General features: G+C 33.9%; 190 protein-coding genes and 24 tRNA genes (2 of these 214 running past the window's edge). 120 read left to right on the top strand and 94 right to left on the bottom strand.

Annotated elements, in window-relative coordinates:
* From MST30_RS05430 to atpG, 12 genes are all read left to right on the top strand, one after another.
* On the top strand, nucleotides 1–1394 hold the 3' portion of the coding sequence (locus MST30_RS05430) for a DUF5687 family protein (RefSeq protein ID WP_243473368.1). Its footprint begins 85 nt before the window's first position; the window shows 1394 of its 1479 coding nt (coding positions 86–1479); its start codon lies beyond the left edge, outside the window; its stop codon occupies nucleotides 1392–1394.
* 15 nt (nucleotides 1395–1409) lie between these two features.
* Complete coding sequence (locus MST30_RS05425; RefSeq protein WP_243473367.1) at nucleotides 1410–2129, top strand: ABC transporter ATP-binding protein; 720 nt, start codon at nucleotides 1410–1412, stop codon at nucleotides 2127–2129.
* 231 nt (nucleotides 2130–2360) lie between these two features.
* On the top strand, nucleotides 2361–4937 hold the full coding sequence (gene porW / locus MST30_RS05420; protein WP_243473366.1) for a type IX secretion system periplasmic lipoprotein PorW/SprE: 2577 nt from the start codon (nucleotides 2361–2363) through the stop codon (nucleotides 4935–4937).
* 18 nt (nucleotides 4938–4955) lie between these two features.
* Nucleotides 4956–5396: a bactofilin family protein gene (locus MST30_RS05415; protein WP_243473365.1), complete on the top strand. Its 441-nt coding sequence runs from the start codon at nucleotides 4956–4958 to the stop codon at nucleotides 5394–5396.
* On the top strand, nucleotides 5341–5589 hold the full coding sequence (locus tag MST30_RS05410) for an AtpZ/AtpI family protein (protein ID WP_243473364.1): 249 nt from the start codon (nucleotides 5341–5343) through the stop codon (nucleotides 5587–5589). The genes MST30_RS05415 and MST30_RS05410 overlap by 56 nt, the downstream gene beginning before the upstream one ends.
* The gene (locus MST30_RS05405; protein WP_243473363.1) at nucleotides 5589–5978 is read left to right on the top strand and encodes a DUF6168 family protein; all 390 of its coding nucleotides are present in this window, start codon (nucleotides 5589–5591) and stop codon (nucleotides 5976–5978) included. Before MST30_RS05410 ends, MST30_RS05405 begins: the two co-directional genes overlap by 1 nt.
* 88 nt (nucleotides 5979–6066) lie before the next feature.
* Nucleotides 6067–7185 (top strand): F0F1 ATP synthase subunit A, encoded by a 1119-nt coding sequence (atpB, locus tag MST30_RS05400; RefSeq protein ID WP_243473362.1) that lies wholly within the window; start codon nucleotides 6067–6069, stop codon nucleotides 7183–7185.
* Between the two features lie 33 nt (nucleotides 7186–7218).
* Nucleotides 7219–7413: an ATP synthase F0 subunit C gene (gene atpE, locus MST30_RS05395; RefSeq protein WP_014032715.1), complete on the top strand. Its 195-nt coding sequence runs from the start codon at nucleotides 7219–7221 to the stop codon at nucleotides 7411–7413.
* A gap of 96 nt (nucleotides 7414–7509) precedes the next feature.
* Entirely contained in the window at nucleotides 7510–8010 is a 501-nt protein-coding gene (locus tag MST30_RS05390; protein ID WP_243473361.1) for a F0F1 ATP synthase subunit B, read from the top strand.
* Nucleotides 8011–8016: 6 nt separating this feature from the next.
* Complete coding sequence (atpH, locus tag MST30_RS05385; protein ID WP_243473360.1) at nucleotides 8017–8553, top strand: ATP synthase F1 subunit delta; 537 nt, start codon at nucleotides 8017–8019, stop codon at nucleotides 8551–8553.
* A 32-nt stretch (nucleotides 8554–8585) separates the two neighbouring features.
* Entirely contained in the window at nucleotides 8586–10166 is a 1581-nt protein-coding gene (gene atpA / locus MST30_RS05380; RefSeq protein WP_243473359.1) for a F0F1 ATP synthase subunit alpha, read from the top strand.
* 90 nt (nucleotides 10167–10256) lie between these two features.
* Nucleotides 10257–11117 carry an ATP synthase F1 subunit gamma gene (gene atpG / locus MST30_RS05375; RefSeq protein WP_243473358.1) on the top strand — a complete coding sequence of 287 codons (861 nt, stop codon included), beginning with the start codon at nucleotides 10257–10259 and terminating at the stop codon, nucleotides 11115–11117.
* Nucleotides 11118–11174: 57 nt separating this feature from the next.
* Here atpG and MST30_RS05370 read toward each other — a convergent pair whose 3' ends face one another.
* On the bottom strand, nucleotides 11175–11495 hold the full coding sequence (locus MST30_RS05370; protein WP_243473357.1) for a hypothetical protein: 321 nt from the start codon (nucleotides 11493–11495) through the stop codon (nucleotides 11175–11177).
* A 175-nt stretch (nucleotides 11496–11670) separates the two neighbouring features.
* Here MST30_RS05370 and MST30_RS05365 point away from each other — a divergent pair, with 175 nt between their 5' ends.
* From MST30_RS05365 to MST30_RS05330, 8 genes are all read left to right on the top strand, one after another.
* Nucleotides 11671–12204, top strand: coding sequence for a hypothetical protein (locus MST30_RS05365; RefSeq protein ID WP_243473356.1), 534 nt, complete (start codon nucleotides 11671–11673; stop codon nucleotides 12202–12204).
* A gap of 110 nt (nucleotides 12205–12314) precedes the next feature.
* A complete protein-coding gene (locus MST30_RS05360; RefSeq protein WP_262914440.1) occupies nucleotides 12315–13745 on the top strand; it encodes an oligosaccharide flippase family protein in 1431 nt (476 codons plus the stop codon).
* Nucleotides 13742–14176: a dUTP diphosphatase gene (dut, locus tag MST30_RS05355; RefSeq protein WP_243473354.1), complete on the top strand. Its 435-nt coding sequence runs from the start codon at nucleotides 13742–13744 to the stop codon at nucleotides 14174–14176. The genes MST30_RS05360 and dut overlap by 4 nt, the downstream gene beginning before the upstream one ends.
* A gap of 142 nt (nucleotides 14177–14318) precedes the next feature.
* Complete coding sequence (locus tag MST30_RS05350) at nucleotides 14319–15338, top strand: sugar phosphate nucleotidyltransferase (protein ID WP_243473353.1); 1020 nt, start codon at nucleotides 14319–14321, stop codon at nucleotides 15336–15338.
* Between the two features lie 55 nt (nucleotides 15339–15393).
* Nucleotides 15394–15960: a hypothetical protein gene (locus MST30_RS05345; RefSeq protein WP_243473352.1), complete on the top strand. Its 567-nt coding sequence runs from the start codon at nucleotides 15394–15396 to the stop codon at nucleotides 15958–15960.
* 165 nt (nucleotides 15961–16125) lie between these two features.
* Nucleotides 16126–17487, top strand: a complete 1362-nt coding sequence (locus tag MST30_RS05340; protein WP_243473351.1) for a tetratricopeptide repeat protein — start codon at nucleotides 16126–16128, stop codon at nucleotides 17485–17487.
* Nucleotides 17488–17519: 32 nt separating this feature from the next.
* Nucleotides 17520–18317: a lipoprotein insertase outer membrane protein LolB1 gene (locus tag MST30_RS05335; protein ID WP_243473350.1), complete on the top strand. Its 798-nt coding sequence runs from the start codon at nucleotides 17520–17522 to the stop codon at nucleotides 18315–18317.
* A 5-nt stretch (nucleotides 18318–18322) separates the two neighbouring features.
* The gene (locus MST30_RS05330) at nucleotides 18323–19543 is read left to right on the top strand and encodes a murein hydrolase activator EnvC family protein (RefSeq protein WP_243473349.1); all 1221 of its coding nucleotides are present in this window, start codon (nucleotides 18323–18325) and stop codon (nucleotides 19541–19543) included.
* Here MST30_RS05330 and MST30_RS05325 read toward each other — a convergent pair.
* The 3 genes from MST30_RS05325 to MST30_RS05315 form a co-directional block, all read right to left on the bottom strand.
* Entirely contained in the window at nucleotides 19540–19758 is a 219-nt protein-coding gene (locus MST30_RS05325) for a DUF6515 family protein (RefSeq protein ID WP_243473348.1), read from the bottom strand. The two genes, MST30_RS05330 and MST30_RS05325, sit on opposite strands and share 4 nt — an antisense overlap.
* Before the next feature lie 75 nt (nucleotides 19759–19833).
* Nucleotides 19834–20343, bottom strand: a complete 510-nt coding sequence (locus tag MST30_RS05320; protein WP_243473347.1) for an acyl-CoA thioesterase — start codon at nucleotides 20341–20343, stop codon at nucleotides 19834–19836.
* Nucleotides 20344–20403: 60 nt separating this feature from the next.
* Entirely contained in the window at nucleotides 20404–21342 is a 939-nt protein-coding gene (locus MST30_RS05315; protein WP_243473346.1) for an HU domain-containing protein, read from the bottom strand.
* 107 nt (nucleotides 21343–21449) lie between these two features.
* Between MST30_RS05315 and dprA the strand changes: the two genes are divergently transcribed.
* Nucleotides 21450–22553, top strand: a complete 1104-nt coding sequence (gene dprA / locus MST30_RS05310; protein ID WP_243473345.1) for a DNA-processing protein DprA — start codon at nucleotides 21450–21452, stop codon at nucleotides 22551–22553.
* Here the strand turns inward: dprA and trpS are convergent.
* Nucleotides 22550–23518 carry a tryptophan--tRNA ligase gene (gene trpS, locus MST30_RS05305; protein WP_243473344.1) on the bottom strand — a complete coding sequence of 323 codons (969 nt, stop codon included), beginning with the start codon at nucleotides 23516–23518 and terminating at the stop codon, nucleotides 22550–22552. The genes dprA and trpS overlap by 4 nt on opposite strands.
* A 123-nt stretch (nucleotides 23519–23641) precedes the next feature.
* Between trpS and MST30_RS05300 the strand changes: the two genes are divergently transcribed.
* Nucleotides 23642–24388: a lysophospholipid acyltransferase family protein gene (locus MST30_RS05300; protein WP_243473343.1), complete on the top strand. Its 747-nt coding sequence runs from the start codon at nucleotides 23642–23644 to the stop codon at nucleotides 24386–24388.
* A 98-nt stretch (nucleotides 24389–24486) separates the two neighbouring features.
* Here MST30_RS05300 and MST30_RS05295 read toward each other — a convergent pair whose 3' ends face one another.
* The 4 genes from MST30_RS05295 to recA all read right to left on the bottom strand — a co-directional run bounded on the left by MST30_RS05295 (nucleotide 24487) and on the right by recA (nucleotide 28169).
* A complete protein-coding gene (locus MST30_RS05295) occupies nucleotides 24487–26049 on the bottom strand; it encodes a hypothetical protein (RefSeq protein ID WP_243473342.1) in 1563 nt (520 codons plus the stop codon).
* Between the two features lies 1 nt (nucleotide 26050).
* On the bottom strand, nucleotides 26051–26596 hold the full coding sequence (locus MST30_RS05290) for an RNA polymerase sigma factor (RefSeq protein WP_243473341.1): 546 nt from the start codon (nucleotides 26594–26596) through the stop codon (nucleotides 26051–26053).
* Between the two features lie 24 nt (nucleotides 26597–26620).
* Complete coding sequence (locus tag MST30_RS05285) at nucleotides 26621–27064, bottom strand: hypothetical protein (protein ID WP_243473340.1); 444 nt, start codon at nucleotides 27062–27064, stop codon at nucleotides 26621–26623.
* Nucleotides 27065–27164: 100 nt separating this feature from the next.
* The gene (gene recA, locus MST30_RS05280) at nucleotides 27165–28169 is read right to left on the bottom strand and encodes a recombinase RecA (RefSeq protein WP_243473339.1); all 1005 of its coding nucleotides are present in this window, start codon (nucleotides 28167–28169) and stop codon (nucleotides 27165–27167) included.
* Nucleotides 28170–28568: 399 nt separating this feature from the next.
* Between recA and trhO the strand changes: the two genes are divergently transcribed.
* From trhO to MST30_RS05235, 9 genes are all read left to right on the top strand, one after another.
* A complete protein-coding gene (gene trhO, locus MST30_RS05275; RefSeq protein ID WP_243473338.1) occupies nucleotides 28569–29642 on the top strand; it encodes an oxygen-dependent tRNA uridine(34) hydroxylase TrhO in 1074 nt (357 codons plus the stop codon).
* Nucleotides 29643–30647: a radical SAM protein gene (locus MST30_RS05270; protein WP_243473337.1), complete on the top strand. Its 1005-nt coding sequence runs from the start codon at nucleotides 29643–29645 to the stop codon at nucleotides 30645–30647.
* Between the two features lie 19 nt (nucleotides 30648–30666).
* Nucleotides 30667–31911, top strand: coding sequence for a peptidase U32 family protein (locus MST30_RS05265; protein ID WP_243473336.1), 1245 nt, complete (start codon nucleotides 30667–30669; stop codon nucleotides 31909–31911).
* Nucleotides 31911–32141 (top strand): ferredoxin, encoded by a 231-nt coding sequence (locus tag MST30_RS05260; RefSeq protein WP_243473335.1) that lies wholly within the window; start codon nucleotides 31911–31913, stop codon nucleotides 32139–32141. The genes MST30_RS05265 and MST30_RS05260 overlap by 1 nt, the downstream gene beginning before the upstream one ends.
* A gap of 124 nt (nucleotides 32142–32265) precedes the next feature.
* Complete coding sequence (locus MST30_RS05255) at nucleotides 32266–33450, top strand: PSP1 domain-containing protein (RefSeq protein ID WP_243473334.1); 1185 nt, start codon at nucleotides 32266–32268, stop codon at nucleotides 33448–33450.
* A complete protein-coding gene (locus MST30_RS05250) occupies nucleotides 33434–33937 on the top strand; it encodes a gliding motility lipoprotein GldH (protein WP_243473333.1) in 504 nt (167 codons plus the stop codon). The genes MST30_RS05255 and MST30_RS05250 overlap by 17 nt, the downstream gene beginning before the upstream one ends.
* A 5-nt stretch (nucleotides 33938–33942) precedes the next feature.
* Nucleotides 33943–36297 (top strand): penicillin-binding protein 1A, encoded by a 2355-nt coding sequence (locus tag MST30_RS05245; RefSeq protein ID WP_243473332.1) that lies wholly within the window; start codon nucleotides 33943–33945, stop codon nucleotides 36295–36297.
* Between the two features lie 93 nt (nucleotides 36298–36390).
* Nucleotides 36391–37092, top strand: a complete 702-nt coding sequence (locus tag MST30_RS05240) for a CoA transferase subunit A (RefSeq protein ID WP_243473331.1) — start codon at nucleotides 36391–36393, stop codon at nucleotides 37090–37092.
* 2 nt (nucleotides 37093–37094) lie between these two features.
* The gene (locus MST30_RS05235) at nucleotides 37095–37748 is read left to right on the top strand and encodes a CoA transferase subunit B (RefSeq protein WP_243473330.1); all 654 of its coding nucleotides are present in this window, start codon (nucleotides 37095–37097) and stop codon (nucleotides 37746–37748) included.
* 364 nt (nucleotides 37749–38112) lie between these two features.
* Here MST30_RS05235 and MST30_RS05230 read toward each other — a convergent pair whose 3' ends face one another.
* A complete protein-coding gene (locus tag MST30_RS05230; RefSeq protein WP_243473329.1) occupies nucleotides 38113–39804 on the bottom strand; it encodes an ABC transporter ATP-binding protein in 1692 nt (563 codons plus the stop codon).
* A gap of 388 nt (nucleotides 39805–40192) precedes the next feature.
* Here MST30_RS05230 and MST30_RS05225 point away from each other — a divergent pair, with 388 nt between their 5' ends.
* Nucleotides 40193–44947, top strand: a complete 4755-nt coding sequence (locus tag MST30_RS05225) for a reprolysin-like metallopeptidase (RefSeq protein WP_243473328.1) — start codon at nucleotides 40193–40195, stop codon at nucleotides 44945–44947.
* Nucleotides 44948–45156: 209 nt separating this feature from the next.
* Entirely contained in the window at nucleotides 45157–50853 is a 5697-nt protein-coding gene (locus MST30_RS05220) for an immunoglobulin-like domain-containing protein (RefSeq protein WP_243473327.1), read from the top strand.
* Between the two features lie 54 nt (nucleotides 50854–50907).
* Here MST30_RS05220 and MST30_RS05215 read toward each other — a convergent pair whose 3' ends face one another.
* From MST30_RS05215 to hemB, 5 genes are all read right to left on the bottom strand, one after another.
* On the bottom strand, nucleotides 50908–51621 hold the full coding sequence (locus MST30_RS05215; protein WP_243473326.1) for a 3'-5' exonuclease: 714 nt from the start codon (nucleotides 51619–51621) through the stop codon (nucleotides 50908–50910).
* Between the two features lie 105 nt (nucleotides 51622–51726).
* A complete protein-coding gene (locus MST30_RS05210; protein ID WP_243473325.1) occupies nucleotides 51727–52881 on the bottom strand; it encodes a serine hydrolase domain-containing protein in 1155 nt (384 codons plus the stop codon).
* Between the two features lie 39 nt (nucleotides 52882–52920).
* The gene (locus MST30_RS05205; protein ID WP_243473324.1) at nucleotides 52921–53394 is read right to left on the bottom strand and encodes a methylated-DNA--[protein]-cysteine S-methyltransferase; all 474 of its coding nucleotides are present in this window, start codon (nucleotides 53392–53394) and stop codon (nucleotides 52921–52923) included.
* A complete protein-coding gene (locus MST30_RS05200) occupies nucleotides 53394–54512 on the bottom strand; it encodes a CNNM domain-containing protein (RefSeq protein WP_243473323.1) in 1119 nt (372 codons plus the stop codon). The genes MST30_RS05205 and MST30_RS05200 overlap by 1 nt, the downstream gene beginning before the upstream one ends.
* Before the next feature lie 29 nt (nucleotides 54513–54541).
* Nucleotides 54542–55531: a porphobilinogen synthase gene (gene hemB / locus MST30_RS05195; protein ID WP_243473322.1), complete on the bottom strand. Its 990-nt coding sequence runs from the start codon at nucleotides 55529–55531 to the stop codon at nucleotides 54542–54544.
* A 77-nt stretch (nucleotides 55532–55608) separates the two neighbouring features.
* On the opposite strand from hemB, the gene MST30_RS05190 reads away from it, so the two are divergent.
* The gene (locus MST30_RS05190) at nucleotides 55609–58245 is read left to right on the top strand and encodes a DEAD/DEAH box helicase family protein (RefSeq protein ID WP_243473321.1); all 2637 of its coding nucleotides are present in this window, start codon (nucleotides 55609–55611) and stop codon (nucleotides 58243–58245) included.
* 48 nt (nucleotides 58246–58293) lie between these two features.
* Here the strand turns inward: MST30_RS05190 and MST30_RS05185 are convergent, their stop codons facing one another.
* From MST30_RS05185 to hemA, 7 genes are all read right to left on the bottom strand, one after another.
* On the bottom strand, nucleotides 58294–59247 hold the full coding sequence (locus MST30_RS05185) for a DUF4421 family protein (RefSeq protein ID WP_243473320.1): 954 nt from the start codon (nucleotides 59245–59247) through the stop codon (nucleotides 58294–58296).
* The gene (gene hemF / locus MST30_RS05180; protein ID WP_243473319.1) at nucleotides 59238–60140 is read right to left on the bottom strand and encodes an oxygen-dependent coproporphyrinogen oxidase; all 903 of its coding nucleotides are present in this window, start codon (nucleotides 60138–60140) and stop codon (nucleotides 59238–59240) included. Before hemF ends, MST30_RS05185 begins: the two co-directional genes overlap by 10 nt.
* Nucleotides 60141–60143: 3 nt before the next feature.
* A complete protein-coding gene (locus MST30_RS05175) occupies nucleotides 60144–60680 on the bottom strand; it encodes a GNAT family N-acetyltransferase (protein WP_243473318.1) in 537 nt (178 codons plus the stop codon).
* Nucleotides 60680–61462 (bottom strand): EI24 domain-containing protein, encoded by a 783-nt coding sequence (locus MST30_RS05170; RefSeq protein WP_243473317.1) that lies wholly within the window; start codon nucleotides 61460–61462, stop codon nucleotides 60680–60682. Before MST30_RS05170 ends, MST30_RS05175 begins: the two co-directional genes overlap by 1 nt.
* A gap of 127 nt (nucleotides 61463–61589) precedes the next feature.
* A complete protein-coding gene (hemE, locus tag MST30_RS05165; protein ID WP_243473316.1) occupies nucleotides 61590–62621 on the bottom strand; it encodes a uroporphyrinogen decarboxylase in 1032 nt (343 codons plus the stop codon).
* A gap of 53 nt (nucleotides 62622–62674) precedes the next feature.
* Nucleotides 62675–64267, bottom strand: coding sequence for a hydroxymethylbilane synthase (gene hemC, locus MST30_RS05160; RefSeq protein ID WP_243473315.1), 1593 nt, complete (start codon nucleotides 64265–64267; stop codon nucleotides 62675–62677).
* Complete coding sequence (gene hemA / locus MST30_RS05155) at nucleotides 64260–65513, bottom strand: glutamyl-tRNA reductase (protein ID WP_243473314.1); 1254 nt, start codon at nucleotides 65511–65513, stop codon at nucleotides 64260–64262. The genes hemC and hemA overlap by 8 nt, the downstream gene beginning before the upstream one ends.
* Nucleotides 65514–65713: 200 nt before the next feature.
* Between hemA and MST30_RS05150 the strand changes: the two genes are divergently transcribed.
* Together MST30_RS05150 and MST30_RS05145 are read left to right on the top strand one after the other, a co-directional pair.
* The gene (locus MST30_RS05150; protein ID WP_243473313.1) at nucleotides 65714–66613 is read left to right on the top strand and encodes a helix-turn-helix transcriptional regulator; all 900 of its coding nucleotides are present in this window, start codon (nucleotides 65714–65716) and stop codon (nucleotides 66611–66613) included.
* Nucleotides 66614–66620: 7 nt separating this feature from the next.
* On the top strand, nucleotides 66621–67211 hold the full coding sequence (locus tag MST30_RS05145) for a tetratricopeptide repeat protein (protein ID WP_243473312.1): 591 nt from the start codon (nucleotides 66621–66623) through the stop codon (nucleotides 67209–67211).
* A 6-nt stretch (nucleotides 67212–67217) separates the two neighbouring features.
* Here MST30_RS05145 and MST30_RS05140 read toward each other — a convergent pair whose 3' ends face one another.
* Together MST30_RS05140 and MST30_RS05135 are read right to left on the bottom strand one after the other, a co-directional pair.
* Nucleotides 67218–67712, bottom strand: a complete 495-nt coding sequence (locus tag MST30_RS05140) for a hypothetical protein (protein WP_243473311.1) — start codon at nucleotides 67710–67712, stop codon at nucleotides 67218–67220.
* Nucleotides 67702–71223: a TraB/GumN family protein gene (locus tag MST30_RS05135; protein ID WP_243473310.1), complete on the bottom strand. Its 3522-nt coding sequence runs from the start codon at nucleotides 71221–71223 to the stop codon at nucleotides 67702–67704. Before MST30_RS05135 ends, MST30_RS05140 begins: the two co-directional genes overlap by 11 nt.
* Before the next feature lie 225 nt (nucleotides 71224–71448).
* Between MST30_RS05135 and hemH the strand changes: the two genes are divergently transcribed.
* From hemH to MST30_RS05100, 7 genes are all read left to right on the top strand, one after another.
* The gene (hemH, locus tag MST30_RS05130; protein ID WP_243473309.1) at nucleotides 71449–72486 is read left to right on the top strand and encodes a ferrochelatase; all 1038 of its coding nucleotides are present in this window, start codon (nucleotides 71449–71451) and stop codon (nucleotides 72484–72486) included.
* 3 nt (nucleotides 72487–72489) lie between these two features.
* Nucleotides 72490–73845 carry an MATE family efflux transporter gene (locus MST30_RS05125; RefSeq protein ID WP_243473308.1) on the top strand — a complete coding sequence of 452 codons (1356 nt, stop codon included), beginning with the start codon at nucleotides 72490–72492 and terminating at the stop codon, nucleotides 73843–73845.
* Nucleotides 73846–73892: 47 nt separating this feature from the next.
* On the top strand, nucleotides 73893–76979 hold the full coding sequence (locus tag MST30_RS05120; protein ID WP_243473307.1) for a VPS10 domain-containing protein: 3087 nt from the start codon (nucleotides 73893–73895) through the stop codon (nucleotides 76977–76979).
* Between the two features lie 75 nt (nucleotides 76980–77054).
* Complete coding sequence (locus MST30_RS05115; RefSeq protein WP_243473306.1) at nucleotides 77055–77603, top strand: CopD family protein; 549 nt, start codon at nucleotides 77055–77057, stop codon at nucleotides 77601–77603.
* 40 nt (nucleotides 77604–77643) lie between these two features.
* Nucleotides 77644–79098 carry a sensor histidine kinase gene (locus MST30_RS05110; protein ID WP_243473305.1) on the top strand — a complete coding sequence of 485 codons (1455 nt, stop codon included), beginning with the start codon at nucleotides 77644–77646 and terminating at the stop codon, nucleotides 79096–79098.
* Nucleotides 79099–79151: 53 nt separating this feature from the next.
* Nucleotides 79152–79934, top strand: coding sequence for an enoyl-CoA hydratase/isomerase family protein (locus MST30_RS05105; RefSeq protein ID WP_243473304.1), 783 nt, complete (start codon nucleotides 79152–79154; stop codon nucleotides 79932–79934).
* A gap of 162 nt (nucleotides 79935–80096) precedes the next feature.
* Complete coding sequence (locus MST30_RS05100) at nucleotides 80097–81170, top strand: PA0069 family radical SAM protein (protein ID WP_243473303.1); 1074 nt, start codon at nucleotides 80097–80099, stop codon at nucleotides 81168–81170.
* Between the two features lie 66 nt (nucleotides 81171–81236).
* On the opposite strand, the gene MST30_RS05095 is transcribed toward MST30_RS05100, so the two are convergent.
* The gene (locus MST30_RS05095; RefSeq protein WP_243473302.1) at nucleotides 81237–81794 is read right to left on the bottom strand and encodes a T9SS type A sorting domain-containing protein; all 558 of its coding nucleotides are present in this window, start codon (nucleotides 81792–81794) and stop codon (nucleotides 81237–81239) included.
* A 210-nt stretch (nucleotides 81795–82004) separates the two neighbouring features.
* Here MST30_RS05095 and MST30_RS05090 point away from each other — a divergent pair, with 210 nt between their 5' ends.
* Complete coding sequence (locus MST30_RS05090; protein WP_243473301.1) at nucleotides 82005–82877, top strand: AraC family transcriptional regulator; 873 nt, start codon at nucleotides 82005–82007, stop codon at nucleotides 82875–82877.
* A gap of 11 nt (nucleotides 82878–82888) precedes the next feature.
* On the opposite strand, the gene MST30_RS05085 is transcribed toward MST30_RS05090, so the two are convergent.
* The 3 genes from MST30_RS05085 to MST30_RS05075 all read right to left on the bottom strand — a co-directional run bounded on the left by MST30_RS05085 (nucleotide 82889) and on the right by MST30_RS05075 (nucleotide 84770).
* Nucleotides 82889–83545 (bottom strand): HD domain-containing protein, encoded by a 657-nt coding sequence (locus MST30_RS05085; protein WP_243473300.1) that lies wholly within the window; start codon nucleotides 83543–83545, stop codon nucleotides 82889–82891.
* Nucleotides 83542–84279 (bottom strand): lysophospholipid acyltransferase family protein, encoded by a 738-nt coding sequence (locus tag MST30_RS05080; protein ID WP_243473299.1) that lies wholly within the window; start codon nucleotides 84277–84279, stop codon nucleotides 83542–83544. Before MST30_RS05080 ends, MST30_RS05085 begins: the two co-directional genes overlap by 4 nt.
* A gap of 80 nt (nucleotides 84280–84359) precedes the next feature.
* A complete protein-coding gene (locus MST30_RS05075; protein ID WP_243473298.1) occupies nucleotides 84360–84770 on the bottom strand; it encodes a BrxA/BrxB family bacilliredoxin in 411 nt (136 codons plus the stop codon).
* Between the two features lie 119 nt (nucleotides 84771–84889).
* On the opposite strand from MST30_RS05075, the gene MST30_RS05070 reads away from it, so the two are divergent.
* Nucleotides 84890–85684, top strand: coding sequence for a TerB family tellurite resistance protein (locus MST30_RS05070; RefSeq protein WP_243473297.1), 795 nt, complete (start codon nucleotides 84890–84892; stop codon nucleotides 85682–85684).
* Here MST30_RS05070 and MST30_RS05065 read toward each other — a convergent pair.
* Nucleotides 85677–87968, bottom strand: coding sequence for a TonB-dependent receptor (locus tag MST30_RS05065; protein ID WP_243473296.1), 2292 nt, complete (start codon nucleotides 87966–87968; stop codon nucleotides 85677–85679). The genes MST30_RS05070 and MST30_RS05065 overlap by 8 nt on opposite strands.
* A gap of 104 nt (nucleotides 87969–88072) precedes the next feature.
* On the opposite strand from MST30_RS05065, the gene MST30_RS05060 reads away from it, so the two are divergent.
* Nucleotides 88073–88729, top strand: coding sequence for a metal-dependent transcriptional regulator (locus MST30_RS05060; RefSeq protein ID WP_243473295.1), 657 nt, complete (start codon nucleotides 88073–88075; stop codon nucleotides 88727–88729).
* A gap of 4 nt (nucleotides 88730–88733) precedes the next feature.
* Nucleotides 88734–89558, top strand: coding sequence for a ZIP family metal transporter (locus tag MST30_RS05055; protein ID WP_243473294.1), 825 nt, complete (start codon nucleotides 88734–88736; stop codon nucleotides 89556–89558).
* Nucleotides 89559–89592: 34 nt separating this feature from the next.
* Here MST30_RS05055 and MST30_RS05050 read toward each other — a convergent pair whose 3' ends face one another.
* The 7 genes from MST30_RS05050 to MST30_RS05020 form a co-directional block, all read right to left on the bottom strand.
* A complete protein-coding gene (locus tag MST30_RS05050) occupies nucleotides 89593–90741 on the bottom strand; it encodes an efflux RND transporter periplasmic adaptor subunit (protein ID WP_243473293.1) in 1149 nt (382 codons plus the stop codon).
* Between the two features lies 1 nt (nucleotide 90742).
* On the bottom strand, nucleotides 90743–95062 hold the full coding sequence (locus tag MST30_RS05045; protein WP_243473292.1) for a CusA/CzcA family heavy metal efflux RND transporter: 4320 nt from the start codon (nucleotides 95060–95062) through the stop codon (nucleotides 90743–90745).
* Between the two features lie 69 nt (nucleotides 95063–95131).
* Nucleotides 95132–95530, bottom strand: coding sequence for a hypothetical protein (locus tag MST30_RS05040; protein WP_243473291.1), 399 nt, complete (start codon nucleotides 95528–95530; stop codon nucleotides 95132–95134).
* 82 nt (nucleotides 95531–95612) lie between these two features.
* Entirely contained in the window at nucleotides 95613–95750 is a 138-nt protein-coding gene (locus MST30_RS05035) for a FeoB-associated Cys-rich membrane protein (protein WP_243473290.1), read from the bottom strand.
* The gene (gene feoB, locus MST30_RS05030; protein WP_243473289.1) at nucleotides 95751–97850 is read right to left on the bottom strand and encodes a ferrous iron transport protein B; all 2100 of its coding nucleotides are present in this window, start codon (nucleotides 97848–97850) and stop codon (nucleotides 95751–95753) included.
* Nucleotides 97843–98076, bottom strand: a complete 234-nt coding sequence (locus tag MST30_RS05025; RefSeq protein ID WP_243473859.1) for a FeoA family protein — start codon at nucleotides 98074–98076, stop codon at nucleotides 97843–97845. The genes feoB and MST30_RS05025 overlap by 8 nt, the downstream gene beginning before the upstream one ends.
* A gap of 73 nt (nucleotides 98077–98149) precedes the next feature.
* Complete coding sequence (locus MST30_RS05020) at nucleotides 98150–98824, bottom strand: SCO family protein (protein WP_243473288.1); 675 nt, start codon at nucleotides 98822–98824, stop codon at nucleotides 98150–98152.
* Between the two features lie 194 nt (nucleotides 98825–99018).
* Here MST30_RS05020 and rseP point away from each other — a divergent pair, with 194 nt between their 5' ends.
* Together rseP and MST30_RS05010 are read left to right on the top strand one after the other, a co-directional pair.
* A complete protein-coding gene (gene rseP, locus MST30_RS05015; RefSeq protein ID WP_243473287.1) occupies nucleotides 99019–100362 on the top strand; it encodes an RIP metalloprotease RseP in 1344 nt (447 codons plus the stop codon).
* Nucleotides 100363–100434: 72 nt separating this feature from the next.
* A tRNA-Asn gene (locus MST30_RS05010) sits at nucleotides 100435–100508 on the top strand.
* A 60-nt stretch (nucleotides 100509–100568) separates the two neighbouring features.
* Here MST30_RS05010 and MST30_RS05005 read toward each other — a convergent pair.
* From MST30_RS05005 to MST30_RS04995, 3 genes are all read right to left on the bottom strand, one after another.
* Nucleotides 100569–101525, bottom strand: a complete 957-nt coding sequence (locus MST30_RS05005; protein ID WP_243473286.1) for a hypothetical protein — start codon at nucleotides 101523–101525, stop codon at nucleotides 100569–100571.
* Nucleotides 101526–101834: 309 nt separating this feature from the next.
* Nucleotides 101835–103880: an ATP-binding protein gene (locus MST30_RS05000; protein ID WP_243473285.1), complete on the bottom strand. Its 2046-nt coding sequence runs from the start codon at nucleotides 103878–103880 to the stop codon at nucleotides 101835–101837.
* A 47-nt stretch (nucleotides 103881–103927) separates the two neighbouring features.
* Nucleotides 103928–104890, bottom strand: a complete 963-nt coding sequence (locus MST30_RS04995; RefSeq protein WP_243473858.1) for an L-threonine 3-dehydrogenase, SDR-type — start codon at nucleotides 104888–104890, stop codon at nucleotides 103928–103930.
* A 167-nt stretch (nucleotides 104891–105057) separates the two neighbouring features.
* On the opposite strand from MST30_RS04995, the gene MST30_RS04990 reads away from it, so the two are divergent.
* Both MST30_RS04990 and MST30_RS04985 read left to right on the top strand, forming a co-directional pair.
* A complete protein-coding gene (locus tag MST30_RS04990) occupies nucleotides 105058–105585 on the top strand; it encodes a hypothetical protein (RefSeq protein WP_243473284.1) in 528 nt (175 codons plus the stop codon).
* A gap of 98 nt (nucleotides 105586–105683) precedes the next feature.
* Complete coding sequence (locus MST30_RS04985) at nucleotides 105684–107750, top strand: M13 family metallopeptidase (RefSeq protein WP_243473283.1); 2067 nt, start codon at nucleotides 105684–105686, stop codon at nucleotides 107748–107750.
* 75 nt (nucleotides 107751–107825) lie between these two features.
* On the opposite strand, the gene MST30_RS04980 is transcribed toward MST30_RS04985, so the two are convergent.
* Nucleotides 107826–108536: a hypothetical protein gene (locus MST30_RS04980; protein WP_243473282.1), complete on the bottom strand. Its 711-nt coding sequence runs from the start codon at nucleotides 108534–108536 to the stop codon at nucleotides 107826–107828.
* Nucleotides 108537–108606: 70 nt separating this feature from the next.
* Nucleotides 108607–109416 (bottom strand): NAD(P)H-binding protein, encoded by an 810-nt coding sequence (locus MST30_RS04975; protein WP_243473281.1) that lies wholly within the window; start codon nucleotides 109414–109416, stop codon nucleotides 108607–108609.
* A gap of 111 nt (nucleotides 109417–109527) precedes the next feature.
* Here MST30_RS04975 and MST30_RS04970 point away from each other — a divergent pair, with 111 nt between their 5' ends.
* Nucleotides 109528–110010 (top strand): CBS domain-containing protein, encoded by a 483-nt coding sequence (locus MST30_RS04970; protein WP_243473280.1) that lies wholly within the window; start codon nucleotides 109528–109530, stop codon nucleotides 110008–110010.
* On the opposite strand, the gene MST30_RS04965 is transcribed toward MST30_RS04970, so the two are convergent.
* On the bottom strand, nucleotides 110007–110357 hold the full coding sequence (locus MST30_RS04965) for a hypothetical protein (RefSeq protein WP_243473279.1): 351 nt from the start codon (nucleotides 110355–110357) through the stop codon (nucleotides 110007–110009). The genes MST30_RS04970 and MST30_RS04965 overlap by 4 nt on opposite strands.
* A gap of 39 nt (nucleotides 110358–110396) precedes the next feature.
* Nucleotides 110397–111044, bottom strand: a complete 648-nt coding sequence (locus tag MST30_RS04960; RefSeq protein WP_243473278.1) for a spermidine synthase — start codon at nucleotides 111042–111044, stop codon at nucleotides 110397–110399.
* 180 nt (nucleotides 111045–111224) lie between these two features.
* Here MST30_RS04960 and MST30_RS04955 point away from each other — a divergent pair, with 180 nt between their 5' ends.
* Nucleotides 111225–111557, top strand: coding sequence for a single-stranded DNA-binding protein (locus MST30_RS04955; protein ID WP_243473277.1), 333 nt, complete (start codon nucleotides 111225–111227; stop codon nucleotides 111555–111557).
* A 74-nt stretch (nucleotides 111558–111631) separates the two neighbouring features.
* Here the strand turns inward: MST30_RS04955 and MST30_RS04950 are convergent, their stop codons facing one another.
* From MST30_RS04950 to MST30_RS04885, 14 genes are all read right to left on the bottom strand, one after another.
* On the bottom strand, nucleotides 111632–112273 hold the full coding sequence (locus MST30_RS04950; RefSeq protein WP_243473276.1) for a hypothetical protein: 642 nt from the start codon (nucleotides 112271–112273) through the stop codon (nucleotides 111632–111634).
* A 204-nt stretch (nucleotides 112274–112477) separates the two neighbouring features.
* Nucleotides 112478–113248, bottom strand: a complete 771-nt coding sequence (locus MST30_RS04945; RefSeq protein WP_243473275.1) for a 3-hydroxybutyrate dehydrogenase — start codon at nucleotides 113246–113248, stop codon at nucleotides 112478–112480.
* Nucleotides 113241–114023, bottom strand: coding sequence for an alpha/beta fold hydrolase (locus MST30_RS04940; RefSeq protein WP_243473274.1), 783 nt, complete (start codon nucleotides 114021–114023; stop codon nucleotides 113241–113243). Before MST30_RS04940 ends, MST30_RS04945 begins: the two co-directional genes overlap by 8 nt.
* A 10-nt stretch (nucleotides 114024–114033) precedes the next feature.
* The gene (locus MST30_RS04935) at nucleotides 114034–116517 is read right to left on the bottom strand and encodes a TonB-dependent receptor (RefSeq protein ID WP_243473273.1); all 2484 of its coding nucleotides are present in this window, start codon (nucleotides 116515–116517) and stop codon (nucleotides 114034–114036) included.
* Between the two features lie 157 nt (nucleotides 116518–116674).
* Nucleotides 116675–118090 carry a hypothetical protein gene (locus tag MST30_RS04930; protein WP_243473272.1) on the bottom strand — a complete coding sequence of 472 codons (1416 nt, stop codon included), beginning with the start codon at nucleotides 118088–118090 and terminating at the stop codon, nucleotides 116675–116677.
* A gap of 3 nt (nucleotides 118091–118093) precedes the next feature.
* Complete coding sequence (locus MST30_RS04925) at nucleotides 118094–119038, bottom strand: alpha/beta fold hydrolase (protein ID WP_243473271.1); 945 nt, start codon at nucleotides 119036–119038, stop codon at nucleotides 118094–118096.
* 5 nt (nucleotides 119039–119043) lie between these two features.
* Nucleotides 119044–120546 (bottom strand): class I adenylate-forming enzyme family protein, encoded by a 1503-nt coding sequence (locus tag MST30_RS04920; protein WP_243473270.1) that lies wholly within the window; start codon nucleotides 120544–120546, stop codon nucleotides 119044–119046.
* A complete protein-coding gene (locus MST30_RS04915; RefSeq protein WP_243473269.1) occupies nucleotides 120521–122029 on the bottom strand; it encodes a sodium:solute symporter family transporter in 1509 nt (502 codons plus the stop codon). Before MST30_RS04915 ends, MST30_RS04920 begins: the two co-directional genes overlap by 26 nt.
* 212 nt (nucleotides 122030–122241) lie before the next feature.
* Complete coding sequence (locus tag MST30_RS04910; protein ID WP_243473268.1) at nucleotides 122242–122790, bottom strand: carboxymuconolactone decarboxylase family protein; 549 nt, start codon at nucleotides 122788–122790, stop codon at nucleotides 122242–122244.
* A gap of 122 nt (nucleotides 122791–122912) precedes the next feature.
* Nucleotides 122913–123068, bottom strand: coding sequence for a hypothetical protein (locus tag MST30_RS04905; RefSeq protein ID WP_243473267.1), 156 nt, complete (start codon nucleotides 123066–123068; stop codon nucleotides 122913–122915).
* An 89-nt stretch (nucleotides 123069–123157) separates the two neighbouring features.
* The gene (locus tag MST30_RS04900) at nucleotides 123158–124000 is read right to left on the bottom strand and encodes a helix-turn-helix domain-containing protein (RefSeq protein ID WP_243473266.1); all 843 of its coding nucleotides are present in this window, start codon (nucleotides 123998–124000) and stop codon (nucleotides 123158–123160) included.
* A gap of 48 nt (nucleotides 124001–124048) precedes the next feature.
* The gene (locus MST30_RS04895; RefSeq protein ID WP_243473888.1) at nucleotides 124049–124249 is read right to left on the bottom strand and encodes a hypothetical protein; all 201 of its coding nucleotides are present in this window, start codon (nucleotides 124247–124249) and stop codon (nucleotides 124049–124051) included.
* Nucleotides 124250–124288: 39 nt separating this feature from the next.
* The gene (locus MST30_RS04890) at nucleotides 124289–124813 is read right to left on the bottom strand and encodes a ferritin (RefSeq protein WP_243473265.1); all 525 of its coding nucleotides are present in this window, start codon (nucleotides 124811–124813) and stop codon (nucleotides 124289–124291) included.
* 98 nt (nucleotides 124814–124911) lie between these two features.
* Complete coding sequence (locus MST30_RS04885) at nucleotides 124912–125922, bottom strand: helix-turn-helix transcriptional regulator (RefSeq protein WP_243473264.1); 1011 nt, start codon at nucleotides 125920–125922, stop codon at nucleotides 124912–124914.
* 101 nt (nucleotides 125923–126023) lie between these two features.
* Here MST30_RS04885 and MST30_RS04880 point away from each other — a divergent pair, with 101 nt between their 5' ends.
* Genes MST30_RS04880 through MST30_RS04870 form a run of 3 tightly spaced genes read left to right on the top strand, consistent with a single transcriptional unit; the run spans nucleotide 126024 to nucleotide 128261 of the window.
* Entirely contained in the window at nucleotides 126024–126470 is a 447-nt protein-coding gene (locus tag MST30_RS04880) for a hypothetical protein (RefSeq protein ID WP_243473263.1), read from the top strand.
* On the top strand, nucleotides 126460–127212 hold the full coding sequence (locus tag MST30_RS04875) for a nucleotidyltransferase domain-containing protein (protein WP_243473262.1): 753 nt from the start codon (nucleotides 126460–126462) through the stop codon (nucleotides 127210–127212). The genes MST30_RS04880 and MST30_RS04875 overlap by 11 nt, the downstream gene beginning before the upstream one ends.
* Nucleotides 127209–128261, top strand: a complete 1053-nt coding sequence (locus MST30_RS04870; RefSeq protein WP_243473261.1) for a nucleotidyltransferase domain-containing protein — start codon at nucleotides 127209–127211, stop codon at nucleotides 128259–128261. The genes MST30_RS04875 and MST30_RS04870 overlap by 4 nt, the downstream gene beginning before the upstream one ends.
* A 21-nt stretch (nucleotides 128262–128282) precedes the next feature.
* Here MST30_RS04870 and MST30_RS04865 read toward each other — a convergent pair whose 3' ends face one another.
* The gene (locus MST30_RS04865; protein WP_243473260.1) at nucleotides 128283–130589 is read right to left on the bottom strand and encodes a CAP domain-containing protein; all 2307 of its coding nucleotides are present in this window, start codon (nucleotides 130587–130589) and stop codon (nucleotides 128283–128285) included.
* A gap of 739 nt (nucleotides 130590–131328) precedes the next feature.
* Here MST30_RS04865 and MST30_RS04860 point away from each other — a divergent pair.
* The 36 genes from MST30_RS04860 (at nucleotide 131329) to MST30_RS04685 (ending at nucleotide 145895) form a co-directional block, all read left to right on the top strand.
* A complete protein-coding gene (locus MST30_RS04860; protein WP_243473259.1) occupies nucleotides 131329–131889 on the top strand; it encodes a tetratricopeptide repeat protein in 561 nt (186 codons plus the stop codon).
* A gap of 16 nt (nucleotides 131890–131905) precedes the next feature.
* Nucleotides 131906–132223, top strand: coding sequence for a hypothetical protein (locus tag MST30_RS04855; RefSeq protein WP_243473258.1), 318 nt, complete (start codon nucleotides 131906–131908; stop codon nucleotides 132221–132223).
* A 124-nt stretch (nucleotides 132224–132347) separates the two neighbouring features.
* Nucleotides 132348–132905 (top strand): metallophosphoesterase family protein, encoded by a 558-nt coding sequence (locus tag MST30_RS04850; protein ID WP_243473257.1) that lies wholly within the window; start codon nucleotides 132348–132350, stop codon nucleotides 132903–132905.
* A gap of 19 nt (nucleotides 132906–132924) precedes the next feature.
* Nucleotides 132925–133866: a C45 family autoproteolytic acyltransferase/hydrolase gene (locus MST30_RS04845; protein WP_243473256.1), complete on the top strand. Its 942-nt coding sequence runs from the start codon at nucleotides 132925–132927 to the stop codon at nucleotides 133864–133866.
* A gap of 80 nt (nucleotides 133867–133946) precedes the next feature.
* Complete coding sequence (locus tag MST30_RS04840; RefSeq protein ID WP_243473255.1) at nucleotides 133947–134270, top strand: hypothetical protein; 324 nt, start codon at nucleotides 133947–133949, stop codon at nucleotides 134268–134270.
* A 755-nt stretch (nucleotides 134271–135025) separates the two neighbouring features.
* Nucleotides 135026–135099: transfer RNA gene (locus tag MST30_RS04835), tRNA-Lys, on the top strand.
* A 6-nt stretch (nucleotides 135100–135105) separates the two neighbouring features.
* Nucleotides 135106–135192 (top strand) — tRNA-Ser (locus MST30_RS04830).
* Between the two features lie 6 nt (nucleotides 135193–135198).
* Nucleotides 135199–135271: transfer RNA gene (locus MST30_RS04825), tRNA-Pro, on the top strand.
* 14 nt (nucleotides 135272–135285) lie between these two features.
* Nucleotides 135286–135371: transfer RNA gene (locus MST30_RS04820), tRNA-Ser, on the top strand.
* A gap of 86 nt (nucleotides 135372–135457) precedes the next feature.
* Nucleotides 135458–135529 (top strand) — tRNA-Asn (locus tag MST30_RS04815).
* A gap of 5 nt (nucleotides 135530–135534) precedes the next feature.
* A tRNA-Cys gene (locus MST30_RS04810) sits at nucleotides 135535–135608 on the top strand.
* A 7-nt stretch (nucleotides 135609–135615) separates the two neighbouring features.
* A tRNA-Tyr gene (locus MST30_RS04805) sits at nucleotides 135616–135698 on the top strand.
* Between the two features lie 4 nt (nucleotides 135699–135702).
* A tRNA-Trp gene (locus MST30_RS04800) sits at nucleotides 135703–135774 on the top strand.
* An 84-nt stretch (nucleotides 135775–135858) separates the two neighbouring features.
* Nucleotides 135859–135930, top strand: a tRNA-Asp gene (locus MST30_RS04795).
* Nucleotides 135931–135936: 6 nt separating this feature from the next.
* Nucleotides 135937–136008: transfer RNA gene (locus MST30_RS04790), tRNA-Glu, on the top strand.
* A gap of 5 nt (nucleotides 136009–136013) precedes the next feature.
* Nucleotides 136014–136085 (top strand) — tRNA-Val (locus tag MST30_RS04785).
* A gap of 5 nt (nucleotides 136086–136090) precedes the next feature.
* Nucleotides 136091–136163, top strand: a tRNA-Met gene (locus MST30_RS04780).
* 5 nt (nucleotides 136164–136168) lie between these two features.
* Nucleotides 136169–136253, top strand: a tRNA-Leu gene (locus MST30_RS04775).
* A 6-nt stretch (nucleotides 136254–136259) separates the two neighbouring features.
* Nucleotides 136260–136333: transfer RNA gene (locus MST30_RS04770), tRNA-Leu, on the top strand.
* Nucleotides 136334–136338: 5 nt separating this feature from the next.
* Nucleotides 136339–136410 (top strand) — tRNA-Arg (locus tag MST30_RS04765).
* 6 nt (nucleotides 136411–136416) lie between these two features.
* A tRNA-Gln gene (locus MST30_RS04760) sits at nucleotides 136417–136487 on the top strand.
* Between the two features lie 6 nt (nucleotides 136488–136493).
* Nucleotides 136494–136566, top strand: a tRNA-Ile gene (locus MST30_RS04755).
* Nucleotides 136567–136574: 8 nt separating this feature from the next.
* Nucleotides 136575–136647 (top strand) — tRNA-His (locus tag MST30_RS04750).
* 6 nt (nucleotides 136648–136653) lie between these two features.
* Nucleotides 136654–136726 (top strand) — tRNA-Phe (locus tag MST30_RS04745).
* A gap of 32 nt (nucleotides 136727–136758) precedes the next feature.
* A complete protein-coding gene (locus MST30_RS04740; RefSeq protein ID WP_243473254.1) occupies nucleotides 136759–137244 on the top strand; it encodes a ribonuclease H-like YkuK family protein in 486 nt (161 codons plus the stop codon).
* Between the two features lie 1211 nt (nucleotides 137245–138455).
* A tRNA-Tyr gene (locus MST30_RS04735) sits at nucleotides 138456–138540 on the top strand.
* A 706-nt stretch (nucleotides 138541–139246) separates the two neighbouring features.
* Nucleotides 139247–140347: a slipin family protein gene (locus tag MST30_RS04730; RefSeq protein WP_243473253.1), complete on the top strand. Its 1101-nt coding sequence runs from the start codon at nucleotides 139247–139249 to the stop codon at nucleotides 140345–140347.
* A gap of 57 nt (nucleotides 140348–140404) precedes the next feature.
* Nucleotides 140405–141286 carry a hypothetical protein gene (locus MST30_RS04725; protein WP_243473252.1) on the top strand — a complete coding sequence of 294 codons (882 nt, stop codon included), beginning with the start codon at nucleotides 140405–140407 and terminating at the stop codon, nucleotides 141284–141286.
* A gap of 62 nt (nucleotides 141287–141348) precedes the next feature.
* Nucleotides 141349–142749 carry an RtcB family protein gene (locus tag MST30_RS04720; protein ID WP_243473251.1) on the top strand — a complete coding sequence of 467 codons (1401 nt, stop codon included), beginning with the start codon at nucleotides 141349–141351 and terminating at the stop codon, nucleotides 142747–142749.
* Nucleotides 142750–142761: 12 nt separating this feature from the next.
* Nucleotides 142762–143457, top strand: coding sequence for a tRNase toxin domain-containing protein (locus tag MST30_RS04715; RefSeq protein ID WP_243473250.1), 696 nt, complete (start codon nucleotides 142762–142764; stop codon nucleotides 143455–143457).
* An 82-nt stretch (nucleotides 143458–143539) separates the two neighbouring features.
* Nucleotides 143540–143611, top strand: a tRNA-Glu gene (locus MST30_RS04710).
* A 15-nt stretch (nucleotides 143612–143626) separates the two neighbouring features.
* Nucleotides 143627–144223: a hypothetical protein gene (locus MST30_RS04705; RefSeq protein ID WP_243473249.1), complete on the top strand. Its 597-nt coding sequence runs from the start codon at nucleotides 143627–143629 to the stop codon at nucleotides 144221–144223.
* A gap of 212 nt (nucleotides 144224–144435) precedes the next feature.
* Nucleotides 144436–144987, top strand: coding sequence for an SDR family oxidoreductase (locus MST30_RS04700; RefSeq protein WP_243473248.1), 552 nt, complete (start codon nucleotides 144436–144438; stop codon nucleotides 144985–144987).
* A gap of 11 nt (nucleotides 144988–144998) precedes the next feature.
* A tRNA-Val gene (locus MST30_RS04695) sits at nucleotides 144999–145071 on the top strand.
* Between the two features lie 22 nt (nucleotides 145072–145093).
* A tRNA-Ser gene (locus tag MST30_RS04690) sits at nucleotides 145094–145165 on the top strand.
* Between the two features lie 22 nt (nucleotides 145166–145187).
* Nucleotides 145188–145895: a DUF434 domain-containing protein gene (locus MST30_RS04685; RefSeq protein WP_243473247.1), complete on the top strand. Its 708-nt coding sequence runs from the start codon at nucleotides 145188–145190 to the stop codon at nucleotides 145893–145895.
* Between the two features lie 55 nt (nucleotides 145896–145950).
* Here MST30_RS04685 and MST30_RS04680 read toward each other — a convergent pair whose 3' ends face one another.
* From MST30_RS04680 to MST30_RS04655, 6 genes are read right to left on the bottom strand one after another with little or no spacing between them, the layout of a single operon-like run.
* Nucleotides 145951–146499, bottom strand: a complete 549-nt coding sequence (locus tag MST30_RS04680) for a YceI family protein (protein WP_243473246.1) — start codon at nucleotides 146497–146499, stop codon at nucleotides 145951–145953.
* Between the two features lie 11 nt (nucleotides 146500–146510).
* The gene (locus MST30_RS04675; protein ID WP_243473245.1) at nucleotides 146511–146873 is read right to left on the bottom strand and encodes a hypothetical protein; all 363 of its coding nucleotides are present in this window, start codon (nucleotides 146871–146873) and stop codon (nucleotides 146511–146513) included.
* Nucleotides 146874–146886: 13 nt separating this feature from the next.
* Nucleotides 146887–147741 carry a DUF5777 family beta-barrel protein gene (locus tag MST30_RS04670; RefSeq protein ID WP_243473244.1) on the bottom strand — a complete coding sequence of 285 codons (855 nt, stop codon included), beginning with the start codon at nucleotides 147739–147741 and terminating at the stop codon, nucleotides 146887–146889.
* Nucleotides 147742–147796: 55 nt separating this feature from the next.
* The gene (locus tag MST30_RS04665; RefSeq protein ID WP_243473243.1) at nucleotides 147797–148540 is read right to left on the bottom strand and encodes a T9SS type A sorting domain-containing protein; all 744 of its coding nucleotides are present in this window, start codon (nucleotides 148538–148540) and stop codon (nucleotides 147797–147799) included.
* Between the two features lie 26 nt (nucleotides 148541–148566).
* Entirely contained in the window at nucleotides 148567–148950 is a 384-nt protein-coding gene (locus MST30_RS04660) for an OB-fold protein (protein WP_243473242.1), read from the bottom strand.
* A gap of 8 nt (nucleotides 148951–148958) precedes the next feature.
* Nucleotides 148959–150023: a hypothetical protein gene (locus MST30_RS04655; RefSeq protein ID WP_243473241.1), complete on the bottom strand. Its 1065-nt coding sequence runs from the start codon at nucleotides 150021–150023 to the stop codon at nucleotides 148959–148961.
* A gap of 106 nt (nucleotides 150024–150129) precedes the next feature.
* On the opposite strand from MST30_RS04655, the gene MST30_RS04650 reads away from it, so the two are divergent.
* Genes MST30_RS04650 through MST30_RS04640 form a run of 3 tightly spaced genes read left to right on the top strand, consistent with a single transcriptional unit; the run spans nucleotide 150130 to nucleotide 153892 of the window.
* Nucleotides 150130–150654, top strand: coding sequence for an RNA polymerase sigma factor (locus MST30_RS04650; RefSeq protein WP_243473240.1), 525 nt, complete (start codon nucleotides 150130–150132; stop codon nucleotides 150652–150654).
* Nucleotides 150655–150702: 48 nt separating this feature from the next.
* The gene (locus tag MST30_RS04645; RefSeq protein WP_243473239.1) at nucleotides 150703–151614 is read left to right on the top strand and encodes a FecR family protein; all 912 of its coding nucleotides are present in this window, start codon (nucleotides 150703–150705) and stop codon (nucleotides 151612–151614) included.
* Nucleotides 151598–153892, top strand: coding sequence for a TonB-dependent receptor plug domain-containing protein (locus MST30_RS04640; RefSeq protein ID WP_243473238.1), 2295 nt, complete (start codon nucleotides 151598–151600; stop codon nucleotides 153890–153892). The genes MST30_RS04645 and MST30_RS04640 overlap by 17 nt, the downstream gene beginning before the upstream one ends.
* A gap of 2 nt (nucleotides 153893–153894) precedes the next feature.
* Here MST30_RS04640 and MST30_RS04635 read toward each other — a convergent pair whose 3' ends face one another.
* The 3 genes from MST30_RS04635 to MST30_RS04625 all read right to left on the bottom strand — a co-directional run bounded on the left by MST30_RS04635 (nucleotide 153895) and on the right by MST30_RS04625 (nucleotide 159518).
* The gene (locus tag MST30_RS04635; RefSeq protein ID WP_243473237.1) at nucleotides 153895–154797 is read right to left on the bottom strand and encodes a histone deacetylase family protein; all 903 of its coding nucleotides are present in this window, start codon (nucleotides 154795–154797) and stop codon (nucleotides 153895–153897) included.
* Nucleotides 154798–154818: 21 nt separating this feature from the next.
* On the bottom strand, nucleotides 154819–157194 hold the full coding sequence (locus tag MST30_RS04630; protein WP_243473236.1) for a hypothetical protein: 2376 nt from the start codon (nucleotides 157192–157194) through the stop codon (nucleotides 154819–154821).
* Between the two features lie 206 nt (nucleotides 157195–157400).
* Nucleotides 157401–159518 carry a Tex family protein gene (locus tag MST30_RS04625; RefSeq protein WP_243473235.1) on the bottom strand — a complete coding sequence of 706 codons (2118 nt, stop codon included), beginning with the start codon at nucleotides 159516–159518 and terminating at the stop codon, nucleotides 157401–157403.
* A 138-nt stretch (nucleotides 159519–159656) separates the two neighbouring features.
* Here MST30_RS04625 and MST30_RS04620 point away from each other — a divergent pair, with 138 nt between their 5' ends.
* On the top strand, nucleotides 159657–162089 hold the full coding sequence (locus tag MST30_RS04620) for an MORN repeat-containing protein (protein WP_243473234.1): 2433 nt from the start codon (nucleotides 159657–159659) through the stop codon (nucleotides 162087–162089).
* A gap of 167 nt (nucleotides 162090–162256) precedes the next feature.
* Nucleotides 162257–163294, top strand: coding sequence for a hypothetical protein (locus MST30_RS04615; protein WP_243473233.1), 1038 nt, complete (start codon nucleotides 162257–162259; stop codon nucleotides 163292–163294).
* A 56-nt stretch (nucleotides 163295–163350) separates the two neighbouring features.
* Here the strand turns inward: MST30_RS04615 and metG are convergent, their stop codons facing one another.
* On the bottom strand, nucleotides 163351–165417 hold the full coding sequence (gene metG / locus MST30_RS04610; protein ID WP_243473232.1) for a methionine--tRNA ligase: 2067 nt from the start codon (nucleotides 165415–165417) through the stop codon (nucleotides 163351–163353).
* A gap of 109 nt (nucleotides 165418–165526) precedes the next feature.
* On the opposite strand from metG, the gene MST30_RS04605 reads away from it, so the two are divergent.
* The 3 genes from MST30_RS04605 to MST30_RS04595 are packed head-to-tail and all read left to right on the top strand — an operon-like array spanning nucleotide 165527 to nucleotide 167613.
* Nucleotides 165527–166153 (top strand): hypothetical protein, encoded by a 627-nt coding sequence (locus tag MST30_RS04605; protein ID WP_243473231.1) that lies wholly within the window; start codon nucleotides 165527–165529, stop codon nucleotides 166151–166153.
* A 51-nt stretch (nucleotides 166154–166204) separates the two neighbouring features.
* Nucleotides 166205–167227 (top strand): S66 peptidase family protein, encoded by a 1023-nt coding sequence (locus MST30_RS04600; RefSeq protein WP_441372794.1) that lies wholly within the window; start codon nucleotides 166205–166207, stop codon nucleotides 167225–167227.
* 26 nt (nucleotides 167228–167253) lie between these two features.
* Nucleotides 167254–167613 (top strand): YraN family protein, encoded by a 360-nt coding sequence (locus MST30_RS04595; RefSeq protein ID WP_243473230.1) that lies wholly within the window; start codon nucleotides 167254–167256, stop codon nucleotides 167611–167613.
* Between the two features lie 19 nt (nucleotides 167614–167632).
* On the opposite strand, the gene nadD is transcribed toward MST30_RS04595, so the two are convergent.
* Genes nadD through MST30_RS04580 form a run of 3 tightly spaced genes read right to left on the bottom strand, consistent with a single transcriptional unit; the run spans nucleotide 167633 to nucleotide 169677 of the window.
* Entirely contained in the window at nucleotides 167633–168211 is a 579-nt protein-coding gene (gene nadD, locus MST30_RS04590) for a nicotinate (nicotinamide) nucleotide adenylyltransferase (protein WP_243473229.1), read from the bottom strand.
* Between the two features lies 1 nt (nucleotide 168212).
* Nucleotides 168213–168803, bottom strand: a complete 591-nt coding sequence (gmk, locus tag MST30_RS04585; protein WP_243473228.1) for a guanylate kinase — start codon at nucleotides 168801–168803, stop codon at nucleotides 168213–168215.
* Between the two features lie 16 nt (nucleotides 168804–168819).
* Nucleotides 168820–169677 carry a YicC/YloC family endoribonuclease gene (locus MST30_RS04580; protein ID WP_243473227.1) on the bottom strand — a complete coding sequence of 286 codons (858 nt, stop codon included), beginning with the start codon at nucleotides 169675–169677 and terminating at the stop codon, nucleotides 168820–168822.
* A gap of 131 nt (nucleotides 169678–169808) precedes the next feature.
* Between MST30_RS04580 and MST30_RS04575 the strand changes: the two genes are divergently transcribed.
* The gene (locus MST30_RS04575; protein WP_243473226.1) at nucleotides 169809–170288 is read left to right on the top strand and encodes an acyl-CoA thioesterase; all 480 of its coding nucleotides are present in this window, start codon (nucleotides 169809–169811) and stop codon (nucleotides 170286–170288) included.
* A gap of 75 nt (nucleotides 170289–170363) precedes the next feature.
* On the opposite strand, the gene MST30_RS04570 is transcribed toward MST30_RS04575, so the two are convergent.
* The 4 genes from MST30_RS04570 to MST30_RS04555 all read right to left on the bottom strand — a co-directional run bounded on the left by MST30_RS04570 (nucleotide 170364) and on the right by MST30_RS04555 (nucleotide 173532).
* Complete coding sequence (locus MST30_RS04570; RefSeq protein ID WP_243473225.1) at nucleotides 170364–171494, bottom strand: hypothetical protein; 1131 nt, start codon at nucleotides 171492–171494, stop codon at nucleotides 170364–170366.
* Between the two features lies 1 nt (nucleotide 171495).
* Nucleotides 171496–172389, bottom strand: a complete 894-nt coding sequence (locus MST30_RS04565) for a DMT family transporter (RefSeq protein ID WP_243473224.1) — start codon at nucleotides 172387–172389, stop codon at nucleotides 171496–171498.
* On the bottom strand, nucleotides 172382–172735 hold the full coding sequence (locus tag MST30_RS04560) for an arsenate reductase family protein (RefSeq protein ID WP_243473223.1): 354 nt from the start codon (nucleotides 172733–172735) through the stop codon (nucleotides 172382–172384). The genes MST30_RS04565 and MST30_RS04560 overlap by 8 nt, the downstream gene beginning before the upstream one ends.
* 68 nt (nucleotides 172736–172803) lie before the next feature.
* Entirely contained in the window at nucleotides 172804–173532 is a 729-nt protein-coding gene (locus MST30_RS04555; RefSeq protein ID WP_243473222.1) for a PdaC/RsiV family protein, read from the bottom strand.
* A gap of 118 nt (nucleotides 173533–173650) precedes the next feature.
* Between MST30_RS04555 and MST30_RS04550 the strand changes: the two genes are divergently transcribed.
* Nucleotides 173651–174790, top strand: coding sequence for a cystathionine gamma-synthase (locus MST30_RS04550; protein ID WP_243473221.1), 1140 nt, complete (start codon nucleotides 173651–173653; stop codon nucleotides 174788–174790).
* Between the two features lie 9 nt (nucleotides 174791–174799).
* On the opposite strand, the gene MST30_RS04545 is transcribed toward MST30_RS04550, so the two are convergent.
* Complete coding sequence (locus tag MST30_RS04545; protein ID WP_243473220.1) at nucleotides 174800–175603, bottom strand: THC0290_0291 family protein; 804 nt, start codon at nucleotides 175601–175603, stop codon at nucleotides 174800–174802.
* Nucleotides 175604–175822: 219 nt separating this feature from the next.
* Here MST30_RS04545 and gdhA point away from each other — a divergent pair, with 219 nt between their 5' ends.
* The 4 genes from gdhA to MST30_RS04525 all read left to right on the top strand — a co-directional run bounded on the left by gdhA (nucleotide 175823) and on the right by MST30_RS04525 (nucleotide 182850).
* A complete protein-coding gene (gdhA, locus tag MST30_RS04540) occupies nucleotides 175823–177166 on the top strand; it encodes an NADP-specific glutamate dehydrogenase (RefSeq protein WP_243473219.1) in 1344 nt (447 codons plus the stop codon).
* Nucleotides 177167–177285: 119 nt separating this feature from the next.
* Nucleotides 177286–179670, top strand: a complete 2385-nt coding sequence (gene porZ, locus MST30_RS04535; protein ID WP_243473218.1) for a type IX secretion system anionic LPS delivery protein PorZ — start codon at nucleotides 177286–177288, stop codon at nucleotides 179668–179670.
* Between the two features lies 1 nt (nucleotide 179671).
* Entirely contained in the window at nucleotides 179672–180391 is a 720-nt protein-coding gene (recO, locus tag MST30_RS04530) for a DNA repair protein RecO (RefSeq protein WP_243473217.1), read from the top strand.
* A 23-nt stretch (nucleotides 180392–180414) separates the two neighbouring features.
* The gene (locus MST30_RS04525; RefSeq protein WP_243473216.1) at nucleotides 180415–182850 is read left to right on the top strand and encodes a TonB-dependent receptor; all 2436 of its coding nucleotides are present in this window, start codon (nucleotides 180415–180417) and stop codon (nucleotides 182848–182850) included.
* Between the two features lie 56 nt (nucleotides 182851–182906).
* Here MST30_RS04525 and MST30_RS04520 read toward each other — a convergent pair whose 3' ends face one another.
* Entirely contained in the window at nucleotides 182907–187535 is a 4629-nt protein-coding gene (locus MST30_RS04520; RefSeq protein WP_243473215.1) for a RemA C-terminal-like gliding motility protein, read from the bottom strand.
* A gap of 105 nt (nucleotides 187536–187640) precedes the next feature.
* On the opposite strand from MST30_RS04520, the gene MST30_RS04515 reads away from it, so the two are divergent.
* Nucleotides 187641–188111, top strand: coding sequence for a regulatory protein RecX (locus MST30_RS04515; protein ID WP_243473214.1), 471 nt, complete (start codon nucleotides 187641–187643; stop codon nucleotides 188109–188111).
* Nucleotides 188112–188170: 59 nt separating this feature from the next.
* On the opposite strand, the gene MST30_RS04510 is transcribed toward MST30_RS04515, so the two are convergent.
* From MST30_RS04510 to MST30_RS04475, 8 genes are all read right to left on the bottom strand, one after another.
* Nucleotides 188171–190372, bottom strand: a complete 2202-nt coding sequence (locus tag MST30_RS04510) for a T9SS type A sorting domain-containing protein (protein ID WP_243473213.1) — start codon at nucleotides 190370–190372, stop codon at nucleotides 188171–188173.
* 242 nt (nucleotides 190373–190614) lie between these two features.
* Nucleotides 190615–191100, bottom strand: a complete 486-nt coding sequence (locus MST30_RS04505) for a DUF6646 family protein (protein ID WP_243473212.1) — start codon at nucleotides 191098–191100, stop codon at nucleotides 190615–190617.
* 55 nt (nucleotides 191101–191155) lie between these two features.
* Nucleotides 191156–192016, bottom strand: a complete 861-nt coding sequence (locus MST30_RS04500; protein WP_243473211.1) for a cupin-like domain-containing protein — start codon at nucleotides 192014–192016, stop codon at nucleotides 191156–191158.
* 256 nt (nucleotides 192017–192272) lie between these two features.
* Nucleotides 192273–197141: a DNA repair ATPase gene (locus MST30_RS04495; RefSeq protein ID WP_243473210.1), complete on the bottom strand. Its 4869-nt coding sequence runs from the start codon at nucleotides 197139–197141 to the stop codon at nucleotides 192273–192275.
* A 206-nt stretch (nucleotides 197142–197347) separates the two neighbouring features.
* Nucleotides 197348–199420: a flotillin family protein gene (locus MST30_RS04490; RefSeq protein WP_243473209.1), complete on the bottom strand. Its 2073-nt coding sequence runs from the start codon at nucleotides 199418–199420 to the stop codon at nucleotides 197348–197350.
* Nucleotides 199421–199443: 23 nt separating this feature from the next.
* Entirely contained in the window at nucleotides 199444–200169 is a 726-nt protein-coding gene (locus MST30_RS04485; RefSeq protein WP_243473208.1) for a hypothetical protein, read from the bottom strand.
* Between the two features lie 54 nt (nucleotides 200170–200223).
* Nucleotides 200224–200922, bottom strand: coding sequence for a PspA/IM30 family protein (locus MST30_RS04480; RefSeq protein WP_243473207.1), 699 nt, complete (start codon nucleotides 200920–200922; stop codon nucleotides 200224–200226).
* 236 nt (nucleotides 200923–201158) lie between these two features.
* Entirely contained in the window at nucleotides 201159–202976 is a 1818-nt protein-coding gene (locus MST30_RS04475) for a TonB-dependent receptor plug domain-containing protein (RefSeq protein ID WP_243473206.1), read from the bottom strand.
* Between the two features lie 70 nt (nucleotides 202977–203046).
* Between MST30_RS04475 and MST30_RS04470 the strand changes: the two genes are divergently transcribed.
* Nucleotides 203047–204543 (top strand): aminotransferase-like domain-containing protein, encoded by a 1497-nt coding sequence (locus tag MST30_RS04470; RefSeq protein ID WP_243473205.1) that lies wholly within the window; start codon nucleotides 203047–203049, stop codon nucleotides 204541–204543.
* Here the strand turns inward: MST30_RS04470 and MST30_RS04465 are convergent.
* Both MST30_RS04465 and MST30_RS04460 read right to left on the bottom strand, forming a co-directional pair.
* Nucleotides 204530–204949 carry a putative signal transducing protein gene (locus MST30_RS04465; protein WP_243473204.1) on the bottom strand — a complete coding sequence of 140 codons (420 nt, stop codon included), beginning with the start codon at nucleotides 204947–204949 and terminating at the stop codon, nucleotides 204530–204532. The two genes, MST30_RS04470 and MST30_RS04465, sit on opposite strands and share 14 nt — an antisense overlap.
* Complete coding sequence (locus MST30_RS04460; RefSeq protein WP_243473203.1) at nucleotides 204946–205485, bottom strand: hypothetical protein; 540 nt, start codon at nucleotides 205483–205485, stop codon at nucleotides 204946–204948. The genes MST30_RS04465 and MST30_RS04460 overlap by 4 nt, the downstream gene beginning before the upstream one ends.
* Nucleotides 205486–205542: 57 nt before the next feature.
* On the opposite strand from MST30_RS04460, the gene MST30_RS04455 reads away from it, so the two are divergent.
* From MST30_RS04455 to MST30_RS04445, 3 genes are read left to right on the top strand one after another with little or no spacing between them, the layout of a single operon-like run.
* The gene (locus MST30_RS04455) at nucleotides 205543–206799 is read left to right on the top strand and encodes a Y-family DNA polymerase (RefSeq protein ID WP_243473202.1); all 1257 of its coding nucleotides are present in this window, start codon (nucleotides 205543–205545) and stop codon (nucleotides 206797–206799) included.
* Nucleotides 206796–207239, top strand: coding sequence for a LexA family protein (locus MST30_RS04450; RefSeq protein ID WP_243473201.1), 444 nt, complete (start codon nucleotides 206796–206798; stop codon nucleotides 207237–207239). Before MST30_RS04455 ends, MST30_RS04450 begins: the two co-directional genes overlap by 4 nt.
* A gap of 27 nt (nucleotides 207240–207266) precedes the next feature.
* Nucleotides 207267–208241 carry a Gfo/Idh/MocA family protein gene (locus tag MST30_RS04445; RefSeq protein ID WP_243473200.1) on the top strand — a complete coding sequence of 325 codons (975 nt, stop codon included), beginning with the start codon at nucleotides 207267–207269 and terminating at the stop codon, nucleotides 208239–208241.
* Nucleotides 208242–208298: 57 nt separating this feature from the next.
* Here MST30_RS04445 and MST30_RS04440 read toward each other — a convergent pair whose 3' ends face one another.
* The 4 genes from MST30_RS04440 to MST30_RS04425 form a co-directional block, all read right to left on the bottom strand.
* Nucleotides 208299–208589 carry a F0F1 ATP synthase subunit delta/epsilon gene (locus tag MST30_RS04440; protein WP_243473199.1) on the bottom strand — a complete coding sequence of 97 codons (291 nt, stop codon included), beginning with the start codon at nucleotides 208587–208589 and terminating at the stop codon, nucleotides 208299–208301.
* Nucleotides 208590–208666: 77 nt separating this feature from the next.
* Nucleotides 208667–210175, bottom strand: a complete 1509-nt coding sequence (atpD, locus tag MST30_RS04435) for a F0F1 ATP synthase subunit beta (protein ID WP_243473198.1) — start codon at nucleotides 210173–210175, stop codon at nucleotides 208667–208669.
* A gap of 180 nt (nucleotides 210176–210355) precedes the next feature.
* Nucleotides 210356–211981 carry an SGNH/GDSL hydrolase family protein gene (locus MST30_RS04430; protein WP_243473197.1) on the bottom strand — a complete coding sequence of 542 codons (1626 nt, stop codon included), beginning with the start codon at nucleotides 211979–211981 and terminating at the stop codon, nucleotides 210356–210358.
* 20 nt (nucleotides 211982–212001) lie between these two features.
* On the bottom strand, nucleotides 212002–214803 hold the full coding sequence (locus MST30_RS04425; RefSeq protein ID WP_243473196.1) for a TonB-dependent receptor: 2802 nt from the start codon (nucleotides 214801–214803) through the stop codon (nucleotides 212002–212004).
* Between the two features lie 330 nt (nucleotides 214804–215133).
* Between MST30_RS04425 and MST30_RS04420 the strand changes: the two genes are divergently transcribed.
* Nucleotides 215134–216438, top strand: a complete 1305-nt coding sequence (locus MST30_RS04420) for an arylsulfotransferase family protein (protein ID WP_243473195.1) — start codon at nucleotides 215134–215136, stop codon at nucleotides 216436–216438.
* A gap of 154 nt (nucleotides 216439–216592) precedes the next feature.
* Nucleotides 216593–217984, top strand: coding sequence for a sulfotransferase domain-containing protein (locus MST30_RS04415; protein WP_243473194.1), 1392 nt, complete (start codon nucleotides 216593–216595; stop codon nucleotides 217982–217984).
* 37 nt (nucleotides 217985–218021) lie between these two features.
* Here MST30_RS04415 and glmS read toward each other — a convergent pair whose 3' ends face one another.
* From glmS to MST30_RS04400, 3 genes are read right to left on the bottom strand one after another with little or no spacing between them, the layout of a single operon-like run.
* Nucleotides 218022–219869: a glutamine--fructose-6-phosphate transaminase (isomerizing) gene (gene glmS / locus MST30_RS04410; protein ID WP_243473193.1), complete on the bottom strand. Its 1848-nt coding sequence runs from the start codon at nucleotides 219867–219869 to the stop codon at nucleotides 218022–218024.
* Between the two features lie 13 nt (nucleotides 219870–219882).
* A complete protein-coding gene (locus MST30_RS04405; protein ID WP_243473192.1) occupies nucleotides 219883–221637 on the bottom strand; it encodes a beta-barrel-assembly machine lipoprotein BamH in 1755 nt (584 codons plus the stop codon).
* An 8-nt stretch (nucleotides 221638–221645) separates the two neighbouring features.
* The gene (locus MST30_RS04400; RefSeq protein ID WP_243473191.1) at nucleotides 221646–222461 is read right to left on the bottom strand and encodes a glycogen/starch synthase; all 816 of its coding nucleotides are present in this window, start codon (nucleotides 222459–222461) and stop codon (nucleotides 221646–221648) included.
* Nucleotides 222462–222571: 110 nt separating this feature from the next.
* Here MST30_RS04400 and panC point away from each other — a divergent pair, with 110 nt between their 5' ends.
* The 7 genes from panC to MST30_RS04365 form a co-directional block, all read left to right on the top strand.
* Nucleotides 222572–223423 (top strand): pantoate--beta-alanine ligase, encoded by an 852-nt coding sequence (gene panC / locus MST30_RS04395; RefSeq protein ID WP_243473190.1) that lies wholly within the window; start codon nucleotides 222572–222574, stop codon nucleotides 223421–223423.
* A 13-nt stretch (nucleotides 223424–223436) separates the two neighbouring features.
* Complete coding sequence (panD, locus tag MST30_RS04390; RefSeq protein ID WP_138432327.1) at nucleotides 223437–223787, top strand: aspartate 1-decarboxylase; 351 nt, start codon at nucleotides 223437–223439, stop codon at nucleotides 223785–223787.
* 6 nt (nucleotides 223788–223793) lie between these two features.
* On the top strand, nucleotides 223794–224753 hold the full coding sequence (locus MST30_RS04385; protein ID WP_243473189.1) for a lysylphosphatidylglycerol synthase transmembrane domain-containing protein: 960 nt from the start codon (nucleotides 223794–223796) through the stop codon (nucleotides 224751–224753).
* Between the two features lie 44 nt (nucleotides 224754–224797).
* On the top strand, nucleotides 224798–225943 hold the full coding sequence (locus MST30_RS04380; RefSeq protein ID WP_243473188.1) for an alpha/beta hydrolase: 1146 nt from the start codon (nucleotides 224798–224800) through the stop codon (nucleotides 225941–225943).
* Between the two features lie 13 nt (nucleotides 225944–225956).
* The gene (locus MST30_RS04375) at nucleotides 225957–227315 is read left to right on the top strand and encodes an alpha/beta hydrolase-fold protein (RefSeq protein WP_243473187.1); all 1359 of its coding nucleotides are present in this window, start codon (nucleotides 225957–225959) and stop codon (nucleotides 227313–227315) included.
* 14 nt (nucleotides 227316–227329) lie between these two features.
* Nucleotides 227330–228688 carry a DNA repair protein RadA gene (radA, locus tag MST30_RS04370; protein WP_243473186.1) on the top strand — a complete coding sequence of 453 codons (1359 nt, stop codon included), beginning with the start codon at nucleotides 227330–227332 and terminating at the stop codon, nucleotides 228686–228688.
* Nucleotides 228689–228902: 214 nt separating this feature from the next.
* Nucleotides 228903–230686 carry the start of a DUF8693 domain-containing protein gene (locus MST30_RS04365; RefSeq protein WP_243473185.1) on the top strand. 3679 nt of this gene lie beyond the right edge of the window, so 1784 of the gene's 5463 nt are visible here — the first part of the coding sequence; its start codon is at nucleotides 228903–228905; its stop codon lies off the right edge, out of view.

Here is a 230686-nt window from a genome sequence, read left to right as displayed (position 1 = left end):
TTGTCTTTTTTGCACTTTACTTTATTGTCATGTTCTTAGGTTTAGGTTTTGGATTGCTCTTTATCTTAAAGAAAACATATCCAGATCAAGACCCTTTTGTAATAGCTAACGGACTTTTATTCTACTGGCTTATGGTAGATCTCATGATGCGTTTCTTTTTGCAAAAGCTACCAGTAATGAGCGTTAAACCTTTGCTCACATTACCAATAAAGCGCTCTACCATTGTACATTTTGTACTTGGTAAATCTGCATTGTCGTTTTTTAACTTTTTACCACTTTTTGCGATTATTCCATTTAGCATAATGCTTATTAAAGAAGGTTACGAAACTTCTCAGATACTGCCCTGGATGTTTGCTTTAATAATTGTGGTACTCATTATTAATTTCTTAAACTTTATTATTGAAGCTTTATCCTCAAAAACCGATCTACCATTTTTACCAATATTAGCAACCGTTGGTGTTCTATCTGGTTTAGAGTATTTCAATATTGTATCAATGACGTCTTTGGTAGGTAATGCTTTTATGGGTATTTCTAACAATCCAGTTTTAATTGTAATTCCAATAGTAATATTAGCGATAACTTATGCTTTCAATTTTAAAATTTTAAGAGAAAAACTATTCTTAGATAGTGGGTTAAAATCTAAGGTTACAGAGGTTAAGGCAGCAGATTTATCTTGGACCAACCGTTTTGGGGACATTGCACCTTTTATGCAGTTAGACTTAAAGTTAATTTGGAGAAATAAACGCACAAAGTCATCAGCTTTTCTGATGCTTATAGGTTTGTTGTACGGCTTATTCTTTTACACGCAACCAATATATAGAGACTCGTTATATGCGTCATCTATTGTGGGAATTTTTTCAACAGGTATTTTCCTTATCAGTTTTGGGCAGTTTATTCCAGCTTGGGATAGTGGTTATTATAAAATGCTAATGAGTCAAAATATTAAATATGAGCAATATCTGCGTTCAAAATTTGTGCTTATGATGTTAAGTGTGGTTATTATGTTTGTTTTAGGCATTCCTTATATTTATTTTGGATGGAAAATACTAGTTGTGCATTTTGCAGCAGCTGTCTATAACATTGGTGTGAACTCGCACATCATGTTATTCGGAGGTTCTTTCAACAGAAAGAAAATAGATCTTAATCAGCGAGCAGCCTTTAACTATCAAGGGACAGGAGCTGTACAGTGGATTATCGGATTACCAATTATGTTAATTCCGTTGGTGATTTTTTCAGTAGCCAACTACTTTATTGGTTTCGAAGTAGGAGTAGCGGTTCTTATTTTAATAGGTGTTGCAGGTATAGTATTTCATAAAAAACTCATGAAATCCATCACACAACGTTACTTAGATTCAAAATACAAAATGATTGACGCATTTAGTCAAGATAACTAATTACACAACACAACCATGATACATACAAAAGACCTTTCAAAAACATATAACGGAACAACCGTTTTAAATATCGAAGAGTTAAACATTCCTAAGGGCCAAAGTTTTGGTTTGGTAGGCAATAACGGAGCAGGAAAAACTACTTACTTTAGTTTGTTGCTAGATTTAATAAAGCCCACGACAGGAAGCATTACTAGTAACGATGTTATTGTAGATAAAAGTGAAGATTGGAAACCTTTTACGTCTGCATTTATAGACGAAAGCTTTTTAATAGGCTATTTAACACCAGAAGAATACTTTTATTTTATAGGTGATTTAAGAGGACAAAACAAAGCGGATGTTGATGCCTTAACGTCTCAGTTCGAAGATTTCTTTAATGGTGAAATTCTTGGTAAGAAAAAATACTTGCGCGATTTAAGTAAAGGAAACCAAAAGAAAGCAGGTATTGTAGCTGCACTTATAGGCAATCCTGAAGTAATTATTCTAGATGAGCCGTTTGCGAATTTAGATCCAACAACGCAAATACGCTTAAAGCAAATTCTTAAAGATTTGGCACAAAAACAAGGTGTTACTATTTTGGTGTCTAGTCACGATTTAATGCACGTTACGGATGTTTGCGAACGCATTGTTGTACTAGAAAAAGGTAATGTTGTAAAAGATTTAGAAACCAATCCAACTACTTTAAAAGAACTTGAAGCTCATTTTTCTGGCAGTATGGCTGCTCAAGAGGAAGAATAAATTACCCAATCAATCAGTTTTAAGAAGCTTGTGAAGATTTAAAAATTCACAGGCTTTTTTGTTTAGTTAGACTTTGCCTATTCTCGAAAAACAGCTTAATAACATCATAAATTCAAAAAGATGCTTATTTTTACCACTTAGCACACTAAATGTGCTATAATTTAGTTATCTATTAATCAAATAGAACCAACGTTGAAGCTTAGCATAAAATCCATATTTACCTTTTTACTATTGGCAATTATTGTCCAAAATTGCTCGCGAAAAAAGGACACCTTTATCAACAGAAACTTTCATGCTTTAGGTACAAAGTATAATATTCTATATAATGGTGACATTGCTTTAGATAGAGGTAAACTTGCCGTTAATGACGCTTACACTGAGAACTTTTGGGAACTACTCCCTGTAGAGCGTATGCAGGTTAATGATGATATATTTTTGCCTGGACAATCCAAAAATGCAGATTTTGAGCGCGCAGAAGAAAAAGCAATAAAAGCTATTCAAAAGCACGGAATGAATATTGATGGCAAAGAGAAAAACCCTCAAATAGATGAAGCTTATCTTCTCTTAGGAAAAGCAAGATATTACGACCAACGTTTTGTGCCAGCACTTGCGGCTTTCAATAATATTTTAAACAAATACCCAACAAGCGATAAGATTAACCAAGTAAAGATTTGGCGCGAAAAATCTAACATGCGTTTAGATAACAACGAAGGCGCCATCAAAAAATTAAAACGATTACTAGACGAGGAAGAGTTAGAAGACCAAGATTTAGCAGATGCAACCGCTACTTTGGCTCAAGCATACATTAATATTAAAGCAAAAGATAGTGCTATACCATTGTTAGGTATTGCGGCAGAAAACACCAAAGTAAAAAGCGAAAAAGCACGTTTTCATTTTATAAGAGGGCAACTCTACAACGAGTTCAAGGAAAAGGATAGCGCTAATATGGAGTTTGATGCCATTATAGATATGCACAGACAAATTCCTAGAGCGTTTTACATAAACGCACACCTTGAAAAATCATATAATTTTGAACCTACAGAAGGGAATGAGGTTGAGTTCGTAGAATACCTAACCGAACTAGAGGAAAACAGAGAAAACAGACCATTCTTAGATAAGATTTATTACCGAATAGCAGAGTTTCATCGTAATAAAGCTTCAGATAGTATGGCAGAAGCGTACTACAACAAATCGTTGCGAAAAATAACTTCCGACAAGTACTTAAGAGCACTCAATTATGAAACTGTAGGAAACATGTATTTTGATCGCAATGTGTACAAAACTGCGGGTGCGTATTACGATAGTACACTAACTGCAATGACACCAAACACAAAGCCCTACAGAATCTTAAAACGCAAGCGAGAAAACTTAGATGATGTTATTTACTATGAAGGTGTAGCTCAAGTTAATGATAGCATTCTGCACATGGTTAGTTTACCAAAAGAAGAACAGCTAGCTATTTATGCCAAGTATGCTGAGGAATTAAAAGAAAAAGCACTTGAAGAAGAAAAACGCAAGGAAGAAGAGTCAAAAAAACAGGAGTCGAGACAAAATACAGCATTAAATACTTCAAAAGACAAAAACTCAAGACCTAATTTAAACCCTAGAGGATTGCCAGGTGAATTTGCTGTAAAAGGCGGAAATAATGGTAGTAGCTTCTATTTCTACAATTCGACAACTGTTTCTTATGGAAAAAACGAATTTTTAAAAATTTGGGGAGATCGAAAACTACAGGATAATTGGAGATTGTCTAACCAAAAAACAGGAATAAAAGATACCGGTAAAACAGAAAGCGCAACATCTATCACAGGAAAAGAAGATGAGTACAATCCTGAGACTTATATTGCCTCATTGCCAACAGAGCAAAAGGTTTTAGACAGTATCGCCAAAGAAAGAAACTTCGCCTATTATCAATTAGGAATCATCTACAGAGAAAAATTCAGAGAACTATTGTTGTCTCAATCTCGTTTTGAAGATTTATTGCAAAATAATCCAGAAGAACGACTCATATTACCTTCAAAATATAATTTATACAGAATTTACACGGAGTTGGGTTTAACAACAAAAGCAGAGGCGATGAAGTCTGATATTGTCACCAACTATCCAGACTCCCGATATGCCGAAATTTTATTAAACCCACAATCAGAACTGTCTAAAGACGAGAATAGTCCAGAAGCCATCTATACTAATCTTTATAAACAATTTGAAAATCAAGAATATGCTGAGGTTATTGCCGAAGCTGAAAGACAAATTAAACGTTTAGAAGGAGATGATTTCTTACCTAAGTTCGAAATTCTTAAGGCTTCAGCTAGAGGACGCCTTTACGGATTTGAAGAATATAAAAAGGGAATAGATTACATTGCATTAACGTATCCTAACACAGACGAAGGTAAAAAAGCGCAGGAATTATTAAAAAATGCCATTCCTGTATTAGCTAAAAAAGAATTCATAGAAGACGATAAAGCCACTCATTTTAATGTAGTATATCAATTTGAAAAAGGCTCAGAAGAAGACATAGATGCTTTTGTAAAAACACTTAATGAAGAGATTGAGAAAAAAATAAAATATTTCGACTTAACAACATCAATAGATGTGTATGATGAAAACACAACATTTGTTGTAGTACATGGTCTTACAAGTATACAAGGTGCAAGTGGTTTTGCGCAACTATTGCAATCCGATGAAAAGGACAGCAGAGGCAGACCAGTAAAGCCTAAAATTACGAAAGAGTACTTTGCTATTTCGTCTCCTAACTACGCTATTATTCAACGTCATAAAAACCTAAACGCATACCTGAAACTAGAGTAAATTAAAACCAAATCGACAATGTTTTCCTCAGACAATAAAAAATCTAAATACACATTAAGTATGGAAACAAGTACACAACAAAACATTATAGCGCAAGGCACCAAAATAGTTGGTGATATTGCGAGTGAAGGACCATTTAGAATAGATGGTACAGTTGAAGGTAATGTGAAGACATCTGGAAAAGTAGTGATTGGAAAATCAGGTTATATTAAAGGAACATTACAAGGAGAAAATGCTGACTTTGAAGGTAAGTTTTCAGGGAAATTAATTTTATCAGGTACATTATCTTTAAAATCTACAGCGCATATAGAAGGAGAAGTGCATACCAGCAAATTAGCTGTAGAACCAGGCGCAACTTTTAATGCCACTTGTAGTATGAAAGGCACTGTAAAAGCATTACCTAATGAAACAGCAAAACCAAAACAACCAGAACAAACCACCCAAAGACAACAAGGGTAAATACAATAAGTTTTTAAGATTTACAAGTGTTGCATTGCAAATGGGACTCACCATTTATGCAGGTAATCTCTTGGGTATGTGGTTAGACTCTAAATACAACTCCGACAAATTTGAACCAAGCATCACCTTATTGGCTGTTTTTGCCTCAATGTATATGGTTATTGCTCAGGTTATAAAAGTATCTAAAGAGTAATGGCTAAAAATCTTATTACTTACATTTTGGTTTTTGCTTCTGTAGGAGTATTGTCCTATTTACTTCACAATAATTTTATTGAAGAAAAAAACATTTCTCTTCCATTTTCATTAAAAAAAGTATACTTGTTCTTTGTACTTTTTTCCTTGGTTATATGTTCTTTATTTAAAATAGGAAGTGTTATTAACAAAATTAAAGAACAATTAGGCTTTATTTACTTGGGCACTATAATTTTTAAAATCACAGTTTTTGCTGTTGTATTTTATCAGTCTATTTTTGCTATAGACCTTACTAATGCTCAGCGAATTGCACTAATTATACCTATGGCAATCTTCTTATTTATCGAAGTGTTTTTTGTGGCAAAAATCTTAAACAAAACTTCTTTCTAATTTATCTCAATAAAATTGGTTTAATTGTTAATAAATTATGTACTTTTGCGCCGAATTTATCTAGAGTAATATTTTTCAAAAGAAAAAAATGAAGATAGCAAACAAACCTATCAAATCTTACTTACTGATTGTATTAGCGTTAACTACATTTTTTGGTTATGCTAGTGATCCTGTAAAATCGCAAGACGGAGGAATTGTAGACACAGAGCAAGAAGTTAAAGATTATATCCTTCATCACTTAAAAGAATCGCACGACTTTCATTTGTTTTCTTACACTAGCAATGGTGAAAGAAAACACATCAGTTTTCCTCTTCCAGTTATTGTTTGGGGAGAAAACGGATTAACAACATTTATGTCGTCTGCCTTTCATCACGACGATGCAGGACATGTTATCGTAGAGAAGAACGGTTCTAAATTTGTTAAAATTCACAGTAAAATTTACGAATTAGAAGAGGGTGCAACTTCGGTTAATTTCGATGACCATCATCACCCCAAAAACGCTCATAAGGTTATGGACTTTTCCATCACAAAGAGTGTATTTGGTATTTTGGTAATTGGTCTTTTAATGTTATTCTGGTTCTCTAGATTGGCAAAGCAATATAAAAACAAAAGTATCCCAACTGGTTTTGGTAGAGTGTTAGAGCCACTTGTGGTTTATGTGCGTGACGAAATCGCAAGACCTAACATTGGAGACAAACACTACAGAAGATTTACAGGTTACTTATTAACAGTGTTCTTCTTTATTTGGATAATGAACTTAGTAGGTTTAATGCCATTTGGCTTTAATGTAACAGGTCAGTTAGCTGTTACTGCAGCTTTAGCGGTATTAACCTTAATCATATACACATTTAGTGCTAAAAAAGATTACTGGCAACACGTATTATGGATGCCAGGAGTGCCAATTTTTGTAAAACCAGTATTGGCAGTAATAGAATTAGCTGGACATTTCTTAATTAAACCATTCTCGTTACTTGTGCGTTTGTTTGCAAACATCTCAGCAGGTCACATTGTAGTAATGAGTTTAATTGCAATTATGTTCACATTAAAGAACGAATTAGGTACAGTAGGTGCAACAGGCTTATCGCTTGTGTTGTCGTTCTTTATCACGTTAATAGAAGTTCTGGTTGCGTTCTTACAGGCTTATATCTTTACAATGCTTTCGGCATTATTTATAGGTATGGCTGTTGAAGAGCACGATCATCACTAATAGATTTGTTTAATTAATTTAAATTATTTGGCTATGACAGTTCCAAATTTAGTAGGTGCAGGTTTAATTGTAATCGGTGCTGGTATCGGATTAGGTAAAATTGGTGGAAGTGCAATGGAAGGTATTGCGCGTCAACCTGAAGCAACTGGTAAGATTCAGACTGCGATGATTATTATCGCTGCATTATTAGAAGGTTTAGCATTCGGTGCTTTATTCTTAGGAAAATAAGAATCGAAAATGTAAACTAATAAACACGAATTCCTGCAGCGGTTGGTTGCAGGAGCGTGTTTTACAAAAAATTAAAAAAATCAAAGTAAATATATAATGGAGCAATTATTAAACGATTTTTCACCAGGATTATTTATAGTACAAACAATACTGTTTTTACTATTAATCTTTTTAATGGTGAAGTTTGCGTGGAAGCCAATTCTTAACTCTTTAAATGATAGAGAAGAAGGTATTAAAAGTGCATTAGATGCAGCTGAGAATGCTAAAAAAGAAATGGAAAACCTAAACGCAGATAACGAGCGTTTATTAAAAGAAGCGCGTATTGAAAGAGAAGCACTTTTAAAGGATGCAAGAGAGATGAAAGACAAAATCATTTCTGATGCTACTCACGAAGCGCAAGAAAAAGCTGGCAAAATGATAGAGCAAGCTCAAGCTGCAATTGAGACTGAAAAGAAAGCTGCTATGGCAGAATTAAAAAGTCACGTAGCTGGTTTATCTATCGAGATTGCAGAGAAAGTTGTACGCGAAGAGTTATCTAACAAAGACAAGCAATTAAAGCTTGTTGAAGATATGTTAGGTGAAACCACTTTAAACTAATTATAGATGGCAGAGTCTAGAGCAGCAATACGTTATGCAAAAGCAGTACTTAGTTTAGCTACCGATAATAAGGTGGCTGAAGCTGTTAATACTGATATGAAGCAAATTGCAAATGCTATTGCAGAAAGCAGTGAGTTAAATGCAGTTTTGGTAAATCCTATTGTTAGATCTGCAGACAAAAAAGCAGTATTAACTTCAGTTTTTAAAAATGCTAATGCTGCTACAACAAACTTAATAGATACTTTAATTGCAAATAAGCGTGTGGCATTATTAGGAGATGTTGCTAATAAATACACACAATTATACGATCAGTTAAGGGACACACAAATAGCTAAAGTAACTTCAGCAACACCATTAACTAAGGAATTAGAAGACAAAGTGTTGGCTAAAGTAAAAGAGCTTACTGGTAAAACTACTGAAATAGAAAACACAGTTGATGAATCTATTTTAGGTGGGTTTATCCTAAGAGTTGGCGATTTGCAATATGATGCAAGTATTGCTAACAAACTAAATAATTTAAAAAGAGAATTTACATTAAACTAATAGCTAACGCTAGTAGCTAAAGACTAAATAAAATGGCAGAAGTAAAACCAGCTGAGATATCAGCAATCTTAAAACAACAACTTTCAGGTTTTGAAGCAGGTGCTTCATTAAACGAAGTAGGAACAGTATTAACTGTTGGTGATGGTATTGTACGTGCTTATGGACTTTCTAATGCACAATACGGAGAATTAGTAGAATTCGAAGGTGGCTTAGAAGGTATCGTACTTAACCTTGAAGAAGATAACGTTGGTATCGTATTATTAGGACCTTCAAAAGAAATTAAAGAAGGTGCAACAGTAAAACGTACTAATCGTATCGCATCTATTAAAGTAGGTGAAGAAATGGTTGGTAGAGTTGTTGATACACTTGGTAACCCAATTGACGGTAAAGGACCAATAGGTGGTGATTTATACGAAATGCCATTAGAGCGTAAAGCACCTGGTGTAATCTTCCGTCAGCCAGTAGATGAGCCAATGCAAACAGGTATCAAATCTATTGATGCTATGATTCCTGTTGGTAGAGGTCAGCGTGAGTTGGTAATTGGTGACCGTCAGACTGGTAAGACTACGGTTTGTATCGATACCATCTTAAATCAAAAAGAATTTTATGATGCAGGTGAGCCTGTATTCTGTGTATATGTTGCTGTAGGTCAAAAAGCGTCAACAGTAGCAAACATTGCAAAAACATTAGAAGATAAAGGTGCTTTAGCGTATACAGTTATTGTAGCGGCAAATGCATCAGATCCTGCACCAATGCAAGTATATGCTCCTTTCGCAGGTGCTGCAATTGGTGAGTATTTTAGAGATACTGGTCGTCCTGCTTTAATTGTTTATGATGATTTATCTAAGCAAGCAGTAGCTTACCGTGAGGTATCTTTATTATTACGTCGTCCACCAGGACGTGAGGCGTATCCAGGTGACGTTTTCTACTTACACTCTAGATTATTAGAGCGTGCTGCAAAAGTGATTGCTGATGACGAAATCGCTAAAAATATGAACGACTTACCAGAGTCATTAAAGCCAATCGTAAAAGGTGGTGGTTCTTTAACTGCATTACCAATTATCGAAACTCAAGCTGGTGACGTATCTGCATATATCCCAACAAACGTAATTTCGATTACAGATGGTCAGATATTCTTAGAATCAGATTTATTTAACTCTGGTGTACGTCCTGCAATTAACGTAGGTATTTCTGTATCTCGTGTTGGTGGTTCGGCTCAGATTAAATCAATGAAGAAAGTAGCTGGTACTTTAAAACTTGACCAGGCACAGTTCCGTGAATTAGAAGCATTTGCTAAGTTTGGTTCTGACCTTGATGCTGCAACATTAAACGTAATTGAAAAAGGTAAGCGTAACGTAGAGATCTTAAAGCAAGCTCAAAATGATCCGTACACTGTAGAAGATCAGGTAGCTATCATCTATGCAGGTTCTAAGAACTTATTAAGAAATGTTCCTGTTGAAAAAGTAAAAGAATTTGAAAGAGATTATATCGAATTCTTAAACAATAAACATAGAGACACTCTAGATACATTAAAAGCAGGTAAATTAACAGACGAGGTAATCGATACTTTAACTAAAGTAGCAAAAGACCTTTCTGCGAAGTTCACAGCTTAATTGTCATTCCTGCGAAAGCAGGAATCTCAATATTTGAAGTTCAATTATTAAAATAGATTCCGCACTTAATGCGGAATGACAAATAAAAGAATGGCAAACTTAAAAGAAATACGTAATAGAATATCTTCGGTATCTTCAACGATGCAGATTACCAGTGCCATGAAAATGGTATCTGCTGCTAAATTGAAGAAAGCGCAAGATGCTATTATAGCAATGCGTCCTTATTCTAATAAGTTAACAGAATTACTTCAAAACTTAAGCGCTACTTTAGATGCTGATAGTGGAAGTAAATTTGCTGAGCAACGAGAAGTTAAGAAAGTATTGATTATTGCAATCTCATCAAACAGAGGTTTAGCAGGTGCTTTTAATTCTAATATTATTAAGCAAGTTAATTCATTATTATCTGAAACTTACGCTGGTAAGGATGTGTCTATTCTTGCTATTGGTAAAAAGATAAATGATGCTTTTGGTAAGCAAGGTAATGTTATTGCAAACGAAAGCGGAGTTTTTGATGATTTAACCTTCGATAATGTTGCTGCCATTGCTCAAACGATAATGGATAAATTTGTTGATGGTGAGTTTGATAAAGTAGAATTGGTATACAACCACTTTAAAAATGCCGCAACTCAAATCGTAATGACAGAGCAATTTTTACCAATAGTTCCTGTACAAAACGATGCTAACGTTAACTTAGATTACATCTTTGAGCCAAGTAAACAAGAAATCGTTGAAACCTTAATACCTAAATCTCTTAAAACACAATTATATAAGGGAATTAGAGACTCTTTTGCCTCAGAGCACGGAGCTCGTATGACTGCGATGCACAAAGCAACGGATAACGCTACAGAATTAAGAGATCAGTTAAAATTAACTTACAACAAAGCTAGACAAGCCGCAATTACCAACGAAATCCTTGAGATTGTTGGTGGTGCAGAAGCTTTGAACAATTAACACTATTTTTTTAGTAATTGTATATACCCAACTCACTCGAGTTGGGTTTTTTGTTTATTAATCTTTAAAAATGGCAACAATAAAAGCTAATGCAATAAAGCCATATCCCAAATATAAGAACCAGGCATGTTGAGCATCATCTTTTATAATATCAATTCTTCTTTGTGTAACAACGTCTATGGTATCTTTTTCATCGTAAACCTTCTTACAATTTGAACAAGACAACTCTGTTGACTTACCATAAACAAAAGGGAGTATCTTTAAAATAAACATTTTGGAAAAAACCTTGGCAATAAGCGTATTTTGCTCACCACAATGAGAACAAGATGAGTTTTTAACTTTTTCTTCTGTAATTAATCGCTTTGATGTACCTATCATATATTAAAATTTACTTTTGTTAAAATAGAATATTTACATAATATAAAAACTAAAAATTGCGGTTTTGGGTAAAATATCTTACATAGCGTTGCTTTTTGTCGATTATATGCAAAAATCAACGATAAAATAAAATATTTTCATATATATTGGCTTTCCAAATCTTAACCTACTTATAATGAAGAATCTAAAAAAGGCGATATATGCCATTGTTTTTGCTTGTACGTTGTCTTCTTTTTTTCAATGTGCTAGCCCTAAAGTAGCTACAACAAATTTCGAAAAACAAACCCCTTTTACAGTTAAGCCTGTGGTATTTCAGGAATGGTATGCAGGTATCAAAGTTGGAGGTACAGGAATTAATGTTTTTGTTCCTATTTCTAATGTAAATGATGGTGTGGTTTTAAATGAGGTTTATTTTAGAAACTTAAAAGGAAAGCTCGTTAAAAATGGAAATAAGTACACTGCTGTACTAAAAAACCCTTCACGTAATTATACGTTTCAAAAAGCAGAAAAACCGGCTGATTATCCGTTTGAGCTTAAAGACAATGAGTGTGTAATAAGCTATCTCGAAAATGGACAGACTAAGTACCATAAAATTGTTTCTCTAAACGAAGTTGCTGGTACATATTATGAAAATGGGCCACCATCTATTTACTCAAGAAGTAATTCAAATAGTATGGCAACTCTAGATGAAGAGTTGGATGAGAACTAGAAATAGAACAAAGAATATCAAAGCCTTGCTTTTTAGTGAGGCTTTTTTATTTATGTAACGGTAGACCCATTTATATTTAATATTTTTGAATCGATATCATTATTAAGTAATTGAGCGTACTCAAATCCTTTTTTAAAGACACAATAATTTACGGTTTAGCAACTGTGTTGCCTAGACTCATGAATTTTATTCTTGTGCCTTTACATACAGACACATTAGATACTGCTAGCTATTCTGATAACACTTATTTCTATGTGTATGCTGCCTTCTTTAATGTTTTGCTCACTTATGGTATGGAAACCGCTTTTTTTAGGTTTTTTAGTAAGGAAAATGAGAAAGAGAAGGTTTACTCAACAACGTTAATCAGTTTAGTGGTTTCAACTATAGCTGTATTTGCAGTTGTAATGATTTTCAATCAATCACTATCGGAGTTTGTAAATCTTCGCTTAGACTATTTTAACTATCTAATAGGGGTATTGGTTTTAGACACCTTAGTTGTGGCGCCTTTCGCTTATCTAAGAGCAACAGGAAAGCCAATTAAATTCACATTTATCAAGCTAAGTAACATATTTACTTATGTATTACTTAATTTCTTTTTTCTTTGGGCAATTCCTAAGTATAATATTGAGTTTTCAGGATACGAAAAAACAGATTTGGTAAAGTATATTTTTATTGCCAATCTTGCTGCAAGTGCAGTTACTATAATTTTACTACTTCCTTATTTTCTGAAAACGAAATGGATTTTTGACAAAGCGATATTCAAACAAATGCTAAATTATGCTTTGCCTATTATGATTGCAGGTCTTGCCTATGTTATTAACGAGAATTTTGATAAATGGTTAATTCCAGATGTGCTAGGAAAAGATATTAATGGAGCCTATGCTGGCTGTTATAAGTTAGCGGTGTTTATGACTATTTTTATTCAAGCCTTTAGGTTAGGAGCAGAGCCTTTTTTCTTTAATCACGCTAAAGAAAAAAATGCCAAAAATACCTATGCGTTAATTATGAAATACTTCGTCATCTGTGGTGCTTTGATGCTATTATTCATCGTTGGATTTATAGACATTTTTAAAGCATTGATTGTACGAGACGAAACGTATTGGAAAGCTATAGAAATTGTGCCAATTGTGTTATTGGCTAATTTGTTTTTAGGCATCTATTTCAATCTAGCAATATGGTACAAGCTCACAGACAAAACAAGATTTGGAATGTATATTTCAATTATAGGAGCCATTATTACTATTGCACTGAATATAATGTTATTACCTAAATATGGTTTTGTAGCCGCTGCATGGACAACACTAATAGCCTACGCTATAATGATGATTACCTCTTATACATTAGGCCAAAAACACTATAAAGTACCTTATCAAGTTTCAAGAATTATGCTTTACATAGTTTTTGCTGTAGTACTATCTTATATTTCTTTTGAACATCTAAGAGGCAACTATTTTTTCAACGTTGCTTTAATGCTTACTTTTATTGCAGGTATTGCTTTATTAGAAAGAAAAGAACTTAAACAATTATTAAAAAAAAGATGACAATTAAAATTATAAATAAATCCAACCATAATTTACCGCATTACGAAACCATAGCTTCAGCAGGAATGGATTTAAGAGCAAATCTTTCAGAAGACAGAATTCTTAAACCTTTAGAAAGAACAATAGTAGGCACAGGATTATATATAGAATTACCTATTGGCTACGAAGCACAAGTAAGACCAAGAAGCGGCTTGGCAGCAAAAAAAGGAATTACAGTACTCAATGCACCAGGAACAGTAGATGCAGATTATAGAGGTGAAATAGGCGTGATTTTAGTCAATCTTTCAAATGAAGAATTTACAATTCAAAATGGAGAACGCATTGCGCAATTGGTAATTGCAAAACACGATCGTGCAGAATGGATAGAGGTTGAAGAACTTTCTGAAACTGATAGAGGCGAAGGTGGCTTTGGAAGTACAGGGACAAAATGATTGGAGAATTACGTTGACGATTTTAGAATAAGGAAAAAGATTATTACTGAATTCGTGCTAAATTTTAAAGAATATAAAGAGAACAATAAAAAACCGTCTAGCGTCTAATATCTAACAGCAAAGCGGTCTAATGTCTAAAAAAATGAAAATAATAGTACCAATGGCAGGTCGAGGTTCACGTCTTAGACCACATAGTTTAACAGTTCCAAAACCATTAATTCCGGTAGCAGGTCAACCAATCGTGCATCGTTTGGTAAAAGACATTGCAAAAGTATTAAAGCAACCTATCGAAGAAGTTGCTTTTGTTCTTGGAGACCCAGCATTTTTTGGAGATGATGTTGTTGAGAGTTTAACTGAATTGGCTGAAGATTTAGGCGCAAAAGCCTCAATTTACAGACAAGACCAACCATTGGGAACAGGTCACGCCATTATGAGTGCTAAACCATCCCTTTCAGGTCCTGCTGTAATTGCTTATGCAGATACGCTGATAAGAGCTGAATTTGATTTAGACCCAAGTGCAGACAGTGTTATCTGGACAAAGCAAGTCGATAATCCTGAAGCTTATGGAGTGGTAAAGTTGAACGACAATCAAGAGATTGTTGAGCTTGTTGAAAAACCAGAAACTTTTGTTAGCGACCAAGCTGTAATCGGAATTTATTACTTTAAAGATGTCGCAGTTTTAAAAGCGAAGCTTCAAGAGGTTTTAGATGAAAACGTTATGAATGGTGGAGAATACCAAATCAACGATGGTATTAAACGTATGATGGCAGATGGTAAAGTCTTCAAAACAGGTACGGTTGATGAGTGGATGGATTGCGGAAACAAAAACGTAACGCTAGAAACCAATACCAAGATGTTAGGCTTCTTAAAAGCAGACGGAGAAGAGCAATTAGTTGACGATTCTGTCGTTTTAGAGAATTCAAAAGTGATTGAGCCGTGTTTCATTGCAAAAGGAACGGTTTTAAAGAACGCTTCGGTTGGCCCTAACGTTTCTATAGGCAAAGATTGCCTTATTGAAAATTCAACCGTTAAAAATAGCTTAATACAGAATCAGACCACTATTAAAAACGCTAATTTAGACGAGGCGATGATTGGTAATCACGTAAAGTATAATGGCGAGTTTACTAAAATTAGTATTGGAGATTATACGGTAATGGAATAACATTCCTGCGAAGGCAGGAATCTCTTTATCCATAGTTACTTGCAAGCTGAACAAAATGAAGTACATATTTTCGATTTTCATTTTTTTATCAAGTATTTCGACTTTTTCTCAAGGAGTTGGAAAAGATTTTGAATATGAAAAAAACTATTATCCGAAAAAGAATGTGCCACAAACGGACAGTCTCAAATTTTGGACGTACTCAATTGATTATGAATTTAAAAGACCGCAAGACTCAATAAAACCAGTTGGACAAATAAGATTTTGGCGAACAGAATCAATTGACGACAAGAAAAGCCAAGAAGTATATGGAAGACCTTGGAAACCTTCAATTGATTTTGATATTTATAACATAGCTGATTTAGAGTTTTGCAAACGTGCTAAAATAAATATTAATAAAGCTTCGAGTTGTCTTCCACCAAATGTTGGTGGAGATTTAATTATAATTCAGAATTATGTGCTGATTAATCGATGGGTTTGCCTGAATTGTATTAGATATGATAATGGAATTGATTATTGCCGACCAACTTTGAATAAAATACTTTCGGAATTGAATTTAACGGAAAACAGTTCCTTAAGCGAAATTGACGAAGCAATTGGACTGAAAATAAAACGAACGAAATAAAGCCAGCAGTTAACAAAGTGTGTAGCTCATTGCGGCTGAATTCCTAATCAGAATTAATTGCAGTTTACTATCTTTCGGTTACAGTGGAAAATCATAGTCAAACACAAGTTTGGAACAACTTTTGAAAATAATATGTCATTCAGAGCATTAGCGAAGAATCTAAAAATGAAATTAAAACAACACATAACAAAACTTCTACTCGTACTATTCTTAGTACCAAGCTTTGCTATGGCCCAAGTCGATTTCAATAAACGACCAGATGATGACTTAGGCAATGTTGAAGACGAATTTCAAGAACACTTTTTTGAAGCCTTAAAGCAAAAAGGCATCGAAAACTACGAAAGAGCTGTTGAAGCCCTTCACAGATGCTTAAATCTAGATTCAAAAAAACCAGTCATTTATTTTGAGCTCGGTAAAAACTACAACAAACTCAAAAACTTTGGTGCTGCTGAGGACAATCTTAAAAAAGCCATAAGTATGCAACCAGACAACGAGTGGTTTTTAGACGAGTTGTACGATGTGTATTTTCAGCAAGATGATATAGATAATGCCATTAAGACCATAAAACAGTTGGTGAAATATCATCCAGATTACAAAGAGGATTTAGCAAGTTTATATATTAGAGAAAAGCGCTATAAGCAAGCACTCAACCTTTTGGACGAATTAGATGAAGAACTAGGTGTTAGCGAAGCTAGAGATGCTATGCGTAATGAAATTTACAACATTACAGGCAACGCAGACGACCGAATTGAAAATCTGGAACAACGTGTAGCCAATAACCCAAACAACGAAGAAAACCACCTTAAACTCATTTACAGATACAGCCAAACAGGAGACAGAAAAAAGGCATATAAAGCAGCACAGAATTTGTTGAAGGTTAAACCAGACTCAAAATTTGTGCATTTGGCATTGTATAAATTCTATTTGCAAGATGGCAAAGTAGAAGATGCTATAAACTCTGTAAAAATAGCTTTAACTAGTCCAGAGATTAATGCAGATGCCAAAGCAAAGGTTCTGAAAGATTTTGTAGGCTATGTTAGTGAAAATCCAGAATACGAAGGAGATTTGGTAGATATTACAGCATTGATAGATGATAATAAGGATGCTAAAACCTATAGCGATTTGGGTCAATACTACTTAAAATCAGGAGATAAGGAAAAGGCATTGGCTAACTTTAAGGAAGCTCTTAAGCAAGACCCAAATGATTTTAAGCTCATAAAAGATGTGTTGCTGTTGCAAATAGATCTTCAAGATTATAATGCAGTAATTGAGGGTAGCGAAGCCGCTTTAGAATTGTATCCTGCACAGCCTTTATTGTATTTAGTCAATGGTGTAGCTAACAATAATCAAGGTAATTTTAAGAAAGCAATAGATAATTTAGAAATGGGATTGGATTTTTTAATTGAAAATCCAAAAATGGAATCCGATTTTTATTCAGAATTAAGTAAAGCTTACAAAGGCATAAATAATATTAGTAAGTCTGAAGCGTTTGCTAAAAAAGCAAAAGACTTAAAAGCACAACAATAAAATTCCTACGCAGGCAGGAATCTATTTACAGAATGAACAGACAAATTCATATAAAACAACAAATATTTAGAATCGTATTTGCCCTTGCAATACTACTTTTTGCGACAAGCTGCAAATCTACCCAAAGCATTGTTGCCGCAGGTAAAGCGAGCGATAAACTATCAGCGAAGCAAGTGATAAAACAACATCAAAAGAACGATGCTAATTTTAAAACTCTTCAAGGGAAGGTTAAAATCGATATTACTCAAAACCAAAAAGAGCAGGGTTCAACTTTTAATCTTAGAATAGAAAAAGATAAAGTGATATGGTTAAGTGCAAAACTGGGCTTAGCACGTATGATGATAACACCAGAAAAAGTACGTTTTTATAACAAGCTCGATAACGAATACTTTGATGGAGACTATAAACTGCTAAGTGATTTTGTAGGTGTGGATTTAGATTTTATGAAAGTGCAAAATATATTGTTGGGACAAGCTATTTTTGATTTAAAGGATGAACCTCATACGGTTTCGGTAAATGAAAACTCTTATGCGCTTCAACCTAAAGACCAAAGTGCACTATTTGAGTTGTTTTATTTAATTAATCCGTCGCACTTTAAAATGGATAGTCTGCAATTATTTCAGCAGTTAAAAAAGCGCATTCTTCAGGTGGATTATAAATCGTACCAAGAGGTTAAAAAGCAGATTTTACCAAAAGATATTAGAATCATTGCTGTTGAAGACTCAGATGAAGTTGCCATAACAATGGAATTTAAGTCGCTAACACTAAACGAAGATGTTAGGTTTCCATTCAGAATACCAGCTGGATATAAAGAAATAGTTATTAAGTAAATTAAATGAATAAACGATTTTACATAATTTTCTTTTTAGGATGTTTACTGTCCTCAATGACTTTAGTTGCCCAAAGTGATAAGCAAAAAAAACTAGAAGAGCAGCGCCAACAAATACTAAAAGAAATAAAACAGTTTCAAGCGTTTCTTTTAGGTAAAAAGAAAGAAGAAAAATCTGAAATTACACTTATTGAGGACTTAAACTATAAAGTTCAGCGTAGACAAAACCTCATCAGAATTACTAACGAGCAAGCCAATTTACTCACCAGAGAGATTAATGTAAATCAGCAAGAAATAACTAGCCTTAGAGCGCAGTTACAAGAGTTAAAAGATGATTATGCTGCAATGATTGTAAAGTCGTACAAGAGTAAATCAGAGCAAAGTAAAGTGATGTTTTTATTGTCTTCAAACAATTTTAAGCAAGCCTACAAGCGTCTGCAATACATTAGACAATATGCCAATTACCAAAAGGAGCAAGGTGAATTGATAAAGAAAAAAACAAAAGAATTACAAAATCTAAACATAGAGCTATCTAAGCAAAAAGCAGATAAAGACAAGTTAATTAAGGAGAATAGAATTGCTAAACGAGAACTTGAAAAGGAATTAGAAGAGCGCGAAAAGTTAATGGCTACCATAAAGGCAGATATGACAAAGTTTGCCTCTCAGATTAAACAAAAACAACAGGAGGCAGACCGATTAGATAAAGAAATAAATCGATTAATTAGAGAAGCGATTGCCGCCTCTAATGAAAAAGCAGGAAAGAAAACTTCAACAGGGAAGTTTGTTTTAACACCTGAAGCTAAGAAACTAGCATCTAATTTTGAAGCCAACAAAGGCAGGTTGGGTTGGCCTGTTGAGCGAGGAATTATAAAAGGTAAGTTTGGTAAAACAAGATCTTTAACTGATAATACAGTTGAGGTTAACAATTCGGGTATTAAAATAGCAACAACAACAGATGCAGATGTTAAGGCTGTATTTAATGGAGAGGTTTCAAGAATTATTGTGGTAAAAAATGGTAACCCAGGCATTATGGTTCGTCACGGTAATTATGTTACTATTTACTATAACCTTTCTAAAGTTTATGTAAAACCAGGTGATAAAATATCTACAGGACAAGTCATTGGCAAGGTATTTACCAGTAAAATTAGTGGAGAAAGCCTTTTAGATTTTAGGCTGTTTAAGAACGACCAAAAACTTAATCCAGAGTATTGGTTAGCTAAGAATTAAACTTTCACAACAACATATCCGTTTCTTGTTTTTCTATAATGTTTACCATTAAAGAAGTAATAACGTTTTCCTTTTACCCTTACAACTTTATATTGTCTTGGTAGTTTCTTAACTATAGTTATAGATGCTGGTTGTGTTACGACTACATGTCTTGCACAAGAGCTTAAACTAAGAGTAAAAACAAAAAATAAGGTATAAACTAAAAATCTCATCATTAATGTATTTGGTTAATGATAAGACTAATGATTTTAGATATGGTTTAATAGACTACTACCTGATTAGCAAATCAGTTACTCAAAAAGTGCTTTCAATTCTGTAGCATCCGCAGGCTTCATTTTGCCAGCCAAAACAAGGCTTAATTGCTTGCGTCGTAAGGCAGCATCATAACGTTCTTTTTCCAGCTCGGTTTCTGGGACTAATTCAGGAATTCTTACAGGTCTTCCAGTCTCATCAACGGCAACAAAAGTGTATATAGCTTCATTGGCTTTAATACTTTCTCCAGTTTCTCTATCTTCAATCCAAACATCCAAATACACCTCCATAGATGTCGTAAAAGCACGAGACACTTTAGCTTCTACAGTTACCACACTTCCTAAGGGAATGGATCTATTAAAAGCAACATGATTCACTGAGGCGGTAACGGCAACTCTTCTTGAATGTCTTCTTGCTGAAATACTAGCAGCCCTATCCATTCGAGCTAACAATTCGCCACCAAAAAGATTATTTAGTGGGTTGGTTTCACTAGGTAAAACAAGGTCTGTAACAACGGTTTTAGACTGAAATGCGGTTCTTGGTTGCATAAATTTTTAAAATTTGTGCAAAGATATGTTGATTTGAGTAAATAAAAGGATAAGAAAAGGTTAATCTAATTTCTTAATTAGTAACCAAGCGTCTTTATTGTGTTCATTTCGGATTTTGTAAAGTGCTTTTTGTGCTTCGAGTCTAGTCTCAAAACTTGCATAAACCACTTCGTGCAATCCGTAACGATTTTCACCAATTTTTCGGGCTTTATAACCCATTTCTCTAAGCTGGTTTACCTTTTTATCAGAATTAGCTTCAACTCTAAAAGCACCTGCTACAATATGGTAATTGCCAGTTTGCTTTTCAATAGATAAAGTAGCGGCAGGCAATGGATTACTGATGATAAAAGTTGCTTCTTGTACTTTTGCATCAAGTTGTGCATTAGCCTCTTCTTGTGCTAATTGGTTGTGATTTTCAACGGTGTTATTGTAGTACTTAAATGCTCCAAATCCACTTAGTCCTAAAACGATTACAGCAGCCGCAGCATACTTTAACCAATTGTTGTTAGAACGCTTTTCAGGTGTTAAGGCAATAGGAGCAGCCTCTTCAATAGTTTCAACTTCTTTTTTGTAAACCTCGCGTTTTATGTCTGCTGACGTAAAGTGCGATAAACCAAAAGAATCTGTTAAGTAATTGATGTGGCTAGAAGGGTTAAAAACAATTTTCCCTTCTGTATTTAAAACAAGCTCACCAATGTTTTCAAACTGAATCGTTTCACCTTCAATAAGGTAAGACTTTATAGCTTTTACTTGTTTAGAAATCTTATCGTTAGCAGTAGCGTAAGGTACTTTTTCTACTTCAGCAATATAATTTGCCAATAATCCATCATTATGTTGTAATTGCTCATTAAAAGACAATACTTTTTTTGGCGGATAAAACGTGTGTGTAGAGTCGTGTACTCTTGCCGAAACACGATTGGTTAAAAAAGCACCTAATTGAGGTACTGTAATACAATCGTATCTATATAAAAGGTCGCTAATGTAAGTTTCTAGTTGCATACAGAAACAAAGTTAAAAATTTTTAAAAGTGAAAAAAGTTTAAGCAAGTTTAGTTATTAACATCAGAAAAATTTAGTTACTTGTAGATTTGAAAATCAATATTTTAAATGACAGAACAAGATTTAATTTATGCTTTAGCGCTTCAACACGTACCAAAAATTGGGGCAACAACGGCTAAAAAATTAATTAATCATTGTGGTTCTGCAGAAGCCGTTTTAAATGAGAAAAAAACGAATCTTCTTAAGATTGATGGTATTGGTACAATAACCATAAATGGGCTTTTTGACACTATTCACCTTGAAGAAGCAGAAAATGAATTACGATTCATTAAAGATAATAACATCAAAGCCTATTATTTTACAGAAGACACCTATCCTGAAAAACTAAAACATTGTATTGATGGACCAATAGTATTGTTTCAATCGGGAAATATTAATTTAAATAACAAGCCAATAATCAGCATTGTTGGAGCTCGAAAAATAACAACAAACGGTATAGCTTTTTGCGAAAAACTGGTGGAAACTTTAGCGCCTTATAACCCTATAATTGTCTCTGGGTTTGCTTACGGAACGGATATTACAGCTCAAAAAGCAGCGATAAAACACAACTTGCAAACCATTGGTTGTTTGGCGCATGGCTTAAATCAAATCTATCCTAAAGTGCATAAAAAGTATGTGGCTGAAGTAGAAAACCATGGTGGATTTTACACCGATTTTTGGAGTACCGATGTTTTTGATAGAAACAACTTTCTAAAACGAAATCGCATTATAGCTGGTCTTAGTGAAGCAACTATCGTTATTGAATCAGCCGAAAAAGGAGGAAGCTTGGTTACAGCAGATATAGCTAACTCTTACGACAGAGAAGTTTTTGCTGTACCTGGCAGAACAACAGATAGCCAAAGTGTGGGTTGTAATAATCTCATAAAATTTCAGAAAGCCCATTTATTATCTAATCCTCTGGACGTTCCTTATATATTAAATTGGCAATTAGAAGATGAGAAAAAACCTCCTGTACAAAAACAACTTTTTGTAGAGTTAGGTGAGGACGAAAAAGTAATATATAACTATCTAAAAGAAAACGGTAAAGAGATCCTCGATGTTATTGCTTTAGAGTGTAACATTCCTACTTATAAATTAGCAGGAATATTACTCAATATGGAATTAAAAGGTGTGATACGTCCTTTGCCAGGAAAGCAGTTCGAAATTATTTAGTACCCAACCTTTTCTCTTACACGCTTCAATACATCATCAGCAACAACTTTTGCCTTTTTAGCACCTTTAGCTAAAATGGCATCTAATTCATCAAGGTTATTCATGTAATAATTATAACGTTCTCTTGGCTCAGCAAAACGCTCTAGAATAAGTTCATAAAGTGCTTGTTTGGCATGACCATAACCATAGTTTCCACCTTCGTAATTGGCTTTCATTTCTGCTATTTGACTTTCAGAAGCTAACAAGCTGTAGATTGCAAAACAATTACAAGTTTTCCAGTCTTTAGGTTCTTCAAGAGGAGTACTATCAGTTTCAATAGTCATAATCTTTTTACGAAGTTGTTTTTCTGGTAAAAAGATATTGATAAAGTTGTCTCTACTTTTGCTCATTTTCTCGCCATCTGTACCAGGAATAAGCATGGTGTTTTCTTGCAAGCGCTCTTCAGGAAGTACAAAGACTTCTCCCATTTTGGCATGAAAACGAGAAGCAACATCTCTTGTAAATTCTATATGTTGAACTTGGTCTTTTCCAACAGGAATAATCTCAGCATCATACAACAAAATATCTGCAGCCATAAGCATCGGATACATAAACAGACCAGAGTTAACATCGTCTAAACGATCTGCCTTGTCCTTAAAACCATGCGCTAGTTTCATACGTTTATAAGGAAAAAAGCAATTGAGATACCAAGCTAATTCAGTTACTTGCGGAATATCGCTTTGTCTGTAAAACACTGTTTTTTTTGTGTCTAGTCCTAATGCCAACCATGTTGCAGCAACAGAATAGGTATTGTGTCTTAATTCTTCAGCATTTTTAATCTGAGTTAAGGTATGCAGATTTGCGATGAATAGATAAGACTCATTATCGCTTTGCTCAGATAATTCTATTGCTGGTAAAATTGCACCTAAGATATTTCCTAAATGAGGTGTTCCTGTACTTTGTATGCCTGTTAATATTCTTGCCATGCTCACTTCCTGCGAAAGCAGGAATCTCTTTATTATTAAACTTAATTTTTAATCAGAAAGCAAAGATAAATTTTTAGCAACACTATGAGAAGCGATTTGAATTAAATACTTAGTTTTGGTGCCATGGCAATAGTAAAGTATCCTTTTTGGGTTTTGTACCGCATTTGGTTCTACATTTTAGTGGCTTTGCCAATTATTGTCTTGTTTCCTGTTCTTTTGATATCTATTTCTAGAGAAAAATGGTATCCATTCTTTTTTAAGCTAGCAAGGTTTTGGGCTAAGTTTATTCTTGTTGGAATGGGTTTTAATTATAGGATTATAAAAGAAGAAGTTCCCAATCCTAAGAAAAGCTACATGTTTGTTGCTAACCATACATCTATGACAGATATTATGTTAATGTTGGCAGCCGTAAAAAATCCTTTTGTATTTGTTGGGAAAAAAGAATTGGCGAATATCCCTTTGTTCGGATTTTTCTATAAACGCACATGTATTTTAGTGGATAGAAGTAGTGCAAAGAGTAGACAAGCCGTTTTTTTAAGAGCTCAAAGAAGATTAAAGCAAGGGTTGAGTATCTGTATTTTTCCTGAAGGAGGTGTGCCAGAAGAACATATTGTGTTAGACGAATTTAAAGATGGAGCATTCCGTTTGGCTATAAATCATCAGATTCCTGTTGTGCCATTAACGTTTTATGATAACAAAAAACGATTTTCCTATACGTTTTTTAGTGGTGGACCAGGAAAAATGCGTGCTAAGATTCATAAGTTTCTTCAAACTGAAAATTTAAAGGTTGGTGATACTAAGGCTTTAAACCAAAAAGCAAGAGCAATTATCTTAACTGAGCTCAATAAGAATTTACCAAAAGGGAAATAAAAAATAAAAGCCACCCTAACCAAGAGTAGCTTTTGTCATCATTGCATTCATCATTGCTTTATGTTTGTTTGCAATAACCTAACCTAACTAACTTAAACCTAAAACTTGTAACTTAATCCTGTATACAAACCAATAAAGAATGGTCTATAATTACCAGATGTGTTACTAAATGTGTTTATTTGATACTTGAACTGTGGTTCAAGATTAAAATTCCATTGTTTTGACAAACTATAATCAAGTCCTAAACCAAAGTTGGCACTAAAACTTGTTGAGTTCATGTTGTTTGCTTCGCCTATTAATGTTGATGTACCGTCGATATCTGCATAGACCTCATTTTGATTTAAAAAGAAGGTGCTGAATCCACCAATAACATTTACTCCGAATTTTTTATCTAGTAAACGATACTCCAATTCTAGAGGAACCTCAATAAACCCAAAACGTTGATCGATGTTACCAGAAGACCTTGAGTTGAAAATTTCTGGAGTGGTACTTCTATCAAACATGTTTGTACTCATCAATGAGATGTTTTCAAATCCATCTCTTGGACTGATATTGCCCATTGAGGATACTTCAGTATTTGCATTTCTAGAGGCAAATTCGCTACCACTTAATGCAAAAACATTAGAGGTGCTTTGGCTAAGGTTAACTCTATTAATACCTGCTCTAACTTTTAATTTGTTGGAGATGGTATAAGAACCTGTAATACCATAACTCATATTAATATTACCACTCTTAGAGTTGTTGTTAAATTGTTGGTCTATTGATGAACCTTGACCAAGAGAACTGTAATAAACAGGCGCAACATTTGGTGCAATGCTCCACCTGTTTTGTTCATCTTCTTTTTCTTTTTCATCAATATTTTCGTTGTTGCTGTTATTGTCTGCAATAGCATCTAAAATAGATTCCTTTTCGGTATCTTCTTTTAACAGCGAAGTGTCTTTTTCTAATACTTTATTGCTATCAGTATTTGAATCTTCTTTGGTATCATTAGATGATGTGTTATCTGTTACTGCTGAGTTTTTATTGTCAACAGCATTCTTTATAACAGATTTCATTTCAGAATCATTAATGATATCATCTTCTAATTTGTTTTCAGAATTTTTATTGCTCAAAGCCACTGCACCATTGTTGTCTTCGTTTTTTAATTCCGTTAAACTTTTGTGAGAATCAGAAGTCACTTTATTTTCTTTACTTGTCGTGTTAGCTATAGCATTCGACTTGTTGGCTTTAGAAGAGGTTAATTCTCTTTTGTCGCTTTGTTCTGTAGCAGATTTGTTATCCTCATTAAGGTTAGATGTTTCTGTTTCGTTAGAATCAGCAACATTTAAATCTGAAGAATTATCTAGGACATTATTACTGTCCTTAGAATTATTTAACTCGGTGTCTTTTTTAGAACTATCGTCTGTTTTTTCGGTATCTACAATTGTAGGTACCACCTCATTGTCATCAGTTGAATCAAATAAAGACAAACCAACAGTTAAAAGCAAAGCAATTACCGCAGCGACACCACCAATCTGCCACCACAAAGCAATAACTCTGCGTTTTTTCTTTTTCTTAGGAAGACTCTCGCTAATACGATCCCACACAGCATCATTAGGAGCTATTTCAAAGTCTTTAAACTTCTCCTGAAAAAGTCTGTCTATATTTTTTTCTTCGTTCATTTTATAACGATTGCGAATTTAAACTCGCTTTGTAATCTTCTATTTTTTCTTTCAAAATCATTCTAGCTCTTGCTAGATTAGATTTTGAGGTTCCTGCAGAAATATTAATCAATTCACTTATTTCTACGTGAGAATATCCATCCAAAACATATAGATTGAATACTAATCGATATCTGTCTGGTAGCTCTTGTATGATTTTTAGTAAAAAATCTATATTTAGATCTTCATCATTAATATCTACTGTAACATCTTCAATATTACCTTCGTTAACAATATCAAACACTCCAACATTTTCTCTGTAGCGTTGCAATGATGTATTAATTGCTATACGTTTTAACCAACCTTCAAAAGAACCTTTATTTTTATACTGATCTATTTTACTAAATACAGTTATAAATGCGTCGTGCAGATTATCTTCTGCCTCGGCATAGTTTTTAGAGTACTTAAGACAAAGCGAAAATAATTTACTTGCATATTGCTTGTATAATTGGCTCTGAGCTTTAGCATCTTGATTTATACATTTTTTTATGAGTTGTTCTAAACTCACATTATTATTGGAATTAATTAATAATTATTTGTTTTCTACCGCTTGAGAATTGTACTCTCTACTATCAACAACAGGAACTTCTACTAAATGATATTGGTCTACACCATTTGGTGAGCCTTGGTAAAATTTGAACAGATATACTTCGTTTCCAGAAACTGTTAAATCAAAACTAACGGTAGTTGAGTCTCCTTCAGGAATACAGTTTGAGTCTTCGTAAACCGTGTTAAGAACAGCTACAGTTCTTTCATGGCCTTCAATATCAAATATGATATTGTTAAAAACATAGCAAGAGCTAGGCTTAATATAAGACATATTAATCTCATAAGTTTGACCTTGAACAAAATATTCTGGTACCTCAACACTCGTAATAGGCATAAATTCTGTATGCATCAAAGGGTCTCGATTCTCTACACTGCACGATACTAATAATCCCACAAACGTAAGAAGTAAAAAAACATACTTTTTCATCACTTCATAATAATTAATTCCACTCTATAGATGCAGAAAGTTCAAAAGGGTTGCGTCTAAAAACAAAAAAATCCTGTTTTTAGCAGGATTTTTTTATAATTTATTGATTATCATTGATTATGGCTCGAACTTTTTCTTCTAATTCGTCCATTAAATCAGGATTATCTTTAATTAAAGATTTAACAGCATCTCGTCCCTGACCAAGTTTTGTGTCTTCGTAGCTAAACCAAGAACCACTCTTTTTTACAATATCGTGCTCAACGGCTAAGTCTAAAACTTCTCCTACCTTAGAAACTCCTTCACCATACATAATATCAAATTCGGCAGTTCTAAAAGGTGGTGCAACTTTGTTTTTTACAACCTTAACTCTGGTCTTATTACCCATTACATCTCCATTACTGTCTTTAATTTGAGTTGAACGTCTTATGTCTAAACGAACAGATGCATAGAATTTTAAAGCATTACCACCAGTAGTGGTTTCTGGATTTCCAAACATTACACCAATTTTTTCACGTAATTGGTTAATGAATATCATGGTGCAATTGGTTTTGCTGATTGAAGCGGTAAGTTTTCTCAAAGCCTGAGACATTAAACGTGCATGCAAGCCCATTTTAGAGTCTCCCATTTCTCCTTCAATTTCACTCTTTGGTGTTAAAGCTGCAACAGAATCAACTACAACGATGTCAATAGCTCCAGATCTAACCAAATTATCTGCAATTTCTAAGGCTTGCTCACCATTATCTGGTTGAGAGATGATTAGATTTTCTAAATCAACACCAAGTTTTTCTGCATAAAAACGGTCAAAAGCATGTTCAGCATCAATAAATGCAGCAATACCACCAGCTTTCTGAGCTTCGGCAATAGCATGTAGCGTTAATGTTGTTTTACCTGAAGATTCAGGACCATATATTTCAATTACCCTTCCTCTTGGGTAACCACCAACTCCTAAAGCAATGTCTAACCCTAAAGAACCAGATGAAATTGCATCTACATCTACTATGGCCTGATCGCTCATTTTCATTACGGTTCCTTTTCCGTAGGCTTTATCTAACTTGTCTAAAGTTAATTTTAACGCTTTTAACTTTGCATCTTTTTCACTACTCATTTCTTTCTATGTTCTAAATTAAATTGATATCAAAAATACCACTTATTTTAATTTTTTCAATTTTACGACGCAACCATTTTATACTTTTTGCATCTACTTAATGAAAATGGAAAAAATTGCTATGATTATCTTATTGAAAAGTTAGAGTTTGGCCGAAAATTTCTCTAACGGTTCACAATTGAATCTTAAGGTATTTAGAAGCAAGGCTGTTGATAGGGTCAGCAGCCTAGTTCTAAAGCAAAATATTTTTTCATAATAATTTTAGTTAGTAAAGCACTTTGATAAATTCAAGGTGCTTTTTTAATGCTACTTAGCTAAAAATAATACCTTTGCATCTTTATACATCTAAGCTTTAGCGACGATGTACTTTAATTCTTTAACCTTAAAAATTAGTATAGCATGCAACTGTACAATAACTTAAGTGCTAAAGAAAGAGCAGAACTTATCGAAAAAGCGGGAAAAGAGCGCTTAACGATCTCTTTCTATAAGTACGCCAAAATTGGCAATACTCAGATATTTAGAAATCACATGTTTTTGGCATGGGATGCCTTAGATGTTTTGGGTAGAATTTATGTAGCCCAAGAAGGTATTAATGCCCAACTATCCGTTCCGGCAGAAAATTTTGAAGCCTTCAAAAATCATTTAGACACTATTACGTTTTTAGAAAATGTAAGATTAAACATTGCCATAGAGCATGACAATTTTGCCTTTTTAAAATTAAAAGTAAAAGTGCGTCATAAAATTGTTGCAGATGGTCTTAACGACAATACCTTTGATGTAACTAATAAAGGTGTTCATGTTGATGCCGAACAGTTTAATGCGCTTATTGAAGATCCAGACACAGTTTTGGTAGATATGCGAAATCATTACGAAAGTGAGATTGGCCATTTTAAAAATGCCATTACTCCAGATGTTGACACCTTTAGAGAATCTTTAGATTTAATTGAAGAAGATTTAAGAGAACATAAAGAGGATAAAAAACTGGTGATGTATTGTACGGGTGGTATTCGTTGCGAAAAAGCCAGTGCTTATTACAAACACAAAGGATTTAAAAACGTTTTTCAGCTCGAAGGAGGCATCATAAATTACACCAGACAGGTTGAAAATGAAGGTCTAGAAAACAAGTTTATAGGAAAGAACTTTGTCTTTGATCAAAGACGATCAGAGCGTATTAGTGATGATGTTATTGCGAGTTGCCATCAATGTGGTAAACCAGCAGATACACATACTAATTGTGCAAACGAAGCATGTCATTTGTTATTTATTCAATGTGATGAGTGTAAAGAAAAAATGGAAAATTGCTGTTCTACGCACTGTCAAGACATCATAAAATTACCTTACGAAGAACAAAAAGAGTTGCGCAAAGGGCAAGGAAACAGTAACGACATCTTTAAAAAGGGAAGAGCAGACCACCTCCCTTACAAAAAAGACTTGCGTAACATTTTTGAAACCCAAGGTAATAAAACCCAATAAATGAATATTTACAAGCTATTACAAATCAATAGAAAAATTAAAAGCCATAGAATTAAGTTTCTAGGGCTTTATTTGCTACATAAATTCAACAAACGCTATTTAGCGGTGAATTTAGATCCTGTATTAGCTTGTAACCTGCGTTGTAAAATGTGTTATTTTACCGATGCAGATTATGTAAAAACACTAAAAGGACAGTTTAAAGAAGACGATTTAGAACGTGTTGCAAAAACGATTTTTAATCGTGCGTTAAAATTGCAAATAGGTTGTGGTACTGAGCCAACATTGTATAAAAATCTGGTGAGAATTGTAGAATTGGGCAAACAAAACAAAGTGCCTTATATTTCTATAACCACAAATGCAAATTTACTCACCAAGGAAACCATTGAGCCACTTTTAAAAGCAGGCCTTAATGAGTTCACTATTTCGCTTCATGGAGTAACCAAAGAGAGTTATGAAAGCTTCATGAAAAAAGCCAGTTACGAGAAGTTTCAAAATGCCTTAAATGCCTTTGTAGAACTTAAAAAAAACTACGATTTTAAAGTAAGAATAAACTACACGTTCAACAAAGACAACTTTTATGAACTCAAAGATTTCTTTAAACATTTTAATGGTGAAAGTTTTGATATCCTTCAATTAAGACCAATTCAAAAGATAGGAAACACAGAGTATAATGATTTTGATGTCTCTTCGTTAGAAGATGATTATTTAAGCCTCATTAAAAAGGTTAGGCAAGAGTGTTCTAGGCATCATATTACCTTAATGGCGCCAGAGAGTTTATCTATATTAAAAGGAGGGAATGATTCTAGTTTTGTTTTCGATTATACATTTTGCTATGTCTCACCAAATAAATTTTGGAAAGAAGGTTTTAATTGGAGAGAAGAATCTTTTAATGATTTTTCTAAAAAAATTGGTTGGAGCAAATTATTATTATCTAATGTTTTTAAAACTAAGTCTGAGCTCAAATCACTGTCCAATAAACTCAATTACGAAATAGAATTTAACTAAAAAAACAAAGTTCAACGAGATGCAAAAGATAGAACTTATGGCACCTGCAGGAAATTTTGAATCCCTTCAGGCAGCCTTAGACAATGGTGCCGATTCTGTGTATTTTGGAGTAGAGCAGCTAAATATGCGTGCCAGAGCTTCAATAAATTTCACCTTAGATGATTTGGAAGAAATTACTCGTCGATGTAAAGCAAAAAATGTAAGAACCTATTTAACGCTAAATACTATTATTTACGATCATGATTTGTCTATCGTAAAAACGTTGGTAAAACGAGCGAAGGAAGCAGGTATTACGGCAGTTATAGCTATGGATCAGGCGGTTATTGCTATAGCCAGAGAGTTTGATATGGAAGTACACATCTCAACTCAAATAAACATAACTAATCTTGAGACCGTAAAGTTCTATGCTATGTTTGCCGACACCATGGTTTTAAGTAGAGAGTTGAGTTTACGTCAAGTAAAACACATTACTGAGCAAATAGAGAAAGAACAAATTAAAGGGCCTTCGGGTAGATTGGTAGAGATCGAAATTTTTGGTCACGGAGCACTTTGTATGGCAGTTTCTGGTAAATGTTATATGAGTTTGCATGCGTATAATTCTTCTGCAAATAGAGGTGCGTGCAAGCAAAACTGTAGAAAAAAGTACACGGTTGTAGATCAGGAAACAGGTATAGAAATGGAGTTGGACAATGAGTATATAATGTCACCAAAAGATTTATGCACCATAGATTTTTTAGATCAGGTAGCAGATGCAGGAATTAAGGTTTTAAAAATTGAAGGAAGAGGCAGAGCACCAGAATATGTAGCTAAAGTAATTAAATGCTATAGAGAGGCTATAGACAGTTTAGAAAACGACACATACTCTAAAGAACAAGTTATCTCATGGATGCAAGAGTTAGAAAAAGTATACAACAGAGGTTTTTGGAGTGGCTATTACTTAGGGCAGAAGTTAGGTGAATGGAGCAAAGGCTCAGGCAGTCACGCTACCCAAAAGAAAGTTTATATAGGTAAAGGAGTACATTATTTTCCAAAGGCTAAAATCGGAGAGTTTAAGATTGAGGCTTATGATGTGTCGCTTGGTGATACAATTTTAATTACAGGACCTACAACTGGAGCTAAAGAATTTGAATTGAAAGAAATGCTGGTCAATGACAAGCCACAAGAAAAAGGCACTAAAGGAGATGCTATAACCATTCCATTAGATTTTAGGGTAAGACCATCAGACAAATTGTACAAAATTGTGGAAAATAAAGTTGAAGCCTAATGGTTGTTGTTACCTTACAGCGTAATAAGTGTATTGGTTGTAATTACTGTGTGGAGTTGGCACCACAGCAATTTCAAATGTCTAAAAAAGATGGGAAATCTGTGTTGCTACATGCAGAAGAGAAGAAAGGATTTTACACACTAAAATCTAAAGATTATGAGATTTTAGAACCAAGTCAAAATGCTTCAAAAGCCTGTCCTGTGAATATTATTACGGTTAAACATATCTAGATAATAAAATTCATCTAACAGGTTGTTTCAAACTAATACTAAAATAATAGTATCTTTACTCATTAATAATTTTATGAATCCTTTATTTAGGCTTAAGTAGCTTAAATTCAATATATAATTCTATATGGCTTGTAACAGTTGCGCAACTGGTAAAGACGGTCAGCCAAAAGGATGCAAAAACAATGGGACTTGCGGTACAGATAGCTGCAATAAACTCACTGTTTTTGACTGGTTGGCAAATATGTCGCTTCCAAACGGACAAGAACCTTTTATAGGTGTAGAGGTGCGTTTTAAAAACGGAAGAAAACAATATTATAAAAATTCTGAAAACCTTACTTTGAGTATTGGCGACATTGTTGCTACTCAAGCAAAATCTGGTCACGATATAGGTATGGTTACCTTAACGGGAGAACTGGTACGTGTACAGATGAAGCGAAAAAAAATTGATATTGAAGACTCAGAGAATGTTTTAAAAATTTACCGTAAAGCTTCCCAGAAAGATATAGACATTTGGTCTAGCGCTAGAGATAAAGAAGAACCAATGAAGGTTAAAGCACGTCAATTTGCTATAGACCTTAATCTTAAAATGAAAATCTCTGACATTGAGTTTCAAGGTGATGGAAGTAAGGCTACGTTTTATTATACAGCTGAAGAACGTGTGGATTTTAGAGAACTAATAAAAGTTTTTGCTAGAGAGTTTAAAACTAGGATTGAAATGCGACAGGTCGGTTTTAGACAAGAAGCAGCAAGACTTGGAGGAATAGGCTCTTGCGGAAGAGAATTGTGTTGTTCTACATGGCTAACCGATTTTAGATCTGTTAGTACTTCAGCGGCTAGATATCAACAATTATCATTAAACCCTTTGAAGTTGGCAGGACAGTGTGGAAAGCTAAAATGTTGTCTTAATTACGAGTTAGATGCTTATTTAGATGCTTTAAAAGCGTTTCCAAAAAATGACACAAAACTTTATACCGAAAAAGGCACTGCAGTTTGCCAAAAGACAGATATTTTTAAAGGGCTTATGTGGTATGCTTACGAAGGGGAATGGATGAATTGGCACGTTATTACTACAGAACAAGCCAATGAGATTATTGCAAAAAACAAGAAAAAAGAAAAAGTAGCAAGCCTTGAAGAGTACGCAGCAGAACACATACAGGATACTAAAGCAGAGTTTGAAAACGTTGTAGGGCAAGATAGTTTAACACGCTTCGATAATCCAAAACCCAAAAAGAAACGTAACAAGAATAGGAACAGAAACAAAAACCGTAACAAAAATCGCAATCAAAAGCAAAATGCAAAGAAGAACTAATGGGTTACTAATAGCACTTGTAAGTTTGTTTTTGGTTACAAGTTGCGACTCTAAAGCAGAGTACGATGAGTATAAATCTGTTCCAGATAAGTGGCATAAGGATTCAATAGCTACCTTTAATTTTAAAGCGCCAGATACCATAAATAATTATAATCTCTACGTTAATCTAAGAAACAATAACGACTATGCATATAGCAATTTGTTTCTCATCGTAGAGTTAAATTATCCAAATGGTAAAGCTGTGACAGATACTTTAGAGTATAAAATGGCTGCAAAAAATGGTGAACTTTTAGGTTCAGGATTTACAGATATTAAAGAAAATAAGCTTTGGTATAGAGGTTATAAATCTCCCTTTAAGTTTACAGAAAACGGAGATTATAGCGTAAATATTCAACATGCTATGCGAAAAAATGGAGAGGTTAATGGTGTTGAAAATTTAGAAGGAATTACAGATATAGGTTTTAGAGTAGAACCAGCTCAAAATTAGGTGTTATGGCAAAAAAGAAGACAACAAAATCTAAAACACAAACAGTAGATTTTTCAAAATATATAAGATGGTTTTGGATACTATTTACAGCTGGAATACTTGCTGTAGTGTTGTTATTTCTTTTTGCATCTTGGGGATTTTTGGGAGAAATGCCAGACCACACCAAATTAGAAAATCCTGAAACTAATTTAGCAACAGAAATCATTTCTTCAGATGGTGTAACATTAGGTAAGTTTTATTTTAATGATAACAGAACTCCTGTTGGTTACGAAGATTTACCAAAGAATTTGGTTGATGCTTTAGTCGCTACGGAAGACGCAAGGTATTACGACCACTCTGGTATAGATGGGAGAGGCACACTGAGGGCAGCTGTTTATCTTGGAGGTAAAGGTGGAGCTAGTACTATTACACAACAGTTAGCAAAACTGTTATTTACCAAACAGGCCTCAGGAAATATTGTTAAAAGAATTATCCAAAAAGCTAAAGAATGGGTTATTGCAACCAGATTAGAAAGACAATATACCAAGGAAGAGATCATGGCTATGTACTTCAATATCTATGATTTTGGAAACAATGGAGATGGTATTCGTTCGGCATCCAGAATTTATTTTGGTAAAGAACCAAAGGATTTAGAGCTTAAAGAATCGGCCATGTTGGTTGGGATGTTCAAAAATTCTTCATTATACAATCCTAGAAGAAATCCTGTTGGTGTAAAAAATAGACGTAATGTAGTTTTGGCTCAAATGCATAAGTACGGTTACATAACTGAAGAGGTTAAAGACTCATTACAAGCTACAGAACTAGATCTTAATTACACACCAGAAACCCATAGTCAAGGTATAGCGACATATTTTAGAGAATACCTTAGAGCTTTTATGAAAGATTGGGCGAATGACGAGAGTAATAGAAAACCAGATGGCTCTAAATACGACTTATATAGTGATGGGTTAAAAGTATATGTTACAATTGACTCGCGCATGCAAAAGCACGCAGAAGATGCCATTGCTTTGCATATGCCTAGATTGCAAGCAGAGTTTGATAACCAAAATACTCCTCTTAGAAATCCTACAGCCCCATTTTTAGAATTATCAAAATCTGAAGTTAATAATTTACTCAAAGCAGGAATGCGAAGAGGTGAGCGTTGGAGAATTCTTAAAGAACAAGGTAAGTCAGATAAAGAAATTGAAGCATCCTTTCACAAGCCTGTTGAAATGACTGTTTTTAAATGGATAGATGGTAAGCCAGGTGAAGTAGATACTGTAATGAAGCCAATAGACTCTATGCGTTATTACAAATCTTTTTTGCGTACAGGTATGATGTCCATGGATCCTTCTAATGGCCATGTAAAAGCTTGGGTTGGTGGTATGAACTACAAGCACTTTAAGTACGATATGGTTAAGCAAGGAAAACGACAAGTAGGTTCTACTTTTAAGCCTTTTGTGTATGCTACAGCCATAGATCAGTTACAGGTTTCGCCTTGTGATTCGTTTCCAAGAACTCCTATTACTATTGAAGCTAATAAATTTGGAAATCCAGAACCATGGACGACTAAAAACTCCGATGGGAATTACTCAGGTAAGCAAACCTTAAAAGATGCTTTGGCAAGTTCTACCAATACGATTACAGCACGGTTAATGAATGAAATTGGTCCACAACCAGTAGTAGAAATGGCTAAGAAATTAGGTGTAGAACAAGATATTTTGCCAGTACCAGCAATAGCATTAGGCACACCAGATATTAGTGTATACGAAATGGTGGCAGCGTATTCAACTTTTGCTAATAAAGGTGTTTATAATACACCAGTAATGGTTACACGTATAGAAGACAAAAACGGTACAGTACTTTATCAAGTAGCACCAGAAAGTAAAGATGTGTTGAGTGAAGAGGTGGCTTACGTTACTGTAAATCTTATGGAAGGTGTAACACAAGCGGGTTCTGGACGAAGATTGAGACACGCAGGTTTTGATAAATGGAATGCTGTCTACAGAGAAATAATTACAGGTTATCCTTATGAATTAACAAATCCAATCGCAGGAAAAACAGGAACTACACAAAACCAAAGTGACGGTTGGTTTATGGGTATGGTACCAAATCTGGTAACAGGTGTTTGGGTTGGAGCAGAGGATAGAGCTGCACATTTCAAAAGTATTGCTTACGGACAGGGAGCGTCTATGGCGTTACCAATTTGGGGATTGTATATGAAAGCCTGCTACGCAGATAAAACACTCAATGTATCTAAAGACGAATTTGAAAAACCTTCAGAATTGTCCATCAACATAGATTGTACCGCAAAAGATGAGGGAGATTTAGGTAATGAAACCAATACTAGTGATGACGATGAAATTGAAATAGATTTCTAAAAACAATCTATAGTCACACCCTTATTTATTTGACCAGAAACTATTAATTTATAGCATTGTTTTGTATTTTTCCAAAAGGAAAAAAATACAATTATGATTAATAAAAAAGTAGCTAATGTTACTGAAGCTTTACAAGGTGTAAAGGATAATATGACCTTTATGTTTGGTGGCTTTGGCTTATCGGGTATTCCTGAAAATGCCATAGCTGAATTGGTAAAGTTAAATGTAAAAGGCTTAACCTGTATTTCTAATAATGCAGGAGTAGACGATTTTGGTCTAGGCTTATTACTTCAACAAAAGCAAATCAAAAAAATGATATCGTCATACGTTGGCGAGAATGACGAATTTGAACGCCAAATGCTCTCAGGAGAACTCGAAGTAGAGTTAATTCCTCAAGGTACTTTAGCAGAACGCGCTAGAGCTGCACAAGCTGGATTCCCTGCATTTTACACTCCTGCAGGTTATGGTACCGAAGTCGCAGAAGGTAAAGAAACTAGAGAGTTTAACGGTAAAATGTATGTGCTAGAGCATGCTTTTAAAGCCGATTTTGGGTTTATTAAAGCATGGAAAGGTGATGCTGCAGGTAATTTAGTTTTTAAAGGCACAGCCCGCAATTTTAATCCAAATATGTGTGGAGCAGCCAACATCACTGTGGCTGAGGTTGAAGAACTTGTTCCTGTTGGTGAGTTAGACCCAAATCAGATACATATTCCAGGCATATTTGTACAAAGAATATTCCAAGGACCACACTACGAAAAGAGAATAGAGCAACGAACCGTAAGACAAAGAAGTTAGTTATGTTAGATAAAAACGGAATAGCAAAACGTATTGCAAAAGAAGTTAAGGACGGTTACTATGTTAACCTTGGTATTGGTATACCAACCTTAGTTGCTAATTTTGTAAGAGACGATATAGAAGTAGAATTTCAAAGTGAAAATGGTGTCCTTGGTATGGGACCATTTCCTTTTGAAGGTGAAGAAGATGCAGACGTGATTAATGCAGGAAAACAAACCATTACCACATTACCAGGAGCTTCATTCTTTGACTCCGCAATGAGTTTCTCTATGATTAGAGGTCAGCATGTAGATTTGACCATACTTGGAGCCATGGAAGTTGCAGAAAATGGAGATATTGCCAATTGGAAAATACCTGGAAAAATGGTAAAAGGAATGGGTGGTGCGATGGATTTGGTGGCAAGTGCCGAAAATATTATTGTAGCCATGATGCATACGAACAGAGCAGGTGAATCAAAACTTTTAAAATCTTGTACGTTACCATTAACAGGTGTAGGGTGTGTAAAGCGAATAGTTACAAACTTAGCTGTAATAGAGGTGACACCAAAAGGTTTTAAATTATTAGAACGTGCTCCAGGTGTTTCGGTAGAAGACATAAAAAATGCTACAGAAGGTCACTTAATTATTGAAGGAGAAATACCAGAGATGGAGATATAGTAATTTATTCTACAAACTTATATTTAGCCACATATTTAAAATGTGGCTTTTTTGTAAGAAAAATAGGCGAAACACATTACAAATGTTAAAAATAAATGCATTTCATCGATTTATAATGCATTTAAACAGGTAAATTGAAAAATAATTAGATATTAGCAGTCCCAAATCAATAACTAAATTAACCTGAATTTACCATAAACTTAATTTACAGATTTTGCCCCAAATCTAGCATAAACTAAAGCTTATGAAAACCAAATCAAATCTACCAGAACCTACTTTAAATGAAAACGTAATGTTTTCGAATTTAAAAAACACGATGCGAGTAATTTCAGGTGTTTTAAAGTTAACTAAAAAAATATTCATGCTATAACCCCTTTGGGATAGCATGAATTAATTTTTTAGTGTATTCCTTCTCTGGAGAAGCATAAATTTTGTCTGCATCTCCAATTTCTTCAATTTTACCTTTATTCATTACCAGTAACTGATCTGCCATGTATTTAACAACAGCTAAATCGTGAGAGATAAAAATATAGGTAAATCCAAATTGAGATTTTAATTCATTCAATAGATTAAGGACTTGTGCTTGTACGGAAATATCTAAGGCAGAAACCGATTCGTCGCAGACAATAAGTTGAGGTTGTAGCGCAATGGTTCTTGCAATACCAACACGTTGACGCTGACCACCAGAAAACTCATGAGGATATTTATAAAAACTAGACGCTTCTAGTCCTACTTTGGTTAAGATATCTAAAACCCTTTCTTTCCTGTCTTCAAAAGAATTACCAATGTTATGCACCTTCATGGGCTCCATTATAGCATTGCCAACAGTCATCCTTGGATTAAGTGAAGCAAAAGGATCTTGAAATATAATTTGAATATCTTTTCTTAGTTCTCTGAGTTCAGCTTTGCTCAAATTGGTAATATTCTGTCCTCTATACTTAATTATACCAGAAGTCACTTTATCTAACTGAAGAATAGCATTGCCTAAAGTAGATTTACCACAACCAGACTCACCAACCAAACCAATGGTCTCTCCAGGATACACCTTAAAACTAACTCCATCAACAGCTTTAAATTCTATATCTTTTGAAAACAACCCTTTTTTGGAGAGGTATACCTTTTCAACATCAATAACTTCAAGTAAAGGATCCTGACCGTATAGTCTTTTATGATGTGCAATTCTATGGTCTTCAGAAATAATACTTTGATTAATGTCTCCTTCCATAAAATCGGAAATCGTTGGTAGTTTTTTGAGTCTGTAATCCGTAGAAGGTCTAGCATTAATAAGAGCCTTAGTGTAACTGTGTTCAGGTTGGTTAAAAATAGAAGTAGTAATACCTTGCTCAACAATCTCACCTTTATACATAACCATTACTCTATCTGCAAGTTCAGAAACCAGAGATAAATCATGAGATATAAATAAAATACTCATTTTGGTCTCTTTTTGTATCTCTTTAAGAAGTAATAAAATCTCTTTTTGTACGGTAACATCTAGAGCTGTTGTAGGTTCATCGGCAATAAGAATTTCAGGTTTACAAGCTATAGCCATGGCAATCATAACGCGTTGCTTTTGTCCTCCTGATATTTCATGCGGATAAGATTTGTAAATTCTTTTAGGATTGGGCAGTTTTACCTTTTCAAAAAGTGAAAGAATTTCATCTTTAATTTCAAATCTTGATAAGTTAGTGTGTTGTTTCAAAATCTCTTCAACCTGTTTGCCACACCGCATAGAAGGGTTTAAAGAACTCATAGGTTCTTGGAATATCATGGCAATTTTTTTTCCTCGGATGTTTTGGAACTCCGTTTCTGAAATTTTAGTTAAATCTTGGTTTTTAAAAAAAATTGAACCTGAAGTTGTTTTTAAAACTGCTTTAGGTAGTAATCCCATTAAACATAGGGAAGAAATTGATTTTCCTGAACCAGATTCTCCAACCACAGCTAGGATTTCGTTCGAATTTATATGGAATGATATAGAATTAATAAGTTTCTTCTCTTCTCCATTATTAGACAATGAAATAGAGAGATTAGTAACTTTAAGTAAATTTTGCTTAATCATTATGTAAAAATAAGCAAAATGGAAAACCAAAAGGGTTCGGAAAATTTATTTACACCAAAAGCTATTGAGAGCCTAATTTTATGGGTTGTAAAAAGCTTTAAAATTTACTTCGTTAAATTACGTTTTATCGAATTTTTATGCGCTTTATCTGTTTTTTTGAAAAAAATTATAATATATTAGCCATTACAAATATCCCTTTATAGCCTCAAAGCGAATGAATAAAATTACCTTAGTTTTAACCCTTACTTTCTTTGTTTCTTTTATCAATAATGTGTTAAATGCATGATTATTAGATTAATTGGTAAGTAATTTTGCAAAAACTTTCTGGTTATTTTCATATAGAATAGATGTTTGTGTAGTAAAAATGAATATTAATTCTTAAGATATTATGAAAATTAAGTTATTGGTCATCACATTGGTGATGTCGACCATCATGTGGTCTCAGGATAGCGTATTATGGCAAAAACAAAGAACAAGCGCCAATAAGATTCTAAAAGAAAGCCACCAAACCTTAAAAACGTATCACACTTTCGGTTTAAATGCGGATGCTTTAAGGCAATCTTTAACAGGTGTTGCCCAACGAAATCAATTTTCGGTAAGTTCAAACACAATTTTATCCTTCCCAAATTCAGAGGGAAAGTTAGAGGGTTTTTCAATAAAGGAAGCGTCTATTATGCACCCAGATTTACAGGAACGTTTTCCTGAGATTAGGTCTTATGTAGGTCAGGGAGTTGATGATGCATCATCGGTTTTAAGATTTAGCATTTCTCCAGAAGGCTTCAATGGAATGATTTTATCTCCAAAGGGAAATACGTTTATTGAGCCTCTAGAGAAAAATTCTGATACTTATATTGTTTTCAATAGAGAAGACAGGATTAATTACAATGATGATTTTGAATGTGAAGTATCTGAACAAATAAACCGTATAGTCACATCAGATTTTATGATGAAAAACGCAGATGATTCTATTTTAAGAACATATCGTTTGGCAGTATCAGCGACTGGTGAATACACACAATATCATGGAGGTACAAAAGCCCAAGCGCTTGCAGCCATAAATACTACGATGACCCGAGTTAATGGCATTTATGAAGTAGATTTTAATGTAACAATGGTATTAATTGCCAACACGGATGATGTGATTTATACTAATACTGGAAGCGATCCATATGGTAATACAACAACAAATTATAATTCTCAGTTACAAAGTACACTAACAAGTGTTATAGGTGAAGCCAATTATGATGTAGGCCATTTATTTGCAAACCTTCAGAACAATGGAAATGCTGGTTGTATAGGTTGTGTTTGTGTTAACGGGTCAAAAGGAAGTGGATGGACTTCACACACAGTTCCAGAAGGCGATCCTTTTGATGTGGATTATGTTGCACACGAGCTAGGTCACCAGTTTGGTGCCAACCATACATGGACATTTAATGGTAATGAAGGTACAAATGTACAAATGGAACCTGGTAGTGGTTCAACTATAATGGGTTATGCAGGTATTACAGGAGCAACAGATGTACAAAGTAATAGTGATCCTTATTTTCATGCAGCTTCTATTGAGCAAGTAACAAACTATGTAAAGTCAACAAGTTGTCAAACAAATACAAATACAGGTAATTCTGTGCCAGTGGTAAACGCAGGTGCTAGTTATACGATTCCGCGAGGAACACCTTTTGTTTTAGAGGGATCTGCAACAGATGCAGACTCTGGTGATGTATTAACGTATTGCTGGGAACAATTTGATGAAAATAATGCATCAACTACTTATCCTAGTACAACAGCAACAACAGGTGTGGCTTTCAGATCTTTTGACCCTTCAATCGATACTCATCGTTATTTTCCAAGGATGGAAACTATAAAAACTGGCGCTACATCTTGGCAGTGGGAAGCTGTGCCGAATGTGGCAAGAACATTAAACTTCAGATTAACAGTTAGGGATAATGTTGCAGGTGGAGGATCGAATAATAGTGATGACATGGTTGTTTCTGTAAATAGTAGCGCAGGTCCTTTTGTTGTTAATTCACCCAATACCAATGTAACGTGGAATGCAGGAACGACTCAAACCGTAACTTGGGATGTTGCAGGTACGACAGGTAATGGTGTAAATGCTGCAAACGTAGATATCTTTTTATCTACAGACGGAGGAGACACGTATCCAATAACATTGGCTACTGGTGTTACTAATGATGGTTCGCACGATATAGTGGTACCAAATTTAGCGGGAACAAATAACCGAATAATGGTTAGAGGCTCTAATCATATATTCTTTGATATTTCTAACACTAATTTTTCGATTGCTGGTTCAATTCCTTGTGTTACCAATATACCAACAGGATTAACGGCTTCAAATATTAGTTACAGTAGTGCAACAATTGATTGGGATGCAAATACAAGTGCAATTTTTGACTTAAGGTATAGAGAGCTGGGCTCTACCAATTATAATAATATTACTGGTTTAGCGACTAACAATTATGCTTTAAATGGTTTAAACTCTTCAACGGATTATGAATTAGAAGTGAGAAGTGTTTGTACTTCATCAAACTCATCATACTCCAGTACTTTATTATTTTCTACTTCTGCGCCACCACCTTGTTCAGGAACACTTGTAAATACATTTCCCTACATAGAAACGTATGATTCAGGTCTTGGTGATTGGACACAAGCTACAGGTGATGATGGTGATTGGCTGCTTGATAGTAACGGAACACCAACTAGTGGTACAGGACCATCAGATGATATTACAGGTAATGGGAGCTATTTCTACACTGAAGCATCTAATGGTGGCTTAGGCTCTAATGCTACAGCAATATTGGTGAGCCCTTGTTTTGATTTAAGTCTAGCAAATAGCCCTTTTGTATCATTCTATAATCATATGTATGGTGTTGATACAGGTACTTTAACGCTTGAAATTACTAATGATGATGGTTCTAATTGGACATCACTATTTGCTCAAAGTGGAAATCAAGGAAACCAATGGAACTTTGTTCAGGTAGATCTTTCTGGTTATGATGAGCAAACAGTTAAATTCAGATTTACAGGCGTAACAGGAGGAGGTTCTGCAAGTGACATTGCTGTAGATCAATTTAGGATTGGTCCTCAGGTATTAATTTATTGTGATTCTAACGGTAATAGTACCACAGATGAATATATTTCAAATGTTACTTTAAACGGAGTAAGTAATAATTCAGGAGCTGGTTCAACAAGTACTGGTTATTCAGATTTTACTGGTGTGAACATTGATTTAGATATAGAAAACACATACCCTATTTCTATTACTCCTCTTTGGACAGGAACTATTTATAACGAAGGCTATGCTGTTTGGATAGATTTTAATCAAGATGGGGATTTTAATGATACAGGAGAACAAGTATTTACGCAAGCTCCATCTCAAGACAATCCTGTTTCAGGTAATATCACTATTCCTACAGACGCATTGTTTGGACCAACCAGAATGCGTGTGTCTATGAAGTATGATGGTATTCCAACATCTTGCGAATCTTTTGATTATGGAGAGGTAGAAGATTATACTGTAAATATTGGTTTTGATGGCTTATTATACACCAATGGTGCTTGGACACCTTACGCTCCTGATAATACCACAGGTGCCGAAAACGCTCTTGTTTTAGATGGAACAGCCATTATAACAACTGATGTAGAACTAAACGATATTACTATTAGGACAGGAGCAGAAGCTGTGGTGGATGCAACAGGTTCTATGATTGTAAACGGAAATATTGTAAGTGATGGTACATTAACTCTAAACTCTGTATCTGATAATTATTCAAGTTTAATAGCTAATGGAACAGTTACAGGCAATGTAAGATATTTTAGACATGCCAATAATACCGCAGCTGTAGGCGAGGAAGATGCAAATGATTTAATTGCTCCACCGGTTTCTGGTCAAGCATTTAATATGTTTGCAGGTAACAATAGTAATATTGTTAGCAATGGAGGCGGAACACAATATTTATTTGGTCCGTTTGATAAAACAACAAATACGTATCTGTTATATGCTAATACCGAAACAGCAACATTAGATCCTGGTACAGGATATAGGGCAGCTTCAACGGATAATTCTACATTTGAATTTTCTGGGACTGTAAACACAGGAAATATCAATGTGCCAGTAGTTGTATCTGGACCAACCTATCCTGAATGGAACTTAGTAGGTAACCCATATCCATCGTATATCACTTTAGCAGATTTCTTATTGGCTAATAGCTCGCAATTGGCTACACCAAGTGTTGGCATATATGGTTATGACGGTGATGCTTCTGATGGTTGGATGATTTGGAATCAAGCGTATTCAGACTTAAATCCTAATGCTATAATAACGCCAGGACAAGGGTTTTTAGTAGCTTCTGTTGCAGGAGGAGGAAACATTAGTTTTACACCTGCAATGAGAACAACAGGTAATTCGGATGATTTTATTGCAGGTAGAAATGATAATATTTCTTACTTTAAATTGAATCTTACAAATGGTTCTGATGTTTACCATTCAGAATTCTATGTGTCAGACAATGCGTCATTAGGTTTAGACCCAGGTTATGATGCCAGAACTTTTGGAAGTATTGCGCCAAGTTTTAGTATTTATTCACAATTAGTTGAAGAAAATGATGGAACAGATATGGCCATTCAAGCTATTTCAGATTCTGATATTTCTAATAATGCTATTATTCCTCTTGGTATTAATGCTTCAGCAGGGCAGCAGTTAACTATAAGTTTGTCTGATAATATGTTGCCAAACGATATTGATGTCTATTTAGAAGATCGTCAAAATAATATATTCACACTACTAAACGATACGGATTATATCCTAACAGCAGCTTCAGATTTACAAGGTATAGGCCGTTTTTATCTAAGATTTAGCCAAGGAACTTTAAGCATAGATGAAACGGGATTAGATACACTTCAGGTATTAAGTTTAGATAATCCAAAGCGTATAGTAGTTAAGGGGCAAATTCTAGAATTAACGGAGTTTATATTATATGATATACGCGGAAGAGAAGTCCTTAAGCGAGATTTAGTAGAAGGAACTACAATAAGCACTATAGATACATCACAGTTTACAAAAGGGGTTTACTTAGTGAAGCTTAAGAACACCAGCAATATAATTTCTAAAAAACTTATTATAAGATAATATTCTAAAAAAGATAAGAAAAGCTCAGGTATCTTACCTGAGCTTTTTTTGTTTAATATCATTAAGTAAATGCATTCTTACTTTCAATTACGGTTTTTCCACACATTTTATGATTTTGGGTATAAAAACTAAAAAATCAAAAACCACAAGTCTTTAAAATTATTAATTTGACAAATAAAGCTATTAATTAATCCATTTTTCTCAGCATTATGAAAGTTAAATTATTGTTGCTCATCGCTATGATGGGAACGACCATCATGTGGTCTCAAAACAAAGTTTATTGGCAGAAACAAGCTTCTAATCCAAGCAAAGTTTTAAAGGAAAGTCATCAAACTTTAAAAGAATTTCAGACATTTAGTTTGAATTCTCAAGCACTAAAACAAGCCTTAAATGGTGTTGCCCAACGAAATCAATTTTCGGTAAGTTCAAACACAATTTTATCCTTCCCAAATTCAGAAGGAAAGTTAGAGCGTTTTTCAATAAAGGAAGCGTCTATTATGCATCCAGATTTACAGGAACGCTTTCCTGAGATTAGGTCTTATGTAGGTCAGGGAGTTGATGATGCATCATCTATCTTAAGATTTAGTATTTCTCCAGAAGGTTTTAACGGAATGATTTTGTCTAGTAAGGGAAATACGTTTATTGAGCCTATATCAAGAGGAGTCGATTCTTATATCGTTTTTAACAGAGAAAACCGTATTAATTACAATGATGATTTTGAGTGTGAAGTATCAGAACGAATCAAGAGAAGAGTCTCATCAGATTTTATGATGAAAAATGCAGATGATTCTATTTTAAGAACATATCGTTTGGCAGTATCAGCGACTGGTGAATACACACAGTATCATGGTGGTACGATAGCACAAGCTCTTGCGGCGATTAATACCACAATGACTAGGGTGAACGGTATTTATGAGGCAGATTTTAATGTAACAATGGTATTAATTGCCAATACCGATAGTGTTATTTACACTAATACAGGAAGTGATCCTTATGGTAATACAACTTCAAACTACAATTCTCAATTACAGAGCACATTAACGAGCGTTATTGGAGAAGCTAATTACGATGTTGGACATTTATTCGCAAATCTTCAGAATAACGGAAATGCTGGTTGCATAGGCTGTGTTTGTGTTAATGGATCAAAAGGTAGTGGGTGGACGTCACATACAGTTCCAGAAGGAGATCCTTTTGATGTGGATTATGTTGCACACGAGCTAGGTCACCAGTTTGGTGCAAATCATACTTGGACGTTTAATGGTAATGAAGGTACAAACGCACAGATGGAGCCAGGTAGTGGTTCAACCATAATGGGTTATGCAGGTATTACAGGTGCGACAGATGTTCAGAGTAATAGTGACCCATACTTTCATGCGGTTTCAATAGAGCAGGTAACAAATTATATAAAGTCAACAAGTTGTCAAACCAATACAAATACTGGTAATTCAGTGCCTGTAGTCAATGCAGGTTCTAATTATACCATCCCAAGAGGAACACCTTTTGTTTTAGAAGGTTCTGCAACAGATGCAGATTCAGGAGATGTATTAACCTATTGTTGGGAGCAATATGATGAAAATAATGCTTCATCTACTTATCCAAGTACTACGGCAACAACAGGTGTAGCCTTCAGATCTTATGAGCCTACAACGGATAATCATCGTTATTTCCCAAGAATGGAAACTATAAAAACCGGATCTACATCTTGGCAGTGGGAAGCTGTGCCGAATGTGGCAAGAACATTAAACTTCAGATTAACAGTCAGAGATAATGTTGCAGGTGGAGGATCGAATAATAGTGATGACATGGTTGTTTCTGTAAATAGTAGCGCAGGTCCTTTTGTTGTTAATTCACCCAATACCAATGTAACATGGAATGCAGGAACGACTCAAACCGTAACTTGGGATGTTGCAGGTACGACAGGTAATGGTGTAAATGCTGCAAACGTAGATATCTTTTTATCTACAGATGGAGGTGATACGTATCCAATTACATTGGCTACTGGTGTTACTAATGATGGCTCTCACGATATAATTGTACCCAACAATGTAGGAACACAAAATAGAATAATGGTCAGAGGCTCAAACCATATATTCTTCGATATTTCTAATAGCAATTTCACTATTGCTGGTCAAGTGGTTTGTAATGCGACAGTACCAACCGGATTAGCAGCTTCAAACATTGGGTCTAATACGGCAACTTTAAGTTGGAATGCGGTACCTGGAGCATCATATGATTTGCAATACAGACAAGTTGGAACAAGTACATGGACGACTTTAAATGTTAATGGTATTTCCTCTAATCTAACGGGCTTGAGTCCATTAACGCAATATGAGGCACAAGTAAGAAGTGAATGTCCAGATACGTCTACATCTGCTTTTAGTACTATAGTTAATTTTACAACTACAGATGTTCAGATCAATTACTGTTCTTCTGCTAGTACAAATGTGAATGATGAATATATAGGAAGAGTACAGCTGAACACTATTGATAATACTTCAGGTGGACAATTTTATTCTGACTTCACAAACATTTCTACCACATTAACAAAAGATACTCAACACACAATTACTATTACTCCAACTTGGACTGGAACAACCTATTCTGAAGGGTATTCAGTATGGATTGATTACAATAGAGATGGTGATTTTAGTGATGCTGGAGAACAAGTTTGGTCGCAGGCAGCTACAACTGCAACACCAGTTTCAGGAAGTTTTACGATACCTTCAAGTGCAGTAGAAAATTCTACGCGTATGCGTGTTTCTATGAAATACAATGGTATTCCTACAGAATGTGAAACATTTACTTATGGTGAAGTTGAAGATTACACAGTAATTATTGAAGGTTCAGGACCAGATACAACACCACCAGTTATTACTTTAAACGGTGCTTCAACTGTAAATGTAACTCAAGGAGGAACGTATACCGAGCTGGGAGCAACCGCTACCGACAATATTGATGGTGATATCTCTGCAAATATTGTAATAGGTGGAGATACTGTGAACACTTCGGTACTTGGTACTTATGTAATAACCTATAATGTTAGTGATGCTGCTGGAAATAATGCCGCTGAGGTAACAAGAATAGTTACAGTAGTTGATCCATCAAATGGGTGTTCAGGAGGAATTTCAACATTCCCATATTCAGAGAGTTTTGAAAACACCCTTGGAGATTGGACACAATCAAGTGAAGATGATATTGATTGGACAGTTTATACAGGCGGAACACCATCTGGTAATACAGGACCATCAAGTGCTGCTGATGGAACTTACTACGTTTATGTAGAAGCTTCCAGTCCAAATTATCCAAGTGTAAGAGCAATTTTAAATTCACCATGTTTTGACCTTAATGGTGTATCATCAGCTTCTTTTGACTTTATGTACCATATGTATGGTGCAGCTGACATGGGAACAATTGATCTTGAAGTTAGTGAAGATGAAGGAGCAACTTGGACAAGTATTTGGAGTCAATCTGGAAATCAAGGAAATCAGTGGTTAAGTGCTTCTGTAAATTTAGATGCATATACAGGTAAAGGAATTCAGTTACGTTTTAACAGGTTTATAGGAAGCACGTGGCAAGCTGATATTGCTATTGATGATGTTTCTTTAACCACTTCAGGGCCAGATACTGTACCGCCAGTGATTACATTAAATGGCGCTTCTTCTATTAGCTTATTAGTTGGTGAAACTTATACAGAACAAGGAGCCACAGCCACTGATAATGTGGATGGAGACATTACAGCAAATATTGTTATTGGAGGAGATACTGTAGATACAAACACACCAGGAACTTATGTAATAACCTATAATGTGAGTGATGCCGCAGGAAATGCTGCAACAGAAGTTATTAGAACAGTTACGGTTAATCCAGATACAACGGCACCTGTAATTACATTGATTGGGTCATCATCGGTTAGTTTGAATGTAGGTGAAACATACACTGAACTAGGAGCAACAGCAACTGATAATGTAGATGGAGATATTTCAGCAAATATTGTTATTGGTGGTGATACTGTAAATACTAGTATGGCAGGAACCTACATTATTACTTATAATGTTAGTGACGCAGCAGGAAATGCTGCAGTAGAAGTTACAAGAACTGTAATTGTTTCTGCAGATACAACAGCTCCGGTGATAACATTAACTGGTGCTTCAAACATTACTTTAAATTTAGGTGATACTTATACAGAGCAAGGGGCTACAGCAACTGACAATGTAGACGGAGACATTACTGCAAATATTGTTATAGGTGGTGATTCTGTGGATACCAATACACCAGGAACTTACGTAATAACCTATAATGTGAGTGATGCCGCAGGAAATGCTGCGACAGAAGTTATTAGAACAGTTACTGTGAATCCAGATACTACAGCTCCTGTAATAACTTTAATTGGAGCTTCATCAATTAGTTTAACCGTTGGTGATATTTACACAGAGCAAGGAGCAACTGCGACCGACAATATAGATGGAGACATTACAGCAAATATTATAATTGGAGGAGATGTGGTTGATACAAATAGTACGGGAACTTATGTTGTAACCTATAATGTAAGTGATGCTGCAGGAAATGCCGCAGTAGAAGTTACAAGAACTATTACTGTTTCAGAAGTTTCTACAGGATGTTCTGGTGGAATTTCTTCCTTCCCTTATTCAGAAAGTTTTGAAAATACCCTTGGAGCATGGACCCAATCAAATGCTGATGATATAGACTGGACTGTTGATGCTAATGGAACACCTTCAAGTAATACAGGACCATCAAGTGCTTTTAGCGGAAGCTATTATGTTTATGTAGAAGCATCTAGTCCAAACTATCCTAGCAGAAGAGCTATTTTAAACTCGCCTTGTTTTGATTTAAGCGGACTTTCAGAAGCAAACTTTGGTTTTATGTATCATATGTATGGTGCAACAGATATGGGAACAATTGATTTAGAGATTAGTGATGATGATGGAGCAACTTGGACAAGTATTTGGAGTCAATCAGGCAATCAAGGTAATCAATGGTTAAGTGTTAATATTAATTTAGATAGTTATGTAGGTGGCTCTGTTCAATTAAGATTTAATCGATTTGTTGGTAGTACTTGGCAAGCAGATATTGCTATAGACTCAGTAAGTTTAACAGAAGGAGCTGCTAATAGTGGTTGTTTAGGTGGAATTTCATCTTTCCCATATTCAGAAAGTTTTGAAAACACCCTTGGAGCTTGGTCTCAATCAAGTGCAGATGATATAGATTGGACTATTGATGCTAATGGGACACCATCGAGTAACACAGGTCCTTCGAGTGCGGCTGATGGAACTTATTATGTTTATGTAGAAGCATCGAGCCCAAACTATCCAAGTAGAAGAGCGATTTTAAATTCGCCTTGTTTTGACTTGAGTTCTGCCGCATCTGCGACATTTAACTTCAATTATCATCAGTATGGAGCAGCAGATATGGGTACCTTAGATCTAGAAATTAGTGAAGATAATGGAGCAACATGGACTAGTATTTGGACTAGTTCAGGAAACTTGGGTAATTCTTGGCAGTCAGCAAGTGTAAACTTGTCTGCTTACGTTGACGCAAGTGTACAACTGCGTTTTAATAGATTTGTTGGTAGTACTTGGCAAGCTGATATAGCTATTGATAATGTTAGTTTAACAACAGCAGGAACTACTAGAGAAGATGTTACCGCTACAACAGATCATGTTAAGGAATTTAGACTATATCCAAATCCTGTTAAAGGAAATAGTTTAAATGTTTTAACAGACTATAAAGAAGTTAGTTATGAAATTTATAATACACTTGGTCATTTAGTTGCTAAAGGAAATTTAGTAAATAACAAGGTAGACATAAGTTCTTTGGAAGGCTCAGTATATCAAATAAGATTTACTACAGAAGAAGGCACTATGACTAAAAGATTTATAAAACAGTAATTTTAATTTAGTATGATTAACTAATAAAAAGTCCTGATGAAAATCAGGACTTTTTTATATGTGTTTTATTTCATTCTCATGAAGCAATTCATCTCCTCGTAAGCGCAAGAAAATTTGTGCTACAGCAACAGTGTCTTTTTCGCAATAGGTAATGATTCTGTCAATATCATTTTCCTCATAAAATACGCGGTAGACTTCACTGCCATCTATATCGTCTTTAGGTGAAGGAATACCTAATACATTGGTTAGTAGTTTTAGAGAAGTGTAGGTTTTATAATCACCAAACTTCCATAACTCTAAAGTATCTAGATGAGGTACTTCCCAAGGTTTTTTGCCAAAGAGATTGAGTTTGTATGGCAATTCTATGTTGTGAATAATCATACGTCTCGCGATATAAGGAAAGTCAAATTCTTTACCATTATGCGCACAAAGCAAATGCTTATTTTGGCTGAAATGAGAAATGATGAGGTTCTTAAAATCTTTTAGAATCTTATCTTCTTCACCATAGAAAGAAGTCACTCTAAAATTTCGGATGTCTCCTTCCATTTTAAAATAACCAACCGAAATACAGATAATCTTTCCAAACTCTGCCCAAATGCCAGCTCTGTCATAAAACTCTTCTGCAGAAAACTCTTCTTTACGTTGGTATCTAGATTTTGCTTCCCAAAGACTCTTTTTGGTAGCATCTAGCTCTGAAAAGTGTTCCGTTTCCGGAACGGTTTCAATATCTAGGAATAATATGTTTTCAAGATTGAGTTTTGAAATCATAATGATTTTGTGAAGGCAAGTTTTCTATTTTTTCACCTGTGTAAATCAAATATAACAAATTCAATTACATATAGATACGTGTTTGTTCCTAATTTGATTTTGAAATTATAAACCTAACATTTCATAAGCCTCATCAATGTATAAACTAATATCATAAGTAAAAGCACCAATACCTGCGTCTGGTGATTTCTGATGTCCAAGTCTTACAATAATCACATTGTCTTCAGGTTGAACAATAACGTATTGCCCTAAGTGACCACGCATCATTTTAAAACTTTTTCCATTAACATCTTTCATCCACCAACCATAACCATATTCAGGGCTATCAGCAAAACGAGGAGTAATGGATTTAGCAACAAAAGCTGAGTCTAATACTTGTTTCCCATTCCATTTGCCATGATCTTTATATAGCTTTCCAAAACGCGCAAAATCTTTTGCATTTCCGGCAATACAGCAATAGGCTTTTACTAAATCATGATCTTCACTATCAACTTGCCAAAGCACATCGTTTTCGCTTCCTAAAGGTTTCCAAAAGCTTTCTTCTAAGTATTTGTATAGTTTTTTTCCTGTTGCTTTTTCAATTACCATAGCTAACATTTGTGTATCACCACTAGCATATTTAAAGGCTTGTCCTGGTTCTTCAACGACTTTTAATCCATTACAAACTTTAGCCAAATCGTCATCAAAATAAGCACGTGTAGTAATAGAAAATGGCGAATAATAGCGTTCATCCCAATTGGTTCCGGATGCCATACTGCTTAAATCACCAACAGTCATCTTTGCCGCTTTACCATCGCAAAATTCTGGTAAAAAATCACAAACAGGCTGATCTAAACTTTTTATATAACCATCCATTATAGCTTTGCCTAACATACCAGACACATAGCTTTTTGCCATTGAGAAGGAATTGGATTTTGAGTCTTCACCAAAGCCATCATAGTATTCTTCAAACCAAATGCTATCATTTTTAATTATCACGTAAGCAATGGTTCCCCAATCTTTATTTGCTTTAGAAAGTTCTTCGGTTGGTTTTACAGAATTGTAATCTTTGTGATTTGGCCAAGGCTGAGGATTATCGCTGGCTTTTATTTCTTTATTATCAAAGTATTTGTAGTCCTCAAGAAAAGCCGTACTGTGACCGTTTAAATAGATTGTGCGCACAGCTTTTAGTAGGTAATCTGTATCTGTAATGTATAGAACGATAATGATTAGTCCAAAAAGGATAACCAAAAATTTGAGTAGTTTTTTTAAGAATTTCATCAGTTTGATTTAAGAATTTTAAATATAATAAAATAGGATTTAAAAAAGGGTCTGTTGCTTGTACTCACTTTCGTGATTAAGCAACCATTGCTTACGATGTAACCCACCAGCATAACCTGTAAGACTTCCATCTGTGCCAATAACGCGATGACAAGGCACTATAATCCAAAGTGGATTTTTGCCGTTTGCGCTTGCTGCAGCGCGTATGGTTTTAACATCACCAAGTTGCTTGGCAAGCTCTAGGTAAGAAATAGTTTTTCCGTAAGGGATTTTTTCAAGTTGTTTCCAGACTTTTTTCTGAAAATCTGTGCCTTCAGGATTTAATTTTAAATCGAAAGTTTTAAGCTTATTATTGAAATAGGCTTTAAGCTGTGTAGCACAATCTAAAAGGGATTCAGGAATACTTTCAGACGTATCTTCATTTGTGTCTACTATTGAAACGGAAGTAATGCCATCTTGGTCGCCAATAATTTTAGCATATCCAAGAGGTGTTTCAATATAGCAGGTGTCCATTAATTTTCAGGATTGTCGTTGTCTAATAAACCAAGACGCTTTGCTCTGCTTTCCCAACTTTTTCTGGCGAGTAATTGCAAATCCGAAACATTATCACTTTCGTCCATAATCTCTAATCCAAGTAAGGTTTCAATCACATCTTCCATAGTGACGATACCACTTACTGAACCGTACTCATCAACAACCAAAGCCATATGATTTCTGCTTTCTACTAATTGTTCAAAAAGTGTTGGAATAGGAAGGCTTCGGTTTACAATAATGATGCTTCGTTTTATTTCAGACAGTAATTTATCACCATTGCCTAATCCCATTTCTTTAAAAACTTCGTCTTTTAAAACAAGTCCTGTAATGTTATCAGGATTTTCTGTAAACACAGGAATTCTAGAAAAACGAATATTAGAATTAGCCTCAAAGAAGTCTCTGACGGTCATCGTTTCGTTTTCCGTTTTTAAAACAGTACGAGGAGTCATAATGTCTTTTGCACGTACTTCTTTAAAGTTAAGAAGGTTTTTAATGACCTTACTTTCACTTTCTTCAAACACACCTTCTTCGTGTGCTATATCTGCCATGGCAACAAACCCTTCTCTGCTTAAAACACTACCATGACCTTTGCCACCAATAAGTTTTGTTGTAAGTTGTAGTACCCACAGAATACCAGTCCATTTTAATGGAAATATTAAAACATTGAGTGCTTTTGCTGTAAAATTAGCAAGCTGTTTCCAATAGGTTGCACCTATGGTTTTTGGGATAATTTCTGAAGCAACCAGAATAAGAATGGTCATTATAGTAGATACTATACCGACCATAACATCTTCGGTTAATTCTATGCCAAGAATACTTCTTTTTGTGTTTCCATAGAGCTCTGCATACGCCACTTTTGCTTGTACACCAACCAAAATAGCACCAACAGTGTGTGCTATAGTATTTAGGGTTAAAATAGCAATTAATGGACGATCAACGTCTTTCTTTAATTCTTCGAGGTTGTTGGCGTAAGCTTTTCCCTCTTTCTTTTTTACGTTAATAAAAGTAGGTGTAATACTTAGTAAAACAGCTTCGAGAATAGAACACAAAAAGGAAAAGAAAATAGAGATTACAGCGTAGAATATGAGTAGACCCATTAATTTTTTTGGTTTAAGTTAATGCTAAGTTACGAAATCAATTTCATAACATCCTTAGCAAAATAACTGGCGATAATATCTGCGCCAGCACGTTTAATTGCTGTGACTTGCTCTAGCATTATAGCATCGTGGTCTAACCAGCCTTTTTCAGCTGCAGCTTTAAGCATAGCATATTCACCTGATACTTGGTAAACAGCTAAAGGAACATCAAAAGTATTTTTAATGTCTCTAACGATATCCAAATAACACAATCCAGGTTTTACCATGACGATATCAGCACCTTCGTTAATGTCCATTTCGGTTTCTCTTAGTGCTTCTTCTCTGTTGGCAAAGTCCATTTGATAGGTTTTTTTATCCTTCGGTACATCTACCATATCTACAGGAGCAGAATCCAAGGCATCTCTAAAAGGGCCATAAAAAGCTGATGCATATTTAGCAGAATAACTCATTATTCCAACATCGATTAGGTTAGATTGATCTAATGCCTCTCGAATACCAAGAATACGACCATCCATCATATCACTTGGTGCTACAAAATTGGCGCCAGCTTCAGCATGAGAGATACTCATTTCTGCTAAAACTTCAACGGTAGCATCATTGATGATTTTCCCATTTTCAACAATACCATCGTGTCCATAAGATGAAAATGGATCTAAAGCCACATCGGTCATTACCAACATGTCTGGGCAAACGGCTTTTACAGTTTGTATAGCGCGTTGCATCAAACCATTTGGGTTTAATGCTTCGGTACCTTTGTTGTCTTTTAATTTATCGTCAACTTTAACGAATAGCAAAACCGATTTTAATCCTAAACTCCAAAGTGTTTTTACTTCGTCTTTAAGTAAGTCTAGGCTAAAACGATAGTAATTAGGCATAGAAGCAATTTCTTCTTTAACGCCTTTGCCTTCTACAACAAAAAGAGGCACTAAAAAATCGTTTGGTGTTATATAAGTTTCTCTAACTAAACTTCTAATAGCCTCGTTAGTTCTTAGTCTTCTATTTCTTCGTATTGGGAACATAATTGTAAATCTGAATATAAAAGTGAATATGCTTATTTTTAGCAAATACAAAGTTAATCAATATAACCCATTTTAGAGTGTTAGAACGTCTCAGTCTTTTAGAATTTCAATTTCCTTGGCGAAGCTACCAAAAGCAACTATTAGATAATTTTGAGACACACATTTCAGATCAGCATTTTCATGTCATCGCACCACCTGGTTCTGGTAAAACAATTTTAGGTATTGAAATTCTTCGACGAATAGGAAAAAAGACGCTTGTGTTAGCTCCAACATTAACCATTAGAGATCAATGGCAAGATAGACTGCAATCGTTTTTTACAGATAACAAGGCTTTTGAAGCCTTTTCGTTTGATGTGAAAAACCCAAGTGATATTACATTCTCTACCTATCAGTCTCTGCATTCATTTTATAAATCATTTGAGGATAAAACGGACTTTCTTGAATTTTTTAAAACGCACAATATTGAAACACTCGTTTTAGACGAAGCACATCATTTAAAAAATGTGTGGTGGAACTGTTTAATCGCTCTAAAAAAGAGCAAACCTTATTTTATTGTGGCATTAACAGCAACACCACCTTACGATAGTTCGAGTTTAGAAGTGAGTAAATATTTTACGCTTTGTGGCGATGTAGATGATGAAATCTCAGTGCCAAGTCTTATAAGGGAAAAGGATTTGAGTCCACATCAAGATTTTGTTTACTTCTCAAAACCGTATGATTCTGAATTGCATCACATTCAAGAATATAGAGATAATATTGAAACGCTAAAAGCAGATTTGTTAAGCGATGAGACGTTTATTTCGCTTATTGAAAATCATCGCTTTTACACCAATCCAGAAGATTATGAAGATGCAATTTATGCCAATACCACGTTTTTTTCATCACTTCTTATAACGCTTAATGCAGTTAATATTCCTGTAGATAATTATAGATTGAGCATTTTAGGATTGAGTAAAACAGATAATGTTAGCTTTCCGAAGCTAGATATTGAATGGTTAGAAATTCTGTTGCAAAACCTTTTAGTTGAAGACAGAGAGCAACTTGAAGATTATGAAGAATATCTTTCAAAACTCGAAAAACAACTAAGACAACTTAATCTTTTAGAGAAAAACAAGGTTAATTTATCAGGTAATGATACAGTTTACAAATCATTGGCTTTTAGTCCTAGTAAGCTTGAAAGTATTGTAGAAATTGTAAACTCAGAACGACTATCACTTAAAGATGATTTGCGCTGTGTGGTGTTAACGGACTATGTTCGGAAAGAATTCTTAAACACTTCAGATCAGGATTTTGAGCAAATTAATAAGATAGGTGTTGTTCCTATTTTTCATTATCTGAGAGCGAGCTCTGTAGATAACAAGGATTTGGCAGTGCTTACAGGTACTATTGTTGTAATTCATTACTCAAAAATGCACGCTATTGAAGCCTATGGCAATGAAAATTCGTATGTGTTTACAACCTTAAAAGGAGACGATAATTTTGTCTTAGTATCAGGTTCTGATAAAGCGAGAAAAGCCCTTGTCGGTATTATTACTAAACTTTTTGAAGATGGTGTTTTTAAAGTTTTAATAGGCACAAAAGCCTTGCTTGGCGAAGGATGGGACGCACCATCTATAAACAGTTTAATATTGGCTTCTTTTGTTGGGTCTTTTGTGTCGTCTAACCAAATGCGAGGAAGAGCCATTAGAAGAGATGCAAATAATCCTCAAAAAACCAGTAACATTTGGCATTTGGCTTGCATTGATCCTACGGATAAATATGGAGGAAAAGAGTTAGAATTATTAAAACGAAGGTTTGAAGCATTTGTTGGTATTACCAACACAAAATTACCATACATCACAAATGGTTTTGAACGTTTGGGTATCCCAAATGAAATATCTGTTGAAGATTTAGAGACTTTAAATGCATCAAGTGTAACCAATTCTGTGGGAAGAGCGCAGACCTTTTTGAATTGGAAAAACTCAATAGGTGAAGGCAATAAATTAACCAGACAGGTACAACTTCAAGATTTTAAAACACCTCAGTTTAAAGCGCAGCGACAGTTCTATTTTGCAAAAGCATCGCAGTTAATCATCATCGAAATAGTTTTGGTTTTAGTAGTATTCTTTTTCGGTAGTATTTTGTTAGCATTCAATCTTACAGCTCCACCAGAGATTCTTTCAGGCTTAAAGATTGTTGGTTTTATAGCCTTGGCTTATTTCGGTTATAAACTTTACAAGGCTACAGTTTACTATTTAAGACATGGATTTTTACACAGAAAAATCAAAAATATGGGATTGGCAATTGTTGATACTATGGATGAGATGCAACTTTTAAATACAGATCGAAATAGGATTAAAGTTTATTCTCATAAATTATTTTCTAATGCTGTGGTTTGTAATTTAAAAGGTGCTAGTAATTATGAAGAAGCTTTTTTTGTTAAGACCTTAACTGAACTTTTAGAGCCAGTGGCATCTCCGAGATATATCATCATCAACACCAATTTTTTCAAAAAGGGATTTAATATTGAGAATTTTTATCCAGTTCCAGAAGTTTTTGGTAAAAATAAAGAGGATGCACAGTGCTTTCTGAAACATTGGGTAAAACACATGGGAAAAACCAAATTGGTTTACACAAGGCAACCTGAAGGTAGGCGATTGTTATTAAAAGCCAGACTATTCCATAGATCTAATGAACTGAAAAATAATTTGAATACAGCTACAGTTTGGGAATGATGAAAATGTTAAGTCATATTCAAATTATAAAAAAGGATAGTTACTGTTTTATAATCCATATTTTTTATTGAAATCATCAGCAAATTTAACCCATTTTTTAGGAGCATTAAAACGATAACCAATATAGAATTCTAAAAAAGGAATCGTATCATCTTGTACTGTCGAGGCATCAATTTTATGTTCAAGTAAGATGATGTTTGAATTTATTCCAGCAAAAAAAGTATCAGAGTTATAACCAACTACTGCTCTCCCAGAAAAATCATATAAAATTGAAGTAAAATCTCCTTCTCCAAGATTTGAACTATGATTTAAACCCACACCAGCATGAGCACCCAAGGAGAATATAAAATTTCGATTTAAGCAAAAATTGTAATAGTATGAAGGTCCGAGAGCAATATCATAAGAGTGAGCCTTTTCATCGATATCTTCTAATGTTAAATGGTATTTTGTGTAATAGTAATATATAGATGGGACAAAACTACCAGCACTTTTAGTTTGCCACTCATTTTGAAAACCTATAGCTCTAAACGAAAAATTCTTATTGAAAATATAAGACGTTGATCCTCCTATTTTAAAGGTTTTTACACCACTGAGATTGACTCTTTGATCATTTGAAGAAAAGTAAAACCCTTTCTGGTTATAAAGATCAATCGTTTGCATCCATTGACCCATAAACATCCTAAAGTTTAGGTTAAAGAGCCTAGAATTGTCATTGTCTTTATTAGCATTAAAAATTTGAGGAGAAAACCCATAATCTATTTCAATACTTCTGAAAAGAACTGAAAAACCTAAATATTCCCTTACATTCGGTTTTAATTCGTATTTGGCATTGTTTGCAACATCATTTAGAATAAAACTATTGGAAGTATTTACTAATGAAATTCTAGTCGATATTTTGCTTGGGAAAGTTGTTATATATTCATTTGTAGTTAGACTGTCTTGTTGTGAGTGTAAGAATCCACAAAAGAGAAACAGCGACACTATTTTGAATCTTAAACCCACTCTTTAGGATTTTGTAAAACATCAATCAATTTTTCTTCCTCGCTTCCTTTTTCAGGATGATGGTCGTAAACCCATTGCACATGTGGTGGCAAACTCATCAAAATACTTTCAATTCGTCCGTTGGTTTTAAGTCCGAAAAGTGTGCCTTTATCATGTACTAAATTGAATTCCACATAACGGCCACGTCTTATTTCTTGCCAATCGCGTTGTTCCTGAGTATAGTCTAAATCTTTGCGTTTTTCAACAATAGGCACGTATGCTTCTAAGAAGCTATCACCAACTTCGGTAACGAAATCGTACCAGTTTTCCATTTTCATATAATCACTTGCTTTACAATAATCGAAAAACAAGCCACCTATACCTCGTGCTTCGTTACGGTGCGCATTGTAAAAGTATTCGTCACAACGTGCCTTGTATTTTGGGTAGAATTCAGGATTATGTTTATCACATGCTGTTTTACAGGTTTGATGAAAGTGTTTAGCGTCTTCATCAAACAAATAGTAAGGCGTTAAATCTTGTCCACCACCAAACCATTGATCTACAATATTACCATCTTGATCATACATTTCAAAATAGCGCCAATTAGCATGTACAGTTGGCACCATTGGACTTTTAGGGTGAATAACAAGACTTAATCCACAAGCAAAAAAATCAGCATCTTCAACACCAAAATACTTCTGCATGCTATCTGGTAATTTGCCATGTACACCAGAAATATTAACACCTCCTTTTTCAAACACATTGCCGTTTTCTATAACACGAGTTCTTCCTCCACCACCTTCTGGTCTTTTCCAAAGATCTTCTTGAAATTTTGCTTTGCCATCAATAGCTTCAAGTTTAGAAGTGATGGTGTCTTGTAATTGTTGTATGTAGTTGTAAAATTTGTCTTTCAAAATCTAACTTTTATATAATTCATATAACTCCATATCCAAAGGTTTTTCACCGATAGGAGTAAATTCATTCTTAAGTGTTTTTTGCCATTCAAAATTATTGTTCAAAGCGACTTTAATACTTGATAAGTTATCTTTATGGGCAATAATTTGAATAGTTTCTAAACCCAACTCGTTAAAAGCAAACCGATTTAATTCTGAAATCGCTTTAGACATTAACTGTTTACCTTTTAGAGTGTAGTCTACGCAATATGCGTATTCGCCTTGTTTTGTATCCCAGTTGAGCTCTTTAATGTAGATAAGACCAACTAGTTTTCGATTTTCAGAATGTTTTAAAGTGAACAAAAATTCTTCTTTGGATTTGAATTGCTTCACCTTTTTGTCTACAAATAGTTGTGATAATGTTGGATTTAAATTCTGCTCTAGTGTTTTTGGGAAATAACGTTTTAATCGATCTGAATTAGCAACGCAAAAGTCGCAAATCTTCCAGGCATCACCTTCGTGTACAGCACTAATTTCAAAATCATTAAAACGTAATGTCATTAGCTGAGTTCTATTTTATCAAAAGGTTCAAAACCAATCTCTTCGTCATCATCAAACAATAAATCTACTGCAATTACTGATGCTGAGGTAACACTTAATGGCAGTACTAAGATAACACCAACCACAGGAATGAGTAATAACAGTAAGAAACCAATACCATTGCCAATAGCTAAACCTCTATGTTGCCTTATAAAAGCAACACTTTCTTTGTATTTAAAATGACGTTCTAAAGTATAGTCCATATTAGCAAAACCAGCATAATACGACTGAACCAAAAAGAGTAATACGGTTGAAAAAATATTTACGACAGGAATAAATTTAAGAATGAGAATAGGAATGGTAAGGATTAATTCTTTAAATAAATTTCGCATACCTATTCTTATACCTCTAACCAATTGTTTAGAAAAATTGGTACTCACATAATTCTTGGCTGGTTTGCCTGTAAAATAGGCCTCTATTTTTTCTGAAACGGGACTCATAAAAGGCGAAGACAATGCCATTATAATATGCTTATACAGAATAAGTCCTATCGCAAAAATTACAATGCCACTAAAGAATGTTGAAATAGCTGTAAAGGTAGCTTTACCAGTTTCCCAAACCCAAATGCCAGCAATCCACTCACCAAGATTATCGGATAACCCGTAAGCTGAAACAAAAATCATAGCAAAAACAACAACACTAATTATTACAGGAATAACGAAATATTTCCAAAGTTTTAATTTTGAAATCAATCCGTAAGCACCTGTGTAAACGTGGAGTCCTCTAAAAATGTTTTGTATCATAAGCCTGTCCTTAACCCTTTCTTTAGGAAAGGAAATTATTAAGATTTGTTTTCATAGTAGACGCTCTAAAGACTACCATGTTACAAATTACATTCCGAACCCATTTAGTTTCCTCCCCTTAGGAAGATTAAGATGGGCTTTGATATTCCTTTACAGCATCAATAAAAGCCTTGGCGTTATCTAACGGAATATTTGGTAAAATACCATGACCTAAATTTACAATGTATTTATCTTTTCCAAATTCATTAATCATTTGGTGCACCATTTTTTTGATTTCACTAGGTGGTGAAAACAATCGCGTTGGGTCAAAATTACCTTGTAATGTAATGTTTCCACCAGTTAAGTAACGTGCGTTTTTAGCAGAACAGGTCCAATCGATACCTAAAGCAGACGCATTAGATTTTGCCATTTCACCTAGAGCAAACCAGCAGCCTTTACCAAAAGCAATTACAGGAGCATCGTCTTTTAAAGCTTCAATGATTTGGTTGATGTATTGCCAAGAAAATTCTTGGTAATCTACAGGAGATAACATGCCTCCCCAAGAATCAAAAATCTGAATAGCATTACAACCAGCAGCTACTTTTGCTTTTAAGTAAGCAATAGTAGTATCTGTTATTTTTTGAAGTAAATTATGAGCCGCAACAGGGTTTGTAAAACAAAACTCTTTAGCCTTGTCAAAGTTTTTAGAACCTTGGCCTTGTACGCAGTAACAAAGGATTGTCCAAGGTGAACCAGCAAAACCAATAAGCGGAATCTCGTTATTAAGTAATTCCTTGGTAGCTTTTATTGCTTGCATTACATAATCTAGCTCAACATGAACATCTGGAACAATAACATTGTCCACATCTTTCTGAGAACGCACAGGATTTGGTAAATAAGGACCAAAATTAGGTTTCATTTCTACCTCAATATTCATGGCTTGCGGAATCACCAAAATATCACTGAACAAAATAGCAGCATCCATACCATAACGACGAATAGGTTGTACGGTAATCTCACTTGCCAATTCAGGAGTACGACAACGTGTAAAAAAGTCATATTTAGCCTTAATTTCCATAAACTCAGGAAGGTATCTGCCAGCCTGACGCATCATCCATACAGGTGGTCGTTCTACAGTTTCTCCTTTTAAAGCTCGTAGGTATAAATCGTTCTTTATCATAGTTCTGTCATTCCTTATATGGAAGGAATCTAGTTTAATTGTAACTTAGTTTTTTAAGATTCCTGCTTTTGCAGGAAATAATCATTCACCAACTCAATAACACTCTCAACAGTCGGTACTTTTGCAATACGAACATCTTCAAAATACTGACTTGCTGCTTTTGCTGTGGTTTCGCCTATACAAAAAGCAATACCAGTGGCTTTATTCTGTTTTAAATAGCTTTCTACTGTTGATGGACTATAAAACATTACTCCATCTACTTTAGCGTCAACTTTATCAGCATCAAACTTGGTTTGGTAGGCTTCAATTTCGTTAACTGTTATGTTGTTTTCAGATAGAATGTTAGGTAAATCATCTAATCGCAAGTCGCTACAAAAGTAGGTAACCTCTGTGCCTTCTATATATTCAACCAAATAGTTGGCTAATTTTTTAGCATTAGATTCAGTATGTGTGACTTTGCCTATTCGTTTTTCAACCAAACGCTTTGTACGTCTGCCAACACAATAAATATTTTTGAACTGTAACTCTATTGCCGAAAAATTATGAAGCAAAGCTTCAACAGCATTTTTACTGGTAATGATTACATTTTTAATTTCATTACGCACTATCGTTTTTGGAATACGATTAAGACTTATTTTAATGGCATCATTACTATCGGCAACAACGTCGTTATGAAATAATAGTAATTGGTCGTCTGTAAGTTTCTTGGTAGAGTATATATTGGTTTCCTTATCGCTACGTTGTAATTGGTCAATAAGTGTTTTACCACCTTTACCTATAATGTAATTGGCACAAAATTCTGATAAATCATGATGCTTACCTAATGGAACAACTTTAGCAACTTCTATTTTTTTGGTACCATCTTTACTTAGAAGGATGCCTTTAAAATTGACTTCTTCATTTTTAATGAAAGCTAAGGCACCAATTGGAGCAGTACAACCTCCTTCTAATCGGTTTAAAAATTCGCGCTCAATTGCTGTGCAAATTTGAGTTTCTTCATGATTAATTTCCTGGCAAATCTCTAGGATCTCTTCATCCTTTTCTAAAGCAGTAACCATAATGGCACCTTGCGCAGGAGCAGGAATCATCCAATGCAAATTGATAGCATTTTCTGGTCTTATGTTTAATCTACCAATACCAGCAGCAGCGAAAATAGCACCATTCCAATGCTCGTTGTCTTCAAGTTTTTGTAATCTTGAATTAACGTTGCCACGTATGTTTTCAACCTTATGTGTTGGGTATCGGTTAAGCCATTGAGCACGTCTACGAAGGCTGCCTGTAGCAATTACAGCGTCTCTTGCTGATAAGAATTCTTCATTGTTTTTAAACACCAAAGTATCGTTAACATTACCACGTTTTATAACGGCAGCTTGTACAATGCCTTTTGGTAAAACTGTAGGAACATCTTTTAATGAGTGTACTGCAATATCAATGTCTTCATTAAGCATGGCGATATCTAGAGTCTTGGTAAAAATGCCAGTTATACCTAGTTCGTATAATGGTTTGTCAAGTACAATATCTCCTGTTGATTTTACAGGTACTAATACGGTTTTGTGACCTAAGCGTTCTAACTGCGATTGTACAGTTTTAGCTTGCCATAGTGCTAATTGGCTATCGCGTGTGCCAATGCGAATAATTTTAGACATTCTGTGAAGTTTCTTCTAGCTGAAATATTTTTTTGATGAGTTCTAAACTCTCATCAGACGTATCGTTGTCTTCTCTAAAGTGGTGCGCAAACTGATTGGTAATTTTTTGAATAATATTGTTGGTAATCAGTTCTGCTTGATCTTCATTAAAATCGGATAATTTTTTACGTTGTGTATTTAATTCCGAATTCTTAAAATCGGTAAGTTTATGTTTTAAGGCTTGTATTGTTGGTACAAACTTTAAGGTGTTTAGCCATGTATTAAAATCGGCCATAATTTCTTCTATAATAGCTTCTGCATTAGGTATAAATGCTTTGCGCTTTTCTAGAGTATCGTCCGTAATTTTAGCCAAATCATCCATATGTACTAAAGATACATTTTTTAACTCAGTTATATCTTCGTTCACATTTTTTGGGATGGATAAATCTAAAACTAACAATGGTTTTTCTGTGGTAATTAAATCTTTGTAAACCGTTGGATTCTGAGCACCTGTAGCTACTATGACAATATCAGAGTTGTTAATTTCAGTTTCAAGATTTTCGTAATCTTTTACAATAAGATTGAATTTTCCTGCAACTTCTTCAGCTTTAGTTTTTGTTCTATTAATAAGGGTGATGTGCGAGTTTTTAGTGTGCTTTACTAAATTTTCGCAAGTATTACGACCTATTTTGCCTGTACCGAAAAGTAGAATGTTTTTTTCTGAAATGTGCTCAACATTATTCATAATGTACTGAACAGAAGCAAAAGACACTGATGTTGCACCAGAAGATAATTCGGTTTCGTTCTTGATGCGTTTGCTTGCCTGAATTACGGAATTTACAAGACGCTCAGTAAATGAATTTAATAAACCTTCTTTTTTTGAAGCCCTCGCCGCAAATTTTAATTGGCTAATAATTTCAAAATCGCCCAAAATTTGACTGTCTAAACCAGAGCCAACTCTGAACATATGGTTTATGGCGCTTTTGCCTTTGTGTACATAAGCTACATCTTGGAACTCTTCTACAGTACCTTTTGTGTTTTCACAAAGTAAATGTATAAGTTGGTAAGGATGCTCAGCAAAACCATATAACTCTGTACGGTTACAAGTAGAAATTACAATAAGACTTTCTATTCCATTTTGCTTTGCTTCTGCTAATAGGTTTTGTTTAGCCGTATCGCTTAGGCTAAAATGACCACGCACTTCGGCATCAGCTTTTTGATAGCTAAGACCTATGGCATAAAAATATGTGTTTTTGTGATGTTGCATTCGCTCGTTTACCTGACTTGGAAATTAACAAAGCAAATTTATGTTTGATGCTACAAAAAAAATAACGCTAAAAGAACTTAAAGTGTCGTTTCGGGTTTTTTAAGAGTATTTTTTCAAAAAACATGATTTTTGTCATATTTTTACTGTAAAATCAGGGGTTTTACAACTCTTAGTTTAGAACGAATCTAAATAACGAGAAAATGAAATTAGAAAACATGGTTTCAAAAAGTATCGCTAGAGGTACTTTTGATGAAACTTTTATAGAAGATGGTTTTTTTGTGTTGACACACAAGAATGAAAACGATAATGTGGAAATTCTTGAACGTGAGATTGATAGCACATATATACAGTTTCACTTTTGTACTAAAGGGTCTGCCGATTTTGTGTTTAATAACGGAACGTATACATTAAGCATTAAAGAAGAAACATCTTTGCTACTTTATAATCCGCAACGCGATTTGCCAATTTGTTTAGAGATGAAGCCACATTCTTGGTTAGTGTCTTTTGTGATGTCTATAAAAAAGTTTCATGGTTTGTTTTCGCAAGATGCCAATTACGTTACTTTTTTATCGGATGAAAATAAGAACAAAAAGTACTACACTGATGGTACTATAAATCCCTCTATGGCTGTAGTACTAAACCAAATGATTAGTTTTAACCTTAACCAAACGATAAAACCACTGTATTTTAAAGGAAAGGTTTATGAGCTTTTGAGTTTGTACTTTAATAGAAATGAAGATGCGGATGTTGAGCAATGTCCATTTTTAGTCGATGAGGTTAATGTGGCTAAACTCAAAAAAGCAAAAGATATTATTATTGCTAACATGGCCGAGCCACCAACTTTACAAGAGTTATCTGAAACTATTGGGCTAAGCTTAAAGAAACTAAAAGAAGGCTTTAAACAAATTTATGGTGATACGGTTTATGGTTTTCTACTAGACTATAAAATGGAAGTGGCTCGCAAACTTTTAGAGTCGGGTAATCATAATGTTAATGAGGTTGGACTAAAAGTAGGTTACAGTACAGCGAGCCATTTTATTGCAGCCTTTAAAAAGAAATTTGGAACGACACCTAAGAAGTATATTATGGCAAGTAGTTAATAATAGCATGAGACAAATTATACCCTTAGTATTAATCTTCCTTTTTTTTAGTTGTAATCTTAATAAAGAAAAAGAAATAGCTACACTATTTGATAAAGTAAACGCTAATAGAATTTCTGGAAATAAAAGCGATGCAATAGAAGACTGTAAGAAAATAATTTCAATTGATAACTCAAACATTGATGCATATAGGATTCTTTCAGAGTTAACTTTTGAGACAGGAAATTTTGAAGAATCTTTAAGATTGAATAAAAAACTAATAGAACTAGATCCTGAATCCTATAAATACTATTCAAACACAGCATTTTTGTTGGAGCTTTTTGACCAAAAAGCTGAATCGGAAGTATACTATGAAATGGCTAGAAAAGTATTTTCTAAAAAGGAGGAAGAATATTGGTCTAAAACAGACACGTTGAGTATGGCTACAATGCTAATGACGATAGGAGATAGCGTTAGAAGTAAAGAGTTGCTAAAATCGTTTATAAAAAGAAAGCCTAATGATTCTATATACCTGAAAGTTCTTCAGGAGTTTAATAATTATAACCATTTGGAGATGGTAAATCAGTTGAGGAATTACAAGAAATCCTTAGAACAATAAGTAATATTAATTCCCTTTAATACTATCTATTCGTTTCCTATAATTTTCAAGTTCTTTTTTAACCTCATCACTAAACTCTACTTTTTTAGAAATAGAATCTTGCTCTAATTTTAATCTGTTGTTTTGAGCCTGAAAACTTGAGTCTAACTTCTTGAATTTTTCTAATATTTCGTTGGATTCGTAATAAGAATAAATCAGACTTTTTACATTCTTTTCACCATACTTGGTATTAGCATTCTCGAATGATAACTCTAAAATTTCAAGCAACTCTGCATGATTTTTACTTCCGTTTATTGCTTTATCAGTAATTAACTTTAGAGTGTTATTATTAGAGTTGATTTGTTGTTTTAATTTGTTAAAATCATCAGACGAATATTCAATAGAATCTATTTCCTTGTAAAATTTCTTTAGTTGTAAACTGTCTAAGCTTTGAGAATAACTGAGGTTGTTTATCAACAAAACGAATACAATAAGAAGGGATTTATTCAATCTAATAATCATAATATCCATTATAACCACGTGAGGTTGGTGTTACCCGTTTTCGGTCTTTGTATATGGCTAGGTTAATGATTTCTTCAATTTGCTCGTCTAGTTCTTTGGTTTCATCTACAGTAGTACCGTAACCATTGCTTATATCATAATAATCTACAACGAGTTTTTTTCCATCTTTTGGTTTTATGAAAGAGATATAATGAAGTACTTCAGATTTACCAGAATACTCACTGTCCTTATCTATTTTAAAGAAGTACATTACGGCATCTTTATTGCCTTTGTCGGTTTTAAAATCACGCTTCATTAAAAAGACAAGAGAGTCTTTTTCTTTTTCGTAATCTGCATTAGCCAATAGTTTAGATTTCGCAAACTGTTGTTGACTAATATTAAGCGACTTTATGGTGTTAAATAGTTTTGCTTCATCAAGTTCTTCTATAAGGCTGTGTTGGTTTTCTTCATCGTCTACCAATTTTTCTTTTAACTCTGTTGGAATTTTCTCTTTGTTTTCAGCTAATAATATATAGTAACTTACCAATGCCGAAGTATCATCTACGTTTAGCATCTTTTCAAAAAAGTCTTTTGCAGTACGCTCATTTCGGTATGGAAAAATTAACTTAACGTAAGTTGATAAATCGTCTGAATAAGAGTTATAGCCATAACCAGAGTTGCTCAAACTACGCTTTACTTCAATCTTACCATCGTTTATGATTTGGTTTTTGTACTTTTTATAGGCTTTGGTTTTTATTAAACCAGAGTCTCTAACACGTGCCAATAAGTCGTAAAGCGGTTGTTTGTACTCGCTAATAGTACTGTATTGCAAAATTTTAGGAAACATAGATGCTTTTAATTCTAACGAATCCCTTCTGTAGTTGTAAAATATTCCTCCTATGCCACCAAGTGGTAGATCACGATCCATTAAGCTCATTGCCAATTCAAAATTCTCTTTTTTCTTAGAGTCGAACAAACCTTCTAATATGGCAGATTGGGTTTGAGGATCAGAATAGCTATCGTAGTACAATTGTTTTATAAAGTCTAAGTTGTTCTTTAGGTCTATTTCAACAAGTTCGCTTACCAGGTGAGACTTTATATTTAAACGCTCTTTATCAAATTCAAAATCTTTTAAAACAGAAACAATATCTCTGCTGTTATACTTTTTGAATTTAACGAGGTTGTAGGATTCTAGAATAATACTGTCATTTTCTTTAAGGGCTTCAAAAAACTGTCTTGTTTTATCTTTAAGCACATCTTCACCCATTAAAGTATCTATAGGAGTAAAGGAATCGTAAAATTCGGTCACAAATTTAGAGGGTCCGCTAATAGAGTCTATTAGGGTTTTCAGTTCAAAAAGTACACCTTCTTTGAGAATATTCTTAACCATTACTTGCTTAGCGCTATTACTATCTGTGTAATTAAACGTGTAGGCATAGATGTTGTCCTTTTGGGATTTAGACCTGTTAAAAATTCTAAATTTCTTTTGTGGAGCGTAGTAACGAGTAGCTCCATTAGCTTTACGTTCTATATCTTGCCAAAGACTATCAACGTTGTGAAACATCTGTAAGTCATGAAATTTGGTTCTTGTAATTTCTATTTGCTCATTCGCTTTTGTAGAGTAGGTTGTAGACTTTGTTTTTTCTTCGTAATCTTTATCGTTTTTATCAGACCCATAATAACCATAGCCATAAGGGTTTGGTAACGGAGATTTGGCATTGGTATTTACCGTAAAATGAAGTGAGGTATCTACCAATTTCTCAAATCCAGAATAGTCTGTTTTATTGAATTTAAAGGATTTAAAAAAGTCTGTTTTTTCTTCTTTATTAGTGCCTACATAGCCTAAAAGGTAGTAGCTTCCATCTTTCACAACAGTTTTTAAGTGTAAGTTTTTACCAGATGTAGAGTCTAAAACAGCGCGAGACTCATAGGTTTTGTAATCACCTCTTTTGAATCCGCCTTCAGCTTCTTCTAGTTTATAGTCTAAATACAATGCGTGATGAAAGTATTTAGCTTCAAAACTGTCTTCTTCAATATAACTTAAATCGTGAAGTGAAGCTTCTTCAACAAAATAGTAAGCGTCGTCTTTATAGCCTTCTAATAGCTTTTTGCCTTTGTTTTCTATGTTACTTGTTACGTAATATTCAGGAAACTTAACTTGAAATTTTTTAGCTGGTGACACAAATGTTATGAAAGAATCTGAAGGTGTTTTTATCGCTATAGAATTAAATATTTTGGCTTCGTGTTTAAGAACAAAATCGCTACGACCAGCATATTTTATGATAATAATTTCTAAAGGTGTTTGATAAATATGGTATTTCTGAAATTCGCCTTTCTTTGTTTTGTTGACGATGCTAAGTCCAGGATAAGGCACTTTTAATTCTTCTTTTTTAACAATGTCACCAGGAATGTCTTCATAAAGTAAATCATCGATTTCCTTTAGCGTCATATTTTCTTTTTCATTTGGTAAGTAGGTAAAACGGCTAATTCTGTTTACCGTTAAATAGGCTCCATTAGTCATATCTGGATCTAAATAATACTTCTGTCCACCATAAGAGAATTCGCGTAATTCATCGTAAGTATTAAGGCTTAAAAAACCATCTGGTGTAACGTGTTTTTTAAGAATCGGATTTACAAAAAGACTGTCTAATTTTGTTTTTTCAGTTTTGCTGTAATCGGTTTGTTCAGATGTTAAGGCTTTAACCGTATAACCTCTTTCACGAAGCATATTAATCATGCCTTTATCTCCTGGTAAATGGGCAGCACCAACTCCAGCAAAAACAGATTTTTTTGGCATTAAATCTACCAATGAGTTTACCATATTCTCATTTCTAATAAAGAGCATATTTTCTCTGTAAAATTCCGTATTAGAACCTGCTCCTATGGAATCTAAAAGATCTAAATTTCTATCACGATAAAGGTTTTCTTGTATTAGATAAGGGTTCTCTTTAGCATAAAGTTTTTGTAGCCAAGGATCTATATCTTTTTTGTTGGTGTTATATGCTGCTTTGGTGGTTAAGTAGCGAGATTCTGCCAAGTTTTCTAATCCATAAATTTCTTTACCATTTTTCTTACCTGCTTGATAAATAAACATATCTAGATAAGTTTCTTCTTCAAAATTATCTGAAGCATTACTTTTTCTATACAAGTAAGCATTTACGGCTCCATTATCCATTCTTACCGAAGCTCTAACTGCCATTTCTTCCGGATGGGTTAACTTAAAAAGATTGGTGTAAAAACCTTGTCTGTAATTGTTATATAAGGCCATTTGGTCAATCATCATGTCATAGTTGAAACCTGGCCATGTGATAGGGTCAGACTCTAATGCAATACATTCACTTTTATTAAGTGCATCGTAAAATACATCATCTAATCTAAAGGCAACTTTCTTGCTTACATGCATGGTGCCATACAAGTACGATGGTTTTTCTAAACCGTTACCAGAAATTTTCCAAAGTAGACTTTGATATTGTTGTTGTGAGAAAGCAGTTATTGAAATTGTAAGTATTAGGGCTGTAAGAATTTTTTTCATTTTGTACGTTGTAATCAGGACTCGTAAAGATATTTAAATCATTGAAATAGCCATGCTTAATTATTAAAACTCGTTTAAAAACTAATATTATAGATATTCCTTGTTAAATATAACAACTCAAAAAAAGTAAAAACAGTATTTAACATAGCATTATAAATAAAACCAATACATGCAATTGTGTTGTATAGTGAAAGGGTTGTATTTTTGTTTTAGAAAAATTGAAGAATGAAAAAAGGAGTTTTACTTGTTAATTTAGGATCACCAGATAGCCCTAATCCAAAGGATGTAAAGAAGTATTTGGATGAGTTTTTAATGGATGAACGCGTTATTGACCTTCCTCTTTGGGCACGCACATTATTGGTAAAAGGAATCATCTTAAATACCAGACCAAAAGCCTCAGCTAAGGCTTATCAAAAAATTTGGTGGGAAGAAGGTTCCCCATTGATTGTACTGTCTGAAAGACTTCAAGAAAAGGTACAGAATAAGGTAGATTATCCTGTAGCTTTGGCTATGCGTTACGGAAGCATGAGTATAAAAAGGGGATTACAGGAATTGGTAGACAAAGGATGCACAGAGGTAAAAACCATTCCGTTGTATCCACAGTTTGCTATGGCAACTACAGAAACTATTGATGTAAAGGTAGACGAGTTGGTTGCTGAGCATTTTCCGCAATTAAAGATTACTAGGACTCCTGCATTTTATAATAGAGAAGATTACAAAGAAGCCTTAGCTCAAAGTATTGCCGAAAAGCTGGATGGTTTAGATTACGAACACATTTTATTCAGTTATCATGGTGTACCAGAACGCCATATCAGAAAAAGTGATATATCTAATGGAAATTGCAAAATGAATGGCAAATGCTGTTTTAAAATGGGCAGTCCACAACATGAGTTTTGTTACCGTCATCAATGTGAAATTACCACTGTAAATGTGGCTAAAAAATTAAAACTCAAAAATGGCACTTACTCTACAACCTTTCAATCTAGATTAGGTTTCGACCCATGGTTAAAACCTTATACAGACAGAAACATTGAGCGTATGGGTAAAGAAGGTATTAAAAAAATGGCTATTGTAACTCCAGCTTTTGTTAGTGACTGTCTAGAAACCTTAGAAGAAATTGCTATGGAAGGTGAAGAAATCTTCCATGAAGTAGGCGGAAAGGAGTTTACGGTAATACCTTGTTTAAATGATAGAGATGATTTTGCACAAGTATTGACTAATATGATTGAAGAATGGGCAACATCTGAAACTTTAGCAGTGTAATAAATGGCTAAAGTATCGTCACAAGATTTAGGTAGTCAACCAATAGGTAAACTGCTAGTAAAACAAGCTGTGCCAGCCTCTATAGGTATTTTGGTAATGTCGCTTAACATTCTTGTAGATACTATTTTTGTTGGTAATTGGATAGGGCCTAATGCTATAGCGGCAATCAATGTAGTTTTACCAGTGTCGTTTTTTATAGCTGCTTTGGGTATGGCTATTGGTATTGGTGGTTCTTCAATTATTTCTAGAGCACTTGGAGCAAACAATAGAGAAAAAGCTTTAGCTACTTTTGGGAATCAAATTACGCTTACACTTTTACTAACGGTCTCTTTCGTTATTCCTGGTTTGTATTTTGTGGATAGTATTATACCAGCTTTTGGTGGTAAGGGAGACATATTTAATCCTGCAAAGATTTATTACACAATCGTATTGTATGGTGTGCCTTTTTTAGCCTTATGTATGATGGGAAACACCGTAATCCGTGCAGAAGGCAAACCAAAATTTGCGATGTATGCCATGATGATTCCTTCTGTAGGCAATCTTATTTTAGACTACATTTTTATAAAAATATTAGGCTATGGTATGCATGGTGCAGCGTGGGCAACTACAGGCTCATATATGCTTTGTTTGGGGTTTATTGTCTGGTATTTTTTATCCAATAATTCAGAATTAAAAATCACAGAGTGTTTTTACAAACTGAATTTTCCAATCATCAAAGAAATAGGAGGTTTAGGTTTTGTGACTTTAGCTAGACAAGCCATTGTAAGTGTCACTTACTTATTAATGAATAATATCTTATTCAATTTAGGAGGTGAAACATCAGTGACAGCTTATGCTATTGTTGGTAGAATGTTAATGTTTGCTTTATTTCCAGTTTATGGAATTACCCAAGGATTCTTACCAATTGCTGGATTTAATTATGGTGCAGAACAGTACAAACGCGTCAGAGACTCTATATTTACAGCCATTAAATATGGAGTAGCATTGGCAGCTGTCATATTTGTTTTTTTAATGCTGTTTCCAGATGCTATAACCCAGCTTTTTACTCAAGACGCTGAGGTTTTAAGAGAAACACCTCCTGCTATGCGTTGGGTATTTGCGGCAACACCAATTATTGGTATTCAATTAATAGGAGCAGCGTATTTTCAGGCAATAGGTAAGGCTATACCAGCTTTATTGCTCACACTTCTTCGTCAAGGAATTTTCTTTATCCCTTTGATTTTTATTCTACCAAGATTCTATGGTGAACTTGGTGTTTGGATGTCCTTTCCTATTTCAGATGTTTTAGCAACCATTGTTACTGTTTATTTCTTACATAGAGAGGTAAAGTTAAATTTACTCCCAAAAGAAGTAGAATAATTTTAAATCCGTAATTTTAGTGTTCTTATAACCAACGACTAATTTTTATGCGATTTTCTTCCTATCTATTAGCAATATTACTCCCATTTTTTTGCTTAAATCTTCAATCACAAAATTTTCAAGAATCGGATTATGGAGCCTTAGAGTATAGATTACTCGGACCCTTTAGAGGTGGACGAAGTGCTGCTGTTACAGGTGTTCCAAATCAACCTAACCTATATTATTTTGGTGCAACTGGTGGAGGTATTTGGAAAACTACAAACGGAGGTCGTGTCTGGGAAAACATATCAGACGGTTATTTTGGGGGAAGCATAGGTGCTATAGCTGTTTCTAAAAGCGACCCAAATGTTATTTATGTTGGTGGTGGTGAAAAAACCGTCAGAGGAAATGTGTCTTCAGGTTATGGTATTTGGAAAAGCGTTGATGCTGGTAAAACATGGCAAGCATCTGGTTTGCCTCAAAGTAGGCACGTACCACGTATCGCAATTCATCCTACTAATCATAATATTGTTTATGCTGGTGTATTGGGTAACATCTATAAACCAACACAAGAACGAGGTGTTTACAAAAGTACAGATGGTGGAAAAACTTGGAAAAAGACCTTATTTTCTAACGAACATGCTGGTGTTGTAGACTTAATCATGGATCCTACAAATCCTAGAATTTTATATGCTTCAACTTGGCGAGTGCAACGTACACCTTACAGCTTAAGTTCTGGAGGTGAAGGTTCAGCACTTTGGAAAAGTACAGATAGTGGAGAAACTTGGACCGAAATATCGGTTAATAAAGGTTTTCCTGAAGGTATTTTGGGTATCATTGGTATAACAGTATCACCAATAAATAATCAACGCCTTTGGGCTATTGTTGAAAATAAAGACCAAGGAGGTTTATATCGCAGTGACGATGGTGGTGAAACTTGGACACAAGTTAATGATGAAAGAAAATTACGTCAGCGCGCTTGGTATTACACCAGAGTTTATGCAGACACCAAAGATGTAAATACAGTTTATGTCTTAAATGTACGCTATCATAAAAGTACAGATGGTGGCAAGAATTTTAACACCTACAACGCACCTCATGGAGACCATCATGACCTTTGGATTGCACCAGAAAATCCAGACCGAATGATTATCGGAGACGATGGTGGAGCACAAGTTACCTATGATGGAGGCGAGACTTGGAGTACGTATCACAATCAGCCAACATCGCAATTTTACAGAGTAACTACAGATAATGCGTTTCCATATCGTATTTATGTGGCACAGCAGGATAATTCTACTATAAGAATTCCCCACAGAACAGATGGGTATTCAATTACTGAAGACGATTGGGAAAGTACAGCAGGTGGTGAATCTGCTCACATTGCTGTAGATCCTGAGGATAACGATATTGTCTATGGCGGAAGCTATGATGGCTTCTTAACACGAGTGAATCATAAAACAGGAACCGTAAGAGCAATCAATGTTTGGCCAGATAATCCTATGGGTCATGGTGCAGAAGGCATGAAGTATCGTTTTCAATGGAATTTCCCAATTATGTTTTCTAAGCATAATCCAAATCGATTATACACCTTTTCTCAACACGTTCATGTTACTGAAAATGAAGGGCAATCTTGGGAAATCGTTAGTCCAGATTTAACTCGAAATGATCCGGAAAAATTAAAGTCTTCAGGCGGACCGATTACACAAGATAATACCTCTGTAGAATATTATTGTACCATTTTTGCTGCGAACGAATCTCCTTTAAAAGAAGGTTTGCTTTGGGTTGGTAGTGATGATGGTTTAATTCATGTTACTAAAGATGGTGGTAAAACATGGGACAATGTCACACCGAAAGGTATGCCTAAATGGATGATGATTAATAGTATAGAGCCAAGTGCTTTTGATGAAGGTACTTGCTATGTCGCTGGTACAAAATACAAAACAGGTGATTTTGCACCATATTTGTACAAAACCACAGACTACGGAAAAACTTGGAAGAAAATCACTAATGGTATTAATGGCGAGCATTTTACCAGAGTTTTAAGAGAAGATCCAAAGCGTAAAGGTTTGCTTTATGCAGGTACCGAAACAGGAATGTATATTTCTCTTAACGATGGCAAAGACTGGAAGCCATTTCAATTGAATTTACCAATTGTACCAATAACCGACTTAACTATAAAGGACAATAATCTAATCGTTGCGACTCAAGGTAGAAGTCTTTGGATGATAGACGATTTAACTCTTATTCATCAATTATACGATGCGGATTTAAGTAAAACTGTTTTATTTCAACCAAAGGACACTTATAGAATGCGAGGTGGAGGTAGAAGAGGAAGTTTAACAACTGGCACTAATCATCCAAATGGCGTTATCACGTATTTCAATTTAAAAGATTACAAGGAAGACGACGAAGTAGCTCTAACCTATTTCGATACAAAAGGAGACACGATTAAAACATTTTCAACAAAAGACAAAAAGAATATGCTTAAAGTTGAAAATGGAGCAAACCAGTTTGTTTGGGATATGACTTATGATGGTGCAGAACGTTTGCCAGGTATGATATTGTGGTGGGCAAGTTTAGAAGGACCAAGAGCAATTCCTGGTAAGTATAAAGTGAGTTTAAATGTTAATGGAGATGAGCAGTCACAACCATTTACGATTCTTGCAGATCCAAGGGCAGAAAGCACGCTTGCTGATATGGAAAAGCAGTTTCAGTTTGTCAAGGATGTTAACGAAACGATGGACAAAGCGCATAAATCCATTAAAAAAATAAGAAATATTAATGGTCAGCTAAGTGCATTTCAAAAGCAATATAAGGACGATGATAATGTGAAAGACTTGGTAGAAAAAGCCAAAGCCTTAGAAGAGCAACTTTCTAATATTGAAAAAGAATTATACCAAACCAAAAACAGAAGTGGTCAAGATCCTTTAAACTTTCCAATTAAGTTGACTAATAAATTAGGGCATCTCAATGCTTTAGTAAGCATGGGCGATTTTGCACCAACCGATCAAGATGTTGCTGTTAAAAATGAATTGACTTCAAAAATTGAAACGCAATTATCTCAATTTAACACAATTCTTAATGATGAGGTGAAAGCATTCAATGCAGCCTTTAATTCTAAACAGTTGAATTATTTGTTTGTTGAGGATTAAGTCTAAATTTGTCATGCTGAATTTGTTTCATCATCTAAATAACAAGAAAGTTTAAGGAGAATCTAACCTATATAAATGGAATACTATAATTACATAAAATCACTACATCTCATTTTTGTTATCACTTGGTTTGCAGGCTTGTTTTACATTCCAAGATTGTTTGTATATCAAATAGAAGCCTTTCATAAACCTTCACCAGAAAAGGAAATTCTAGGAAAGCAGCTAAAGCTTATGGCGAAACGTTTGTGGTTTATCATCACTTGGCCTTCGGCAATTTTGGCAACACTGTTTGCGATTTGGTTAATGATTTTAATGCCGAGTTGGTTTCAGCAAGGTTGGATGCATGTAAAACTAACTTTTGTAGTATTACTTTTCATATACCACTACAAAACGCATATCTACTACAAACAACTACAAAATGATGAAGTAAAAGTAACTTCAAACTTTATGAGAATTTGGAACGAAGGCGCAACCTTCATCCTTTTTGCAGTAGTCTTTTTAGTCATTTTAAAAAGTACAATTAACTGGATTTTTGGTGTTGTTGGTATCGTAGTTCTTGGGATACTTATAATGTTAGGATTTAAACTATATAAACGTATACGCGAGAAAAACCCAGATGCCTAATTGGCTTGATTATTGCTATATTTAGTCCATTAATAAGCTGATGAAAATTAAAAAACTATCCTTACGGTCTCGAATATTCATTGCAATGATACTTTTGGTATTATTAGCTTCGGTATTAATTGCAGCAGTAACGATTTATCAATATAACGAAGAGGCAAAGGATTATCACAGAGAGCGTTTAGAGCGAAAGGAAAAAGCTATTAGAAAAAGTATAGAGTTTACTATACAAGAAACCACGTATCCTGTAACTACAGAAAATATTCCTTTAATATTTAAAGATGCAATCTTTGATATAGACGCTGTTCATAATCTGCAAATTAACTTATACGATTTAGAAGGAGAACTTTTAAAAAGCTCTAAACGTACCATATTAAGAGACTCGTCAGATAGATGCCTTGGTGCAGAAGTTCTCAATACCTTATCAAATACTGCTGAGCATCGATATGTTATTAAGCAAGAAGAGAACGGACAAACGTTTCAATCTTCATACTCATACATTACCGATGGCAAGTTTAAAAATTTAGCCATACTAAATTTACCCTATTTAGAAAATGATGATTTTCTTAACAGGGAACTTAATGAGTTTTTAATGCGCTTGGGTTATGCCTACTTTGCCATGATTTTGGTGGCCATTGTGTTTGCATATTTTATTTCAACTTATATAACAAAATCACTCAAGACCATTAGTGACAAAATGAACGAGACTAGGCTTGAAAAGCGCAACAAAAAAATCCAAGTAGACTCTACAAGCGAAGAAATAGAAACCCTCGTTAACTCATATAACAGTATGATAGATGAGCTAGAAGCCAGTGCTGTAAAACTGGCAACTAGCGAACGTGAACAAGCTTGGAGAGAAATGGCAAAACAAGTAGCACACGAGATTAAAAACCCGTTAACACCTATGCGGTTGAGTGTGCAGAGTTTTCAGCGTAAATTTGATCCTAATGACGATAATATTCATCAAAAAGTAGATGAATTCAGCAATACACTAATACAGCAAATAGACACAATGAGTTCTATAGCATCAGCTTTTTCAAACTTTGCTAAGATGCCTGCTCAAAAGTCTGAAAATCTTAATGTTGTAAATATTGTAAAACTAGCGTTAGATATTTTTAATGAAGACTACATTTCTTTTGAAGCTGAAACCGAAGAAATTATCGCCAAGTTTGATCGTACACAACTTATAAGGGTGGTAACCAATTTGGTAAAAAACTCAATACAAGCTATACCAGAAACTAAAGAAAACCCAAGTATAAAAGTTAAAGTGTTTTCTAAAGGAGATGAAGTTAAAATTACTATAGAAGATAACGGAAACGGAATTGCAGAGGAGACTAAGTCGAAAATATTCGAGCCAAAATTTACCACAAAGTCAAGTGGTATGGGCTTAGGACTGGCAATGGTAAAAAATATTGTGGAAACCTTTAAAGGAAGTATTACCTTTACCTCACAAGAAGGAGAAGGAACTATATTTACAGTAACTTTTCCTAAAGAATGACTTTGTCATCCTGAGCTTTTTTCAGGATTTTATAGATTAAATCAATAAAAATTATGTCTTACAACAACATATTATCAGACCACCAAAACGGAATTACAACGATTACCATTAACCGACCAAAAAAACTAAATGCTTTAAACAAGGAAACAATACAAGAACTTCATGATGCTTTTGATGAAGCGAATAAGGATTCAGGCACCAAGGTGATTATTGTTACAGGAAGCGGTGAAAAAGCCTTTGTAGCTGGTGCTGATATTAGTGAGTTTGCAGATTTTAATGTAGAAGAAGGCGGAAAGTTAGCTGCTCAAGGTCAAAAATTATTATTCGATTTTGTTGAAAATTTAAGTACTCCTGTTATTGCTGCTGTAAACGGTTTTGCTCTTGGAGGAGGTTTAGAATTAGCCATGGCTTGTCACTTTAGAGTGGCTAGTACAAATGCCAGAATGGGCTTGCCAGAAACCTCGTTAGGTGTAATTCCAGGTTATGGAGGTACACAGCGATTGCCACAATTAGTGGGTAAAGGTAGAGCTATGGAAATGATTATGACTGCTGGGATGATAGATGCTAACCAAGCATTGAGTTACGGATTAGTTAATCATGTTGTAGAGCAAGAAGGCTTATTAGAGTTTTGCGAAAGTATAGCTAGTAAAATAATGAAAAACTCTTCTGTAGCTATAGGAAAAGCCATAAAGGCAATCAACGCTAATTACGAAGATGGTAAGAATGGTTATAAAGTAGAAATTAAACAATTCGGTAAGTGCTTTGGCACTGATGATTTTACCGAAGGGACAACAGCATTTTTAGAAAAGCGTAAAGCTGATTTTCCTGGGAAGTAATCATGATTCTTAATGAATTGTGTTTTATTAGTTTTTAGAATCCAACACCATTCTTCCTACAAAATTTGTGAATAACCAAATCACTTTTCAACACCATTAAGAGCGATAAATAGATAATTTTAATGTCCTGCTTTTTTAAGTTTTACATTTTAATTATCTATTATGAGCTCTAAATCTATCATTAAGGGACGAGGTGCCCAACGCAATATTCATAACCGTTTTTTTGAGTTGTCTCACGAAATGCGTGATGATTTCTTAGAGTTTTGCCATAAAGAAGGTGAGATAGCAGACAAAAATAAAACGCAGTATCTTAATGTATTTCCAAAGACTATAGTCAATAAAGTTACGAGTCCAGATGTTGGTATGGCCTATTCCATGAACATGTACCAAGGTTGTGAGCATGGATGTATTTATTGCTATGCTCGTAATAGTCATGAATTTTGGGGATTTAGTGCAGGTTTAGATTTTGAACGTAAAATTTTAGTAAAAAAAGACGCGCCAAAACTCTTAGAAGATCTCCTAAAGAAGAAAAGTTGGAAAGCGCATACCATAGTAATGTCTGGTAATACAGATTGTTATCAGCCAGCAGAAAAGAAGTTTCAATTAACAAAGCAGTGCTTAGAGGTGTTTTTAAAGTACAAACATCCTGTAGCAATAATTACAAAAAATGCGTTAATCTTAAGAGATATTGAACTTTTAAAAGCGTTAGCAAAAGACAACTTAATTTCAGTAAATATTTCAATAACATCATTGTCTGAAGAGACGAGACGCATTTTAGAACCACGTACAGCAACCATAAAAAGAAGGCTTCAAACTGTAAAAGAACTTAGTGATAATGGTATTCCGGTAAATGTAATGTTGGCACCAATAATACCTTCTATCAATAGTCATGAAATTTTACCAATGGCAAAAGCAGTTTCAGAAGCTGGTGCGCTAAGTATAGCACATACTGTTGTGAGATTAAACGGAGCCATAGGTGAAATTTTTACAGATTGGATTTGTAAAACTATGCCAGACAGAGCAGATAAGGTTTTGCACCAAATTGAAAATTGCCATGGAGGAACATTAAACGAGAGTAGATACGGAGTAAGAATGAGAGGAGAAGGACAAATAGCAAAACAGATTAACGATCTAATTGCATTGGCAAGATTAAAATACTTCAAAGACAAATCTATGCCTAAGCTTAATATAGCTTTACATGAGCAGTATAAAGATGGTCAACTAAAGTTGTTCTAAAAACAAAAGTGGGCATAAAGCCCACCTTCGAAGTAAAAAAATAACTAATATATAAACAATCAAAATTTATATCCTAAAATTCTTGGAGTATACTCTGCCATTAGATTTAATGACTGCTGTATACTCTCCTGTAACAGTTTTATCTAATTTATAAACTCTGTTTAAGACATCTTTTCCTTCAACATTTTCAGTATGAATCAATTCATTTTCAAAGTAAAGCTCAACTTTCATTTCATTAGTGTCTAAACCAATCTTTGAAATGATAAGTAATCCTTCTTCAGGTCTTATTACAGGTTTGTAAATTTTGCTTTGTGTCTCGGTTAGTATTTTAACCTCTTTGTTATTCACTTCCAAGTCAACAACTTCAATTTCAAAATCTTTAGTGATCTCAACGGTATATATTCCATTATTTAGTTGACTAAAATCAAAAAGCCTAACTAGATTTCCATTATGTTTAATACGACCACTAAAAATAACTTCTCCCGAAGTATCCGTCACAGAAAGATTGTGCCCTTCATTTACAAATTTAAATGTTGGTAATTCCTTTAATGTCTCACTCGCGTAGCTTGTATATGTTCCCAACATTACTGCTACTACCAAAATACTTTTAATTAGTGTTTTCATCTTTTTCCTTTTTTAAGGTTAAACTGAATTAACACTACAAATGTATAGTGCTAGTTGGGAGTTAAAAACAAGGATTTTGGCATATTTGTGTGCTTAATTAACCTTAAATAGGTGTTAATAGATATATCGGGTTAAAATAGTATAGAATAATGATAATTATATATACATTTGACTTTTATTATGCTGTAACTTTGCATTAAAAATTTAGAAGTGAACACAAGAAAACCTATTCTAGAAAAAATAAGCCCAGAATTTGGGAGCTCTATGCGAGTTGTAAAACATGGAGCATATATAGGTGAGAAAAAACCATTTTGGCATTTTCACCCAGAAATTGAATTGGTTTACGTCAATAAAGGAAAAGGAAAGCGACATATAGGTAATCATTTGTCTTACTTTAACAACAGCCAACTTTTATTATTGGGTTCTAATTTACCACACAATGGTTTTACAGATAGGCTTACAATAAATGGAACCGAAACCATTGTACAGTTTAAGCCAGAGTTTTTAGGAGAGCATTTCTTTAGTATTCCAGAGATGGAAAAAATAAATAATCTATTTGAACGTGCTAAAAGCGGAATTCTTTTTGGTATACCAACCAAACAAAAGTTAGGAAAGAAAATAGAAAGGTTGTCTGAAAAAGAAGGCTTTAAAAAAATTCTACTCTTGCTAGAAATATTACACAGTTTAGCCAAAGCTGAAGATTACACTATTTTAAATGCCGATGGTTATACCTTTGAAGCAGAACCACAAGACAGTGCTAAAATCGACACCATTTTTAAACATGTAAACGAAAACTTTAAAGAGCACATAAGTTTAGATGAAATTGCAGATAAAGTAAGTATGACGGTTCCTGCATTTTGTAGATACTTTAAAAAAGTAACAGGAAAGACCTTTACAAAATTGGTAAACGAATACCGAGTAGTGCATGCTACAAAATTACTTACAGAAAGCCAAATGAGTATCGCAGATATAAGTTTTGAATGTGGTTTTAATAACTTTTCTCACTTTAATAAGTTATTTAAGGAAATTACAGGCAAAAGTGCTTCAAAATATAGAAGTGAGGTTAAATTAATGGTGCAATAAAGTTTTAGGCTTTACTGTTCTCCATTCCACTCAGCATAAAACTGCTTTAGGTAATCTTCCATAAACTTATGTCTATCAGAGGCGATTCGCCTCCCAGTTTTGGTATTCATTTGGTCTTTGAGCAACAGCAACTTTTCGTAGAAGTGATTTATAGTTGGTGCTTTAGCAGCTTTATATTCTGCTTTGGTCATATTAAGATTTGGCGCTATATCAGGATTGTACAAAGCTCTGTTCTTAAACCCTCCGTAGTTAAAGCATCTGGCAATTCCTATGGCTCCAATAGCATCTAATCTATCAGCATCTTGTACAACTTCCATTTCTCGGGAGTTAAAAGAAGTTTCCAAATCAAAAGAATTTTTAAAAGACATATTCTCTATAATTTGGGTTACATGTTCAATAACAGTACTATCTACATTTTGTTTTAATAGAAACTCTGAAGCCTTTTTGGGGCCAATAGTTTCATCACCATCATGAAATTTTGGATCAGCAATATCATGGAGTAAAGTAGCCAATTCAACGACTAAAAGATCTACATTTTCGTTTTTTGAAATGAGCTTGGCATTGTTGTAAACTCGCAAAGTATGAAACCAATCGTGTCCACCTTCAGCATCTTCTAACGATGCTTTTACAAATGCTTTTGTAGATTCTATTAGCCCAAGATTTGTCATTGTTCGATGCTGCTTTTAACCTGGGCTTCAACGATACTGATTAGCTCAAGCTTATCTTCATAATGATTTGCTTGAATAGGTTTGTGAACTAAAAAAGAAATACGAGCGCCTAAACCCATAGGGAATTTACCATACTTAAGTGTTTTCCATGAATTATTAATGGTAATAGGAACAATTAAAGCATTTGGCGCATGCTTTATCATGGTAAGCAAACCTTTAGTTTTAAATGGTTTTGGTTTTCCGTCTCTACTTCGTGTACCTTCAGGAAAAATAACAGCTGCCCATTTGTTGTTTTCAATTCGTTTTGCAAAATTTTCAATAGCTTTAATAGAACCTAAGGCATCTTTTCTATCTATAAGCACAGAGCCACCATGGCGTAAATTATAAGAAACACTTGGTATACCTTTGCCTAACTCTTTTTTACTGATAAATTTTACATGATGTTTGCGCAAGTACCAAATTAAAGGAGGTATGTCGTACATGCTTTGGTGGTTGGTAACAATAATTAGAGGGACACCTTTTTCAATTTTGTAGGGATTGGTAAAAGAAAACGTAGTGCCCAACACATTTAGGCTGCGCATTATAAAAAATTGTAACCAATCTACACTGATTTTGTGTGCTTGGTATCCGAATACATTTTTACAAAACCATTGTATAGGGTGAAATATTACTAAGGTTAATCCAAAGCAAATAAAGTATAAAACGGTAAGAGGGTAGGCTAATAGCTTTTGCATACTACAAAAGTATATCAATGCCTATTAAGCACAAAAAAACCACGAATTAATTCGTGGTTTTAACTATTATTTTTTTCTTCTTAACAATACTCATTATAAGCATCTATAAGATTTTCTGCAATTAGTTCTGCAGGTCTACCTTCAATGTGGTGACGCTCTAGCATGTGTACCAATTCGCCATCTTTAAATAAAGCCATACTTGGAGAACTTGGAGGAAACGGAATCATATATTCCCTAGCCTTGTTAGTTGCTTCTTTATCTACACCTGCAAATACCGTTACTAAATTATCTGGACGTTTTACGTTCTCTAAACTCATACGAGCGCCAGGTCTTGCATTGGCAGCTGCACATCCACAAACCGAATTAACAACCACTAATGTTGTTCCTTCTTTTGCTATGGCTTGGTCTACAGCTTCTGTAGTATGTAATTCTTCAAAACCTACGTTTGTTAAATCTTCACGCATTGGTTTTACTAATTCTGCTGGATACATATTTTTTTCTTTTTAATTATCAATTTTAAAGTGCAAAGATACCAAATGTGTAACAATTAATATAAGTAATACACTAACTAATAGTATATTTACTCATTCATAAAATCTATAGTTAACATATGAGTTTTGCAAAGTGGATAGGAGGTGCTATTGGCTGGTCTTTTGGCGGACCAATAGGAGCTATAATTGGATTGGCCTTGGGTAGTTTTGTTGATAATTTATCTGAAAACGGATCTCCTTTAATAGGAGAAAGACAAACAGGTCAAAATCGTCAGCGCGATCTATATCGTCAAAGGCCGAAACAAACTCGAAAAGATCAAAGACCACAAACACAATCTGGAGATTTTGAGGTTAGTTTGTTGATATTAGCATCAATCATTATAAAAGCGGATGGCAAACAAGACCAGCGAGAGCTAGACTTTGTGCGTCAGCAATTTAGAAATATGTATGGTGCTGATAGAGCTAATCATGCTTTTGAATTGTTTAAGCGTATTTCTAAGCAAAATATATCGATGCGCCAAGTTTGCTTTCAGATTAAACAAATGATGGACCATGCATCGCGTTTACAATTGCTTCACTTTTTATTCGGAATTGCGAAAGCAGATGGCCACGTTACTGAGGTTGAAATAAAGCAAATCTACACCATGTCTGGCTATTTAGGTATTAGCAGAAAAGATTTTGAAAGTATTAAAGCCATGTTCTATGACATGACTAATAATGCTTATAAAATTCTGGAAGTTGACAAAACAGCTTCAGACGATGCCGTTAAAAGCGCTTACCGAAAAATGGCAAAAAAATACCATCCAGACAGAGTAGGTCATTTAGGTAAAGAACATCAAGAAGGGGCTGAAGAAAAGTTTAGACAGGTACAAGAAGCTTATGAGCATATTCAGAAGGAGCGAGGATTCAAATAGATAAAATTCTTAACCCAACAAAAAATGTTCTAGGCATACCTGGTCCGTAAACGTAGTTACTGTCTCTGTTTTTACCAGTGTCAAAATCATTTTGGTAGGCGTTAAAAATGTTTTTTATGCCGCCAAAAACTTCTAATGAAGTGTCCAGGTTTTTAAGGTTAAATCTATAACTGCTTTTCCAGCTAAACTCATGAAAAGAAGGTGTAGTCTTATACTCGTTAACGAGTTGCTCTGGTGCTCCTGCAAAATGAGCAATGAGCATATCTCCTGTATAGACATAATTTAGGTTGCTATCAAATCTATCACTAGGCATAAAACTCAAGGATGTAAAACCATAATGATTAGGTGTTCTTAAGAATTCGCGTCTAGGGTTTAACCCTTCAATAGTTTCTACAGCAGTGTTAAATTCACTTTTTTGAATGGTGAAACCAGTTTCTAACTGCACTTTTTTGTTATAGTTTGCTCTAACTTCAATAGTGATACCTTGTACAACAGCGGCATCTCCATTTTGCTTTTCAAAACGTTGACCAAACTCATCCTCTCCAATTGGGTTGAGGTAAAATGCATCATCAAGTTTTGTGTAAAACCCTTCGAGCGTAAAACCAGCAATAAACTTTTCGCTTGATTTGTCATAATTAATTGAAGTGCTGAAACTGTTAGAACGTTCTTGTGTTAAATCATCGTCTAAAGAGATTCTAGAGATACCTCCACCTGTAAAAGCAATATGCAAATCGGTATCAAAAGCTTGTGGTGCTCTAAAACCTGTACTCCAAGTTGCTCTTAATTGAACATTAGATTCTGTTTTGTAAAGAAGAGAAAACCTAGGACTAAAGATTAAATGATCTACCAAATTATTGCTATCTACTCTAAAGCCAGAAAGCAAGTTTAGCTTTGGTGTTATTTCCCAATCACTTTGAAAAAATGTGCCGAGATTTTTTGTGGTTTGGTCAATTTTATAGTTGTATGAGTTTATAATATCTAATACATCGTCAACTAAATATTCTGTACCAATGGTAAGGACATTGGTGCCCTTTAAAAAGTTATTTAGCCTATGGTTTAATTGAATACCTCCTTGTAAAGTCACAGTTTTTGAAGTTCCGTATGGAGGATTAGAAATATGTGTATCAATTTCAGTTTCATCATCCGGAAAGATACCAGTATAATGGTCTCTGTCTGTTTGTTGAGCACCAAAATACGTAATTAATGAGCTGTTATCATTATTGAAATTTAGCTGATAGTCTAAGCTACCCATAATCACATCATGAGTTCTTTCTTCTGCTTGTTGTGCTAAATATGCAGGTTGGTCTACCATTTCACCACCATAACGATATTCGTTGAGTTTACTAAAGCTAGCTTCCAGTTTTTGATTTTCTGAAGGTAAGAAGAAGAAATTAGCACCTAGAGCTGTGTTTTTTAATGTGGTTAATTCCGAAAAATTATCATCATTATGGTCATAAAATTCGCGATTACGATTGTTTATAAACAACGAAACTCCAGCATTTTTAGATTTTGAGACAACGGTCGCATTACCAGAAATAATGTGATCATCCGTTTTTCCATTAATGTTCTGGTAGGTATAGCTTATATCAAAATTATTGGTTTTAGGGACTTTTGTAATCACATTAACCACGCCACCAATAGCACTAGAGCCATAAAGCGAAGAGCCTCCGCCACGAATGGTTTCTATACGCTCTATCATATTTACAGGAATTTGCTCTAAACCATACAAACCTGTTAAAGGGCTAAAAATAGGTCTGCCGTTAATTAAAATTTGAGAATAGCCTCCACCTAGTCCATTTATTCTAAGCTGTGTATAATTACAGGTTTGGCAATCGGTTTCTACTCTTAATCCAGGCTGAAATTTCAATCCTTCAGAGAGATTACAAGCTTGTAGCGTATTTAGGCTTTCACTATTCAAAATATTAACAATGACAGCGGAATTTGTTTTTCGTTTAAAAGTTCGGGTGCCTGTTACAACAACTTCATCTAATGACTCTGTTTCAAGATTAAAATTTATAGTGGAATTGTCCTCAATTTTAATGGTCTTATATTGGGTGATATAACCAGCCATTGAGGCGATAATGGTATAAGTTTCGCTCGGAATATTTTTAATTTCATAATAGCCATTAGCATCAGTGGTAGTGCCATAAGAAGTAGTTTCTAAATAAACATTAGCATAGCTAATTGGCTCACCTTCTGATGTTATATAACCACTTAATGTAAATGTAGTTTGACTATTAGTGAGCTGAAAAGCCAAAAGAAAAACCATTAATATTCGATACATGACAACTTATTTTAAAGCAAAAGTAAAACAAAATTTAGACAAGACTAAAAAATTATTTACTTAAACAAAATAAGTAGTATATTTGTAGAAAGTTTTTAAACCTTATGATTACTTTATCTGAAGAGAATTACCTAAAGACCATCTTTCATCTAGAAAGTAGAGAAGGTACAGCAGTAAGTACTAATGCCATAGCTGAAAAAATTGAAACCAAAGCGTCTTCTGTTACTGATATGGTTAAGAAATTGTCGGATAAAGACTTTGTAAATTATAAGAAATACCAAGGAGTTAGTTTAACGAAAAAGGGGAGAAGTACTGCTCTAAGTATCATTAGAAAGCATCGTCTTTGGGAAGTGTTTTTGGTTGATAAATTAAATTTTACGTGGGACGAAGTACACGACGTTGCAGAACAGTTAGAACACATTAAATCCCCAAAACTTATTGATGAACTGGATGCTTTTTTAGAGTTTCCAACTCATGATCCACATGGTGATCCTATACCAGATAGGAATGGGAATTTTTCAAAATCAGATAAAATTAAATTATCCAAAGGAGAGCTAGACACCAATTATAAATTTGTTGGTGTAAATGATTCATCTTCAGATTTTTTGAAGTATTTGGATAAAAATCAGATTGCTTTAGGATGCCAAATAAAGGTGTTGGCTAGAGAATCTTTTGATGAATCGATGACCATATTAGTTCAAGATAATGAGCTTAATATATCAAAGACAGTTTCTAATAATTTATTTGTAAAAACCGTTTAATAGTATGATACAAGATGTTGTTCAATATTTTGAAACCATAGATCCAGTACTTGGTGCTTTATACGCATCTTTATTTACTTGGATAGTAACCGCTGCAGGTGCATCATTAGTATTTTTCTTTAAGGGAATGAATAGAGCACTCTTAGACGGTATGTTGGGCTTTACAGGAGGTGTAATGGTAGCTGCAAGTTTTTGGAGTCTATTGGCTCCAGGAATTGAGATGAGCGAAGGCGAAGGCTTTGTAAAGGTTATTCCGTCTGTAGTAGGTTTTTCGTTGGGAGCACTTTTTATTTTTGCATTAGATAAGTTAATGCCTCATTTACATATTAATTTTAAAGAAGAGGAAAAAGAAGGTGTAAAAACCCCTTGGAGGAGAACTACACTTTTAGTGTTAGCTATTACATTACATAATATACCTGAAGGATTAGCTGTTGGTGTACTATTTGGTGGAGTTGCAGCAGGCATACCAGAGGCTACAATAGGAGGAGCGGTAGCTTTAGCTTTGGGTATCGGAATTCAAAATTTCCCTGAAGGATTAGCTGTTTCTATGCCATTACGCAGACATGGAGTTAGCAAGTTTAAGAGTTTTTGGTATGGACAACTTTCTGCTATTGTAGAGCCAGTAGCTGCTGTTTGTGGTGCTGTTGCAGTTACCTTTTTTCAACCTATTTTACCATATGCTTTAGCTTTTGCAGCTGGTGCAATGATTTTTGTTGTTGTAGAAGAAGTGATACCCGAAACCCAACGTGATAAGTATACCGATTTAGCCACCTTAGGCTTTATAGGTGGCTTTATTGTAATGATGACTTTAGACGTAGGTCTCGGATAAAACAGACTTTTTCTACTTACTTTATAATAGCATTTTAATGATCGTGTCCACCTTCGCCACCTTCTTCCAGTAGCATTCCGATACCTTTAACTAATATTTGTTTGTTTTGTATAGCTTCAGGATTTAAAATTTCTGTAGCGTTTTCATCCTGTTGTCCTGTATTGACTTTTAGCTTTATAAATTGATAGCCATCAGTAGTTGTTTCATCTAAAACAAGCACATAATTGTTTTTGTCTTCACTTACAATAGCTTCGTTTTGTAATCCAACACCTTTTTCACTGTCTGTAATAATGTTAGCTTCTACAAACATACCAACAATAAAATTGGCTAAGTCTTTATCTACATGTCCGTGAACTTTAACACGTCTTGTAGTTTCATCAATTGTAGTACCAACTAAATGCACGTCTGCTTCAAAAGTTTTTTCTGAAGCTTCAGGAATTTTAAAAAGTATCTTTTGACCTTTTTTGATGTGCATAATATCTTTTTCAAATACCGATAACTCTAAATGAATATGGTCAATATCTACAATTTCTAATATCACATCGTTTGGTGCAACATAAGCACCATTACTTACATTTACTTTAGTGACGTTTCCATTAATTGGTGCATATAGACTAATGGTTGAGGTAATATTTCCTTGTTCTACAGCAGCTGGACTAATATTCATCATTTGTAATTTTTTCTTTAGCCCGTTGTAAGTAGCTAAACTACTTTTGTAAGTGCTTTGTGCTTTTAGGTAGTTTTTTTCTGAAGTTATTTCTTCATCAAACAACGTTTTTTGTCTGTTAAATTCAGCTTTTAAGTAATTAAGTTGCTCTGCGATTTCTAAATAATTTTGCTGAATTTCAACATACTCAGGATTTTTTAAGCTTACTAAAAGTTGTCCTTTTTTAACTTCGTCACCAACTAAAAGCGGTGTGTTTGTAATATATCCACCAATAAATGTCGTGATACTCGATTTGTTTTTGGGTGGTACGTCTATCATTCCGGTAACGGCAATTCCTGTTGAAAAATCAAGTGTTTTTAAAGTATCTAAAACCATTTGCTCGCTTTCAAATTGTGCTTTAGTTACTGTTATTACATTGCTTTTGGTTGCTGTGTTTTCAACCGATTCTGTGTTGTTTTCTTTATTTCCGCAGGCTAAAAATAAAAGCGAAAAAAGAAATATATATATGTTTTTCATCTTAAAAAATATTTAGAGTAAGGTGGTTAATTTGTATTACGGTTTGATTGTAAGCGTTTAAATTTTCCAGGTACGATAATTCAATTTCGCTAGCGGTTTCAAGACTTTGTATGTATTGAAAAAAGTCAATTTCACCTTCTTTAAACGTACGATTTGCTGTTTTTATAATTTGATTTTTAAGGTCTTCGCCTTCATTATTATAGTAATTTACAGCGTCTTCGTATTGCGCTAAAGTCGCCAAAAGCGCATTATACTTAGTGTTTAACTTGGTCTTATAATCTTGCTGTTGTTCTGTAATAATGTCTTTAGCAATTTTTGAAGCTTTTATTTTTGAAGCATTGCCAGAAAACAACAACGGAATTTTCAACCCTAATTGATACCCTTTAATATTAGTATTTAATTGGTCGTTTGTACCTTGAAAATACTCTACACTAATGTCGGGTAATAAGTTTTGTTTTTCCTGTTGATAGATGGCGTTTTGATAGTTTTTAGCTTGTTCAAAGTAGTGTAAACCAACATTATTTTGTGTTGAAATACTTTCAATTTGTAGTTGTTCAAGCGGTTGATCTACAATCTCTAAACTATCAACTTGCACAATACTTTTTAATTGTTCTTTAGAAAATGAAACTTCTTTAAGCGCCTGTTTGTATAAGGTTTCTAGCTGTTTTTGTTTGGATTTGGCGGTAATCATTTCTAAATAATTAGTTTCGCCAAGTTCAAAACGACGTTTAGATTTATTGGCAAAATCTTGATACAGACTATCTAAATATTTATAAGTTTTTGCCTTGTTTTTAGAGTAACTTAATTGATAATAGTTGGCGTAAACCGCTTGCTGTAATTGCTCAAACCTGAGATTATAATGTGTTTCTTCTAAACTAGCTTTTGCTTTATTGGTTTTCTTTTCGGCAAAATATACCGTCGGAAACTTAAAATCTTGAGCAATACCAAACACTTTTAAGGGTTGATTGTTTATGGCTAAATTATTTTCGTCATAACTGTAATAAATAGACGTTTTATCAAAATTAAAAGCGCTTCCTATTAAAGCATTACTTTCGTCTACCTTAAGATTTGAAGCTTTTAAACTAGCATTGTTTTCTATAGCTAACGCTAAGGTTTCTTCAATGGTTAATGGGTTTTGAGCGTTAGCATTCATCATAAAAAAGAAACCGAGAATGGTAACGATTGCTGTTTTATTCATTTTAATTTCTTTTTTAGTTTCAAACCACGCGTATAAAACGGGTAATACGATTAGGGTTAATACGGTTGCAGTGACTAATCCACCAACCACTACGGTTGCTAACGGACGCTGAACTTCGGCACCAGCATTGGTAGAAACCGCCATAGGTAAAAACCCTAAAGCTGCTGCTGCTGCGGTTAGTATAACAGGTCGTAAACGCTCTGAAGTTCCACGCTTTATGCGTTCTTCAATATCATCCATACCGTGTTCTTTCAGTTCTTTAAAATGCTCGATAAGTACAATACCGTTAAGTACCGCAATACCAAAAAGCGCAATAAAACCAACACCTGCAGAGATGCTAAACGGTAAATCGCGTAACCATAAAAGCAATACGCCACCAACAGCAGATAATGGAATAGCAGAGTATACTAATAAGGCTTCTTTTGCTGAGCCAAATGCAAAATACAGCAGTAAGAAAATTAAGGCTAAAGCAATTGGTACAGCAATCATTAAACGTGCTTTGGCACTTTGTAAGTTTTCAAATTGTCCGCCATAAGTTACGTTGTAACCAACAGGTAATTTTAGTTGCTGGTCTAGAATGGCTCTGACATCATCTACTACCGATTGCAAATCGCGATTACGTACGTTAATACCAACAACAATACGACGTTTTGTATCATCTCTTGAAATTTTTGCAGGTCCGGTGGTGTATGTGATTTCTGCTAATTCGCTAAGCGGAATTTTTGTTCCACTTGGCGTATCGACATATAAATTTTGAAGACTGGCTAGGTTTTTTCTGTTGTTTTGGTCTAAACGCATCACTAAATCAAAGCGCTTTTCGCCTTCAAAAACTTGACCAACAGTACCGCCAGCAAATCCCATTGAAATCACTTGATTAACATCTGAAATATTAAGTCCGTAGCGCGCAATTTTACTTCGGTTGAAAGACACACTCATTTGTGGTAAACCTTCAACTTTTTCAATGATGATATCTGAAGCACCTTCAACGTTTTTAATGAGTTCTTTGACTTCGTCTGCTTTATTGGCTAAAATGGATAAGTCTTCACCAAAAATTTTAATAGCAACATCGGCTCTAACACCAGTGATTAGCTCGTTAAAACGCATTTCAATAGGTTGGGTGAATTCCACTTCCATACCAGGAATGATGCTTAATGCCTCTTTAAATTTATCGGCTAATTCGTCTTTACTTTCTGCGCTTACCCATTCGTCCTTTGGTTTCAGTTTTATAATCACATCACTTTCTTCCATAGACATTGGGTCTGTAGGGACTTCGGCAGCACCAATACGACTAACAACTTGATCAACTTCTGGGAAATTTTCTAACAGAATATTCTCGATTTTGGTCGTAATTTCAATGGTTTTTCCAAGTGATGTTCCTGTTTTTAAAACAGGTTGAATTACGAAGTCGCCTTCATCTAAAGTTGGCACAAATTCACCACCCATTTTACTAAATAAAAAGATGCTGATAGCAAGTAAAAGTCCTGCTAAACTCACTACTGTTTTCTTATGGTTCAATGCCCAATGTATTGATGGTTTGTACCAAGAGTTAAGCACTTTCATTAACCTAACGGAAACATTTTTTTCGCTTGATGCTTTAGGTTTCAAAAATAAAGATGATACTACAGGAACATAAGTTAAGCATAGTAACATAGCACCAATTAACGCAAAGCTGAAAGTCAATGCCATTGGCTTAAACATTTTGCCTTCTACACCGCTTAATGATAAAATTGGAATGAAAACAATTAAGATGATTAATTGTCCGAAAATGGCAGAATTCATCATTTTTGAGGCGCTTTTTAATGTAATTTGATCAATTTCCGACTGTTTTGCTTCTTTTGTGAGTGATTTTAGTTTTTCACTTTCGGTAATAATTCTAAAAGCAATAAACTCGACAATAATCACTGCGCCATCAATAATAATCCCGAAATCTATTGCGCCAAGACTCATTAAATTGGCATCTACGCCAAAAATGTTCATTAGTGAAATGGCGAATAATAAACTCAACGGAATAACAGACGCAACGACCAAACCAGAACGCAAATTACCGAGTAATAAAACCACAACAAAGATGACGATTAATGATCCTAAAATTAGGTTTTCAGATACGGTAAAAGTGGTTTTGCCAATCAGCTCGCTACGTTCTAAAAATCCGTTGATGTAAACACCTTCGGGTAAACTTTTTTGAATGTCTTTTACACGTTCTTTTACGGCATCAATAATAGCTTTAGAGTTACCGTCTTTAAGCATCATAATTTGCCCAAGTACTTTTTCGCCTTCACCATTACCAGTTATAGCACCAAAGCGAGTAGCACTTCCAAAACCTACTTTGGCAACGTCTTTTATATAAATTGGTGCTCCTTCGTTTTTGACTACGATTTGCTCTATATCTTCAAGGTTTTTAACTAAACCTTCACCACGAATAAAATACGCTTCATTAGTTTTTTCAATGTAACCACCACCAGCAACACTGTTGTTTTTTTCTAATGCATCGTAAATTTCGGACACCGAAATATTCATAGCATTTAACTTATTTGGGTTAATAGCAACTTCGTATTGCTTTAAATATCCGCCCCAAGTATTAACTTCAACAACACCAGAAATACCTGATAGTTGACGCTTAACAATCCAGTCTTGTATGGTACGTAAATCGGTAGTTGAGTACTGGTCTTTATACTCTGGTTTTACATCCAAAATGTATTGGTAAATTTCACCTAAACCTGTGGTGATTGGCCCCATTTCTGGTGAGCCAAAACCATCTGGAATAACTTCTGAAGCAGACTTAATTTTTTCAGCAATTAATTGTCTTGGCAGATATGTGCCCATTTTGTCTTCAAAAACAATCGTTACTACAGAAAGCCCAAATTTTGAAACTGAACGAATCTCTTCTACGCCTGGTAAATTTGCCATTTCTAGCTCGACAGGATAGGTAATAAATTGTTCAACATCTTGGGTTGATAAATTACGTGATGTAGTAATCACTTGGACTTGGTTATTGGTAATATCTGGTACAGCTCCAATAGGAATTTGGGTTAAAGAGAAAATTCCGAAACCAATAATAAATGCCGTAAAAAGGAAAATAATAAGCTTATTATTTAAGCTTGATTTTATGATTTTTTCTAACATAATTCATAATTAATTAAAAATTTAAATACGACTGATTTAATAAAAAATCAGACCTGAGTTTTTAATGAATTATGCGTGTTTTGGTGGTTGAAAAAGCTGTGTATCGCTTAAGGAAGCGTATAGGTTTAAATAATGAAAATTAGCTTCAGAAGTTGTGGTAATTTCAAAAGAATCAACAGAAGGTTGAAAAGGAATTTGTACAATAGCTAAAATTGAAACGTAGTGACCTTGACATTGAAAAGGCAATTGTTCGTGGTCGCTTTGTTCTCTGTGATTGTGCTCGGTATGTTCCGCTTTTTGTTTGCCATAGTGTTTAGACAGGAAGACAAAAAAGTTATCACCATATTCTTGTTTGTGAAACTGAGCATGCTCAATGAGTTCATCTAATTGCATAATATCATCTATGCTTATCTGAAAACTCTGGATAAGTATAATGCCTGATAATACTATGTAAATCAATTTGCTCACCAGACAAAATTAGTAAAAAAGTAATTAAATTTTATTAAAGAAAAATTAATAAAATATAAAGGTTGGTTGTTAAGAGCTTAAATTAGTTGCAACCGCAACTATCTGTTCCGCAAGATTTAGCCTTAGTTTTCTTAGGCTTCCAAATGAATTTTCTAGCAAGAAAACCTATAGCAATAAGTAATGCTGAAAATACTAGTATATTTTGGATAATGTCATTCATTTATTTCAAAAATTGAAAAGCAGCCAATGCTACAATATAAGCAAAAGCACTCATAACCACTAATTGATAAAGTGGCCATTTCCAAGAATTAGTTTCACGTTTTACAATAGCAAGCGTACTCATACACTGCATTGCAAAGGCATAAAATAATAGTAAAGATATTCCTGAGGCAAAGTTAAATAATGGTCCTCCTAAAATAGGATTTACTTCGCCTGCCATTCTGTTTTTTATGGTTTCTTCTTCGTCACTACCAACACTATAAATCGTGGCTAGCGTACCAACAAAAACTTCTCGTGCTGCAAAAGATGATACTATGGCAATGCCAATTTTCCAATCGTAGCCTAAAGGTCTAATAGCTGGTTCTATGGCTCTTCCTGTGATGCCTATAAAAGAGTGTTCTAACTTGTGCGACGCTATTTTTTGCTGTAATTCATCTTCAGAAAGATTATCCGAAGCATATTGTTCGGTTACGATTTGTTCGGCATTGTTAAAATTTTCGCTAGGGCCATAAGAGGCTAAAAACCAAAGTACAATTGAAATCGCCAAAATGATCTTACCAGCACCAAATACAAAAGCCTTTGTTTTTTCTAAAACCGTAAGTGCAACATTTTTTAGTAATGGGACTTTGTAATTAGGCATTTCAACTACAAAGAAAGATTTACTTCTAATTTTTAAAACCTTATTGAGTATCCAAGCAGAGCCAACGGCTGCACCAAAACCAATTAAATACAATAGCATTAAGGTAAGAGCTTGGTAGCTTAATCCTAAAATTCTTCCTTCTGGTATTACCAATGAAATGATAATAAGATAAACAGGCAGTCTTGCAGAACATGTTGTAAATGGAGTTACCAAAATAGTGATGAGGCGTTCTTTCCAACTTTCAATATTACGTGTTGCCATAATAGCAGGAATTGCACAAGCAGTACCAGACATTAAAGGTACTACACTCTTTCCGCTAAGTCCAAAACGTCGCATAATACGATCCATTAAAAACACCACGCGACTCATATAACCGCTTTCCTCCAAAATGGAAATAAACAGGAATAAAAAGGCGATTTGAGGTATAAATATGACGATTCCACCTAACCCTGGAATGATACCTTCGGCTAATAAATTGGTAAATGCTCCTTCTGGTAAAATGCTTTTGGTCCATTCGCTTAGTGAAGCAAATGTGCTATCTATGAAATCCATTGGTACACTAGACCAGTCATAAATAGCTTGAAAAATAGTAAGTAGTATAAAGCCAAAAATAAGGTAGCCCCAAACTTTGTGCGTCAAAATTCTATCAAACTTAATTCGTAAATCTTTTGCAGATTTAAGGTCTATGGTTTGTCCTTTTTTTAGCGTATCGTTGATGAATTGATAGCGTTTTATAGTTTCCTTTTGTTGCAGACGTTTTAGATCTGTTTTTGATTTTGTTTTAAAATCTGAAACTGCTTCAATTGTTTTACGGTCGGTTTTACCAAAGTTTACATCTTGTGTAATGACCAACCATAATTTATATAATAGCTGATTTGGGAATGCTTTTCTGAGGTTATTAAAATAAGTTTCATCAATAGCAGAAGCGTTCATACAAGGCTCTGTAGAAAGCTCTTTATAGTTAGTGATTAATTCTTTTAGTTCAGAAATTCCGCTATTCTTTCTGGTGCTTACAAGTGCAATTTTAGTATTAAGTCGCTTTTCTAAATAAGGAATATCTAAAGAAATACCTTTATATGCCATTCTATCAGACATATTAATAACCAAGATACTTGGTATTTCTAGATCCTTAATTTGAGTAAATAATAAAAGATTACGTTTAAGGTTTTCTACATCACTAACAACAACAGCAACATCTGGAAAATCTTTGTGTTCTTTGTTGAGTAGCAGCTCTATTACAACATTTTCATCTAATGATGAAGCATTAAGGCTATAAGTTCCGGGTAAATCTATAATGTGTGCTTTAACACCTCGAGGCAGTTTACAAATCCCTTCTTTCTTTTCAACGGTAATACCAGGATAGTTACCAACTTTTTGGTTTAAGCCTGTTAAGGCATTAAACACAGAGGTTTTACCAGTGTTAGGATTTCCTATTAATGCAACGTTAATCTGCTTACCCATTTACTATTTCTATTACGATGTGTATTGCAGTTTCTTTTCTTATAGCAAGGTGTGTACCGTTAATATTGAGGTACATAGGATCTGCAAAAGGTGCAACTTGAACCAATTCTACAGCATTGCCAGGTAAACATCCCATTTCAAGAAGTTTTAATGGAATATGAATTGAGGATACATCTTTAATAATGCCTTGTTCTCCACGTTTTAAATCTGCAAGTGTCAAGCTTATCCTTATTTAGATTGAATTTAAAGAAGCAAAAGTAAGGTAAAAAATTAAGTGTTTAAAACCCTTTTAGAAGAATTTAATCTTCTTGCTTAAGGATTTTGATGTCATTAAGGATTTTTTCTATGTCTTCAGGATTGGTGCCATCATAAAACCCTCTTATTTGACGATTCTTATCAATAAGCATAAAGTTTTCGGTATGTATCATATCATACTCATCACCATTACCATAAGTTTTCACGGCTAAATAACTTTTTCTAGCTAACTCATAGATTTGCTTTTTATCTCCAGTAACCAAGTTCCATTTACGATCAATAACACCTTTTTCTTTTGCATACTTTTTTAGTTGAGCAACACTATCAATTTTTGGTGTTACGGAATGAGAGAGTAGCATAATGTCATCATCACTAATGATTTCTTTTTGTATTTGGTACATATGATCCGTCATAATAGGACAGATAGTTTGGCACGTTGTAAAAAAGAAATCAGCAACATAAATTTTGTCTTTGTAGGTGTCTTGTGTAATAATTTCACCATTTTGATTAATTAGACTAAAATCCGCTATTTTGTGGTATTTAGCTTGGTGCTGTATGGTGCTATCTACCAATTCTTCACTTACCATAGCAGGTTGGTAAATAGGCAATGGTGCAGGAACATTTAAAACATTATAAATTACAGCTAATATAATGAGCGATAGTACTGTAAAGAAGATTCCAAACTTTTTATATTCTTTAAAAAACGAAAGAAAAGACATAGATTCAGCTTCAAAAATTAAGAATTACAAAGGTACGATTAAGGCTTATTTTCTTGAATATTTTTAACAGAAATATAGCCTTGAAGCACAGTGAATTATAATTCCGTGTTAAAAATATTCTTATTAGAAATACATTTATTTTCTAAATGCCTTGAAAACATTACTTTTGTCAATCGAAATTTGAAAATGACTACATGGAATTTGTAATTAAGATATCCCAATTCTTATTGAGTTTATCCCTTCTTATCGTCTTACACGAGTTGGGTCACTTTATACCAGCAAAACTTTTTAAAACTAAAGTCGAAAAATTTTACCTCTTCTTTGATGTAAAGTATTCGCTTTTCAAAAAGAAAATAGGAGATACTGTTTACGGTATTGGTTGGTTACCTCTTGGTGGTTATGTGAAAATTGCCGGAATGATAGATGAGAGCATGGACAAGGAGCAAATGGCACAGCCACCAAAGCCTTGGGAATTTAGATCTAAACCAGCATGGCAGCGTCTTATTATTATGCTTGGTGGTGTAACAGTAAACTTTATTTTGGCTTATGTTATTTATGTTGCTATATCTTTTACCTATGGAGATTCGGATGTAAAAGTTGATAGTTTAAAAGATGGTTATTCTATAGAAAATCCGTTATTAAGTGATTTAGGTTTTAAGACTGGTGATAAAGTTTTAGCCATTAATGATGAGCCAATTATTAATGATTCTGATATTGGTTTTAACTTAATTAAAGCACAATCTGTTACGATTAGTAGAGATGGTAAAGAACAGACTATTAATTTACCAGAAGATTTTTTAGGGCAATATTCTGCAAGTGGTGTAAAAACCAATTTTGAATACCGTATTCCGTTTATGGTAGGTAAAGTTGCTGATTCTTCTTTAAACAAAGGGAAAGGATTAAAGAGAGGTGATGTTATAACCAGTATAAATGGTAAGCCTTTAAAATATTTTGACCAATTGGACGAGGTAAGAGGTGACTTAAAAAGCACAAGTGTAACAGCCGAAATTCTTCACGAAGATAACACAACCTCTACAATGGAACTTCAGCTTGATAAGGATGGTAAACTAGGAATAAGACCTTATAACAATCCTAAACGATTTGAAGAGTTAGGATACTATGATATTTTTAGAAAAGAGTACAGCTTCGGAGAAAGTTTTGGTGCAGGATGGAGAAAGTTTACTAAAACCATAAGTAACTATGGTGACCAATTAAAAGCTATTTTTAATCCAAGTACAGGTGCTTATAAAGGTTTAGGTGGTTTTAAAGCTATTTACGACCAATTTTCACCAGTATGGAGCTGGCCATATTTTTGGGGATTAACAGCATTTTTATCAATTATGTTGGCAATTCTTAATTTACTACCAATACCTGCTTTAGACGGAGGGCACGTAATGTTTTTACTCTACGAAATGATATCTGGTCGTAAGCCAAGTGAAAAATTCTTAGAGCGAGCACAGATTGTTGGCTTCTTTATTTTAATAGCTTTAGTGTTGTTTGCAAACGGAAACGATATATTTAAAGCAATAACAAAATAAAAAATTAGGTTTTCATATTGCAGAGATTAAAAAATAATTTATATTTGCGCTCGCTAAAGCGAAAAAATACCTTCCTCAGTAGCTCAGTTGGTTAGAGCATCTGACTGTTAATCAGAGGGTCGTTGGTTCGAGCCCAACCTGAGGAGCAAAAAAAGCCTGATAATTTTATCAGGCTTTTTTATTTTAAGTAAATTCCTAGATTGAAGTTATTTATATTTTATTTCTCTTATAATAAGTGCATCTAGAACTAAATTTTTTGGACCATTAAAAAGTGAAAAAGTACTTTTTTTAATCCAATTACCATAACTATCGTATTCTAACAATTCATAACTCATTTGGGTATCTTCATAAAAATGTTGTGTTTTGACTAAATTTCCATTTTCATAAGTATAGAGAATAGTATTATGAAGGCGTATCCCATAGACTTTTTTCTGAAGTAAATTTTTAGAATCGTAGAAAAACTTTGCTTTACTATTTGTTACATTATCGTTTAAATCGTTACTAGTAGAAGCCATTTCACTTATTATATTACCATACTCATCATATTCATATATAGTTTCCACATGCACACCATATGAATCTAGTTTTATCACATCGTTTTTTTCGTTGTACTCATAAAAATTACCACCATTTGACCTGCCATATCCATTATGGGTTGTCTCGCTTTCAATTAAGCCATTATCCTTTAACCGATATTTGATTATGCCTTTATGATTGACAGTATCTCTTGGACTAAAAATAAATATCTCAACAATGTTTTCAGAGTATACAAACTTTTCGATTTCTTTGGGGTTTGACTTTGTAATTTTCTTTAAGTTATTAATCGAATCGTAGCTAAAGGAATAATTAAATTCTTCATAATAACCATCAACGTCATAATTTTTCTTCTCATTGTAATCAATAACATTACTATTTAGGTATTTGATAGTTATAGATTTATTGAGACTTCTTTTTTCAGGAATATAGTTAGTCGTCTTTGAACGTTTATCATACTTATACTCAAAGACCTGCATCTCATCAATAACCTTTTTATCATTAATGACATCTATGCCCTTGTAACTATAGTTTGGGTGAGTGATTTCATATATTTTATCCTTAAATGTTTGCGCGCTAATTATAAAAGACAATGAATAGCAGATGAAAAATAAACAAATAGATTTCATGAAAGATTAAATAGTATTAGTTAAAATAGAATTATTGATGTATATAATGTTATTATTAGTTAATCCTCTGTAGGATACTTGTTTTTCAGTTCAGTTAGCATCACTTTTGTTTTGAGATGTGCTTATTAAGGATAGCGATAAGGAAAAAATTAAGGCTAAATTTCTCATAACATTTAAATATATGAAATAATGAGGTTTAAATTTAAGATTTATAGAAGGTTATGCAAAACCTTTAATTTAAATATATATGAGTGTCTTTAGATTTTAGTAAGATTCATCGGGTGTATACTCAAGCCAATAAGCTCTTTTTTAACTTGAGAAATATTTAATTAATAAACTTTGTAGTTTTTGCTGGGATAGCGGTTTGGCAAGGTAATCTTTCATGCCAAATTCTATAGACTTGTCTATGGTTTGTTTGGTCACATCGGCAGAGAGACCTATAATTATCACTTCGTGATTATTCTCTTTTATAAGTCGTGTGGCTTCGTAACCGTCCATCTGCGGCATGTGTATGTCCATAAATACAAGCTGATATTTCTTATTCTTTGCCATCTTAACGGCAGAAATACCATCGTTGGTATGGTCCGACTTTACTCCAAGATTTTCCAGAAGTTTCGTTAATACAAGAACATTTATGTTGTTATCATCCACAACTAAGACTTTTAGTTCATTAAAGTTGAGATAGGAGATATTGCTGCTGGTAATTTTTGGGGATTGTTTATCTGATAGTTTAAAAGGTATATTAACTTGAAATGTGCTCCCTTCATTAAGTTGACTTTCTACTGAAATTTTACCACCCATTAACTCAACTAAATTCTCGCATATAGCTAGACCAAGTCCACTACCTTCGTGCTTCTTCTTAATGCCTTGATCTACTTGTGTAAATCTTCTGAAAATTTTTGAAAGCGTATTTTTTGGAATCCCAATACCTGTATCAGATACTTTAACACTAATATTTACGCTATCGTTTTTTAAGGTTTCTTCATAAATCACTGTAGCTCCACCAGAAGTTGTGAATTTTAAAGCATTTTTTAAAAGATTGATGATAATCTGATTGAGTTTACCTTCATCTCCAATTACAGAAAAGTTTGAATTTGAATTTAATTTTAGATTTATATAAAGGTTTTTGGCTTCAAACCCGTCTTTAAATTGACTTACCAATATTTCTATTGCTTTGCTAGGTTTAAAAACCACCTCGTTTAAACTAGCTTCTCCAGACTCAATTTTGTCTATCTCCAAAACGTCATTTACCAAGGCTAGTAGGTTTTTAGAAGATTGATCCATTAAATCTATATAATGATCATAATTATCTGACTTATTTGAGTTCTTCATTAATTGTATTAAACCTAAAATACCATTAAGTGGTGTCCTTATTTCGTGACTCATATTTGAGAGAAACTCTGTTTTTGCCTTAGACGCTTTTTCAGCTCTATTGCGCTGTTTACTTAGTTTTTTGTTAGTTATTACTAGCTTTTTATTGGCTCTAATGGCTCTTAGACTTTCTGATTTGGCTCTAAGATAGAAGTAAATGAGTAAACTCATTAAAGTAGATAATACCAAACCAAAAATAAGCATGTAATTTATAGAAGCGCTTTTGTCACTTAAAAAACTCGCAGAAGCAGGAGTAACTTTAATAGACCAGTTTTGATTGTCTAGACTATCAATTTTCAAAATGTTGGTATACATGAAATCCTTGCTCGAAACTTCTTTTTGAGATTGGTTTTGAGTATAAAATACACTGTTGTTTTCGTCCCTAATTTCTATACTGTAATCAGATAGGTTTTCTGCAAAAGCATCCAGATTTTCCTTAAAATCCATACCTGCCGTTATCGTGCCTTTAAATTCTCCATCAAAATAAACAGGAACATCTACTAAAAAGGCATGTCCGCCTTGAGTCATTTTAGACCATGGAGTAATATTTGTAGAGCCATCCAAGCTATGCTTAATCCACTCGTCACGTCGATAATCTATTTTAGAAATATCCAGCCCAATTGCAGCCTCATTACCTTTAGTTGGATTTATTTTGCGAATAATCATTAAGTTATCGATCCATTCAATAAATTTAAAGGATGCGTTTTGCTGTAATATTAATTCAGCATCATATTCCCAATAATTAAAATAATCACCATTGGTAATCTCAAACCTATACTTTAAATTCTCTAAGCTTTGGATATCGCTTTTAATTATAGAAAGAAACTTTTGAGAAAGGAGTTCGCCTGAATTATTAACCCTTTCCTGCAGTGCTAATTTTTGAGCAGTAATAGATTTATCCCATAAAAATAGAACCAGAAGATTGAGAAAAATAAAAGAAAAAAAAGGGATTAAGACCTCTCTTTTTCTGACTTTTGCAAACATTTGAGGTATTAAAGCGCCCAAGATAATAAATTTATATCAACTACATGTTAAGTAGAATAATGACTGTATCTTTTCTTTAATTCATTTAGCATCTCTTCTGTCATGGCATCCAAATCATAATGGTGTTGCCAGTTCCAGTCTTTTCGCGCTATGGAATCATCGATAGAAGAAGGCCAACTATCAGCAATATCTTGTCTAAAATCTGGTTTATAGCTTATTTCAAAGTCTGCAATATGACGTTTTATACTTTCAAAAATCTCTTTTGGTGTAAAAGAAATAGCCGAAAGGTTATAAGAAGATCTAATGGTTAGGTTGTCTGCCGGAGCTTCCATTAAGTCTACAGTAGCTTTAATTGCGTCTTCCATAAACATCATTGGTAAGCTTGTGTTTTCAGATAGGAAACATTCATATTTACCAGTTTTAATGGCTTCATGATAAATTTCAACGGCATAATCTGTTGTGCCACCACCAGGCATTGCTTTATGACTTATAATACCAGGATAACGAATACTCCTCACATCAACACCATATTTTTTATAGTAGTACTCGCACCAGCGTTCACCAACTTGTTTAGTGATACCATATACAGTTGTTGGTTCGCAAATGGTATGTTGAGGTGTATGGTCTCTAGGTGTGGTTGGCCCAAAAACAGCAATACTACTAGGCCAATACACTTTTTTAATGGTGCCTTCTTTGGCTAAATTTAAAACATGAAAAAGCGAATTCATGTTAAGATCCCAAGCTTCCATAGGATATTTTTCTCCAGTTGCACTCAAAAGTGCAGCCATAAGATAAACAGTGTCTATATTGTGATTGATACAACAATCTTTAATTGCATTAAAATTTTTGGCATCAATAATCTCAAAAGGACCTGAATTGACTAAATCTAATTTTCTGGTATTGATATCGCTGGCAATAACATTCTCAACACCATGTATCTCTCTAAGCTTGGCGGTGAGTTCTGTGCCTATTTGTCCACAGGCACCTATGATTAATATTTTAGAAGACATATATGTAATTAAAGGATTCTCAAAAATATGAAGAATTTGGGTGTTCAAAAATTAAAATTTTCAAAAAAAGCAAGGGTTAAGTAAAAAGTTGATAATCTATATTTTAAGAATATACTATAATATGAAAATATTAGTTTCAGTATATTTACAGCAAATAAAAAGACTTTATGAGAATTGGATTTTTCCTTCTTAACGCATGTTTTCTTCTACTTTTGAATTGTGGAGACGATAAGCCTTCTTCAGAAAACAACATAGAAGAAAGTATAAATCAACAGCCCATAATTACAGCCAAAGCTATTGATGGATTTAAGTATATGGATTATGTACTAAGCTCAAGAGGAGAAATCGCTGTTGCAGATTGGGAGAAATATCAGGAATTAGCTATACAAATCGATTATCTTAAAAAAGCTGATTTATCATTTTTTAATGGAGATAAGGAGCTTCTCAAAAAATTTATAGAAGAATTTAAAGCTCAAACACCAGACTTACTTAAAACCAATCCTATTATATCGAGAACTGCAATTATAGAAACTACACTTTTGAGATTGAATGAAAATTTAACACTCGATAATATTGATAGCCAACTAAAGCTTGAAAGTGTAAAAGAAGTCCTAGTCGCGTTTTCTAACCTTAACTATCAAATTAATAAGAAGTTAGAGCGCGATTTGTATGAGAAAATAAAGTCGGAATACTAACCTTTATTTGTCTTAAAGTTTTGTTAAGTTGTAACATTTGTCTGTTTTACAGGTCTTATTACTAACTACGTTTAATTCGAATTAACTAAAACCAAATTATGAGAACCAATCTTAATCGCGTTCTAGCGATATCAGGTTTGGCTTTCTTTACTGTATTAGGATGTAAGGAAGAAGCCAAGAAAGACACTGCCATGGCAGAAGAGAAAATTCCAGGTATTATTTTGGAAAACATGGACACAAGCGTTAGTCCAAAAGAAGATTTTTACAAGTATGTTAACGGAAAATGGTTAGAAACCAATACAATTCCCGACGATGAATCTCATTGGGGAGGATTTGGTGTTTTGCGTAAATCTACAAGAAAAGATGTATTAGATATTTTAAATACATCAAAAGAACTAGGAACATACAAAGAAGGCTCTGACCAGCAAAAAGCGTTGTTAATTTTTGAATCTGAGTTAGATACTGTTGCGCGTAATGAAGCAGGTATTAAACCTTTACAACCGCTATTAGACAAAATAGATGGGATTAAAAACCTAAATGATATGCAAACTGTTTATGCTTCAACATTAGGAGTTGGTGCACCATTTGCAGGTATAGCTTCTAATCCAGGACTTAACGACAGTAGCATGAACATGGCTTGGTTATTCCCAGCAGGTTTAGGTTTACAACGCGATTATTACTTAGATCAAGACGAAAAAACTAAAGAAATTAGAGGTCAGTATATAGATCATGTAGCGAGAATGCTTCAGTACATTAACTATTCTGAAGCTGATGCTAAAGTTGCAGCTGAGAAAATCCTTGCTATGGAAACACAGCTTGCTGAACCTCGTTTAGATAAAGTTGCTAGTAGAGACATTAGAAACTTTAACAACCCGACATCTGTTGCTGATTTACAAGAAATGGCACCATCTATCAATTGGCAAAAGTTTATGGATGATATGGGAATTGAAAAGAAAGTAGATACACTTTTGGTAATGCAGCCAAAGTACATGAAGGCTATGGATGCATTCTTAAAATCTACACCAATTGAAGACATTAAAATAATGATGGATTGGAGTACTTTAAATGGTGCAGCAGGTTACTTAACTACTGAAATTGAAAAAGCCAATTGGGAGTTTTATGGTAAAACATTAAACGGCTCTAAGGCTATGCGTCCTGCGGATGAGCGTGCGCTTGGTACTGTAGATGGTAGTGTTGGTGAAGCTGTAGGTCAGCTTTATGTGCAAGCTAAATTTCCGCCAGAAGCTAAGGAGAAAGCTGAAAAAATGATAGCAAATGTTATTAAAGCCTTCCAAAACAGAATTACTAATCTAGATTGGATGAGTGAGGAAACAAAAAAGAAAGCTATAGAAAAGCTTGATAAGTTTACTGTAAAAATTGCTTATCCTGATGAGTGGGAAGATTACTCAGATTTACAAGTTAAAGAAGGAAACTCTTATGCCGAAAACATGTTGGCAATAGGAGCATGGTCTCAAAAGAAAAGCTTAAGTGAAATTAACGAGCCAGTAGACAAAAAAGAATGGGGAATGCCACCACAGATGGTTAATGCGTATTTTAATCCATTAAACAATGAGATAGTTTTTCCGGCAGCAATTTTACAACCGCCTTTCTATAATTATACAGCAGATGAAGCGGTAAATTATGGTGGAATAGGAGCTGTTATAGGTCATGAAATCTCTCATGCTTTTGACGATTCTGGAGCACGTTTTGATGGTGATGGTAATGTAAATAACTGGTGGACACCAGAGGATTTAGAAGAATTTGAAAAAAGAGGAAAAGCTTTAGCAGATCAATATTCTTCAATTGAGGTTTTAGATAGTGTATATGTAAACGGCCCTTTTACTTTAGGGGAAAATATTGGTGATTTAGGAGGTGTTCTAGGTGCTTATGATGGTTTGCAACTGTACTTTAAAGAAAACGGAAGACCAGACAATATTGATGGATTTACACCAGAACAACGTTTCTTCATGTCTTGGGCAACAGTATGGAGAACGCTTGTTAGGGATGAGGCTTTAAGAACACAAATAAATACAGACCCACATTCACCTGGTCATATTAGAGCAACACAACCTTTAAAGAATATTGACGCTTTTTACGAAGCATTTGATATTAAAGAAGGGGATGCTATGTATTTACCACCAGAAGAGCGTGTAAGAATTTGGTAATTCTTAAATTAATTAAAACAAAAAATGCTGCCTATTGGCAGCATTTTTTATTTAAAGTATTTTAATAAAAAGAATTTAATTCTTTTTATTCGCAGCAGCAGCTTGTTGAGCTTTTTGGCTTTCTAATCCTTGTCTGCTAACTTTTGCTAGATTAAAATTAGGATCAATTGCTAAAGCATCATTCATTAGTTTAATGGCAGCATCGACATTTGCTGTTCTGTTTTCGGTAAACGTTAGTAAGCCTTTTAAGCATAAAAGTGCAGCTTTCATAGACGTTTCATAAGGTTGTTGTGTTTCGTAAAACGCACGTTTCATGTCATCTGTTACATTAGCTAAACCATATTCAATATTAGATTTTGCACCAGCTAAATCTTTTACCTGAATTTTCATGTCAGCCATTTCATAAGCTAAATAAACGCTTGGTTCTCTCTTAAATAAAACCTCATAGTGTTCTAAAGCTAATTTTGGCTGATTAAGATTTTTAAGCGCTAAAGCTTTTACTTCAACATTCATGTCAGAGTCTGAATCATTTTTTTCTACACCAATAGTGTTAAGTGCTTGCAAATATTTACCTTCAGATAGGTATAAATATGCTAAGGTGTCTTTTCTTGCTACAGAAGGCTCTAATATATTAAGGTGCGTTAAGGCGTTAATAATACCTTGCACATCACCTTGCTTTTTCATCTCCTTGTAATAAGTCTCGTAGTGTGCTTTTAAATCTGCATTAGTCTGGGCAAAAACACTTACCGAGAAAAGCATAACAACTGCAATTGTAATTTGTTTCATTATAAATATAAATTTTGAGGGCTAAAACTATAAAATTTTGAGAATATAGCTCTTAATAAACTATTAATTTCTATAGTGCCTGTTTAAAACTGTAGTCCAAAAGTTGTTCCAGTTTTGTGTTCCCAATAATTTTTCCTTTACTTTTTTCTGAAGCATTGAATTTTGGAAGCTCTAATTGATGTTGTTTGCAGTATAACGTATAGTAGTCTTTTTTAGTAGGATGATTAGGGTTGGCAGCATTGAAAGTCTCATTACAAATGTTGTTTTCAATAATCAAAGTAATAATGTTGATACAGTCTTCTTTATGAATGAGATTTACGGGAGCATTGGGATTCGAGAGGTTCTTTCTGCCAGCCAAATACGTACTTGGATGCCTTTGAGCATCGAATAGTCCACCAAACCGGATGATGGTTGTATTAAAGGAGGTGTTCTTACGAAGCACGTTTTCAATCGCAATGAGTTGTTTGCCACTATTAGATATAGCATTTGGGACAGTATCAGCATTGATAATTGGAAAGTTTGTTTCGTCTTTAAAAACAGAAGTAGAGCTTATATAAATAACATTTTTAATGTTTTGGTTTTCCAATGCATTAATCAAATGTTGTATTTCGGCTACATGATTTTTATCTGGATCCTCTCTTAAACCAGGAGGAATATTTATGACAACTGTTTCAGTTCCTGTTAAAAAATCAGTGTAGTTTCCTGTAATACCTTCTTCATTTAAAGCAATTACATAAGCTTCAATGTTAGCCTCACTAATTGTTTTTAGTTTTCCTTCTGATGTTGAAGAACCTTTCACCTTGTAGTCTTTATTTACAAGGCTTTTTGCAAGTGGAAAACCGAGCCAACCACAACCAATAATGCTAATTTGTTTCTTCAAAATTCAATAAAAATTCTAATATAAAAATACATAACTATTGCTAAAGAATTTTTCATTTTGCTAACCAATTAATTTTCAGTAACTTTAAATAAACACTAAAATTTAAATGTTATGGGAATAAAAAGTTTTCAAGGGGCACGCAAGCAGCAACAGAATACTGCACCAGCAACAGCACTTAAAGTAAGAGATTATATGTCAACTAATCTTATAACGTTTAAACCAGAACAAACGGTACAAGAGGTGGTAGAGTCTTTAATAAAGAATAAAATCTCTGGTGGACCAGTAGTTAATGATAGGCAAGAATTAGTTGGTATTATCTCTGAAGGAGATTGCCTTAAGCAACTGAGTGAAAGCCGTTATTACAATATGCCTTTAGAGCACGATAATGTAGAAAAGCGTATGGTTAGAGATGTTGAAACTATTGATGGTAATATGGATGTGTTTGATGCTGCAAATAAGTTTTTAAACTCAAAACGCAGACGTTTTCCTATTGTGGAGAATGGCAAGTTAGTAGGACAAATTAGCCAAAAAGATATTCTTAAAGCCGCTTTACACCTTAAAGGTGAAAACTGGAATAGTACCACAAAGGGTTAATCGTCTCGTTTTACCAAAGCATAATAATCTCCCTCTAAGGGCAGATAGCCTTGGTCATATACAAAATAGTATATGGCACCTGCTTTTGTAGTGTATATGCTTGTAAAATAGTTAAAGTCGAATCCTTTTTCTATGAGCTTGGCTCTAGAACATTTGGTCTTTTTATTAGGATTGAGTGTCTCTAAAATTCTGTAATTTTTTCGTAAGCGATTATTGGTGTTTCTTATAAGGTTTTTAGAATCTTTGTTTATGCGATTATTAAATGCATTTCTACAGGCATCACTACAGAATTTTTTATCTATTCTTCCTATTATTTTCGTGCCACATTCGGGACAATTTTTTTGCATATTTATGGATTAAGTCTCTGCAAGATAACAATTTATCCATTACAAACCTTTTGCTATTACAATAGTATTTGTATTGTTGACATTATCAAAAACCGAAATATCATAGACTTTTGAGCGCAAATAAGAGATAACATGATCTAATTTTGAAGAAGATGTTTGGGAGCCAACCGAAGCATTAAAAAGAATAGATCCTCTAGAAGATTTAGACCTGATAATACCATCCCAAAAATCCAAACTTAAAAACTTATCAGGAACATTTAAATCAATAAAGAGATCAATGATTATTAAGTCGTAGCGAACCGTATTTTGTAATGCAAAATCATAAGCATCAGTACAATAGATTTTTAAATTATCATTTTCTGAAATGCCATACTCGGTTTTAGCAATATCAATTATTACTTGGTCAATTTCTACAGCTGTTATTTTGCTATTGTAATTAAAATCTTGCCGTAGTGTTTCTATAACACTTCCTCCTCCCATTCCTAAAACCAAAATAGAATCTACCTTAGAGAGTTCAATTTTCTTAAGACCAAATTTCAAAATTCGCTGTAAAGAACCGTAACTATAGTTTGCATTTTTTGAGTTGAGATGTTTTTTTCCGTTATACCATGTAATTTCTAGATCCCCATTATATTGGGATGAAATGGTTTTGCTAACCGGATAAATATAGCTTAGAAGTCTTTTCATTACTGGTAAAGATACAATTTAATTGGGCAGCTTTAGTCATTTACAAACGACTACAAACATTTACAAACGAATTTAAATAGGTAACTACCGACTAAAATTTGCCAACCGTCTCATCTTTGCAGTGTTGAATCGTTAGAGGTTCAATAGTATTAACTGTTTAACATATAAAATTTAGAACACATGAACACATTAAGAAACAAAGTACAGTTGATTGGAAGATTGGGACAAGATCCTGAAATTGTAAATTTTGAAGACGGCAACAAAATGGCCAAATTCTCATTAGCTACAGATGATAGCTATAAGGATAAGAATGGTCAAAAAATTGAGCGCGCTTACTGGCACAATATCATTGTAAAAGGTGGTTTGGTTAAGGTTGTAGAAAATTATGTTACCAAAGGACAAGAAGTTGCCATAGAAGGTAAATTGACCAACCGTTCTTGGGAAGATAAAGATGGTAATAAACGATACACTACCGAAGTGGTTTGTAATGAGTTGTTGATGTTAGGAAAATAGAATCAATAGCCATATTAAACAAGTTAAAGGGTAGGATGTATTTCCTGCCTTAGCCTTTTTAAGATCTAAGGCAATTAATTTTTAGTGCCAATCCAAGCAATGCCTTTTTGTATTGCGTAAAAGGTGTCTTCATTAGAAGGAACAGTTCTTATACCTTCTTTTATTTTTCTTTTGTACCATTTTTGAGAATCAAAGTAATCTTTTGTAGAGGTATAATTGTCTTCTTCTAAATCTACATCTGATTGAAAAAAATGGTCTTCATCTAATGCATAGGTCCAGTTAAACGCCTGTAATTGCTCTTGGAGTTTACCGTAGTTTTGCGATGGAAATTTGCGTTGCTCTTTGGGTTTGTAAAATGTAATGTCGTAGAAATCTATCATGCTGTCTATAGCACAGACAACTTGAGATTTTTCTAAACGAGGTTCTAGCAACCAAATGGCTAAATAGTAAGGTTTGTTTAATGTTTTAATTTGTTGCTCCCAATGGTTGTAAATGTCTAATAAGCCTTTTATAATTTCTTGTCGATGTTGTCCTTTAGGAGATGGTATTTCTGAACCTATTACAGATATATTAGCAAAAGGGCTTACCCATACTTTACAGTAACTTCTTTGGGTAGATTTTAAATACTCTAAATCTAACCCTAGATTGTGGTTTTTCCAATCTTCAATAGCTTTTGAAATACGTTTGTTGCCCCTTGTTTTGTGGTATTTAGTCATTTTAGAAAAAAAAATATCTAACAAAATTCATAAAAACTATTGACTAAAAAAATAGACATCAGAAGATGATTATGACACTTAAAAACTCTTCTGATGTCCTTAAATATTACAAGTTTTATACTTGTAAATGGTATTTAATAATTTGAAAAAATACTTTTTGCCAATTAACTAACTCTTATCAAATCATTCAATACTATTTCTTGTTTATTGTGCACTCCAGCCACCATCTAGTGCAAACGATGTTCCTGTTATAGTTGTAGAACTGTCTTTGGCTAACAATAAAGCCATGTTTGTAATAGCCTCTATAGGCACAAATTCTTTAACGGCTTGTTTTTTTAGCATTACTTTTTCTACCACTTCTTCTTCAGACATTTGGTGTGCCTTGGCCTGGTCTTTTATCTGCCCTTCTACTAAAGGTGTTTTTACATAACCTGGGCAAATAGCATTACAGGTTATATTATGGTTTGCACCTTCTAAAGCCATTACTTTTGTCATGCCAATAACTCCATGTTTTGCAGCAACGTAAGCTGTTTTGTATTCTGAAGCTCTTAACCCATGAACTGAAGAAATATTGATAATTCTACCAAAATTTTGCGATTTCATTTGAGGCCAAGCTGCTTTAGATGCGTAGAAAGCGGCATTCATATTTATGGCTATAATGTTCTCATATTTGGTGTTTGGAAACTCTTCAATTGGAGATACAAATTGTATGCCTGCATTATTGATTAAAACATGCAGCGCTCCAAGTTCTTCAATAGTTTGTTTAACAAGATTTTCTATGGCTTTAGACTGTAACATATTGGCATTAGAAAATGACGTTTTTACCTTATATTCTTCACCTACAGACTTTGCAATTTCATCTCCATTTTCTTCTAATCCGTGAAACATAATGCTGTAACCTTGTTTTGCAAATTGCTTTGCAATACCAAGACCTATACCACTTGTGCTTCCTGTAATAAGCGCAACTCTATTCATCGTTTAAAAAATTTAGTAAAGCATTATTAAAAGCCTCTGGCTGATCTATTACAGCACCATGTCTTGAATTTTCTATGACTACTAATTTTGCATTTTGCAGCCTAGAGACATAATCTTCCTTAAATGATACTGGAGTATAATCCATATCAGAAGCTACAACTAGTGTCCTAGTTTTTATGTCTTTTAGTTTTTCTCCTAAACCCCAACTCATTAGTGTAGTGAAAGATTTGTAATAGGCATTGTAATCGTTTTGTTTGCAGCGTTCTTCAAACTCGTTTCTAAGATTTATTTGAGAATCTTCTGGAAACATATTAAACGAAATCTCTTTCGCTAAAGCATCAAGTCCTTTGGTTTCTAAAAACTTAGTACGACCATTAAGCAAGTCTTTACCTATTTGCCCCATGTCATTAAAATCTGGACCACTGTTAACAATGACTAAATTCTCTAAATTTTCAGGATATTTTACTGCAAAATCAAAAGCCACAGCTCCTCCCATAGAGAAGCCTATTAAGGTTACTTTTTTTATCTCTAAGGCATCTAAAAAATATTTGATGTCTTTGGTCATTAAATGTACTCCGTAGGCATCTTGAGGTTTTGTAGAATTACCATGACCTCTAAGGTCTACAGTTATAACTCTAAAACGTTTAGAGAAGAAAGGGACTTGAGCGTCCCAATCTTTTTTTGTAGAACCTAAACCATGAAGCATAAGCAGTACTTTGCCACTGCCATAATCTTCATAGTCTAGGCTTATGTCGTTGACTTTAATTTTTGACATTGCTTAAAACTTAATCGTCTTTATTCTTTTTGTTTTTAAAAAAGTTAACGTTGTATTTAAGCTCAAAAGAAATTAAACGTCCTATAGCTGGTGACGCTACAAACTCTCTCATGTCAGTATCAAATAAGTTGGTTACATTAACACCTAAGGAAACGTTGTCATTAAGACTATATCCTATGTTAGCATCTACAACAAAACCACCTAAAGGACCATAATTCCATGTTCTTCCAACTCTGGCATTTTCAACAATTTCGTTTACACCATCACCATCCATATCTTGAGTTTCGGCAGCGACATTAATCCCTGAAAAGAAATCATAATCTTCTATCCAACGACCATAAACTGCTCCATAGAACTTGTTTTTAGTATAGTGTAACCCTAAGTTAAATTTGTTTGCAGGTGTGTTAATAGGTAATTCGCTTTCTAATACCACACCATCTAAGTTACCATCATTAGCTGAATCGTTCGTGTCTAAACTACGACCAAAATATGAGTAGTTAAGTGAAGCTCTTACAGCATCTGAGAAATAGTAATTTAAGCCAATATCAAATCCGTAAGTATCTACACTACCAAAGTTGCTGTATGTTAATAAAGCAGGTGAAACACTTGCTCCTGGAGATACTTCGTCTATTGGAGTATCTCCAATATGTGTTACATAAACACTGTTTGCAGCATCAGCAATGTTACGAAGCGGACTTATAAAGTTTTCAGACATGTTGTAGTAAGCACTAGCATCTATATACAGTTTGTCAGATATTTGTCCTTTAAAACCAGCTTCAAAAGAGTTAATGGTTTCTACTTCTAATGCATTTATCTTATTACCGTTGCTTAGTGTAAAGCCTTCACCGTTACCTAATACTAAGCCGCCAAATAAATTCCCTTTAAGGTTAAGGATAGATGGCACAGCCATACCACGTCCGTAAGTAAGTCTAAACGTTCCTGCGTCTATAGATTTTGTAATTGCCGCTTTTGGTAAAAGGTTGGTTCCGTATAAATCGTGGTTATCTGCTCGTAAACCAACTAAGAAATTCCATCCAGAATCCATCTTGTATTCAAACTGTCCATAAACACCTGTTTGTGCAATTTCTATAGGACCGTCTTGATCTAATAAATAAGTGCCATCTGAGTCTGCCATATCTAATTGATATTGCGCACCAGCGGTAAGATAAAAATCTCCCCAATTGTTGTTGTATTGTGCTTCTGCATTAAAACGTTCTGAAGCATCTTTAAATAAGGCTCCTCTAGGAATAGCTATTCCAAAAGCTGGAACCCATTGCTCATACAACGAACGACTCCAAGACTCTTCTTCAGAAAAACCATTTTCTATAAACGACACATAATTTTGTGTGCGCTGATTAATAGCGTAAGTTTCATCTGTTCTACTCCAAGTGTAGTATGTGTTGGCAAAGAAGTTTTTAGATACAAATTTTAACTGAGCAATATCTAATGTCCAATCTTTAATTTGGTTTCTACCTGCATTTGTAACTGCCAAGTTAGTGTTGTTACTATGTCCGTAGTAACCAATTAATTCAGAACTTTTACCTGTTTTATAATGAACTGCGCCTCCATACTTTAAAGCATCAAAATCGCGATCTAAGTTTTTTTCTCCGTAGGCTGTAGTACCAACATAAACAGAATCTACATACTGAAATTCTCTACCAGCTGTTCTTTCAAAATGAACTTTATAAGATAGTCTATCGTTTATAACTTGTGCATGACGTAAACGCCCTGTAATTACATTTTGGCTACCACCACCAAACACTAATGTTGTTCCTTCAGATGTTCTAGGGTTTTTGGTAATAGTACTTACTAAACCATTGTGTGCATTTGGTCCGTAAAGTGTTCCGTTAGGACCTAAAAGGATTTCAACACGTTCTATATCATCTTTGGTTACAGTTGAAAAAGAGCCGTAAGGTAATCCTGTTGCAATTAACATAGACACACGATCATCTGTTATTTGAAGATTTTTAGAATTAAAAGCAGAGTTAAAACCTCTGATGTTTATACCAGTTCCTAATACACCAGTACGAACAAAGTCTACACCTTTTTGTCTTGCTGCAAGCTCACCAATATTAAAACTAGGAAACTCTTGTATATCTTTTGCTCTAATAACACTTACAGAAGCAGGTACATCTGTTATTTTTTGTGGTTGCTTACTTGAAGTAATAATAACTTCATTAAGCATGCTGTCAGATTCTTTTAATGAGGTATTCACCGTTGTAGTTTTGCCAGCAGAAACCGTAACGCTTTGGGTTGTGGTTTCAAAACCAACATAAGAAAAGGAAATGTCATAAGTGCCTTCTGCAACATCATCAATGGTGTACTTACCATCAAAATCTGTAACGGTTCCTTTGTCTAAAGATTGAATATAAACTGTAGCACCAGATAAAGGCATGCCATCTTCGAGGGTTATTTTCCCTTCTATTTTCCCAGTGTTTTGAGCACTAGCAAATAGAGAGCCAATAAGAGTTAGCAATAGAAATAATTTTTTCATGATTATAGATTAGTTGTTTAATTAGATTTATTGCAATCTATTGTGAAAATGAAAACATGTATGCTCAAAAAACAGAGTATTAAAATGTGACTTTAATTAATAATCAAAACACAAATACAATTCAATACTTTGAAAAACAACACATTAAATATTATTTTTATATGTGTGACTTAAGCTTTAAAAATGCTTCAGGAAGATTGTTAGAGAGCTTGTCTATAACCTTAAACATCAGCTGTTTTTGGTTTAATGTTGGCTCAATAAGCTCTAAGGGTTGCTTTATTTCTTCAAGTAATTTATCGGAGTTTATTTTACCTTCCATGTATCTCGAAAGCGAAATACTCCACGATATATTAGGAACATAATTGTTCTTTTTTTGGTGTTCCTTTTCTCTTTCAATAAGTTTGAATTTTGAAGACAACTTAAGAATATCATCATATTTTTCTCTGGAAATTAAAATATTAATGTACGAGGTAAAAAAATGATGCCATCGGTGCTGAAGGACTTCGTTCTTATATTTCTTTAAAAATGTTTTTGCAGTTGCTTCTGCTAAATCCATCTTATCTAATTCTGAGTATACACGGATTAAATAAGAGCAAAACCCAATTTTTTGATGATAATTATGAACATCTCTATACAGATCCTTGTATTTGTCGAGCAGATTAAATGCTTGTTTAGCCTTATTGTTTCGTAATAAAATGGCGGCTAAATTGTTTACATACATCAAAGTATCGTTGTTGTTTTGACGTATTGATAGATAACCATAATATTCTGCTTCGTCAAATTCGTTTTGTTTTGAATGTAAAAGAACTCTACTTGCATAATAATTAGATAGTAAACGTCTGGAATACATTTCGCCTTTACTAAAATAAACATCAATTTTGTCGAATAGAGCCTTTAGCTTGTTGTTCTCGTTGTAGTTGGTATACATAAAAGCGAGTAAAACAAAAGCTTGGTATCTGTTTTTACCATCAAGGGCTTGGTTGTTAAATACCTCAAACAGCCAAGATTCTAAGTGTTTGGTGTCGTTATTGTTTAGTGTGTATTGGTTGGTAATTTCGGTAGTGGCAGCATAGAGTTTTTCGTGTATGTCTATGGCATTTTGGTATGTAGACTCGTAATGGGTTAAAAAATCTGCAATAACTTCATGGTCTTTGTAGCGCATTCTTACCAATAAGTACGATTTGTATTCCTTGGCAAGATCATAAAGACTTTGAAAATTATATTCAACCGTTTTATAATGAATTATATATTGAAGAAACTCTAACTCTTCAGTAGAGCTAATAGCATCTGTGAGAATCTTCTTTTTTAAAGAAATAAGCCAATCTATTGTAGCATCTACATCGATGCTAGCCAGTTTTTTTTCTACCCAATCTTTTATGTAAGAATATTTTCTTTTGTTGATTTTGGTATCAAAATCTTTAAACTCTAATTTAGATAGGGCATTTGAGATTAAAAGATTTATTATCTGAAGTTTCTCTCCGTCTGTAAACTGAACTACAGATTGCAGATAATTAGCTTCGTGAGGAAGTATAGTCTGGCTAAATTCTGTAAATTTCTTTAGTTTCCTTTTCATTAATTAGTCTGCTTCAACAAATCTTTCAATAAGCAAATTAACGTCTTTAGGTTTTTCAAATTGAACAAAATGACCGGATTCGTCAATAAATTCTACAGTTACTAATTTGATGTGTTCTTCCGCAATTTTGCCTACTTTTTCTACAGATAGTGTTGGGTGAAAATAACGATTAGGAATAAGCATGTCATTCTTTCCAAAAATAACAAGTGTCTCTTGGTTGATGTTTTTTAAATCTTCAAAAGCAGGATCGTCTATCATACCAGATACACTTTTTACAATAGCCTCGCAGTGCTCATCAAAATCTGATGATGATTTTATATTAATTCGGTCTTCAATCATTTTAGTCACATCCTCTGGTTGTTTAAAAAAGTTAAGCGCATAGTTTTTTCTTATTTGCTCGTCTGAGGTGTGTTTTACCATGTCTGCAGTATAAATACTCTTTATCATAGCTCCTTCATTTTCAGCAAATTGTTCTAAGCCTGCAGGTGCTACTAAAATGAGTTTTTCGATAGCTTCAGGGTGTTTTGTGGCAAGTTTTATGCTAGCTTGTCCACCCATAGAATGCCCAATTAAAACAACATTTTTTAATTCTAATTTTTGTAAAAATTGATACGTAACATCAGCAAAAAAAGTAGGAGTATAGTCTGCTATTGGCTTAGATGACTTACCGTAACCTGGCAAATCTACAGCAATGCAATTGTACTTGTCTTTTAGAACTTCAATATTTTTAGACCAAGCGTCAGAGTTACTGCTTAAACCATGTAGAAATAATAAGGTAGTATCGCCTTTGCCTTCTTGTATATAGCTTATGTTTAAACTATCTAAAGCTATGTTTTTTATTTTGAATTTATATTCTGAAAGTACGTCTTTCATAAGTTCTTTTTGTTGCTGTGAGAAAATTGAAGTGCTAATTAGTGTGAATAATAGAACTAATTTGAATTGTTTCATTTGTGTTACGTTTTTACCGAATTGAAATATTTCAACAATTTTTTTCTTGAGACTTTACCAATACTAGTTAATGGAATGTCGTCTAAAAAAAAGATATATTTTGGATGCTTGTATGCTACTAATTTATCTTTTAAAAGTGCTCTAACATCTTGCGCTGTTATAGTTTTATTAGTTGAGGTTACAAAAGCAATGCCACATTCTCCCCATTTTTCGTCTTTTACACTTAGTACAACGGCTTTTTTTATGTCTTTAAGACTTTCGAGATGTGTTTCTATTTCTTGCGGATAGATGTTTTCTCCTCCAGAAATATACATGTCGTTTTTGCGACCTTTTATATAGAGGTAACCTTCGTTATCTCTGTAAGCAAAGTCTCCTGTAAATAGCCAACCTCTTTTAATATTATTGTTAGTTTTTACGGAGTTGTTCCAATAACCAGGTGTTACAATATTGCCTTTAATGCAGAGTTCGCCAATGGTATTGTTTTTTACAATTTTTCCGTTTTTGTCTACAATTTTAGTTTCGAGGTAAAAGTTGGGTTTTCCTATAGAATTAGGTTTTAACTGTGCCATTTTATGATGTAGCGAAGTGATGCTTGGACCAGCTTCTGTGAGACCATAGCCAGGTCTTATGTAAATGTCTTTTTCAGTTTTCCAATGCGAAACCAACTCTGGTGGTACTTTTTCACCTCCTGAGATTATGTATCGTAATTTTTTTAAGCTAATGGTTTTAAAACTTGGGTCTTTCTGCATCATTAACAGCATGGTTGGCAATGCCATAAAAAGTGTGGTTTTGTTAGCTTCTAGAAGTTGAAGTACTTTTTTAGGGTCAAACTTTTCTAACATACCAATATGAGCTCCTTTGTGCAATAATGGAGTTAAAAACACATTCCAACCAGAGGTGTGATAAGGAGGAAGCGTGTTGATTGTAGAATCTCTAAAGGTAATGCCCAATTGCATGGACGTGTTTAGGCTATTCCAAAACAGCATTTTGTTGGTGTAAATTACACCTTTTGGTCTTCCTGTTGTGCCAGAAGTATAAAAAATAAATAATGGATTATTTTCTTTTATCTTATAGCTTCTTGGTTCAATATTTATAGTGTCATCGAGATAAAAATGTCTTATATCTTTAATATTGAAAATATGGTTGCTCGTGATATTGAGCTCTTCAAATTTTTCAAAATGATTAGAGCTGTATATAAAAAGGCTAGGTGTACAGTCTAAAATTAGTTTCTGAATTTCATTTACAGAAAACCTGTAATTTAAAGGGACTAATATGATGCCGAGGCGTTGACAAGCTACAAATAATACAATGTATTCTAAGCTATGTTCTGCTAAAATGGCGATTCTATTACCTTCTTGCAGACCTATTTTTTTAAATTTTTCTACTAAGCGATTGGCATAATTGTTAAGGTCGCTAAAGGAATATTGCTCACCACTGTCGTAAGAGGTGACGGCAATTTTATCTGGCGTGTAATCTGCCCATTTAGCTGTCCAATCTAGAGTATTCACGTTGTTTATTTAAATCTAGTCTGTAAAATACAAATCCTATAATTAATGAAGAAACAATTCCTATAGCCGCTGATACTCCAGGATTGTTTACAGGTTCTTGCATGTATGGTGTTAATCTTCCGTAGTAAATACCAAAGTGAACGACAATTGCTGTGATACTGGCAATAAATACCGAGCGCGTACTAACGTTTTTTAAAAACGTACCAAACAATACAGGAACAAAAGCAGCAGCAAAATAGGCATAGACACCATTTTGTGCAAAAATAGCAACACTTACATCAGGCGATTTTATTTGTTGCCAGCTTAAAACAAAGCTTACAATGGCCAAACCGATAATGACTATTTTATTCACCATTATAGTTTTGTTTCCTAAGGTTCCTTTTGAAACAGGATCGATAATATCTGATGTAATTGTTATAGATAAGGATTGAATTAAACTTTCTAAAGTTGAAAGTCCGGCAGAAATTAAGCCCACAACAATAATTAGCCCAACACCAACTGAGAATTTTGTAACGACGTATGTTGGTATTATTTCGTCCATTTTTAGTTTGTTGCCATTTACCATAAAATCAGGAAAACTAATTCTAGCATAGAGTCCAACGACCACAACTAAAAAGAATACAATCATAAAAATGATTCCACTAGCTAAATAGGTGTTTATTTTGCTAGAGTCTTTAAGTAATAGTGATTTTGTTATAATGTGTGGTTGGCATACAATTGCCACACCAATGACTATTTGAGTAATTATAATTTCAAAATAATCTCTAAATAAAAAACTTGTTTTGTTGGTTGGTTTAGTTAAGTTAGGATCAATTGTATTGAGTTTTTCTACGATACCGCTAATACCATCAGAAAAATATTCCCAACCAGAACCTATTAAAATTAGTGCAACTATAAACATAATTATAGCTTGGATGGTGTTGGTGTACACCATAGAATTAGCTCCTCCAAACATCATGTAACCAAATACAAACACTGTTATAGACAGCAACACATAAAATGGGTCTGCATTAAGTGCTTTAGAAATAACTTGGGTTAATCCAACATTAATGAGTACGATAAATGTGATTAGAAGCATAGCGATAATCGCAAAGAAGAAGGCGTAATTCTTGCTGTTGTAGCGTTTACCAATCCACTGTGCCATGGTTGTAGCTTTTACGGCATTACCTTGCTTTACAAAGCCTTTAGTGAAAACAATTAGCGAAATAAAAGCAGCAATAGGTAAGACGAGAGCAAAAGAAATAATGCCAGAAAACCCATACAGTGCAATAAAACCAGGATTAATAATAAATGTAGCTGCACTAGTCATAGAAGCAGCTAAAGACAAACCAACTACCCAAGCAGGAAATCCTAAATTGCCTACAGCGTAGTCTTTAATGTCTGTGTTTTTTCGAGCTCCACGGATTACAAAATATAGAATAACAATAGCATATACTGCTAATAGAATGCACATGTAGGTTACCCATTGATCTGATGCTATCATAAAAAATTGTCTTGCTAAACAAATAAAAACGAAATCTATTTAGTTATCAGATTTGTTTTTGCATAAAAATAGTGTGACTATTTATAAATGATGACATTTTTTTAAATTTTTATATAAAAAATAGTTGTTTTTAAAGGTGTGACTTTTGTAAAAAAGTAACGCGACTTTAAAGAAAGTCGCGCTTTAAACTTAATAATTTAAAAATACCACTGTTATACAGTTTGGGTTTCTAATGGCTGTGCTTCAGGAAAGTCTACGGCTACTTGCGTAGTACTGTGTACATAATTAGATATGGTTTTGTCTCCTACTAAAGAAATAGTGTCTATCAAATTAGCTTTTGTATATCCTGCGTTAAAGAAGTTTTCTATAACATCTGTATCAGTACGTCCTCTATTTTCGGTAACATTCTTAGCTAATTTTGCCAGTGCGTCTAGTTTGTTGTTTACAGAAGAATAACCTCCTCTTAACTCTAAAATCTGCTCGTCTGTAAAACCGTTCATTTTTCCAATTGCAGTATGTGCAGATAAACAATAAATACAATTATTTACTTGACTGACAGCAAGGTTTACAACTTCTCTTTCTTTGGCAGACAACGATGTTTTAGCGTTAGAAAAATTCAGGTAATTCTCTAAGGCAGTGTCACTATGGGCAAAAGTTGCAAATAGGTTAGGTACAAATCCTAAACCTTTTTTTAGGTTGTCAAAAATTGCTTGATTGTTAGTACTTACATCTTCTCTTGTTGGTACATTAAATGTGTTCATAATTTTTAATTTTTATGCTGAATAATTTCAGCGATTATTATTTGTTTTTTGATGGTATAAAGTTGCAGTAGTAAGGGAAGTAATAGAATGAAAATAATTCCCTTATGCATGTCATTATTTCCTTAAGGATTAATGTGAGGTTTCTCTGCGTCACAGTAATAATCGTGCAATTGCTCGTGCTCGCAATGTGTGTTAGATAATGTGCTTGTTGTAATGCGTTTAGGGCTTTTTGAAAATATTTCAATAAGATTGAATATAGATTTAATTGAATGTTTCATCTTTTGTGTGTTTAAAATTATGATACAAAGATGAGGTTAGGAGAGGGGAAGTAGAATGAAGAATTTGCCCATTGCCTTGTCAATATTTCCTAAGCAATAGATTTGAGTACTTTTTTGAATTCTGATGGAGATTGAGATGTGTGCTTTTTGAATAATCGGCTAAGGTGCGAAGCGTCTTCAAAGCCAACTTCGTAAGCAATTTCCTTGGCAGATTTGTCAGTGTAGGTGAGAAGGCGTTTGGTCTCTAAAATAATACGTTCATGTATAATTTGAAGTGGGCTATGATTGAGTTTTGCAAAATTATTAGAAAGAGTTTTGGGAGACTTAAAAAGCTTTTCAGCATAGAAAGCCACACTGTGTTCCTCTTTAAAATGCTGCTCCACTAATACATTGAAAGCTCTAAGTAAATCTACTTTAGAACTTTTTGGTGTTTCATTAATGCCTTCTTTTGCCTTTAACAACCTAGTGCTTTTTATAATAAACCTGCCCATTAACATTCTGAGCATTTCGGCTTGTATGTTGTCTTTAGTTTCAAGTTCGTCTATAAAAACCTCATGAAGTGTTTTGTATTTCTGCTGTTCTTTTTCATCAAGACTAATTATTGGGATATTAATATTCCCAAAAAATAACATTCCAGCACAGCTTACTTCGTGATCATGATCTTTTATACAGTAAAACTCTCTGTTAAATTGATATAAAATCGCATCATTACCACCAATATACTGTATGTATTGTATTGGCGTAAGTGCTAAAATATGGTTTGGCGGCAGCGTAAAGGGTATACTATCAATAACAAGTTCTACAGGATTGGAGTTTGCCCAAATAAAAGTATAGAGATTTATTTGTTGTGCTTTTTTTAGCGGTTGTAGGATGTCAGAGTTACCAATATTAAAGATTGCGCCTGTGGAGAATTCCTTAAATGTATATTTCATGTGTATGTAAGTCTACATATACACTTAAACATTACAAAGAGAAATATTTTAAGCTACTTTTTTTAGAAGATCAAAACAAGGGCATTTTTTACAACGTTTGTGTTCTGCCTTCTTGTATTTCTTACAGCATTTAGACTTTACTTTACCTAATGTATCAAAACCAGAGGTTTCAAGAACTTTAATGCGTTCTTTTTTAAGCTTTTTGTCTTTCTTCTTTTTGCCCATACTGATGTATAAATCAATGCGCAAAAATAACTATTTTAATTTATTCTAAATAAACTTTAACAATTAGATACCAGCGCCAGGTGTCTGGGCAGCAGAGCTTACCGTTAGTTGTTGTATATCTCTGTCAAATAAATAAAGTCCACCTTTATCATCTCCAATCATATTTATTTTATCTAAAATGGTCCTAGCTACAGCCTCTTCTTCTATTTGTTCAGCAACATACCACTGTAAAAAGTTGTGTGTAGCATAGTCTTTTTCTTGTAAAGAAATATGAACAAGCTCATTAATGCTCTCAGACACAAAAACTTCATGTTCTAATAGCTTTTGAAACATTTCCTGAAACGAATTAAAGGTCACATTAGGCGCATTTAATTCTGAAATATGAGCATGGCCTCCACGCTCGTTAACAAACTTTACAAGTTTTAGCATATGCTCACGCTCTTCATCAGACTGATCGTACATAAAATTTGAGATGCCTTCTAGTCCTTTTACTTCGGCCCAAACAGCCATTGCTAGATAAACTTGAGACGACTCAGCCTCAATACGTATTTGTTTATTTAATGCTGCTTCTATTGATTTTGATAACATAACCCTTTAGTTTTCTATAAAAATAATAACTAATAACTTAAAAGGAAGTTAATAGTTCACCATATTGGTTATTCATATTTAATCTAATTTGAAGTTGCTTATATTTCCTTAGGTGCATAGTTGCTTATTGCGGTTCTTAATTTTTTCTGCATACGCTCTCTAAGCTTTAAAGGTTTTAAGACTTCAATACTATCACCAAAGCCTAAAATCAAACGTTCTAATTCAAAGTTGACTTGTACCAAAATATTAAAAATGGTACCGTCATCTCTAGTTTCTATAGTACGTTGAGAAGCATGGAAGGGTTTGGTAATTACGTATGGTGCATTCTTTTTATCAATCCAAAATTGTACACGTTGCGCTCTAGAATTTGATACCGTTACACCAACTACTTCTTTGTAATACTCGTCGCCATTCACTTCTAAATCTAAGTATTCTAAGTCATCTATAATTTCAATTTTTATAATTCTATCTAAGGCCAACGTGATGAATTTGCCTTTGTGTGTTGCTAAAACAAACCAGCGATTGTTAAATTCTTTTAGTAACTGAGGATGAACTTTCATAGTGCTAGATTTCCTAGCGTTAAAAGATTGATAGGTAACTTCAATTACCTTTTTATTTTGAATAGCTTCGTAAATGACATCTATAAATTCTAAGCCTTTTAGTTGTTCATTTTTGTCTAAATGAATGATCGCTCTATTGTTCTTTTGGGATGCATAAACCGAATCTTCCAAACGCTGTAAAACACCATCCATTTCTTTAAATAATGAGAAGTCTTTAAACTGCCGAAGCACCTGTATGGCTTCGTTCATCACCTTAACATCCTTGTCTGTTACAGGTATGTTTACAATACTATAGTCTGGGTCTTCATATTTGTAATACTTTCTATCATAAACCACAATTGGCGCATTGTAACCCAGTTTATCGCTTCGCATCATTTGAATATCGAGCTGAACAGTACGTTTGCTGACATCTATATCTTTTCCTTCATATTCATAAAGCGCATCCGAACAAGCCTCTATCAAATCATTAAGTGTCCATTGTTTGTAGTTGTTCTGAAGACATTTATCAATGGTTTTATATCGGATTAATGCATTTTTATTGATGGGCATGTTTTGAAATTTTCTTTGAATTTAGAATAAAATATTTTATACGCAAAACTATTGCGTAATAGATTATGAGCTTTGTTTCAAATATTAAATCAACCTAAGAAATGAGTAGAAAATCAAACATTAAAAATATTTTGAACGGGATATTAAACTCATTCATAAGTCGCAATAATGATGTGAATGGTTATTGGGGAATTGGAAAGATATATACATTGATGATCAATAAAAAAGTTAACGAAGTTGAAATTGACTTAATAAACAAGAATATTTCCCCTAAAGAAGAGGAGTTTTATTACAGAATATCGTGTTATTCTCAAATATTATTTGACAAACTAAAAGGAAAAGATGTTGACGGTAATTTTTTTAAATCTGTGAAAATTATAGCGTCTTGCAATAATCTCAATGTAGACAAACGGTTACTTAATACTATCTATTTAAAAATTATAGCAATCGATGTTAATAACAAAGAATATACTATACAAAATGTTGTTTCATGCAGAAAGTATGACCCTAAATCAGAATTAAAAAGTACAAGAACTTGTGAAAACTAAAATACTAAACAAGCTCTCCGAAATAGAGCGAGACAAAAACATAGAAATCTTATTTGCAGTAGAATCTGGAAGTAGAGCTTGGGGTTTTGCTTCACCAGACTCTGATTACGATATACGCTTTGTTTACAAGCATAAAAAAGACTGGTATCTTAACCTTTGGGACCAAAAAGATTCCATACGATTTATGACTGATAATGATTTGTTGGATGGTTCGGGTTGGGATGTTAGAAAAGCACTGCGTTTACTAGCTAAATCAAATGCTTCTTTTACAGGGTGGTTGTTTTCACCAATTGTGTATAAGGCAGATTATGATTTCTTGAATGACATGAGACAATTAGCAAATGAGAACTTTAATCCTGTTTCTGGGTTTTATCATTTTCATAGTATGAGCAAAAATTTTGAAGAAACGCTAGGTTCAGAAAAAATGACTTTAAAGAGTTTCTTTTATGCGATACGTACAGCACTTTGTGCCAATTGGATCTATAAGAATGAAAGTATACCTCCAGTATTATTTAAAGAAATGTATACTTTAATAGATTCAACCTACCATTCAAAACTAGATGAGTTAATAGATTTGAAGAGTAAACGTATCGAAAAAAGCAACGATCCTGTAGAATCAGAATTAATACATCTGGTTAAAGCTATTGTAAACGAAAATAATAGTGCGAAAAATCAATTGGTGAATAAAAAACCTAATCCAACTGATTTTAACCATTTGTTTTTAAAAACTTTGAAATCATGACTTTAGAAGAATTAAAAACATCTGAACATATTATTTTTGAGAGCATAAGTGGCAGTAGAGCTTATGGATTGGACACACCTACATCAGATACTGATATTAGAGGTGTGTTCATTCTTCCTAAAGAGCAATTTTACTCTTTAGACTATGTTGGTCAGGTAAACAATGAATCTAATGATATTGTCTATTATGAGTTGCGAAAGTTCATTGAGTTATGTTCTAAAAACAACCCAAACATATTAGAGCTTCTCAATGTGCCAGAGCGTTGCGTGTTGTACAAGCATCCTATTTTTGATACCATAAAAACAGAATTGTTTTTATCAAAGCTGTGTAAAAACACTTTTGCCAATTATGCATTTACACAAATAAAAAAGGCGCGAGGTCTGAATAAAAAAATTGTGAATCCTGTAGAGAAAGAACGTAAATCTGTTGAAGACTTCTGTTTGGTGTTAGATGGCAAAAAATCAATTCCACTAAAACAGTTTTTAAATGAAAATGGTTTAAAAAGTCACTATTGTGGACTAGCTAAGATTTCAAAAATGAAAGATTGTTATAATCTGTTTTATAATAAATCTTTAAATTATAAAGGTGTAGCTAGACCTAACGCAAATGAAGTATGCCTAAGCTCTATACCTAAAGAAGAATTACCTTTAGCTATGCTTTATTTTAATTTAGATGGCTATTCTACCTATTGCAAAAAGTACAAAGAGTATTGGTCTTGGGTAGGCAAACGCAATGAAGAACGTTACAAAAACAACATCTCTCATGATAAAAATTATGATGCTAAAAACATGATGCATACGTTTAGGCTATTGCAAATGGCAAAAGAAATTGGAGAGTCTGGCGAAATTAATGTAGAACGACTAGACAGAGACGATTTATTAGCCATTAAAAATGCAGAATTTGAATATGATGAGTTGGTCGCAAAAGCGGAAATTATTAGAGAAGGTTTAGATGAAGTCTATCAAAACTCTAGCTTACAAGAAAAGCCAGAACTCAATTCTATTAACAAGTTGTTGATATCGGTTAGAAATGCTTTTTACAATCAATAAGTCTTCAAGTGAAAAATGACTTTAGTTTTTATTACAAGTTGTACAGTAAAGATCTTTAATGTCTTCATTTCTTAAATTCTGAAAATCCTTAGTAATCCAGGAGCACCATCTTTCTTTATTAAATAGTATAGCTTGCTTATTTATTTTCAAAGTAATGTTAGGGTGGTAATCCATTTTATAAGCAGCGTATGTTTTTGCGAGCAAAAATGCAGAGTCTTCATCCAATCTTTTAGTATGTAATCTGCGCATAAGACTTTCAATAGTCATAGGATACATACTCCAGCTATTAAAAAACAACCCTAAATCGGTATCATCCTTAATACTTTTTGATTGTTTTTTGAAATAATCAGCTATAAAATCAAAGGATACTCTAATTTTTGGACTGAAATTGATTTGCGCATAATATTCAATACTAGCCATATGAAAATTAAGAAACAAAGGGTTGGTCTTGTTAGTGGTCTTATAATTTTTAAAAAGCGGTTCAACTTTTTCAGGGTGTAAAACCTTAGAAAAATCTTCGGTAGAAGTATCCCAATTGGCAAGCAATCTTTTGGCGGTAATTGTATATAGATTTAACAGGTTTTTTTGTGCTTTTTCCGATAGTAAATCAGGTTTGGAAAGCCAGTTTCTAACAAAAAAGACAATGTTATCTAAGTCGTAATATTCAATATTTTTAAGAAGTAGTGCTGATACATTCTGAACTAACTCTTGCTTGTCAAATAGATTTTCAATTATAAATTCTTCATTTAAAAATAAGTTGATATTATCTTCATAGTACATCTCCGCTAAAGCTCTGTTAGCTAGTGGATAATTTTTGGTAAGTAATGCATCTGTAAGATTATAGTTTAAAAAGTAAGGGTCGCTTTTTTCCCATGAGCCTTTAGTGTAAATCATAGCTTTAGACTTTCGTTGTAAGCTTAAAGCTTTTTTCCAATTATCACTTTTATTATTCTGTAAATAATCTTTTATTTTTTGTTTGCCTTTTCCTAGTGTTTCATCCAATCCTAAAATTTCTAAATGGTAAAAACATAAATCCCAATTTTCTTTAGCTTCAATTGTTGTAGGTATTGCATCTGTTTGAAAGTGTCTATCAATATAAGCTTTTATGAAATTTGCACGTTCTTTATGAAGCTTTTCATTAGATTCAGAACTCCCATCAACTGAAGTGAAGCTCTTAATGTCAACACGATAAATAGTCTCCTGTTTTATTGAAATTTCTGGTGAGTTGGTAGATGTGGTTTGCCCACTTTTAAAATCAAAATTTACCTCATGTATACCATTAACACCTTCAGTTTTCAGTTCAATTTTTGGGTTCAAAATTTCAGGTTCAATAGGTCTTAAATTATACCTCTTACTTGGAATTGAAGTAGGTACTGCATAGCTACATTTTTTACCATCTTTTATGATTACAATATTTGGACTGAGTTCCTTGCCTAAAAGTGCATTGGGTATTTTACCTAGTGATGTAATAAAGCGTTTAGGGTTTTGAGCAGTGTTACTTGCTAATAAGTCGTTTTTATATATAGGTTTCAGCAAAATGCCATCATATATTGTAGAGGCATCTAGTTTATTGTCTCCTCCACATTTAAGTTGATCGCGTTGAACCAAATCTACAGCGATACCATCTTGTGGATTAACAAAAATCTTTTTAATGGTTTCAATATCATGATGTGCCAAAATGACTTCATCATATCTTATGGTAATGGCATTTCCAATATTAACAATAATATTATCATGAAAACCTTCAATATTATCACAGGATATATCTTGAGGTTGAATTCCAAAAGCATTATCAGACAACTGCCCTTCAACAATGTAGCCTTTTTTGGCAAATACTTGAGTAGCATACAAACGCTTTGATTTTTCATTATATGCAAAACCAAAATCACCAAAGGTGAACTTACCTGAAATCATATTCGCATAATGGCCTTTAGAATTTCTCCATGAGCGATACATATTGGAAGCTAAGACCTCTAGCTCTTTTTCTGAAAGTGGAAATCTACTCCAACTTTGAAAGAGCGCATTTTCACCTATAGTTGTAAATGATTTATTGAAATTAAAAACACGGTCAGATGGATTTGGATAGAGAGTTCCTGTTTGGGTATGAGTTAATTGATTCTTCTCTGCCATATAATCTGAATGTAATTTAGCCGCTTTAGCCAAATCTATATGGCGCTCTAAAGGCTGCTTACCTTTAGAAATTCTCAATGCATTAACTTTCTCTGTTAATAGTTGTGCTAACTGATCTTGTTCTGCAATACTTAACTGTGCGTTTAAATTCTGAATAAGAAAGAATAGTACAATAGAAAATAATAAGGAAAAACGCATAAGTAATTTGTTAAGACACTATCAGCAGGCTCAAAAATCATTCCTTTTTTGAAGGAAAATAAAACACAATTTATAATTGTTTGTATTGGTTTTCAAATAAAATTCACATATTTGCAACACAATAAGTATAAATAAACACCTATATGAATCTATTTAAATCACATAATTCGGACGCAACATTGTGCCTTTTTTGGTATTTGTAGATTAGGTAAACAGTATAAAATCTAGTAAAAGCGTCCAAATAAATAATTTGGACGCTTTTTTTTATCAATTTTTTTCAATGCCTAAAAATCGTGTGTTGATTAACTACATAACAGGCCTTCAAGGACTTACCTATCTGAAGCGATTCGGACAGGCTTTTTCTTGCCTAAACCCAAGTTAATTATTTGATTTTCAATAAATTAATTTGAAATTTTATTTGGTGGTTTAGAAAATTCAACTTTATATTTGCATCGCAGTTTTGCAACAAAACAATTATTAAAACGAAGTATAATGTTTCACATTAAAACAGACAAAAGTATGGTAGGAGAACTAGGTTCTTTAGCATACACGCTTCGTGACATCTTTCCAGATAAATAGATATCTATTTTTTTATCATATAAAGAGTCCGAAGCCCAAACGTTTCTGACTTTTTTGTATGCCTTACTTCTTTAAGATTAAGACTAAAACTTCTGAAAAAACTTAATAAGTCCAATTCAATAAAGATTGGACTAAAACAAAAATAAAATAATTAGAAATCATGGGATTAACTATAGCAGATAGCTATTATTTAAAGGCTAAAGGAGCAATGTCTGGTTGGTTTAGTGACTGGAATGAAGCTTGCGAAACATTAAATTATGCACTTTCGTATGATGAAAACCATTGCCCCTCATTATGCTTGTTAGGTAAAATCTATGCTGAATATATGTACGATTTTGATAAGGCATTTGATTGTTATGATAAAGTCATTTCAATAAATCCTGATTTTAAAGAGGTCTATCCAGCTTACATAATGTATCTGATTTGGGCAGATGAAAATGAGCGTGCAGAAAAATTAATTGACTTTGCTTTTAAAATAAAAGGGGTAGATGTGGCTAGACTTAATTGGCTTTCATCCTACATAAATGAAACTAAAGGTAAATACAAGAAAAGTCTAAAAGATTTAAAAGCTGCTAAAAAAGTAATTTATAACGATTACTTCTTTGACTTTATGCTAGATGAAGAAAAGCGCATCAAAAAGAAAATAGCCTTAGACAAGCCTAAGAAAAAGAAAACTTCCAAAAAGAAGAAGAAAGACAAACAAAAAAAGAAAAACAAATAACTTAAATGAAACTGTTATGAGACGACAAGAATTATTAAAACGATTCCTAACAGGAACAGACAAAACAGGTCGATTCATTGTAAGCAGTAAAATTACGGGAATCACCTATTTTATTGAACCTATAGATAATGGCAAACCAGATAAACTTTGGGGAGATGTAGATCCGGCAACCAAAAAATTAACTGGAGATTACGGAAACAAATCTATAGGAGCCGTTAAAGAGAAAGACTCTTTAATTACAAAAGAAAACGGGTTTATTAACATTTCAACCTTTAAAGGAAGTCCTTTGGGCGAAATAGACCGAAGAGACAAAATGTATGAATCTCATCAATAACCATAGCAACCTGTAAGTTTGAAAATGTTGTGTAGTTATACTGAGCACAGTCGAAGTGTTCTTTCAAAATCCAAACTTGCAGGTTTAAATTAACGAGGTTTCTGCCATAGCAGAAATAGAAAACATGAATAACACAGAAAATATATTTTTTACATCAGACCATCATTTTGGTCACACCAATATTATAAAGTTCACCAACCGACCGTTTGAAACGGTTGAGGAAATGGACCAAGAACTTATAAAGCGATGGAATAGCAGAATCAATAAACATGATAAAGTTTATCACTTAGGCGATTTTGGCCTATGTAAAGCAGAACGAATGCGAGAAATCTTGGATCAACTGAACGGTAAAATTTTCCTTATTCGAGGGAATCATGAAGGAGCTGCTTTAGCAAATCCAAACCGTTTTGAATGGATTAAAGACTACTTTGAACTCAATATCAATGACGAAGATGCACCAAACGGCAAACAAAAGATTATGCTATTGCATTATGCAATGCGTGTTTGGCATTCTAGTTTTAGAGGTACTTGGCATCTTTACGGTCATTCTCACGGTAGTTTACCAGACGATCCTAACAGCAACAGCTTTGATGTTGGTGTAGATTGTCACGATTTCTACCCAATTACTTACCAAGAAGTCAAAGACATTATGAATAAAAAAACTTGGGAACCACCATTTTAAAAATAGCAAAACTTGAGAAATGGAGAGAATTACAATAAACCTAGACAAAAAACCATCAGAGCGGTGGAATTTGCTAAAAGATTATAAACATGAAACCAATAGTCTTTTAAAATATTATCTAGAAGATTTAAGTAGTGCAGGTATTTTTGAAACCTATATAGAGACTTATAAGACGTTATTTATTAGTAAGCAATATCAAGAAGAAATTGAATGTGTTGCCAAAAACAGTCATTTTTCTGAAAATCAAGTCCTCATTACCAATCTTTATTATGATGCTTTAAAATTTGTATTTGGATGCACTTCTTTCTGTATTACAAATCAAACCGAAAAGCTTCATGCAAGAAATTTAGATTGGTGGTCCGAGAATAATATATTAGGCTCATTTACTAAAGTGTTCGATTTTAAAGAAAATGATGAGATAAAATACTCTCTAGTAAGTTGGCCTGGTTTTATAGGTGCATTATCTGGAGTAAAACCAGGTAAGTTTTCAATAACATTGAATGCTGTATTAAGCAATGAGTCACCTCAATTTGCTATTCCTATTACGTTTCTCATCAGAGATGTGCTAGAGAATGCTGAAACATTTGACGAAGCAATTAAAATACTTTCTGAAACAACAATTGCTTCAGACTGTTTGCTAATGGTAGTAGGTGTCAATCTAGATGAGAATGTAGTTATAGAACGAACACCTACAACATTTTCTATTAGAAAACCTGAGGGAAATAGTCTCATTGTGACTAATGAGTACTTGTCTTTAACAGAGAATAAAAATACCAATGACACATTACAATTGACTGCTTCAGGGAGACATAAACGAGTTGAAGTATTAGTAAAAGCCAACACTCCTAAATCAACAGATGATTATTTTGATATACTTTCAGATAATCAGGTTAAAATGGGAATTACAGTTCAGCAAATGGTTTTTAATCCTAAAAATGGGGATATTCATTTGAAAGTATAAAATAATTTCAACTACGCAAAAATATTGCGTATAAGTATGAAATATTTGTCAATAGATTAATATAAAGTTGCTTACTAATAATGAGTAAATCACATATCGAAAAACTAGAAAAAGAATTGAGACTCTCAAAATGGGTCATTGTTTTAGAAGATAATACAGAAAACTTTATCTGGAAAATTTCGAGACCCAATGGAGATTCTTTAATGACTATTGATTTTTCAGTTTATGGAAACAATTTTTTTGGTGAATTAGAAGGAAATGAAACATTACATAATGCTATTGGATGTCATATAAAAAACCACCCTGAAATTAATCTTTATTTTGGAAAATATTCTGGTCAATTTCAAAAGGATGTTGTTGAATTTGTAAATCAACTCAATTCTATAGACTATAAAAATTCGTGAAATAATATATATTTGCAACACATTAAACAAGAAATGATTACAAAACAAATACATAAACAACCGATGTCTCGCTTTAATGAATGTAGAGATTATAGATGGGCAGTAATTTTACTGAGTACCCTAAACGGATGTTTTGTATCTATTTTTAAGTGTTGAATATGATTTAAATACTATTAAAACCATAATATGAAGCGTCCAACCCAAAAAGTTGGACGTTTTTTTTGAGTAAAACTAAATTTTGAAGCGCTTTTTAAGTGAATTCAAGAGTGTAAGTTGAGCTCATCCCAATAAAAATTGGGATCTGAACATAATTTTTTTTGAAAAATATTTTGAAACAGTAAAATAGTAAAATAAAGGTATAAAAACAGTGAAGCAATTGAGAGACAGTCTTTTGTAAACATGTTAAGAATCTGCAGAAATGCGGACAGGAATCCTATTGCCTAAAAACATCATAAATAATTGATTATCAATAAATTAAATTGATTTTTTTCTTGCGTAATTCAAAAATGCATTTCATATTTGCACCGTCAAAACAATTAAAAAACAAATGACAAATTATTTACAACATAGTATTCAAATAAGTCTCTGGTCGCGTTCACCGAAATGTATGGTCGCGATAGAGAATGATGAAAGATTTAAAATATATACTAGGAAGGTTATGGATACATAAGTTAATGCATTCATATTAATATAAAGAAAGCGCCTTCCGTAAAACGAGGCGCTTTTTTTATGCTGTTCATTGAAATACAATATAATGACGCGTAGCTTAATTGGCTAAAGCACTCGACTTTTAATCGAGGTGATGTGAGTTCGACTCTCACTGCGTCAACACCACGGAAGGACAAGCCAATTGGTGGTGGCCGCTGTCTTGAAAACAGTTAGGAGATAATGACTCGTGTGGGTTCAACTCCCACTCCTTCCGCAAAAACTGAGAGGATAACGATGGTTGGTTTACTCGCTTTGGAAGCGAGAGGTTGCAGGTTCAAATCCTGTCTCTCAGACTATGTTAATAATTGGAGAGTAGGCAAATACTGGTTCGTTGCGCTTGTCTGCTAAACAAGTCCGCTAATAGCGGTGAAGGTTCAATTCCTTTACTCTCCGCAATAAAAGGGGTTATAGTTTAACAAGCCAAAACAGTGGGTTTGCAATCCGCAGAATGGAGTGCAAGTCTCAGTAGCTCCACAAACGATATCGTAGCTCAATGGTAGAGCCGTCGGCTGTTAACCGACAGGTTATAGGTTCGAATCCTATCGGTATCGCAAAAGACAAGGTGGCTGAATGGTTTAAAGCATTGGTCTGCAACACCAATATTTATGAGTTCGAATCTCATCCTTGTCTCAAACTTGGAAGTATTGAGCAATTGGTTGGCTCGCTAGACTGTAAATCTGGTCTCTTCGGAGCATGTAGGTTCGAGTCCTACTACTTCCACTAAGCATCTATGGTGTAATTGGTAGCATTTAAGTCTCCAAAACTTAGGGTTAAGGTTCGAGTCCTTATGGGTGTGCAAAACATATCTATGGTGTAACGGAAAGCACAAAAGGTTTCTACCCTTTAAGTCCAAGTTCGACTCTTGGTAGATATACAAAATGGTTCATTGGGGTAATGGCTATCCTTCCCGACTGTCTCTCGGGAGATACGAGTTCGATTCTCGTATGAACCGCAAACTGTTCCGTTGGTCAAATGGTCAAGACGGCTGACTTTCTATCAGCAGATGGGAGTTCGATTCTCCTACGGAATTCAAATTGAGGTATAGCTCAGCGGAAGAGCATCACGCTTACATCGTGAAAGTCATAGGTTCGATCCCTATTGCCTCAACAAATTGAGATATAGCTTAACAGGTAGAGCACCGCTCTCATAAGGCGGTTTGTTTAGGTTCGAGTCCTAATATCTCAACGCATACCCGTATGATGAAACTGGTAAACAGATCAGACTTAAAATCTGAGGTGCAGATCGGACTTGTAGATTCGAATCCTACTACGGGTACAATTTGCAGAGATGATGTAACAGGAAAACATACCTGACTTAGAATCAGGTTTCTGTGGGTTCGAATCCCACTCTCTGTACAACTAGGTTTATGGTGTAATGGATAGCATGCAAGGTTTCGACCCTTGTGGTATGGGTTCGAATCCTATTAAACCTACTGTAATAACTTGTGGTGTAACGGCAGCATGGAAGACTTTGAATCTTTCGGTACAGGTTCGAATCCTGTCGAGTTAACAACATTCTGACATAGCTTAATTGGTAAAGTGCAAACCTGATACGTTTGTGGATAAAGGTTCAACTCCTTTTGTCAGAACTAAATATGGTGGTTTTAGTTTAACAGGTAAAATGTCTCACTGTGAATGAGAAGAATAGGGTTCGAGTCCCAAAATCACCCAAAGAAGGAACAATAGCAAAGCAGGTCTATGCGTCTGGTTGAAGCCCAGAAGATACTGGTTCGAGCCCAGTTTGTTCCACAAAATAAATGTTTAACTAAAATTGAGAACTGATGAAAATTGTACAACAAAAATGGAGAAACTTTAGCGGTAAAGTTTTCGATATGCCAATTACAAACATTATCGAAAATGCCATTATAAAAGAGCAAGAAGCTGGACATCGCTTAAAGATTTGTGTTGGGTCAGATTCTCAAGCCTATAAATCTCACGTGGAGTATGCTACAGTAATTGTGGTACTTAGAGAGGGTAAGGGTGGTTTTATGTTTATGAGAAATTATAAAGGCACAAAGAAAATCAGCATTAAAGAGCGTATGCTTAGAGAGGTTACCATGTCCGTAGAAGTGGCATACGCCATCTGCGATATACTAGACAAGTACAATGTAGAACTAGAGGTACATGCAGATATTAATACAGATCCAAAGTTTGAATCTAATGTAGCACTTAAAGATGCCATGGGCTATATCCTGGGAATGGGATTTGTCTTTAAAGCAAAGCCTTATGCATTTGCAAGTTCATCTTGTGCAGATAAGGTGGTATAAATACTTCACTCTAGAATAAGCTCTTATTCTTTTTAAGGGATTCTGCTGGGTTCTATGTAGCCTAGAACCTGGTGGAATTATTAAGTGAAGAAGAAAATTTATAAAATAATTTTTACTACGCAAAAAGAATGCGCAACAGCATAAAATATTTGCAGAGTAAATAACAAAAAAGTCTTTGGAATCAGACTTTAAAGTAGTGCTCTGCCAGACATAACGCTGGCAGAGCTTAATAAACGAAAACGTTCATTGACATTAAAATATTACTTTCTTAAAAACTGTTTTGTCAATCTGAAATCGAAGATTTAACACCGTTAATTTTATTTCAGATTCTGAAACGAGTTCAAAATGACAACTTTTTTAAGAGGTAACGGGCGGCTTATCGTCCTTAGATAAACTTGGTAACAAGGATAAATCTGTTTGCTGGCACAGTAAATGGAGACTGCTTTTACGCAAAAGCAGTACACATAAGCAAGCAACTCACATAAGTTATTATTTACAAGGGGCAACCGCTGAGGTAAATAAGAACTTATAGCCGACAGTAATTAGGCTTGAGGTGGAGACATTAATAGGAAAAGTTGTAGTAATGGGTTACGTATAGGTTATCCAGCCTAGCGGAGCGCATTGCAGTATTAAAGTGACCCGATTGGAAACAGTTCGGTGACTTAACATACCGTGTGCTGGGAGGCATGCAAGGAGAAGGTTGGTATTTTGTAGGCAAAAATCTACGAAGCCATTTTCGAAGCCCTTCTTCTAGGTCAAAATTTACAAGTCTAGGTTCGAGTCCTAGTATCTACAACAAATGTTGATATAGCTCAATTGGTAGAGCGCTGTATTTCAAGTACAGTGAAAAAAGCAAAAGACTTCGAACATTACAGCAGCTAGTAGTTGCCTAAACCCATTGCAATATATGGGACAGTAAAGGTCGCAAGCCTTTATTGTGTAGTGAACATTCTAATAGGCCGCCTTGTAAAGAGGACGTCTATGAATGGTGAGGGAGCCAACCCTTGTAACTGCAAAGCGTGGCAAAAAGCCACTATGCAGGCCAAGTCTAAGTTGCTGAACAGCTGTAATGTATTAGGCATCGGATAAGTACACAATTCTCTAAGCAATGAGAAGCGTGTGGAAAACTAGAGAAGGGCTACGGCTATAATGCTAGGAAAGCTTATCTAAAAGCGAAGGTATTCTCAGAACGCTTTTTAAAATATTAAGTCGGAAGTATTGAGTAATTGGTTGGCTCGCCAGACTGTAAATCTGGTTTCTTAAATGAACGTGTAGGTTCGAGTCCTACTACTTCCACATCAAGCAAGTCTTGTTGAGTGTTTCGGTATAGCACCATTGTACAAATCCTTGCTTTGTAGTATGAGGTTTTTGTATGCAACTTGACTTGAAGGTTTTCGATTATTTGACCAAATAAATAATCTCGACTCTATAGGTCGTGGGTTCGATTCCCACTCTCAATCCATTTGAGATAGTTCAGTAGGTTAGAACAATAGATAAGTATCGGTTCGATTCCGGTCAAATCCACCAAATGGGATTTGTAGCTCAACGGTAGAGCACTACGCTTTTAACGTAGGTTAACAATGGACTGAAAATCCATCTTTGTTAAACCAAGAAGGTCACTTGTAAAAATAGATCACCAAGTGTGTCGCACTTTAAATGGCAAAAACAAAGTGAATAAAAACTGGTAATGGCAACCTGTTGCTTGCGCAGTCTGGACAACACTTTGAAATACACATGTATTTTAAGCTGTTTTGAGTGATCTTTTAAAGATTCATTTTTCAAACAAAAGATTTGAATTGTCATATCTAAAGGTTGATTAATCATCTATTAAACAATGCTAAAAAACACTTCTAATCGGTTGTATTTCCGTAGTTAAAAGGATGGTTTTCTTTCACTTTGTTTTACAAAAAATAGTCACTTTCAACATAGAAAGTTCTATTATAAATGTTTAACCGTTCTGATTTAAAAAAAAGATCCAATCAGAACATAATAATTAGAAATCATGAAAAGAGTAAGAATTCATGCAGGTATGGTCGGTCTAGTATTCAAAAACGGTAACTACACTCGTGTAATTACTGAGGGAAAACACTGGATAAACTTTAGAGAGCAAGTTGCAAAATACAGCTTATCTCAACCATTTAATGCACCAAGAGCCTTAGAGATCTTACTTAAAGATCAGGCTTTAGCAGCACTATTAACCGTTATTGAGGTTAAGGATAATGAGATTGTTTTGGTTTACGAAAATGGTAACTTTAAACAGGTGTTAACTGCTGGTCGTTACACGTACTGGAACAGCTTGATCGATTATAAATTTGTAACAGCAGATTTAAGCAAAATCGAAATTACAGAAGACATTGAAAAAGCAATTTACAGTAAGCCAGAATTACGCCAGTACATCAGAACATTTGAAGTTGCTGCTTTCGAAAAAGCGATTATGATTGTAGATGATAAGTTTGAAAAAATCTTGGAACACGGTACATACCATTTCTGGAGAAATGACCAAACTATTAAAATCGCAAAAGCCGATATGCGCCAATTACAATTAGAAATTGCTGGTCAAGAATTGCTAACTAAAGACAAAGCAAACGTTCGTATTAACTTTTATGCACAATACAAAGTCGCAAATATTGAGACCGTATTGATGCAAAATAAAGATTACGAAAAACAATTGTACATTATCTTACAGTTAGCATTGAGAGCCTTTGTTGGTGCCTACACGTTAGATGAATTGTTAGAGCAAAAAGAAACTATTGCTAAAGCCGTTTTTAACGATGTTAAAGCACAAGCCAACAAATTAGGTGTAAACGTATTGCATACAGGTATTAGAGACGTCATCTTACCAGGTGATATGAAAGATATCATGAACCAAGTATTGATTGCTCATAAAAAAGCTCAGGCTAATGTGGTGACAAGACGCGAAGAAACAGCCTCTACACGTAGCTTGTTAAATACTGCAAAATTAATGGAAGACAACAGCATGTTGTTTAAATTGAAAGAAATGGAATACGTAGAGAAAATTGCCGATAAAATTGGAGAAATCACCGTTGCCGGAAATGGAAACGTGATTGAACAATTAAAGGATATTTTTTCGGTGAATAAGTAGTTAAATAACCCAGGCTTCATGAGTCTGGGCTTATTCTAAATAAAAAGAACATGAACAATGAAGAAAGAAGAATTTTTGAAGACTTTATACTTAAAGTATGAAGATTTATTAGAAAACTATGACTTTCAGAAGTTGGTTTTAAAAGATTTAATTGAAATTGGATTTGTTTATGTTCATGAGCACTTCAATAATAGCGTAAACAAGTTTCCAAACATGATGCTTCAAATGTCATTGATGAAGGCTAAATCAGTTTTAAAACTATCAGAAGGAGAATTTTTTCAGAATAATAGCAAATCAGATAAACCATATATTGATATACAATCAATATCAAGTGTTTATAGGTCTCTGTTTGAAAACTATTGTTTTTTTAATCACTTATACATAAGTGACTGGTCAAATGAAGAATTCTTATTACTTGAGAATATTTGGAGGATTACTTCTTTAAATCAAAGAAGAAAAATGCTTCATAAAAATCCTCTACTTAAAAAAAGCAAAGGGTTTGAGGTTGTTATGAAAGATATGGAAGAAATAAAACGACTAAAAGCTGAAATTGAAAAATCATATTTATTTATTAAAAACGAAAAGTCGATACGTAAATACATTTCTAAAAATATATGGCAATTAACCATTAGAAAAAACAAGGTGCTTTATATCTCATGGAAAGAGATGTATAATCGAGCTATTAAAAATCATAATGAGGAGAAGAAAGACTATCAGAGATTTTCACTTGACACACACCCAACCTTTTTCTCTGTCTTTCAGTTTGGTGATTTGTATAAAAATAGACATGACTTACAAAGAAGATCTACAGTAATGTATGAGACTATACGCCTATTAAGTAAATATTTAAATGATTTTGAAAAGTTATTAGAAGCAAAACCAAAAATAGAAAAGGATAGTAAGTATCTAATTGAATTTTTTGGGAATAGAAATATTTGAATTTCTACGCAAAAACATTGCGTAATATGCTATAATATTTGTAGTGTAATTAAAATAAAACAATGGAAACAAACATAAAAATAACAGGAAAAGATCTAATCAATTTAGGTTACAGACAAGGCAAATGGATGAAAGAGGCATTGGTTTATATCAACGAAAACCAATTGCAAGGCGATGCTTTACAAAGTTATTTAGAGCGATTTAAGTTGCCAGATCCATTACCACTACATAGTAACCCTTTAGACTTTCCAATTAACATAAAAGCAGAAAACGAGTTAGAAGAAGATAACGTTTCTAAAGTCATTGACTCTATGCAAACCTTAATGAAAACACCAACATTAGTCAATGGTGCTATTATGCCAGATGCATGCCCAACCGGACCAGACGGAACCATTCCTGTTGGTGGTGTTGCAGTAGCAAAAAACGCTATTCATCCTGGTATGCATAGTGCAGATATTTGTTGTTCGGTGATGTTAACAGACTTTGGAAAAGCAGATCCTAAAGCCATTTTAGATGTAGCTCATGCCAATACACATTTTGGTCCTGGCGGACGCGATAGAAATACGCAATTTAGATTTCCGAAGGAATTACTAGACGCTTTTGAGAATAGTAATTTATTAAAAGACAAAGAATCCATTAAAATAGCAAGAGCACATTTAGGTACGCAAGGCGATGGTAACCATTTCTTGTTTGTTGGTACATCTAAAAAAACAGGAAATACCATGATGGTAACACATCACGGATCTCGTGGTCCTGGTGCTAGACTGTATACAAAAGGGATGAAAATTGCCGAACGTTTTAGAAAAATCTTATCACCAGAAACTTTAAAACAAAACGCATGGATTCCTTTTGATACAGAAGAAGGAAAAGACTATTGGCAAGCGTTGCAAACCATAAGACAATGGACAAAAACCAATCATGAGGTTATTCATAATTCGGTTGCAGAAACTTTAGAAATTGACATTGAAAACCGTTACTGGAACGAGCATAACTTTGTATTTAAAGATGGCGATTTATTTTATCATGCTAAAGGTGCAACACCTTTGGATGCTAAGTTTATGCCAGATATTACAGGTCCACGATTAATCCCTTTAAATATGTCTGAACCTGTATTGATTGTTGAAGGCGCTACGACCAAAACCAATTTAGGTTTTGCGCCACATGGTGCAGGTAGAAACGTAAGCCGTACACAGCATAGAAACAGCAAAACGGGAAGTATCATGCAAATTTTTAAAGAAGAAACACGTGGATTAGATGTTCGGTTTTTCTCAAAAGAAATTGATATTACCGAGTTACCAAGCGCATACAAAAATGCGCAAACTGTAAGAAGCCAAATGGAAGAATATGGTTTAGGTAACGTTATTGACGAAGTGTTACCTTACGGTTGTATTATGGCTGGTGATTGGCAAAAAAATGCACCTTGGCGTGTAAAAAGAGAGAAAAAAAGAAGCAATAAATCTTAGAAAGGAAAAGAGGTGTTAAACAGACTAACTCAATTACTATTAGATTCTAAATCATTTTTTTCGGAAAGTTGGTTGAAAAATAATGGTGCTTTTTTTGAAGAAGACAACCTCTATGCTTTTTCTTATAATTGTTTAGCCTTTCATAAAAACGGTTTGCCTCAAAACAGACAAAAACCTTTGTTTGTTGAAGAAGTGACACCTCAGTTGGATGTGCCTTTTTCTAGTTTTAAAACAATTATTTCAAGACTAGAAGCCAATAGTTTTGCCAATACATTGCTTAACAAAGAGGCACTAAGTAGCGGTATCCAAAACGCCCCTTTTGAGCATATCCTTTTAATTATGGGACAACGGCAAACGCCAGCAACTATTAAAAACGCTAAAGGTTTGCCAATGAGTAAAAAAAGCATGCTTAACAATGCTTTAAAACCATTTAATAATCAAATAAGTGTTGGTGTACGAGCTTGGGAAAAACATACAGAACGCTCTGAAGATAATTTTTGGGGAAATGTTAAAGGTTCACCACTAGCAAAAGTAGAGACTGTAAAAAGCATCATTGCAAACATGATAAATAATTATACTTGGTGGAATACATTTTATCATTATAAACATGATATTGTTTTTGAAATTAGAGTAGAAAGTGGTCATGGTATGAGATGGTCTAAAACAGACGGTAAATTAATTGGGTTTTTAGAACCTTTTATAAATTAGATTGGGATAGTAGCATAAATAGAGAAATGCTTTTGTTAGCTAGACTTAAGATGTGGGTGCAAATCACATCTATTCCACCTAAAGAACTATAGCTTAATTGGAAAAGTACCGACCTCTCAAGTCGGAGATGCGAGTTCGAGTCTCGCTAGTTCTACTAAAAGAAAGAGAAATGAAACATTACAATTTCACAGAGCAAGAGTGGAATCATTGTATTAAGGTTCTTAAAGTCTTAAAAGATGATCCTTATAACAATCCAGATAATCAATTGTTATCTGGGTTAATAACTAAGGTGTATAAGACCTCAAAAAAGATTAAAAACAAAGAGGTCGCTTACAGTTTAAAAGCTCAAGATATTTCGCTTTTAAAAGATTCCGTTATAGCAAAAAATGCTTTAGCTAACACAACCCTGTATGATGATATTAAGACTGAAGAGGAAACCATATACAAACAACTCAACAAATCTAGAAACTGCTATTCTTGTAATGAGTTGTATGATAAGGTACATTTCTACTATGCTCGTATGTGTCCTAGTTGTGCAGAAGCCAATTACATACGCCGTTTTGAAACTTTTGACCTCACGGGAAGAAACGCTATTGTCACAGGTGGTCGCGTTAAGGTAGGTTATGCTACAGCACTTAAGTTGCTTCGTTCTAATGCAAATCTTATCGTAACAACAAGATTCCCTGCTTCTGCTCTAGATAATTTTATGAAGGAGAAGGATTATAGTATTTTAAAGACAACTTATATATCTATGGTCTGGATTTAAGAAATTTAAAAGCGGTAGAGAAATTTATTTCATTTTACAAATCAAAATATGACTCTTTAGATATTCTCGTTAATAATGCTGCTCAAACTATAAAATATGATGATAATTACTATCTACCAATCGTAACAAAGGAAGAGCAATTAGCTATAGAATATAATACGAATAAACAGTTAAAATTAAATTCGATTTCTGTACTTCAAAATTCTAAACTTTTGGAGAATACAACGCATAATTCAGATTTTGAAATTAATAGATTTGGACAACCTATAGACAACCGAACTAAAACCAGCTGGAACTCTAAACTAGAAGAAATTTCTATGTACGAGCTTTTAGAAGTGAATTTGATTAATCAAATTTCACCCTATTTTATGATTAAGGAGTTTACGCCTTTGCTAGAGAAATCTCGTTTCAATAAACGATTTATAATTAATGTTACCTCATCTGAAGGACAGTTTAGCTATACTAACAAAACCATATTTCATCCGCATACCAATATGACAAAAGCTGCGTTAAATATGCTTACAAAAACTTCAGGTAAAGCTTACGAAAACATGTCAGTTTATATGTATGCTGTAGATGTTGGTTGGATATCAACAGGGGCAAATGAAGATTTAAGAAAAAAACAATTTGAAGAAGGCTATATTCCTCCTTTAGATTCTGTTGATGGTGCGGCTAGAATAATGCATCCTATTTTTGAGGCATTAAAAGGAAATACTATATTAGTCGGTACCTTATTGAAAAATTATGCCATAGAAGATTGGTAAAACAATATAGGAAAGTGGTAGCTCAGCTGGAAGAGCACTTAGCCAACACCTAAGGGGTCGCAAGTTCGAATCTTGCTCACTTTCCTTTTAATCATTTAAAATTAAAGCGTGTAATAGTTTAATTGGAAAAACAAACGAGCCAAATCGGAGATGTAGGTTCGAGTCCTACTTGCACGCTTTTCCATATTTTATAAAAGTAAATGCCCAACCAACGTAACCGAGGAAAAAATAGCAATGACGACCAACTTTTTGGTTCTGATAAAATTCAGCAGAAACTAAAAGAAGCGGTTATTGATATGCATTATTTACTATCGAGAGGTTATGCCGAAAAATCATCTTTACAGTTGGTTGGTAATAGACATAGACTCAACGTTAGACAACAACAAGCGGTACAAGGCATGAGTGCTTCAGAGCAACAAATTGAACAAAGAAAGATTACTTGTGTTCCTTTTGAAAACATAGGTAAAGAGCCTATAATTATTGATGGTTTTAATCTACTCATCATTTTAGAAAGTGCATTATCAGAAGCTTATTTGTTTAAAGGTTTAGACAACGCTTATCGCGATTTGTCTGGTGTACACGGTACTTACAAACGTGTTCAACAAACCGAAAAGGCATTGCTAATAGTTGGAAATCTTCTCAAAGACAATCCTGTAACTTGGGTTTTTGATCAACCTGTTTCTAATAGTGGACGACTGAAGACTTTACTCAGAGAATTAGCAGAGGAGCATAGTTTTAACTGGGAAATTATATTAGATCATAATCCTGATAAACTTTTAGCTGAAAGTAACCACATAGTAGTGAGTTCTGATGCTTGGGTTTTGGATCGTGCTGAACGTTGGCTAAATCTTGGTGCTCATATTATAGAGCAATATGATGATGAAATTAATATTGTTTATTCTAGATAATGGTAACAAAAAAAGCGCTAGTTAGTACTAGCGCTTTTGTTTTTAGAATAGAATTCTATTTTTTAACCAATTCAAACCTAAAATTTATATCAACTTCGTTAGATAATTTGTTGGCAACAATTTTTGGGATTTCAATATCAAAGTCTGATACCAAAACCTTGAAATTACCTGAAATTATAATTTTATTGTCTTCCTTTTTTAGAGTCAAAGGAATGCCTTCAATTTGTTTTGTGACTCCATGAAATGTTAATGAACCATCAATTGAAGCTTTGCTTTCTTTTTTACCTAAATCATCAAAATCAAAACCATCTATTTTTCCTTTAAAAGTTGCTTTTGGATACTCATCGGATTCGGCATAATTTTCATTAAAGTGCTCTTCCATTAAAGCATTTTTAAATCTGAACCCTTTTACTAAAGCTAAGGCTGCAAATTCTCCATTTTCAGTATTTAAAATTGCAGTAACAGCGTTGTTTTTTGCGGCAACTTCTTCAAAAGAAGGTATAGATGCTTCAAAATTTAATTGACCAGTTTTGGTAAGGTATTTGCTTTGAGCGACTGCACTTATGCTTATTGAGAATAGCGCTAATAATATGACATTTTTCATAACGTATTATTTTAGTTTTCTAACAAACCTTCCTGTTCCCATTGAATAACAAGATCTATTAAGTTTTGCGGTAATCTTGGTCCTCCAAAAGGCATTACAAAGCCTGCATCTGTGGTAGAAATACGGCCGATTAAATCTCTGTTTTCTACAGCATTTTTTACATTGTCATAAGTTATTAATGGCATTGGAGCTCCATTGATTGGAGGACTACTATGGCATGAAATACAATTGGTGTCAATTATAGATTTTATATTGCCTTCGTAGGTTACAAATTCTTCAACAATGACATCTTCTGTTAAGTCATCTTCGCTGTTATACGAACAGTTCGTAAAGCAGAATAAACTTGCAAAATATAAGAGGTATTTAAACTTCATGATTACTATTTTTTTAAAATACACGACTTAAGTTAAACCCAAAATAGATGTTACCATCACTCCAATCGCCTGTGGCTTGACCAAGAAATCCATTGGTATTCATAGCTTGTGCGTTAGAGAAGTGCATCTGAAACACATGTCCGCCAGTTTCTAAATCAAAACCAATGGAAAGCGGATTTTTAAAAGGCGAACCATCAGCTCTGTTTAAATGCCACCCATAATCTAGGTTTATAGACCAACGTTTGCCTAATTTTTGTCGTCCTCCAAAACCAATAGCGTATTGTGAGTTGTGTTGTTCGTCATAAGCCACAAAATTGTCATGAAAAAATGTTGGAGCCACTTCTAATGACAATTTTGAACTTACTTTTTTGGATATAAGCAACTGCGCTGTATATCCAAGACGATCCTTAAATTCTAACTTTGGTAAATTTTCTTTTTCTAATGCGGTATTTATTAAAATTGAATTATAGGCAACAATGGTAAATGGGAAACCATTTTCTTTTTGTCTTACTAGTCTGTATTTAGCTGAAGCTTCATAAATTTTTTGAAATGAGCTACGAGATACACCAATATTTATAGCATCTGTTATACCATAAACAAAGTTTAATCTTGTAACGGCATCATCTAGTCCAAAAAAACTATCAAATCCATTTTCGATGCTACCAAATCTGTGCGAAACAATGAAGGTTAGTTCCTTTTTTGCAACAAGTTTAGTAGATTCAAAGTTGACAATTTTAAGACCTTTGAAAGCTGCTGTTGCATATTGGTCTCCAATAGAATCTGTATCAATTTCACTCAGTAAATCATCTTCTTGTGTGCTTGAAATTTGGCATACCAATAGCATGACGAGTATAAATAAGTATCTCATTTTTAAAGAATTAAATTATGTGATGCAGATTGTTTTCTTGCTAAAACTGTTTGTTTTATTGCTTTACAAATCGTTTAGTTTCTTCTCCGCTTTCAGAAGAAATTTTAACTATATACAGGCCAGTTTTCCAATCAGCCACATCTATTTGAGTTAAATTATCAGATGTTATAGATTGTTTAAAAACCTGCTTACCTAATATGTCGAAAATTTCAATAGCTCCTTCAGTGACAGCAGAGTTAAACTCAATATTCAAAATTGAATTTGATGGATTTGGATATAATTTTAAACTACTTCCTTGTTCAAAATCATCGATTCCTAATGTACTCCAAAAAGCGACTCCGTTTTCAGAACCATCTCCAGTATATTCAAATGGAGGAGCAACGTTTATAAATGTACCTGCGTCCCAAACGCCTGCACTAACGGCTATACCTTCTCTTTGATGACCAGCACTTCCCCATTGCATGTAATCTATCATGGCAGAAGAAGAACCAAAACTATTGGTGTTATACAGGCCAAATTCACCATCTGCAACAGCAAAGTTTATAGAGCTGGCAATATATACTTCTTCGCCTGGATTTAACATTGTGGTAGCTGTCATAGAGCTTACTTGACCATAAGCTGGAAAATTGCAAAACCAATATCCAGAGATGTCTACAGCAGACGCTCCAAAGTTTTTAAGTGCTACGGAATTGGTGTTAGGATCTAGTTTCGAAATTCTAACTTGTGCCGAAATATTTATGGTAAAAACCATTACTAAAACAGCAGTTATTAATACTCTTGAGGTGTAATTTTTTTCCATGATGTTTGTATTTAAATGATTAATAGTTATTTGTTTATTGAGCATTGGTCTAGTTTCACTTGTTCTAATAAGTCATCATAGCCAATAACTCGTCCTTTTATTTTTACTTTTTCGTTCTTATTTAATGAGGGCTCAAGATTATTAGAGAATTGACAGAATACCGTATCATCTATAGTTATGTCATTACTATTGATATCTGTTATTAAACCAGAAACTTCAATAGTTTTATTTAAAAATTTTTGCTCTGCAGAAGTAGGGTTTTTAGAAAATAATTGGTTGATTTCAACAGAAGACATTGTGAATTCTGTTTGTTCACTTTCAATATCTCTATGATCTTGGTAAACATAATTGTAACCTATAACAGTTGTTATTATAAGAACTATTATCAAAGCGATCCAATTACGTTTCATGCTCTTCATTAATTACAGTTATTGAAATATTGTATCCTGTCATCATCACCTACAACAAAATTGATTTCAGTTTCATCGGTACAATTTTTAATTTCTTGCAGAATCCAATTGTTATTACACAGTGGTAAAGCTGGGACATTAATTATAACTTCTATGTTATTACTAGAACCGCTAGCGGTCCAAGTACCATATTCTATAATGGAGCTCCAATACACAGACATGGTGCCATCACTAAAGAAATTAAAATCGTAGTTATAATAGGCATTATCATAGTCAATAGCATTACGCTTTAGTCGGTTAACATTCCAATTAGAGCAACTTGTCAATAAACTTTCAATTTCAGAAATTGTACAGTCATCACAATCGTCATCACTATAATCATAGTCATCATCTTCATCACATAAGCTAATAGAATAGTCAATCACTATTTCCAATTCATCAAAATTGTTAATTACAACTTCAGAATTATCAAATAAGATTAACGTTAAAGGAAAATTGAAGGTCGTTATAGTATCTTCATCAAGATCATCTATAAAATCAAAAAGTTGATTATCGTTTTCAATTGTAATGGTTTCTAATAGCTCATTATTTGGATTAAATATTGATGCTTCAATAGGAAATGTAAAATCGATACACTCTATATCATCGTCGTATTCATTTTCGGCATTGCAACTATCGGTATAAGACTCAAATTCTTCCAAAGTATTTATGGTAACTTCTGAGTAATCTGATAAAATAATTGTTATTGGAAACTCAATGTTTAATGTATTGTCAATTTCAGATTGGTCAAAAACACACTCAATAACGGCATAGTCACTTGCAGAGTTTACGTCTATATCTACACCATTAACATTAACTGTGTACGGAAAAGCAATATCAAAACAATTTGCTTTATCTACTATGTTATCTAGAGAACCATCGTTAGAAGCGGTTCTTCTTATAAGTGAAGCGATATTTGTGTTGGCTTCTAAAATCTCATCTTCTGGAGTTTGAATAAGCTCTCTTTCCTCTTTTCTACAAGAAGAAAGAATAGAAGAAAGAATTAGAAAGATTAAAAATGCTTTGAGTTTCATAATGACTAAAATTTTATTGCCATTTAATATATAACAACTCACTTTTAAAAACTACTGAACTTTTTTCAAAAAAATATTTCTATACCTTTAGGCAAACTTTTTAACCTTGTCTAAAAATCTTAGTGAAAATATCTGTGAAGAAGCAGCATTTGAACGTGTTTATAAAAAATACTCAGATGATGTACACAATTTTTTGTACTATAAATATGGTTCTGAGTATAATCCTAGAGACAAGGCGCAAGAAGCTTTTATTAAGTTGTGGGATAATTGCAAGCAAGTCACTTTTGCTAAGGCTAAGTCTTTTTTGTTTACGGTTGCAAATAATTTGATGCTTAATGAAATTAAACATCAAAAAGTGGTTTTAAACTATCAAAAAAACAAACCTACACACTACACAAATGAAACTCCAGAATTCATTATGGAGCAAGAACAGTATCTGGAAAAATATAAAAATGTACTCGCTAGTTTAAAGGAGGAGCAACGTGTAGCTTTTTTATTAAATAAAGTTGAAGGGAAAAAACATAGTGAAATTGCCGATATGCTGGGAGTTACCCAAAAGGTAGTGGAATATAGGATTTATGCAGCTTTTAATATTTTGAAAAAAGAGCTCGAAAATTTTAAAATAAAATAATCAGGAGAATTGAAACCTGAGTTGTTATATGTTTAAGGAGCAAATTTTATGATTGAAGATAAGTTATTAAACAAGTGGCTAAATGATGAACTTACAGATGCAGAAAAAGAAGCATTTAGTAAGCGAGATGATTTTGCTCTTAATCAAAAGATAATTGAGGATTCAAAATATTTCAAAGCATCAGAATTTTCTAAGGTTGATGATTTTGAAACCTTTAAAGCAAAATATAAAGTAAGGTCGTCTGTAAAACGTCTAAACTGGCTAAAACCAGCGTTAAGAATTGCAAGTGTTTTGGTTATTGGCTTGGCGATTTATTTTACCATGTTTATGAATGATAGCATGGTTGAACAACATACTCAATTCGCTGAAAAAACTACTATTAAACTTCCTGATTTATCTAGTGTAACTTTAAATGCCTATTCTGAAATTACATATGATAAAGATTCTTGGTATGACAATAGGCAACTAAATCTTAAAGGTGAAGCCTATTTTAAAGTAGCCAAAGGAAAAATGTTTGATGTTATTACAGATAATGGTGTGGTAACTGTTGTTGGAACGGAGTTTAATGTAAAAGCAAGATCAGATTATTTTGAAGTTATTTGTTATGAAGGTATCGTAAAAGTTACGTCAGATACAATTACAAGACAATTGTTGGCAGGTGATACCTTTCGTATATTAAATAATGAGTTTAGTCAAGATAAGACAGAAGCAATCCAACCAGATTGGGTTGAAAATAGAAGCAGTTTTAAAGCTGTTCCACTAAAAGACGTTGTTTCAGAATTAGAGCGTCAGTTTAATGTGCAAGTAACCTTTAAAGACACTAAAACAACACGATTGTTTTCTGGTGGATTTACTCACAATAATTTAGAAAAAGCCCTTTCTGCCATAACTCAGCCTATGGGTTTAACCTATAAAATTAGTTCACACAATCAAGTGCTAATTTATGGCAATACAGATTAAGCAGTACATATTAGTACTACTTCTTAGCTTTAGTTTTTCTTTCTGTGCTCTTTCGCAAGAGACTGAGAGCAAGATTGCTTTGTCCGAAATTTTAGCATTATTAGAGCAACGCTATAAAGTTCAGTTTAATTATGCCGAAGATGCTATTTCTGCTATTTTGGTTAAACCTCCACAAGAAACCTTATCGCTACAAGAGGCTCTGAACTACCTAGAAATACAAACTGATTTTAGCTATCAACTTACCGATGACAATATGGTTTTGGTAATTATAAACGAAGCGGCTTTCGATTTGCAAAAATTGTCAGAAGTTGTGGTGTCTGGCTATATCGTAAAAGGTATCAATAAACTGAGCAATGGTTCTTTTGAAATTAAGGTCTCAGAATTTGATATTTTGCCTGGCTTGGTAGAGACTGATGTTTTGCAGGCGGTACAAGCCTTTCCTGGCATACAGAGTATTAATGAAACAGTTTCTAATATTAACATTAGAGGTGGTTCTCACGATCAGAATTTAATTCTGTGGGATGATATAAAAATGTATCAATCTGGTCATTTTTTCGGTCTGATTTCTATGTTCAATCCTCAGATAACTCAACGTGTCTCTTTAACAAAAAATGGCTCTCCTACAGAATTTACAGATGGTGTTTCAGGGACTATTTCTATGGAAACTGATAAAGACATCAATAGTACATTTAATGGAAATATTGGTGTCAATTTTATTGATGCCAATGGCTTTGTCGATGTTCCAATTGGTAAAAAATCATCATTGCAAGTTGCAGCCAGAAAAGCTTTAAGCGATTTTACAGAGACTCCTACGTATAACAATTTTTTTGAGCGTATATCACAAGACACAGAAGTAGAAAGTAATTCCATGAGTATTACAAACTCTGACAAAACTTTTGATTTTTATGATGCTTCATTACGTTGGATTTATAAGATAAATAAGAACGACAGATTAAGGGTTAACTTTATAAATGCAGCAAACGAATTGGTTTTTAATGAGAATACTACAATCAATTCTGTTGAAGACTCTAGAGAGAGCAGTCTATCTCAAAATAGCATTGCAGCAGCAATTTCTTACTCTAGGACTTGGAATACCAAATGGCAAACCGTTTTTGAAGCTTACGAAACGGATTATAAGTTAAAATCTATTAATGCGAATCTCTTAGATTCACAACGATTTCTGCAAGAAAATAAAATATCTGAAACAAGCGTAAAACTAAAAGTAAATCACAAGTTTAATAATAAGCTACAATTGCTTAGTGGTTACCATTTTGTGGAAACAAAAATGACCAATTTAGATGATGTAGATGTCCCTCGTTTCAGACTGTTGGTGTCTGAGGTGGTGAGAACTCATGGAGTGTTCTCTCAACTTTCATATAAATCGAATGATAAACAAACAAATCTTACCTCTGGCTTAAGATATAATTACATAGATAAATTTAGTAAGCATCTGTTAGAGCCGAGATTAAGTTTTTCACATAAATTTTTAGACTTCTTTTCTATTGAAGTTTTAGGGGAATTTAAACACCAAAACAGTTCTCAGATTATAAATTTTCAAAATGATTTTTTAGGCATAGAAAAGCGCAGATGGCAATTGTCTAATGATAACGATATTCCTGTGATACAAAGTAGGCAAGCGTCGTTAGGCTTATCTTACAGTAAAAGTGGTTGGTTAATAAGTGCAGAAGGGTATTACAAGAAGATAAAAGGGATAACCACGCAAAGCCAAGGATTTCAGAATCAATACGAATTTGAGAGAACTAGCGGATCTAATGAAGTAAGAGGTCTCGATTTTATAGTTAGAAAGCGTTTAAATAATTTCAATTCGTGGTTAAGCTACTCTTTTATGAATAGCGACTACAGTTTTAACGACTTGCCAGAAGCAACTTTCCCAAGTAACTATGACATTAGACATGCAATTACGCTTGGTACAAATTACACTACAGGCAAGTTAAAAGTGTCCGCAGGTTTAAATTGGAATTCTGGTAGACCAACAACTAAACCAGTTATTGGAAACGAGTTCGTTAATGGTGAAATTAATTACAACAGTACCAATTCATCTACACTAAAAGATTATCTAAGGGTAGATGTTTCGGCATTGTATAATTTTAGATTAAGTTCAGCTACCAATGCTAATTTAGGGCTTTCTGTATGGAACCTTTTAAACAGAGAAAATATTATAAATAGTTTTTATCGTATTAATGATAATGACGTAACAGAAGTGCAACAGCAATCTTTAGGAATAACTCCAAATTTAGTTTTTAGAGTAAATTTTTGAATTTAAAAGAATATCTCTTGAGCTAATCGAAATGTATTGGCATGTGCATCTACAATGATTTTTATATCTGCGGAGTATCCACCTCCCATACTGCACATAACAGGAATGTTTCGGTCTTTACAGATTTGCAAAACAAATCGGTCGCGCGCTTTACAGCCTTCTATAGTCATACCTAATTTCCCTAGTTTATCTGAAGCAATAACATCAACACCACATAGATAATAGATGAAATCTGGTTGCTGCTCGTCTATAAGTTTTGGAAGTGTATCCTTTAAAATGTTGAGATACATATCGTCGTTGGTATCATTATCTAATGCAATGTCTAAATCGCTCAATTCTTTTTTAAAAGGATAATTGCTTTTACCATGCATGGAAAAGGTAAATACAGTATCATCATTCTGAAAAATTTCTGCAGTACCATTACCTTGATGTACATCTAAATCTACTATAAGAACTTTATTTGCCAATCCTTTATTTTGAAGATATCGTGCCCCAATTGCTTGGTCGTTGAGTAAACAAAACGCTTCGCCACGATTGGTGTACGCGTGATGTGTACCACCAGCAATATTCATAGCAATACCATACTTTAGAGCATATTCAGAAGCTTTTATTGTGCCATCTGCAATAATGACTTCGCGCTCCACTAATGCTCTGCTCAATGGAAATCCTATTTTTCTGGCGGCTCGTTGATCTAACGTTAAATTAACCAGTTCGTAGTAATATTCTGGGTCATGTACAGCAACAATGTATTTGTCATTGGGTTTCTCTGGCTCAAAAAAATTATCGTTTGTACACGTCCCTTCATGCAATAATTGCTGAGGTAACAATTCATATTTCTCCATAGGGAAACGATGTCCTACAGGTAATGGATGTTTGTAAATTGGGTGGTATGCTATTTTTAGCATTAAGCTTCGTGTAAAATCTGATTAATCTAAAGTGATTTTTTTGTCTTCAGATATAAGAGAACCGTCGTTTGCAATACCCTCAATATAAAGTGTTACAGGAACTTTTGGTTTTTCGATTTTAAAAATTACGTTTCCGCTTTCATTAACTGAAAGGTTGGTTTTCCAATCTATTACACCATAATTTTTGAAAAAATTGTCACTATACGATTTGTATTTTGGTATGTAAAATTTCTTATCACTACTAAATGTCAAAGGGAATTCATATGCTTTGGTAGTTTTCTTGTCATACCTTGTTGAAGGTAGTTTTTTGGTGTAAATTTTCACAAAACCATTGGGACTTCTGTAGCCATCTCCAATACCAAATCTATTAAACTCAATAGACTCAATATCAGCTAAATATAAACCTTCTAAAATTGTTGGGTCGGTTAAGAGTACATCATCTAAAAAATAATTTATTTGAAACCTTCCAATTTTTAACGAAGAGTCATTGCTATTTTGAGTTCTTATTCTTTCACTTTTTATTCTTTGGTCTATATAGTCTGTTAACATGATAAGATTAGTTTCATCTTGTTCATCAACTACTGTGACTCTTCCAAATCTATCAGTACTTAACTCGTGTTGTTTAAGTCTTTTTTCTAGTATTGGGCTAGACTCAACGGTAACCGTATCAAGCTCTTGTAGATTTTTTGAACTTTTAAAAAAAGAATTTTTAGTGTAATTGTCTTGTTTAAGTTTTAGTGTTTTTTCTTCATAATAATTTAAATCAGAAGCATTATGATTGAGTTGAGGTATTGCTTTAGGAAAAAACTGTAAGTACACTGATGCGGGTTTTAGTCCATCGGCTTCAGTAATTTTAGACATTTGAATAGTAGTGTTGTCTTCTGGATATAATCCATAGATCCAATAATATGAATCTTCAGGATTTACTTCTGCAATCATAAATCCTTCATTATTTGTGCGATACATTAATTGATCGTTGTTGTTGGAAGTAACATTAGCTTTTACAGTAATACCTTGTTCAAACTGATGAGTTAAGTTTGGTGCTCCTTTAAAAATGTTATCCCAATTGTAACTACTCCATCCTTGTGTAATGAGTAAGTTGTCTAGTTCATACTCCTTTTTTAGGTCTGTATCGGTAAAATAGTATTTAGGGTGTTCAATAATTCCTTTTACATAGGGTTCTAAATACGTAGACGAAATAATGTTGTTTTGCTTGTTGTAGGATTTGGTTTCTTGTGGTAAAACCGAAACACTAAAGGAATTTTTAAGTTTAGGATCTACGGAATTAAAATTTAAATTAAAAACGAGGGAGTCTTTTGTTGTAGAAGTCGTTATAATACTAGGCTTTATGATATCTAATCCTTGATGGTTAAAAAACAAACGCTCTGCAATCGGCTTATCGTCTTCATTAAACAATGTAACAATATTTATACCTGGCGAAGTAGTATTGCCGTCAAGAATTTTGGTAATAACAGTATTGTCTGTAAAATATACATCTATTAAATTATAACTGTTACCATTGTGAATCATCAGCGTGTGCCTTTGGTTTTTAATGGTATTGAAGGTTTCATTATTAGTGGCTAAAGAAATATAGATTTTATCTTTTAGTTTACTAAGACTTATAATGATGCCTTTTTCTTCTATCTTTTGGTTTAGATTAAACTCATAATCCTTGTTATCTGTTTTGACTTTTACGATGTATGAGCTGCCTATTGTTGGGATTAATTGAAAATTCCCAATTCCAAATTGATTAGTTTCAAAGGTTGTTACAACGTCTTTGTTGTTGTCAATAACTTCTCCGCGTGAGTTTGGGATGCCGTAACCATATTCGTCCTTTATAGTAACTCCAACAACATTAGTCACATTATTAAGTAAGTGACCGCTTTCGGGTAAAAATTGAGCGTCAATGTCATTCTCTGCCAAAACAGTGTCTACAGTATCTTTATTGTTAGGATCGAGTATTTGTATAGACTCTGAGTAATAATTTTTTTCGTTAAAGTTTAGCATCCAATTAGTATAGGCTTTAATGTTATAAGTACCAGAGCTAAAAGAAGAATCAACTTCAAAAATGTTTGAAGCCACTCCCTCTTTTACACGCACCAACTTTTGTTTTACAATAGCGTTGTTAGAATCTTCAATTACCACATAAAGATTAGAAGTATAGATTGAAGGTTTCTTATTTCTTTTGTCTAAAACATAAGCCTTAAAACCAATGTCTTCTCCTTTGATGTAAGTAGACTTATTGAGATGTAAATAAACGATCTCTCTGGCAGTTTTATGATAGTCTGTGTAAGCTTTGATTAGTTGTTCATCCTCTTGGCTAAAAGAGAGGTTTATAATACTAAAAAAAACACTAAACAAGAATAAATGAACTCTATAACGATTGGATGTTTTCATTTTTTAGAAAAATTTAATAACTAAGATTTTAGAACTAAAAGATACGCTAAAAGAATAAAAACTAAAAGACCTTAATACATTTTAGGCTTACTTTATTTTGCGAATAAGTAGTTAAAATAAAAATTGTCTTCCCAATTATAAAAGAAGCTCATTTACATAGGTGAAATAAAAAAAGTATAGACGTTTAGCCTCTGTTGTGCAGTTTACTATTTATGCAATTTCAATTGAATACGTTTTCTGTCAACATCAACATCCAAGACTTTTACTATAATTTGTTGATGAAGATGCACGTGCTCATTAACATCTTTAACAAAGTTGTCGCTAAGATTCGAAACATGAATTAAACCACTTTCCTTAATACCAATATCTACAAAACAACCAAAGTTGGTAATGTTATTTACAATGCCAGGTAAAAGTTGCCCTTCGTGAAGATCGTTTATGGTTTTTATATTTTGATTAAAAGTGAAAACTTTGGCTTCTTCTCTAATGTCTAAACCAGGTTTTTCTAGCTCTTTTACAATGTCTTTAAGTGTTGGTAAACCAACGGTTTCAGTATAGTATTTTTTTAAATCGATATTTTGAAGTCGGCTTTTGTTTCCTATTAATTCTTTAATTGAAATGCCTTCATCTTTAGCCATTTTTTCAACAATAGCATAACTTTCAGGATGTACAGAAGAATCATCTAAAGGGTTTTTAGCCTCTTTAATTCTTAGAAATGCTGCCGATTGCTCAAAGGCTTTTTCTCCCAAACGAGGTACTTTTTTTATTGATTTTCTTGATGAGAACGCACCATTTTCAGTTCTGTGGTTAACGATGTTTTCCGCTAGTTTTGGTCCAATTCCAGACACATAACTTAAAAGTGAAACACTGGCAGTATTAATATTAACACCAACAGCATTTACACAGTTTTCTACAACAACACCAAGTTGTTTTTGAAGTTTTGTTTGGTCCACATCGTGCTGGTACTGACCTACACCAATAGATTTGGCATCGATCTTTACCAATTCTGCTAAAGGATCTTGCAAACGTCTACCAATAGACACAGCACCTCTTACAGTAACATCGTAATTTGGGAATTCGTCTCGTGCAATTTTTGAAGCCGAGTAAATACTTGCACCTGCTTCGCTAACCACAAAAACTTGAACGTCATTTTTAAATTGAATTTTTCTAACCAAAGCTTCTGTTTCTCTCGATGCTGTGCCATTACCAATAGCAATAGCTTCAATTTTATGCGCTTCGGTAAGTGAAGCCAGTTTTTTTAGAGCAACAGTCCAGTCGTTTTTTGGTGCGTGCGGATAGATGGTTTCATTGTGTTTTAAATTGCCATTTTCATCTAAACAAACTACTTTACAACCGGTTCTAAATCCAGGATCGATAGCTAAAACACGTTTTTCGCCAATAGGTGAGCCTAATAAAAGCTGTCTCAAATTTTTTGCAAAGACTGTTATGGCTGCATCGTCTGCTTTTTCTTTAGCGGTATTTAAGGCTTCTTTACTCAAAGACGGGAAAAGCAAACGTTTATAAGCGTCTGAAATTGCCAATTCTAACAGGTCTGCACAGGCATTATTGCTCCGAATAATTTTTCGGTCTATACGTTCTAAGGCTTTATCGTCATCAATTTCAATTTTTACTCTAATAAAACCTTCGCTTTCTGCACGTAATATAGCGAGCAAGCGATGCGATGGAATACGACCCAAACTTTCAGACCAATCAAAATAATCTCTAAATTTTTGTGCTTTTTCTTCGGTTTCTTTTGCCTTAACAACTTTAGTGCTTATCTGTGCAAAGCGTTCTAGTTGCTGTCTTAAAGCGTTTCTAATATCTGTACGCTCGTTAATCCATTCGGCAATAATATGTCTGGCACCTTCTAAAGCTTCCTCAGTAGATGATATGTCCCCTTTTACATACTTATAAGCAATAGATTCTATATCGTTAGCGTTTTGGCTCATTAGGATTTTAGCCAAAGGTTCTAATCCATTTTTACGAGCGGTTTCAGCCTTGGTTTTTCGCTTTTTCTTGTAGGGTAAGTATAAGTCTTCAAGTGTGGTTAAATCTTCAGCGTTCTCAATACTCTGCTTCAATTTTTCCGTTAAGACATCTTGTTCTTCCAGAGCTTTTAGGATGGATGTTTTTCGTTTTTCTAAGGCTTCAAATTCTTCTTTAAACTTTACAATCAGGCCAATTTCAACTTCATCTAAATTGCCAGTCGCTTCTTTTCTATATCTCGAAATAAAAGGAATGGTACAATCTTCGTTGAGTAACTTTATAGTGTTTTGAATAGAAGTTTTAGATAGTTTGGTATGAGATAAAATATAATTGACCATTGATATAATAGATGTTTCTTAATCCTAATAAGGAGCAAATATAGAAAGATACGCAGCTAAAATATACGACATTCATCGTATAGCATTCCGTTTTGTTAAAAAGTAGCTTTGTGTACCCTCAATATCACATATTTTATTATGAACTTGATTAAAAAATTACTCTACTGCATTATACTATGTGCAAATTTTATTGGTTATGCGCAAAATATTGATTGGGTGAATGCGCCTGTTAATCCTGTGCCTCAAGGTTGCAATCTTAATAAAACTGAACTAAAAGGTGATGTCTTTCAGGCTACTCACCAATATTATGATAAGCTTGGGAATCAAATATTTTTTAATCCAAACGAATATGTTACTAAAGATCATTTAGACCGAATAGTTTCATATACGTCACCAACTTTAGGTACCACAGAATATAAATACGACAGTAAAGGAAACCTCGTTTACAGCGGAGGTATTTTGTATGAATATGATAGCAAAAACAGAGTGGTAAAAAGAATGCAAGGTGAAATGATTAGAACCTACACTTATGAAAAACAAGGAGATGTACTTATTGTTTTTAATTATGAGCATTCAGAAACAGGTGCGTTGGTATTAAAAGGCGAAGACCATTATAAAAATGGTTTAATTGTACGAAGAATAGATAAGAAAAGACAAGAAGAAATTATCTATAGCTATGAATTTGATATACAGGGTAATTGGACTAAACGTTTTTACACTGATGCTAACGGTAACCCAATTCGCAATCCGTTTAACCAAGTTATTATTTACCATAAGGAATTTGAAAATTTTGACGCCAAAGTGACCGTTAAAAACACTTCAGGAAATATCAACTTGACATCTAATATTTATTTACCTCATCTTGTATTAAATAGCAAGTTAGTTAACTTACCTCTTACGTTTAATTTCAGTAATGATTATGTTTTTTATAATCCACTTACAAACAACTATTTCATAGCTCCTAATGCCTTTGATAAATCGTTGCCTAAAAATGCTATTATTCCTCATAAACCACTTTTACAAGGCGAGAAAAATATTCTTTTAATAAAAGGAAATGAAACCTTACTTATTAAAGACGGCTTAAATTATAAAAGGAATGACATCTCTAATAATTGGAGATACAAGAAATATTTTAATCACATTTTAATTAATAATGAACAAGAGATGTTTTTTGCTGAAAATGCAATGCTCAAAACATCAAATGAAACTAGGGCATTTCCGGTAGTTTCCATGACATCGAAAGGTAATGAAATATGGTATGTGCCTTCAAAAGACAAAAAAAAGATTACACTTTATGAAAAAGGTAAAGAAATAAATGGTTTCAAGGTATTTGGATTTATAGAAGGTACTCAAGATTATGTGTTAGGTTTTAACAACACACCATCTTATGTTTTAAGTAACTATAATTTAAGTAAACCAGAAAACTTTAACAGAGGCAGATATTTTAATCCTTCAGTTGATACCATTGGAAAAGAAAACAGTTCAAACCAGTCAGAAAATAATGTAGAAGACACTTCTTGTACATCAGGAAATTGCACTGATGGTTACGGAACGTATACTTTTAAAAGTGGAGCTAAAGCAGAAGGCTTTTTTAAGAATGGTAAGCTTCATGGTTACGCACAGTTTGTTTACGCTAATGGAGATACCTATAATGGCAATTATTATGAAGGTCAACGCAACGGTTATGGCATTTATTACTGGAAACAAAGCAACTTACACTATTATGGTCATTGGAAAGATGCAAAGCAACATGGCTATGGCTATTTTGTAAAAAACGGAGAAACCGTTGAAGCAGGTATCTACACAGACGGTCAATTAACAACCAATTTGTTTGCCGACTATTTAAGCCAAAAAACCAATGGAAACTGCTTAGGTGATTGTGCAAATGGCTATGGATCTATAACATACAATCAAGGCGATGTTTACGAAGGCTTTTTTAAAAATGGTCAACCATATAAAGCAGGTAGTTATATGTGGACTGATGGGAAAAGTTATATGGGAGATTGGGACGATAAAGGTAAAATAAATTATACAGGGCAATTTTTTACAGATGCGTTTGTCTATAAGGGTGCATTTGCCCACAATGGTTACATCACAGGCTTAGGAGTTAAACTAGATAAAAAGACAAATATTAAAACCTACGGTGAATTTGAAGCGGGTAAATTGATTGTAGATTATGCAAAAAGTGCCACACAGAATGACAACACTACAGCGCCTTCAAAAATAGTTGAGGATGCTCTGCAAAGTTTAGCAAAATTATATGTTAGCACTTACAAGGTGGACAATGCAAATTTTAAACCAATGGTTATTAAGGATCATAATAATATGATTGCAAAACAACCAATAGATAGAGTTAATCAAAGTCATGCTAATTTTATAAAACGGCTATTTCTCTTAGATAAGCAAGTAGCTTATCAATATCTTCTTAATTTACCTAACCCTTATGCCAGAAAAAATACATCTAAAATTATCGAACTTTTAAGTAATGAGGAGCGTACCTATTTTGTTAATGAATCTAAAAGAATTACGAGCCAGTACAAACTCAAAAAAGAATATGAGCCTAAAAACTAAATCATGAGTTTTAGGCATTTTGTTATACTTTATAAATGTAAATGTACAACCGCTTCCTTTTCATTAGTTCTTAAAAATATGGCTTTTACAATCTATTATTTTAAAGATGTGTTAGGTGTTATAAAATCGTTTTAATACATCTTCTTTTTGAATTAAAAACTATATAAATGACAAATCAAAGTTCATATAAAATAAAGCCATTATCGCTAGAGGATAAAAAGAAGCTTAAGAGGCAATACTTGTTTTTTATAGCGTTTGGTGTTTTTCTAGGTGCTATTTTTTTCTTCATTTTTAAACTGGTGTTACCAAATGGTGAAATGGGAATGGTTCCTGTTTTTGTTTTTACTGCTATTGCGTTTATTTTTGCGGCAGTTATTTCTTACTTTTTTTGGAGTACTTATACCGATTTAAAAAAAGGTGTAAAGCATTGTTATACGGGTTTTGTAACCGATAAACGCATAAATAAACACACCACATCTTCTGCTCGGCATAGTAGTAGAGGAGGTTCTAGCGGCTATGGTTCTTCTCGTAAAACCACACAAACGCATTACTATGTAAGCGTAGAAAATAAAGAACACGGTATTCCCTATAAACACTATTTCCAAACGAAATTAGGGGATAAGGTATATCTAGAAGTTAGTCCTAAAAAAAAGGAAATTTTAACCTTTACTATTTTAGAAAAAAACACAGAAACAATAGACTTTGCTGATACCACAAACATAATAAACAAACAGAGTTTTGTGCCTAATGAAAAGTCTGTGCCTATGAGAACAAAGGACATAGAATTAGTAAAGAAGGTTTTTTTTAAGTCTATTAGAAAAGACTTAATGTTTCTTATTCCTATTACAATCTTGCTATTTGTACTTTGGAAAGGCATATTTATATTTCTAATTCCGTTGGTTATTGCATTGGTTTATTATGCAATCAAGGTGCTGATTAAATTCAATCAATATGCGAAATTTAGTCGTAAAGGGTTCCTAAAAATAGTTACTAAAGCTGAGGTGAAGGATAAACTGAAGATAACCTCCAATAGAAGCGCTACAAAATTTCAGTTAAAAACCAGTAATTGTAGTATTAATGTTTCAGAGCATATATATAATCAAATACAACATTCTCAGATCATTTTTTTACATAAAGCCACGTTTATAAATGTGTTATATGAAGTAAGCTTTGATGGTAAAAACTTAGTTATGTTCAAAAATTAATTGACCAAAATGCTGAAGACTATCAAATTTACGATATCTAGTTAGAGTATAAAGCGTTAACTTATCTTCAAACCATTAGCAACTCCTTCAATATTTGGATTTACAAACACTAAATTGCCACTTTCGTCTTCAGTCATTAAAATCATACCTTGACTTTCTACGCCTCGCAGTTTTCTTGGTGCTAAGTTGACTAAAACCGTAACACGTTTACCGATAACCTCCTCTGGTGAAAAACTTTCTGCAATACCAGAAACAATAGTACGTGTGTCGATACCAGTATCAACTTTAAGTACCAATAATTTTTTGGTTTTTGGCATTTTTTCAGCTTCGAGAATAGTACCAACGCGTAAGTCTAATTTTGTAAAATCATCAAAAGTAATTTCGTCTTTTTGAGGCTCTACTTTTTTGTTGGCTGCTTCGTTGGCTTTTTTACTGGCTTCAAGCTTATCTAATTGTTTTTGTATGGTCTCATCTTCAATCTTTGAAAATAATAATTCTGGTTTTCCGGATTGGATGCTGTGACCTGCAGGAAGTAAAACGTCTTTGGTTGAAATGTCTTCCCAAGTCAATTCAGAATTAAGTTCAGAATGATTTAAAATGGATTTCAATTTATTAGACGTAAATGGTAAAAACGGTTCGCTTAACACTGCTAAAGCTGATGCAATTTGTAAAGCCACAAACATTACGGTTTTAGTACGTTCTTCGTCTGTTTTTATAGTTTTCCAAGGCTCTTCGTCTGCTAGATACTTGTTTCCGAGACGTGCTAAATTCATAAGTTCTTGGCTACCTTCTCTAAAACGATAACGCTCAATAGAACTTGCAATTACTGCAGGATACGCTTTTACAGCAGCCAAGGTTTCCTCGTCTATAGCTTTAAATTCTGCTGGTTGTGGAATTTCGCCATTGTAATATTTGTTGGTTAGTACAGCAACACGATTAATGAAATTGCCGAAAATAGCCACCAACTCATTGTTATTTCTAGCTTGGAAATCTTTCCACGTAAAATCATTGTCCTTAGTTTCTGGTGCATTAGCCGTTAAAGCATAACGCAATACATCTTGCTGGTTTGGAAAATCTTCTAAATATTCTGGTAACCAAACTGCCCAGTTTTTTGAGGTTGAAAGTTTATTGCCTTCCAAATTTAAAAACTCGTTGGCAGGCACATTATCTGGTAAAATGTAAGAACCTTCAGCCTTTAACATTGATGGGAAAATAATACAGTGAAATACAATATTATCTTTACCAATAAAGTGTACTAATTTGGTGTTTTCGTCTTTCCAGTAATCTTCCCAGTTTTTGCCGACACGTTCTGCCCATTCTTTGGTTGAAGAAATGTAACCGATTGGTGCATCAAACCAAACATAAAGAACTTTGCCTTCACCACCTTCTACAGGAACAGGAATTCCCCAATCTAAATCTCTGGTTACGGCTCTTGGTCGTAATCCGTCGTCAACCCAAGATTTTACTTGACCATAAACATTAGGTTTCCAGTCTTTTTTATGTCCTTTTAGTATCCACTCACGTAAAAATTCTTCGTGCTTATTTAAAGGTAAAAACCAGTGTTTGGTTTCTTTCAACGTTGGTGTGTTTCCTGTAATGGCAGACTTCGGATTTATTAAATCTGTAGCATTATGACTGGTTCCGCAATTCTCACATTGGTCACCGTAGGCTTCTTCATAGCCACATTTTGGGCACGTACCAATCACAAAACGGTCTGCCAAGAACTGATTCGCTTCTTCATCATATAATTGCTCAGATACTTCTTCAACAAACTCATTTTTATCATAAAGTGTTTTAAAGAATTCTGAAGCCGTATCGTGATGAATTTTCGCTGAGGTACGAGAATAATTGTCAAAAGAAATACCAAAATCTTCAAATGATTGCTTGATAATCGCATGATACTTATCTACAATGTCCTGTGGTGTAACTCCTTCCTTTTTTGCTTTAATTGTAATAGGAACTCCATGCTCATCACTACCACAAATAAAAGCCACATCATTACCTGTTAATCTTAAATATCTCGAATAAATATCTGCTGGTACATAAACACCTGCTAAATGACCAATATGTATTGGACCATTAGTATATGGTAAAGCAGCTGTAATGGTATATCTCTTTGACATAAATACTTCGTTTAATCAGCAAAAATAACTATTAAGTTTTTGTATTGAAACATAATGTTCTCTAACTTTAAATAGAATACTTTTTTTCTTTAGATTTGAAATAAAAGCAATGAAAAAAATTAATTTAATCATTGGCGCAATTTTTTGTGCCACTTTAACTTATGCTCAAGAAACTAAAGAAAAGGGGAAAGAGAACCCAATAGCTTATATTGAAGCTGTTTTGGGTTTTGGTAATGGAAGCGCAGATGGTCTTGTTTTTGGTTACAGCTTAAATTATCAGTCAAAAGGAAATCTCTTTACATTTAGAAATAATTACTTAGCTTCTAAGAATAAAGAAAGAAACAGAGGGCTTTCTAATGTGTTAATTTTTCCAGCTTATGTTCAAGGAAACTCTTTTGCAGAGTATGCATTTCTTTATGGGAGAAGATTAATTTTTGATGGTTCTTCATTGAGTTTTTCAGGAGGAATTTCAACAAATACAGCGGTTTATAGAAAAGAGGTTGAGGGGAATCGCATAAGGTCAAGTCTTAATTATATGGCTTTTCCTTATGAAATATCATTTAAGTTTTTTAAACGTGAAAAGTCTAGATATAGAATCATATATGGCTTAATACCCATTGGAAAACCAACCGCATTTTCAAGATCTTTTGGTATTAAATTATTTGGTAGCATTGGTAAAGAGAGCTACTTTGGTTTAGGATTAACCTTTGGTTTTGGTTGGCATAAGGTGTATTAAAATAGTTTATGGTTAAAACAAATACTTTTATCTTTACAAAAAGCAGTTTTTATGGATTTGAAAAACTCAATACTACTTCTTTATTTTACGCTTAGTTTTGGTATAATTCAATATGCTTATGCTCAAAATCAAACAGATAACTCACTCAAAATGAACGATACACTCTTAAGACCAGCATACTTAAAAGCAGGTGATACTGTTGCTATTGTAGCACCATCAGGAATTTTAAAAAACAGGGAGAGAGAAGTTCAGCAAGCGGTAGATTTGTTAAAAGAATGGGGATTAAATGCTATTGTTGGTGAACATGTATTCAGTAAGGCAGATCATTTTGCAGGTACAGATGAAGAACGTTGTGAAGATTTACAGAAAGCAATGGACGACCCTACAATTAGTGCTATTTGGTGTGCAAGAGGAGGCTATGGTACAGTAAGAATTTTAGATAAATTAGATTATACAAAGCTTAAAGAAAATCCTAAATGGATTATCGGTTACAGCGATATTACAGCATTACATAATCAGTTGCATAATCAAGGGTTTGAATCTTTGCATGCGTTAATGTGCGTGAGTCTAACTCAAGATATTACAGAAGTCCAAGAATCTGTAGATACGTTTAAAGCTGCCTTGTTTGGTAATCCATCAAATTATGATTTAGAAGGTTCTAAATATAACCGAGAAGGTGAAGCAAAAGGTCAATTGATTGGTGGAAATTTAACGATACTTCATACCATGTTGGGTTCTGATACAAGTTTAGATACCTCTGGAAAAATTCTTTTCATAGAAGAAATAGGTGAGTACAAATATCATATAGACCGTATGCTACAAAGTATGAAGCGTGCAGGTTATTTTGAAAATCTTAATGGTTTGGTTGTAGGTGATATGTCTAAACTGAGAAAAAACACAACACTTTGGGGAACCTCGGTAGAACAATTGATATTAGATGCTTTAGCAGATTATAATTTCCCCATAGCTTTTAATATGCCAGCGGGTCACGAAGATGATAATAGAGCTTTAGTGTTGGGTAGAGAAGTTGAGTTGAAGGTTGGGAAGGAAAAAAGTAGTTTATATTTTAAATAAGATTCCTGCTTTCATAGGAAGTTAATATGGCACAACACAACGAACTTGGTAAAAAAGGTGAGCAACTAGCAGTAGAATTTCTAATCGAAAATAGCTATGATATTGTAGAACGTAATTACCGTTTTGATAAAGCCGAAGTAGATATTATTGCTCAAAAAGGTGATGTTTTGGCAATAGTTGAAGTAAAAACAAGAAGTTCGTTAGATTTTGGAAATCCTCAAGATTTTGTAAAGCCAAAGCAAATTAAAAACCTGGTGAAAGCAGTTGACGAATATGTCACTGAAAACGACTTAGATGTTGAGGTTAGGTTTGATATTATTGCTATCGTTAAAGAGAACAAAACCTATAACATTGAGCACTTGGAAAATGCTTTTTATCATTTCTAATACTTGGAAATAAGGAAGCTTATTTGTAAAAATTCATTTCGTCAATATATTCCCAAACTGAGTGAGGTAACATAGGACGAACGTTTTTACCTTCTTTAATAGAATTTCTAATAAATGTTGAAGATAATTCCATAATAGGTGCATCTACATGGTGAATTTTTGGGTGATCTTTAAACTGAGTATCTGTTTTGCCTTCAGATATACGAGGATATACATAAACGCTATAGTTCTCTAGTATTAACTCATAATTTTTCCATTTATGAAAACTTTTTAAATTGTCTTCTCCCATGATTAGGGCAAATTCATAATCTGGGAATTTTTCTTCAAGATAAGTTAGCGTATCTATGGTGTAGTTGGGTTGTTTTAACCCAAATTCTATATCACTTGGTTTTAATTTATCATAGTCTTTTGTTGCTCGGTAAACCATTTCATAACGCTGTCTATTATCGAGCATACTGTTTTTTTTCTTAAACGGACTTTGAGGTGTTACTACAAACCAAATTTGGTCTAAATCACTGTGTTCAGCAAGGTGGTTTGCAATCGTTAAATGACCAATGTGTATTGGGTTAAATGTGCCAAAATACAATCCAACCTTCATGTTATTTGTTTATAAAATCAGAAACTAACTTATATGCGTTTTCTAGTGCTTCTTCCAAATTAGAGTTCACTACAATTTCATCAAAAAGCGGAGCAGTTGCTAACTCTGCAGGTGCCTTTGCAACACGCATACTTATTTTTTCTGGACTTTCTTCACCACGTTCTTTAAGACGTCTCACCAATTCGTTTAAGTCTGGTGGTTTTACAAAAACTGCTAAGGTTTGCTCTGGAAATTTTCGTTTTATACGTAGGCCACCAGATACATCAATATCAAAAATAACGTGTTTGCCTTTTGCCCAAATACGTTCAACTTCAGCTTTTAATGTGCCGTAAAAGTTGTCTCTATAAACTTCTTCCCACTCTAAAAACTCATCGTTCTTAATCTTATTTTTAAATTCTTTTAGCGAGAGGTAATAATAATCTTTACCATGCACTTCGTTACCACGAGGTTCACGAGAGGTGGCAGATATTGAAAACTCTAAATTTAATTCGGGTTGTTTTAATAAATGACGAACAATTGTGGTTTTACCAGAACCAGAAGGTGCCGAAAATACAATAAGCTTGCCTTGTTTTTTTAATTCTTCTTTAGACACGTAGATTTGTTTTTAATTAAAGCACATTCAATAACTGTTCCTTTATTTTTTCGAGCTCATCCTTCATTTGTACCACGAGCTTTTGCATAGGTGCATAGTTTGATTTTGAGCCAATAGTATTGATTTCTCTACCAATTTCTTGAGAGATAAAGCCTAGTTTTTTTCCGTTAGAATCATCAGAGTTCAGGGTTTTAATGAAGTAATCTAAATGATTGTCTAACCTTACTTTTTCTTCTGTGATGTCGAATTTTTCAATATAGTAAACAAGCTCTTGCTCAAAACGGTTTTCATCTACCTTCTCCTTAATGTCTGCAATTCCTTTTTCTAAACGCGCTCTAACTCCTTCAATGCGCTCAGGATCTATTGCAATAACTTTGTCTAGTAATTCTTTTAGCGTTGAAATTCTATCCGTAAAATCTTGCTTTAAAATTGCGCCTTCGTCTTCTCTGTAGTTTACGATTTTAGAGATGGCTTCATTAATGCTTTCTGCAATTTTTAACCATTCTTCTTCGTCAATGTCATCTCGTTCTGTAGTCACGGCATCTGGTAAGCGAACGGCCATTTTTAACAACTCTACGTCATCTCCATCAACCACATCCTTTAGTTGTTTAATGTACTCTTTTACAACTGTTTTATTGATTTTAGAGCTGGTGTCTTCACCAGTAATTTCAACATAAAGCGAAAAATCTACCTTTCCTCTAACCAAATGTTTAGCCAGAAGCTTTCTTATATCTAATTCTTTTGCACGATACATAGAAGGCATGCGTGCATTAACGTCTAAATTCTTACTGTTAAGTGATTTTAGTTCTATAGATATTTTTTTGGTTGGGAGTTGTAAAACTGATTTCCCATAACCAGTCATGGATTGTATCATTAAAAGATGCGATTAAAGTTGGGCAAAGGTACAAAAATCAGCGGTTCTGAAATTATTTTAAATTTTTTAGAAACTCTTATGCATGCATAATAAGGTTTGTTAACTTTGTTTATCAAAACCAAAAATTTACCATGTACAAAAAACAATTTGAAATCCGTTGGAGCGATGTTGATGCTAATGGGCACTTAGCTAATTCTGCGTATACTAATTTTATGAGCCATGCAAGGATGTCTTTTTTTAGCGAACAAGGCTTTTCTATGCCAGAAATTATGAAGCATAATATTGGACCTGTAGTATTCTATGAGCATATGTACTATTTTAAAGAATCCTTTATTGGAACACCAATTACAGTTACTATTGAAGTGTCTGGTTTGAGTGAGGATGGAATGCTGTTTATGTTTGAACATAATTTTTATAACCATAAAGGAGAGAATTTGGCCTACTGCGAAATGCAAGGTGCATGGATAGATTTAAAAGCTAGAAAACTGACTGGTTTGCCTGACGAATTATTAAAGTTGGCACATACATTTCCTAAGTCTGAAAACTATAAAGTGCTTACCAAAGAGGATACTAGGAAACATGGTGTGAGACCGAAGCCACTTGAGATTTAAGGTAAATAAACCCCTTCAAGATAAGCACAAAGGGTTGGTAAATTAAGACCAAGAGATTCCTGCTTTCGCAGGAATTTATTTAAACGGTTGATGCTGCTTGAATGTTTTTATATGAACATTCTTTATAAAGGGCTTAAGAATTTTATTTGGTAATGCGTACTTATGCCTGCAATAACAAGTTAAAGTTTTTGGTTGTGCGCCAAGTGTACTCTTAATTTCAGAAGCTGTTCTGCCAAGATTTATTTGAGAGGATTTAGTTTCTATTCCTAAGCGAACATAGTCATTTAAAATTCTAGGATAGATTGCATATTCTTTATTGTTTGAATAGTCTATGCCAATAAAATGCGCATCAAGATGGTCGCCATTTTGCATTGCTGACAAGAAGCCTACAAGCTTTCCTTCCAGAAAATAACCCTTAACAATAAAATTGTCTTTGTAAGTGTTTTTTAGTTGAGTATAGGTATTTAGGTTTAGTATCTGAGCATTAAAATCTGCATTATCTATTGTGTTTTGATATAAAGCTTGTAGCTCATCTAAGTACATTTTGATGTCTTCTTCACTTAAGAGTTTAGATTCTAAAACTTCACTTTTTGTGTCAGCTCTATTGGCTTTTACTCTGTATTTAGACTTTAAAGCTGAAGTGTAATCTTCAAAAGATTTCCACGTAGAATCAAGATAAATAATCATGTTAGGTTCCACATGCATGGATGCATAATCAAAAGCTTTTAAATGATCTGTAATGTAGAGTGATTCGTCTTCAAAATCTTTAATAAAGATAGTACTGAGACGTTTGCAGCGATAGAGTTTTTTTACAGCTTTTGCAATGGCTCTAAAAGTTTCTACCTTAGGTTCGCCTTCCTTTAAAAATGTACCATATTCACCACTTAGAAACACATTACCACAAAACAATACTTTGATGTGATTATTGCAAAACAGGTTATTTACTACGTTCCTCAATTTATGAGACATAGCAATGTTTTTGGTAATAGTTTCTATGCCAATGGTTACAATCTGAGTGTTAGCAAAAGCTATAGCTTCTTCGCCTTTTAAAATGAAAATATAATTAAACTCAATATCGGTATTTGCAATTTCAAAAGCTTTTAAAAACTCTGGCGAATAATAAATATTGCTAGTACAATTGAGGCTTTCCCAGTACGATTTAGGAATAGAATCAACGGTTTTAAATATTTCAGAATTAAGAGACAAACTACTTTTTCTGTTTTCGCTTTACAGTTACCAAATATACACCTGTAAAAATTAGAATCATGGCTCCAATCTTTATTGCATCTATAAAATCTGCGCCAACAGCAAGAGCAAAAAGTGTAGCAATAACAGGTTGCAGGTAGATAAAAATCCCAACAGTAGAAGCTTTTAGCATACTAAGCGCGTAAGGATTTAACAAATAAGTACCGAAAGTTGCGCCAACAACAACAAAGATTACTGAGAATGTAATATATGGTGTAAATGAATGCCATTGCACTTCTCCTAATTCATTATAACCAAAAGGGATTAGCATAAACAAACCAATTAAAAACAGCCATTTTATAAATGTTACCGGATGGTATTTTTCGGTCAGCTTTTTAATTAGGATTACATATATACTATATGAAATGGCATTAACTAGGATAAGGAAATTACCCAGTGGTATGTTGTCTCCAACTCTACCTGATTTTCCGTAAATGGTAAGAACCAAAGCGCCAAAAAGCGCAATTACAATACCTGCAATTTTTTTTGATGTTATTTTTTCTTTCAGAAAGTAAGAGGAAAGCACAAGGATAATCACCGGAACAATAGTCATTATAGCTGACGCGTGAATAGGTGAGGTATATTCTAATCCTTTAAAAAAGAATAAGAGATTTACTACCATACCAAATATTGCTGCAACAATAAATTTGATGTAATCTCTCTTATCAATTTTTTCTTTCGGGAAAAAGAAACCAATCAACCAAAATAGGGCTGTTGCACCTATAACCCTAAGGAGAACAAAACCAAACGGTTTAATATAGTTTTCGTTCATTACGGTTTTAGCAATAGTATAGTTAAGACCGTATAGTAGCTGTACTGTAAACAGAGCAGCTAACGCATACTTTCTACTATTCATTTATTGCTTTTTTTGCCGCTTCAACTACTTTTTTAGAGTTACCAATAAATATTTTGTCATTGAATATAATTACTGGTCGTTTAAGAAATGTATAATGCTCTAATATGTAATTTTTATAATCGTCTTCTGTAAGAGATTTATTCTTTAAATCTAATTCTTTGTACAGTCTGGCACGTTTGCTAAAGAGACTTTCGTAACTATCAGTTAAGCTACGCATCTCCTCAATTTGTTTCTCAGTAATTGCTTCGGTCTTTATGTCCTGAAGTTGAAAATCCTTTGGAAGATTTAGTTCGCTGATGATTCTTTTACAAGTATCACAAGTACTTAGGTGATAGATTTTTTTCATAGCTTATTTAGCTTGTATTTATAGCGTTGCAAAGAACGCACTTTTTAAGACGATTATTGATAGAATGCTTACTTAACTTTTAGATATGGGTCAACTGCATCAAAAGGAATAACAAACTCGGTGTAACCTTGATCGTAAGAAGCAACTTCGTATACATTGTAAAGAAAAACTAAACCATCTTCACTGAAACCAATATTTTCAGGTAACTGAAATGGTTTTCCAAAAAAGTAATCTTCTATTTGATTATTTTCTTTATCGGCATCAATAGATTTTAAAAAATGGTCCTTTGCAAGTGTCTTAAAACCGTCTGAATTATCTATAATGTCATTAAGCTTGTAAACCTCACCTGTATTAGCGTTAAGATTTAAAAACTTAATTTTATCATTTCCGTGAGCACCACCTTTAAACTCGTAAGTGTTAATAGATAAGGTAATAACCTCTTCAGATTGGTAAGCCTTTTCGGTTTCTATGTGTAGCTCCCAGGCAGGATGAGATGCTTCTGGAAATTGCTTTTTAAAAGTTATAAATTCAGTATCAAAATCTTCTAAGACAGACTCTAGACTTGTTTTTTTTGTGACATCACTTAGTGTTGAAATAATAGCTTCTTTTATTTTGAAGTTTATAATCTTACTTACTTCACTATTGCCAATAGCCTCATCAATAGAAACAGAAATATCGGCTTCATAATGATTTTCGTATGAATTGTTTTCAAAACTTATAGTCTTAGTTTCATTACTACACGAAAAAATTAAAGTTAAGTATAGAAATAAAAGCGAAATGTGGTTTTTGTTAATCATTCATTAAAGGTGTTGTAGTGCTTATTTAAGAACGAATTATAGATTAAATTTGTTATGCCTTAAAGAATCTTGTTTCTGTAAAGTTACCACGATTAAGATAAACCATTTAGAAATTATAATGAAATTTAACACAAAAACGATTCATGGAGGTCAAGAGCACGATGCAGCTTATGGGTCTGTAATGCCACCGATTTATCAAACGACTACGTATGCTCAAACGTCACCAGGTAATCACAAAGGCTATGAGTATTCTCGAACTCACAATCCTACAAGACATGCTCTTGAACAATCCTTCGCAAGTTTAGAAAATGGAAATTTCGGGCTGGCTTTTGGCTCTGGCTTGGCAGCGATTGACGCAGTTTTAAAATTGCTAAATCCAGGAGATGAGGTGATTTCTACAAATGATTTGTATGGTGGTACATACAGGCTTTTTACTAAAATATATGAGGATTTTGGAATCAAGTTTCACTTCATAGGAATGAATAATGCCAATAATATCGAAGACTTTATAACTGAAAAAACCAAACTCATTTGGGTGGAAACACCAACCAATCCAATGATGAATATTATTGATATTAAGGCAGTTTCGACTATTTCTAAAAAGTATAATTTATTACTTGCGGTAGATAATACGTTTGCAACTCCATACTTACAACAACCGTTAGATTTAGGTGCAGATATCGTAATGCACTCAGCTACTAAATATTTAGGAGGTCATAGTGATGTGGTAATGGGTGCTTTGGTTGTAAGAGATAAAGAATTAGCAAATAAGTTATATTTTATTCAAAATGCAAGTGGTGCTATTTGTGGTCCTCAAGATGCTTTCTTGGTTCTTAGAGGTATAAAAACATTACATGTTAGAATGCAGCGTCATTGTGAAAATGGTAAGGCTGTAGCTGAGTTTTTAAAATCTCATCCAAAAATTGAAGATGTATATTGGCCAGGCTTTGAAGACCACTCTAATCATGAAATCGCAAAATCGCAAATGAGCGATTTTGGTGGTATGGTTTCTTTTACAACTAAAGGGAATAATTACGAAGAAGCTATTAAGATAGTCGAAAACCTAAAAATCTTTACCCTTGCAGAGTCTCTTGGTGGAGTAGAGTCATTAGCAGGTCATCCTGCAAGTATGACACATGCTAGTATACCCAAAGAAGAACGCCAAAAAACAGGAATTGTAGATTCTTTAATTAGATTGAGTGTTGGAATAGAAGATAAAGAAGACTTAATTGCTGACCTTAAACAAGCAATAGGATAGGTCTTTTTACTAATCCAAATAATAAATGTAACCAAAATTCAGCCATAGATTCCAATCGTTGGCTTTGTTAGAAGGCATTTTGTGGTCTAAACCATCAATAAAATCATCAAAATAATATTGCCATCTTAGTTCTACAAATAAGTCAGATAGTATGGTGAGTTTGTATCGTGTACCAACACTGGCTACTACAGACCATGTAGAGCCTGACTCTGCACTAATAAAAGGATCTCCGTTAGAAACAGCATCCCATCCGCCATAAAAATTATCGTTGTTTAAAATATTACGATCACCATATGTGGTTTCAACACTTGGGTTAAAAGAAACAAAATGAGCACCCACAGCTACGAAAGGGGCAAAAGAATAAGCACCTGCAGAAAAAGCTCTTACACTTCTTGGAAAATATTCTAGTTGCATACCTATATCCCAATTTTCAGCTTCGCCACTATGGGCTCTTAGCTTGTCAGCATTGATACTGGTTCTAGAATCATCTACCCATTTCCCAAAGTGACTAAGAGAAGTTTTATTCCAAGAAATTTCGCTCCTTAATTTAAAATGGTCATTAAAGTATGTGTCTGTGCTATAACAATTACAATCTGCTCTGTAAGCAAAATTGATATAGTGAACAATCCCTAATGCAACACCTGTGTTGCCAGAATTTGTCTCAAAATCACTTCTAACTCCAAAGTCAGATTGAAACGCAACCGCTCCAACAAAAGCACCTATTTCATGAGAAAAGCCCAATTGGGCAGAAGAAGTTTGAATTGCACTCATCAACCCAAACAACATTATTAATTTTTTAATATGTCTTGCCATATAACACTTATGATTAAGCGGTTGCCGAACAAATATATAAAAACTCGACGAACTACAAAATAAAACGGACAAAATGCAAATTTCTTTTAGGGAGAAGAATTTTATTACAAAATCTAAATATTTAAAAAATAATTGAGAATATAAAAAAAATAAGCCTTTATTTTTAGAGATAACGTATCTTTGCACCCTATAAATCACAATTTCTTAACAATTTTTTATATGAAAGATAAAATTGAAGCTTTTTTAGATCTTGTAAGAGAGCGAAATGGGCACGAACCTGAGTTTTTACAAGCGGTTCAAGAAGTAGCTGAAACAGTTATTCCTTACATTGCCAAGCACGAAATCTACAATGGTAAAAACATTCTTTTACGAATGGTAGAGCCTGAACGTCTAATTTCATTTAGAGTAAGTTGGGTAGATGATTCTGGTGAAATCCAGGTAAACAGAGGTTACAGAGTGCAAATGAATTCTGCTATTGGACCATACAAAGGTGGTTTGCGTTTTCATCCTACAGTAAATGCTAGTATTCTTAAGTTTTTAGCATTTGAGCAAGTATTTAAAAATAGTTTAACCACTTTACCGATGGGTGGTGGTAAAGGTGGTTCTGATTTTGATCCTAAGGGGAAATCAGATAACGAAATTATGCGTTTTTGCCATGCCTTTATGACCGAATTATACAGACATATTGGTCATAATACAGATGTTCCTGCAGGTGATATAGGAGTAGGAGCAAGAGAGATTGGTTTCATGTTTGGGATGTATAAAAAATTGAGAAATACATTTACAGGTGTTTTAACAGGTAAAGGACAATCTTGGGGAGGATCTTTAATTAGACCAGAAGCTACAGGATATGGTAATGTTTACTTTGCTGAAAATATGCTTAAAACAAAAGGAGATTCTTTTGATGGTAAAAAAGTAGTTATTTCAGGATCTGGTAACGTAGCACAGTATGCTGCAGAAAAAGCCATAGAGTTAGGAGCAACAGTGCTTACACTTTCTGATTCTGGTGGCTATATTTATGACGAAGAAGGTATTAATACTGAGAAATTACAATTTGTAATGGATCTTAAGAATAATAAACGTGGAAGAATCAGCGAGTATGTTGATAAGTATCCAAATGCTAAATATTTCCAAGGTGAGAGACCATGGTCTGTTAAGTGTGATATTGCGCTTCCTTGTGCTACCCAAAATGAGTTAAATGGAGAAGAGGCTAAAGCTCTAATAGACAATGGTTGTATTTGTGTTTCTGAAGGTGCTAATATGCCATCAACTCCAGAAGCAATCCATGAATTCCATGAAGCAAAAATATTATTTGCTCCAGGTAAAGCGTCAAATGCTGGTGGTGTTGCCACTTCTGGTTTAGAGATGAGTCAGAACTCTTTGCGTTTAAGTTGGACTAGAGAAGAAGTAGATGCAAGATTAAAAGATATCATGGAGGATATTCACGACTCTTGTGTTGAATATGGTAAGAATGATGATGGTACAGTTGACTATGTAAGAGGTGCTAATATAGCTGGTTTTGTTAAAGTTGCTGATGCAATGTTAGCTCAAGGAGTTATATAATTTAGGAATTCAAAGTAAGTAAAAGCTTCCATTTATAGTGGAAGCTTTTTTTGTTACATATTATATGATTAGTGCAATATTATCGTTAGTATTAAATATATTTGAGCAAACAATTTATAATGCATAAAACTGTTTTTAGATTTTTACTATTCTTTTTTGGTTTATCACTTAATCTAGGCGCGCAAGATTTTTCTACATTATGGCAAGCACATTTCTCATACAATGATATAGTAGATGTTGTAAGTGGTAATGATAAGATATACGCAGCTGCTCAAAATGCTGTTTTTGAGTATGATACCTTAACAGAAGAAATAAAAACAATCACTACTGTAGAAGGGTTGTCTGGAGAGCAGATTACAACAATTCTTTATAGTGAAGAATTTCAATATTTGGTTATTGGCTACGAAACGGGTCTAATAGAAGTTTACTCAGAAATAGATAACTCTGTATTGACTGTAGTTGATATTTTAGAAAAAGAGAATATTACACCAGCAAATAAATCTATTAATCACTTTTATGAGCATGAAGGCTTGGTCTATATTTCTACAGATTATGGCGTTTCTGTTTATGACTTAGATCGATTAGAGTTTGGTGATACGTATTTTTTAGGGAATGGAGGCTCACAGATTATTGTAAATCAGGTTACAGTATTAAATAATGAAATTTTTGCAGCTTGTTCTAGTGCCAATGGTTTAAAGAAAGCAGATTTAAGTAATCCTAATCTTATTGACTTTTCTCAATGGCAGACCTTTTTACCGGGTAACTTTATCAATGTTAATACCGTTGGAGATTATGCCTATGCAATACGGGCTAATCGATCTTTTTTTGAAATAACAAATACCAGTTTTACACAACTATTTGTTTTACCCTTAGTACCAACAGATACAGAGGTAAGCGAAAACAACTTAATTATTTCAAATGTCAATACTATACAGGTTTATGATGAAAATGTACAGCTAATAGCAAGCTATGTAAGCAATGAAGATTTTGATACCCGTTTTTCTTCTGCTGTTCAAATTAATGATGAAGTTTATATTGGTACAGAAGATTTTGGTGTTTTAAAAACAGGTGTTTCAGATGGCTTAACCTATACAGAAGTGAAACCAAATGGACCATTGTTTAATGAAATATTTAGGCTTAATGCAGAATCTGAGGTTGTTTGGGCTACTTTTGGTAATTACACACCTGCTTTTGATCCAGCTCCATTAACCTCAAGAGGTTTAAGTTATCTAAAAGATGAAGTATGGGAGGACATTCCTTTTGACAGTGTTTTTGGAGCACGAGATTTAGCTAGAATATCAGTTAACCCTTTTAATCCAAACCAAGTTTTTGTGGGTTCATTCCATGATGGGATTTTAGAAATAAATAATTTTGAGCCTACAATATTATATAACCAGGAGAATAGTGGGTTAGAATCTCTGGTGGTTCCGGGTGCCCCAAACTATATAAGTATAAGAGTTTCAGCATCTGCTTTTGATAATGACGGAGTACTTTGGAGCATGTCTGCACGTGCGCCCAATCCTTTAAAATCTTACGACCCAAATTCAGGGAGTTGGCAAGGGTACGATTTTTCTTCAATTATAGAAGATACCTTGTTAGGAGAGTTTGGCTTTTTTGATATTGCAATAGATAATAATGGCACCAAATGGATTGGTGGCTATTCTAATGGTCTTTATGCCTATAATGAAAGTCTTGCTAACCCTCTAAAGAACATAACATCCGAAGAGCAGAACAACCTTCCTTACCCTAGGGTAACCGCCTTAGAAATCGATAACAGAAATCAATTATGGGTAGGTACATTTTCAGGATTAAGGGTACTTTATAACACTTCTGGCTTTTTTGATGATCCTAATCCAACCCTTAGCTCCATTATTATTTTAGAAGATGGTATAGCTCAAGAGTTGTTAGAATATCAAACCATAACAGATATAGAAGTAGATGGGTCTAATAATAAATGGATAGGGACTGTAGATGCTGGAGTATTTTATTTTTCGCCTGATGGACAAAATACAATTTATCATTTTACAAAGGATAACTCACCTTTACCATCTAACCGTATTACAGATATTTCCATAGACCCTATTAATGGTATTGTATATATAGCAACTACAAGAGGTATGCTTTCATTTAGAGCTGGTGGGTCTAAACCAGACGAAACACTTGAAGATGCCTTTGCATATCCAAATCCTGTAAGACCTGAGTATGATGTGCTGGGATATAATGATTTAAACGATATTAATAAAGGTGTTAAAATTAGTGGTCTTACCGAAAATGTTAATATTAAGATTACTGATATAGAAGGCAATCTTGTTGCAGAAGCACAGTCTAATATTAACTTAAGATCTTCTACGGCCAATTATAATTTTGCCATAGATGGTGGTACTGCTGTATGGAATGGTAAAAACCTAGCAAACTCTATTGTTAGAACAGGAGTTTACCTTGTGATGATATCCGATTTAGATTCGTTTGAAACAAAAGTTCTAAAAGTTCTTATAGTGCGATAAGATGCTTACAAAAAACCAAGGCATTGTTCTTTCAAAATTAAAATATAGAGATAACGATCTTATCGTAAAGTGCTACACCAAAGAGCGTGGTATAATTAGTTATATTATAAGAGGAGTTTTAAAGTCTCAAAAGGGAAGTAGTAAGACCATTTATTTTCAGGCTTTGTCTCAGCTACAATTCGAAGAGAATTTTAAAACCAATAGGTCGCTTCAAGGAATTAAAGAAGTAAAGTTTAGTTACATATATCACAGCTTACACTCTAATATTTATAAAAGTTCTATTGTGTTATTTCTATCTGAGATTCTTTCAAATGTATTAAAGGAGGAAGAGAGAAACGAACCACTTTTTAATTACCTTGAAATTGCATTACAGTATCTCGATAGCTCTGAGAAGTTTTCTAATTTTCATCTGCTGTTTTTGTTGAAGTTAACACGCTACCTTGGTTTTCAGCCTGAAAGTAAGAATATGGAGTTTCCGTATTTTAATTTAGAATCAGGAATTTTTGAATCGTCTAACCATGGTATTTATTCGCTTTCTGGAGAAAATTTAACACTCTTAAAACAGTTGTTGGGCACAAATTTTGATGCCTTACAAAGCATTAAGATTAATGCAAAACAAAGACGAGAGTTTTTAAACATGTTATTGCATTATTTTGAGTTACATTTGGACGGGTTTAAGAAACCAAAATCATTACAAGTGCTAAATGAAGTGTTTCATTAGGCAATTTTTACGAAAAGATTTTAATGAAGATGTTTATAAAACTAAAATGTAATATCATTTTTAGTATAATTCTGTGCCTATGTTGTACTAGTATATTTGCACAGACCATTACGGTTTTAGAAGAGGGCACCAATCAGCCAATTTCTGGGGTTTCTCTGTATAATTTACAGAAAACAAAATACGAGGTCACCGACTTTGATGGCAACGCTAACCTAAATAAGTTTAATGGTAGAGAGGTCATCTATTTTCAGAATTTACTGTATGAGACATTAGAACTAAGAAAAGTTGAAATCTCTCAAAACAACAACATCGTTTATTTAACACCCAAAGTAGAAGGTCTTAAGCAAATAGTAATTTCGGTATCAAAGTTTGAACAAAGCAAAAAAGACATTCCGCAGTCTATAGTCGCGGTAAATGCTAAAGAAATAGCCTTAGCTAATCCGCAAACCAGTGCAGATCTGTTGGATAATACAGGTAATGTGTTTATTCAAAAAAGTCAAATGGGAGGAGGTAGCCCAATGATACGAGGTTTTTCAACAAATAGATTACTTATCTCTGTTGATGGTGTACGAATGAATAATGCCATTTTCAGAGGAGGTAACCTACAAAACGTTATTTCCATCGATCCTTTATCAGTTCAAAATACCGAAGTAACGCTAGGAGCTGGCTCTGTTGTTTATGGTAGTGATGCTATTGGTGGAGTTATGAGTTTCTATACCAAAACACCACAATTATCATATAAAGAAGCGTCTATAGTTAGCGGTAATGCCATGATGCGTTATGCTAGTGCTAATGACGAAAAAACAACACATTTAGATTTTAACCTTGGCTATAAAAAGTGGGCATTTTTAACCAATGTTAGCTTTACAGATTTTGATGACTTAAGAATGGGTAGCCATGGACCAGATGAGTACTTAAGACCAGAATATGTTATTAGGCAAAATGGGGAAGATGTTATCATAGCAAATGACAATCCAAGGGTGCAAAAACCGACAGGATATAACCAAATAAACCTCATGCAAAAGGTGAGGTACGAACCTAAAGATAATCTAAAGTTTGACTTAGGAATGTATTATACTACAACCTCAGATTATTCAAGGTATGATAGACTTATAAGACCAAGAGGAGGGGTTTTGCGTTCGGCAGAATGGAACTATGGCCCACAAGAATGGTTCATGGGAAATTTTCAGCTAACCAAACACAGTAGCAGTTCTAATTTATATGATAAGTTTCAAACTAATTTAGCGTATCAAAATTTTAAGGAGAGTCGAAAAGATAGAGATTTTCAATCAGATATTAGGGCTGTGCGTGCTGAGGCTGTCGATGCTATTTCATTTAATATAGATTTTGAAAAAGATCTAAGCAGAAAAACAAGTCTTTTTTATGGAATAGAATATTTGCATAATACCGTCCACTCAGAAGGCTATGACGAAAATATAGCTACTAACGAAAACTCGACTACGGTAACACGTTATCCAGATGGAGCTACATGGCAATCCTTGGCAGCATATACAAGTCTAAAATATAAACCTAATTCTAAATTTGTGTTTCAAACAGGTTTAAGATATAATCAGATTATTGCTAAAGCCGATTTTACGGAAAATAATGTCTTTTTAAATCTTCCTTTTGATAACGCAGACATTAATACAGGAGCATTAACAGGTACGGCAGGTATAACATGGTCTCCAAGTAATATGATACAATGGAAACTCAATGCCTCTACAGCGTTTAGAGCACCAAATATTGACGATATAGGTAAGGTGTTCGATTCTGAACCTGGATCTGTTGTGGTGCCAAATAATAATCTAAGACCAGAGTATGCTTATGGTGGAGAATTAGGTTTAAAGCTGAATTTTGAAAACAAGGTTGTGTTAGATATGGCTACCTATTACACCTTTTTAGACAATGCATTAATTAGAAGAGATTTTGATATTAATGGAGAAACGGAAATTGTTTATGATGGTGAATTAAGTTCAGTACAAGCCATACAAAATGCTTCTAAAGCCTGGATTTATGGTTTTGAAGTTGGTGCAGAAGTTAATTTTTCAAAGGCGTTAAAACTACGCTCACAGTATAATGTTATTGGAGGAACCGAAGATGATAATGGAGTAGAAGTTCCTGTAAGACACGTGGCACCAAATTTTGGAAGAACTCATCTTATTTGGAAAAAAGACCAATTGCTTTTTGATGCTTTTTTGGTATACAACAGCGAGTTATCATTTAATCAATTAGCTCCATCTGAGTTTTCTAAAGATTATTTGTATGCTAAAGATTCAGACGGCAATCCTTATTCACCTTCCTGGTACACTTTAAACTTACGAACACAATACCAGTGGAAAGATAAATTGACACTTACAGCAAGTTTAGAAAATATTACAGATCAACGGTACAGACCTTATTCCTCAGGTATTTCTGCTGCAGGCAGAAATTTAATAATAGCGTTGCAATATGCTTTTTAAAAAACAAAAGGTCTCATATTGAGACCTTTTGTTTTAATGTTATATTATTTATCAATCTAACGTTGTTTAATAGCCTTTTTACTAATTACTTGTCCGTTAGACAAAGTTACTTTAGCTATATATGCTGCATTACTTAGTTTAGATAAATTATAAACTTCAGCCGAACTATTTCCCGTTAAGCTATAAACTTGTCTTCCTAGAACATCTAAGATTTCAACATGCTGTATAGTATACTGTTCGCTAACTTTTATTTGTACCTCTCCGTTGTTAAGTTCGGTAATAATAAGGTCGTTTGCAGTAATAATATTGTCATTTACAGAAAGCGCTTCAGGAGTAAATACAATTTCGAAACGATTGTTAAATTCCCCACTGTTAGATGTAAAGTTATAGTCAAATGTTTTTAGATTATGGATAATATTTAAGTCATAATCAATGACAAAAATATCATTTTCGCCCATAAAATTACCTTCAGTGGCATGAATTGAAATCGTATAGATGGTTGCTTCTTCTATAGTAGTGCTAAATCCTAATGGAATAACTTCATCAATATTCAAATTGTAAGGGTCTTTACCTTGAATAGCAAATTTTTTGTCAATTGTAGAATCTATTATAGTATATATGCCAGAATACAAATCAGAAGATAAATTTTTATGAGCATCATAGTACATGCCATCATCACCATCAGTTGCTCCATCTACATACGCTACAAGTACCTGATTGAAAACTCCATTATCTGAGGTTAAATTTAGCCACAACTTATTGTATTGAGCAGTTCTAAAAAACTGATCGTTATTTCCTGTAACACGCATACTGTTATTAAACACAACATTAGTTGTCATTATGGTTCCACTATGTACGGAAGCAGTTGCTCCATCATCCATTGACACAAAGAAACCTTGCCCAGATGGTATATATCTGTTAGGCATTACCATATCACCTCCCATTGTTTCTCCTGAGCCATTAATAATGGCATAATCGCTCTGAGCATAGTTTAAGTTTTCATTACCGTTGGTATTACCATCTGCGGCAGTATTATGGGACCAAAAGAATATGGCACCGTTTGTAGCACCAACAGTTTGGTCTATACTAGAATTAGCTGCTAAAAATAAGTCCGCATCTATAGCGGAAGGGTAAGGGTTACCAATAAAGTTCCAGTTGTTGTCGTTTGTTTCAGCATCATTTCTGTAAATAGGGACATTAAAAATACCATTGTTAAATGCACCTTCAAAAGTGTAGCTGTACGATGTAGGATTTATAAACGTACTAGGATCGTGAGTAGAAGCATAACCAACACCTGGCAACATTACAGTTGCTCCATTAGCAAATTGCCAATCATTAGCATCATCGTCTATGTCGTCCTGTCCAGCAACAGTAGCATTGTTATTACTAGTCTCAGCAGTTGAATCTCTAAAATTCTGGCCACTAAAATAATATATTCTATTGTCGTTAGCCTCTTCTAAGCCATCGCTAACTATTTCTCCATTTACAGGAGAACTCCAATAGGTGTATTCATGATATGAGGCTAAATACGCAGTTTCTTTTTCTACGCTTATCCTAGTTTTATCAGATAAAACTGCACCATCTACATTGGCATTGTCATTGACTTGCACAAAAGAACCATCGGTTTTTACAATCACATTACCATCTACTGTTAAATCATTTTCTACCAAAACATAAGTGTTGTTTTCAATAGTTAAGGTATTACCCGTATTTACAGTACAATCACAAGCTTCAAAACTTGTTTGAACACCACCAGAAGAAGTGTCATAATCTCCATCTATGATTACACTAGCATTAGTAGTTGGCATAGTGTCAATTGCAGTGCCATCATTCCATGTCCAATTAGTTCCATCCCAAGTTGCAGTGCCATAAGTAATTTTTATGGCATTAGAGGCAGTAAAACATGTTGCATCATCTTCTCTAACTTGGCAATAAAACTGAAAATCTAACACACTGTTTGGATCAGAAATTACTAAGTTTGGTGAAGTTGTATTTGTTGTATAAATACCACCGTTAGATATAGCTTGCCAACCAAGACCTGCGTTTGCAGGATCATAAGCGTACCAGTAATAAGCTAAGGGATTACCAGTAACATAGCCTTCGGTTGCAGAAACCGATATTGTAACTTCATTACAGGCTGTTGTCGCGCTTGATATGTTATTGACTGTAGGAGGTGTTCCTGTTGAGAAATCGTATGTTCCAATATCGCTATAGTCTACAGGAGTAAAGGCATCCCAATCAGTTGGGTTCCATGTGGTATCTCCATAGGTGTTTGGTGCAGTGATGCCTGAGTTTTTTCTACGGTATGTATAGTCTTTTGATGCTAATGTAAATATACTACCAGACGTATCTCCCCATACATCTATCCAATCATTTGTAGGTGTATAATACAAACGAATATTATCATCTTCATTTATTCCAAATGCAGTATCAGATTGGTCGTAACCATGAATGGCATTGGGATTAGTAGCATCTGTACTACCAAATGCAAGAACAAACACATCGTTATTGAGAACTGAACCGGTAAGAGGTATGGTATTAGTAGCTGTTGCAGCACCGTTATTATGAATTCTAATTTCATAGTCTGTTAAATCTACAGTAACACCAGTACCATTGTAGATTTCTACGTAAGAGTGATGACCGGTACCATGGTCAGTAATTTCGCTTATAAATAAATCCAAGGGTGTTGTACCAGAACTGCCCTCACAGCTAGAAATTTGTTGGTCAATTACTGTAAATAAATCAGAACTTACACATCCTAAATCATCAATAATCTCTAGACTGCCTGTTGTTGCGCCAGAAGGAATAGTTACCTCTATTTCAGAATTTGAAATAACATTTACAGTAGCAGGAATGCCATTAACAGTGGCAGTAGTAGAACCGCCAAAATTAGTAGAACTTGTGGTAACATTTACTATGGTGTTAACAGGACCATTATCTGGTAAAAATGTTAATGTACCAGCAGCACATTCACCATTTCCTTGTACGTTAAATGTATAAGGGTTTTCATCAGCATCATTACTCACTATAGTAATTGTGGCTGTACGTAATCCTACACCATTTGGTGAAAATGTAATTTCAAAATCTACTTCAGTACCAGGTGTTACTGTAGCTGGACTTGGATTTAGAGATACCGTAAACTCTGTAGGATTAGAAGATGTTATGCTAGTTAAGTTTACATCGGCAGAACCTTCGCTGCTTACATGGAATGTTTTTGGAGCAGAAGAGCTACCAATTACTGTTGCCGCAAAAACAGTGTTGTAACCAGCGTTAGCTGCAGATCCATTAGGAATAGAAGTGCCTGTATTTCTCTCTACATCAATCTCAGGTGCTGAATAGGCGCAAATATTAAAAGTATCAAAATCATTATTGTTAAATTCCCAAACACGTACATAGATAGTTGAGCCTGGTGTTAATCCAGCAGCATTAATCAAAGACATGTTTCCAGTTCCTGAGTCATCATCACAGTCTATAAGAGATAACGATCCGCAAGTGCCAGAGTATAATGCCAAGCCAGAGTCTGTAATTCCGCCATTATCAGAAGTTTCAACAGTTACAGAGCCACTAGCAGGAACAGTTAGGTTAAACCATACATCTCCACCAGAATATGAACCACAACCTGGATCAGCAACTCCACTATCGGTAGCGCCAACATTGGTAAAGGACTGATTAACACAAGTAGCATTAACAGGAATAGTTACAGAAGTTGCGCATGTATCATAAAAATCATTGTCAAGTATGGTTAATGTATGTGTAGACGTAGAGCCTATGGAAGCTGAATCGCCACCACTAGGACTTGTAAGATTTAAAACTACTGTTTCGTCAGCTTCAATAAGTGTATCGTCATTAGAAATATAGATGGTTAAGCATTGGTCTGCACTACTGTTAGCAGGAAACGTTAAAGTTTGTGGAAAAACAATAGCGGCTGGTGTGCCTGCTCCATCATCATAATCTGTTCCGTTGGTTGCAGTTGAACCTCCTCCTAAGCTAATGTCTACTGTAGTAGCAACAGTAGTTGATGGATTGGTAATGCTAACACATACATCTATAAAGGCACCATCTTCAGTTAAGGTTGAAGTAGGAGTGTCAAATTGAACCGTTGTGTTGGTAGAAGTAGAAATAACAGAGCCATTAACTACAATATCATTACCAGTTCCTTCAAAACCACCTGTTCCACCACCTGCTTCAGCCCAACCATATACTCTATAACTTACTGCTGCGGAGTTGTTAGTTTGGTTTACTATGAATGTAAAAGTTTGAACATTGGTATTGTCTAAAATAACTTTTTCTGTATCTATGTTTGCAGCATAACCATCTAATGAATTTCTTAGAGCTATACCTCTTGGACCAGTTCCTGAACGCTGAAAATTAACCTCAATTGTTGTTACATTGAACTCATAAGTGGCATTCGGTGTTATAGTAAACTCCATGTAATCATCTCCGGCTACAGCATTAGCTATACTAGTTCCAGCCCAGCCAGTAGCGTTAAATCTATTGGCGTTATTTGCTGCGCTTAAACCAGCACCTCTTGTTATGGTCGATGTCCCTAAATTTAAATCGTTATAGTTCGATCCAGCCGAAGCTTCATTTCCTGCCAGGCCATTGAAGTCAAATGTGATAATCTGCCCAAAACCAAAATTTAGAGCACAGATAAGTAGTATAAGGGATAAGTAGTTCTTTTTCATAGGGATCTGGATTAACTATTAACCAATTGCAAATGTATATTAAAATTAACTAATTAACAGATAGTTAAAGATTGCAAAATATTAACAAATTGTTATTTTCGTTAAATGAACCAACAAAAAACATATACTGTCGATGAAGCGCAAAATAAGCTCGAAAGCTACTGTGCTTACCAAGAGCGTTGTCATAAAGAAGTAAGGGCAAAGCTACAAGACATGAACATGATTTCTGAGGCTGTTGATAAAATTATGGTTCACCTTATTCAAAATAACTATCTCAACGAAGAACGTTTTGCAAAGGCTTTTGTGCGAGGAAAATTCAGAATAAAAAAATGGGGAAAAAACAGATTGGTGAGAGAGTTAAAATTCAAGGATATTTCAAAGTATGCTATTGATGTAGCTTTAAAGGAAATTGAAGACCAAGATTATTTTGAAACTTTAGATGAGCTAACACAAAAGCGCATAGCGCAAGTCAACGAAAAAAACATCTACAAGAAGAAAAAGAAGGTTGCAGATTATCTGTTATACAGAGGTTGGGAAAGCCATTTGGTGTATCAAAAACTTAATGAGTATTTGTAAAAAAACCTGCGAGATATAATATCATCGCAGGTTTTAGTTCTCAAACAAAATGTAATGAGTTATAATGTTAATTTCCGGTTAACTATTACACCGCTATTAAGTTTTACCCTTGCCAAATATATGCCAGAGCTACGGTTAGGTAGATTTAGAATACTACTTTGAGAATGTATATTGTTATCGCAAATAAGTTTTCCTTCTAAACTATAAAGCTTTATGTTTTCTATTAGAGAACTATTATTTACAATAAATTTTATATCGTCTTCATTCAGTTTTGTTATTGAAAGCTGATGGTCATTTAGAGAGTTATCATTAACGCCAAGAGTTTCAGCATTAAAAACAATTTCGAAACGATCTGTAAAGTTACCGATAGCTGAAGTGAAATTATAGTCAGATTCAACAAGGTTGTGAGTAATATTAAGCAGATTGTCTTTTATAAAAATGGGTTGATTGTTTATAAATGGACCTTGTTTTTTGGGTATTGAGAAATTGTAAACAGTAGGCTCTGTAATGGATGTATAAAAGCCTAGCTTAATAACTTCTTCAGTGTTAATACTCGATACCGATTTGCCTTGTATAGCGTATTTTTTGTCTGTATCGTTTTCTATAGTGGTGAATATTATAGCAGACGTACCAGAAGACAGAAAACGAGGCGAATCATATGCAGAACCATCATTACCGTCGGTAGCTCCGTTTACATAAGCGACCAAAATTTGATTAAATACTCCGTTGTCTGATGTTAGATTTAACCAAAGTTTGTTATCTGTTGTATTAATATCCTGTCTAAAGAATTGGCTATTACTAATATTATCTTTAATACGCATAGAATTATTAAAAACGGCATTGCCATCTGCTTTTCCTTGAATAAAAAATCCTTGACCAGAAGGAATATACCTTTCGGGAATAACCGAAGACCCACCAGCAACCTCTCCGCTCCCAGCATTGATAATTGCATAATCATCAGTACTAAAATTTAAAGTCTCGTTACCGTTGTTTGAATCACTAGGTGGTGAAGCATGAGACCATAAATAAACAGCGTTGCCAACAATAGAACTGTTCTCAGCAAAGAACAAATCTACACTAATAGCTGAGGGATAAGGATTACCAATAAAGTTCCAATCGTTATCTCCATTATCTCCATTGTAATAAATAGGAGCATTTATGCTACCTGTATTAAAAGGACCAGAAAAAATATAGTTATAAGAATTTCCAGGGGAAAAACCAATGGAAGAGTGTGTGGTGGCATACCCAATTCCAGGTAAAAGAGTTTCTGTATTGCCTAACAAGGTCCAATCATTACCATCGTCATCTATATCGTCATTTCCAGCTACATAAGTATTTCCATTGTTGGTTTCTTGTAATACATCCAAATAATTTTGAGCATTAAACCAATAGCGATAATTAGGGTTGGAGGAAGAAAACACATCACTTGTTACTGCTCCACTAACAGGAGAACTCCAATAAGTATAGTCATACCAATTATTTAAAGCAGAGGTATATTTACTAACAATTGCTTCTCCAGATCCTAAAACTGTAAAGTTAGCCGAATCATTATTCTGAACAAAAGATCCACTTGTTGTGACCAGAAGTGTACCTTCAATAACAACGTCATTTTCAACTTCTATGTAGGTGTTATTATTAATGGTTAATTGATTACCTGAATTTACATGTAGCGACCATGCACTTAAATCACCATAAGAAGAGGTTGAATAATTATTGTCTATAGTTACTATTGTTTCTATATCTGGTGTACCGTTACTCCATATACTTCCGTTCCAAGTTGAAGATTTTCGAGATACTTCACCAGATAAACTAATAGATTCATTAATTTCTGGATAATAAATAGATTCTACGGTAGTGTCTGGTGCCGTAATACTAAGATTACCAGTATAGGTGTTAATTTCTAGGCTAGAACTTAGGCGAACATAAACTGGTACAGCTCCAAGATCTATGGTAGCTCCAGAAATTACAATAGAATTACTAAACCCTGATGTAGCAGAAGTAGAAACCTCGTAGCCTACAGGTGCCGTTACAGTGTAAGGGCGTGTTAGTGGCAGTTCATCATTAACTGTAAAAGTTTGATTGGCTGAGGGCCCTTGGTTTATTTCATATTCAAATCCATTTAGCGAGGTAGGAAACGAATTGAAATTTAAGTAATCTAAGTTTCTTTTCTTGTCAAATGTATTACTACTTAATCCATAGGAGCTGATTACAGTTAAACATAGAGTAGCAAATAACATTTGAAAACAGTAGGTTGTTTTCATAGTTGATTTTGGTTGTTAGGGTCACTTTAAAAGGGGATTTAAAATGAATTACAATAAAATAAAATAAGATGGTAAAAAGCAATATTTTTCGATGAACAGCACTTTTAAATTATGAAAGGATGTTTAAACTCGACGAACAACTTTAATTTGTAAGATAAATCAAATCTTGTTTTGGGAATTAACACAAAAAAGCCTTTTCGAATAAACGAAAAGGCTTTTTTAAATGTTATGTTTTGAGAAGTTTATAGATTAAAACTTGCTCCAATGTTAAACGTAAATTGGTTGTAAAACAAGTCTACTTTGTCATCATATTTTGCAAGTGGAAACGCTGCTTCAGTGTAAATTCCAAAACCATCAGAGAAGAAGTAACGTGCACCTAAATGTCCGCCGAAATTCTTTAAACTAAGGCTAAGACCTGGATAAAAATCAAAGTTCTCATCAATATTGATAACATTTCCTAAGTTGGCATTGAAACGTGCTTTAAGATCGAAACGATCTCCAAAATCAGTGACATCAGCTAATACATCATCAACGCCTAAAGCATAAGAAGAAGACACACCAACAGAGATGTTTTCTCCTAAACCATAATCGTAAGTAAGGTTAAGACCTGTGGCTTCATCCTGAAAGTTAGCACCAACCTGAAATTTTTGGTCACCTTTTCCTTGAAAAGCTTGAGAGTTTCCAAAACTAAATAGTAGCAATGCTGCTATTAATACAATATTTTTCATGTTCTTAATTTTTAAAAATGTCGGCAAATATACAAATAGATTGTATGTCAGAAAATTAAACATAACGCTTTGTGTTGATTATGGCTTTTTCGTTTTTCCAGTCTATCCACTTTTGTCCTCTAATTCTTCGCATTAAATTATCATAATTACGCATTAAAAAGATGTTGTACAAAGCTTTACTCAAGTTTTTAGGATTGCGTGCAATGGCACGTAAACTCATAGAAAAACCAGGTGTTAAGTAGCGCATGTAGTGCCAATAGCCTTCTGGCATATATAGTACTTCGCCATGGTTGAGGTTGCAGATCCAACCTTTAGCATGTTTTAAAGCAGGCCATTTTTCAAAATCTGGATTTGCAAAATCAATATCCTCTCTCGTAATAAGCGAATGAGGTACTTTATATAGATATTTATTTTGCTTTTGATCGAATAGGATGCACTGTTTTTTACCTTCAAAATGAAAGTGGAAAATATTCGCTAAATCAATATCGTAGTGCATAAAGGTGTAAGAGTCTCTACCACCAAAGAATAGCATTGGTAAACCTTTCATTAAACGCAGTCCGAAGTCAGGATAACTAAAGTCATTTTGAAGTTGCGGTACTTCTTTTAAGATATTCCAAAGAAAAATTCTAAATTTCGTAGGCTCTCGTTTTAGTAAGTCTACATAATCGCTCATTTTCATTTTAGCATGAGCTTCGTTGAAACCGTCTTTGTAGTCTACAGGTCTATCGTCGTAAAGAGGTACGGTTTTGTCACCAGCAACCTCTTTCATGTAGTCTAAGCTCCACTTAGTGTATGCAGGCCAATCTTCAATAAAACGTTCTATAACCACAGGTTTTTGTGGTTTGAAGTAATTTTTGATAAAATCCTCTTTCGTAATCGTTTTTACGCGAGGTATGTCTTGAAGGTCTAATTGCAACGGCTAAAACTTTAAAGCTCCAAAGTTAAGAAAACGTTACCAATTGGTTTAAATTGTATGATAAAAAATAACTTATTACTGATTAGTAAATCCTATGGTGAAAAGATAAAACTGTATAAAAAAGTTAAGATTTTGTCAATCTGAATTTATTTCAGATTCTAAAAAAATAAAATGAGTTCATTTAGATTCTGAAACGAGTTCAGAATGACAGACTATCATAATTCTCTGACAACCTTATAGTGTTTATTATCAAATTCTATTTTTTATCTAAAAATCCTTGTCTCAGTATTTCTTTTATACCTTCAATATTATCTGTAAAGTCTACCATCTGTGCTATAATTTGGGACATTTGGTTTTGACCACCTAGACTATTTAACTTATTGTTTTTTGCGAAAATAACTTTGATATCTTCCCAACGCTGTAACTCTTCTTCGGTTAGTGAATTGCTTAGTTCTTTATACTTTAAAAGATTAGCTTCTGCAGCGCTAGTTAAGGTTTGCGATTCGTTTTCGTAGTGCGACAATACTAAGGTTTGCAATTCTTTATCATCCATTATCGGCACCACTTTGGCAACCAACTTGTTCATGTCTCTGTACGATCCTTGTAACTTAAAGCTAGGCTCAGTACGATAACTGTCTTCCATACCTGCACTGGCAATATAGGTCTCGTTTACCTTAAGAACAGTGTTTCTTATTTTGATGACTTTTTCAATCACAGAAACATAATCTGCAACTTCTTGGTTACTATGATTGCCTTTAAGTTCTGCGTCTGCTGTGTTATGCTGTGCACGGTCAATTAAAGTATAAATATCATCAAAATATTTGGTGCTTAATTGTTGTAAAACAGGATTACTTGTCAAGGCATTTTCAATAAGGCTTAACTCAAACAAGTGTGCTGTATCTCCAATAATATCACCTAAGTTGTAGATGTCTGCACGGTTAGCAAGCATGTCTGGTATCTGGAATTTTTCACCGCTTTCGGTATATGGATTACCAGCCATGATAACACAAAACTTCTTACTTCTTAAATCATAGGTTTTAGGTTTGCCTTGGTAAACACCTTCAATCTTACGCGTACCATCAGATAGACTGATAAACTTTTGCAAAAACTCAGGATTACAATGCTGAATATCGTCTAGATACAGCATGACATTGTCACCCATTTCAAAAGCTAAGTTTAATTTTTTAAGCTCTTCTCTGGCAGCAGAATTATTTGCAGCTTCAGGATCTACAGAGGTCACTTCGTGACCTATGGCAGGACCATTAATTTTCATGAATATTAAGCCAAGTCTGTTGGCTACATATTCCATTAATGTCGTTTTACCATATCCAGGTGGTGAAATCAGTAACAATAAGCCCATTCGGTCTATACGTTTGGTATCGCCAACAGTACCTAATTGCTTTGCTAAATTATCTCCAATAAGTGGAAAATACACCTGATTTATAAGTTTGTTTCTAACGAAAGAACTTAATACGCGAGGTTTAAATTCATCCAATCTCAATTGTTCCTTGAGTTGTTCTATAACCTCATGTTTTGCCGATTTAAAAGCTGCAAATGCAGGAACTTTTACACTGTTAAAATGTTCTAGTTCTTCAGAGAATTTATGATAGCTAAATTGAAAGGTGCCATCAATAATACTAGGATGAACGCCTTTTAAATCTTTAATTTCAGTTTCTGCAACAGCAGTATTAGAAGCGCTATTGTTTTTATATAGAATACAGGCTACACATTCATTTACATATTGAACTAATGTATTTTCATTCGCTTTTGCAAATGCCGAAACCCAATGCTTTACCAATTCTATACGATCTTTTTGGGTAGCACTATCGTTAAGACGTTGTTTAAATTTTTCGGTAGCTTTTTGTGTTTTTAATTCCTTTTCAAAAGCTTCTTTTAGTTTTATAGCTTCATTACTTACTGTAAATGTATCATTGTCTTTCAGTTCGTTAAAAAGGTATTCTGCAATAGTTTTGGCACTATTAGCTTCAATTTTTCTTGAAGTTTGAATGTCTTCCGCTAGCTCATCAATGATAAAGTTATATTCCTTGCTGTTTGGAAAAACAGCCAAAACCTCACCAGCACTTTTTAAGTCATGATTGTACGCTTTTAGACTTTCTTCAGAAAGATTATTCCAGAAAAATTGTGCTTCAGCTCTTACATTTGGCGGATAGATTAATAAATCTAATTCCTGATGTTTTTGTAATAGAACTTTTAGAAATTGCGTGGCATCAAAATCATGAACACCTTTAACATAACCACCTGAATAATCACCACTGATGTAATCTTGTACATGGCTTAGTAACTCAGCATCTTTTAGTTCAAGTAGTGAATTTTTATCACCAGTAGAGAACATCTTATAGGCAAGATAAGCAGCTCTGTAGGTTTGTTGATCTTCAGAAATTAATTCTTGATCCCAAATGTCTTTTGAGTTATTAAGTACCTCATGATTCAGTTTCTGATAAAAATCGGTACCTGTAAGATGGTAGAACAGCTCATTATTTTTAAAAACTATGGTAACATCTAGCTGTTGCTTATTAACGCCAAACTTGTGCTTTCCTAATTTTATAACGTTGTCTCCATCTTCGTAGAGTTCGTTTTTGTCTTTCAGTTTTCGTAAAGCATCTTCACGCGCGACTTTAAGCGCTGTTTCTATGGCTTCAGATTTACCAACATCGCCGAGCTCTTTTAACTGACCAATAATATCTCGCACCTTATTTATCATAAGGTCACTAGCAAAATAGCCATTTATAGCAGCAATATCTTCTAAAGATTGTGACTTTTTTTGTGCACCATTTATAATGCGTTGCGCAGCATTTTGTAAGGCAATTGTTTTTTTGTTTCGAGCTTCTACAAGGCTAGATTTACGATTATCAAAAGCCGCATAAACCTCTTCTCGTTTTTCTATAATTTGAGTAATGTATTCTTCAAAATCTGAAAACTTACCTTCTAATTCTTCAAGTTGAATAGAAACCTTCGTGAGAAATTCATCACATTTTTCGGGTGTGTTGGCAATATCAATATAGTTGATGATACTTTGGTCAATAAGTTTGAGTTGTGCAGTAAAATCGGCTTGTGCTTCTTTTTTGCCAACAGCTTTTAATTTGTTTTTTATTGCCGCTTTAACCTGATTGATTGTAGCAAAAATCAGAGAGATATTCTCAATAATTTTAGTGGAGTGCGAGGTGTCTTCAATATCGAGATTTGATACAATATCGATAAGCAGTTCTAAATCTTCAGCAATTTTATTTACTTCTTCCTCTAAAACTTTTATCTCGATAACCTTTTTTAACTCTTCTAGTGTTTTTTGCTTTTCGTTAATGGCGTTGTGATACGGTTCTAAAGCTTTATCATCTAAAAGAAATGTAGTTGCACGCCTAGAAATGGTGTCGTTTTGTTCTAAGATTTGGGTTTCGATACCTTTAATGAAATCATGATCTACATAACGAACTTCATACAATCCAATAGCCTCACCTCTAATGGAACGTAACTGTGTTAGTAGATCTACAAAATCATTAATGGACTTAAAAGACGTGCTTTTAATCTTACTGAAAAGTTCTTCGGACTTCTTAGAAATAGAAAGGGTTTCTTGCTCAGCTTGTTTGCGTAATTGCTTTACCTTTTCAAATTCATCTATGGCAGCATTAGAGGCTTTATTAATTTCCGCCAAAGGTATATTAAGCTGTTGGGTCTCTTCTTTAGAAATCCAATAATAAGCATCTAAAATGTCTTTAGATACTCGTGCAATATCATCATACAACCCATCATAACTATCTTCTTTATTTAGTAGTGTAATAAGTTCGTTAGTTTCGGCCATGGCTTTAACAATATCCTTATTCCCAATTTTATAAAGTAAAGTATCTTGATGCTCAGAAGGCATAATATCACCTTTTAAATAAGGTGTTTGCCATATTTGCATCATGTGATGTTTGGTTTGTTCTTCTTCAGTGCGGAAATAACACAGCTCACCATTATCTAGAATTGTAAATCCATTACAGATTATAGGTGTTTTTACCTCCTGATCAATGACGTTGTAAGACATTAAAACATAAACACCGTCGCTAGGATCATAGTAAATATAAAGGTGATCTTCTCCATTTGGGGAAGTTATTTTTTGCTGAAATTTTAATTGAAACGTTGTGTTTGAAAACACATTGTACTCACCAGTTTGCAGATAGTATCCACTTGGGAAAATAATACCTTGATCGTCTGGTAACAAAACAGCTGATTGTGCAATGGAATCAACTTTTTCAACAACTTTAAGTTTATGGTTGTAAACAAAATATCGTGGTTGTTCTTGAAATGGTTTTATCTCTAAAACAATTAGATTTCCCAAATCGGCATAACGGTACTGACCATCATCTAGTGTTTGATCTTTATGCTCAACATCTTCACTGTAAATACCTTTGCCGTCGTCTGTGTTGTCTTCGACTTTAATAGTTAAATCTCCACCAATGGTTTCTACAAAAACCTTATCTAGTATAGAAACATGTGCATGTTTTCCATTGCGTTGATGGTCACGACCAGCTTCATTCCAGATAAAATCGTATTGTCTAGGGTATTTGTATTCGTGCTCACTACGGTTATCTACATATTCTAAGGTGTTTCCATTAATAAGCCATTTGAATGTTTTAATATCAGTAACCGATTCGCTTAACTGAAATACCATGTGGAGGTAATTCCCGATAATGGCAAACTTTGAAAAAATGGTATTTCGATAATATTTATATAGATTTTCGAAGTCGTTTTTAAACACAGGATCATCAATAATTTGCAATCCTGTTGGACTTTCTTCAAACCTGAGAGCATCCTCTTGTCGCTGAAACTGATAAACGCTAAAAACATCGCTCAAGGAAATAGATGTACGCAGTCCAAAATGTACGTTATACCCAAATAAGCTTTGGTTTCCTATAGAAACGATATCTCTTGCAATACAGTTGTTTTCCGTATTGATACGATCGTTAGCAATGAGTTGCGTTTCTAAGGATCCAAAAACGGTTTTACGCTCTTCGTTAAGTCGATGTAAACGGTTTTGTAAATCGTTTTTTTGCTTTAGTAAACGACTCTGAATGATTTCGTAAGTTCCAGAATCTAAAGCTATATTATCATCAGTTTGGTTGTCTGCCATTTTTTATAAAAGTTCTTTATAGTGCATTCAAAATATCATCACAAATTTGATGTCTGGTCGAGCGCAGTCGAGACCTAATAATGTTTAAAATTTTAATTAAAACCTCTCGACTGCGCTCGAGGAGACATCATTAACTACTCGTCTCTTAAAGGTTTGTAGAAAAGGCTGTTTAAAAAAGTTCTCTTTTTTAAACAGCCCTACAACTTTTATAAATCATTCATCTTTTTGTTAGATAATCCCATGCCTTTTGCAAGGTTGAATAGATTACTTAACATGGTTTGTTCACTTTTATCATCAGATTTATCTTGTAGATTGCTCAGTAAATTGGCAATAGTTAAGTTTTTAATATCTTCTGAACTTATACCATATTTATCTGCAAAGGACTTTACTTTATCGAGTAGGTTTCCTTTTACATCATCGCTACTAAGTATAGCGTCTTTTACTTCGCTTACAGTTTCTGAGTGTTGTACCAAACGATCATAACCTTTGGCTTTTGTTATCTGTCCTATAATTTGCTCAAAGAACATAGTCTCACCACCAACAATATCAATTTTAGCAGCTCTTAAAGCTTCACCAATTACTTTAGCTTGTGCATCAGCAATTTCTTTCTGAATATTTATTTTAGCAAGGTCAACCTGTAATTCTTTATCAAGTTTAAGTTTGAATTCTTCGTGCTCTTTACCAACACCATCTAACTTCTTCATTGCTTCAGCTTTTTCTTCAATTCCTGAAGCATCTGCCATAGCTTTCTCTTTAATAACTTGAGCTTCTGCTAACCCTTCTAATCGTTTAGCTTCCGCTTTAGCAGTAATTCCGCTCGCTTCTGCTTCTGCTTTTTTCTGAATAATTAATGCATCAACAACACCTTGTCTTTCACTAGCTTCAGCTTTTGCATGCATCACTTGGGCTTCAGACATACCAATTGTAGCTTCTTCTTTTGCTTTTGCTTCAGCAAGTGTTTTACGAGCTTCAGCTTCTTTTTCACTCGCTTCTTTTTGCGCTTGTGCTTCTATGTTTAATTCTTCAGCTTTTTGTTTTGCAGCTTCTTTCTGTGCTTCAGCAGATTTTATAGTTTTTATTAAGTCTTCTTGTGCAGCCGCTTCAGCATTTGTTATAGCCACTTGTTTTGCTCTGTCAGCAGTTTTGAAAGCTTCAATATCTTTCATGTTTTCCTGCTCTTCAACCACACCTTTTTCTAGCGTAACACGATCTCTAATAACATCTTGAATGTTCTTTTTCTCTACTTCAACAACCTTCTCTTTTTCAATTTGAGCCAACGTAACGATACGTTCTTTTTCAGTTCTTTCTAATAAACGGTCTTTCTCTACACGTTCGCTTTCTATAGCATCTGTACGTTGCTTATTTTTCTCTGCAACAATGATTTGACGTTGCATATTTTCTTCGGCAACTTTTACTTTTTCTTCGGTTGCTATACGTGCAGTTTCAGATTTTAAACGCTCTTCTTCTGCCACTTTTAAAGTCGCAGCCTCTTCACGAGCTTTTATGTTAGCAATTTCACGTTTTTGTTGTTCTTCTTTTTCAGCCAATTGCTTATCCAATTCTAAGATAGCTTCTTGAGCTTCAACATCTTGCTTACGGATAATTTTTTCTTCATCACGCTTTATTAAATTGGCTTTAATATTTTGCTCAGCAGTAAGATCAGTAATCTTCTTAATACCTTCTGCATCTAAGATGTTATCTGGTTTTAAGAATGAAACCGCTGTTTGCTCTAAATAATCGATAGCGCAATCTTCTAGCGTGTAGCCATTAAGATCTGTACCAATAATGTCTACGATTTCGTCTCTAAATTCGCGACGTGCTTCATATAATTGAATGAATTCAAACTTCTTACCAACTGTTTTTAAGGCTTCTGAGAATTTCGCTTCAAAAAGATCCTCTAAAGTCTCTATGCGAGAGGCACGATCTACACCAATAGTTTGTGCTACTTTCTTTATAAATTCTACTTCATTATTTACACGAACGAAAAAGGCAACTTTAATATCTGCACGCATATTGTCTTTACAGATAAGACCTTCTGTACCCAAACGTTCTATTTGGATTTTCTTTACAGAGACATCCATAATCTCTACACGATGAAAAACAGGTACCACGTACAAGCCTTTGTCTGTGGCTACTTTTGTACCACCAAAACCTGTTCTGACAAGTGCTTGGCCTTGAGGTACTTTTTTGTAAAACATCGCAATGATTGCGAAATACACAATGATTAGGAATAAAATAATTCCTAGTCCGGTTAAAATAAGAGGTAAGATTCCTTCCATAGTTTTTATTTGGTTTTTAAATGTTAATTAAGGTTTGGTTTTGCAACTAAATAATAGTTTTTATCATCTGATTGTTTAATAATAAGGGCATTTTCACGAAATTTAATTTCGGAAGTATCTAAAGATTTTACATAGATATTCATAACGTTTCCATCGACTATAACTTCGGCATTTCCCATTTTTTCTCCTGAAATAGTGGATAAAAGTTTTGCTTCTAAACCTATAAAGTCGATAGCTTTGTCACCATCTTTATTTAGATTTTTAAAGAAAGACTTAAAAGGTACGGTTACTATTTTTGTAAGAAATAATGATGGTAGTATTGCCAGTAAAACAATAACGTATCCAAAGCTAGTATCGTAATTGTTGGTTAGCGTTGTTGTTATAACAGATATGAGCCACCAATTAAAAATCCAGAAGGTAAAGGTGAACATAAATGGTAAGCCAACAAAGTTGAAATAGATTAAAACAACTTGCCACCACTTTAAATTGCGAGTTCTTTTGTTTACGACATGCTGACGGTCTACTTCTACATTGCTAACATCTTGAAAATCTATGTTGCCACTTTCCAGACCGCTTTCGACTTCCATATCTACATCAGCATCAATGTCAACATCGATATCTACATCGACATCTAAGTCGAAATCAATACCGCTAAACATGGTAACGAGCCAATATAAAATCAAGATGATTAACAAAATGCTGAGCGTAATGTTAACTTGTGAGAATACGATGTCTAAATACTGTTCCAATGGTTTGTGTTTTTAAAGTGAACTCATTTTGAGCGCGTTTGGTAAAATAACAGATTAATTACTGTTTTTTATACCTAATTCTTCTTTTAATTTTTTTAGATCTTCATTAGCTTTAGATATGGTATCATCTATTGTAAAATCTACAGCATCATCTAAGTTTATATAATCATCTGGTTGCTCATTTAAGTCTTGAAATTCTTGTGTTTTTTCTTTTAAAAATTTCAATCTATCATCAATACTTTGAGCATTTAGATGTGTCATTTGTTTGTTTATGTTTTGTTCGGCTTCAATTATTTTAATTTCAGCTTTTAAAGCATCAAGTTCTTTTTCCCAGTCTGAAATGTTTGATTGAATCATAGCTACATTTCCTTTTAACAATTCAACTTTATAGTCTAATTTATCACGTTCTGCTGCTGTAGCTTTTACTTTTGCTAATAATGCTTCTTTTTTTATCAAAGCCTCTCTGGCTAAGCGATCTCCTTCATAAATATCAATTTGATTAAGCTGTACTTTTTTTAAAATAGCAATAGCTTCATTTTCGCTTTTTTTTGCTTTAGTGTCATATTCGTCATTATCATTTTTTACACGAATTGCTAGCGCTTTTACTTTATTTAGATGCTCGGTAGTATAAGAAAGTTCTTCTTTTAAGCGATTCAGTTGTTCTTCAATTGCGTCTTCAAGCTCATACTGATTATCTATCATAGTATTAGCTTTTGCATGAAAAAAATTGAATAGCTTTCTAAGGATGTTCATAGCGTTAAATCTAGTACTTTTAATTGAAATACCTTACAATAAATTCTAAACTAAAGGATACATTTTTAAAGGATTAAAGCCTTGATAAGAATGTGATGGTTGAATTTTATCGCTATTCCGGATGTAGCGATAAGCTTACATATAATATGTAGCACTTATTTGAATTTTGTTACAAAAGCAACAAAAAAATCCTGCCGGTTAGGACAGGATTTATAGTGTGATATGTTGTTTTCTATCTATTTAAACGTATATCGTAAACCAAATAACACGTTACTTGGTGGCATTGGAGTAAAGCCAGATTCAATATAGTCAGCATCAAAAATGTTGCTCGCTGTTACTGTAAATTCCGCTTGATTAAATCGGAAAGCAATTGAGGCATCCCAAACATTATAGGTTTGTCCTGTTGTACGTTCGGCATATTTGTAAATAATGTTTTGACTAACATTTTTAAACAACTGTGTACTTAATCGTGTAATATATTGGTGCTTCAACGTATTAAGTGAATAGCGTGATAATTCTTCATTTTTATCCGAAATATTATCATCTAAGTACGAGTACCCAAACGCTAAGGTTTGTTTATAGTTGCTAATATTAAAGTTGTATGTAGCATCAAACTCTAAACCTTTGGTGTTAACTTCGGTAATGTTTTCTGCAGTAAATACATCCTCGGTTACAGATGTTCTTACATAATCGATAAGGTTATCCGCATCTCTGTTAAATATAGCTATACTTGCTGTAAGTTTTGGTGAAACGTATTTAAAACCAAGCTCTTGTGCAAACGCTTCTTCTGGCTCTAGATCTTCATTGCCACTGGTTACAGGGTCGTTATAGTATAAATCTGTGTAGGTAGGTACTCGGTAGGTGTAACCGATGTTTCCATAAACTTTGAAGTTGTTTGTAATATCATAACCTACATCTAAACCAGGAAACGCATGAAATTTGAAATCTGAAAAATACGTTAAAGCAACACCAGGTGTAATGTCTAGTTTGTTATCTAATAAACTAAAGCGATGTTCTAAGAAAGCGTTAGCCATAAAACGGTTACGGTCTCCTAAGTTGTTACTTCTTAGATAAATTTTTGAGAGATCTATACCAAAACCGGTAACACCTAGTTCTGAAGTGTAAGAGGCGTTTGTTTCCGCTCCAATTTTATCAGAAATATGTAGGTTTCTATAAAAACTTGGATCGTCTCTTCTCAGTAAAAAGATATCTTGATTACGTTTCCAGTAAACTCTTGGCTGAATTTTTAATGTTGATGTTCTAAACGTTGTACCAAATGCAATTAAGCTATTTTGAGTTTCTTCGTACTCGTTAAACGTAGGATTGGTTGTGTAGAAGTTCTGTGCACCAAACTTACGCTCAAGAAAAGTAGCAGTCATTTCAATAGCTTGTGCATTTTTATTAAAGGTACTTTTTAGGTAGTAATTGGCATTGTCGTAATCGGTATTAATTCGATAACCTTCAGAAGTCATTCTGCCAACATGAACAATATGCGACGAGTTTTCTAAATCTATTCCAGCAGTAACATTACCGTTAAGTTGTCCAAAAGATCCAGTTTCAATAGTTGCAGATGTTGAATTTTTAAGGTTCTTCTTCGTCACAATATTTATAGCTCCGTTAAAGGCATTCTGACCAAAAACTCTGGCTGCAGGTCCTTTGATAATTTCTATACGTTCAATAACTTCTATTGGTAAAGCAGCATTCATGGTGTGGTGACCTGTTTGTGCATCGTCCATTTTTATACCATCTATTAGTAGAAGTGTTTGGTCAAATCCACCACCTCTTATGTAAAGATCAGCTTGGCTGCCACCAGTACCACGTCTGCGAATATCTACACCAGCTACTTGCTGCAATAAATCTACAAGATTTACAGCTGCACTTTTTTTAATAGCATCTGATGTGATTATGTTTATCGTTCTTGAGTTTTCTTTAAAAGGTAAATCGATACGTGTACCAGTTAAAGTAACAGAATCTAATTGTTGTGTAATTTCCTGAGCGTTAAGCTGAAAAACGACCATAATTAGTAAAGCAAAAGCGATAATCTCTTTTCTCATATCTCGTTTTAAATTGAAAGTGCAAAAGTCGTAACTTTCCGGACGATTAAAATAGTCCACTTTTAAAAGAATGAATAGTCCGGTTGATACCATTTTAAAACAACTCATAACTTACGATAAAACTATCGTGCAACCAGTCTATGTGCAAGTAGCACAGCAAGTTATTAATGCCATTCAACGTGGATATTTATCTAAAGGAACAAAGTTGCCAGGTACAAGAACTTTAAGTCAACTTTTAAAAATACATAGAAACACAGCCGTTGCAATCTATGATGAGTTGGCGTCTCAAGGTTGGGTAGAAATCATTGCGAATAAAGGCACTTTTGTTTTATTGCCAGAACAAGCTACAGCAAAAATTAAAGCCTCTGCACAGCAAGTGCATCAGGCGTATCATTATCCTAAGGAAGCTGGTTTTCCGTTTCAGCAGTCGTTTCATTTGGCGACTAATCTTCAGCAAACACAAGCCAAATACATTATTAATGATGGCAAGCCAGATTTACGTTTGCATCCAACGCATCAATTTTCGCGATGGTATAGCGCAGCTATGAAGCGTAAACCACTCATTCAAAAATGGAACAGAACTACAACGTCATCAACTTCAGTATTTAAAACGCAATTGTGTAATTATCTCAATGCCACACGAGGATTTCATATAAAGCCCAACAATCTTTTGAATACACGTAGTTCTGAAATGAGTCTTTATATTGTATCGCAATTGCTGATAAAGCAAGACGATTTGGTTTTGGTTGGTCAGCTGAGTCATTATGCTTCTAACACTATTTTTCAAGAAGCTGGATCTACGATTAGGGCAATTCCTGTGGATGACGATGGTCTCGATGTAGATTATATAAGACAACATTTTGTAAAAAATCGAATTCGATGTGTTTATGTAAGTGCACACAGGCATTATCCAACTACAAAAACCTTAAGTGCAAAACGACGTATTCAATTATTGGAATTGGCTAAGGATTATGGGTTTGCAATAATTGAAGACGATTACGATTATGATTTTCAGTACGATGGTTCGGCCATGTTGCCAATGGCAACGGCAGATACTAATGGTATGGTGATTTATTTGGGTAAAATTGGACAGTCATTTTTTCCAAGTTTTCAATCCGGATTTGTTGTAGCGCCTGAAAACCTCATTGTAGAGGCTCATAATTATTTGACGCTTTTAGATGAGCAAGGCGATATTATACAAGAGCAAATGTTGTCTGAATTAATTGACGAAGGCGAAATTTACAGACTGTTAAAGAAGAATATCGTAACCTACAAAAAGCGAAGAGATGTTTTGTGTGAAACTCTAAAACAACAATTTGAAGATGTTATTCAGTTTGAAAAACCTTCAGGAGGTTTAGCAATTTGGTTGAAATTTATAAAACAGATTTCTCTAGTGCAATTGGCAAATGAAGCGGAAGCATTAGATGTGTTTTTACCAAAAACGATTTTATATCAAGATAAAGATACCTGTGCTATTCGGTTTGGTTTTGGGCATTTAGATGAAGATGAAATTGAGATTGTAGTGTCTAGGTTAAAACAAGCCTATGATAGGATTATTGCTTTTTAAAGTTAACAATAGTGTTGCAATTATCGCATTTATACTCGTAACGCGCGCTTAGCGGAAGTGAGCCAAAAACAAAACCTATTATAAAATGAACTAAGGATTTAAAACTATTAATAGTAGAGTAGAGGCTAATGTTATTGCTGCCACAATTAGAACAGGCAACAGCATTGCCATTATCATCTAAAGTATAAGCCGAAATAGAATTTAAAACTGCTTTCGCTTCGCTTTCATCTTCGGCTAAAACATTCAATTTTACACCACCAATGGCGTTGCTAACTAAAGGATCGGTATCTATGGTGATGCTATCTTTTAGAAATACTTTAATGCCTTCAGCTTCGAGACGACCTTTTATGATTTGTGCTTCACTAGAGTAGGTGAATCTTGCGATGGTAACAAACGTTTCTTTCATACGGAATTGATTTTATCTTTCCATTCCTCTTTATCTTTCCATTTATAATCATTAGGAACAGTTGCGTCTAGCAAGTCTATATCTAATTCTTCAGACAGGTCATAAGCTATTAAAAAAGCTTCCTTATAATCATATTCTTCATATAATTTAAAGTGCTTGTTACTGTCGTACCAAAGATTAACTTCAAATATGTAACTACCATTGCTAAGTGGCTGATGAAATATAGAAACATATTCGTAATCTTGAATAGTATTCCATTTACCAATTTTAATTGGGCCAACTTCAATAGTAGGTCTAAATCTAGAATTTACAATATCTATATGTATTCTTTTTTTAGAACAAAAACTAATGCCTAGTATTATTAGTAAAATAGCTGCTTTAAGATTATTAATTACATAACTGGTATTTACATTGGTTAACTGCGCCTCATAAATGACCTTAATAAAAAAGCCTAATGCTGCTGTGAATAGAAATGCTGCAATAGGGATTTGCCATATAGGTCTGTCGCTTTCGGAAATTATGATGCTATGTTTCATATATCCAAATATAGTAAGACGATACTATTTAGTCTAACTTTATTTATCTTTACATCTATGTACGCACTTGTAGATTGTAATAACTTTTATGCTTCTTGCGAAAGGGTTTTTAATCCTAATTTAGAAGGAAAACCTGTTGCTATTCTTAGTAATAATGATGGTTGTGTTATTTCTATGAGTGATGAAGCTAAAGCAATAAACTTACCTTTTGGCGCACCAATTTTTAAGTGGGAAGGCTTTTGTAAAGCCAATAATATTGCAGTACTATCATCTAACTATCCTTTATATGGAGACATGAGTAGTCGTGTAATGAAGATATTAGAGCAATTTACACCAGATGTTGAGGTGTATAGTATAGATGAAGCATTTTTACAGTTCAAAGGTTTTAAGGATTGTGATTTTGGTGATTATGGTATTCAGATCCGACAACGTATTTTAAAATGGACAGGAATTCCAACCTGCGTTGGTATTGCACCAACAAAAGCATTAAGTAAAGTGGCTAATAAAATCGCAAGAAAGTTTCCTAAAGAAACCAAAGGAGTCTATATTATAGATTCTGAAAACTCGAGAATTAAAGCCTTAAAATGGATAAAATTAGAAGATGTTTGGGGAATAGGTAGACAACTAAAAAATCGTTTACAAGCTAAAGGTTGTAAAACAGCTTACGACTTCACACAGCTAGATGACGAATGGGTGCGACGAACGTTTTCTATTACAGAGTGGAAGCTTAAAAAAGATTTAGAGGGTATTTCTAAAATAGAATTAGACGAGCCAACGCGTAAGCGCGCTATTGCTACCACACGAAGTTTTGACTACACTTATGATGATATTAACTATATAAAAGAGCGTATTTCTACTTTTGCAACAAGTTGTGCCGAAAAGTTGAGACGGCAAGGTTCTAGTTGCCATATGGTCATTGTATCTATAAGTAGTAATAGGCATAAAAAAGATTTGGAACAGCATAGAGCAAGCACGATTATAAATTTCCCATATCCTACAGATTCGTCTTTAATTATTAGCAAACAAGCCGTTAGGGCAGTAGATACTATTTTCAAAGAAGGAATTAAATATAAAAGGGCAGGAGTTATAGTTACAGGTTTAGTGCCAACAGACAATTATCAACTAGATATGTTTGAAAGTGAAGACCCAAAACATAAACCTTTAATGTCTGCAATAGATAGAATAAACAGAAAATATAAAAGTGATAAAATTAAGATAGGAAATCAGGATTTAGAACGCACCTGGAAGATGCGACAAGAACGCCTTTCACCTAGATATACAACCAATATTAATGATATTATTGTAGTAAAATGATAACAAACAAATCTCAAAACTTAACCTTCTTTATTCCAGAACCAGTAGAAGATGCTGGAGTAAATTTCTTTGACACAGGAATTTCTGCAGGTTTTCCATCACCAGCAGATGATTTTAAGGAGCAACGTTTATCCTTAGATGAAGAATTAGTAAAAAATAAGGAAGCCACATTTTATGCTAGAGTAAGCGGACAGTCTATGATTGGAGCTGGTTTAGACGATAATGATCTGTTGGTTATAGATAGAAGTCTAGAGCCAGAAAATAATAAAATTGCGGTTTGTTTTTTAGATGGTGAATTTACAGTAAAACGATTGCGAGTAGATAAAGGAGAAGTTTGGTTACAGCCAGAAAATCCAGATTATCCTATCATAAAAATCACCGAAAACAATGATTTTGTTATTTGGGGAATTGTGACTAATGTGATTAAGAAACTGTATTAATCTAAAGCATTTAAAGGTAACCATATAATGAAGCAAAACTTAAAATGGGGAATAATAGGCTGTGGAGATGTCACTGAGGTGAAGAGTGGACCAGCCTACCAAATAACAAAAGGTTTTGATCTAGTTGCTGTAATGCGAAGAAATTTAGAATTGGCAAAGGATTATGCTAATCGCCATAATGTGCCACAATATTATAATGATGCAGATCTGTTAATTAATAGCCCAGAAGTTGATGCTGTATATATTGCAACACCACCAGACACGCATCATTATTATGCCTTAAAAGTAGCTAAATCGGGTAAAATATGTTGTATAGAAAAACCAATGGCTCCTAGCTATGTTGAATGCCTAGAGATACAAACTGCTTTTGAAAAAAATAACATTCCATTATTTGTAGCCTATTATCGTAGATCATTAACACGATTTAACAAGGTGAAGTCTCTTCTGGATGAAAATGCTATTGGTAATGTGAGACATATTAGCTGGTATTTAAGCCGAACACCAAGTGATATAGATCAGTCTGATATTTACAATTGGAGAACAGATGCTAAGATTGCACCTGCTGGTTATTTTGATGATTTAGCAAGTCATGGTTTAGACTTATTTATATATTTATTTGGAAACGTAAAGCAGGCCAAAGGCATTTCTGCAAACCAACAAAAGCTTTACACTGCTAAGGATATTATTTCAGCGTCTTGGGAACATGAAAATGGAGTTCTAGGGACTGGAATGTGGAGTTTTGGAGCTTATAAACGCGAAGATATAGTGAGAGTAATTGGTAGTGAAGGAGAATTATCTTTTTCGGTTTTTAGTGACGATCCTATTGAACTAATAACTGAAGAGAAAATAGAACAGATGGTTATTGAAAATCCTAAGAATATTCAGCAGTTTCATGTTGAAAATATGGCAAAACATTTACAGTCAAATTTTCAACACCCTTCAACAGGAAAAACAGCAATGCATACAGCTTGGGTAATGGATAGTATTTTAGATAAGCTATAAAAGAAAAGCGCTAAACCAAAGTTTAGCGCTTTTTATATTTCAAAAAATATTATTTTTTTAATCAGCTAATATAATTAGCTTGTTGTCTTTCATTTCTATAGTGCCAGAGTTAATCTTTACAGTTAACACTTTATTATCTTTAGAATGAGGAACAACATCTCCATGCAACTCATCAAAAGTTAGACTTTGTGAGTGCGTGTTGATTCTAATAGTGCCTTCACTTAAGATAGAAACTATAGGTGCGTGGTTAGATAACATTTCAAACTCACCATTTACACCTGGTACTACCACAGAGTCAACCTCTGAGCTAAATAAAGTGGCTTCTGGTGATACAATCTCTAAATACATAGTTTTTTAGTTTGCAGTTTGCAGTCTACAGTTTGCAGTCGCACTGAGGACTGAATACTGAATACTGCTTACTGATTTTACGCTTCAGCTAACATTTTCTCACCAGCTTCAATAGCTTCTTCAATAGAACCTTTAAGGTTAAATGCTGCTTCTGGTAAGTGATCTAATTCACCATCCATAATCATGTTAAAACCTTTAATAGTTTCTTTAATGTCTACTAATACACCTGGTATACCTGTAAACTGCTCAGCTACGTGGAAAGGCTGTGATAAGAAACGTTGTACACGTCTTGCTCTAGATACAGCTAATTTATCTTCTTCAGATAATTCTTCCATACCAAGGATAGCAATAATATCTTGTAATTCTTTATAACGTTGTAATAACTCTTTTACTCTCTGTGCACAAGCATAGTGCTCATTTCCTAAGATGTCTGCTGTTAAAATTCTTGAAGTAGAATCTAATGGATCTACCGCAGGATAGATACCAAGCTCAGCAATCTTACGAGACAATACTGTTGTAGCATCTAAGTGGGCGAATGTTGTTGCAGGAGCCGGATCCGTTAAATCATCCGCAGGTACGTAAACCGCTTGTACAGATGTAATAGAACCTTTCTTTGTAGAAGTAATACGTTCTTGCATAGCACCCATCTCTGTTGCTAATGTTGGTTGGTAACCTACTGCAGAAGGCATACGACCTAAAAGTGCAGATACCTCAGAACCAGCTTGAGTAAAACGGAAGATGTTATCTACGAAGAAAAGTACATCTTTTCCTTGTCCGTCGCCAGCACCATCACGGAAATACTCAGCAATAGTTAAACCAGATAAGGCCACACGAGCACGTGCTCCAGGAGGCTCATTCATCTGACCGAAAACGAAAGTTGCTTTAGAATCTTTCATAGCTGCTTTATCAACTTTTTGAAGATCCCAACCACCTTCTTCCATAGAGTGCATAAAGTCATCACCGTATTTAATAATGCCAGACTCTAACATCTCTCTTAAAAGGTCATTTCCTTCACGAGTTCTTTCACCTACACCAGCAAATACTGATAAACCACCGTGACCTTTTGCAATATTGTTAATCAACTCCTGAATTAATACTGTTTTACCTACACCAGCACCACCAAATAATCCAATCTTACCACCTTTAGCATAAGGTTCAATAAGGTCAATTACTTTAATACCTGTAAATAAAACTTCAGTAGACGTTGACAAGTCTTCAAACTTTGGAGCTTGTCTGTGAATAGGTAAACCTGCTTCACCAGCTTTAGGTAAGTCACCTAATCCATCAATTGCATCACCAATTACATTAAATAAACGTCCGTAAACGTCATCACCTATTGGCATTTGGATAGGAGCACCAGTTGCAATAACTTCAGTTCCTCTGCTTAAACCATCAGAAGAATCCATTGCAATAGTACGTACGGTATCTTCACCAATGTGAGATTGTACCTCTAATACTAATTTTGAACCATCTGGGTTGTTAATTTCTAATGAATCATAAATTTTTGGAAGTTCTGCACCAGCACCGAATTCTACATCGATAACTGGACCTACAATCTGTGCAACTTTACCTGTAACTTTAGACATTACTTATATGTTTTTGTTTTGCAATAATTTAAATCTGAAAAACAACACTTTATGTTTGTGTTGAGTACGTGCGTTTTTCGCGCTGCAAAGATATGGTTTTATTTAAAAAAATAGATCTTTTTAAATAAAAAAAAACGCACTCGAGTTGAGTGCGCTTTTATACGGATTATAAAATCTATTTTACTGTAGTGTTGGAGAGTAGTTTGTTGGAAAATCGCCAGCTTCTGCTAGGTTTCCTGAAGCTCCAAAATTTGAGCCATAAGTAGCATCAATAGCTTCCAAAAAGCTATTAGCCATTAGGGCATAACCTCTTGCTGTTAAATGCACACCGTCTAAGCTTACTAAACCGCCAAATACTAAATCGGTGTTCATATTGTAATCGTCAAACATAATTCCAGTCGTTGAAGCTTGCTCTAATATTGAGTTTAAATCAACCAATGCTAAATTGTTAGTGCTCGCTACGTTGGAAATTGTGGCATTATATTCTTGAGTAGCCATTGCAATTTCTGCTTGTTCTGATGGTAACAATACCCATTTATCATCTAATGGATACGTAATACCTTCGACAGAAAACTGACCAGCAAGCGTTGCTGGTATTCCTTGACTTGTTAAAAAGGCATAGAAATCGCTATTTACTGTACCTATTACAGAACTACTAGGTAGAACTAATAAATCCTCCGCAGTTGCTTGTCTAGTTTGTCCATAAGTCGCGCCTAATAGATTTGCTACTAACGGTGCAGCTGCAGCAGGTAATCCTAATGATTGGATAAATGCAGGGAACGTTGGGCTGGCATTAAATGCAGCAGCCATTTGTGCAGATATATCTACTAAACTTTCATCTTTTATAACAACAGGACTAGCTGAAGTCTCTGAGAAAACAATAGCTCTTTCTGGTTGACCAAGAGCCTCATAAACTAAATTTATTTGACCGAAAATTCCGTTTAATGTAGGGATTAAAGGGCCAAAAGTTTCGTTACTTGGATCTAGTGGGTCGTGTGGTACTGTTGTAAAATGAGATAAACTTGTAATATTAGGTAGATTCCCTATAACACCTTTTGCACCAGTTGAGGTTAAACCAGCTACTAATGCATTTAGTGATGCATTAAAAGTTGGAGTGTCGGTTATAGGATTTGATCCATCTCCACCAGAAAGCGCATAGCCTAAAACATCATTTCCACCTACTTCTGATATTGAGAAGAATGTTGGGTTTTGAGCCATAGCTAACTCTAAAATACTGGCGTTAGGTGCATTTCCTGTAACACGAACAGCATAAGGATTAGCTGCAGCAGGGAAATTGGCTAAATTACCATAACCAGGTGCTACTAAATGAAAACTTTTTGCTCCTGGAATTCCTAAATTGTTGAATGGGCCTGTTGGATTATTTAAGGCTATGTCTGTTGAAACCGTAACTGGTCCAACAACGGCCTCAAGAGGAACAGGTCCTGCTCCTCCAAATACCAGCCTTGGATCAGTTATTCTGTTTCCGCCAACGGCTAAACCACCAAAATTATCGTTCATCATAGGTTGATTAAATATTCCGCCACCAATATTGGCAAACTTACTTGCCATAATATTTGGAAAAGAATTTTCTTGACTAGCAATAAAAAGGGCATTGTCTGTAAAGCCCGCTGTAAAAGAAGCACCAATAGAAACGTAATTTGAAAAATCTGCGGAACCAGCAGTTAATTCCGGCAGAGGTTCGCCACTATTGTCATTTCTATCTCTTAAATCTTGTACTAAATCATTTTCGCAAGCTACCATTCCTAAGGTTAGTAATGACAGTGCTATATATTTAATTTTTTTCATCTTGATTTTCTTTTCCGTTATTATAAGTTGTTAATAGTCCAAGACACATAATACTGTGATCCGATGAAACCTGTACCAAATGCAGTAAAATATTCGTCTTGTAATAAGTTCGTAGCACCTGCTTTTAAAGTAGATTTTAAGCTAGGAATTCTAAAGTTGATTTGTGCATCAAGAACATTGAAAGAAGGTACATCTCCATCTCCAAAAGATGCTTCCCAGAAGTAGTTATCACTCCATCTCCAAGATACATTAAAACCAAAGTTTTTAAATAATTCGGTCTTACCGAAAGAAGCTTTTACTTTGTGTTCTGGTGTGTTGAAGTTTGTTCTAAAATCTGGATTAGCTTTTACATCAAAATCTAATTTAGAATAGGTGTAGTTTGCACTAAGGTCAAAACCATCAAATACTTTAGCTGATACTTGTATTGCTGCACCATAAGAATTTACAGTTTCATCTGAGTTAGTATAAGTTTGGTAAGCTTGAAAGTCGCCATTAGCAATTGCGGCAACCGCTAAAGGAGTGCCATTAGGTAACGTTTGTGTTAATTGCACATCACCATAAAATGGAGCAATTACAGTTTCATTAGCCAAGAAATCTTGGTACTGGTTATAATATGCAGAAGCATCAACAATTATATCACCTAACTTACCGCGATAACCAACTTCAACTGAGCTTACTTGTTCTGGTTGCACTAAGTTAGAATTTCCTATTTCTAATGTAGTAGGATCTCCTGATGCAGCAAAAGCTCCTACAGAATTAGCTAAGAATGAATTGTTGTACGCTCCGGTACCATCAAAAGCAATATTTGATTGCCCTGTAATAGCAGTACCGTTTGCACTTAACTCGTAAGGTCTTATATCTCTTGCAGGGTTATCAGGAGCACCACCAACTAAAATAGCTCTACCAACATCTAAGCCAATATACAAGTCTTGAGTTGTTGGATTTCTAAATCCTGTTTGAAAAGAAGCTCTAATATTGTGGTCTTGATTAATTGTAAAACCAGCAGATAATCTTGGTGAAAAGAATCCATCAAATAATTCAGATTTATCATATCTTAAAGAACCTGTAAGTTTAAGTTCTACACTTTCAGATAATTCTAAAGATCTTTGTAGCTGAGTATAAATACCAACTTCAGAATAGTTAATAGGACCATCATTATCTGTGTAGATTGTTCCAAAAGAGTTTAAACGATATCTTCTATAAGAACCACCTACTTGAATTTCAGCAAAATCTACTAAGTCTCCAAAGTTGTAATTTGCATCTGCATGATAAATTTTTGAGTTATCTTGAAATTTAGAACCAGTAGTTAAATCTGGGTCATTAGTACTTCTGTTGAAAGCCGCTTGAAATTCTGGTGTGCCTGGCAAATATCTTCCTGTATCAGCTTGAGTTCTTGCAGCGATATGAGCTTGTTCATCAGTAGCGCCACTTAAGGTTGCTCCTATATAAGCTCCAACATATTCTCCAAACCATGTTGAATCATCTTTCCACGCTCTGTTGATATTGATACCCGTGAATACCATATCATAAGAATCACCAGCCTTATCTTCTGTAATATATCCTCTTACGAAAAAGTTATCGTTTCTAATTTCAAGTTTGTGTTGCTGTAAGAAGAAGTTTTTGATATTATATCTGTTAGCTCCTTGGTAAATAGTGTTACCTGAGCCTACCTTGCCTACATATTGGATTTCAAAATCGTTTTCCCAAGGACGGAAATAAAGTCCCCAATCAGCTTTTATACTTTCAGCATTGTAATTTGTTAAATCTCTTTCGTTATAACCAGTTCTACTAACATCTACTGAAGGAACAAGTGCTGAAGCACCAGAAGGAGCTAAGCCTAAGCTTTCTAATGTTTGAGCAACATCATTAATATTGGTACTTACTTCATCACCATATACATTGATTCCATCATAATCAATATCAGCTCTAGTTAATCCACGGTTAAGCTTGTCTTGTTCGTTAACAGCATACCAGTCAGTACCTTTTAAGTAGCCAAAATTAACTTTAGCAGCAAACTTTTCGCTAAATTTATATGCCATTCTAACACCTAGATCCGTATAATCATTGTCTCCAGCAGCTTCTTGTGAGGTAATACCTCTTTTGAGGTAACCACTTATACCTTGGTGATCAAAAGGATTTTTGCTTCGCATGAATAAGATACCATTAAATGCATTTGCTCCGTATAAAGCAGAAGCAGCCCCAGGTAGTAACTCTACACTTTGTACATCTGTTTCGGTCATACCTAATAAATTACCAAGCGGGAAGTTAAGTGCTGGCGCAGAGTTATCCATTCCATCTACCAATTGCATAAAACGTGTATTAGCAAACGTTGCAAAACCTCTGGTGTTGATGGATTTAAAGGTTAAACTGTTAGTGTTTATATCAACCCCTTTTAGATTTTCTAAACCATCATAAAAATCTACAGACGCAGTGTTTTTAATTTCTTTCAGTCCAAAACGTTCAACTGTAACAGGGGATTCAAAAATACGCTCTGGAGTACGAGAAGCTGATATTACAACTTCATCTAATGAGTTCCCTTCTTTTAGGGTGACATCTACAGTTTGTTCGTTACTTGTTATCTCAATAGTTTGAGCTTCAAAACCAGTATAACTTATACGAATTGAAAATGGAGGGTTTTGATCTACAGAAAGGGTATAGTTACCGTCAAAATCTGAAACAGTACCAGAACTGGTACCAACTACTACTATATTTGCACCAGGTAAGGGTAACCCAGTATCATCAATAATTTTACCTTTTACTGTGGTTTGAGCAAAAGATGCCACACAAAAAAGTAATGTAAAAAGCTTTAAGATTGTCTTCATTTTAGAGAATTAGTTAATTTATTCGATGCCAATTTAAATAAATATATGAAAATTAGGTAAGAAATTCTCAAAAAATTATGCACGCATAGTACTTATTATGAATTTTAACCTATTAAAATTACAATATTAGCAATGTTAGAAGCATTAATATAAATTTTACCTCCGCCGTTTGTTTTTACAACCTACTCTTATACAGGTAATTTGTCTGTTTTATATATCTATTGACTTAACACAACGTATAAAACTGCTTTATATGGAGTATTTTAAGTCATAAATTGATTTAATCTTATTATTGAGGTAATATTATAAACTAACCTAAAACAAACTAAAATGAAGACAATAAGAAAATTGGCTTTAATTATTATTGGAATTTTTGTTTTGATGCTTTGGAGTGGTATTGTTAGGAATGCAGCGCTTGGTCAAAATGCAGCAGGACCTTTAACAGACCCAATAAGAGCTTTTTCAGAAATACCATCTAATATGAAAATGGCTTTTAACCATTTTTTCCGTGCCCCAGAGTATTATTTAAAAACCAAGGAAAAGGACTTAAAAGATATTAATAACCTAAGTTACGATTTATATGGTTCATATGCTTACAGGAGTGGAGATCAGTTTAATATTGAGCTAAAGAATTTTAAATCAGATAAAATTTTAAAAGCATGGAAATTACCTGTTGAAGTTTTGTCTAAGTATTATGAAGTTGGTCAAAATGATCGATTATATCCAACAAGACTAATGGCTAATAGGGATTTAATAGCATCTTGTAATGAAAAACCTGGACTTTTAAGATTGGACTCAACTTCAAAAGTTAAATGGTTTAACAAGGATTTTATTTTTCATCATGCAATGAATTTAGATCATAAAGGAAATATATGGATTCCAGGTGTAAAGCATGAGGATGGTTTAATTGTCCCAAAGACAGTTTCAGTTGATGGCAAAAAAACTGAATATAGAGATGATCTTATTATAAATGTGGATGCTGAAACAGGTAAGACATTATATAGTAAATCTTTAACGGATATTTTTTTAGAAAATGAATTGGATGAATTAATGAATAAAGCCACGCACATTACTGATCCATTTCACTTAAATGACATACAACCTGTAGTAATTGATAGTTCAAGTTATTATAATAAAGGTGATTTGTTTTTGAGCTTCAGACATCTGTCAACAATAGTTCATTTTAGACCATCAACAGGGAAGGTGATAACTGTTATAGACGGACCTTTTACTTTTCAACATGATGTAGATGTCTTATCTGACAATACAATAGCAATATTTAATAATAATTCACCTGCGTGGGATGTATATTTTAATAAAAATGAATTTAAACCAAGTAATGGAACTATTCAACGAAAAATAACACATTCAAATGTTCTTATTTATAACTTTGAAACAGATTCATTTGAAGCCCTTTACGAAGATCAATTTATTGAAAATGAAATTTTTACAGGAGCAGAGGGTTTGTATGAAATACTACCCAATGGAGATATGTTTATTGAAGAACAGGGAGCTGGAATATTGTGGGTATTGAATGAGAATGGTGTTGTCTTAAAGACTGTAATAAAAAGTGATATAGAAGGATATCATTATCTTTCTAATTGGACAACAATATATACTAATATTAATTTTTAAAATCTACTATTATGCTTAATTATATTGGACCTGGATTAGGACTTGGAACATTGCTAATCATTATTTTTATTGCTCTTCTTGTTATTTTCTCGTTTGGAGTAGTGCTATGGATTCCTATTAAAAAATTCTTTCGAAATTTATTTAAGAAAGGATAATGTTATATTTTATTGTAGCAGGTGTTTCAGGCTTTGCTCTGGCTACATCTATCATAGCTTTTAAAAAGCTTTTTTTTGAGCTAATAGAATCGTCTGTATCACTTACAAATGAAGTGCTTTCTAAGGAAGATGAAAGTATAAAGCAAAAGAAATTAATTGGTGCACTGAAACGTATCCTTGTTTCGTTGCTAAAGACTATAATGGCTTTCGTTATAATAGCTGGTGCGACCATTTTACCACTTTATCTGTATAGCTTATTTGTTAAAGCAAATTTTGAAAGCTTAGACTTTAGCTCATTATGGTTTGTCCTAAGTATTTCTTTAGGAAGTATCATTCCTTTTTTCATCTTCAAAAAGAAAAAGAATGATGATAATTACTCAGAAGCCTCTAAGCTTTTTCACAAGTTAATTCTCAATAATTATAATTTATCAAAACTCCTTTTTTCATTTGACAAGAAGTTTAAAAAAGGCGAAACGATTACAGAGAAATCAGATTTTGTAATTGTATCTGGTTTAGCAAGAGCTGGAACTACAAGTTTAACAGATCAATTATTTAAAGCTGGGAAATTTAGTTCTTTAGATTACTCTAACATGCCTCTACTTTTAGCACCTAATCTTTGGAAAAAATTATACAATCCTAAAAATACAGAGCTTAAAGAACGCAAGCATGGAGACAAAATGATGTTTGGGTTAAATACTATTGAAGCTTTAGAAGAATATTTTTTCAAGGTATTTCTAAATGATAGCTTTATTGGTGATGCTATTTTAATCAAGCACGACATATCGCAAGAAATCTATGAGAAGTATTTGGCATACCAGTCCTTGATAAGAAGTGATAACTCACATTTATATTTATCGAAGAATAATAATCTTATTTTAAGGTATCCTTCTTTGAGAACTTTAAACAAGAATTTTAAAGCTATATTTTTATTTCGTAATCCTGTAGAGCATGCAGATTCTTTGTTAAATCAACATTTAAGATTTTCTGATTTTCAACACGATGATGATTTTATAGAAACTTATATGGATTGGTTAGGGCATCATGAGTTTGGTCATAATCAAAAGGTGTTTAGTTTCGATAATAAGCCTGTTGAATTTGAATATGATAAAGGTACATTAGATTATTGGTTGTCAGTTTGGCTAAATTATTATTCATATCTTTTAACTTTAGACGACTCAGCCATTACTTTAATCGACTATCAAGATTATCTATCAAATCCAAAAGATGTTCTTGTTCACTTACAGAATGAATTAAAAATGGATTTTGATTTATCAAATGTAAAGCCATTTAATAATAACAAAACTATTGATACTTCTGGATGCAATAAGAAACTTTTGGATGAAACTGAAAAAGTTTATAGCCAGTTAAAACAACAAAAAGCGACTTTTTAAAAGTCGCTTTTTGTTGTTTTAACTATTTTTCTAAAATCTATTCTACCGTAACAGATTTTGCAAGATTACGAGGTTGATCTACATTTTTTTCTAACATTACCGCAATGTGATATGACAATAATTGCAAAGGAATTGTAGTTAAAAGTGGTGTAAGACACTCTAAGGTTTCTGGCACCTCTATAACGTGATCAGCTAATTCTCTTACATTTACATCACCTTTGGTAACTATACCAATGATTTTACCTTTTCTAGATTTTATTTCTTGGATGTTACTTACAACCTTCTCATAGTGTCCTTTCTTTGTTGCAATAACAACAACTGGCATTTGTTCGTCAATTAAAGCAATAGGTCCATGTTTCATTTCGGCAGCTGGATAGCCTTCTGCATGGATATAAGAAATTTCTTTTAGTTTTAGAGCACCTTCTAAAGCAACAGGGAAGTTATAACCTCGTCCTAGATATAAGAAATTTTTGGCGTCTTTATAGATATCTGCAATAGTCTTGACATACCCATCAGACTCAAGAGCCTCTTTTACTTTGTTAGGTATAGTTTCTAGCTCAATTAAGTGGTGTCTAAACTCTGAACTTGAAATAGTTCCTTTTGCTCTAGCTAACCTTAAAGCTATAAGCGTTAATACAGTAATTTGAGTGGTAAATGCCTTGGTAGATGCTACACCAATTTCAGGCCCTGCATGCGTGTAAGCACCAGCATCTGTTTCTCTTGCTATAGAAGATCCAACAACATTACATACTCCAAATACAAAAGCACCTTTTGATTTTGCTAATTTTATTGCAGCAAGAGTATCTGCGGTTTCGCCAGATTGAGAAATGGCAATAACAATATCTTTTTCAGTAATAACAGGGTTTCTATATCTAAATTCTGAAGCATATTCAACCTCTACAGGTATTCTAGCTAGATCTTCGAAAATGTATTCTGAAACCAAACCTGCATGCCAAGAAGTACCACAAGCAACAACAATTATTCTGTCTGCTGCCAGGAATTTTTTCATGTTATCTTCAACACCAGCTAGTTTTATTACTGCTTCATTACTGAGAAGTCTTCCTCTAAAAGTGTCTAAAATTGCTTCTGGCTGTTCATATATTTCTTTAAGCATAAAGTGGTCGTAACCGCCTTTTTCAATTTGCTCAAGATTTAATTGGAGTTCTTGGACATAAGGGTCTACAAGTGAATCTCCTTTTATTTTTCTTACCTTAATGTCTTTACCTCTTCTAATAATTGCCATTTGTTCATCTTCAAGATAAACGGCATTTTTGGTAAATTCTATAAATGGTGAGGCGTCACTAGCAATAAAAAACTCATCTTCACCAATACCTATTGCTAATGGACTACCGAGTTTAGCAACTACAATTTCATTTGGCTTACTTTTATCAAAAACTGCAATAGCGTATGCTCCGATAACTTGATTTAACGCAACCTGAACAGCTTTTCCAAGCTTTAAGTTTTCATTTTTCTTTACATCTTCAATAAGATTAACCAATACTTCTGTGTCTGTGTCTGATTTAAAGGTGTAACCTCTTTTTATAAGCTCTTTTTTAAGCGCATCGTAGTTTTCTATAATTCCGTTATGAATTATAACTAAGTCTCCAGAGTTAGAATAATGAGGATGAGAATTTACATCATTAGGGATACCATGAGTTGCCCAACGTGTATGGCCAATACCTAGTGTGCCGTTGATTGAAATTTCATTCTCTAACCTTTCTTTTAAGTCAGAAACTTTTCCTTTGGTTTTAGAAAGCTTTATATCAGTACCATCATATAAGGCAATACCTGCACTATCATATCCACGATACTCTAATCTTTGAAGTCCTTTAATTATTATAGGATAGGCTTCTCTATGACCAATGTAACCAACTATTCCACACATAGGTTAATTTATTTTAGTTGTTAGGTTCTGTGTAATATATTTCTAAATATACTCTTTTACTATCATCTCCAGTGTTATTTCCATGTAAAACTGTTCCTCTAGGCGATAAGACTGAGCTTATTGGTGTTGTTAATTCTGTACCATCTGTTGTTTGTACCTTTTGTTGAACAAGCTCTTCCAAATTAACATTTAATGAAACGGCTAATCCTAATTCAACATTGGTAGAGTCCTTGAGCAGTAAGTTATTGATGTGCTCTGTAATTCTAAACTTGTATTTAATACCTTCTCCAGTTGATTCATCTCCCTCGCGTTGTAAAGGGCCTAGATGATTGTATTTTGAGTAATAAGGTAGGCTGCTGTTAGTGCCATCTACATAAAAGTCTGTTAGAGGTACTTGGTTTTTAAAGTCATATATGTAAAGGCGATCTGGTTCGTTTTCTGGACTGTCTGCATCAGATTGGTTTAAATAATCTTGGTCTACATAGAGCACTAGATTAGCTTCATTAACAAGCTTTTTTATATTTTTAAAATTACCATCAGCATCGGTTTCTACAAAAAAGTTTTTCCAGTCATCAAAGGTTTGGTCATCACCATCATTAAGATCATCTCCGTTAAAAAGTTTAATCTTTGCTACAGAGCCTTCACCTCCTTTTAGATAGATTCTTTCGTCACCAACTGTTGCATCACCTTCTGGGATTGTAATATCAAAATTATTATCGAAAAAATTAATTTTATTACCACCTAAATATAAAGCAAAACTTTTTTGTTCTTCGGTAGTTACGTCTTCGCCATCCTCTTCTTCAGTAGTAGTTGTGGTGTAATAAATAGTGATGTTAGCGTTTGTTGAACCTGTGTTTAGAATGAGGTGACTCCCAGTGTTATTTACAGCTTCGGCTTTAAAATAAAGTCCTCTAAAATATTCTAAAAAATTATTAGCGTTGCTTAACACGGCATCACCTTCTTTGTCTATTATTTTTTCTTGCCAGAAATCATGGTCTAGTTTTAGTCTTATTCCTGGTGGAGCATAGGTGGTTGAAGTATTGTCTTCTCCATCTTCTCCTTCTGTGGTAGTGGTTAATTTAAATCCTTGATTGTTGATTTTAATATTTCCAAATTGATTAACGGATAAGTAATTTACATTTGTTGGGTTTTCAACAAAAATCAATTCTGAGCCTTCTAAGGGAGAAATGCTTTCAGATGTTGATGCGGTTTTGTTTGAAAAGTAAGCTTGAGCATCATTAAATTCAGCATTTGGATCAAAATCTCTTATGAAATAATTGTTTTCATAGATATGTAATTTGATAGGATTGTATGTGTCTCCATCAGGAAAAATAGAATCTACATTATACGTAATATTGTTATCTTCATCTACGTCTGTAACTCCATAAAAATAAGGCATGGTTAAAACAACAGAATCTATAGCCAACTCATCGGCACTACCTTGAAAGGTAGGAGAGTAAGAAGATAATGTAACTTGAGAGACAAAACTAGAAGTAACTCTGCCGTATACATCATCATATAAGCCTAGTGTGCTAAGATTTAGGGAGCTATTGGTTTGTACAGGGCCTAAAGCCTGAGAGTAGGTTATAACTTCAGAAAACTCAGGGTTGCTTTCTAGCTCACTAAGTTTTTTAATATTGAAGTTTGTCGCTACATCACTATTTAAAACATCAGATTCTAAGTTGTTAAAATCGCTATCGCAAGCAATAAAACTGGTTACTATAAGTGCAAGTGCAAATATATTAAGGGCAATTTTTTTCTTTTTCATAGGTGTAATTAACTGTTTTTAAGTACAGCTTCTTTGTAAAATTCTGTGTAAGGATCTGCAAACTCTTCGATAGAATGAAAATCTAATACAGGTTTATCTAGTTCATTTATATAGCCATCTAATTCTTTTGGCAATTCTTGCGAACCTCTAATAATGGCATCCGAATTATCAATAGCTATTTTCATAAGGTTAATATAATCTGGTTTTTGTAATGGTTTAATAGCCTCCTCGTCTATACCATCAAACTTTACTTTGTCTACCATTCCTTTATCTAACGTACCTTCAAAGTTTTGATTGTATACAGAAGTCACAATTTTACTTTCTGTGAATAAAGGTTCAGTTTTGTAGAATTCTTTAAGGTATAATGGTAATAAAGATGCTAGCCATCCATTCACATGGATAATATCTGGAGCCCAATTTAATTTTTTAACAGTTTCTATGACTCCTTTTGCAAAGAAAATAGCACGTTCGTCGTTATCTGGGAAAAGCTTACCATCTTCATCGGTTAAGGTTGCCTTTCTTTTAAAATATTCCTCATTATCTATAAAGTATACCTGTATACGTTCTTTTGGAATCGAGGCTACTTTAATAATCAGAGGCATGTCTAAGTCATTAATTACCAGGTTAATTCCAGAAAGTCTAATTACCTCGTGTAGCTGGTGTCTTCTCTCGTTTATGTTACCAAAGCGTGGCATAAATATTCGTATTTGCCCTCCTTGTTTGTTTACCATTCTTGGAGCTTCAAAGGACATTGAAGAAATCTCCGTTTCTGGTAAATATGGAACTACTTCCGAGGACACATACAATATTCGTTTATCTTTCATAAATCTTCTGCTTTTGTAAATTAAGAGTAAAAAACATGCAAAATTACAAAAATTTGTGCAGATTGCCAGTAAAATATTATGTTTGCACGCGTTAATTTTTTGTTACCAAAGTGAAAATTTTTCATAATAAATCTGAATTGTCTCATCTTATTGATGACTTTAAGGCTAATAATTCTACTATTGGATTTGTGCCTACTATGGGTGCACTTCATAATGGTCATTTGTCTTTAGTAGAAAAGGGATTGAGTGAGAACACAGTTGTTGTAGTTAGCATTTTTGTAAACCCTACACAGTTTGACAACCAAGAAGATTTAGTAAAATACCCGAGAACACTAGAGGCAGATGTAAAGTTGTTAAAGACTGTTAGTAACGATAAAATTATAGTGTACGCACCTTCAGTTGAGGATATTTACGAAGGTAAGGTGCAGTCTCAATCTTTTAAGTTTGATGGGCTTGAGAATGAAATGGAGGGAGCGTTTAGAGATGGGCATTTTGATGGTGTAGGAACTATAGTAAAACGGTTATTTGAGATTGTAAGGCCTAACCGAGCATACTTTGGTGAAAAAGACTTTCAGCAGTTACAGATTATTAAAAAGTTGGTTGAATTGTATCACATTCCTGTAGAAATTATTGGGTGTCCAATTCACAGAGCCGAAGATGGTTTGGCTATGAGCTCTAGAAACACAAGGTTAACAACCGAACATAGAATAGCTGCGCCATTTATATACAAAACATTAAACTCTGCCAAAACTAAGTTTGGCACAAAAAGTGCTAAAAAAGTTACGGAATGGGTTGAAAAGCAATTTAGTAAGCAACCACTCTTAGAGTTAGAGTATTTTATTATTGCAGATACAGAGACCCTAAAACCAGTAAAACGAAAATCAACAAAAAAGACATACAGAGCATTTATTGCTGTTTATGCTGGTGATATAAGACTTATAGATAATATCGCCTTAAATTAATTATCTTTGCCTCATGCAAATACAAGTTGTAAAATCTAAGATTCATCGTGTTAAATGTACAGGAGCAGACCTTAACTACATTGGTAGTATAACTATTGATGAAGATTTAATGGATGCTGCTAATATCATACAGGGAGAAAAAGTTCAGATTGTAAATAATAACAATGGTGAACGTCTCGAAACCTACTGTATACCTGGTCCGCGAAATAGTGGTGAAATAACGTTAAATGGTGCTGCGGCTCGTAAAGTAGCTGTTGGTGATATTTTAATTTTAATTACTTATGCTTTTATGGATATTGAAGAAGCTAAAGTTTTTAAACCTTCATTAGTATTCCCAGACGAGGCTACCAATCTTCTAAAATAACGTTGTTTGAGTAAGTCCAAGTCCATCCTAAAAGTTGTGATACCCTTACTCTTAGGAGTGGTTTTGGTGTGGTATTCGCTTTCTCAAATTTCAATTTCAAAGCTAGTTCAGTATTTTAAGGATGCAGACTATTTTTGGATAATTCTTGGTGTTAGTTTTGGTGTTTTAAGTCATTTGTCAAGAGCTTATCGTTGGTTGTATATGGCAGAGCCTTTGGGCTATAAGCCCAAGTTGGCTAATAGTTTTATGGCAGTATACTCGGCGTATCTCATTAACTTAACTATACCTAGAGCTGGTGAAGTAGCTAGAGCTTCAATTTTAACAAATTATGAAAATATTCCATTCGAAAAAGGTTTTGGAACCATAGTCGCAGAGCGCGTAGCAGATACTATCATGCTTTTTTTGATTATCGGTCTGGCTTTTGTTTTAGAGTTTGAATTTATATATGCTTTTTTTGCCAGTAAGTTCAATGCTTCAACGTTAATAATAGGAGCTGCAGTTCTTATTGCATTAGCTGTTTTGTTATATGTTTTTATTGTTAGAAGTGGTTCAGAAATTGCCCTAAAGATCAAAGAATTTATTGGCGGATTAGTAGAAGGTGCGCTTAGTATTTTTAAAATGAAAAAGAAATGGGCTTTCATTTTTCATACAATCTTTATTTGGGTAATGTATTTAGCTATGTTCTATATTACAACATTTGCGTTACCCGAATTAGAAAATATGCCGTTGGCAGCAATTTTAATTGGGTTTATTTTGGCAAGCTTTAGTATTGCGGCAACCAATGGAGGTATTGGCTCTTTCCCAGAAGCCATAGTTATAGCTTTTGCGTTATTCAATATAGCTGAAGATCCTAGTAGAGCTTTTGGTTGGATAATGTGGTCTACACAAACTTTAGTAATAATTATTCTTGGTGGTATTTCTTTAATCTATCTGCCAATCTACAACAGAAAGAAAGCAGGTATTTAGAAATATTTTTTACCTTGCTCTAACTTTAAAGATCACCATTACAAATGAAGACATTCTTCACAACAATTTTAATGTTTTGTTTGGCCGTAAGTGGGTATGCGCAAACTATTCACAAAACCGTAAAGTCAGACAAGCTTAACAGTCCAAGAGAATTAAAAATTCAATTGCCTAGAAATTACGATGCTAAAGCAGAGCGTGTTTATCCCCTAGTTATTGTATTAGATGGAGACTATCTTTTTGAGCCAGTAGCAGGTAATGTAGATTATCAGGCATATTGGGAAGACATTCCAGAGTGTATTGTTGTGGGTGTTAATCAAGAGATCTACAGAAAGACAGATTTTGAACACGATGAAGAGGGAATATTGTCAGAAAATGGAGAAAATTTTTATGCCTTTGTGCACGATGAATTAATGCCATTTATAGAAAGCAACTACAAGGTTTCTGAGTTTAAGGTGGTAGTTGGCCATGATGAAGGAGCTAATTTTATCAATTATTTTTTATTAAAAGACAAGAATTCATTTAGAGCTTATATAAGTTTAAGTCCAGATTTAGAAACCAATATTGTAGACAAAATTCAGTCTCAATTAGCAGCGTTAGATAGAGAAACCTTCTATTATCTTGCAACCGGAAGCGAAGATTTTAAATCAATAAAAGCAGAAGTAGTTGAGTGCGATGCTAAGTTAAAGACTGTAGAAAACGAAAAGTTAAAATATACATTTCACAATTTTGATGATGCCAATCACTATTCTTTAGTGGGAATGGGAATTCCAAAAGCTCTAAACGACATTTTTACATTATATAAGCCTATAGATGGTAAGGAATACAAAGAAAAAATACTTACCTACGAAGGATCGCCTTACGATTACCTTGTAAGTAAATATGATAATATTAAGTACTTCTACGGTTTTGAAAAACGACTTGTAGAAAACGATATTAGAGCTATTGCTGCAGCGTCTAAGAAAAAAGACGATTTAGTATCTCTAGAAAATCTTGCATTATTAGTTAAAAAAGAATACCCAAGATCAATGTTAAGTTCATATTATATGGGAATGTACTATGAAATTGAAGGTAGTCTCAGAAAAGCTTTATTACAATACAAGTCTGGTTTAATGCTAGAGCCTTCTCAATACATTGATAAAGAATTGATGTTAGATAAGATGTACCAAATTCAAGATGAATTAAAGAACTAAAAACGAAACAGAAATGATTACAATCCCAAAAAATTCTGAAATGTTTTACAGTGAGAACCAAAACTTCATCTCTTTGAAAAAAGCCGTTTTAATAGTGTTAGTGCTGCTTATTTGCACGCCACTTTTTGCACAGATTAGCTACAAAGAAATTAATTCATCAAATCTTAGTAGTGTCAGAAAACTAAAAATAAAATTACCAAAAAATTATGATCCATCGTCAGAGATTATGTATCCATTAATTGTGGTTTTTGATGGTGATTATCTCTTTGAGCCTATTGCTGGTCAGGTAGATTTTCAAACCTATTTTGACGATATGCCAAGCTCAATAATAGTTGGTGTAGTACAAGGAAACGATAGGAGATACGATGGCTATTGCGATGAAGTTACAGGGTTGCCAAAAGAATCAGGATTGCGTTTTCATAATTTTGTAGTTCAAGAACTGATACCTTATTTAGAAGAAAATTACAATCTCAGTAAATTTAAAATAGCAGTTGGGCACGACTTAATGGGTAATTTTATTAACTCTTTTCTTTTTAAAGAAGATCCATTATTTAATGCTTATGTCTGCATAAGTCCAGATTTATCAGGCACCGTAAGGGATTATTTAGGTGAGCGTTTAGAGTTTTTTAAAGATGATATTTTCTATTACATGGCAACATCAGATAAAGATTTGCCATACATAAGAGAAGCTGTTTTAAGTGCCAATGAGCAAATATCTGCTGTAAACAATCAGTTTTTAACCTATTATTTCGATGATTTTGATAACGATACGCATTACACTTTAGTAAATAGTGCCATAGCAAGGTCTTTCGATAAGATTTTTGAACTATATAAACCACTTCGCGAAAAAGAACTAGAAGAGAAAGTCTTACCGTATGAAGGAACTTTAGATGACTATCTAGTGGAGCGTTACGACAAGATAGAAGAGCTTTTTGGTATAACAAAACCAATCACAGAAGAAGAGTTTGAAAAAATAAGAAAAGCTGCAGAACAGCGAGAAGACTTAGAATCGTTAGAAGCTATAGGTAAATTAGCTAAAAAGTTATATCCTGAGTCTGTTTTGGGTAGTCATTATCTAGCGATGCATGCCGAAAAAACTGAAGATACCAAAAAGGCGATTAAATATTACGAAGACGCTTTGGAGCTCGAAGAAACTCCGCTTATAACGATAGATTATATAACTTCAAAATTGGAAGAACTTAATGGCACCATTGAGTTGATGGAGCTTGAAAAGGAAATCGAAAAAGAAGAGCGTAAACTAGCCAAGCAAAAAGAAAAAGAGGAAAAAGAGGCAGCAAAAGAAGCAGAAAAGGCCGAAAAAGAAAAGAAAGCCAAAGAGGATGAGGAGAATAAGGAAAAGGAAGATAATTAAGGGAGTAAGAGTTAATGGCTAAAGTAAAAACAACTTTTTTTTGTCAAAATTGCGGTGCGCAATATGTTAAATGGCAAGGACAATGCAATTCTTGTAAACAATGGAACACTATTGCCGAAGAAGTTATTCAAAAACCAGAAAAAAGCGATTGGAAATCTAGTTCTGCAACAACTAAGCGTGTATCTAAGCCTTTAAAAATAAACGAAATAGATACTGCTCAAGAAGCAAGATTAAACATGCAAGATGCAGAATTTAATCGTGTACTTGGAGGTGGAATGGTACAAGGCTCATTAACGCTCTTAGGTGGTGAACCTGGTATTGGTAAAAGTACATTGTTGCTTCAGGTAGCATTGAGTTTACCTTACAAAACCCTTTATGTTTCAGGCGAAGAAAGTCAGAAGCAAATTAAAATGCGTGCTGAGCGTATTAACCCAAAAGAGAATAATTGCTACATTCTTACCGAAACAAAAACTCAAAACATCTTTAAGCAAATAGAAGCTTTAGAGCCAGATTTGGTTATTATAGATTCTATTCAAACTTTACATAGCGATTATATAGAATCTTCAGCAGGAAGTATTTCTCAAATAAAAGAATGCACTACAGAGCTAATAAAATATGCTAAGGAAACAACAACACCAGTACTTTTAATTGGTCACATCACCAAGGATGGTAATATTGCTGGTCCAAAGATTTTAGAGCACATGGTAGACACGGTTTTACAGTTTGAAGGTGATCGTAACCATGTGTTTAGAATTTTAAGAGCACACAAAAACCGATTTGGATCTACCAATGAGCTTGGTATATATGAAATGCAAGGTTCTGGTTTGCGCGAAGTCTCTAACCCTTCAGAGATTTTAATTTCTGAAAAAGATGGCGAACTATCTGGTAATGCTATTGCAGCGACTTTAGAAGGGTTGCGACCATTAATGATAGAAGTGCAAGCATTAGTAAGCACAGCAGTTTATGGTACACCACAACGTTCAGCAACTGGTTTTAATGCTAAGCGTTTAAATATGCTCTTAGCTGTTTTAGAAAAAAGAGCAGGTTTTAGATTGGGAGCAAAAGATGTCTTTTTAAATATCACAGGCGGAATTACAGTAGATGACCCAGCAATAGATTTAGCAGTTGTGGCTTCAATTTTATCATCAAATGAAGATGTGGCTTTACCAAGTGATTATTGTTTTGCCGCTGAAGTTGGTTTATCAGGAGAAATAAGACCAGTACAACGCATAGAACAACGTATTTTAGAAGCTGAAAAGCTTGGTTTTACTACCATTTTTGTGTCCAAATACAATAAGTTAAGTATAAAAAACACTACAATCAAAATTCAATTAATTTCTAAGATAGAAGATCTAACAAACTTTATAATCTGATTCATAGTGTTTTATGTTTTATTTTTCTGACAAAAAAAGTATTTAATCGGATTAATAAAGCATTTAATCGATAAAAAATACCATTTTTATTAGTTTATTAATTTTTTTATTTCTATAATTGCTCCCGTTATTAAAAAATGTTAATAATTTTTTGCTAATGTAAAGGATAGTTCTGCCCCTCAAAGTCTTGTCCTGGACGCCATTATCTTGACCTATGAAAACTTCAAAAACACCCTTAACCTGTTTTTTGCTGTTGTTTAATGCTTTGTTTTTTTCAAACTTACATGCACAGTACTGTACTCCAGTAAATATTAATAACTACAATACCAATTACATTTCTAATGTATCAATAGGTGCTATTAACAAAAGTAGCGGTGGGCCTACAGGCGCTTACAACTACTATTCAAACGTTTCGCCGACAGATATAGTTGCAGGAGAAACATTAACAGGAACTGTTAAAGTAAAAATTGACGGATGGAATACAAGTACTAATACAATTGTAGTTTGGTTAAATTTCAATACAGAAGAGGATGATGATTTTGAGGATAGTGGAGAGCGCTTTTTGTTCACTTTTCAAGACACTAATAATACTGGTGGAAAGAAAAATGTGACTGTGCCTATTAGTATTCCTATTCCATCAAATGTTCAAAATGGATTGTCTAGGATGCGTGTTGGCATGAGGACAGGCACTGCTACAAACTTCTCGTCTTGTGATTATGATTGGCAGGCTGGTGAAGTAGAGGATTATAATGTAAATTTTGTTGAAGGCTCAGGTGTTGGTTCTCCTACGGACTCTGTACCAGTATTCTGTGATCCAATAAATGTAAATAACTATAACACACTTTACATTTCAAATGTTTCAGTGGCAGGTATTAACAATAATAGTTCAGGAAATACAGGTGGTTTTACATATTACTCTGGTATTTCTCCTGTTGATATTCCTGTAGGAGAGACTTTATCTGGTAATGTTACAGTGACTTTGAATGGATGGAACACCAATAGCAATACTGTTGCTGTTTGGTTAAATTTTAATGAGAATTCAGATGATGATTTTGAAGATGCAGGTGAACGACATTTATTTACGTTTCAAGATAGTAACAACGTTAGCGGAAATAAAACAGTAACGGTTCCTATAAGTATTCCGATACCAAGTACAGCAGATGAAGTTTTGTCTAAAATACGCATTGGTGTTATAGGTGCTACAGGTACAGGTTTTACGTCTTGTGACTATCAATGGACCAATGGTGAAGTTGAAGATTATTTAATAAATTTTGTTTCTTCTTCTGCAAGTGAACCAGATATTGCATTGTTTGGTAATAGTAATTCGATTTTGAATGGAGATACAACTGCTACCGAAACAAATTTTACTGATTTTGGAGCTTATGATATAAATTCTGGTGGAATTCAAAGAACATTTGAAATCTTTAATGAAGGTAATTCCGATCTTACGTTGGTTTCTCCATATGTATCTTTAAATGGATCTTCAGATTTTACGATAATCAGCCAACCATCAGAAACTGTTTTGGCATACGGTGAATCTACAAGCTTTATTATTGAGTTTGACCCTTCTTCAATAGCTACAATTTCGACGGAAGTTGTTATTAACTCTAATGATTCTGATGAAAACCCATTTTCTTTCATGGTACAAGGCCAGGGAAGCAATACATCAAAAGATACAGATGGTGATGGTGTGCCAGATATCATTGATCTTGATGATGATAATGATGGTGTTTTAGATAGTGTTGAAAGTGCTTTGTGTAATGCCAATTCATCATCAACTACAACAGATGTTGTTTTCTTAAATGAAACATTTGGTTCAGGTACGAATAGGGTAGAAATAAATGGCAATTACTCTGGTGTAACAACGTCTTACTGTTATGAAGATGGTACAGGTTCATGCTCCTCTAATTATAATTCAACTAGTGTTAATGATGGTGATTATACAGTTCATCATATAATAACAAATAATAATGGTGTTAATGACGGTATTGATGTAGA

The sequence above is a fragment of the Winogradskyella sp. MH6 genome, assembly GCF_022810765.1.
In the GTDB taxonomy this organism is placed as follows: domain Bacteria; phylum Bacteroidota; class Bacteroidia; order Flavobacteriales; family Flavobacteriaceae; genus Winogradskyella.
The sequence above is the reverse complement of the archived record's forward strand: the minus strand, read 5'-3'. Positions and strand labels throughout refer to the sequence as shown.

Excerpts from the sequence above, each read along its gene's own strand:
- MST30_RS05120 (WP_243473307.1), top strand. The coding sequence starts at position 73,893 with ATGCGATTTTCTTCCTATCTATTAGCAATATTACTCCCATTTTTTTGC.
- MST30_RS05005 (WP_243473286.1), bottom strand. The coding sequence starts at position 101,525 with ATGAAATCTATTTGTTTATTTTTCATCTGCTATTCATTGTCTTTTATA.
- MST30_RS04625 (WP_243473235.1), bottom strand. The coding sequence starts at position 159,518 with ATGGTCAATTATATTTTATCTCATACCAAACTATCTAAAACTTCTATT.
- hemB (WP_243473322.1), bottom strand. The coding sequence starts at position 55,531 with ATGTTCCCAATACGAAGAAATAGAAGACTAAGAACTAACGAGGCTATT.
- MST30_RS04560 (WP_243473223.1), bottom strand. The coding sequence starts at position 172,735 with ATGAAAAAAATCTATCACCTAAGTACTTGTGATACTTGTAAAAGAATC.
- MST30_RS05270 (WP_243473337.1), top strand. The coding sequence starts at position 29,643 with ATGAATATTTACAAGCTATTACAAATCAATAGAAAAATTAAAAGCCAT.
- hemA (WP_243473314.1), bottom strand. The coding sequence starts at position 65,513 with ATGCAACATCACAAAAACACATATTTTTATGCCATAGGTCTTAGCTAT.
- MST30_RS05250 (WP_243473333.1), top strand. The coding sequence starts at position 33,434 with ATGCAAAGAAGAACTAATGGGTTACTAATAGCACTTGTAAGTTTGTTT.
- MST30_RS04425 (WP_243473196.1), bottom strand. The coding sequence starts at position 214,803 with ATGAAGACAATCTTAAAGCTTTTTACATTACTTTTTTGTGTGGCATCT.
- MST30_RS04990 (WP_243473284.1), top strand. The coding sequence starts at position 105,058 with ATGAGAATTGGATTTTTCCTTCTTAACGCATGTTTTCTTCTACTTTTG.
- radA (WP_243473186.1), top strand. The coding sequence starts at position 227,330 with ATGGCTAAAGTAAAAACAACTTTTTTTTGTCAAAATTGCGGTGCGCAA.
- MST30_RS05125 (WP_243473308.1), top strand. The coding sequence starts at position 72,490 with ATGGCTAAAGTATCGTCACAAGATTTAGGTAGTCAACCAATAGGTAAA.
- MST30_RS04665 (WP_243473243.1), bottom strand. The coding sequence starts at position 148,540 with ATGGAAAAAAATTACACCTCAAGAGTATTAATAACTGCTGTTTTAGTA.
- MST30_RS05085 (WP_243473300.1), bottom strand. The coding sequence starts at position 83,545 with ATGACAAATCTTGGGCTAATAGAATCTACAAAAGCATTTGTAAAAGCA.
- MST30_RS05100 (WP_243473303.1), top strand. The coding sequence starts at position 80,097 with ATGAGCTCTAAATCTATCATTAAGGGACGAGGTGCCCAACGCAATATT.
- MST30_RS04475 (WP_243473206.1), bottom strand. The coding sequence starts at position 202,976 with ATGAGAAAAGAGATTATCGCTTTTGCTTTACTAATTATGGTCGTTTTT.
- MST30_RS04595 (WP_243473230.1), top strand. The coding sequence starts at position 167,254 with ATGGCACAACACAACGAACTTGGTAAAAAAGGTGAGCAACTAGCAGTA.
- MST30_RS04925 (WP_243473271.1), bottom strand. The coding sequence starts at position 119,038 with ATGAAACAATTCAAATTAGTTCTATTATTCACACTAATTAGCACTTCA.
- MST30_RS05175 (WP_243473318.1), bottom strand. The coding sequence starts at position 60,680 with ATGACATTACGTTTTAATGATTTTGAAATTAGTGCTGTACACGAAGGT.
- MST30_RS04640 (WP_243473238.1), top strand. The coding sequence starts at position 151,598 with ATGGCAATACAGATTAAGCAGTACATATTAGTACTACTTCTTAGCTTT.
- feoB (WP_243473289.1), bottom strand. The coding sequence starts at position 97,850 with ATGGGTAAGCAGATTAACGTTGCATTAATAGGAAATCCTAACACTGGT.
- MST30_RS04565 (WP_243473224.1), bottom strand. The coding sequence starts at position 172,389 with ATGAATAGTAGAAAGTATGCGTTAGCTGCTCTGTTTACAGTACAGCTA.
- MST30_RS05140 (WP_243473311.1), bottom strand. The coding sequence starts at position 67,712 with ATGATTATTAGATTGAATAAATCCCTTCTTATTGTATTCGTTTTGTTG.
- MST30_RS05080 (WP_243473299.1), bottom strand. The coding sequence starts at position 84,279 with ATGCAAAAGCTATTAGCCTACCCTCTTACCGTTTTATACTTTATTTGC.
- MST30_RS04970 (WP_243473280.1), top strand. The coding sequence starts at position 109,528 with ATGGGAATAAAAAGTTTTCAAGGGGCACGCAAGCAGCAACAGAATACT.
- atpB (WP_243473362.1), top strand. The coding sequence starts at position 6,067 with ATGAAGATAGCAAACAAACCTATCAAATCTTACTTACTGATTGTATTA.
- recA (WP_243473339.1), bottom strand. The coding sequence starts at position 28,169 with ATGAGTAGTGAAAAAGATGCAAAGTTAAAAGCGTTAAAATTAACTTTA.
- MST30_RS04980 (WP_243473282.1), bottom strand. The coding sequence starts at position 108,536 with ATGAAACAAATTACAATTGCAGTTGTTATGCTTTTCTCGGTAAGTGTT.
- MST30_RS05405 (WP_243473363.1), top strand. The coding sequence starts at position 5,589 with ATGGCTAAAAATCTTATTACTTACATTTTGGTTTTTGCTTCTGTAGGA.
- MST30_RS04855 (WP_243473258.1), top strand. The coding sequence starts at position 131,906 with ATGAGACGACAAGAATTATTAAAACGATTCCTAACAGGAACAGACAAA.
- MST30_RS04870 (WP_243473261.1), top strand. The coding sequence starts at position 127,209 with ATGACTTTAGAAGAATTAAAAACATCTGAACATATTATTTTTGAGAGC.
- MST30_RS05265 (WP_243473336.1), top strand. The coding sequence starts at position 30,667 with ATGCAAAAGATAGAACTTATGGCACCTGCAGGAAATTTTGAATCCCTT.
- MST30_RS05300 (WP_243473343.1), top strand. The coding sequence starts at position 23,642 with ATGGCAATAGTAAAGTATCCTTTTTGGGTTTTGTACCGCATTTGGTTC.
- MST30_RS05285 (WP_243473340.1), bottom strand. The coding sequence starts at position 27,064 with ATGAAAAAGTATGTTTTTTTACTTCTTACGTTTGTGGGATTATTAGTA.
- MST30_RS04885 (WP_243473264.1), bottom strand. The coding sequence starts at position 125,922 with ATGCCCATCAATAAAAATGCATTAATCCGATATAAAACCATTGATAAA.
- MST30_RS04575 (WP_243473226.1), top strand. The coding sequence starts at position 169,809 with ATGTACAAAAAACAATTTGAAATCCGTTGGAGCGATGTTGATGCTAAT.
- dut (WP_243473354.1), top strand. The coding sequence starts at position 13,742 with ATGACAATTAAAATTATAAATAAATCCAACCATAATTTACCGCATTAC.
- MST30_RS04420 (WP_243473195.1), top strand. The coding sequence starts at position 215,134 with ATGAAGACAATAAGAAAATTGGCTTTAATTATTATTGGAATTTTTGTT.
- MST30_RS04470 (WP_243473205.1), top strand. The coding sequence starts at position 203,047 with ATGAATAGTCCGGTTGATACCATTTTAAAACAACTCATAACTTACGAT.
- hemE (WP_243473316.1), bottom strand. The coding sequence starts at position 62,621 with ATGATAAAGAACGATTTATACCTACGAGCTTTAAAAGGAGAAACTGTA.
- MST30_RS05215 (WP_243473326.1), bottom strand. The coding sequence starts at position 51,621 with ATGATTTCAAAACTCAATCTTGAAAACATATTATTCCTAGATATTGAA.
- MST30_RS05210 (WP_243473325.1), bottom strand. The coding sequence starts at position 52,881 with ATGAAATTCTTAAAAAAACTACTCAAATTTTTGGTTATCCTTTTTGGA.
- MST30_RS05145 (WP_243473312.1), top strand. The coding sequence starts at position 66,621 with ATGAGACAAATTATACCCTTAGTATTAATCTTCCTTTTTTTTAGTTGT.
- MST30_RS04905 (WP_243473267.1), bottom strand. The coding sequence starts at position 123,068 with ATGAAACATTCAATTAAATCTATATTCAATCTTATTGAAATATTTTCA.
- MST30_RS04915 (WP_243473269.1), bottom strand. The coding sequence starts at position 122,029 with ATGATAGCATCAGATCAATGGGTAACCTACATGTGCATTCTATTAGCA.
- MST30_RS04505 (WP_243473212.1), bottom strand. The coding sequence starts at position 191,100 with ATGAAAAATATTGTATTAATAGCAGCATTGCTACTATTTAGTTTTGGA.
- MST30_RS05350 (WP_243473353.1), top strand. The coding sequence starts at position 14,319 with ATGAAAATAATAGTACCAATGGCAGGTCGAGGTTCACGTCTTAGACCA.
- MST30_RS04985 (WP_243473283.1), top strand. The coding sequence starts at position 105,684 with ATGAGAACCAATCTTAATCGCGTTCTAGCGATATCAGGTTTGGCTTTC.
- trhO (WP_243473338.1), top strand. The coding sequence starts at position 28,569 with ATGCAACTGTACAATAACTTAAGTGCTAAAGAAAGAGCAGAACTTATC.
- MST30_RS04995 (WP_243473858.1), bottom strand. The coding sequence starts at position 104,890 with ATGTCTTCTAAAATATTAATCATAGGTGCCTGTGGACAAATAGGCACA.
- MST30_RS04405 (WP_243473192.1), bottom strand. The coding sequence starts at position 221,637 with ATGAAAAAGAAAAAAATTGCCCTTAATATATTTGCACTTGCACTTATA.
- MST30_RS05050 (WP_243473293.1), bottom strand. The coding sequence starts at position 90,741 with ATGAAAAACATATATATATTTCTTTTTTCGCTTTTATTTTTAGCCTGC.
- MST30_RS04965 (WP_243473279.1), bottom strand. The coding sequence starts at position 110,357 with ATGCAAAAAAATTGTCCCGAATGTGGCACGAAAATAATAGGAAGAATA.
- gdhA (WP_243473219.1), top strand. The coding sequence starts at position 175,823 with ATGAAAGATAAAATTGAAGCTTTTTTAGATCTTGTAAGAGAGCGAAAT.
- MST30_RS05115 (WP_243473306.1), top strand. The coding sequence starts at position 77,055 with ATGGAATACTATAATTACATAAAATCACTACATCTCATTTTTGTTATC.
- MST30_RS04725 (WP_243473252.1), top strand. The coding sequence starts at position 140,405 with ATGAAGAAAGAAGAATTTTTGAAGACTTTATACTTAAAGTATGAAGAT.
- glmS (WP_243473193.1), bottom strand. The coding sequence starts at position 219,869 with ATGTGTGGAATAGTTGGTTACATTGGTCATAGAGAAGCCTATCCTATA.
- MST30_RS04865 (WP_243473260.1), bottom strand. The coding sequence starts at position 130,589 with ATGCGTTTTTCCTTATTATTTTCTATTGTACTATTCTTTCTTATTCAG.
- MST30_RS04675 (WP_243473245.1), bottom strand. The coding sequence starts at position 146,873 with ATGAAGTTTAAATACCTCTTATATTTTGCAAGTTTATTCTGCTTTACG.
- MST30_RS05230 (WP_243473329.1), bottom strand. The coding sequence starts at position 39,804 with ATGATTAAGCAAAATTTACTTAAAGTTACTAATCTCTCTATTTCATTG.
- MST30_RS05260 (WP_243473335.1), top strand. The coding sequence starts at position 31,911 with ATGGTTGTTGTTACCTTACAGCGTAATAAGTGTATTGGTTGTAATTAC.
- MST30_RS05110 (WP_243473305.1), top strand. The coding sequence starts at position 77,644 with ATGAAAATTAAAAAACTATCCTTACGGTCTCGAATATTCATTGCAATG.
- MST30_RS04840 (WP_243473255.1), top strand. The coding sequence starts at position 133,947 with ATGAGTAAATCACATATCGAAAAACTAGAAAAAGAATTGAGACTCTCA.
- MST30_RS04430 (WP_243473197.1), bottom strand. The coding sequence starts at position 211,981 with ATGAAAAAAATTAAATATATAGCACTGTCATTACTAACCTTAGGAATG.
- MST30_RS05415 (WP_243473365.1), top strand. The coding sequence starts at position 4,956 with ATGTTTTCCTCAGACAATAAAAAATCTAAATACACATTAAGTATGGAA.
- MST30_RS05170 (WP_243473317.1), bottom strand. The coding sequence starts at position 61,462 with ATGATACAAAACATTTTTAGAGGACTCCACGTTTACACAGGTGCTTAC.
- MST30_RS04900 (WP_243473266.1), bottom strand. The coding sequence starts at position 124,000 with ATGAAATATACATTTAAGGAATTCTCCACAGGCGCAATCTTTAATATT.
- dprA (WP_243473345.1), top strand. The coding sequence starts at position 21,450 with ATGACAGAACAAGATTTAATTTATGCTTTAGCGCTTCAACACGTACCA.
- MST30_RS05045 (WP_243473292.1), bottom strand. The coding sequence starts at position 95,062 with ATGTTAGAAAAAATCATAAAATCAAGCTTAAATAATAAGCTTATTATT.
- MST30_RS04615 (WP_243473233.1), top strand. The coding sequence starts at position 162,257 with ATGACAAATCAAAGTTCATATAAAATAAAGCCATTATCGCTAGAGGAT.
- MST30_RS04620 (WP_243473234.1), top strand. The coding sequence starts at position 159,657 with ATGAACTTGATTAAAAAATTACTCTACTGCATTATACTATGTGCAAAT.
- MST30_RS05135 (WP_243473310.1), bottom strand. The coding sequence starts at position 71,223 with ATGAAAAAAATTCTTACAGCCCTAATACTTACAATTTCAATAACTGCT.
- MST30_RS05245 (WP_243473332.1), top strand. The coding sequence starts at position 33,943 with ATGGCAAAAAAGAAGACAACAAAATCTAAAACACAAACAGTAGATTTT.
- MST30_RS05345 (WP_243473352.1), top strand. The coding sequence starts at position 15,394 with ATGAAGTACATATTTTCGATTTTCATTTTTTTATCAAGTATTTCGACT.
- MST30_RS04645 (WP_243473239.1), top strand. The coding sequence starts at position 150,703 with ATGATTGAAGATAAGTTATTAAACAAGTGGCTAAATGATGAACTTACA.
- MST30_RS04660 (WP_243473242.1), bottom strand. The coding sequence starts at position 148,950 with ATGAAACGTAATTGGATCGCTTTGATAATAGTTCTTATAATAACAACT.
- MST30_RS04455 (WP_243473202.1), top strand. The coding sequence starts at position 205,543 with ATGTACGCACTTGTAGATTGTAATAACTTTTATGCTTCTTGCGAAAGG.
- MST30_RS04520 (WP_243473215.1), bottom strand. The coding sequence starts at position 187,535 with ATGAAAAAGAACTACTTATCCCTTATACTACTTATCTGTGCTCTAAAT.
- MST30_RS05255 (WP_243473334.1), top strand. The coding sequence starts at position 32,266 with ATGGCTTGTAACAGTTGCGCAACTGGTAAAGACGGTCAGCCAAAAGGA.
- atpE (WP_014032715.1), top strand. The coding sequence starts at position 7,219 with ATGACAGTTCCAAATTTAGTAGGTGCAGGTTTAATTGTAATCGGTGCT.
- MST30_RS04740 (WP_243473254.1), top strand. The coding sequence starts at position 136,759 with ATGAAAATTGTACAACAAAAATGGAGAAACTTTAGCGGTAAAGTTTTC.
- MST30_RS04945 (WP_243473275.1), bottom strand. The coding sequence starts at position 113,248 with ATGAATAGAGTTGCGCTTATTACAGGAAGCACAAGTGGTATAGGTCTT.
- MST30_RS04705 (WP_243473249.1), top strand. The coding sequence starts at position 143,627 with ATGAAACATTACAATTTCACAGAGCAAGAGTGGAATCATTGTATTAAG.
- atpA (WP_243473359.1), top strand. The coding sequence starts at position 8,586 with ATGGCAGAAGTAAAACCAGCTGAGATATCAGCAATCTTAAAACAACAA.
- MST30_RS04890 (WP_243473265.1), bottom strand. The coding sequence starts at position 124,813 with ATGTTATCAAAATCAATAGAAGCAGCATTAAATAAACAAATACGTATT.
- MST30_RS04490 (WP_243473209.1), bottom strand. The coding sequence starts at position 199,420 with ATGGAAGGAATCTTACCTCTTATTTTAACCGGACTAGGAATTATTTTA.
- atpG (WP_243473358.1), top strand. The coding sequence starts at position 10,257 with ATGGCAAACTTAAAAGAAATACGTAATAGAATATCTTCGGTATCTTCA.
- MST30_RS04515 (WP_243473214.1), top strand. The coding sequence starts at position 187,641 with ATGAACCAACAAAAAACATATACTGTCGATGAAGCGCAAAATAAGCTC.
- MST30_RS04845 (WP_243473256.1), top strand. The coding sequence starts at position 132,925 with ATGGAGAGAATTACAATAAACCTAGACAAAAAACCATCAGAGCGGTGG.
- MST30_RS05220 (WP_243473327.1), top strand. The coding sequence starts at position 45,157 with ATGAAAGTTAAATTATTGTTGCTCATCGCTATGATGGGAACGACCATC.
- atpH (WP_243473360.1), top strand. The coding sequence starts at position 8,017 with ATGGCAGAGTCTAGAGCAGCAATACGTTATGCAAAAGCAGTACTTAGT.
- MST30_RS05205 (WP_243473324.1), bottom strand. The coding sequence starts at position 53,394 with ATGGACACCTGCTATATTGAAACACCTCTTGGATATGCTAAAATTATT.
- nadD (WP_243473229.1), bottom strand. The coding sequence starts at position 168,211 with ATGAAGGTTGGATTGTATTTTGGCACATTTAACCCAATACACATTGGT.
- MST30_RS05060 (WP_243473295.1), top strand. The coding sequence starts at position 88,073 with ATGATTACTTTATCTGAAGAGAATTACCTAAAGACCATCTTTCATCTA.
- MST30_RS04480 (WP_243473207.1), bottom strand. The coding sequence starts at position 200,922 with ATGAACATCCTTAGAAAGCTATTCAATTTTTTTCATGCAAAAGCTAAT.
- MST30_RS05335 (WP_243473350.1), top strand. The coding sequence starts at position 17,520 with ATGAACAGACAAATTCATATAAAACAACAAATATTTAGAATCGTATTT.
- MST30_RS05035 (WP_243473290.1), bottom strand. The coding sequence starts at position 95,750 with ATGAATGACATTATCCAAAATATACTAGTATTTTCAGCATTACTTATT.
- atpD (WP_243473198.1), bottom strand. The coding sequence starts at position 210,175 with ATGTCTAAAGTTACAGGTAAAGTTGCACAGATTGTAGGTCCAGTTATC.
- MST30_RS04545 (WP_243473220.1), bottom strand. The coding sequence starts at position 175,603 with ATGGCAAGACATATTAAAAAATTAATAATGTTGTTTGGGTTGATGAGT.
- MST30_RS05065 (WP_243473296.1), bottom strand. The coding sequence starts at position 87,968 with ATGTATCGAATATTAATGGTTTTTCTTTTGGCTTTTCAGCTCACTAAT.
- MST30_RS04685 (WP_243473247.1), top strand. The coding sequence starts at position 145,188 with ATGCCCAACCAACGTAACCGAGGAAAAAATAGCAATGACGACCAACTT.
- MST30_RS04960 (WP_243473278.1), bottom strand. The coding sequence starts at position 111,044 with ATGAAAAGACTTCTAAGCTATATTTATCCGGTTAGCAAAACCATTTCA.
- MST30_RS04955 (WP_243473277.1), top strand. The coding sequence starts at position 111,225 with ATGAACACATTAAGAAACAAAGTACAGTTGATTGGAAGATTGGGACAA.
- MST30_RS04930 (WP_243473272.1), bottom strand. The coding sequence starts at position 118,090 with ATGAAAAGGAAACTAAAGAAATTTACAGAATTTAGCCAGACTATACTT.
- MST30_RS04670 (WP_243473244.1), bottom strand. The coding sequence starts at position 147,741 with ATGAGATACTTATTTATACTCGTCATGCTATTGGTATGCCAAATTTCA.
- MST30_RS04510 (WP_243473213.1), bottom strand. The coding sequence starts at position 190,372 with ATGAAAACAACCTACTGTTTTCAAATGTTATTTGCTACTCTATGTTTA.
- MST30_RS05095 (WP_243473302.1), bottom strand. The coding sequence starts at position 81,794 with ATGAAAACACTAATTAAAAGTATTTTGGTAGTAGCAGTAATGTTGGGA.
- MST30_RS04415 (WP_243473194.1), top strand. The coding sequence starts at position 216,593 with ATGTTATATTTTATTGTAGCAGGTGTTTCAGGCTTTGCTCTGGCTACA.
- MST30_RS04935 (WP_243473273.1), bottom strand. The coding sequence starts at position 116,517 with ATGAAAAAATTATTTCTATTGCTAACTCTTATTGGCTCTCTATTTGCT.
- MST30_RS05150 (WP_243473313.1), top strand. The coding sequence starts at position 65,714 with ATGAAATTAGAAAACATGGTTTCAAAAAGTATCGCTAGAGGTACTTTT.
- MST30_RS04605 (WP_243473231.1), top strand. The coding sequence starts at position 165,527 with ATGAAAAAAATTAATTTAATCATTGGCGCAATTTTTTGTGCCACTTTA.
- panD (WP_138432327.1), top strand. The coding sequence starts at position 223,437 with ATGCAAATACAAGTTGTAAAATCTAAGATTCATCGTGTTAAATGTACA.
- MST30_RS05200 (WP_243473323.1), bottom strand. The coding sequence starts at position 54,512 with ATGGGTCTACTCATATTCTACGCTGTAATCTCTATTTTCTTTTCCTTT.
- MST30_RS04550 (WP_243473221.1), top strand. The coding sequence starts at position 173,651 with ATGAAATTTAACACAAAAACGATTCATGGAGGTCAAGAGCACGATGCA.
- rseP (WP_243473287.1), top strand. The coding sequence starts at position 99,019 with ATGGAATTTGTAATTAAGATATCCCAATTCTTATTGAGTTTATCCCTT.
- MST30_RS05240 (WP_243473331.1), top strand. The coding sequence starts at position 36,391 with ATGATTAATAAAAAAGTAGCTAATGTTACTGAAGCTTTACAAGGTGTA.
- MST30_RS05370 (WP_243473357.1), bottom strand. The coding sequence starts at position 11,495 with ATGATAGGTACATCAAAGCGATTAATTACAGAAGAAAAAGTTAAAAAC.
- MST30_RS05055 (WP_243473294.1), top strand. The coding sequence starts at position 88,734 with ATGATACAAGATGTTGTTCAATATTTTGAAACCATAGATCCAGTACTT.
- MST30_RS04910 (WP_243473268.1), bottom strand. The coding sequence starts at position 122,790 with ATGAACACATTTAATGTACCAACAAGAGAAGATGTAAGTACTAACAAT.
- MST30_RS05020 (WP_243473288.1), bottom strand. The coding sequence starts at position 98,824 with ATGTCTTTTCTTTCGTTTTTTAAAGAATATAAAAAGTTTGGAATCTTC.
- MST30_RS04850 (WP_243473257.1), top strand. The coding sequence starts at position 132,348 with ATGAATAACACAGAAAATATATTTTTTACATCAGACCATCATTTTGGT.
- MST30_RS04495 (WP_243473210.1), bottom strand. The coding sequence starts at position 197,141 with ATGGCAGACAACCAAACTGATGATAATATAGCTTTAGATTCTGGAACT.
- MST30_RS04880 (WP_243473263.1), top strand. The coding sequence starts at position 126,024 with ATGAGTAGAAAATCAAACATTAAAAATATTTTGAACGGGATATTAAAC.
- recO (WP_243473217.1), top strand. The coding sequence starts at position 179,672 with ATGCTTACAAAAAACCAAGGCATTGTTCTTTCAAAATTAAAATATAGA.
- porZ (WP_243473218.1), top strand. The coding sequence starts at position 177,286 with ATGCATAAAACTGTTTTTAGATTTTTACTATTCTTTTTTGGTTTATCA.
- MST30_RS04940 (WP_243473274.1), bottom strand. The coding sequence starts at position 114,023 with ATGTCAAAAATTAAAGTCAACGACATAAGCCTAGACTATGAAGATTAT.
- MST30_RS04460 (WP_243473203.1), bottom strand. The coding sequence starts at position 205,485 with ATGAAACATAGCATCATAATTTCCGAAAGCGACAGACCTATATGGCAA.
- MST30_RS04580 (WP_243473227.1), bottom strand. The coding sequence starts at position 169,677 with ATGATACAATCCATGACTGGTTATGGGAAATCAGTTTTACAACTCCCA.
- MST30_RS04730 (WP_243473253.1), top strand. The coding sequence starts at position 139,247 with ATGAAAAGAGTAAGAATTCATGCAGGTATGGTCGGTCTAGTATTCAAA.
- MST30_RS04600 (WP_441372794.1), top strand. The coding sequence starts at position 166,205 with ATGGATTTGAAAAACTCAATACTACTTCTTTATTTTACGCTTAGTTTT.
- MST30_RS05410 (WP_243473364.1), top strand. The coding sequence starts at position 5,341 with ATGAAACAGCAAAACCAAAACAACCAGAACAAACCACCCAAAGACAAC.
- hemH (WP_243473309.1), top strand. The coding sequence starts at position 71,449 with ATGAAAAAAGGAGTTTTACTTGTTAATTTAGGATCACCAGATAGCCCT.
- MST30_RS04720 (WP_243473251.1), top strand. The coding sequence starts at position 141,349 with ATGGAAACAAACATAAAAATAACAGGAAAAGATCTAATCAATTTAGGT.
- MST30_RS04445 (WP_243473200.1), top strand. The coding sequence starts at position 207,267 with ATGAAGCAAAACTTAAAATGGGGAATAATAGGCTGTGGAGATGTCACT.
- metG (WP_243473232.1), bottom strand. The coding sequence starts at position 165,417 with ATGTCAAAGAGATATACCATTACAGCTGCTTTACCATATACTAATGGT.
- MST30_RS04860 (WP_243473259.1), top strand. The coding sequence starts at position 131,329 with ATGGGATTAACTATAGCAGATAGCTATTATTTAAAGGCTAAAGGAGCA.
- MST30_RS04525 (WP_243473216.1), top strand. The coding sequence starts at position 180,415 with ATGAAGATGTTTATAAAACTAAAATGTAATATCATTTTTAGTATAATT.
- MST30_RS05225 (WP_243473328.1), top strand. The coding sequence starts at position 40,193 with ATGAAAATTAAGTTATTGGTCATCACATTGGTGATGTCGACCATCATG.
- MST30_RS05070 (WP_243473297.1), top strand. The coding sequence starts at position 84,890 with ATGAGTTTTGCAAAGTGGATAGGAGGTGCTATTGGCTGGTCTTTTGGC.
- hemC (WP_243473315.1), bottom strand. The coding sequence starts at position 64,267 with ATGTCTAAAATTATTCGCATTGGCACACGCGATAGCCAATTAGCACTA.
- MST30_RS05000 (WP_243473285.1), bottom strand. The coding sequence starts at position 103,880 with ATGTTTGCAAAAGTCAGAAAAAGAGAGGTCTTAATCCCTTTTTTTTCT.
- trpS (WP_243473344.1), bottom strand. The coding sequence starts at position 23,518 with ATGGCAAGAATATTAACAGGCATACAAAGTACAGGAACACCTCATTTA.
- MST30_RS04375 (WP_243473187.1), top strand. The coding sequence starts at position 225,957 with ATGATTACAATCCCAAAAAATTCTGAAATGTTTTACAGTGAGAACCAA.
- MST30_RS04465 (WP_243473204.1), bottom strand. The coding sequence starts at position 204,949 with ATGAAAGAAACGTTTGTTACCATCGCAAGATTCACCTACTCTAGTGAA.
- MST30_RS05320 (WP_243473347.1), bottom strand. The coding sequence starts at position 20,343 with ATGCAACCAAGAACCGCATTTCAGTCTAAAACCGTTGTTACAGACCTT.
- MST30_RS05365 (WP_243473356.1), top strand. The coding sequence starts at position 11,671 with ATGAAGAATCTAAAAAAGGCGATATATGCCATTGTTTTTGCTTGTACG.
- MST30_RS04655 (WP_243473241.1), bottom strand. The coding sequence starts at position 150,023 with ATGAAACTCAAAGCATTTTTAATCTTTCTAATTCTTTCTTCTATTCTT.
- MST30_RS05325 (WP_243473348.1), bottom strand. The coding sequence starts at position 19,758 with ATGATGAGATTTTTAGTTTATACCTTATTTTTTGTTTTTACTCTTAGT.
- MST30_RS05390 (WP_243473361.1), top strand. The coding sequence starts at position 7,510 with ATGGAGCAATTATTAAACGATTTTTCACCAGGATTATTTATAGTACAA.
- MST30_RS05340 (WP_243473351.1), top strand. The coding sequence starts at position 16,126 with ATGAAATTAAAACAACACATAACAAAACTTCTACTCGTACTATTCTTA.
- MST30_RS04635 (WP_243473237.1), bottom strand. The coding sequence starts at position 154,797 with ATGCTAAAAATAGCATACCACCCAATTTACAAACATCCATTACCTGTA.
- MST30_RS04440 (WP_243473199.1), bottom strand. The coding sequence starts at position 208,589 with ATGTATTTAGAGATTGTATCACCAGAAGCCACTTTATTTAGCTCAGAG.
- MST30_RS05425 (WP_243473367.1), top strand. The coding sequence starts at position 1,410 with ATGATACATACAAAAGACCTTTCAAAAACATATAACGGAACAACCGTT.
- MST30_RS04680 (WP_243473246.1), bottom strand. The coding sequence starts at position 146,499 with ATGAAAAATGTCATATTATTAGCGCTATTCTCAATAAGCATAAGTGCA.
- MST30_RS04630 (WP_243473236.1), bottom strand. The coding sequence starts at position 157,194 with ATGAAAACATCCAATCGTTATAGAGTTCATTTATTCTTGTTTAGTGTT.
- MST30_RS04400 (WP_243473191.1), bottom strand. The coding sequence starts at position 222,461 with ATGAAAGATAAACGAATATTGTATGTGTCCTCGGAAGTAGTTCCATAT.
- MST30_RS05075 (WP_243473298.1), bottom strand. The coding sequence starts at position 84,770 with ATGTATCCAGCAGAATTAGTAAAACCAATGCGTGAAGATTTAACAAAC.
- MST30_RS04450 (WP_243473201.1), top strand. The coding sequence starts at position 206,796 with ATGATAACAAACAAATCTCAAAACTTAACCTTCTTTATTCCAGAACCA.
- MST30_RS04555 (WP_243473222.1), bottom strand. The coding sequence starts at position 173,532 with ATGATTAACAAAAACCACATTTCGCTTTTATTTCTATACTTAACTTTA.
- MST30_RS05235 (WP_243473330.1), top strand. The coding sequence starts at position 37,095 with ATGTTAGATAAAAACGGAATAGCAAAACGTATTGCAAAAGAAGTTAAG.
- MST30_RS05330 (WP_243473349.1), top strand. The coding sequence starts at position 18,323 with ATGAATAAACGATTTTACATAATTTTCTTTTTAGGATGTTTACTGTCC.
- MST30_RS05105 (WP_243473304.1), top strand. The coding sequence starts at position 79,152 with ATGTCTTACAACAACATATTATCAGACCACCAAAACGGAATTACAACG.
- MST30_RS05315 (WP_243473346.1), bottom strand. The coding sequence starts at position 21,342 with ATGCAACTAGAAACTTACATTAGCGACCTTTTATATAGATACGATTGT.
- MST30_RS05295 (WP_243473342.1), bottom strand. The coding sequence starts at position 26,049 with ATGAACGAAGAAAAAAATATAGACAGACTTTTTCAGGAGAAGTTTAAA.
- MST30_RS04380 (WP_243473188.1), top strand. The coding sequence starts at position 224,798 with ATGAAGACATTCTTCACAACAATTTTAATGTTTTGTTTGGCCGTAAGT.
- MST30_RS04950 (WP_243473276.1), bottom strand. The coding sequence starts at position 112,273 with ATGACTAAATACCACAAAACAAGGGGCAACAAACGTATTTCAAAAGCT.